171 protein-coding genes, 1 tRNA gene, 1 pseudogene and 1 riboswitch are annotated in these 183,000 nt (G+C 73.1%); of the genes and pseudogenes, 64 read left to right on the forward strand and 109 right to left on the reverse strand.

What is annotated here, in order from left to right; translation table 11 throughout:
- Window positions 1-102: 102 nt before the first annotated feature.
- From ACIA5A_RS15480 to tmk, 5 genes are all read right to left on the reverse strand, one after another.
- Window positions 103-771: a hypothetical protein gene (locus ACIA5A_RS15480; protein ID WP_396761807.1), complete on the reverse strand. Its 669-nt coding sequence runs from the start codon at window positions 769-771 to the stop codon at window positions 103-105.
- A complete protein-coding gene (locus tag ACIA5A_RS15485) occupies window positions 771-1,076 on the reverse strand; it encodes a hypothetical protein (RefSeq protein WP_396761810.1) in 306 nt (101 codons plus the stop codon). Before ACIA5A_RS15485 ends, ACIA5A_RS15480 begins: the two co-directional genes overlap by 1 nt.
- 1 nt (window position 1,077) lies before the next feature.
- Window positions 1,078-1,407: a YbaB/EbfC family nucleoid-associated protein gene (locus ACIA5A_RS15490; protein ID WP_396761813.1), complete on the reverse strand. Its 330-nt coding sequence runs from the start codon at window positions 1,405-1,407 to the stop codon at window positions 1,078-1,080.
- 152 nt (window positions 1,408-1,559) lie between these two features.
- Window positions 1,560-2,867, reverse strand: coding sequence for a DNA polymerase III subunit delta' (locus tag ACIA5A_RS15495; RefSeq protein ID WP_396761816.1), 1,308 nt, complete (start codon window positions 2,865-2,867; stop codon window positions 1,560-1,562).
- A complete protein-coding gene (gene tmk / locus ACIA5A_RS15500; protein WP_396762222.1) occupies window positions 2,864-4,930 on the reverse strand; it encodes a dTMP kinase in 2,067 nt (688 codons plus the stop codon). The genes ACIA5A_RS15495 and tmk overlap by 4 nt, the downstream gene beginning before the upstream one ends.
- A 307-nt stretch (window positions 4,931-5,237) precedes the next feature.
- Here tmk and ACIA5A_RS15505 point away from each other — a divergent pair, with 307 nt between their 5' ends.
- Window positions 5,238-6,446 (forward strand): amino acid deaminase/aldolase, encoded by a 1,209-nt coding sequence (locus ACIA5A_RS15505; protein WP_396761819.1) that lies wholly within the window; start codon window positions 5,238-5,240, stop codon window positions 6,444-6,446.
- A 54-nt stretch (window positions 6,447-6,500) separates the two neighbouring features.
- Here the strand turns inward: ACIA5A_RS15505 and ACIA5A_RS15510 are convergent, their stop codons facing one another.
- The gene (locus ACIA5A_RS15510; protein ID WP_181572633.1) at window positions 6,501-7,076 is read right to left on the reverse strand and encodes a TetR/AcrR family transcriptional regulator; all 576 of its coding nucleotides are present in this window, start codon (window positions 7,074-7,076) and stop codon (window positions 6,501-6,503) included.
- Window positions 7,077-7,304: 228 nt separating this feature from the next.
- On the opposite strand from ACIA5A_RS15510, the gene ACIA5A_RS15515 reads away from it, so the two are divergent.
- Entirely contained in the window at window positions 7,305-8,612 is a 1,308-nt protein-coding gene (locus tag ACIA5A_RS15515; RefSeq protein WP_396761822.1) for a D-arabinono-1,4-lactone oxidase, read from the forward strand.
- Window positions 8,613-8,677: 65 nt separating this feature from the next.
- Here the strand turns inward: ACIA5A_RS15515 and ACIA5A_RS15520 are convergent, their stop codons facing one another.
- The 7 genes from ACIA5A_RS15520 to ACIA5A_RS15550 all read right to left on the reverse strand — a co-directional run bounded on the left by ACIA5A_RS15520 (window position 8,678) and on the right by ACIA5A_RS15550 (window position 17,506).
- Window positions 8,678-9,631, reverse strand: a complete 954-nt coding sequence (locus tag ACIA5A_RS15520) for an endonuclease domain-containing protein (protein ID WP_396761825.1) — start codon at window positions 9,629-9,631, stop codon at window positions 8,678-8,680.
- A 102-nt stretch (window positions 9,632-9,733) separates the two neighbouring features.
- Complete coding sequence (gene topA / locus ACIA5A_RS15525; RefSeq protein WP_396761828.1) at window positions 9,734-12,538, reverse strand: type I DNA topoisomerase; 2,805 nt, start codon at window positions 12,536-12,538, stop codon at window positions 9,734-9,736.
- Window positions 12,539-12,851: 313 nt separating this feature from the next.
- On the reverse strand, window positions 12,852-13,451 hold the full coding sequence (locus ACIA5A_RS15530; protein ID WP_396761831.1) for a hypothetical protein: 600 nt from the start codon (window positions 13,449-13,451) through the stop codon (window positions 12,852-12,854).
- On the reverse strand, window positions 13,442-13,981 hold the full coding sequence (locus ACIA5A_RS15535; protein WP_396761833.1) for a hypothetical protein: 540 nt from the start codon (window positions 13,979-13,981) through the stop codon (window positions 13,442-13,444). Before ACIA5A_RS15535 ends, ACIA5A_RS15530 begins: the two co-directional genes overlap by 10 nt.
- A gap of 97 nt (window positions 13,982-14,078) precedes the next feature.
- Complete coding sequence (locus tag ACIA5A_RS15540; protein WP_396761836.1) at window positions 14,079-16,427, reverse strand: sodium-translocating pyrophosphatase; 2,349 nt, start codon at window positions 16,425-16,427, stop codon at window positions 14,079-14,081.
- 291 nt (window positions 16,428-16,718) lie between these two features.
- Window positions 16,719-17,156: an ATP-binding protein gene (locus ACIA5A_RS15545; protein WP_181571355.1), complete on the reverse strand. Its 438-nt coding sequence runs from the start codon at window positions 17,154-17,156 to the stop codon at window positions 16,719-16,721.
- Window positions 17,156-17,506 carry an STAS domain-containing protein gene (locus ACIA5A_RS15550; protein WP_091062772.1) on the reverse strand — a complete coding sequence of 117 codons (351 nt, stop codon included), beginning with the start codon at window positions 17,504-17,506 and terminating at the stop codon, window positions 17,156-17,158. The genes ACIA5A_RS15545 and ACIA5A_RS15550 overlap by 1 nt, the downstream gene beginning before the upstream one ends.
- Before the next feature lie 37 nt (window positions 17,507-17,543).
- Here ACIA5A_RS15550 and ACIA5A_RS15555 point away from each other — a divergent pair, with 37 nt between their 5' ends.
- The 3 genes from ACIA5A_RS15555 (at window position 17,544) to ACIA5A_RS15565 (ending at window position 21,372) form a co-directional block, all read left to right on the forward strand.
- Window positions 17,544-20,099 carry a DEAD/DEAH box helicase gene (locus ACIA5A_RS15555; protein WP_396762225.1) on the forward strand — a complete coding sequence of 852 codons (2,556 nt, stop codon included), beginning with the start codon at window positions 17,544-17,546 and terminating at the stop codon, window positions 20,097-20,099.
- A 229-nt stretch (window positions 20,100-20,328) separates the two neighbouring features.
- On the forward strand, window positions 20,329-20,535 hold the full coding sequence (locus ACIA5A_RS15560; RefSeq protein ID WP_089154522.1) for a hypothetical protein: 207 nt from the start codon (window positions 20,329-20,331) through the stop codon (window positions 20,533-20,535).
- 258 nt (window positions 20,536-20,793) lie between these two features.
- Complete coding sequence (locus ACIA5A_RS15565; RefSeq protein WP_396761840.1) at window positions 20,794-21,372, forward strand: hypothetical protein; 579 nt, start codon at window positions 20,794-20,796, stop codon at window positions 21,370-21,372.
- A 217-nt stretch (window positions 21,373-21,589) separates the two neighbouring features.
- On the opposite strand, the gene ACIA5A_RS15570 is transcribed toward ACIA5A_RS15565, so the two are convergent.
- From ACIA5A_RS15570 to ssd, 7 genes are all read right to left on the reverse strand, one after another.
- Complete coding sequence (locus ACIA5A_RS15570) at window positions 21,590-21,967, reverse strand: Rv3654c family TadE-like protein (RefSeq protein ID WP_396761843.1); 378 nt, start codon at window positions 21,965-21,967, stop codon at window positions 21,590-21,592.
- A 53-nt stretch (window positions 21,968-22,020) separates the two neighbouring features.
- Window positions 22,021-22,389: a TadE family type IV pilus minor pilin gene (locus ACIA5A_RS15575; RefSeq protein ID WP_396762228.1), complete on the reverse strand. Its 369-nt coding sequence runs from the start codon at window positions 22,387-22,389 to the stop codon at window positions 22,021-22,023.
- Between the two features lie 92 nt (window positions 22,390-22,481).
- Window positions 22,482-22,649, reverse strand: a complete 168-nt coding sequence (locus tag ACIA5A_RS15580) for a DUF4244 domain-containing protein (RefSeq protein ID WP_076470820.1) — start codon at window positions 22,647-22,649, stop codon at window positions 22,482-22,484.
- 23 nt (window positions 22,650-22,672) lie between these two features.
- Entirely contained in the window at window positions 22,673-23,401 is a 729-nt protein-coding gene (locus tag ACIA5A_RS15585) for a type II secretion system F family protein (protein WP_396761847.1), read from the reverse strand.
- On the reverse strand, window positions 23,401-23,988 hold the full coding sequence (locus ACIA5A_RS15590; RefSeq protein ID WP_396761850.1) for a type II secretion system F family protein: 588 nt from the start codon (window positions 23,986-23,988) through the stop codon (window positions 23,401-23,403). Before ACIA5A_RS15590 ends, ACIA5A_RS15585 begins: the two co-directional genes overlap by 1 nt.
- Before the next feature lie 305 nt (window positions 23,989-24,293).
- Window positions 24,294-25,499, reverse strand: a complete 1,206-nt coding sequence (locus tag ACIA5A_RS15595; protein ID WP_396761853.1) for a TadA family conjugal transfer-associated ATPase — start codon at window positions 25,497-25,499, stop codon at window positions 24,294-24,296.
- Window positions 25,496-26,599, reverse strand: a complete 1,104-nt coding sequence (ssd, locus tag ACIA5A_RS15600) for a septum site-determining protein Ssd (protein ID WP_396761856.1) — start codon at window positions 26,597-26,599, stop codon at window positions 25,496-25,498. The genes ACIA5A_RS15595 and ssd overlap by 4 nt, the downstream gene beginning before the upstream one ends.
- 251 nt (window positions 26,600-26,850) lie before the next feature.
- Between ssd and ACIA5A_RS15605 the strand changes: the two genes are divergently transcribed.
- Both ACIA5A_RS15605 and ACIA5A_RS15610 read left to right on the forward strand, forming a co-directional pair.
- The gene (locus tag ACIA5A_RS15605) at window positions 26,851-27,540 is read left to right on the forward strand and encodes a hypothetical protein (RefSeq protein WP_396761858.1); all 690 of its coding nucleotides are present in this window, start codon (window positions 26,851-26,853) and stop codon (window positions 27,538-27,540) included.
- A 429-nt stretch (window positions 27,541-27,969) separates the two neighbouring features.
- Entirely contained in the window at window positions 27,970-28,446 is a 477-nt protein-coding gene (locus ACIA5A_RS15610; RefSeq protein WP_396761861.1) for a hypothetical protein, read from the forward strand.
- 51 nt (window positions 28,447-28,497) lie between these two features.
- Here the strand turns inward: ACIA5A_RS15610 and ACIA5A_RS15615 are convergent, their stop codons facing one another.
- The gene (locus ACIA5A_RS15615) at window positions 28,498-28,827 is read right to left on the reverse strand and encodes a CPCC family cysteine-rich protein (RefSeq protein ID WP_396761864.1); all 330 of its coding nucleotides are present in this window, start codon (window positions 28,825-28,827) and stop codon (window positions 28,498-28,500) included.
- Between the two features lie 322 nt (window positions 28,828-29,149).
- Here ACIA5A_RS15615 and ACIA5A_RS15620 point away from each other — a divergent pair, with 322 nt between their 5' ends.
- The gene (locus ACIA5A_RS15620) at window positions 29,150-29,956 is read left to right on the forward strand and encodes an HAD family hydrolase (RefSeq protein WP_396761867.1); all 807 of its coding nucleotides are present in this window, start codon (window positions 29,150-29,152) and stop codon (window positions 29,954-29,956) included.
- Window positions 29,957-29,971: 15 nt separating this feature from the next.
- On the opposite strand, the gene ACIA5A_RS15625 is transcribed toward ACIA5A_RS15620, so the two are convergent.
- The gene (locus ACIA5A_RS15625) at window positions 29,972-30,718 is read right to left on the reverse strand and encodes an oxidoreductase (RefSeq protein ID WP_396761870.1); all 747 of its coding nucleotides are present in this window, start codon (window positions 30,716-30,718) and stop codon (window positions 29,972-29,974) included.
- A gap of 196 nt (window positions 30,719-30,914) precedes the next feature.
- On the opposite strand from ACIA5A_RS15625, the gene acs reads away from it, so the two are divergent.
- The 5 genes from acs to ACIA5A_RS15650 all read left to right on the forward strand — a co-directional run bounded on the left by acs (window position 30,915) and on the right by ACIA5A_RS15650 (window position 40,273).
- Window positions 30,915-32,903: an acetate--CoA ligase gene (gene acs / locus ACIA5A_RS15630; protein WP_396761873.1), complete on the forward strand. Its 1,989-nt coding sequence runs from the start codon at window positions 30,915-30,917 to the stop codon at window positions 32,901-32,903.
- A gap of 203 nt (window positions 32,904-33,106) precedes the next feature.
- On the forward strand, window positions 33,107-35,899 hold the full coding sequence (locus tag ACIA5A_RS15635; protein WP_396761876.1) for an immune inhibitor A domain-containing protein: 2,793 nt from the start codon (window positions 33,107-33,109) through the stop codon (window positions 35,897-35,899).
- Between the two features lie 347 nt (window positions 35,900-36,246).
- Complete coding sequence (locus tag ACIA5A_RS15640; protein WP_396762232.1) at window positions 36,247-38,649, forward strand: immune inhibitor A domain-containing protein; 2,403 nt, start codon at window positions 36,247-36,249, stop codon at window positions 38,647-38,649.
- A 217-nt stretch (window positions 38,650-38,866) separates the two neighbouring features.
- On the forward strand, window positions 38,867-39,256 hold the full coding sequence (locus ACIA5A_RS15645; RefSeq protein WP_396761879.1) for a hypothetical protein: 390 nt from the start codon (window positions 38,867-38,869) through the stop codon (window positions 39,254-39,256).
- Between the two features lie 84 nt (window positions 39,257-39,340).
- Window positions 39,341-40,273 carry an alpha/beta fold hydrolase gene (locus tag ACIA5A_RS15650; RefSeq protein WP_396761880.1) on the forward strand — a complete coding sequence of 311 codons (933 nt, stop codon included), beginning with the start codon at window positions 39,341-39,343 and terminating at the stop codon, window positions 40,271-40,273.
- A gap of 1 nt (window position 40,274) precedes the next feature.
- Here the strand turns inward: ACIA5A_RS15650 and ACIA5A_RS15655 are convergent, their stop codons facing one another.
- A complete protein-coding gene (locus tag ACIA5A_RS15655; protein ID WP_396761883.1) occupies window positions 40,275-40,640 on the reverse strand; it encodes a hypothetical protein in 366 nt (121 codons plus the stop codon).
- Complete coding sequence (locus ACIA5A_RS15660) at window positions 40,637-44,035, reverse strand: SseB family protein (RefSeq protein ID WP_396761886.1); 3,399 nt, start codon at window positions 44,033-44,035, stop codon at window positions 40,637-40,639. The genes ACIA5A_RS15655 and ACIA5A_RS15660 overlap by 4 nt, the downstream gene beginning before the upstream one ends.
- Before the next feature lie 152 nt (window positions 44,036-44,187).
- On the opposite strand from ACIA5A_RS15660, the gene mycP reads away from it, so the two are divergent.
- Window positions 44,188-45,393: a type VII secretion-associated serine protease mycosin gene (gene mycP / locus ACIA5A_RS15665; protein ID WP_396761889.1), complete on the forward strand. Its 1,206-nt coding sequence runs from the start codon at window positions 44,188-44,190 to the stop codon at window positions 45,391-45,393.
- 43 nt (window positions 45,394-45,436) lie between these two features.
- On the opposite strand, the gene ACIA5A_RS15670 is transcribed toward mycP, so the two are convergent.
- Complete coding sequence (locus ACIA5A_RS15670) at window positions 45,437-45,730, reverse strand: WXG100 family type VII secretion target (RefSeq protein WP_181571333.1); 294 nt, start codon at window positions 45,728-45,730, stop codon at window positions 45,437-45,439.
- 22 nt (window positions 45,731-45,752) lie between these two features.
- Window positions 45,753-46,070, reverse strand: a complete 318-nt coding sequence (locus ACIA5A_RS15675; RefSeq protein WP_396762235.1) for a WXG100 family type VII secretion target — start codon at window positions 46,068-46,070, stop codon at window positions 45,753-45,755.
- Between the two features lie 242 nt (window positions 46,071-46,312).
- Between ACIA5A_RS15675 and eccE the strand changes: the two genes are divergently transcribed.
- The 4 genes from eccE (at window position 46,313) to rarD (ending at window position 50,062) form a co-directional block, all read left to right on the forward strand.
- Window positions 46,313-48,109, forward strand: a complete 1,797-nt coding sequence (gene eccE, locus ACIA5A_RS15680) for a type VII secretion protein EccE (protein WP_396761893.1) — start codon at window positions 46,313-46,315, stop codon at window positions 48,107-48,109.
- Window positions 48,110-48,160: 51 nt separating this feature from the next.
- The gene (locus tag ACIA5A_RS15685) at window positions 48,161-48,547 is read left to right on the forward strand and encodes a phage holin family protein (protein WP_396761895.1); all 387 of its coding nucleotides are present in this window, start codon (window positions 48,161-48,163) and stop codon (window positions 48,545-48,547) included.
- Between the two features lie 97 nt (window positions 48,548-48,644).
- Complete coding sequence (locus tag ACIA5A_RS15690; protein WP_396761897.1) at window positions 48,645-49,133, forward strand: GNAT family N-acetyltransferase; 489 nt, start codon at window positions 48,645-48,647, stop codon at window positions 49,131-49,133.
- Complete coding sequence (gene rarD, locus ACIA5A_RS15695; protein ID WP_396761900.1) at window positions 49,130-50,062, forward strand: EamA family transporter RarD; 933 nt, start codon at window positions 49,130-49,132, stop codon at window positions 50,060-50,062. The genes ACIA5A_RS15690 and rarD overlap by 4 nt, the downstream gene beginning before the upstream one ends.
- Before the next feature lie 42 nt (window positions 50,063-50,104).
- On the opposite strand, the gene ACIA5A_RS15700 is transcribed toward rarD, so the two are convergent.
- Both ACIA5A_RS15700 and ACIA5A_RS15705 read right to left on the reverse strand, forming a co-directional pair.
- Complete coding sequence (locus ACIA5A_RS15700) at window positions 50,105-50,794, reverse strand: anti-sigma factor family protein (RefSeq protein ID WP_396761903.1); 690 nt, start codon at window positions 50,792-50,794, stop codon at window positions 50,105-50,107.
- Complete coding sequence (locus ACIA5A_RS15705) at window positions 50,791-51,360, reverse strand: sigma-70 family RNA polymerase sigma factor (RefSeq protein WP_358038414.1); 570 nt, start codon at window positions 51,358-51,360, stop codon at window positions 50,791-50,793. The genes ACIA5A_RS15700 and ACIA5A_RS15705 overlap by 4 nt, the downstream gene beginning before the upstream one ends.
- 169 nt (window positions 51,361-51,529) lie before the next feature.
- On the opposite strand from ACIA5A_RS15705, the gene ACIA5A_RS15710 reads away from it, so the two are divergent.
- Window positions 51,530-53,653, forward strand: coding sequence for a PhoX family protein (locus ACIA5A_RS15710; protein ID WP_396761907.1), 2,124 nt, complete (start codon window positions 51,530-51,532; stop codon window positions 53,651-53,653).
- A 71-nt stretch (window positions 53,654-53,724) separates the two neighbouring features.
- On the opposite strand, the gene ACIA5A_RS15715 is transcribed toward ACIA5A_RS15710, so the two are convergent.
- A complete protein-coding gene (locus ACIA5A_RS15715; protein WP_396761910.1) occupies window positions 53,725-54,507 on the reverse strand; it encodes an IclR family transcriptional regulator in 783 nt (260 codons plus the stop codon).
- Window positions 54,508-54,660: 153 nt separating this feature from the next.
- Between ACIA5A_RS15715 and ACIA5A_RS15720 the strand changes: the two genes are divergently transcribed.
- Window positions 54,661-55,842 (forward strand): MFS transporter, encoded by a 1,182-nt coding sequence (locus ACIA5A_RS15720; RefSeq protein ID WP_396761913.1) that lies wholly within the window; start codon window positions 54,661-54,663, stop codon window positions 55,840-55,842.
- Window positions 55,843-56,175: 333 nt separating this feature from the next.
- On the opposite strand, the gene ACIA5A_RS15725 is transcribed toward ACIA5A_RS15720, so the two are convergent.
- The 21 genes from ACIA5A_RS15725 to mqnC all read right to left on the reverse strand — a co-directional run bounded on the left by ACIA5A_RS15725 (window position 56,176) and on the right by mqnC (window position 80,189).
- Window positions 56,176-57,216, reverse strand: a complete 1,041-nt coding sequence (locus tag ACIA5A_RS15725; protein ID WP_396761916.1) for a polyprenyl synthetase family protein — start codon at window positions 57,214-57,216, stop codon at window positions 56,176-56,178.
- Between the two features lie 90 nt (window positions 57,217-57,306).
- Window positions 57,307-58,860: an NADH-quinone oxidoreductase subunit NuoN gene (gene nuoN / locus ACIA5A_RS15730; RefSeq protein ID WP_396761919.1), complete on the reverse strand. Its 1,554-nt coding sequence runs from the start codon at window positions 58,858-58,860 to the stop codon at window positions 57,307-57,309.
- Window positions 58,857-60,389, reverse strand: coding sequence for an NADH-quinone oxidoreductase subunit M (locus ACIA5A_RS15735; protein WP_396761922.1), 1,533 nt, complete (start codon window positions 60,387-60,389; stop codon window positions 58,857-58,859). The genes nuoN and ACIA5A_RS15735 overlap by 4 nt, the downstream gene beginning before the upstream one ends.
- A 64-nt stretch (window positions 60,390-60,453) precedes the next feature.
- A complete protein-coding gene (gene nuoL / locus ACIA5A_RS15740; protein WP_396761925.1) occupies window positions 60,454-62,382 on the reverse strand; it encodes an NADH-quinone oxidoreductase subunit L in 1,929 nt (642 codons plus the stop codon).
- A gap of 10 nt (window positions 62,383-62,392) precedes the next feature.
- Window positions 62,393-62,692: an NADH-quinone oxidoreductase subunit NuoK gene (gene nuoK, locus ACIA5A_RS15745; RefSeq protein ID WP_089154544.1), complete on the reverse strand. Its 300-nt coding sequence runs from the start codon at window positions 62,690-62,692 to the stop codon at window positions 62,393-62,395.
- Window positions 62,689-63,459: an NADH-quinone oxidoreductase subunit J gene (locus tag ACIA5A_RS15750; RefSeq protein ID WP_396761928.1), complete on the reverse strand. Its 771-nt coding sequence runs from the start codon at window positions 63,457-63,459 to the stop codon at window positions 62,689-62,691. The genes nuoK and ACIA5A_RS15750 overlap by 4 nt, the downstream gene beginning before the upstream one ends.
- Window positions 63,456-64,094 carry an NADH-quinone oxidoreductase subunit NuoI gene (gene nuoI / locus ACIA5A_RS15755; protein WP_181571319.1) on the reverse strand — a complete coding sequence of 213 codons (639 nt, stop codon included), beginning with the start codon at window positions 64,092-64,094 and terminating at the stop codon, window positions 63,456-63,458. Before nuoI ends, ACIA5A_RS15750 begins: the two co-directional genes overlap by 4 nt.
- 1 nt (window position 64,095) lies before the next feature.
- A complete protein-coding gene (gene nuoH, locus ACIA5A_RS15760) occupies window positions 64,096-65,451 on the reverse strand; it encodes an NADH-quinone oxidoreductase subunit NuoH (RefSeq protein WP_396761932.1) in 1,356 nt (451 codons plus the stop codon).
- A complete protein-coding gene (locus ACIA5A_RS15765; RefSeq protein WP_396761935.1) occupies window positions 65,448-67,931 on the reverse strand; it encodes an NADH-quinone oxidoreductase subunit G in 2,484 nt (827 codons plus the stop codon). Before ACIA5A_RS15765 ends, nuoH begins: the two co-directional genes overlap by 4 nt.
- Window positions 67,931-69,247 carry an NADH-quinone oxidoreductase subunit NuoF gene (gene nuoF, locus ACIA5A_RS15770; protein WP_396761938.1) on the reverse strand — a complete coding sequence of 439 codons (1,317 nt, stop codon included), beginning with the start codon at window positions 69,245-69,247 and terminating at the stop codon, window positions 67,931-67,933. Before nuoF ends, ACIA5A_RS15765 begins: the two co-directional genes overlap by 1 nt.
- The gene (nuoE, locus tag ACIA5A_RS15775) at window positions 69,244-70,356 is read right to left on the reverse strand and encodes an NADH-quinone oxidoreductase subunit NuoE (RefSeq protein WP_396761941.1); all 1,113 of its coding nucleotides are present in this window, start codon (window positions 70,354-70,356) and stop codon (window positions 69,244-69,246) included. The genes nuoF and nuoE overlap by 4 nt, the downstream gene beginning before the upstream one ends.
- Complete coding sequence (locus ACIA5A_RS15780) at window positions 70,353-71,678, reverse strand: NADH-quinone oxidoreductase subunit D (RefSeq protein ID WP_278108273.1); 1,326 nt, start codon at window positions 71,676-71,678, stop codon at window positions 70,353-70,355. The genes nuoE and ACIA5A_RS15780 overlap by 4 nt, the downstream gene beginning before the upstream one ends.
- Window positions 71,675-72,406 carry an NADH-quinone oxidoreductase subunit C gene (locus tag ACIA5A_RS15785; RefSeq protein ID WP_396761945.1) on the reverse strand — a complete coding sequence of 244 codons (732 nt, stop codon included), beginning with the start codon at window positions 72,404-72,406 and terminating at the stop codon, window positions 71,675-71,677. Before ACIA5A_RS15785 ends, ACIA5A_RS15780 begins: the two co-directional genes overlap by 4 nt.
- A complete protein-coding gene (locus tag ACIA5A_RS15790; RefSeq protein ID WP_091062855.1) occupies window positions 72,403-73,080 on the reverse strand; it encodes an NADH-quinone oxidoreductase subunit B family protein in 678 nt (225 codons plus the stop codon). The genes ACIA5A_RS15785 and ACIA5A_RS15790 overlap by 4 nt, the downstream gene beginning before the upstream one ends.
- 11 nt (window positions 73,081-73,091) lie before the next feature.
- Window positions 73,092-73,457: an NADH-quinone oxidoreductase subunit A gene (locus ACIA5A_RS15795; protein ID WP_089154551.1), complete on the reverse strand. Its 366-nt coding sequence runs from the start codon at window positions 73,455-73,457 to the stop codon at window positions 73,092-73,094.
- A 119-nt stretch (window positions 73,458-73,576) separates the two neighbouring features.
- A complete protein-coding gene (locus tag ACIA5A_RS15800; protein ID WP_396761950.1) occupies window positions 73,577-74,851 on the reverse strand; it encodes a geranylgeranyl reductase family protein in 1,275 nt (424 codons plus the stop codon).
- A gap of 134 nt (window positions 74,852-74,985) precedes the next feature.
- Window positions 74,986-75,204, reverse strand: coding sequence for a hypothetical protein (locus ACIA5A_RS15805; protein WP_396761953.1), 219 nt, complete (start codon window positions 75,202-75,204; stop codon window positions 74,986-74,988).
- Window positions 75,205-75,276: 72 nt separating this feature from the next.
- Complete coding sequence (locus tag ACIA5A_RS15810; RefSeq protein ID WP_396761956.1) at window positions 75,277-75,990, reverse strand: demethylmenaquinone methyltransferase; 714 nt, start codon at window positions 75,988-75,990, stop codon at window positions 75,277-75,279.
- A gap of 90 nt (window positions 75,991-76,080) precedes the next feature.
- Window positions 76,081-77,346 carry a cell wall anchor protein gene (locus tag ACIA5A_RS15815; protein ID WP_396761959.1) on the reverse strand — a complete coding sequence of 422 codons (1,266 nt, stop codon included), beginning with the start codon at window positions 77,344-77,346 and terminating at the stop codon, window positions 76,081-76,083.
- A gap of 198 nt (window positions 77,347-77,544) precedes the next feature.
- Window positions 77,545-78,717 carry a hypothetical protein gene (locus ACIA5A_RS15820; protein WP_396761962.1) on the reverse strand — a complete coding sequence of 391 codons (1,173 nt, stop codon included), beginning with the start codon at window positions 78,715-78,717 and terminating at the stop codon, window positions 77,545-77,547.
- A gap of 281 nt (window positions 78,718-78,998) precedes the next feature.
- Complete coding sequence (gene mqnC / locus ACIA5A_RS15825) at window positions 78,999-80,189, reverse strand: cyclic dehypoxanthinyl futalosine synthase (protein ID WP_396761965.1); 1,191 nt, start codon at window positions 80,187-80,189, stop codon at window positions 78,999-79,001.
- Between the two features lie 180 nt (window positions 80,190-80,369).
- On the opposite strand from mqnC, the gene ACIA5A_RS15830 reads away from it, so the two are divergent.
- Window positions 80,370-80,765 (forward strand): hypothetical protein, encoded by a 396-nt coding sequence (locus ACIA5A_RS15830; RefSeq protein WP_396761968.1) that lies wholly within the window; start codon window positions 80,370-80,372, stop codon window positions 80,763-80,765.
- Between the two features lie 44 nt (window positions 80,766-80,809).
- The gene (locus ACIA5A_RS15835; protein ID WP_396761971.1) at window positions 80,810-81,337 is read left to right on the forward strand and encodes a hypothetical protein; all 528 of its coding nucleotides are present in this window, start codon (window positions 80,810-80,812) and stop codon (window positions 81,335-81,337) included.
- Between the two features lie 187 nt (window positions 81,338-81,524).
- Here the strand turns inward: ACIA5A_RS15835 and paaE are convergent, their stop codons facing one another.
- Genes paaE through paaA form a run of 5 tightly spaced genes read right to left on the reverse strand, consistent with a single transcriptional unit; the run spans window position 81,525 to window position 85,270 of the window.
- Complete coding sequence (paaE, locus tag ACIA5A_RS15840; protein WP_396761974.1) at window positions 81,525-82,652, reverse strand: 1,2-phenylacetyl-CoA epoxidase subunit PaaE; 1,128 nt, start codon at window positions 82,650-82,652, stop codon at window positions 81,525-81,527.
- On the reverse strand, window positions 82,649-83,134 hold the full coding sequence (gene paaD, locus ACIA5A_RS15845; protein ID WP_396761977.1) for a 1,2-phenylacetyl-CoA epoxidase subunit PaaD: 486 nt from the start codon (window positions 83,132-83,134) through the stop codon (window positions 82,649-82,651). Before paaD ends, paaE begins: the two co-directional genes overlap by 4 nt.
- Window positions 83,131-83,856, reverse strand: coding sequence for a 1,2-phenylacetyl-CoA epoxidase subunit PaaC (gene paaC, locus ACIA5A_RS15850; RefSeq protein WP_396761980.1), 726 nt, complete (start codon window positions 83,854-83,856; stop codon window positions 83,131-83,133). The genes paaD and paaC overlap by 4 nt, the downstream gene beginning before the upstream one ends.
- Window positions 83,853-84,140, reverse strand: coding sequence for a 1,2-phenylacetyl-CoA epoxidase subunit PaaB (gene paaB, locus ACIA5A_RS15855; protein WP_396762238.1), 288 nt, complete (start codon window positions 84,138-84,140; stop codon window positions 83,853-83,855). The genes paaC and paaB overlap by 4 nt, the downstream gene beginning before the upstream one ends.
- A gap of 53 nt (window positions 84,141-84,193) precedes the next feature.
- Window positions 84,194-85,270, reverse strand: a complete 1,077-nt coding sequence (gene paaA / locus ACIA5A_RS15860) for a 1,2-phenylacetyl-CoA epoxidase subunit PaaA (RefSeq protein ID WP_396761983.1) — start codon at window positions 85,268-85,270, stop codon at window positions 84,194-84,196.
- Window positions 85,271-85,641: 371 nt separating this feature from the next.
- On the opposite strand from paaA, the gene ACIA5A_RS15865 reads away from it, so the two are divergent.
- Both ACIA5A_RS15865 and ACIA5A_RS15870 read left to right on the forward strand, forming a co-directional pair.
- A complete protein-coding gene (locus ACIA5A_RS15865) occupies window positions 85,642-86,634 on the forward strand; it encodes a hypothetical protein (RefSeq protein WP_396761986.1) in 993 nt (330 codons plus the stop codon).
- Window positions 86,634-87,563 (forward strand): hypothetical protein, encoded by a 930-nt coding sequence (locus tag ACIA5A_RS15870; protein ID WP_396761989.1) that lies wholly within the window; start codon window positions 86,634-86,636, stop codon window positions 87,561-87,563. The genes ACIA5A_RS15865 and ACIA5A_RS15870 overlap by 1 nt, the downstream gene beginning before the upstream one ends.
- A gap of 20 nt (window positions 87,564-87,583) precedes the next feature.
- Here ACIA5A_RS15870 and ACIA5A_RS15875 read toward each other — a convergent pair whose 3' ends face one another.
- The 3 genes from ACIA5A_RS15875 to ACIA5A_RS15885 all read right to left on the reverse strand — a co-directional run bounded on the left by ACIA5A_RS15875 (window position 87,584) and on the right by ACIA5A_RS15885 (window position 90,433).
- Window positions 87,584-88,435 carry a menaquinone biosynthetic enzyme MqnA/MqnD family protein gene (locus tag ACIA5A_RS15875; RefSeq protein ID WP_181571298.1) on the reverse strand — a complete coding sequence of 284 codons (852 nt, stop codon included), beginning with the start codon at window positions 88,433-88,435 and terminating at the stop codon, window positions 87,584-87,586.
- A gap of 123 nt (window positions 88,436-88,558) precedes the next feature.
- Window positions 88,559-89,806, reverse strand: coding sequence for an MFS transporter (locus tag ACIA5A_RS15880; RefSeq protein ID WP_396761993.1), 1,248 nt, complete (start codon window positions 89,804-89,806; stop codon window positions 88,559-88,561).
- Between the two features lie 45 nt (window positions 89,807-89,851).
- Complete coding sequence (locus ACIA5A_RS15885; protein WP_396761996.1) at window positions 89,852-90,433, reverse strand: ArsR/SmtB family transcription factor; 582 nt, start codon at window positions 90,431-90,433, stop codon at window positions 89,852-89,854.
- Window positions 90,434-90,639: 206 nt separating this feature from the next.
- Between ACIA5A_RS15885 and ACIA5A_RS15890 the strand changes: the two genes are divergently transcribed.
- Window positions 90,640-92,712, forward strand: coding sequence for a HelD family protein (locus ACIA5A_RS15890; RefSeq protein WP_396761999.1), 2,073 nt, complete (start codon window positions 90,640-90,642; stop codon window positions 92,710-92,712).
- A 57-nt stretch (window positions 92,713-92,769) separates the two neighbouring features.
- On the opposite strand, the gene ACIA5A_RS15895 is transcribed toward ACIA5A_RS15890, so the two are convergent.
- Genes ACIA5A_RS15895 through ACIA5A_RS15910 form a run of 4 tightly spaced genes read right to left on the reverse strand, consistent with a single transcriptional unit; the run spans window position 92,770 to window position 94,993 of the window.
- On the reverse strand, window positions 92,770-93,369 hold the full coding sequence (locus ACIA5A_RS15895; RefSeq protein ID WP_396762002.1) for a hypothetical protein: 600 nt from the start codon (window positions 93,367-93,369) through the stop codon (window positions 92,770-92,772).
- Between the two features lie 4 nt (window positions 93,370-93,373).
- Window positions 93,374-93,727 (reverse strand): YbaB/EbfC family nucleoid-associated protein, encoded by a 354-nt coding sequence (locus ACIA5A_RS15900; protein ID WP_091062885.1) that lies wholly within the window; start codon window positions 93,725-93,727, stop codon window positions 93,374-93,376.
- A 9-nt stretch (window positions 93,728-93,736) separates the two neighbouring features.
- On the reverse strand, window positions 93,737-94,663 hold the full coding sequence (locus ACIA5A_RS15905) for a WXG100 family type VII secretion target (protein ID WP_396762005.1): 927 nt from the start codon (window positions 94,661-94,663) through the stop codon (window positions 93,737-93,739).
- A 9-nt stretch (window positions 94,664-94,672) separates the two neighbouring features.
- Complete coding sequence (locus ACIA5A_RS15910; protein WP_091062889.1) at window positions 94,673-94,993, reverse strand: type VII secretion target; 321 nt, start codon at window positions 94,991-94,993, stop codon at window positions 94,673-94,675.
- 148 nt (window positions 94,994-95,141) lie between these two features.
- Between ACIA5A_RS15910 and ACIA5A_RS15915 the strand changes: the two genes are divergently transcribed.
- From ACIA5A_RS15915 to ACIA5A_RS15925, 3 genes are all read left to right on the forward strand, one after another.
- Complete coding sequence (locus ACIA5A_RS15915) at window positions 95,142-96,029, forward strand: ABC transporter ATP-binding protein (protein WP_396762009.1); 888 nt, start codon at window positions 95,142-95,144, stop codon at window positions 96,027-96,029.
- Window positions 96,030-96,038: 9 nt separating this feature from the next.
- Complete coding sequence (locus ACIA5A_RS15920; RefSeq protein ID WP_396762012.1) at window positions 96,039-96,776, forward strand: ABC transporter permease; 738 nt, start codon at window positions 96,039-96,041, stop codon at window positions 96,774-96,776.
- 94 nt (window positions 96,777-96,870) lie between these two features.
- Window positions 96,871-97,629: a VOC family protein gene (locus tag ACIA5A_RS15925; RefSeq protein WP_396762015.1), complete on the forward strand. Its 759-nt coding sequence runs from the start codon at window positions 96,871-96,873 to the stop codon at window positions 97,627-97,629.
- Window positions 97,630-97,718: 89 nt separating this feature from the next.
- Here the strand turns inward: ACIA5A_RS15925 and ACIA5A_RS15930 are convergent, their stop codons facing one another.
- From ACIA5A_RS15930 to ACIA5A_RS15945, 4 genes and pseudogenes are all read right to left on the reverse strand, one after another.
- Window positions 97,719-98,495: an ABC transporter ATP-binding protein gene (locus ACIA5A_RS15930; protein WP_396762018.1), complete on the reverse strand. Its 777-nt coding sequence runs from the start codon at window positions 98,493-98,495 to the stop codon at window positions 97,719-97,721.
- Window positions 98,492-99,622 carry a FecCD family ABC transporter permease gene (locus ACIA5A_RS15935; protein ID WP_396762241.1) on the reverse strand — a complete coding sequence of 377 codons (1,131 nt, stop codon included), beginning with the start codon at window positions 99,620-99,622 and terminating at the stop codon, window positions 98,492-98,494. Before ACIA5A_RS15935 ends, ACIA5A_RS15930 begins: the two co-directional genes overlap by 4 nt.
- 26 nt (window positions 99,623-99,648) lie before the next feature.
- The gene (locus ACIA5A_RS15940; RefSeq protein ID WP_396762021.1) at window positions 99,649-100,581 is read right to left on the reverse strand and encodes an ABC transporter substrate-binding protein; all 933 of its coding nucleotides are present in this window, start codon (window positions 100,579-100,581) and stop codon (window positions 99,649-99,651) included.
- 106 nt (window positions 100,582-100,687) lie between these two features.
- Window positions 100,688-100,781: riboswitch (cobalamin riboswitch) on the reverse strand.
- Between the two features lie 120 nt (window positions 100,782-100,901).
- Window positions 100,902-102,212 (reverse strand): annotated as a pseudogene (locus ACIA5A_RS15945) (M14 family metallopeptidase); the annotation flags it as partial.
- Window positions 102,213-102,418: 206 nt separating this feature from the next.
- Between ACIA5A_RS15945 and ACIA5A_RS15950 the strand changes: the two are divergent.
- Window positions 102,419-103,759, forward strand: a complete 1,341-nt coding sequence (locus ACIA5A_RS15950) for a C39 family peptidase (RefSeq protein ID WP_396762024.1) — start codon at window positions 102,419-102,421, stop codon at window positions 103,757-103,759.
- 21 nt (window positions 103,760-103,780) lie between these two features.
- On the opposite strand, the gene ACIA5A_RS15955 is transcribed toward ACIA5A_RS15950, so the two are convergent.
- The 4 genes from ACIA5A_RS15955 to mqnE form a co-directional block, all read right to left on the reverse strand.
- Window positions 103,781-104,203 (reverse strand): hypothetical protein, encoded by a 423-nt coding sequence (locus ACIA5A_RS15955; RefSeq protein WP_396762027.1) that lies wholly within the window; start codon window positions 104,201-104,203, stop codon window positions 103,781-103,783.
- Between the two features lie 100 nt (window positions 104,204-104,303).
- The gene (locus ACIA5A_RS15960; RefSeq protein ID WP_396762029.1) at window positions 104,304-104,579 is read right to left on the reverse strand and encodes a DUF4229 domain-containing protein; all 276 of its coding nucleotides are present in this window, start codon (window positions 104,577-104,579) and stop codon (window positions 104,304-104,306) included.
- A gap of 26 nt (window positions 104,580-104,605) precedes the next feature.
- Window positions 104,606-105,034 carry a hypothetical protein gene (locus ACIA5A_RS15965; RefSeq protein ID WP_396762032.1) on the reverse strand — a complete coding sequence of 143 codons (429 nt, stop codon included), beginning with the start codon at window positions 105,032-105,034 and terminating at the stop codon, window positions 104,606-104,608.
- An 8-nt stretch (window positions 105,035-105,042) separates the two neighbouring features.
- Window positions 105,043-106,212, reverse strand: coding sequence for an aminofutalosine synthase MqnE (gene mqnE / locus ACIA5A_RS15970; RefSeq protein WP_396762034.1), 1,170 nt, complete (start codon window positions 106,210-106,212; stop codon window positions 105,043-105,045).
- Window positions 106,213-106,443: 231 nt separating this feature from the next.
- Here mqnE and ACIA5A_RS15975 point away from each other — a divergent pair, with 231 nt between their 5' ends.
- The 4 genes from ACIA5A_RS15975 (at window position 106,444) to ACIA5A_RS15990 (ending at window position 113,006) form a co-directional block, all read left to right on the forward strand.
- Entirely contained in the window at window positions 106,444-108,030 is a 1,587-nt protein-coding gene (locus tag ACIA5A_RS15975; RefSeq protein WP_396762037.1) for an NlpC/P60 family protein, read from the forward strand.
- Window positions 108,031-108,139: 109 nt separating this feature from the next.
- Window positions 108,140-110,059: a hypothetical protein gene (locus ACIA5A_RS15980; protein ID WP_396762040.1), complete on the forward strand. Its 1,920-nt coding sequence runs from the start codon at window positions 108,140-108,142 to the stop codon at window positions 110,057-110,059.
- Window positions 110,060-110,244: 185 nt separating this feature from the next.
- Window positions 110,245-112,287, forward strand: coding sequence for a DEAD/DEAH box helicase (locus ACIA5A_RS15985; protein ID WP_396762042.1), 2,043 nt, complete (start codon window positions 110,245-110,247; stop codon window positions 112,285-112,287).
- 98 nt (window positions 112,288-112,385) lie between these two features.
- Window positions 112,386-113,006, forward strand: coding sequence for a putative glycolipid-binding domain-containing protein (locus ACIA5A_RS15990; protein ID WP_396762045.1), 621 nt, complete (start codon window positions 112,386-112,388; stop codon window positions 113,004-113,006).
- 4 nt (window positions 113,007-113,010) lie between these two features.
- On the opposite strand, the gene ACIA5A_RS15995 is transcribed toward ACIA5A_RS15990, so the two are convergent.
- Genes ACIA5A_RS15995 through ACIA5A_RS16005 form a run of 3 tightly spaced genes read right to left on the reverse strand, consistent with a single transcriptional unit; the run spans window position 113,011 to window position 115,453 of the window.
- Window positions 113,011-114,102: a PLP-dependent cysteine synthase family protein gene (locus tag ACIA5A_RS15995; RefSeq protein WP_396762047.1), complete on the reverse strand. Its 1,092-nt coding sequence runs from the start codon at window positions 114,100-114,102 to the stop codon at window positions 113,011-113,013.
- 10 nt (window positions 114,103-114,112) lie between these two features.
- Entirely contained in the window at window positions 114,113-114,955 is an 843-nt protein-coding gene (locus tag ACIA5A_RS16000; RefSeq protein WP_396762049.1) for an SDR family NAD(P)-dependent oxidoreductase, read from the reverse strand.
- Window positions 114,956-114,994: 39 nt separating this feature from the next.
- Window positions 114,995-115,453 carry an Lrp/AsnC family transcriptional regulator gene (locus ACIA5A_RS16005; RefSeq protein ID WP_396762052.1) on the reverse strand — a complete coding sequence of 153 codons (459 nt, stop codon included), beginning with the start codon at window positions 115,451-115,453 and terminating at the stop codon, window positions 114,995-114,997.
- 269 nt (window positions 115,454-115,722) lie between these two features.
- Between ACIA5A_RS16005 and ACIA5A_RS16010 the strand changes: the two genes are divergently transcribed.
- The gene (locus ACIA5A_RS16010; protein ID WP_013473529.1) at window positions 115,723-115,989 is read left to right on the forward strand and encodes a BldC family transcriptional regulator; all 267 of its coding nucleotides are present in this window, start codon (window positions 115,723-115,725) and stop codon (window positions 115,987-115,989) included.
- Between the two features lie 63 nt (window positions 115,990-116,052).
- On the opposite strand, the gene ACIA5A_RS16015 is transcribed toward ACIA5A_RS16010, so the two are convergent.
- Window positions 116,053-116,697 (reverse strand): UbiX family flavin prenyltransferase, encoded by a 645-nt coding sequence (locus ACIA5A_RS16015; RefSeq protein ID WP_396762056.1) that lies wholly within the window; start codon window positions 116,695-116,697, stop codon window positions 116,053-116,055.
- 101 nt (window positions 116,698-116,798) lie between these two features.
- Here ACIA5A_RS16015 and ACIA5A_RS16020 point away from each other — a divergent pair, with 101 nt between their 5' ends.
- Window positions 116,799-117,764, forward strand: a complete 966-nt coding sequence (locus ACIA5A_RS16020; protein WP_396762059.1) for a terpene synthase — start codon at window positions 116,799-116,801, stop codon at window positions 117,762-117,764.
- Between the two features lie 40 nt (window positions 117,765-117,804).
- On the opposite strand, the gene mqnP is transcribed toward ACIA5A_RS16020, so the two are convergent.
- On the reverse strand, window positions 117,805-118,707 hold the full coding sequence (gene mqnP / locus ACIA5A_RS16025) for a menaquinone biosynthesis prenyltransferase MqnP (protein WP_396762062.1): 903 nt from the start codon (window positions 118,705-118,707) through the stop codon (window positions 117,805-117,807).
- Window positions 118,704-120,164 carry a menaquinone biosynthesis decarboxylase gene (locus ACIA5A_RS16030; RefSeq protein WP_396762065.1) on the reverse strand — a complete coding sequence of 487 codons (1,461 nt, stop codon included), beginning with the start codon at window positions 120,162-120,164 and terminating at the stop codon, window positions 118,704-118,706. The genes mqnP and ACIA5A_RS16030 overlap by 4 nt, the downstream gene beginning before the upstream one ends.
- 109 nt (window positions 120,165-120,273) lie before the next feature.
- Between ACIA5A_RS16030 and ACIA5A_RS16035 the strand changes: the two genes are divergently transcribed.
- Together ACIA5A_RS16035 and ACIA5A_RS16040 are read left to right on the forward strand one after the other, a co-directional pair.
- On the forward strand, window positions 120,274-120,429 hold the full coding sequence (locus tag ACIA5A_RS16035; RefSeq protein WP_396762068.1) for an alpha/beta fold hydrolase: 156 nt from the start codon (window positions 120,274-120,276) through the stop codon (window positions 120,427-120,429).
- Window positions 120,430-121,146 carry an alpha/beta fold hydrolase gene (locus tag ACIA5A_RS16040; protein WP_396762244.1) on the forward strand — a complete coding sequence of 239 codons (717 nt, stop codon included), beginning with the start codon at window positions 120,430-120,432 and terminating at the stop codon, window positions 121,144-121,146.
- An 89-nt stretch (window positions 121,147-121,235) separates the two neighbouring features.
- Here the strand turns inward: ACIA5A_RS16040 and ACIA5A_RS16045 are convergent, their stop codons facing one another.
- Entirely contained in the window at window positions 121,236-121,790 is a 555-nt protein-coding gene (locus ACIA5A_RS16045; RefSeq protein WP_396762071.1) for a carboxymuconolactone decarboxylase family protein, read from the reverse strand.
- A gap of 63 nt (window positions 121,791-121,853) precedes the next feature.
- Between ACIA5A_RS16045 and ACIA5A_RS16050 the strand changes: the two genes are divergently transcribed.
- The 4 genes from ACIA5A_RS16050 (at window position 121,854) to ACIA5A_RS16065 (ending at window position 125,482) form a co-directional block, all read left to right on the forward strand.
- A complete protein-coding gene (locus ACIA5A_RS16050) occupies window positions 121,854-122,324 on the forward strand; it encodes a MarR family winged helix-turn-helix transcriptional regulator (RefSeq protein WP_396762074.1) in 471 nt (156 codons plus the stop codon).
- Between the two features lie 20 nt (window positions 122,325-122,344).
- Entirely contained in the window at window positions 122,345-122,554 is a 210-nt protein-coding gene (locus ACIA5A_RS16055) for a hypothetical protein (protein WP_396762077.1), read from the forward strand.
- Between the two features lie 50 nt (window positions 122,555-122,604).
- On the forward strand, window positions 122,605-123,951 hold the full coding sequence (locus ACIA5A_RS16060) for a hypothetical protein (RefSeq protein ID WP_396762080.1): 1,347 nt from the start codon (window positions 122,605-122,607) through the stop codon (window positions 123,949-123,951).
- A 166-nt stretch (window positions 123,952-124,117) separates the two neighbouring features.
- Window positions 124,118-125,482, forward strand: coding sequence for a DNRLRE domain-containing protein (locus ACIA5A_RS16065; RefSeq protein ID WP_396762082.1), 1,365 nt, complete (start codon window positions 124,118-124,120; stop codon window positions 125,480-125,482).
- Between the two features lie 40 nt (window positions 125,483-125,522).
- On the opposite strand, the gene ccsB is transcribed toward ACIA5A_RS16065, so the two are convergent.
- Genes ccsB through hemL form a run of 6 tightly spaced genes read right to left on the reverse strand, consistent with a single transcriptional unit; the run spans window position 125,523 to window position 131,538 of the window.
- On the reverse strand, window positions 125,523-126,500 hold the full coding sequence (ccsB, locus tag ACIA5A_RS16070; RefSeq protein WP_396762085.1) for a c-type cytochrome biogenesis protein CcsB: 978 nt from the start codon (window positions 126,498-126,500) through the stop codon (window positions 125,523-125,525).
- Window positions 126,500-128,119, reverse strand: a complete 1,620-nt coding sequence (locus ACIA5A_RS16075; RefSeq protein ID WP_396762088.1) for a cytochrome c biogenesis protein ResB — start codon at window positions 128,117-128,119, stop codon at window positions 126,500-126,502. Before ACIA5A_RS16075 ends, ccsB begins: the two co-directional genes overlap by 1 nt.
- Window positions 128,119-128,973: a cytochrome c biogenesis CcdA family protein gene (locus ACIA5A_RS16080; protein WP_396762091.1), complete on the reverse strand. Its 855-nt coding sequence runs from the start codon at window positions 128,971-128,973 to the stop codon at window positions 128,119-128,121. The genes ACIA5A_RS16075 and ACIA5A_RS16080 overlap by 1 nt, the downstream gene beginning before the upstream one ends.
- Window positions 128,973-129,551, reverse strand: a complete 579-nt coding sequence (locus ACIA5A_RS16085) for a TlpA family protein disulfide reductase (RefSeq protein ID WP_396762094.1) — start codon at window positions 129,549-129,551, stop codon at window positions 128,973-128,975. The genes ACIA5A_RS16080 and ACIA5A_RS16085 overlap by 1 nt, the downstream gene beginning before the upstream one ends.
- Entirely contained in the window at window positions 129,551-130,198 is a 648-nt protein-coding gene (locus ACIA5A_RS16090) for a histidine phosphatase family protein (protein WP_181571260.1), read from the reverse strand. The genes ACIA5A_RS16085 and ACIA5A_RS16090 overlap by 1 nt, the downstream gene beginning before the upstream one ends.
- Before the next feature lie 2 nt (window positions 130,199-130,200).
- Window positions 130,201-131,538, reverse strand: a complete 1,338-nt coding sequence (hemL, locus tag ACIA5A_RS16095) for a glutamate-1-semialdehyde 2,1-aminomutase (protein ID WP_396762097.1) — start codon at window positions 131,536-131,538, stop codon at window positions 130,201-130,203.
- Between the two features lie 148 nt (window positions 131,539-131,686).
- Here hemL and ACIA5A_RS16100 point away from each other — a divergent pair, with 148 nt between their 5' ends.
- Window positions 131,687-132,004 (forward strand): STAS domain-containing protein, encoded by a 318-nt coding sequence (locus tag ACIA5A_RS16100; protein WP_091062954.1) that lies wholly within the window; start codon window positions 131,687-131,689, stop codon window positions 132,002-132,004.
- Window positions 132,005-132,115: 111 nt separating this feature from the next.
- On the opposite strand, the gene ACIA5A_RS16105 is transcribed toward ACIA5A_RS16100, so the two are convergent.
- On the reverse strand, window positions 132,116-133,708 hold the full coding sequence (locus ACIA5A_RS16105) for an ABC transporter permease (RefSeq protein WP_396762101.1): 1,593 nt from the start codon (window positions 133,706-133,708) through the stop codon (window positions 132,116-132,118).
- Window positions 133,705-134,607, reverse strand: coding sequence for an ATP-binding cassette domain-containing protein (locus tag ACIA5A_RS16110; protein ID WP_396762104.1), 903 nt, complete (start codon window positions 134,605-134,607; stop codon window positions 133,705-133,707). The genes ACIA5A_RS16105 and ACIA5A_RS16110 overlap by 4 nt, the downstream gene beginning before the upstream one ends.
- A gap of 74 nt (window positions 134,608-134,681) precedes the next feature.
- Here ACIA5A_RS16110 and ACIA5A_RS16115 point away from each other — a divergent pair, with 74 nt between their 5' ends.
- Window positions 134,682-135,185, forward strand: coding sequence for a GbsR/MarR family transcriptional regulator (locus ACIA5A_RS16115; protein WP_396762107.1), 504 nt, complete (start codon window positions 134,682-134,684; stop codon window positions 135,183-135,185).
- Between the two features lie 4 nt (window positions 135,186-135,189).
- Here ACIA5A_RS16115 and ACIA5A_RS16120 read toward each other — a convergent pair whose 3' ends face one another.
- Together ACIA5A_RS16120 and ACIA5A_RS16125 are read right to left on the reverse strand one after the other, a co-directional pair.
- Entirely contained in the window at window positions 135,190-135,747 is a 558-nt protein-coding gene (locus tag ACIA5A_RS16120) for a two-component system response regulator (RefSeq protein ID WP_396762110.1), read from the reverse strand.
- The gene (locus tag ACIA5A_RS16125) at window positions 135,744-140,108 is read right to left on the reverse strand and encodes a HAMP domain-containing protein (RefSeq protein WP_396762113.1); all 4,365 of its coding nucleotides are present in this window, start codon (window positions 140,106-140,108) and stop codon (window positions 135,744-135,746) included. Before ACIA5A_RS16125 ends, ACIA5A_RS16120 begins: the two co-directional genes overlap by 4 nt.
- Before the next feature lie 181 nt (window positions 140,109-140,289).
- Here ACIA5A_RS16125 and ACIA5A_RS16130 point away from each other — a divergent pair, with 181 nt between their 5' ends.
- Window positions 140,290-142,350, forward strand: a complete 2,061-nt coding sequence (locus ACIA5A_RS16130; RefSeq protein ID WP_396762116.1) for a SpoIIE family protein phosphatase — start codon at window positions 140,290-140,292, stop codon at window positions 142,348-142,350.
- Between the two features lie 573 nt (window positions 142,351-142,923).
- Here ACIA5A_RS16130 and ACIA5A_RS16135 read toward each other — a convergent pair.
- Window positions 142,924-144,336 carry an FAD-binding oxidoreductase gene (locus ACIA5A_RS16135; RefSeq protein ID WP_396762118.1) on the reverse strand — a complete coding sequence of 471 codons (1,413 nt, stop codon included), beginning with the start codon at window positions 144,334-144,336 and terminating at the stop codon, window positions 142,924-142,926.
- 100 nt (window positions 144,337-144,436) lie between these two features.
- Here ACIA5A_RS16135 and ACIA5A_RS16140 point away from each other — a divergent pair, with 100 nt between their 5' ends.
- Window positions 144,437-146,530 (forward strand): S9 family peptidase, encoded by a 2,094-nt coding sequence (locus ACIA5A_RS16140; protein ID WP_396762121.1) that lies wholly within the window; start codon window positions 144,437-144,439, stop codon window positions 146,528-146,530.
- 83 nt (window positions 146,531-146,613) lie between these two features.
- Here the strand turns inward: ACIA5A_RS16140 and ACIA5A_RS16145 are convergent, their stop codons facing one another.
- On the reverse strand, window positions 146,614-147,558 hold the full coding sequence (locus ACIA5A_RS16145) for a threonine/serine dehydratase (RefSeq protein WP_396762124.1): 945 nt from the start codon (window positions 147,556-147,558) through the stop codon (window positions 146,614-146,616).
- A 28-nt stretch (window positions 147,559-147,586) separates the two neighbouring features.
- Here ACIA5A_RS16145 and ACIA5A_RS16150 point away from each other — a divergent pair, with 28 nt between their 5' ends.
- Window positions 147,587-147,730, forward strand: coding sequence for a hypothetical protein (locus tag ACIA5A_RS16150; protein WP_396762127.1), 144 nt, complete (start codon window positions 147,587-147,589; stop codon window positions 147,728-147,730).
- An 8-nt stretch (window positions 147,731-147,738) separates the two neighbouring features.
- Here the strand turns inward: ACIA5A_RS16150 and ACIA5A_RS16155 are convergent, their stop codons facing one another.
- The 4 genes from ACIA5A_RS16155 to ACIA5A_RS16170 are packed head-to-tail and all read right to left on the reverse strand — an operon-like array spanning window position 147,739 to window position 151,069.
- Window positions 147,739-149,229, reverse strand: a complete 1,491-nt coding sequence (locus ACIA5A_RS16155; RefSeq protein ID WP_396762130.1) for an FtsX-like permease family protein — start codon at window positions 149,227-149,229, stop codon at window positions 147,739-147,741.
- Complete coding sequence (locus ACIA5A_RS16160; RefSeq protein ID WP_396762133.1) at window positions 149,226-149,927, reverse strand: ABC transporter ATP-binding protein; 702 nt, start codon at window positions 149,925-149,927, stop codon at window positions 149,226-149,228. Before ACIA5A_RS16160 ends, ACIA5A_RS16155 begins: the two co-directional genes overlap by 4 nt.
- Window positions 149,924-150,460 (reverse strand): PadR family transcriptional regulator, encoded by a 537-nt coding sequence (locus ACIA5A_RS16165; protein WP_396762136.1) that lies wholly within the window; start codon window positions 150,458-150,460, stop codon window positions 149,924-149,926. The genes ACIA5A_RS16160 and ACIA5A_RS16165 overlap by 4 nt, the downstream gene beginning before the upstream one ends.
- A 42-nt stretch (window positions 150,461-150,502) precedes the next feature.
- Window positions 150,503-151,069 (reverse strand): TIGR03086 family metal-binding protein, encoded by a 567-nt coding sequence (locus ACIA5A_RS16170; protein ID WP_396762139.1) that lies wholly within the window; start codon window positions 151,067-151,069, stop codon window positions 150,503-150,505.
- A 31-nt stretch (window positions 151,070-151,100) separates the two neighbouring features.
- On the opposite strand from ACIA5A_RS16170, the gene ACIA5A_RS16175 reads away from it, so the two are divergent.
- Window positions 151,101-151,898 (forward strand): DUF6597 domain-containing transcriptional factor, encoded by a 798-nt coding sequence (locus ACIA5A_RS16175; protein ID WP_396762142.1) that lies wholly within the window; start codon window positions 151,101-151,103, stop codon window positions 151,896-151,898.
- Window positions 151,899-151,958: 60 nt separating this feature from the next.
- Here the strand turns inward: ACIA5A_RS16175 and ACIA5A_RS16180 are convergent, their stop codons facing one another.
- The 6 genes from ACIA5A_RS16180 to ACIA5A_RS16205 are packed head-to-tail and all read right to left on the reverse strand — an operon-like array spanning window position 151,959 to window position 157,554.
- Window positions 151,959-153,497: a SpoIIE family protein phosphatase gene (locus ACIA5A_RS16180; RefSeq protein WP_396762144.1), complete on the reverse strand. Its 1,539-nt coding sequence runs from the start codon at window positions 153,495-153,497 to the stop codon at window positions 151,959-151,961.
- Between the two features lie 2 nt (window positions 153,498-153,499).
- Complete coding sequence (locus ACIA5A_RS16185; protein WP_396762147.1) at window positions 153,500-154,858, reverse strand: sensor histidine kinase; 1,359 nt, start codon at window positions 154,856-154,858, stop codon at window positions 153,500-153,502.
- Window positions 154,855-155,868 carry a SpoIIE family protein phosphatase gene (locus ACIA5A_RS16190; protein ID WP_396762247.1) on the reverse strand — a complete coding sequence of 338 codons (1,014 nt, stop codon included), beginning with the start codon at window positions 155,866-155,868 and terminating at the stop codon, window positions 154,855-154,857. Before ACIA5A_RS16190 ends, ACIA5A_RS16185 begins: the two co-directional genes overlap by 4 nt.
- Window positions 155,865-156,284, reverse strand: coding sequence for an ATP-binding protein (locus ACIA5A_RS16195; RefSeq protein WP_396762150.1), 420 nt, complete (start codon window positions 156,282-156,284; stop codon window positions 155,865-155,867). Before ACIA5A_RS16195 ends, ACIA5A_RS16190 begins: the two co-directional genes overlap by 4 nt.
- Window positions 156,281-156,694, reverse strand: coding sequence for an STAS domain-containing protein (locus ACIA5A_RS16200; RefSeq protein ID WP_396762153.1), 414 nt, complete (start codon window positions 156,692-156,694; stop codon window positions 156,281-156,283). The genes ACIA5A_RS16195 and ACIA5A_RS16200 overlap by 4 nt, the downstream gene beginning before the upstream one ends.
- On the reverse strand, window positions 156,694-157,554 hold the full coding sequence (locus ACIA5A_RS16205) for an STAS domain-containing protein (protein WP_396762156.1): 861 nt from the start codon (window positions 157,552-157,554) through the stop codon (window positions 156,694-156,696). The genes ACIA5A_RS16200 and ACIA5A_RS16205 overlap by 1 nt, the downstream gene beginning before the upstream one ends.
- Window positions 157,555-157,713: 159 nt before the next feature.
- Here ACIA5A_RS16205 and ACIA5A_RS16210 point away from each other — a divergent pair, with 159 nt between their 5' ends.
- On the forward strand, window positions 157,714-158,070 hold the full coding sequence (locus tag ACIA5A_RS16210) for an STAS domain-containing protein (RefSeq protein ID WP_067310147.1): 357 nt from the start codon (window positions 157,714-157,716) through the stop codon (window positions 158,068-158,070).
- Window positions 158,071-158,080: 10 nt separating this feature from the next.
- Here ACIA5A_RS16210 and ACIA5A_RS16215 read toward each other — a convergent pair whose 3' ends face one another.
- On the reverse strand, window positions 158,081-159,388 hold the full coding sequence (locus ACIA5A_RS16215; RefSeq protein ID WP_396762159.1) for an MFS transporter: 1,308 nt from the start codon (window positions 159,386-159,388) through the stop codon (window positions 158,081-158,083).
- A 58-nt stretch (window positions 159,389-159,446) separates the two neighbouring features.
- Here ACIA5A_RS16215 and ACIA5A_RS16220 point away from each other — a divergent pair, with 58 nt between their 5' ends.
- The 5 genes from ACIA5A_RS16220 to ACIA5A_RS16240 all read left to right on the forward strand — a co-directional run bounded on the left by ACIA5A_RS16220 (window position 159,447) and on the right by ACIA5A_RS16240 (window position 162,137).
- Entirely contained in the window at window positions 159,447-160,121 is a 675-nt protein-coding gene (locus ACIA5A_RS16220) for a FadR/GntR family transcriptional regulator (protein WP_396762250.1), read from the forward strand.
- A 39-nt stretch (window positions 160,122-160,160) separates the two neighbouring features.
- A complete protein-coding gene (gene mscL, locus ACIA5A_RS16225) occupies window positions 160,161-160,631 on the forward strand; it encodes a large conductance mechanosensitive channel protein MscL (RefSeq protein WP_396762161.1) in 471 nt (156 codons plus the stop codon).
- A gap of 77 nt (window positions 160,632-160,708) precedes the next feature.
- Window positions 160,709-160,957, forward strand: coding sequence for a hypothetical protein (locus ACIA5A_RS16230; RefSeq protein WP_396762164.1), 249 nt, complete (start codon window positions 160,709-160,711; stop codon window positions 160,955-160,957).
- Between the two features lie 29 nt (window positions 160,958-160,986).
- Window positions 160,987-161,352 (forward strand): hypothetical protein, encoded by a 366-nt coding sequence (locus ACIA5A_RS16235; RefSeq protein WP_396762167.1) that lies wholly within the window; start codon window positions 160,987-160,989, stop codon window positions 161,350-161,352.
- 59 nt (window positions 161,353-161,411) lie between these two features.
- Window positions 161,412-162,137: a DUF3800 domain-containing protein gene (locus ACIA5A_RS16240; RefSeq protein WP_396762170.1), complete on the forward strand. Its 726-nt coding sequence runs from the start codon at window positions 161,412-161,414 to the stop codon at window positions 162,135-162,137.
- 63 nt (window positions 162,138-162,200) lie between these two features.
- On the opposite strand, the gene ACIA5A_RS16245 is transcribed toward ACIA5A_RS16240, so the two are convergent.
- Entirely contained in the window at window positions 162,201-163,421 is a 1,221-nt protein-coding gene (locus ACIA5A_RS16245) for a benzoate/H(+) symporter BenE family transporter (protein WP_396762173.1), read from the reverse strand.
- Between the two features lie 55 nt (window positions 163,422-163,476).
- Here ACIA5A_RS16245 and ACIA5A_RS16250 point away from each other — a divergent pair, with 55 nt between their 5' ends.
- From ACIA5A_RS16250 to ACIA5A_RS16270, 5 genes are all read left to right on the forward strand, one after another.
- The gene (locus ACIA5A_RS16250) at window positions 163,477-164,004 is read left to right on the forward strand and encodes a helix-turn-helix domain-containing protein (protein ID WP_396762176.1); all 528 of its coding nucleotides are present in this window, start codon (window positions 163,477-163,479) and stop codon (window positions 164,002-164,004) included.
- 93 nt (window positions 164,005-164,097) lie between these two features.
- Entirely contained in the window at window positions 164,098-164,817 is a 720-nt protein-coding gene (locus ACIA5A_RS16255) for a PP2C family serine/threonine-protein phosphatase (protein ID WP_181571233.1), read from the forward strand.
- Window positions 164,818-164,868: 51 nt separating this feature from the next.
- Window positions 164,869-166,068 (forward strand): enhanced intracellular survival protein Eis, encoded by a 1,200-nt coding sequence (gene eis, locus ACIA5A_RS16260; RefSeq protein ID WP_396762179.1) that lies wholly within the window; start codon window positions 164,869-164,871, stop codon window positions 166,066-166,068.
- A 38-nt stretch (window positions 166,069-166,106) separates the two neighbouring features.
- Window positions 166,107-166,856, forward strand: a complete 750-nt coding sequence (locus ACIA5A_RS16265; RefSeq protein ID WP_396762182.1) for a ZIP family metal transporter — start codon at window positions 166,107-166,109, stop codon at window positions 166,854-166,856.
- An 89-nt stretch (window positions 166,857-166,945) separates the two neighbouring features.
- Window positions 166,946-168,121: a hypothetical protein gene (locus ACIA5A_RS16270; protein WP_396762253.1), complete on the forward strand. Its 1,176-nt coding sequence runs from the start codon at window positions 166,946-166,948 to the stop codon at window positions 168,119-168,121.
- Between the two features lie 97 nt (window positions 168,122-168,218).
- Here ACIA5A_RS16270 and ACIA5A_RS16275 read toward each other — a convergent pair whose 3' ends face one another.
- The 7 genes from ACIA5A_RS16275 to ACIA5A_RS16305 form a co-directional block, all read right to left on the reverse strand.
- Window positions 168,219-169,301 (reverse strand): NAD-dependent epimerase/dehydratase family protein, encoded by a 1,083-nt coding sequence (locus ACIA5A_RS16275; protein WP_396762185.1) that lies wholly within the window; start codon window positions 169,299-169,301, stop codon window positions 168,219-168,221.
- Between the two features lie 86 nt (window positions 169,302-169,387).
- Window positions 169,388-171,412 (reverse strand): hypothetical protein, encoded by a 2,025-nt coding sequence (locus tag ACIA5A_RS16280; RefSeq protein ID WP_396762187.1) that lies wholly within the window; start codon window positions 171,410-171,412, stop codon window positions 169,388-169,390.
- 18 nt (window positions 171,413-171,430) lie between these two features.
- Window positions 171,431-172,501 carry a hypothetical protein gene (locus tag ACIA5A_RS16285; RefSeq protein WP_396762190.1) on the reverse strand — a complete coding sequence of 357 codons (1,071 nt, stop codon included), beginning with the start codon at window positions 172,499-172,501 and terminating at the stop codon, window positions 171,431-171,433.
- Window position 172,502: 1 nt separating this feature from the next.
- Window positions 172,503-173,348 carry a carbohydrate ABC transporter permease gene (locus tag ACIA5A_RS16290; RefSeq protein ID WP_396762193.1) on the reverse strand — a complete coding sequence of 282 codons (846 nt, stop codon included), beginning with the start codon at window positions 173,346-173,348 and terminating at the stop codon, window positions 172,503-172,505.
- A gap of 1 nt (window position 173,349) precedes the next feature.
- Entirely contained in the window at window positions 173,350-174,303 is a 954-nt protein-coding gene (locus ACIA5A_RS16295) for a carbohydrate ABC transporter permease (RefSeq protein WP_396762196.1), read from the reverse strand.
- Window positions 174,303-175,595, reverse strand: coding sequence for an extracellular solute-binding protein (locus tag ACIA5A_RS16300; RefSeq protein ID WP_396762199.1), 1,293 nt, complete (start codon window positions 175,593-175,595; stop codon window positions 174,303-174,305). The genes ACIA5A_RS16295 and ACIA5A_RS16300 overlap by 1 nt, the downstream gene beginning before the upstream one ends.
- On the reverse strand, window positions 175,592-176,665 hold the full coding sequence (locus ACIA5A_RS16305) for a LacI family DNA-binding transcriptional regulator (RefSeq protein ID WP_396762202.1): 1,074 nt from the start codon (window positions 176,663-176,665) through the stop codon (window positions 175,592-175,594). Before ACIA5A_RS16305 ends, ACIA5A_RS16300 begins: the two co-directional genes overlap by 4 nt.
- Before the next feature lie 194 nt (window positions 176,666-176,859).
- On the opposite strand from ACIA5A_RS16305, the gene ACIA5A_RS16310 reads away from it, so the two are divergent.
- The 6 genes from ACIA5A_RS16310 to ACIA5A_RS16335 all read left to right on the forward strand — a co-directional run bounded on the left by ACIA5A_RS16310 (window position 176,860) and on the right by ACIA5A_RS16335 (window position 182,226).
- Window positions 176,860-176,931 (forward strand) — tRNA-Lys (locus tag ACIA5A_RS16310).
- Between the two features lie 114 nt (window positions 176,932-177,045).
- A complete protein-coding gene (locus ACIA5A_RS16315; RefSeq protein ID WP_396762205.1) occupies window positions 177,046-177,330 on the forward strand; it encodes a type II toxin-antitoxin system Phd/YefM family antitoxin in 285 nt (94 codons plus the stop codon).
- Entirely contained in the window at window positions 177,327-177,614 is a 288-nt protein-coding gene (locus ACIA5A_RS16320) for a type II toxin-antitoxin system RelE/ParE family toxin (protein ID WP_396762208.1), read from the forward strand. Before ACIA5A_RS16315 ends, ACIA5A_RS16320 begins: the two co-directional genes overlap by 4 nt.
- A 211-nt stretch (window positions 177,615-177,825) precedes the next feature.
- The gene (locus ACIA5A_RS16325; RefSeq protein WP_396762210.1) at window positions 177,826-180,636 is read left to right on the forward strand and encodes a hypothetical protein; all 2,811 of its coding nucleotides are present in this window, start codon (window positions 177,826-177,828) and stop codon (window positions 180,634-180,636) included.
- A 93-nt stretch (window positions 180,637-180,729) separates the two neighbouring features.
- Complete coding sequence (locus ACIA5A_RS16330; protein WP_396762213.1) at window positions 180,730-181,770, forward strand: NAD(P)-dependent alcohol dehydrogenase; 1,041 nt, start codon at window positions 180,730-180,732, stop codon at window positions 181,768-181,770.
- An 18-nt stretch (window positions 181,771-181,788) separates the two neighbouring features.
- Window positions 181,789-182,226 (forward strand): MerR family transcriptional regulator, encoded by a 438-nt coding sequence (locus ACIA5A_RS16335; RefSeq protein WP_396762216.1) that lies wholly within the window; start codon window positions 181,789-181,791, stop codon window positions 182,224-182,226.
- A 14-nt stretch (window positions 182,227-182,240) separates the two neighbouring features.
- Here the strand turns inward: ACIA5A_RS16335 and ACIA5A_RS16340 are convergent.
- A partial coding sequence (locus ACIA5A_RS16340; protein WP_396762219.1) for a ricin-type beta-trefoil lectin domain protein occupies window positions 182,241-183,000 on the reverse strand: 760 nt, incomplete at its 5' end.

Genomic DNA, 183,000 nt, shown 5'->3' on the forward strand with positions numbered 1-183,000 from the left:
GTGTTTGTCCCAGGCAACCCCGGGGGGGGGGGGGGGGCCGGCCCCCGGCCCCCCCCGGGGGCCCCCGCCCCCGCCGGGGCGGGGGGCCGACGCCGTGGACCGTCAGTAGCCGATCCGCGTGGTGCCGCCGTAGCGCGGCCCGCTGACGGCGCGGTCCCGCCAGGTCGTCTCCGCCAGGCTCGGCCCCCACTGGCGCAGCAGCGTCTCGGCCCCGTCGTAGGCCACCCCGAGCACACTCAGCACCCGGGTGGCGATCTCCGCCGCCGCGGCGGCGCCGACCGGGCCGGCCTCGACCCCGGGCCGGGCGGCGGCGTTCACGGTGACCGCCTCGGCGGAGCCGAGCACCTCGGCGAGCACCCGGGCCAGCGCGGCCCGGCTGCTCTCCACCCAACCGGCCAGCGCGTCCGAGTAGCCGGCGGTGGACTCCAACCGGCCGACCAGGCTCTCCGGCCCCTCGTCGAGGTGCCGGAGCAGGGCGGCGCGCGCGTCGTCGTAGGCCGCGGCGGCCGATCCGGACCAGGCGACCTGGTCGGCGAGGACGGCGCAGGCGTCGTCGTAGCCGCGGACGAGCCGGCGCACCGCGTGACCGGCGCCGGTCAGCGGCGCGGGGTGCAGGTCGAGGAACTCACGCACGGCCGCGCCGGGGAGCACCTGCATCCGGCGCAGCAGCGGCCAGAGCCGGTGCCCCTCGGGAGCACCGGCGGCGAGCAGCGTGTCGACCCGGGTGAGCAGGTCGAGGCCCGGCTCGGCGAGGCGGTCCAGCGCGTCCATCAGGCCTCCCGGGCGAACCGGCGGGACACCGCGTCGTCGGCCGCCGCGTAGCGTTCGGCGGCGCTGCGCAACGCCGCCGCGGCGGCGGCCAGCCGATTCGCGGCGGCCTGTGCCTCACGCGCCCGGTCGGCGGTGGCCGCCGTCCACTGCCGGTGCAGGGCCCGCCCCACCTCGCCGGGCCGGCCGGTGGCGTGGGCGCCGAACGCCGGGTGCGGCGGGTCGGTGGCGGTCACCGTGCGGGCCAGCGTGGCGAGCGTGGCGCCGGCGTCGTCGAGGCGGGCGGCCAGCGCGCGCAGCGATTCCATCTCAGGCTCCCGCCAGCGGCCGGTAGGCCGCGAAGGTCTCGTTGTGCAGCTTCTCCCGGGCCCACTGCGCGGCGTCGGCGGCGGCGGTCACCGCGGCCTGCACCGAGCCGGCCACGTCGCGCGGGTGGCGCTGGTGCAGCGGCCCGAGGAAGCGGACGTCGGTGATCCGTCCGCCGGCGGTGACCACCACCTCGACCAGCCCGTCGGGTGACCGGACGGTGACCTCCACCGTGGCGACCGCCTGGTCGAACTCGGCCTGCAGGGTCCCGATGCGGCGGTAGCGCCGCACCGCCTCCTCGATCCAGGCCTCGTCGATCTCCCCCCGCGCCATCGGCGCACTCCTCCCGGCCGGTCGGCACCGCCGGCCCCACCCCGACGCCGCCATCACTGAGCGTGCCGCCTCGGTCACCACGGCATCACCGGACCGTACCGCACGTCAATCGCGCGTGTCGATGCCCTGTGGACAGCGTGCGGGCGGCGGGTTCAGCCCCGCCAGAGGGAGAGCATCATCGCCTCGACAGCGATCCGTGGCTTGACGTTCGCCTCGATCGCCGCCCGGCACTCCAGCACCGCCTCCAGGCGGCGCAGCGAGCCCTCGGCGTCCCACTTCCGCGCCCCGGCCGCGGCCGTCGTCGCGGTGTCGGTGTGCACCGGTTCGACGGGCGCCCGCAGCGCCATGGTGAGCGCGTCCCGGTAGAAGCCGGCCAGGTCGACCAGCGCCCGGTCGAGCGCGTCCCGCTGGGCCCGGGTGGCCCGCGACTTCTGCCGTCTCTCCAGCTCCTTGAGCTGACCGGCGGCGCCCCGCATGGCGCCGGCCGCGCCCCGGCCGGTGCCGCCCGCGCCGAGCGCGGTCTGCAACGCCGCCCGCTCCGCCTCGTCGGCCTCGGCGACCGAGGCGGCGGCCTCCGCCTCGGCGGCCTCGATCAGCGCCGAGGCGGCGTCGAACGCCGCGCCCACACCGGTGAGCCGGCGCGGCACGGCGAGCACCGCCTCCCGGCGCTGCCGGGCCTCCGGGTCGCGGGCCAGCCGCCGGGCCCGGCCCACGTGCCCCTGCGCGGCGGCGGCAGCCCACTGCGCCACGTCGGGGGCGATGCCGTCCCAACGCTCCAGCACCTCGGCCACCGCGCCGGCCGGCGGCTGGCGCAGCGGCACGACCCGGCACCGCGAGCGGATCGTCACCGAGACGTCGTCCGGGTGGGTGGACGGGGCGCAGAGCAGGAAGACGGTACGCGGGGGCGGCTCCTCGACGGCCTTCAGCAGCGCGTTGCCGGCGGCCTCGGTGAGCCGGTCGGCGTCCTCGATGATCACGATCTGCCACCGGCCGCCGGACGGCGTGCTCGCCGCGCGCAGCACCAGCGCGCGCATCTCGCCGACACCGATGGAGAGCCCCTCGGGCACCACGAGCCGCACGTCGGCGTGGGTGCCGGCCAGCGTGGTGTGGCAGCCGGGGCAGCGGCCGCAGCCGGTGCCGTGCACGCACTGCAACGCGGCGGCGAACGCGCGGGCGGCCACCGAGCGGCCGGAGCCGGGCGGCCCGGTGAAGATCCACGCGTGCGTCATCCCGGCGCCCGGATCGGCCTCGGCGGCGGGCACCTCACCCGGCTCGTCGCCGGGCTGGTCGAACTGTTCGGCGAGCGCGTCGAGGTCGTCGTACCCGTCGGTGTCCCCGCCGCCGGCGGGCGTCGCCACCGGCGCGCCGGCCCGCAGCAGCGCGGCGGCGGACGCGGCGGCCCGTCGCAGCGTCGCCACCGCCTCGTCCTGCCCGACCAGGTCGGCGAAGACGTCGGTCATCTTCGGCGTTGCTCCATCGTCACAAGCTCCGCGTCGGATAACTCGGGCTGGACCGAGGTGTCCGGGCCCTGGGCCGGGCGCGGGTGCACGATCCCGGCCGGGTCGACGAGGAACTCGTCCACCCGGCGCGCGACCGCGGCGGTGATCTCCTCGACCGGTCGCGACGCGTCCAGGACCAGATAACGCTTCGGGTCGCCGGCGGCCAGGTCGAGGAACGCGTAGCGGACCCGCTCGTGGAACGCCACCGACTCGGCCTCCAGCCGATCGGCGTCCTCGTTGCGGGCGGCCACCCGGCTCAGCCCGGTGTGCGGATCGACGTCGAGCAGGACCACCAGGTCGGGCTTGAGCCCGCCGGTGGCCCAGGAGGAGAGCCAGGAGACCTCGTCGACCGGCAGCGTCCGGCCGGCGCCCTGGTAGGCCAGGGACGAGTCGACGTACCGGTCGCTGATCACCACCGCCCCGCGGACCAGCGCCGGGCGGACCACGGTGGCGACGTGGTGGGCGCGGTCGGCGGCGTAGAGCAGCGCCTCGGCGCGCGGCGACGGCGCGGCGTCTCCGGTGGTGCCCAGCACCAGCGAGCGGATCCGCTCGCCGACAGCGGTGGCACCCGGCTCGCGGGTGACGACCACCTCACGGCCCCCGCCGCGCAGCCGCTCGGCGAGCGCGGCGAGCTGGGTGGACTTGCCGGCGCCCTCGCCGCCCTCGAAGACCACGAACAGGCCGGAGGAGACGAACGGCTCGGCCGGCATCAGCGGACGGCCCCGGATCGAGCCCCAGAGGTCGGCGAGGACCGGTACGCCCTTCTTGTCGTCCATCTGGCCGAACGCGCTGATCCCGGCGAAGATGCCTGCGGCGCCGGCCGCGAGGAGCAGCAGTCGGGTCGAGGAGATGGAGATGCCCAGGTCGGCGATGGTGAGCTGGCGGGAGCCGCCGACGCCGACCAGGAGGCTGCTCAGCGCGATGGCGAGGATCAGCACCAGCCGGGTGCCGATCTGCACCACCGCGAAGACCCGGCCGCGCACCTCGTCGGCGACCTCGCCGCCGAGCAGCGTGGTGCCGGCCAGGAACGCCATGCCGGCCCCGGCGCCGACCAGGATCGCGCCGACGATGGCCATGGACAGGTGGATGGCGAACGCGAGCACCAGCACGGACGCGCTGGCCAGCACGATGCTCATGCCGAACCAGCGGCGCCGGGACATGTCCCGCACGATCATCGGGCCGAGCCCGATGCCGAGCGCCAGGCCCACGAAGATGGCGCCGAAGAGCAGCGAGAACGCGGCGTCACCGGCGCCCAGCGAGTTGGCGAAGAACTTGCCCGTGCCGACCACGATGCCGCCGCCGGCGAACGCGCCGAAGATGCCCAGCACCAGGCCGCGCACCAGCGGGGTCTGACCGATGAACTTCCAGCCCTCGGAGAACTGGCGGAACATGCTCTGCTCGGTGCGCGCCGCCTCGCCGCGCTGGGCCTCGCTGATCTCCTTGATCCCGAACGCCACCACGAGCGCGGTGGCCAGCCGGGAGAAGGCGTTGAACCAGAGCGCGAGCTGGGCCGGCTGGGCCCAGTTGGGCAGGTCACCCCCTACCGCGCTGGGCAGACCGCGGGTCAGCACTGCCAGAATGATGGCTGCGGCGACCGGGGTCAGGCCGTACGTGGTGATCAGGGTGAGCTGGTTGGCCGTCTCCAGCCGGGTGCGCGGGATCAGGTTGGGGACCGCCGCCTCCTTGGCCGGGATCCACAGCAACGTGATCGACTCGATCAGGAAGGTGGCGATCAGCGCCCAGCCGACCACCAGGCCACCCGCGGCACCGGTCAGCGCGTAGAGCGGGATCGAGGCGAAGAGCACGAAGCGCAGCAGGTCGCAGATGACCATGGTCCACCGGCGGTCGAACCGGTCGGCGAAGACACCCGCGATCGGGCCGAGCACCAACGCGGGCAGCAGCCGGATCGCGGTCACGCCGCCGAAGGCCGCGCCCTGGGCGGTGCTGCCGGACACCTGGGAGGCGGCGAACAGCGCGGTGGCGAGCAGGCCGAGCCAGTCGCCGAAGGAGGCCGCGCTGAGCACGATCCACAGCCGGCGGAACGGCCGGATGCGCAGCACCGAGCGGATCGCGGCGAAGCCGGACCGGTCGGCCTGTGTGCCGGGCGACGACACGCCGGACGACTCGCCGTTCTTCTGGCTTTCGATGGCCGTACCTCCACGTGCCGGCCCAGGTCTGGGCATCCCCGGTGGAACACTCTAGTCGCGCGGAGGGCACCGCCTGCCGCGACATTCACCTGCTCGCCGAGCCTAGGCCGCCGGGACCCCCGCCCGCAGCCCGGACAGACGCGAGGGTATTTCGCATTGGCGTCCAGACAGTTAGCGTGCAGACGTGGCCATCGACCGTGCCGAACTTCGCGATCGTCTCGACCGGGCGACCGCCCACCTCGACCCGCCGTACGCGGTGGTCGACCTCTCCGCGTTCGACGCCAACGCCGACGCGCTGGCCGGCCGGGCCGGCGGCAAGCCGCTGCGGGTGGCGAGCAAGTCGGTGCGGGTCCGCGAGCTGCTCACCCGGGCGCTCAAGCGGCCCGGCTGGCACGGCGTGATGGCCTTCACCCTGCCCGAGGCGCTCTGGCTGGCCCGGGGCGGTGTCGCCGACGACGTGCTGGTCGCCTACCCCACCGCACACCGGGGGGCGCTCGCCGACCTGGCCGGAGACCCGACCGCCGCCGAGGCGGTCACCCTGATGGTCGACGACGCCGCGCAGCTCGACCTGATCGACCGGGTGTGCCCGCCGCAGCGCCGGCCCGCGCTGCGGATCTGCCTGGACCTGGACGCCTCCTGGCGACCGCTGCGGGGTCGGGTGCACGTCGGCGTGCGCCGCTCGCCGGTGCACAGCGCCCGGGCGGCCGGCGCGCTCGCCGCCGCCGTCGCCGGCCGGCCGGGCTTCCGGCTGGTCGGCCTGATGTCGTACGAGGCACAGATCGCCGGGCTCGGTGACGCCCCGCCCGGGCAGGCGCTGACCGGCTCCGCGATCCGGGTCGCCCAGCGCGGGTCGTACCGGGAGCTGCTGGCCCGCCGGTCGGCCGCGGTCGCCGCCGTCCGCGAGCACGCCGACCTGGAGTTCGTCAACGGCGGCGGCACCGGCAGCGTGGCCGCCACCAGCGCCGACCCGGCGGTCACCGAGGTCACCGCCGGCTCCGGGCTCTACGGGCCGACGCTGTTCGACGCGTACCGTGCCTGGCGGCCGACCCCGGCGGCGTTCTTCGCCTGCGCGGTGGTCCGCCGGCCGGCGCCCGGGCTGGCCACCGTGCTCGGCGGCGGCTGGATCGCCTCCGGCCCGGCGGCGGCGAGCCGGCTGCCCCGGCCGTGGCTGCCGGCCGGATTGACGCTGCTCGGCGCGGAGGGCGCGGGCGAGGTGCAGACGCCGCTCGCCGGCGACGCGGCGGACGCGCTGCGGGTCGGCGACCGGGTCTGGTTCCGCCACGCCAAGGCAGGTGAGGTGTGCGAGCACGTCAACGAGGTGCACCTGGTGGAGGGCGACGCCGTGGTGGCGACCGCGGCCACCTACCGGGGCGAGGGCCGGGCCTTCCTCTGACATGACGACGGCGGGTCCTGGCGCACTCTCAGAACCCGCCGCCCGGCGTGCCGCTCAGCCCTGGCGCACGGCCTCGACCGGGGCGTTGACCTGCCGGTGCAGGTATTCCCGGATCAGCGCCTTCGCCTCGACCAGCACCCGCTCGTCGCCGTCCGCGCGGCGGCGGAACGCCAACTTGATCAGGGCGTCCGCGGCCTCGACCGCGACCTCCAGGTGGAACCGCAGGTCGGGCACCCCGGCCAGGCCGAACCGCTCGGTGAGTACGCGGGCGAGCTGCTCGGCGATCACGCCGTTGTTGTCCCGCTGGTCGTCCAGCAGGTGCAGGTCGACCACGTCGCCGAAGTGCAGGGTACGGAAACCGGGGACCGTGCGGTGCATCGAGATGTACTCGTCGATCGCCGCGTCGACCCCGTCCCACCAGTGGGTCAGGTCGTCCGAGGCGAAACGCTCGTCGAGCCGCTGGAGGTAGGACTCCATCGTGCGCAGGGTCAGCGCCTGCACGATCGCCCGCTTGTCCGGAAAGAACTGGTAGACGGACCCGATCGCCACCTCGGCACGCTCGGCGAGCAGGGTCGTGGTCAAGCCCTCGTACCCCACCTCGTCGACGAGCTCGGCGCAGGCGTCCAGCATCCGCTGGACGCGCGCGACACTTCGACCCTGCACCGGTACCCGACGCAGCGGCCCGGTCGTGGCGGCTGGTGTGGACACTCGGCGCCACCCCCCTTCGACGGATGAACATATCTGCACGTCACGAGACCGTGACTACCGGTACAACGAGCCGGGCTCGATTGCGGTATTTACCAGGCACAACGTTCCTGATATGAATTCAGTTCATATTCATGTCGAGGAGTGTTCGCCATGGCCGGTCCCCCCGCCGCCTGGTCCAACTGGGCCGGCAACCAACACAGCACGGCGCTGGTCACCGAGCGCCCCCGTAGCGTGGCGGACGTCGCCGCGGCGGTCCACCGCGCCGCCGACGCCGGCCGGAGCATCCGGGCCGTCGGCAGCGGCCACTCCTTCACCGCCACCGCCGTCGCCGACGGGCACCGGCTCGACCTCGCCGAGCTGGAGACCGACGTCACCGTCGACGTGACACGCCGCCTGGTCACCGTACCGGCCGGGATGACGCTGCACACGCTCAACGCCCTGCTCGCCGGGCACGGGCTGGCCATGCCCAACCTCGGCGACATCGACGCGCAGACCATCGCCGGCGCGCTCTCCACAGGCACCCACGGCACCGGCGCGAAGCTCGGCTGCCTCTCCACCTTCGTGGCCGGGCTGACGCTCGTCACCGGCACCGGCGAGGTGCTGCGCTGCTCCGCCGACGAGCACCCCGACGTGTTCGACGCGGCGCGGGTCGGGCTGGGCGCCCTCGGCGTGCTGGTCGAGGTCACCCTGCGCTGCGTGGACGCGTTCGTGCTGCGCGCCCACGAACGGCCGGCCGCGCTCTCCGACGTGCTCGCCGACCTGCCCGGTCTCTACGAGCCGCACGACCACGCCGAGTTCTACTGGTTCCCCTACACCGACCGGGTCCAGGTCAAGACCAACGACCGGGTACCCGCCGACGACCGGCCGCTGCCCCGCTGGCGCGGCTGGCTGGACGACGAGTTCCTGTCCAACACCGTCTTCGCCGGGGCCTGCCGCCTCGGCCGCGCCGCGCCCGCCCTGGCCCCCCGGATCAGCGCCGTGTCCGCCCGCGCGCTCACCGAACGCACCTACACCGGCCGCTCCGACCGGGTCTTCTGCACCCCGCGCCGGGTCCGCTTCGTGGAGATGGAGTACGGCCTGCCGCGCGACGCGCTGACCGAGGCGCTCACCGAACTGCGCCGGATCGTCGACCGGATGCCGTTCAAGGTGCTGTTCCCGGTCGAGGTGCGGTTCACCGCCGCCGACGACATCTGGCTCTCCCACTCCTACCGGCGCGACTCCGCCTACATCGCCGTCCACCAGTACGCCGGCATGCCGTACGAGCCGTACTTCCGGGCGTTCGAGCAGGTGGCGACCGAGCTGGGCGGGCGGCCGCACTGGGGCAAGCTGCACTGGCGCGACGCCGGGTCGTTGGCGTCCGCCTATCCGAGATTCGGCGACTTCCAGGCCCTGCGGGCCCGCCTGGACCCCCAGCGCCTCTTCGAGAACCAGTACCTCCGCCAGATCCTCGGCTCCTGAGGCGAGATCTTGGAAGATGGCGGCCCTCCTGGGGGCCGTCCGCTTCCAAGATCTGCCGGGGATCCTCAGCCCGGCCAGCCGGCAGCGCGGAGGGCGGTGCGAAGTTGGGCGAGCACCGTCTCCGGGTCGGCGCGCAGAGCCCAGGAAGGAAACCGGAGAACCCGGTCACCTTCCACCCAGAGGTCGTTCTGTCGGCGCATGTCCGCCCAGGCGTGCGCGGGATCGAGATGCTGTCCGCCGTCCACCTCGACGTGCACCCGCCACTGTTCGAAGTAGGCGTCGAGGTAGCGCCGCCGGCCAGCCGAGTCGCGCCGGACCACCTGGCGGGTCGGCTCGGGCAGACCGCCGCGCCGCACCAGCGTGAGCAGGTCCAGCTCACCGAGGGAGTGCGCGCCACCTGCGGCGTCGAGGGCGGTGGACAGGATCAGCCGGCGGCGACGGATTCGCGGCATCCGGGTGAGCACCTCGTGCAGCTCGGTGTCGACGATGAGGCGCTGCTGGAAGGCGGCCGCCACGATCGCCCGGGACTGAGCGTCGGACGGTGCCCACTGGGCCGCGTCGACCACCGACCGGGCCATCGAGGTGCGTGGCGGCTGCCCGACCGGCACCACGTCCCGTTCCGGCAGACGGGTCGTCCGGTGCGCCAGCACACCGGCCGGCAGGGGAGCGCGACGAACAGTGGCCGGCAGAAGCAGGTGCACGACCCGGTCCGGAAACCCCCGTAACCCGCCCGCCCGGGCTGCGGTGATGCCGCCGATCAGCGCGGCGGGGCCGGCAGCCAGCACCGCGATCCAACGACGCTGAGCGGAACTGACCGGGCCGTTGTGCGCCACGAGGACCCCTCGATGGGCCTGGCGCCACCGGCCCGTCGCCAACCGGTGCCGGATCGCCTTGCGGCTGAGGTGAGCAGAGGCTTGGCCGACGCTGAGCACGTCCTCCTGCCGGAAGAGCAACCAGGTCAGCTCGTCCGCGTCATCCGAGGGGAGCGCTCGCCGCATCCCCGCCCAGGAAGCCACCACCCGCCCGACATTGCCCGCCCGGACCGGCCTCCCGCCGCCCCTGTGGACAACTCGAAGATCTTGGAAGGAGACGGCCCCCAGGAGGGCCATTTCCTTCCAAGATCACTCGTTCGGGGTTGCGGTCGCCTTCCTGGGGGCCGCCTTCTTGGCCGGGGCCTTCTTGGCGGCCGTGGTCTTCTTGGCCGCTGCGGTGGTCTTCTTCGCGGCCGTGGTCTTCTTGGCCGGGGCGGCCTTCTTGGTGGCCTTCTTCTTCGGGGCCGGGCCCTTCGCCCGCTTCTCGGCGAGCATCTCGGACGCCTCTTCCAGCGTCAGCGCCTCCGGCGTCTGCGCGCGCCGCAGCGACGCGTTGAACTCCCCGTCCGTGACGTACGGGCCGAAGCGGCCGTCCTTGATCACCAGCGGCTTCTCGGTGAGCGGGTCGACGCCCATCTCCCGCAGCGGCGGCGCGGCGGCCCGACGCTGGCGCGTCTTCGGGGCGGCCAGCAACGCCAGCGCCTCGTCCAGCGTGACGGTGAACATCTTGTCTTCCGAGTCCAGCGAGCGGAACTCGTCACCGCGCTTGACGTACGGGCCGTAGCGGCCGTTGTTGGCGAAGACCTCGCCGCCGTCCGGGGCCACGCCCACCAGCCGGGGCAGGCTGAGCAGCCGCAGCGCCTGGTCCAGGGTGAGGTCGTCAGGCGACTGCGACCGCAGCAGCGACGACTTCCGCTCCCCGCTGGCCACGTACGGGCCGAAGCGGCCGGACTTGAGCAGGATGGGCTCGCCGGTCGACGGGTCGTCGCCGAGCTTGCGCTCGCCCCCGCCGCCGAGGAACAGCTCGTGCACCTTCTCCGGGGTCAGCTCGTCGGGGGCCAGGCCCTCCGGGATCGGCGCCCGGTCACCCTGGGCGCCGCCCTCCTCGCCCTCGGCTGCCGGCGCCGGCTGCTCGCCGCCCGGCAGCGCCCGCTGGAGGTACGGCCCGTAGCGGCCGACCCGGACGACGACCTCGCGCCCCTCGTCGTCGGTGTGCAGCAGGATGGAGTTGACGCTGCGCGCGTCGATCTCGCTGAGGTTTTCGGTGACCAGCTTCTTCAGCCCACCGGCGTGCGCGATGGCCTGGTCGCCGGTCCCGTTGGCGCTGCCGAAGTAGAAGGAGGTCAGGAAGTCGACCGCGGCGTGGTCGCCGCCGGCGATCTCGTCCAGCTCGTTCTCCATGCTGGCGGTGAAGTCGTAGTCGATCAGGCGCGGGTAGTGCCGCTCCATCAGCCCGATCACGGCGAACGCCAGGAACGTCGGGATCATCGCCTGGCCGCGCTTGACGACGTATCCCCGGTCCTGGATGGTCTGCATGATCGACGCGTAGGTGGAGGGGCGGCCGATGCCCAGCTCCTCCAGCGCCTTGACCAGCGACGCCTCCGTGTAGCGCGACGGCGGCTGGGTGTGGTGGCCCTGCGCGGCCAGCTCGTCGGCGGTCAGCGGCTGGTCCTTGACCAGCGTGGGCAGCCGCCGCTCGGCGTCCTCGGCCTCGGCGTTCTCGTCGTCGCTCGACTCGACGTAGGCGCGCAGGAAACCCGGGTCGGTGATGGTCTTGCCGGTGGCGCCGAAGTCGGCCTCCTCCTGCGCCGACGACACGGCCCGGATCCGCACCGACACACTGGAGCCGACCGCGTCGGTCATCTGCGAGGCGATGGTGCGCCGCCAGATCAGCTCGTAGAGCTTGAACTCCTCGCCGGACAGCTCCTTGGCCACGTCGCCCGGGGTGCGGAAGTTGTCCCCCGCCGGGCGGATCGCCTCGTGCGCCTCCTGCGCGTTCTTCACCTTGCCGGTATAGCGGCGCGGCTCCGGCGGCACGCTGCGCTCGCCGTACAGCTCGACGATCTGCCGGCGGGCCGCGGCGATCGCGGTCTCCGACAGGTTCACCGAGTCGGTACGCATGTAGGTGATGTAGCCGTTCTCGTAGAGCCGCTGCGCGGTGCGCATCGTCTGCTGTGACGAGAACCGCAGCTTGCGGGCCGCCTCCTGCTGGAGCGTGGAGGTGATGAACGGCGCGTACGGGCGACGGCGGTAGGGCTTCTCCTCGACCCGGGTGACGGTGAACGGCCGGTCCGCCAGGCGGGCGGCGAGCCCGCGGGCCCCGCCCTCGTCGAGGTGGACGACGCCCGCGCCGGCGCGGACCCGGCCCGTGGTCGGCTCGAAGTCCTTGCCGGTGGCGATCCGGTCGCCGTTCAGCGCGACGAGCGTGGCGTTGAAGGTGCGCGGGCCCTCGCCCGGCTTCGCCACCGCCAGGGTGGCCAGGATGTCCCAGTATTCGGCGGTGCGGAACGCCATCCGCTGGCGCTCCCGCTCGACCACGATCCGGGTCGCCACGGACTGCACCCGGCCCGCCGAGAGCTTCGGCATGACCTTCTTCCACAGCACCGGGGAGACCTCGTAGCCGTAGAGCCGGTCGAGGATGCGCCGGGCCTCCTGGGCGTCGACCAGGTCGCGGTCGATCTCCCGGGGGTTGGCCACCGCGGCCTGGATGGCCGGCTTGGTGATCTCGTGGAAGACCATCCGCTTGACCGGCACCTTGGGCTTGAGTGTCTCCACCAGGTGCCAGGCGATCGCCTCGCCCTCGCGGTCCTCATCCGTGGCCAGGAAGATCTCGTCGACCTCCTTGGCCAGCTTCACCAGCTTGCTGATCTGCTGGCGCCGGTCGGCGGAGACCACGTAGAGCGCGTGGAAGCCGTTGTCGACGTCGACGCCGAGGCGCGCCCACGGCTCGCCCTTGTACTTCGCCGGGACGTCGGCGGCGTTGCGGGGCAGGTCCCGGACGTGGCCGAAGCTGGCCTCCACGACGTACCCCGGGCCGAGGTAGCCCGAGATCGTCTTGGCCTTCGCCGGTGACTCGACGATGACCAGACGGGTGGTTCCAGCGTTGCTCGGCACGTCTCTCCCCGACCTCACTCCTACGCCATGCCCGCTTCGGGCCGTGTTGCACCGTCCGGACCGTCGGTGGCCCGGACGTCCAACGTAACGCGCCGTCCACGTTCCGGGTTTCGTGGGCGGCAAACGGGTCGCTCCCCGGCGACCGCCGGCCGAACCCTGCCGGACGGCGCCACCGTACACCGTGGGTAGGGCGCCGAGCGGGTCACTGTGACGATCACACACCGCCCGGCGGAGGTCACCCCGGTCGTTTTCCTGCCCCGAGCAGCCGGAGCGGGTGTCCGTGATCGGACACCCGGCGGGGTTGCGCGGCCGGTCAGCCCGGCCAGTCGCCTACCGGCGCGGCCGGGGGCCGCTCCCCCACCAGTTCGGCGAGCCGGCGCACCCGCCGCCCCCCGATCCGGTACGCCGGCCCGCCCTCGTCCGGCTCGACGAACGCGGCCGGCAGTCCCACCGCCGCCAGCGCGGCGCGCACCGCCGGCCAGGTCGGCTCGTCGGCCGGGCCGAGCCCGAGCCGGAACCCGGCCGGCTCGGCCATCCCGGCGGCGGCGACCCAGAGCCGCAGCCGCCGCCCGTCCAGGTGGAACCGGGCCGGTGGCCGCTTCGCGGCGCCCCGCAGCCAGGCCCGCGCGAGCGGGGCCAGGGTGGTCGCGTACGCGGTGCGGACCCGGTGCCGGCCGTCCTCGGTCGGCTCCCAGCTCGCCGGCACCCCCCGGGCGCGCAGCTCGGCCACCAGCACGTGCACCCGCCAGGCCGCGTCCACCACCACGGCGAGCCGCGCCGTGCCACCCATCCGCACCACCTCCGCCGGCCCGGCGAGCAGGCCGGCGAGGTCCGCCAGCGCGGGATCGGCCGCCTCGGTGGAGAACAGCGAGGGCTGGCGGGCCGGATGCGGGGAGGGTGGCGTCAGCGACACTCCGGGACCTCGTCGAAGGCCTCTTTGAGTTCGGGCGAGTTGAGCCTGCTGGTGTCCAGCGCGCTCGCGTCGTACTCCTTGTTCAGCGTGTCCACGGCGGCGCGCACGCCGTCGTAGAACGGGCCGGCCTGGGCGGTGTCGAGCCCGTCGATGGTGGTCCGGGCCCGGCCGTAGGCGTCGCGCATCTTGCCCAGCGAGCCCCGGAACCCGGCCGAGACCTCGGTGCCGCGCTCGACCTCGGGCACGCCCGCCTCCTCGACCTTGCGCCGGGCCGTCTCGCTGGCCTGCTCGGCCCCGGCGAAGAGCCGCACCAGGTTCTCCTTGGCCTGCGTCGGCGTGGTCTGCGCGGTCATCTGCTGCTGGGTGCTGCTGGTCAGCTTGGAGATCTCCGCGCGCCACGGGCCGAGCGCCTGGCAGACCGAGGCGGCCCAGGCCCGTGGACTGGGGCCGCCGCAGCCGGCGACGACGAGCACGAGCGTGGCCAGGACCACCGTGAGCTTTCCGGCGGTCGCCGCCCGGCACGTACGCATGCGATGCAGCGTACGACCTCCGGGTGGAACTGCCACCGGTCAGGTTTGGCACGGTTCCCGGCCGGCCGACGGCCGACCGGGAACCGTCCGGTGGAGATCAGGCGTTGACCGTCTCCGCGTGCTGGTCCGGCGTGCCGGCCCCACGGTCGGAGTCGTCCATCGCCACGCCCTTGCGCTTGCTGAACACCACTGCCGCCACGATGATCAGCGCGGCCACCACGGCGATCGTGATCCGCAGCGGGGTGTTCCGGTCGTCGCCCACGCTCCAGGCCACCACGGCCGGGGCGATCAGCAGCGAGACCAGGTTCATCACCTTGATCAGCGGGTTGATCGCCGGGCCGGCGGTGTCCTTGAACGGGTCGCCGACGGTGTCGCCGATGACCGTGGCGGAGTGCGACTCGGAGCCCTTGCCGCCGTACGCGCCGTCCTCGACCAGCTTCTTGGCGTTGTCCCAGGCACCGCCGGAGTTGGCCAGGAAGACCGCCATCAGCGTGCCCGCGCCGATCGCGCCGGCCAGGTAGGAGGCGAGCGCGCCCGGGCCGAGGCCGAAGCCGACCGCGATCGGGGCCAGGATGGCCAGCAGGCCGGGGGTCATCAGCTCGCGCTGCGCGTCCCGGGTGCAGATGTCCACGACCTTGCCGTACTCGGGCCGCTGGGTGCGGTCCATGATGCCGGGCAGCTCGCGGAACTGACGGCGTACCTCCATCACCACCGCGCCGGCCGAGCGGGAGACCGCGTTGATGGCCAGACCGGAGAAGAGGAAGACCACCGCCGCGCCGATGATCAGGCCGACCAGGTTGCGCGGGTTCGCCACGTTCAGCGCGTTGAGGATCTCGGTGCCGACGTCGCCGACGCCCGCGTCCGCGTACGACGAGCGGAGCGTGTCGGTGTACGAGCCGAACAGCGCGGTCGCGGCCAGCACCGCGGTGGCGATCGCGATGCCCTTGGTGATCGCCTTGGTGGTGTTGCCTACCGCGTCCAGCTCGGTGAGCGTCCGCGCGCCGTGCTCGTCGATGTCGCCGGACATCTCCGCGACGCCCTGCGCGTTGTCGGAGATCGGGCCGAACGTGTCCATCGCGACGATGACGCCGACGGTGGTGAGCAGGCCGGTGCCGGCCAGCGCGACCGCGAACAGCGACAGCGTGATCGAGCTGCCGCCGAGCAGGAACGCGCCGAACACGCCGGCGCCGATGAGCAGCGCCGAGTAGACCGCCGACTCCAGGCCGACGCTGATGCCGGCGAGGATGACGGTGGCGGCGCCGGTCTGCGAGCTCTTGCCGATGTCCTGCACCGGACGCTTGTTGGTCTCGGTGAAGTAGCCGGTGAGCGCCTGGATCGCGGCGGCGAGCACGATGCCGATCACGACCGCGCCGATGGCCACCAGTCGCGGGTTGCGGTCCACGTCGGTCAGCCCGCCCTCCAGCTCACCGAAGGTGGCCGGCAGGTAGGCGAACGCGGCGACCGCCACCAGCACCGCGGAGATCACCGCGGAGATGTAGAAGGCCCGGTTGATCGCGGTGAGGCCGTTGCGGTCGCTGGTGCGCAGCCGGGTGATGAACACGCCGACGATCGCGACCAGCACGCCGATGGTGGAGATGATCAGCGGGAAGACCAGGCCGTCCTCGCCGAACGCGGCCCGGCCGAGGATCAGCGCGGCGACGAGCGTGACCGCGTACGACTCGAAGAGGTCGGCGGCCATGCCGGCGCAGTCACCGACGTTGTCGCCGACGTTGTCGGCGATGGTCGCGGCGTTGCGCGGGTCGTCCTCCGGGATGCCCTGCTCGACCTTGCCGACCAGGTCGGCGCCGACGTCGGCGGCCTTGGTGAAGATGCCGCCGCCGACCCGCATGAACATCGCGAGCAGCGCGGCGCCGAAGCCGAAGCCCTCCAGCACGGTCGGGGCGTCGCCCTTGAACAGGATGACGACCAGCGCCGCGCCGAACAGGCCGAGGCCGACGGTGAGGAAGCCGACCACGCCGCCGGTGCGGAAGGCGATCTTCATGGCGCCCTCGCGCCCGCCTTCGCGCTCGCGCGCGGCGGCGGCGACCCGCAGGTTGGCGCGGGTGGCCAGCCACATGCCGGCGCCGCCGATGAACGCGCTGAACAGCGCACCCACCACGAAGAACGCCGAGCGGCCGATCTTCACCAGCGTCTGGTTGCCGTCGGTGTCGTGCACCGGCAGCAGGAACAGCAGTACGACGGCGATCACCACGAAGATCGCCAGGGTGCGGAACTGCCGCAGCAGGTACGCGGACGCGCCCTCCTGCACCGCCCCGGAGATCTCCTGCATGTTCGTGGTTCCCGTACCGGCTGCCAGTACCGCCTTGGTCAAGGCGGCGGCGAAGACGAGCGCCACCAGCGCGATGACCGCGGCGATGACGACGTACGTCACGTTGGCTCCGGTAAGGGACAGTGCGCCGCCGTCGGCGGCCAAGGTCCCGGACATCTGTGTCCTCCTGTACCGAACACGCGTCGGCTCGTGGAGACGCACGGTCCGACGCCTGGATGCGAACTCGCCAGCGCGCGCCATCCACCCGTTCCCGCTGGCTGCGGGCAGCGATCACTTGCTGACAACCCGGGTACTGTAGCCCTCCCGCGTGGTGAGGGTCACACCGAGGGGGCACCCACTCTTGATGATCTTCGTAACTGTGTTATGCGAGGAAATCTGATATATAGGGCGGTCGACACGACGAGGCCGCGCTCCCCGTCGGGGAACGCGGCCTGCGGACGGAACGGGTCAGGCGCGGCCGGCCGGCCAGGCCATCCGGACCTCGGTGCCGACACCCTCGTCGACCGGGCGGACCTGGAGGTCCTCCACGAAACCGGCGAGCAGGGCGAAGCCCACGCCGGTGGTGAGCGCGTCCTCGCTGAGCGACTCCTTGGCCAGCTCGTCCGGGCCGAGCGCGGCCAGCCCGAGGCCCGCCTCGATCGGGGCCCGGTCCACCACCCGCACCGTGTACGAGCCGCCGTCGGACATCTCCACGTACACCGGCTCCGCCAGCCCGTACTGCCGGTGCAGGGCGACCGCCCGGGTGCACGCCTCACCGATGGCCAGGCGCACCTCGTCGAGCAGGTCCTCACGCACGCCGGCCCGACGGGCCACCGCGACACCGACCAGACGGGCGGTGCGGACGTGGACCGGGGCGGGCGAGAAGGAGAGCTTGACGGTGGCCATCACGCGCCGGTGGAGTCGGCGGCGATCGCCGCGTCGACCGTCGGGTGCAGCGGGAAGACCTGGTCCAGCGCGGTGATCCGGAAGATCTTGAGCAGCGGCTCCTTGTCGCAGACCAGCGCGAACGAGCCGCCGGCCGACCGGAGCCGCTTGAGCGCGCCGACCAGCACGCCGAGCCCGGTGGAGTCCAGGAAGTCCACCCGCCCCAGGTCCACCACCACGTGGCGGGCCCCGCCGTCGATCAGCTCGATGAGCCGTTCCCGCAGCCGGGGGGCGGTGTAGACGTCCACCTCACCGCCGACCTCCAGCACCGTGTGCTCCCCCACGGCGTGGGTCGCCAGCGACAGCTCCATCGGCCCCTCCTCGGTAAACTCTCCTGGGCATCTAACCATCCTCCGCGCGACCGCCCCGGGTCGCCGGCCTGCCCGTCCCCATACCCCCACCCTGCGGTTCCCAATTCCGAACACCAGTGCGAGAGTGCAGGACGTGACCGACGACAGGCCCGGCCCGAGGCACGCCCCGGGCGAGCTGCTGCGGCGGTTGCGGCTGCGCCACACCACCGACCCGGTCACCCACGTCGAGCGGGTCCCGGCCCGCGCCGGCGAGCCCGCGCCGTGGCCCGACTGGGCGCCGGACGACCTGCGGGCGGCGTTCGCGCGACGCGGCGTCGTCACCCCGTGGCGGCACCAGACCGAGGCCGCCGAGCTGGCGTACGCGGGCCAGCACGTCGTGGTGGCCACCGGAACGGCGTCCGGCAAGTCCCTGGCGTACCAGCTCCCGGCGCTGAGCACCCTGCTCGACGACCCCCGCGCCACGGTGCTCTACCTCGCCCCGACCAAGGCGCTCGCCGCCGACCAGCTCCGCGCCGTCGCCGCCCTGGACCTCGACGGGGTACGCCCCGCCACCTACGACGGGGACACGCCGCGCACCGAGCGGGAGTGGATCCGCCGGCACGCCCGGTTCGTGCTGACCAACCCGGACATGCTGCACCACGGGATCCTCCCCGGGCACGCGCACTGGTCCGGCTTCCTGCGCCGGCTCGCGTACGTGGTGGTCGACGAGTGCCACACCTACCGGGGCGTGTTCGGCTCGCACGTCGCGCACGTGCTGCGACGACTGCGCCGGCAGTGCGCGCGTTACGGGCGTACCCCCGTGTTCCTGCTTGCCTCCGCCACGTCGGGCGACCCGGCGACGGCGGCCGGGCGGCTCACCGGCCTGCCCGTCACCGCCGTCACCGAGGACACGTCGCCGCGCGGCGGGGTGACGTTCGCGCTCTGGGAGCCGCCGCTGCTGCCGCCGCCCTCCTCGGACGTGGAACTCGCCGACCTGGTGTCGGTCCGGCGCTCCGCGCTGCGGGAGACCGCCGACCTGCTCGCCGACAGCGTGGTCGAGGGGGTCCGCACGCTCGCCTTCGTCAGGTCCCGCAAGGGTGCCGAGGTGGTCGCCGCGACCGCGCGGCGGACGCTCGACGAGGCGGTGCCCGGGCTGGGCGGCCGGGTGGCCGCCTATCGCGCCGGCTACCTGCGCGAGGAACGCCGGGAGCTGGAACGGGCGCTGCTGCACGGCGACCTGCTCGGCCTGGCCAGCACCAACGCGCTCGAACTCGGCGTCGACCTGGTCGGGCTGGACGCGGTGGTGATCTGCGGCTGGCCTGGCACCCGGGCCTCGCTCTGGCAGCAGGCCGGGCGCGCCGGGCGCAGCGGCGACGAGGCCCTCGCGGTGCTGGTGGCCCGGGACGACCCGCTCGACACCTACCTGGTGCACCACCCGGAGGCGCTGTTCGGGCGGCCGGTCGAGGCCACCGTGCTCGACCCGGCCAACCCGTACGTGCTCGCGCCGCAGCTCGCCTGCGCCGCGCACGAGGCCCCGCTCACCCCCGCCGACCTGGACCTCTTCGGCGAGGGGGCGAAGGAGGCGGTGGACTCGCTGGTCGAGGCGGGCGCGCTGCGGCAGCGGCCCACCGGCTGGTACTGGCGGCACCGGGAGCGCCCCGAGGTCGACCTGCGCGGCGAGGGCGGCGCGCCGGTCTGCGTGGTGGAGGAGTCCACCGGCCGGCTGCTCGGCACCGTCGACGGCGGCTCCGCCCACTTCCTGCTGCACACCGGCGCGGTCTACCTGCACCAGGGCGTCTCGTACGTGGTCGACACGCTCGACCTGGCCGACGGGTGCGCGCTCGTGCACGCCGAGGAGCCGGACTGGTCCACCCACGCCCGGGACGTCACCTCGCTCTCGGTGGTCTCCGTCCGCTCGTACACCGACGCCGGGCCGGTCGGGCTCTTCCTCGGCGAGGTGGACGTGACCAGCCAGGTAGTGTCCTACCAGCGGCGCCGCATCGCCACCGGCGAGGTGATCGACACCCGTCCGCTGGACCTGCCGGCGCGCGAGCTGCGTACCGTCGCGGTCTGGTTCACGCTCTCCCCCGGGTCGCTGGCGCGCGCCGGGGTGGAGGCGGCGGACGTGCCCGGGGCGCTGCACGCCGCCGAGCACGCCGCGATCGGTCTGCTGCCGCTGATGGCGACGTGCGACAGGTGGGACATCGGCGGGCTGTCCACCGCCCTGCACCCGGACACCGAGGCGCCTACCGTCTTCGTCTACGACGGTCACCCCGGCGGGGCGGGCTTCGCCGAGCGGGCGTACCGGACTGCCACCGCCTGGTTGCGCGCCACCCGCGACGCGATCGTCGAGTGCGGGTGCGAGACCGGGTGCCCGTCCTGCGTCCAGTCCCCGAAGTGCGGAAACGGCAACAACCCGCTGGCCAAGCCGGAGGCGGTGAAGGTCCTCGACGTGGTCCTCACCAACCTCGCCGCCGCATCGCCCCGCGCGGCCGCGTCGGAGACGACGCCGCACGGCGGGGTGACCCTGGACGTGGAGCGCGGCGGGGTGCTACCGCGGCAGGACGACCGGGCGGCCCGGCGATCCCCCACCGCCCACAACCCGACGGACTGACCCCCACCCCCACCCCCTTCGTCGATCATGCGGTTCCGGCCCACATCTTGTCCCTTTCACCCCGATCCGCCCGGGCAGCGAGTGCATGATCGGCGAGGTCCCGCGTCTGGTTGGTGGGACGGGGGCTTGAGGTCGGCGGCGTTGGGGCATTGATGCATGGGAGCGCTTCCATGCATCATTTCCGGTATCGCAGACGTGACCCCGACACCCGCCCGCCGGAGGTGCCACCGTGGCCGACACGATCGCCGAGACCGTCGAGCTGCTCTACACGATCGACCAGGAAAGCCTCACGCCCGACCAGCAGATCGCGCTGGGCACGGCGCTGGCGAACCTGGCGCAGGCGGAGCGGCTGGAGCAGATAAACGAACGCCTGCGCGGCATCCACCAGGTGCTCAACACCTGGGCGATGAAGGCCACTGTCGACGGCGGCCGCTGACCCTCCCGCGGTGTCGCGCCGACCACGGCGTCCCCGGAGGGTTCCCCGGCTCGCCGAGGCGGGCATGGCCTACCGGCGGCCAGCCCCCGTCGGGCGTCGCCCGGCGCCCCCACCCTGACCGGCCGGGGCAGGGCGAGTCGACGGGCGGACCGCCGACCGGGGTCGGGCGGGCGGACGGGGCGGCGGGCTCGGCGTTTGGTGGGCGCGCGCTGGTGGCAGGGCTGTGCGAGACTCCGGCGACCCCTCGAAGGAGATCAGATGTCGCTCGACAGCCTGCAGGCGCAGCACCGGTTCATCGTCCGCCAGCGAATCCGGATGATGGTCAACCAGTACGAGGTGCACGCCGTGGCACCGGACGGCTCCGAGGGCGGGCTGCTCGCGTTCGCGCAGCAGAAGCGGCTCGCCTTCAAGGAGCAGGTCACCATCTACACCGATGACACCAAGCAGTACCCCCTCCTCGGCTTCAAGGCCCGTCAGCGCCTCGACCTGGGCGCCACGTACGACGTGACCGACCACGCCGGCAACCCGATCGGCCTGTTCCGCAAGGACTTCGCCCAGTCGCTGCTGCGGTCGACCTGGCACGTCGAGCAGCCCGGCCTGCCGCCGGCGACCGGGCAGGAGCGCAGCCTGCCGGTGGCGCTGCTGCGCCGCTTCGTCGACTCGCTCTCCTGGCTGCCCTACCACTTCGACTTCCTGGCCGGCGGCCAGCCGGTGTTCTCCGTCGACAAGAAGTGGGGCCTGCGCGACCGGTACGTCGTGGACATCCCGCACCCGCACATCGACCGTCGACTGGTGATCGCCATGGCGGTGGGCCTGGACGCCCTCCAGTCCCGCTGACCCCGACGCCGGCCGGCGAACCCCGTTCACGGCGGGCTCCGCCGGCCGGCCGCCCGGTCACGTCGCGCGTCCCACCCGATTCTGTTGCGGACCCCGCGCGCAGGCTGCCCACTCCTGTCCTGAGCAGCGCCGGTCGGGATGCTCCTGTCCTGAGCACCACCGGCCGGCCCGCTCCTGTCCTGAGCACCACCGGTCGGGATGCCGCTCCGGGCCGGCCTCAGGGGTCGCCGATCCGGGCCGGACCGGCACGTGATGTCGCCGTCGCGGCGCGGACCAGCCCGGGCAACGGCGCGACCCGCACCTGCGCCGTGACTATCACGTCGAGACCGTCGGTCCGGCAGCCGGTCAGCCGGCCGCCGTTGGCCGCCACCAGCGTCGCGGCCCGCCCGCACGCGGCGTCCGGTCCGTCGAGCGCACGACCGGCGCCCGCGAGCGCCCCGAAGTCGGCCGCGACCCGGGCCTGGTGACGGGCGCACCGGGCCGCCCCGAGCCCGGCCCCGAACAGGCCCACCAGCACGAACACCAGCCCGAGCGCGAGCAGGCAGACGGTCGCCCCACCTCGGTCGACGGTCGTCGGGGTGTCCGCCCCGTCCACGGACCGGCCGGAGCCGGACGGCGCAGGCCCGAGCGGCGGCGGTCCCGCGGCGGTCACGGCACCGGACCGGGAGCGCCGGGCTCCACGGCGGCCACCGCGACGCCCGACACGGTCAATCGGGGCAGCCGCGCGCCCAGTGCCCGGACCGGCGCTCGGACGGTGGCGGTCACCAGGTCCCCGGTCACGGTCACCGTCACCTCCGCGCCGGCCGGCGCGTAACGGGCGCCCGCGGCGACGCCTGGCTCACCGCGGGCGGCGGCGAGGGCAGCCTCCCGGGCCGCGTCCACGCAGCCCGCCCGGGTGGTCACCGCGTCGACCGAGGTGAGCCCGGCGAAGAGGAGAAGCATCAACGCCGGCAGGCCGGCCGCCAACTCGGCGGTGAACGATCCCCGCTCCCGGAGATCCCACGACCGGGGCCCCACGACGACGCCGCGCCGGCCGTCGAACGGCGTCGTCGTGCCGGCCGCCGAAACCGTCGACGCGCCGAGCCGGCGGCCGGCCCACCGGCGCCCGCTCACTTCAGGGCCCGGTCGATCACCGCGGTCAGGGCGGACTGCACGTTTCCGGAGGTGAGCACCTTCAGCAGGATTCCGGCGAAGGCGACCGCGGCGAGGGTGCCCACGGCGTACTCGGCCGTGTTCATGCCGGCGTCACCCCGCAGGCGGGCGAGGAGTTTGCGCATGTCGTACGTCCCTTCTCGATGGTTCACAGCACGTCGCCGAGGACGGCGACGATCACCGGCACCAGACCGGCGAGAATGAAGGCGGGCAGGAAGCACAGCCCGAGCGGCAGCACGATGAGCACCCCGGCGCGCCGGGCGGACGCCTCGGCCGCGGTCGAGCGTTCGGCCCGGAGGTCGTCGGCGAGCCGGGTGAGCGCGCCGGCCAGCGCGGCGCCACTGTTCGACGAGCGGATCGCGGCGCCGACCAGGCTTCCCGCTCCGGTCACGGGCCGCAGGTGGGCCCACGCCTCCGTCGGCGTACCGCCCAGGTGCAGCGTGCGGCCGACCCGGCCGAGTCGGTCCGCGAGCGGGCCGCCGAGCGCCTCCGCGACCGCGAGCGCCGAGCGGTCCACCGGCGCGCCGGCCCGCAGCGCCGCGGCCAGCAGATCGGCGGCGAGTGGCAGGTCGGCGGCCTCCCGCAGACGCCGTTCCCGCGCGTCGCGGGGCTCGATCCGGCGGAGCAGGCGATCGGCGGCGACGCCGGCCAGCGGCCCGGCGAACAGGCCCACCCACCCGCCGACGACCACCGCCACGGCCAGCCCGGCCAAGCCGGCGCCCAGCCGGATCCGGTCCGGCCACCAGGACGGCCGGGCCGGCCGGGGGGCGGCGGCGAGCCGGCGCAGCCGCCCGGCCGGGCGGGCGACCGGCCCGGCCACGACGAGGAGCGACGCGGCACCCCCGAGGCAGACGGCGGCCACCACCTGCCGGGACATCAGGCGGTCCGCCCGGGCCCCGCGCCGAGCCGCTCCGCCCAGAGCAGCCCGCCGACCTGCAGGACGACCGCCGCCACGGCGCTGCCGCCGCCGACCGGCGTGTGCAGGAGCACGGCCACCGGGTCGACCCCGATGGCGTAGCCGAGGCCGATCCCGCCGAGCGGCAGGGCGGCGAGCAGCCAGGCGGTCGCCCGGGCACCGGCGGCCTGGGCAGCGGCGGCGGCCAGGCCCCGGTCGGCCGCGCGGGCGTCGGCCTCGATCCGCTCCAGCAGGTCGGCCAGGGGCGCACCGGTCCGGTCGGCTAGGCGCACCGCCGACCGGCACAGTCGGGCGATCCGCCCGGAGCCCTCGTCGAGCACCGCGCCGCTGGGCAGGCCGGCGCGCAGGTCGGCCGCCGCGCCGCCGAGCCGGTCGAGCTCCCGGCGATGGGCCAGGTCGGCTGCCCGCTGTGCCTGGCGACGCACCGCCGCGCGGGCCGCGAGCGCGCCGTAGGCGGCCAGCACCAGCGCGGCCACCGGGCCGCCGAGGAGCGCACCGAGCACCCCGCCGAGCACCGCCGCCGCCGACACCGCGCGCCGGGCCGACACCGCCGTGCGAAGTCGCCACCGGGGAGCGTGGCGGTCGAGAACGGCCCGGCGTCGCGCACGGCTCGGGAGGGTGCCCGGTCGGGGCAACCGGTCGAACCGGGCGGGCGGGCGTGCGAACCCGACCGATGCCCGACGCGCCGGTCCTCGGGCACCCGCGGCCCTCCCGCCGCCGACAGGGCGCGGACCGCCGGACGCCCCTCCCGCATGGAGGACCGCCCGCCGCCGGACCCGCCCGACGCGTGCCGGCCAGGCGACCGCCGCGGCGGCGCCGGCCAGGAGCGCGACCACCAGCCAGAGCTGGCCGGTCACGACGAACCGCCGGGCCAGACCGACCGAAGGATCGGCGGTACCGGCACGCCACGCTCCCGCAGCAGGTTGCCGAGCGACCTGGCGGCCAGGCCGAGGCCACGGCCGCGTATCCAGGCCGGCACCACGGTCACCACCCGGTCGGGCCCTTCCGGCAGAAGCAGGCCGATCGAGTCGAGCACCCGCCCCGCGCCGGTCCGCCGGAGTTGGAGGACCACCTGCAACGCGGCGGAGACCTGGGCGTGCAGCGCGACCCGGGGCAGCCCGCCGAGCATCCCGAGTGCCTCCAGCCGGGCCGGCACGTCCGTCGGGGCGTTGGCGTGCAGCGTCCCGGCGCCACCGTCGTGACCGGTGTTCAACGCGGCCAGCAGGTCGACCACCTCGGCGCCCCGGCACTCGCCCACCACCAGCCGGTCCGGCCGCATCCGGAGCGCCTGCCGGACCAGGTCGCCGAGCCCGACCGTGCCGGCGCCCTCGACGTTCGCGGTGCGCGCCTGCAACCCGATCACGTGCGGATGCACCGGACGCAGCTCGGCGGCATCCTCCACCAGGACGATCCGCTCGTTGCCGGGCACCAGCCCGAGCAGCGTGTTGAGCAGGGTGGTCTTGCCCGATCCGGTGCCACCGGTCACCAGGTAGGCCAACCGGGCGGCCACCAGCGCGTCGAGCAGCGGGGCGACCGCCCGGGGCACGGTGCCGTGCTCGACCAGCTCGTCCAGCGTGAACGGTCGCTGCCGGAAGGTACGCAACGACAGGTAGGGGCCGTCGGTCGCCACCGGCGGCAGCACGGCGTGCAGCCGGGTGCCGTCGGGCAGCCGCGCGTCGGCGTACGGCGAGGCGTCGTCGAGCCGGCGCCCGGCGGCCGCGGTCAGCCGCTGCGCCAACCGACGCACGTCGTCGACAGTGCCGAGCGGGACGGCCACCTGGTGCAGCCCCCGGCCCCGGTCGACCCAGACCCGGACGCCGTTCACCAGCACGTCGGTGACCTGCGGATCCGCCAGGAACGGTGCGAGCGGACCGGCGCCGACGAGGTCGTCGTGCACCCGCCCGGCGAGGCGCAGCAGAGTGGTGTCACCGAGCACACCGGCGGCCGGCTCGGCGCGTACCGCGGAGACGACCGCGGCGGACGTGACAGGCGTGGCCTCGGCGGCGAACCGGTGCCGGACGCGGGCGGCGAGCTCCCCCGGGTCGGCCGGCCCGGTCACGCCGCACCCGCCGCCGGCCGGCCGGTCAGCTCGTCGACGAGCCGTTGGCAGAGCGCGGCGAGTGGGCCCTTGCCGGTGGCGCCCGGCGCCTCGCCGCGTTCCAGCCCTCGGCACAGGCCGGGCTCGGGCCGGAGCGTGCCGGCGAGCGGAAGGCCGAGCGCGCGGGACACCTCCGCCGCCCGGAGCCGCCCCGGCGCCGGACCTCGCACGATCACCGACAGGTCGGCGCAGTGCGGGGCCACGACGGCGGCCACCCGGGCCGCGGCGGCGGTGGCCCGCAGCTCCGCGGGCACCACGAGCAGCGCCCGGTCGGCGGCCTGGAGGGCGATCACCGCCGCGTCGTCGAGATGTCGGGGCAGGTCGAGCACCACCAGGTCCCGCCCGCGCCGACCGGCGTCGACAGTGGCGGCCATCGCCTCGGCCGGCAGGTGCCGTAGGTCGCCCCGGTCCCACGAGAGGACCACCAGGTCACCGCGGCTGGGCAGGGCACGGACCAGCGCCGGCGGATCCACCCGCCCGTCGGCGCCGGCCAGCTCGGGCCAGCGCAGCCCGTCGAGCTGCTCCCAGCCGAGCACCAGGTCCAGCCCGCCACCGAGCGGATCGGCGTCGACCAGGAGCGTGCGCAGCCGGGCCCGGGCCGCGCTGACGGCGAGTCCACCGGCAAGCACGCTGGCACCGGCGCCGCCGCGCCCGCCGAGCACCGCCACGACCCGCGCCGGGCTGGCGCCCGCCGGCCCGACCAGGCACTCGGCGAAGCGGTCGACCAGCCAGGGCTCCGCCGCCGGCAGGGCCGCGACGTGCTCGGCGCCGATCAGCTCGGCCAACTCCGTACCCGGATCGAGCTGATCGGCGCGACCTACCAGGACGGTGCGCGGACGTCGTGGCAGGCGGGCCCGCAGGCAGGCCGCCGCCTGGTCGGCGCCGACCAGCACCAGCGGCGCCGGCGCCCACCGGGCGCGGGCGGCGGCCGGATCGGCCGCCAGCTCGACCTCGGTGCCGCCGGCCGCGGCGAGCCGCAGCAGTTCGTCGAGCAGGTCGCCGTCGGCGGTGACCAGCAGGGGCAGCCGGCGGTACGGCGGGAGCGGGGTACGGGGCGGCATGGCGGCCTCCATCGGTCGGACTCGGACGTGCCGCGCAGCAGCCTGCCCAATCGGCCGAGCCGGACGGGGCACGCCGCGGGCCGTTCTGTGGACAACGGCGCGATGTGGACAGAGCCCGACCGACGAGTGGATCTGCTATGCCACCGGTCGGCACGGACAGGCCGCCAGCCATTGACTAAGGGGATTGTCCGTCCCGCATAATCGGATCCCTTGCCGCAGAACGGACGGCACCGGCTCGCGGAATCGAGGCCATGACCGATCCACCGCAGGGCGCCGGACAACCACCCGCCCGCCGCCACGCCCGTCCCACGCCCCCGAGCGGCGACGCCTGGCTCCGCGACCCGTCACCGGCCACGCTCGCCTCGGTGGCGATCGGGGTCGTGGTCGTCGTGCTGGTCGGCACGCTCAGCTTCTTCGCCATGCCGCGCCGGCCCGACCTGCCACCGCCCATCGGCAGCGAGGCGATCCTGGCCTCCCCGGGAAACTCCACGCCGGCCGCGGACCCGCCGACCGAGTCGTACTCCCCGGCGCCGGTGTCGCTCTCCACCCGCGCCGTGCTGCCGACCCGCCGGCCCGCGCCACACCGGACCGCCCCCGCCACCCGGCCGCCCTCGCCGAGGCCGTCGGCAAACAGCGCGAAGCCGCCCGCGCCGCGGCCGGGCGAGCTCACCCCGCTCCCGGCGTCCCGGGAGCCGACGCTGCGCTCCCGCAGCGGCGGCCCGGAGACGTTCGTCGACTTCGTCAACGCCCGGTCCGGGCCCGTCGTCGTCTACTGGCTCGACTACGGCGGCCGGCGCCAGCGGTACGCGGTGCTGCAACCGGGACAGACCTACCGGCAGCAGACGTACCTGGGCCACCCGTGGGTGGTGGCCGACGAGCGAGACCAGGCGCTCGTCTGCTTCGAACCCGCGCCGCGGACGCTGCGCGCCGTCGTCCGCTAGATCCGAGAGGAGCGGGGATGCACAACACCTGGCGGAGGACGGTCCTGGCGGCCGGCCTCGCGATCACGGGGGCGCTGGGCGGGCTGGTCGCCGCCGCGCCGGCACAGGCGCAGGCGGTGGAGTCCGGCTCGGTCACCTTCAGCGGTGACCCGGGCGACTACATCACCGGCGGCGGTTCGTACGCCTACGCGGTCGCCGACGGCGACCAGCTCACCACGGCCGCCTCGACCGACAACAGCCACGTGTCGGTGAACGTCAACGGCTACAACGGCGACTGGTGGTACCTGGACTTCGACGCCCCGGGCAGCCAGCCACTGGCCCCGGGCACCTACGACAACGCGACGCGCTACCCCTTCAACGGCTCGGGTCCCGGGCCTCAGCCTGGACGGCAACGGGCGTGGCTGCAACCAGCTGACCGGCACGTTCACGGTGCTCAACGCCGTCTTCGGGCCGAACGGCTACGTCCAGACGTTCGACGCCACCTTCGAGCAGCACTGCGAGGGCGGCACCGCGGCGGCCCGCGGTGAGGTGCACATCGCCAACCCGCCCGCGCCGGCGCCGCTGGACCTGGCACTCGCCGTGTCCACCAGCGGCACCGCCAGCACGGTCAGCGGCAAGGCCGTCGTGCACGGCACCGTCACCTGCAACCAGCCGACCTCGGTGTCGCTCTACGGCACGGTCACCCAGATCGTGAAGAAGGCCATCGTCCGGGGTGACTTCACCACCCGGGTCAACTGCGTGCCGGGCACCCCGGCCGCCTGGACCGCCACCGCCACGCCGTCCGGCACCCAGCCGTTCGTCCGGGGCGACGTCGAGGTCAGCACCCGGGCCCAGGGTTACGACAGCGAGTACAACCAGTACGTCGAGGTCAACGACACCACGGTCGTCACGCTGCGCAAGTCCTGACAGCGGCCGGACCGGCGACGGTCCGGCCGCTTCGTCACGTCAGGGCCCGACTCAGGAGGTACGGCCCTGATCGCCGAGCGGATGTTCCTCGGGCAGGGGCGGTCGCACGTGGCGCAGGTCCTTCGGATCGGCCGCACCACAGACCGCGAAGTTGTGGCGGGCGTCGAGCAGGCTCAGATTCCGGTTCGGGCCGCCGCGTACCCGGCCGGCGTCGTGCTCGTCCTGACCGTCGTCCTCCCAAAAACAGACGTCGCAGATCTCGTAGCCGCCTCGCTCGCCCAAAGTGAGGAAACCGCAGCACGGGCAGGCGTACGGGCCACCGTCCGGCCCACGGTTCACGTTGGCGAACTGCCCCGCGTCTTCCCCCATCACGACGCCCACTCTTCCATCAGCCACAAAGGGACGACCCCCGTCGGGGGGAGACGGGGGTCGTCGGGTGGTTCGGCTCCGGGGGGGTCGAGCCGAACCGACTCAGCGGTCACGGGGGGTGCAACCGCCGAGGGTGTGCGGGCGACCGGACGCGAACTCCTGTCGCGAGGACAAGCATGCCGCAGCCGACCCTTATACGTCGAGTGGTGTTCACTCCACGCAAAGCTAATTTCTCGCACAGAGATGTGACGGCCGTCACTCCGCCGGGTACACCTTGCCCACCCGGACCGGGGTGGGCGGTCGCGGGCGTCCCGTCCGGCTAGACTTTCGCGCCGTGGGCCGCAGTGCCGCTTTCTTCGATCTCGACAAGACCGTCATCGCCAAGTCGAGTGCCCTGGCTTTCGGTAGGCCGTTCTACCGGGACGGGCTGATCACTCGGCGTGACGTGGTCAAGTCGGCGTACGCGCAGCTGATGTTCCGGCTGGGCGGCACCGACGAGCAGACCATGGCCCGAACCCGGGACTACCTCGCCACGCTCTGTAAGGGCTGGCCGGTGGAACAGGTCCGCCAGATCGTCGCGGAGACGCTGCACGAGCTGATCAACCCCTATGTGTACGCCGAGGCGGCCGCGCTCATCGAGGAGCACCAGGCCGCCGGGCGGGACGTGGTGCTGGTGTCCGCGTCGGGCGAGGAGATGGTCCGCCCGATCGGTGAGCTGCTCGGCGTGACCGACGTGATCGCCACCCGGATGGGGGTCGTCGACGGCCGCTACAGCGGCGAGGTCGAGTTCTACGCGGCCGGTCCGAGCAAGGTCGACGCCGTTGGCGAGCTGGCCGGTGAGCGCGACTACGACCTGGCCGACTCGTACGCGTACTCCGATTCCTACAGCGACCGGCCGCTGCTGGAGTGCGTGGGGCACCCGAGCGTGGTCAACCCGGACCGGACGCTGCGCAAGCTGGCGGCGGAGAACGGCTGGCCGGTGCTGGAGTTCCGGCACCCGATCCCGCTGGGCCGCCGGCTGCGGGAGCGGCCGGCGGTGCCGGTCGCGGCGGCGGCGCTCGGCGTGGGCGTCGGCGTGGCCATCGGCATCGCCTGGTACGGCCGGCACCGGCGCACCCGCACCGCCGCGCCGACCGCCTGACGTCGCCGGCCGGGTTCAGGAGGCGGCGAGCAGTTCGTCGCCGATGAGCGTGATCTGGTCCGCGCCGACCTCCACCGCGCTCATGTAGTGCCGCAGCCAGGAGCGCAGGCCGTCCGGGGTGCCGGTGGCGAACGCGCCGGCCGCGCCGACGTACTCCGGTTCCCGCTCCCGGTGCCCGACGTCCACGGCGACCAGCCCGCGGGGGTCGAAGCCGGTGGAGATCAGCACCAGGCGGGCGGCGGCGCGGGCCACCACGCCGGAGGGGCCGGGGAACGGACGCAGGTTGAGCAGCTCGCCGTGCACCACCGCGGCCAGCACCAGCGGTGGCACCTTGGTGCCGCCGGCCACCAGGTCGGACAGGGCGTCGAGCCGGGCCGCCACCACCGGGTCGGTCACCGGGCGGCCCAGTTCCGCCTCGCCGACCACGTCGCGGGCGGCCAGCACGTGCAGGCGGGCGAGCACCTGCCGGGGGGCCTTCGGCCAGAGGTCGCTGAGCCCGGGCAGCGCGCCGGCCACCCGCAGCGCGCCCTGGAGCACCGGGTCGGTGACCGTGCCGGCGCGTACCTCCTCGCGGTCGTGGACGCGACCCTCCAGCGCCGCGCTGGCGACCGCGGAGCGGAGGCTGACCTCGGCGGCGAGCGGTCCGCCCTGGCGGCGCAGCGCCCGGTGCCGGTGGGCCTGGTCGACCCGGTCGCGGGCGCGCTCGACGGCGGGCGCGACGTCGGCGAGCGCGAGCAGCGGGGCCAGCGGATCAGTGGTCACCCTGACACGGTACGGGGTGTTAATAAGGGGCCCCTCCTCTACCGGAGGCGTTAACAGGGGGCCCCGCCTTGCACCTCAGCGCGGAGGGGGAGCCGCTGAGCGCGCGGAGCGGGGCGGGCGGTCGCGGGTGCGGTACGGCGGGACTAACCTTCCCCGGAGTAGGGAGACGCAGGTCACGCGACGAAGGAGTCACCGTATGAGCGAGGCATTGGCCAATCTGCTGAACGAGACGCGCCAGTTCCCGCCACCGGCCGAACTCGCCGCGAACGCCAACGTGACCGCGGCGGCGTACGACGAGGCGGCCGGTGACCGGCTCGCCTTCTGGGAGCGCCAGGCCGGCCGGCTGACCTGGGCGCAGCCGTGGGAGCAGGTGCTCGACTGGTCGAACGCCCCGTTCGCGAAGTGGTTCACCGGTGGCCGGCTCAACGTGGCGTACAACTGCGTCGACCGGCACGTGGAGGCGGGACACGGCGACAAGGTGGCGATCCACTGGGAGGGCGAGCCGGGCGACACCCGGACGGTCACCTACGCCGACCTGCACCGGCTCACCTGCCAGGCGGCGAACGCGCTGACCGAACTGGGCGTGACCGCCGGCGACCGGGTGGCGATCTACCTGCCGATGATCCCGGAGGCGGCGGTGGCGATGCTCGCCTGCGCCCGGATCGGCGCCACCCACAGCGTGGTGTTCGGCGGCTTCTCCGCCGACGCGCTGACCAACCGGATCCAGGACGCCAGCGCCAAGGTGGTGATCACCGCGGACGGCGGGTTCCGCCGGGGCAAGCCGTCGGCGCTGAAGCCGACCGTGGACGAGGCGGTGGCGAACTGCCCGTCGGTGGAGCACGTGCTGGTGGTCCGCCGCACCGGCGAGGAGATCGACTGGTCGGCGAAGGACCACTGGTGGCACGAGGCGGTGGAGAACGCCTCCCCGGAGCACGAGGCGCAGCCGTTCGACGCCGAGCACCCGCTGTTCATCCTCTACACCAGCGGCACCACCGCCCGGCCGAAGGGCATCCTGCACACCACCGGCGGCTACCTGACCCAGGCGTCGTACACCGCGCACGCGGTCTTCGACCTGAAGCCGGAGACGGACGTCTACTGGTGCACCGCGGACATCGGCTGGGTGACCGGACACTCCTACATCGTCTACGGCCCGCTCGCCAACGGCGCCACCCAGGTCATGTACGAGGGCACCCCGGACACCCCGCACAAGGGCCGGTTCTGGGAGATCGTCGACAAGTACCGGGTCACCATCCTCTACACCGCGCCGACGCTGATACGCACCATGATGAAGTGGGGCGAGGACGTCCCGGCCGGGTACGACCTGTCGTCGCTGCGCCTGCTCGGCAGCGTCGGCGAGCCGATCAACCCGGAGGCGTGGATCTGGTACCGGCAGTTCGTGGGCCGGGGTGAGCTGCCGGTGGTGGACACCTGGTGGCAGACCGAGACCGGGGCGATGATGATCTCGCCGTTGCCGGGGGTGACCGAGGCGAAGCCCGGGTCGGCGATGACGCCGCTGCCCGGCATCGCCGCCGACGTGGTCGACGACCAGGGCGAGTCGGTGCCGAACGGCGGGGGCGGCTACCTGGTGCTGACCGAGCCGTGGCCGTCGATGCTGCGCACCATCTGGGGCGACGACAACCGGTTCCTGGAGACCTACTGGTCGCGGTTCGGCGCGGGCGCGAACACCGGCGACAAGTGGGTCTACTTCGCCGGCGACGGCGCCAAGAAGGACGACGACGGGCACATCTGGCTGCTCGGCCGGGTGGACGACGTGATGCTGGTGTCCGGGCACAACATCTCCACCACCGAGGTCGAGTCGGCGCTGGTCAGCCACCCGTCGGTGGCGGAGGCGGCGGTGGTCGGCGCGACCGACCCGACCACCGGGCAGGCGATCGTGGCGTTCGCCATCCCGCGCGGCAGCGCGGAGATCTCCGGCGACGCGGGCGAGCAGCTCATCGCGGAGCTGCGCAACCACGTGGCGAAGACGCTCGGCCCGATCGCCAAGCCGCGGCAGATCATGCTGGTGCCGGAGCTGCCGAAGACCCGCTCCGGCAAGATCATGCGCAGGTTGCTGCGGGACGTGGCGGAGAACCGGTCGCTCGGCGACGTGACCACGCTCCAGGACTCCTCGGTGATGGACCTGATCTCGTCCGGGATGAGCGGCGGCAGGTCCGACGAGGACTGACGACATCGGAACGGAAGGGCGGGTCGCGCGGCGGCCCGCCCTTCGTCGTGCCCGGGGCCGTGCCGGTCGATCGGCGGAGGAGTACTGGCCTGTTCACCTCTGTCGATGGCGCTTCCCGTCGGCTACGTTCAGCCGCACCGGCAAATGTCGACAGGTGTCACTGAGTCGACCGGTCCCTCACCATTCCCGACGATCGGAGTGGCATGCTCCCCATTTCGCAGTCCAAGGCGGGCAGACGACTACTCGTCGCGCTGCCGGCCATCGCCCTCGCGGCCACGTCGCTGACCGCGACGGGCAGCGCGGCGGCCCCACCGTCCCGGTCCGCACCGGCGACCATCGCGGCGGACGAGTACTACATCAACTACGCCGAGCCCGAGGTGCAGCCGGACACCGGCGGCAAGGAGACCAAGGGCAGGGACGGGGTCTTCTCCTCTCCGGCCGACGAGGCCCGCGCCTACGACCGCAAGTACGCCGGCGGCAACCCGGCGACGGCGCGTGAGCTGGCCAAGCTGGAGGCGAAGTCGATCCGGACCGGGCAGAGCCCGCGAAAGATCAAGAAGGCCAAGAGCACCCAGACCGCCAAGCTGCTGACGCTGCTCGTCGAGTTCAACGACAAGGCCAACGACGACTTCACCAATGTGATGGTCCCGAAGACGGTCTTCGAGGACCGCACCTGCGTTCCCGGCACGGTGCAGAACGGGCCGCGGCACAACACCATCCCGAACCCGGCCACGCTGCCGCACAAGGACAACAACTCGATGTGGGTGCCGGACTTCTCCCCGGCCCACTACGACAAGATGCTCTACACCAAGAAGGGCATCACCGAGCGGGTCCGCAAGGACCTCATGGGTCCGGACGGCAAGCCGGGCATCAGCCTGGCCGGGCGCACCATGCACAACATGTACCTGGAGATGTCCAAGGGCGCGTACACCGTGGACGGGCAGGCCAGCCCGTGGATCACGGTGCCGCACTCGGAGGGCTGGTACGCGGCGTCGCGCTGCTTCCAGGACGAGAACGGCAACTGGGTCGCCGGGCGTGAGCAGTCGATGAACGGCCACCCGGACAACCCGCAGGGCGCCGGCCGGCTGGCCACCGACGCGATCGACGCGCTGGCCGCCGCGGACCCGAGCTTCCCGTGGGCCGACTACGACATCGAGGACCAGAGCGACCGGGACGGCGACGGCAACTTCCACGAGCCGGACGGCGTGATCGACCACCTGGTGCTGGTGCACGCCAACCAGGGCAAGTCCCGCGGTGGCGGCGACATCGGCGTCTACTCGGTCTGGGCGCACTCGTCCACCGTGGCCGGCGGCTACACGATTCCCGGCACCAGCCTGAAGGTGTCGAACTACATAGTGCAGCCGGAGGACGCCGGCGTCGGCGTCTTCGCCCACGAGTTCGGGCACGACCTCGGCCTGCCGGACCTCTACGACACCTCGGGCAACGCCGACTCCGACGTGGACTTCTGGGACCTGATGGCGTCCGGCTCGCACTCCGGCGAGATCTTCCAGGCGCTCCCCACCCACATGGGCCTCTGGGACAAGTGGGTGCTCGGCTGGGCCGAGCCGAAGACCTTCGGGCCGGGCGACCGGGCCAAGCTGGTCAAGCTCGGGCAGACCTCGCGTACGCCGGTGGGCACCGAGGACGGCATCAAGATCGACCTGCCGGACAAGGTGATCACGCTGGCCGAGCCGCACAGCGGCGCGAACATGTGGTACTCCGGCGCCGACCAGGCGTGGGCGGACGTCAAGCTGAGCCGCACGGTGACGGTCCCGAACGCCGCGGACGCGAAGTTCTGGATGTGGAACGACTACGTCATCGAGGAGGACTGGGACTACGGCTTCGTCGAGGTCTCCACCGACGGCGGCGCCACCTGGACCGAGCGCAAGGTGTACGACGAGTCCGGCGCGCTGGTCTCCACCGATGACGGCTACTCCGACCCGAACGGGCGGATGGTCGACTTCGGCAACAAGAAGTACGGCCTGACCGGCAGCACCGGCGGCTGGCGCCACGACTACGTGGACCTGTCGCCGTACGCCGGGCAGACCGTGCAGGTGCGGCTGCGGTACGCCACCGACGAGGCGTTCCAGGAGCGCGGCTGGTTCGCCGACGACTTCTCGGTGACCGGCGGCGGCGCGACCACCTGGAGCGACGACGTCGAGGGTGGCACGGCCGGCTGGACGCAGACCGGCGGCACGTTCACCGACACCAGCGGCGCCGGATGGCACATCGACTCGGGCACCCAGGTCAGGTCGCACTACTACCTGGCCGAGTGGCGCAACTTCGACGGCTTCGACAAGGGCCTGAAGTACGCCTACGACACCGTCTACTCGCACGAGGCGTGGAAGGTCGACCGGATCTCCTACAACGCGCCGGGCATGCTGGTCTGGTACCGGGACACCGAGCTGGGCGACGTCAACCACGTCACCGGGCAGATGACCGCGCTGCCCAGCTACGGCGCCAAGGGCGGGCTGCTGATCGTCGACTCGCACAACGACCCGCTGCGCCGCAAGGGCGTGGCGGCGGAGAAGGACCCGTCGGTGCTGGACAACCTGCCCAGCCGCCCGCAGTCGTCCAACGCCGCGTTCGGGTTGACGAAGACGTACCCGTTCAAGGAGTGCCTGGAGGCGGCGGACGAGCCGTACAGCGAGTACTGCACCAAGTTCGGCGCCCAGGCGCCGGTGCGGGCCTTCACCGACGCCAAGGGCTGGTACCCGGGCATCGAGATCCGCGACGGTTCGGCGTACGCGCGGGACAACGACGCCTCGGTGGTCGTCCCGTCGAAGGGCAACCAGCGGTACACCACCCGGGTGGTGAACCCGGACGGCACCCCGGCGACCGACTGGTACGGCACCGAACTGGGTGGCGGCGCGATCGTGCTGGGCACCGGCAACCCGCGGGACGCGGGTGTCGCGTACGGCACCTCGATCGTCATCCTGAAGGCCGCCAAGGACAACGCGTACGCCACGGTGTACGTGGTTCCGCCGCGGAGTTGATCGACCGCCCGAAACCGGAACCGGAATGACCGGAAAATGGGCTGAACGGACTGCATGAGGTAAGGGTCGGGAGCCGCAGCGCTCCCGACCCTTACTGCACATCCATCGGTGTCGTTGCGTTCGAGTGGTCGGACATCGGCCCTGGTCAGCGCCGTGACGACGAGCCGGGGTGTGACGGGGAAAGACGCCCCCAACAAAAAGTTGCTACAAATCGACGCGCACATCTTCCCACCGGTCCCAGCAGTGTCTATGTTCACCAGGGGTCCCACTTGTGGGACGTTCCACCGGCCCGTACCCCCAAGGGGCCGGTTCCCTCACACCGGAGGTACCACGTGCGCAAAGTCGCAGTGGGTCTGCTCGGGCTTTCGCTGACCGCGACGGGGCTGATGGCAGGTACGTCCGCCAGTGCCGCGCCGACGCCGAAGCTGCCGACCACCGCCCCGTCGGTGGCCGAGCCTGCGCAGGCTGAACACGACCTGCCCAACCCGCTCGAGGACAAGCGGCGCGCGCTGCGCCAGGAGGGCCTCAGCGAGGTTCTGTCCGGCAGGGCGAAGGCCCAGAAGATCAACGGCAGCACGGTCGTCAAGGTTGGCGAGAAGGCTGCCGAAGGTGCCTCGGCGGGCAAGGCCGCCCGGAGCACCAAGGCCGGCAAGGGTCCCACCGAGGACCAGTACGTCGAGCTCTCCCGCGAGAAGACCGACAAGATCTTCGTCATCCTCGCCGAGTTCGGCGACGAGCGGCACCCGAACTACCCGGACCAGGACACCGACCCGGCTGTCGCGGGTCCGACCCGGTTCGACGGGCCGCGCGTCAACCAGATTCCGCAGCCCAACCGCGCGGTGGACAACTCCACCGTCTGGCAGTCGGACTACAGCGCCGATCATTTCCGGCAGCTGTACTTCGGCACCAACCCCGGTGACGAGTCGCTGAAGCAGTACTACGAGGCCCAGTCCTCGGGTCGGTACAGCGTCGACGGCGAGGTCACCAACTGGGTGAAGGTGAAGTACAACGAGGCTCGCTACGGCCGGTCCAACGGCTACCCGTGCGCCTCGAACGTCTGCAACAACACCTGGGCCCTGGTCCGCGACGCCGCGAACCAGTGGGTCGCCGACCAGAAGGCGCAGGGCCGCTCGGACGCGGAGATCGCTGCCGACGTCAAGTCGATGGACGAGTGGGACCGTTACGACTTCGACGGCGACGGCAACTTCAACGAGCCGGACGGTTACATCGACCACTTCCAGATCGTCCACGCCGGCGGCGACCAGGCCGACGGTGACCCGATCCAGGGTGAGGACGCCATCTGGAGCCACCGCTGGTACGCGTTCGCCAGCGACCAGGGCAACACCGGCCCGGAGAACTTCCCGGCCGGCGGCACCCAGATCGGCAACACCGGCGTCTGGATCGGTGACTACACGATCCAGCCGGAGAACGGTGGCCGGAGCGTCTTCTACCACGAGTACGGCCACGACCTCGGTCTGCCGGACGACTACAACGTCACCAGTGGTGGGGACAACAACAACGAGCACTGGACCCTGATGGCCCAGAGCCGGCTCGGCGCCAAGAACGACGGTGGCATCGGCGAGCGCGGTGGCGACCTGGGTGCCTGGAACAAGCTCCAGCTCGGCTGGCTCGACTACGAGGTGGTCGTCGCCGGTCAGAAGCGCACGCTGGAGCTGGGCCCGCAGGAGTACAACTCCGCCAAGGCGCAGGCCGCCGTGGTGGTGCTGCCGCAGCGGGAGTACACCTTCCAGAACGGCGCGCCGTTCGAGGGGACGAAGCAGTTCTTCTCGGGCAACGAGGACGACCTGAACACCACGATGACGCGGACGATCGACCTCACCGGGAAGACCAGCGCCGCGCTGTCGATGAAGGGTCGTTACAACATCGAAGAGGACTACGACTACCTCTTCTTCGAGGCCTCCACCGACGGTGGCCAGACCTGGGTCTCGCTCCCGGGCACGGTCGACGGCAAGCCGCTCAAGGAGATCTCGCCCGGGCGCTACGCCCTGGACGGCTCCAGCGACGACAAGTGGGTCGACGTCAACATCCCGATGGACGCGGTCGCGGGCAAGTCCGTGCAGTTCCGCCTGCGCTACCAGACGGACGGCGGCGTCTCCGCCGGTGGCTTCTACGGTGACGCGCTCACCGTGACCGCCGACGGGCAGACGCTGCTCAGCGACGGCGCCGAGACCGGTGCCGCCGGCTGGACGCTGGCCGGCTGGAGCATCGTCGAGGAAACCTACATCCGGAAGTTCGACAACTACTACATCGCCGGCAACCGGTCGTACACCTCGTACGACAAGTACCTCAAGACCGGCCCGTACTACTTCGGCTACGCGAACACCCGCCCGGACTACGTGGACCACTACGCGTACCAGGAGGGTCTGCTGATCTCCTACTGGAACCTCCGGTGGGCGGACAACGACACGTTCGTGCACCCGGGCGAGGGTCGCAACATGATCATCGACGCTCACCCGCGGCCGATCTACAACCTGACCGGGGCGCCCTGGCGGGCCCGCGTCCAGGTCTACGACGCGCCGTTCGGCCTGAAGAAGGCGGACTCGTTCACGCTGCACATCAACAGCCAGCCGCAGTACATCCGTGGCCAGGCCGCGCAGCCGCTGTTCGACGACACCAAGCAGTACTGGTACCCGGAGCTGCCGAACCACGGCGTCAAGCTCCCCGCCACCGGCACCAAGATCAAGGTCCTGGAGCAGGACGGCACCTCGCTGAAGGTCCGTTTCTCCTGAACCGCTGATCCACGCAACACCACGGCGAGGCCCGGGCAGGTCACCTGCCCGGGCCTCGCCCGTTGTCCGCCGACGGGGACCGCGGCGGACCACCGCGCGTCCCAGGCAGGTGACCACGAGCCTCGACCGCCGCCTGGCCGCGGTCCTCGCACTGCCTCTGGCCCTGACCCTGGCCGGCTGCGCCGACCGGGAAGCCCGCCCCCAGGAAGGAACCGACGTGCCCGCGTCCGAGCGTCCCGCCAAACCCACACCCGAACCCGCGACGACGCCACCCACCCCGGCGGCGCCCACCCCGGCCGCCTCCTCCGGCCGGCCCCCGCTCTCCGCGACCGACCTGCCGACGCTCCGGCCGCCGACCGGACCCCCACGGCACCCGACCGACCAGCTGAAGCCGAACGTCCTCGCCGGCCGGATCAGCCACGGCGGCGGTGGCCCCTGCTACACCCTGGTCACCGACGACGGTCAGGAGCACGGGCTCTACGGCCGGGACAAGGGCACCTGGCCCGCCGGCACCTGGGTCCGGGTCACCGTGGGCCCGGCACCGGAGGGCGTCGAATGCGGACCGGGCCGGCCGCTCGGCCTGCTGCGCATCGAACGCGTGGCCTGACCGGCCATGCCGCCATCCCGGAGAAACCCCTGATCCTGCGCACCTGCGGGGCCGATGCACCACCCCCGGCCCTAGGCTGAGCCCATGACCGACCAGCGCGGCGGGGCCGCCGACGAGTCCTGCGTGATGCCCGAAGGGCCGTGGACGCACCGGTTCGTCGGCGCCAACGGCAGCCGGTTCCACGTCGTCGAGGCGGGCACCGGCCCGATGGTGCTCCTCCTGCACGGCTTCCCGGAATACTGGTACGCCTGGCACGAGATGCTCCCCGCGCTCGCCGACGCCGGCTTCCGCGCGGTCGCCGTCGACCTGCGCGGATACGGTGCGAGCGACAAGCCACCCCGGGGGTACGACGGCTACACCCTCGCCGCCGACGTGGCCGGCCTGATCCGGGCGCTCGGGGAGCGCTCGGCCACCGTGGTCGGCACCGGCGCCGGCGGCCTCATCGGCTGGACCGCCGCCTCGTTCCACCCCACCCTGGTCCGCCGGCTCGTGGTGCTCGGCGCGCCGCACCCGCTCCGGTTGCGTACCGCGATCGTCGCCGACCCGCGCGGCCAGTTCGCCTCCGCCACCGCGACGTTGAAGTTCCAACTTCCCCGCTACGAGCACGTGCTGACCCGGGACGACGCCGCCGAGGTGGAGGGGATGCTGCGCCGCTGGGGCGGGCCGCGCTGGGTGGACGGGCCGGACTTCGCCGACTACGCCAGGTGCTGCCGGGTGGCGATGCAGATCCCGCAGGCCGCGTTCTGCGCGCTGGAGGGCTACCGCTGGGCGTTCCGGTCGGTGCTGCGGCTGCACGGCTACCGGTTCGTGAAGCTGATGCAGAAGCCGCTGGTCACCCCGACCCTGCAACTGCACGGCGCGCTGGACGAGGCGTCGCTGCCCCGCACCGCCCAGGGTTCCGGCCGCTACGTCAGCGCCCCCTACGAGTGGCGGCTGCTCGACGGGGTGGGCCACTTCCCGCACGTGGAGGCGCGGGACCTGGTGCTCGGCGAGATCCTGCGGTGGGCGAAGTCCTGACTCAGACCCGTTGCTCGCCCAGCCCGGCCACCTCGGTGGCGGGCGCCCAACCCTGGTAGACGCCGAAGTCGAACGCCTCCAGCCCCATCGCCTCCGCCACCGGCCAGCGTCCGCCGGTGTACTCCACCCGCAACCAGCCCTCGTGCTCGGCCAGCACGATGAACGGCTGCCCCTGCCAGGTGCAGGTGGTACGCACGTACGCCAGGTCGTCGACCTCGACCGCCGGCACCACCCGGACGTACCGGCCGGGGCGTACCTCGGTGAAGCCCTCGCCGGGTTCCGGCTGGTAGAGGCGGACGTCGTCGCCGTCCGGGCTGGCCTGGTACTCCCGGCCGTGCCAGCGGGCCACGTAGCCGTCGCGGGTCACGCCTCGTCCGCCTTCCGCCAGAGCAGCGCGTCGGTGTCCAGGACCGCGACCAGCCGGGCGTCGCCGTCCGCGCCCACCCGCCACAGCTCCGCGCCGTGCGGCAGGCGGGCACTGTCCACCTTGAACTCGGCGACCACGTCACTGCTCTCGCCAGGTGCGAAGCCGTTGCCGCGGAACGGGGAACGTTCGATCACCCAGCCCTCCATCGCGCGCATCGCGGCCTCGTTCTGCCCGCCGTACGGGATCCGGTAGAGGCTCGGCCGGTAGGCCGGCCAGCGCAGCAGATAGAGCTCGTCGTCGTCGCGGGAGAACGGGGAACCGGGGTGGCCGAGGCCGAGAGCGTCGTACAACTCCGCCGGGGTACGCAGGTGGGCCAGCTCGCCGGCCCGGTGCACGAAACCGGAGACCCGGTCGTAGCCACGCTCCAGGTAGTAGGCGAGCTGACTGGCCGCGATCGCCTTCTGCATCGTCACCGGCCGGCTCGGCGGAGTGACCGGGGCGTCCGTCCGGGGCTGGGCCTTCGGGGCCGGCGCGGCGGCGGCCGGCTCCGGCTCGGTCTCCGGGTCGTCGCCGAGCCCCACCTCGGCGGCCCAGTTGGCCAGCGCCAGGACCTGCTCCCCCGGGTACGCCGCGCCGACCGGGCTCCCCGGGTTCACCAGGAACGACCAGTTCTCGTCCGGCCACCGCCGGATGAGCTGCACGAACTTGACCCGCATCGTGTCGACCGGGCCGGCCGCGTGCTCGGCGAGCCGCTCCGGCGACGTGTAGGCCACCACGTACCGCACCCCGTCGACCGTCTCGGTGCGCCAGGAGAAACCCTTGTCACCGGGACGACTGCCCGGCGCCGAGTCGAACGCGACAGGCAGCAGCACCCGGGCCAGCAGCAACGTGGTGAGAAAGCCGTCCCCGTTCCCGCTGCCGGCCGCGGCCAGCAGTTCCTCCTCCACCTCGTTCGCCGGCTCGAAGTCCGGATCGTCCCCCGGGGCGGAGGTGTCAGTGGTCGCCGGCGCGACAGCGGTCCGCTCGACGTCACCGGGCCGGTACGCCGCCTCCCCGTCCCGGTCCGGCCTCGCCGGCTCCCCCGACGGCACCGGCGCGAACAGCGCGGTGGTCGACTCCTCCGGCGCCGACGCGAACAGCGCGGTGGTGGACTCCTCCGACGCGCCCGGGGCGAACAGCGCGGTGGTGGGTTCCTTCGGCGCCGTCGTCGGCGCGAACAGGGACGTGGTCGGCTCGGCGGGAGCCGCCGGCACGAACGCCGTCGTCGCCTCCGCCGGCCCGGCCGGGTCGAACAGCGACGTGGTCCGTTCCACCGGCACCGTCGGCGCGAACAGCGCTTCGGTCGACTCCGCCGACGCGAACGACGACGCGGTCGACTCCTCCGACGGCACCGGCGCGAACAGCGACGTGGTCGGCTCGGCGGGAGCCGCCGGCACGAACGCCGTCGTCGCCTCCGCCGGTGCGACCGGGTCGAACAGCGACGTGGTCCGTTCCACCGGCACCGTCGGCGCGAACAGCGCTTCGGTCGACTCCGCCGACGCGAACGACGACGCGGTCGAGTCCTCCGACCGCACCGGCGCGAACAGTGACGTGGTCGGCTCCGCCGGGGGCGCCGGCACGAACGCCGTCGTCGCCTCCGCCGGCCCGGCCGGATCGAACAGCGACGCGGTCCGCTCCGCCTCAGACGACGACGCGAACGACGACTCCTCCGACGAGACCGGCGGGAACGACGACGAGACCGGCGGGAACGACGACGAGGTCGCCTCCTCCGGCGAGACCGTGGCGAACAACGAGGTCGGCAGCTCGGCCGGGGATACCGGCTCCTCCGGCGAACGCGGCGGGTATCGCGTCGTCGTCGGCTCGTCGGCGACGGGTGTCGACGGGGAGGGCTCGTCCGGCGACGACGCGAACAACGGGCTCGTCGGCTCACCGAAGGACGCGGTCGGCCGGGTGAGCGGCACGGTCAGGTCGTCCGGTCCGGCCACCGGTGAGAGCGGCACCGTGGCCGCTTCGGCCGGCGCTGGCACGTCGGCCGACGGCGCGGCGGGCCGTACCCGTGCCGGCGCCTCCGCGGCGTAGCCGTCGTCGGCCGGCGGCGGCGACCAGGCCGGCGCCGGCTCGATCAGGTCGCGGGCCTCGATGACGATGCCCTCGATGACGATCGGCGCGAAGTCGCGGCGCGGCGCGGGCGGCGCGGACACCGGTTCGGCCAGCGACGGCGGCAGTTCCTCCGCCTTCACCGGCCCGTCGAGGGCATGCCAGCCGGGGGCGTCCCGATCCGGGTCGGCCGGCGCCCGCTCGTCGGGAGCGGGCGCGGCCGGGACGGGATGCCGGCGGGGCAGCGTGCGGGTGGCGTCCTCGGGCGGGCGGGCGGGCTGGAACGGCGCGGCCGCCTCGGCCGGACGGGACGGTGCCGGCTCGTCCGCCCCCACCGGGAACGCCCGGGTCGGGTCCTCGCGTACCGGCTCGTTGAGCGGCCGGCGTCGTGGGAACGGCTGGCCGCCGGCGAACCGGGACGGCGGGGTCGCCCGTTCCCCGGACCGTCGGGGCGCGTCCAGAGGCGAGGACCGTCGGGTCGAACGCCCGGAGGTGGGCTCGAAGAAGGATCGGGCCGGCGGTGGTGGCGGGGCCACCGGCGCGTCCTCGGCCGGCGCGGTGCGGCCGGCCGCGAACGGGTCCGGCTCGTCCGGTCGGCGACGCAGGTCGGTGAGCCAGCCGTCGAGCGCGTCCGGTGCGGCTCCGTCGCCGGGCGCGGCCCGGCCCCGGTCGCCGACGGCCGGCTCGCGGCGGCGGGGCGAGGCGGCCGGGACACGGCGACCCAGGACCGGAACGGTCCGCATCGGTACGGTCGCCGGCTCCTCGGGCTCCGCCACCCGGGCGGCCCGGTCGGGCGGGACGGGCGGCGCGGTGGTGGCGGGAGCCGGAACGGACGGGTCCTCGCGGGCGGTGGCGCCGTTGCGGGCGGCCCGGGTGGCGCTCTCCACCCGCTCCAGGCGGGCCCGGGCGCCCATGGTCCGGCCGGGCAGCCGGACGTCACCCCGGGCGAGCTGGGCGACGTACCAGGCGGGTAGGTAGCCCTCGACCGGCAGGCCCGGGTTGACCGCCAACCACCACTCCTGGTTGGGCCAGGCGGCGGCCAGGTCCGCGTACGGGAGGCGGCGGGTGGCGCCGGCGTTCTCGCCCAGGCTCGCCCGCAGCGCGGCGACGGAGGTGAACGCCAGCACGTGCGTCCGGCCCCCGGAGGTCCAGGTGCCCCAGCCCGCGGCCGACCCGTTGGCGACCGGCAGCACCAGATCGACGCGGGTCAGCACGCGGAAGTATTGTTGCTGGTCCTGCGCGTGCAGCGCGTCCCGCATCGCCACCTCGGCCTCGGTGGCCGGTTCCCATCCGGTCACGGCCACCTCTCCTTCCGTGAACAGGCCACAGGCATCGCCTACAACCTACAAGGTGGTATCAAGATCACAATGCTTGGCCATCGACGGACGACCGCGGCGTCGGCGAGGCGCTAACATCCCGTTCCGGAGTCGACACATTACGGAGGTCGTCGATGGCTCGGCCCTTCGCGCGCCCGGCCCTGGCCGCCCTGGCGACCCTCCTCGTCACCGGCCTGCCCGCCGCTCCAGCGGCGGCCCGGGCGCCGTCCGGCTGCGCCACGCCGCCCGCGCCGGCCCGTCCGGTGGCCGAGCAGCCGTGGCCCCAGCAACGGTACGCGCCGGAGCGGCTCGCCCCGCTCGCGACCGGCGCCGACGTCGTGGTGGCGGTGGTCGACTCGGGGGTGGACCGGTCCCACCCGCAGCTCGCCGGCCGGGTGCTGGCGGGCGCGGACTTCCTCGACCCGGGCGGCGACGGCACCCGCGACTGCGCCGGACACGGCACCGGGGTGGCGAGCATCATCGCCGCGACGGCGCGGCCGGGCGTCGCGTTCCGCGGGCTCGCGCCGGGCGCGCGCATCCTGCCGGTACGGGTGAGCGAGCAGCAGGTCGTCGAGGGTCGGGAGTCGGGGCGCACGGTCGACGCGGCCGGCTTCGCCCAGGCCGTCCGCTGGGCGGTCGACCACCACGCGGACGTGCTCAACCTGTCGGTCGTGCTCTACGCGGACGACCCGGCCGTACGCGCCGCGGTGGCCTACGCGGTGCGGCGGGACGTGGTGGTGGTGGCCGCCGCCGGCAACCTGCACGACAACGGTGACCCCCGGCCCTATCCGGCGGCCTACGACGGGGTGCTCGGCGTGGGCGCGATCGGGCGGGACGGGGTACGCGCCGCCTTCTCCCAGACCGGCGCGTACGTCGACCTGGTCGCTCCCGGCGGTGAGGTGCTGATGGCCGCGCCCCGGCAGGGCCACCGTCGGGCGGAGGGGACCAGCTATGCCACCCCGTTCGTGGCCGCCACCGCGGCGTTGCTGCGGCAGTATCGCCCGGGGCTGAGCGCCGCCGAGGTCGCCGCACGGATCCTGGCCGCGACCGACCCGGCGCCGGGGCGGGGCGAGGGCTACGGCGCGGGGGTGCTCAACCCGTACCGCGCGGTGACCGAGTCGCCCGGCGGGGTGGACGCGCGACCCGGGGGTGCGGTCGTGCTGCCCGCCGACCGGCCGGACCCCGCCGCGCTGACCCGCCGGTCCCGCCGCGAGACCGCCCGGGACCGGGCGCTGCTGGTGGCCGGCGCGACAGGCGCGGTGGCGGTGCTGGTGGCGGTGCTGGCCGTGGTGCTGCCCCGGGGAGCACGCCGACGTTGGCAGCCGCCCGGCCCGGCCTGACCGGCGGAGGCGGCCCGGGTGGGGCACCCGGGCCGCGCCCGACTCAGTGGAACAGGTTGGCGTTGCGCTTCTCGGTGTCGAGGTAGTCGGCCGCGGAGTCCTCCACGGCGAGCTTGATGTCGCGCAGCATCGCCTGCATGTCCTGGGAGGCCGCCCGCCACCGGGACTGCCGCTGCTCGTAGGCCTCACGCGCCTCGCCGTTCCAGCTCGCCACCAGCGGCGCGGCGTCGCGTTCGAGCTGCGCGAGCTGGCTCTCGAGGGTGGTCAGCGCCCGTTGGATGTCCGCGCCGGCCTGTTGCAGGGCGGCGAAGTTGACGACCAGCACACCGTGCTCCATGGGTCCTGTCCCTTCCGATGCTCTAGAGCGGCAGCTGGATGCCGCGGTTGGTGCCCGACACCCGGCCGGCGGCCTCGGTGTCGGAGACGTCGTAGTGCCGGCCGGCGCTGCGGATCGCGGTGGCGGTCTCGCGCAGCGCCCGCTGCAGAGCCGCCTGGTCCTGCGCCCACTGCTGCTTGACCTGCGTGAACGAGCGCCCACCGGCGCCCCGCCAGGCCTGCTGCAGCACCTCCAACTCGGCCATCAGGCCGCTCAGCATGGTCTGCAACGACTGGTCGACCTGCTCGAACTTCGCGGCGGTCTGCTGCATCACCGCGGCTTCTGCCTGGGTCTGGGACATCCCGGACGTCACCTCGTCTCCTCGGTCGTGGCTGGCCACCGAGGTGACCACCGTGGACTCGTCGACGCGGCGCTCGCGGCCGCCGGAGGGGAGGGGACGGCGGGCGCACACGTGACGATTTTCGTCGCTGACGGTAGCCGTCCCAGTCCGGTTCTGCTACCCCCCGGGTCTCCCCTGTGGACAACGACGCCACTACGATGAGCCACGGCGGCGTCACCCGGCGGGCCGGACGAGGAGGTGTGGTGACCGCGACCGCGACCGACCGGCCCACCTCCCCGACTGCGGCCACACCACAGTGGAGGCGACGGTCGACCACGACAGTGCGCGCGGGCCAGGTGGTGACCACGCAGGTCGCCGCCGCCGTCCTCGTCGCCGCCGCGGGGCGCGGGGTCGTGCCCACCGCCGTCGCGCTGCTGACCGCGACACTGCTGCTGCCCGCCGCATGGGTCAGGTTCCGGGGCCGCTGGTTGCACGAGTGGACGACCGTCGCCCTGGCGTACCTCGGTCGGCGTCGCGCCCTTCCCGCGCCGGCCGATCCGGCGGCGCTGCTGGAGCTGGTCGGTCCGGGCACGGTGGTGCACGCCGCGGAGCTGGCCGGCGGCCCCGCCGCCGTGCTGCACGACGAGGCCGGGCTTACCGCGCTGCTGGAGCTCGGCGATCCGGACGACCTGCTCGGCGACCACCCGCAGGCCCTGCCGGCGCCGCACGACCTGCTTCCCCCGGCCGGTCCGGAGATCCCCCCGGTCCGGCTCCAGCTCCTGTTCTCGGCGTCCCCCGCGCCCGCGCCGGCCGTCGCCGCCGGTCCGGCCGGCACGTCCTACCGCCAGCTCACCGACGGCCGGCTGGCCGGGCGCGCCCGGGTGGTGCTGGCGGTCCGGGTGGTCCGGGCCGACGGTTGGCCGGACGACGAGCTGCTGCGCGCGCTCACCGGCACGGTCCGCCGGATCGTCCGCCGGCTCGGGCCGCTCGTCGGCCGTCCGCTGGGCGTACCGGCGGCGCTGCGGGTGATCGCCGAGCTGGCCCACCACGACGCCGGCGCACCGGCCCGGGAGACCTGGTCGATGCTCACCGTGGGTGGGCTGCCGCAGGCCACCTGGCGGCTGCGCCGCTGGCCGGACCCCCGGGGTGAGGCCGCTCGCTCGCTGGTGCCCCGGTTGCTGGCGGTGCCGGCCACCGCCACCACCGTCGCACTCTGCGTCGGCCCCCGCACCGACGCCGCGCCGGTCCCGGCCGAGCTGACCGTGCGGGTGGCCGCCGGGAGCGCGGCGGAGCTGGCGGCGGCCGAGCGGGCGCTGGGCCGGGTGGCCACCGATGCGGGGGGAGAGCTGCGCCGCCTCGACGGCGAGCACCTGTCCGGGCTGGCCGCCACCCTGCCGCTGGCGGTGACCGGGGCGGACGCGCCACCGTCCGGCTCCGCACCCGCCGCGCCGGACCTGCCGGTCGGCGGTTCCGGCCTGATGGTGGGTGCCAACCGGCGTGGCGGTCCGCTCACCGTCCGGCTGTTCCGGCCGGCGACGACGCGGGTGGTGCTGGTCGGCGGGGTGCCGGCCGCGCAACTGATCGTCCTGCGGGCGCTGGCGCTCGGCGCGCGGGTGGCGGTGCAGACGGCCCGGCCGCGGGGCTGGGAGGCGTACGTCCGGGGGGTCGGGGCGGCGGTGCCGTTGCTCCCGCCCGGACGGCCGGTCGGCGGCCCGCCCGGTTCGCCGTTGCGGCCACTGCTGCTGGTGGTCGACGCCGGCCCGGTGCCGCCGGAGGCCGGCCCGGCGGCGGCCTGGCAGACCGTGCTGGTGGTGCGCGACGAGCTGACCCCGGCGGACGTGCCCGCGTTGGCCCGCGCCGACCTGACCGTCCTGCAACCGCTCGACCCGGCCGAGGCCGCGCTGGCCGGCACGGCGCTCGGCCTCGGCGCCTCCGCCGACTGGCTCACCCGGATCCGCGACGACATGGTGGCGGTGGTCAACCGGCGGGCGCTGCGCTGGGCGCTGCTCTCCCCCACGCCTGTCGAGTCGCAGCTCGTCGGTCGCCCGGCCCGGCGCTGAGCCGGCTGCCACGGGTTCCGCCGGCCGAATCGGCGTGGCACGATCCCGGCCATGGATTTTCTGAAGGGTCTTCTGATCCGGTTGGGCACGACGGCGGTGGCCTTCTGGCTCGCCACGCTGCTCATCCCGGGCATCTCGCTGGACTCCGAGTCGGCGACCGAGACGGTGATCACGCTGGTGCTCGTCGCGGTGATCTTCGGGGTGGTGAACGCGGTCCTCCAGCCGATCATCAAGACCGTCGGCTGCGGCTTCTACCTGCTCACCCTCGGCCTGATCGCACTGGTGGTCAACGGCTTGCTCTTCCTGCTCACCAGTTGGATCGCCGGGGAGGCCGGCCTGCCCTTCCACGTGGACGGGTTCTGGCCGGCCGCGGTGCTGGGCGCGCTCTTCGTCGGCATCGTCACCTGGATCCTCGGCGCGGTCCTCGACCGCGACTGACCGGTCCCGGCCGGTCGCCGCCCGTCCGGCGACCGGCCGTCCGACCGGCGGGAAACCGACCGGCGTACGACCTGGGCGCCGCACTACCCTCGGCCTGGTGTTCACCGTGACCCGCACCGACGGCTACCTGCTCAGCACCGACCCGGACCGGCTCGACCTGGACCGGGTGCACACCTGGCTCGCCACCGACGCCTACTGGGCGCTCGGGCGGGAGCGGGAGACGGTCGGGCGCGCGTTCGCCGGCTCGATCGGCTTCGGCGTCTACCGGCCTGGCGACGGCCGGCAGGTGGCGGTCGCCCGGGTGGTGACCGACCGGGCCACCTTCGCCTGGCTCTGCGACGTCTACGTGGACCGGGCCGAGCGGGGTCGCGGGCTGGGCACCTGGCTGGCCGGCGGCGTCCGCGACCACCTGGCCGAGCTGGGCGTACGCCGGATCCTGCTGGCCACCGTGGACGCGCACGGGGTGTACGCGAAGCTCGGCTTCCAGCCGGTGGCGGCGGAACGGTACATGGAGCTGGACCAACGCGTGACGCCCATCACCGGAAAGGACCAACAGCCAGCTTCACCACTTACGGTGGAGCGGTGAACCAGCTCCGCCTCGGTTACCTCTACGGCATCGGCGCGTACCTGCTCTGGGGCTTCTTCCCGATCTACCTGAAGCTGCTCCGGCCGGCCGGGCCGGTGGAGATCCTCGCCCACCGGATCGTCTGGTCGGTGGCGTTCGTGGCGCTGCTGCTGGCCGCGATGCGCCACGTCGGCTTCCTGCGGACGCTGGCCCGGCGGCCCCGGGCGCTGGCCGGCATCGCGCTCGCCGCCGCGCTGATCGCGGTCAACTGGGGCACCTACATCTACGGCGTGAACTCCGACCGGGTGGTGGAGACCGCGCTCGGCTACTTCATCAACCCGCTCGTCTCGGTGCTGTTCGGCGTGGTCGCGCTGCGGGAGCGGCTGCGTCCGGCGCAGTGGGCGGCGCTCGGCGTCGGCGCGCTCGCGGTGGCGGTGCTCACCGTCGACTACGGGCGGCTGCCCTGGCTGGCGCTCACGCTCGCGTTCAGCTTCGCCGGCTACGGCCTGGTCAAGAAGCGGCTCGGCCTGCCCGCCGTCGAGGGGCTCTTCGTCGAGTCGGCCGTGCTGGCGCTGCCCGCCCTGGCCTACCTCGCCTGGTTGTCGGCGGACGGCGGGCTGACGTTCGGCCACGTCTCGGCCGGACACACCGCGCTGCTGGTGCTGGCCGGGGCCGCCACCGCGATCCCGCTGCTGCTCTTCGCCGGCGCGGCGAACCGGCTGCCGCTGTCCACCGTCGGCATGCTGCAATATCTCGCCCCGATCCTCCAGCTCGGCTGCGGCGTGCTGCTGTTCCACGAGCCGATGCCGCCGGCCCGGCTGGCCGGTTTCGCGCTGGTCTGGCTGGCCCTGCTGGTCTTCACCGCCGACGCCCTCCACCACGCCCGCCGCCGCCCCCGCCCCGCCGATCTTGCACTTACCGCCCCGGCAGAAAGGGCGAACCGCCCGTAACGAGGGCCGTAAGTGCAAGATCGCGGGAGTGGAGAGGGCGGGTCAGCGGAGGTCGTAGGAGAGGACGGGGGTGTCGGGGGCGCGGCGGAGTTCCAGGCGGACCAGTTCGCCCCTGGTGAACCGGGTGACACCGGAGAAACGCAGGTCGTCGCCGGGAGCGGCCAGCCAGGAGCCGATCTGCTCGGTCGCGCCGTCCGGGCCGTGGGCCACCAGCCGGAACGTGTACGCCTCGCGGTGCCCGGCCCGCCTGTCGTAGCCGCAGTGCATGGTGACCTCGGTGCCCCACGGCGTCTCGGTCAACCCCACCTCGGCGTGCACCGGCGCGGTGCCGGCGACCGGCCGCATCGAGGTGAGCGCCACCGGCCGGGTGGCCGGCTCGGCCGGCGGCCGGACCACGGCCACCCCGACCCCGGCCAGCACCGCGAGCACGGCGGCGGCGAGCGCGGTCACCGCGTACCGCCGGCGGGAGCGCGACCGGTCACGGCGCCGGCGCTCCCGGGCGGCGTCGAGCAGTCCGGGCACCCGGGATGCCTCCGGGCCGACCTCCAGGAACTGCTCCAGCCCGGCCGGGTCGAGCCGGCCCAGCAGTCCGGGCAGCACGGCGATCTCAGCCACCGCCTCCCGGCACTGCGCGCAGCCGGCCAGGTGCCGCTCGTAGGCGGCCCGGTCGGCCGGGGCGAGGGCACCCAGCACGTAGGCCCCGTCGTCGTGCGCGAACTCGCAGCGGGTCATCCGGTCACCCCCATCTCGGCCAGCACCAACCGCAGCGAGCGCAGCGCGTAGTGGGTGCGCGACTTCACCGTGCCCGGCGGCACGCCCAGCCGGGCGGCCGCCTCCGCCACCGACCGCCCCTGGTAGAAGCACTCGACGAGCACCTCGCGGTGGGTCGGGCTCAGCCGGTTGAGCGCCTCGGCCACCGTCCACGCCTCCACCGCACGCTCCGTCTCGTCGACCGTCTCGGCGGTTTCCGGCAGTTCGTCGGTGTAGACCTCGCCGACCCGGGCGGAACGGCGACGCCACGCGTCGATGGCCAGGTTCCGGGCGGTGGTGAAGAGCCAGGCGCGGACCGAACCGCGACGCGGGTCCAACGACTCCGGGTGCCGCCAGGCGCGCAGCAGCGTCTCCTGGACCAGGTCCTCGGCCCGCGGCCGGTCGCCGTTGACAAGCCTCAGCGCGTGCGCGAACAGCGCGTCGGCGTGCTCGTCGTGCAGCGCGCGCAGCAGTTGGGCGTCGTGGTCACTGATGGCGGTACCTCGCTTCCGGCGGCGGGGAGACCGGCGATGCGTCCGCCCTTCCATACGTGCCGTGACGCCGAACGGTTCAGCCGCAGGTCAGGCCGGAGCTGTTCACGCCCGGTTCACGTTCGGGCCGACCGACGCTCACCGCGCCCTGGCACCGTCCGGCGGGTACGCGCCCGGGCCGACCGCCCGGCGCGCCTTCCCCAGTCCGATCAGGAGGCTCCACCTCATGAGCGACCGTCCTCGCCTGCTTCCGCTGCTGGGCGGCACCCGCCACGGCAGTCGCGACGCGATGACCTGCCTGTACCGGTGCGGCAACGCCTGCGACCACCCGGTGCCCAACCGCTCCGACAACCCGTACTTCGGGGATCTGGTCGACGCCGAGGTCTCCCGGCGCGGCGTGGTCCGGGCCGGCGCGGTAGGCGCGCTCGTGCTCGGCTTCGGCGGCGCCGCCGCCGGTGCGCTGGCCGGCGCCGCGCCGGCCGCCGCGGCGCCCGCCACCCCGGCCGCGCCCGGCACGGACCCGGCCGCCGCCGCTGCCGCCCGCCCGGGGAGCGGGGCGCTCACGTTCAAGCCGATCCCACCGAACAAGCTGGACACGCTGGTCGTGCCGAACGGCTACGACCACGCCGTGGTGATCAAGTGGGGCGACGAGGTGGTGCCGGGCGCGCCGGCCTTCGACGTACGCCACCAGAGCGCCGCCGCCCAGTCCCGGCAGTTCGGCTACAACAACGACTTCGTCGGTGTGCTGCCGATCGACCGCAGGCGCGCGCTGCTCGTGGTGAACCACGAGTACACCAACGAGGACCTGATGTTCCCCGGCTTCACCGGCCAGGACGCGTTGACCGTGGAGCAGGTGCGGGTGGCGATGGCCGCGCACGGCATGTCCGTGGTCGAACTGGAGCGGGTGGCCGACACCGGCCAGTGGCGGCCGGTACGGCGCGGCCGGCGCGAGTACAACCGCCGGGTCACCGCGCTGGCCACGAAGTTCGAGCTGACCGGACCGGCCGCCGGTTCGGCCTGGGTCCGGACCGCCGCCGACCCGAAGGGCCGGACGGTCGTCGGCACGCTGAACAACTGCGCTGGCGGGGTCACCCCGTGGGGCACCGTGCTCTCCGGCGAGGAGAACTTCAACCAGTACTTCGTCGGCGGCGACGGCGCACCGGAGGAGCTGAAGCCGAAGCTGGCCCGCTACGGCATCCCGACCGACGTGCGGTACCCGAGCGGCAGCCGCAAGTGGGACCGCGCCGACGAGCGCTTCGACCTGGCGAAGCACCCGCACGAGGCGCACCGGTTCGGCTGGGTCGTCGAGATCGACCCGTTCGACCCGGAGTCCCGGCCGCGCAAGCACACCGCGCTGGGCCGGGTGAAGCACGAGGGCGCCAACGTCATCGTGGCCCGCAGCGGGCACGTGGTCGCGTACATGGGCGACGACGAGCGCTTCGACTACCTCTACAAGTTCGTCTCGGACAAGAAGTTCATGCCGGGCAACTCCTGGGTCGCCCGCAAGCACAACCTGACGCTGCTGGAGTCCGGCACGCTCTACGTCGCCCGGATCGAGGGCGACAGCCCGGCCGCTGAGATCGACGGCACCGGCACGCTGCCCGCCGACGGTGGGTTCGGCGGCCGGGGCCGGTGGATCAGGCTGGTCAGCGGCAACCGCTCGTACGTCGACGGGATGACCGCCGCCGACGTGCTCACCTTCACCCGGCTGGCCGGCGACAAGGTGGGCGCGACCAAGATGGACCGTCCCGAGGACGTCGAGCCGAGCCTGCTCACCGGCAAGGTCTACGTGGCGCTGACCAACAACACCGACCGGGGCAAGGCCGGCAAGGCGCCGGCCGACGAGGCGAACCCGCGCAACGCCAACAAGCACGGCCAGATCCTGGAACTGGTCGAGGACCGGGGCGACAACACGGCCGAGACCTTCGCCTGGTCGCTGCCGATCGTCTGCGGCGACCCGGCCGACGCGTCGACCTGGTTCGCCGGCTACGACAAGACGAAGGTCTCGCCGATCTCGTGCCCGGACAACGTCGCGTTCGACGCCACCGGCAACCTCTGGATCTCGACCGACGGCAACGCGCTGGGCAGCAACGACGGCCTCTTCGCCACCGCCGTCGAGGGCCCGGAGCGGGGGCACCTCAAGCAGTTCCTCACCGTGCCGCTCGGCGCGGAGACCTGCGGACCGTTCATCGCCAAGGACAACCGGTCGGTCTTCGTGGCCGTGCAGCACCCGGGTGAGATCTCCGGCGCGTCGGTGGAGAACCCGGCCTCCACCTGGCCGGACGGCGACTTCGCCAAGCCCGGCGTGGTGGTCACCTGGCGTCTGGACGGCGGCGCGATCGGCAGCTGAGCCCTCCCCGGGGCGGTCCGGCGCTGGACCGCCCGCTGACGGGCCACCATCCCGCCAGGATGGTGGCCCGCTCAGTTCTCGGTGGCGATCCCGTCGGCGATCGCCCGCGCGGCGGTGAGCAGCTTGGCCCGGACCACCCGCGCGGACGTCATCATCTCGCCGGCCGGCAGCGCGCAGGCCAGCACCACCCGCCGCTCGATGTCCTTGTCCGGCGCGACGAGCACGGCGGCGCACGCCACGCCCTGCCGGAACTGGCCCAGCTCCAACTGCATGCCGCGCCGGTCACCGGCGGCCAGGTCGGCCTCGAACGCCTCGACGGTGGTGAGGGTGGCGGTGGTGAACGGACGCATGCCGTATTCGCGCAGGTAGCGGAAGCGCTGCTCGGCGGTGAGCGTGGCGAGCAGGCTCTTGCCGAGCGCGGTGGCGTGCGCGCCCTCGTCGAAGCCGGGCACCAGGTCTTCCATGTAGGGCGAGCGCGGCCCCTCGGCGCACGCGGTCACCGCCACCTGCCCGCCGACGAAACGGCCCAGGTAGTGGCTCCAGCCGGTGTCGGCAGCGGCCCGGCGCAGGGCCTCACCGACCGGCGGCGGCCCCCGGAACGCGGTGACCAGTTCCCGGTAGCGGTCGGCGATCTCCAGCCCGACGATGTACGTCCCGTCCTCGCGCCGGATCACGTAGCCCTCGTACGCCAGCGTGCGGACCAGATGGTAGGTGGTGGCGACGGTCAGCTCGCAGCGGCGGGCGATCTGCTTCACGGTCAGGCCCCTCGGCGCACGGCCGACCGACTCGAGCACTCGAAGCGCGCGGGAGACGCTGCGGATCAGGTCCGAAGGTTCCGCCAGGGGGTCGCGCACAACCACCTCCGCCGCCGGGGACTTACACCATATGAAAAAGAGGCCGAGTGCGAAATGCCTGTTCGGGTCGAGGATGCCAGATCGACGGACACACAGGGTGCACCGACAGACACGATCAGCAGCAAAAACGCGGCCGGCGTAGGTTGGCCGACGATGACCGAAACAATTTCACGGACCGGCCCGCCGGTGTCCGGACGGGCGGTCCGGGTGGGCGCGGGCGCCACCGTCACCACGATCGCCTGCGTCCTGCCGGTCTTCCTGGTCGGCGGCCTCGCCGTCCAGCTCGGCGACGAGTTGGGCTTCAGCCCGACCGGGCTGGGCCTGGCCGTCTCCGTCTACTTCGGCATCAGCGCGCTCGCCTCGGTGCCCTCCGGCGCCCTGGTCGAGCGGTACGGCCCCGCCCCGGTCGCCCGGGTGGCCGTCGGGCTCTCAACCGGCTCGCTGCTGGCCGTGGCCGCTCTGGCCCGCTCCTACCCGGTGCTGGTGGCGCTGCTGGCGCTCAGCGCCGCCGCCAACGCCCTCGGTCAGCTCGCCAGCAACGCCGCGCTCGCCGAGCACGTGCCCGCCCACCGCCAGGGGCTCTCCTTCGGCGTGAAGCAGGCCGCAATCCCGCTCTCCACGCTGCTGGCCGGCGCGGCGGTGCCGACCGTGGCGCTGACCGCCGGCTGGCGCTGGGCGTTCGTGGCGGCCGCCGGGGCCGCGCTGGCCGCGCTGGCGGCCGTACCCCGGACCGACCGGGACCGGCGGACCGGGAACCGCCCCGCCGGCCGGGGCGGCGGCACCGGCGCGCTGGTGGTGGTCGGGCTGGCCGCCACGCTGGCGGCCGGCGCGGCGAACGCGCTGGCCACGTTCCTGGTCGACTCGTCCGCCGGGCGAGGGCTCCCACCCGCCCTGGCCGGTCTCACCCTGACCCTCGGCAGCGCGGTCTGCGTGGCGGCCCGGGTGAGCGTCGGCTGGTTGGCCGACCGCCGGGCGGGCGGACACGTCGGCGTCGTCGCCGGGCTGCTGCTGGCGGGCTCGGTGGGGCTGCTCCTGCTCGCCGTCGCCGGCCCGGTGCCGCTGGTGGTGGGCGTCGTGCTCGGCTTCGGGCTCGGCTGGTCCTGGCCCGGGCTGCTGAACTTCGCGGTGGTCCGGCTCCACCCGCAGGCCCCGGCCGCCGCCACCTCCATCACCCAGACCGGGGTGTACGCGGGCGGCTGCCTCGGCCCGCTCGGCCTCGGCGCGCTGGCCGGCGCCGCCGGTTACCCGGCGATGTGGCTGACCGCCGCCCTGGCCATGCTCCTGGCCGCCCTGCTCATGCTCCTCGGCGCGCACCGCCTGGCCCGTCCCGCCTGATCCCGGTCCGCCCGGCCCGTCCGCAGTTCAGTGCCACGCCCGCCTGGGCGGCGCCGTCACGCGCCGGACGGGCCACCGTTCGGCTGCCGGCCCGCGTGCCGTCCCGAGCCGAGCCGATGGACCAGGGGCATGCGGGCATGCCGGGCCGGCAGCGCTGACGGAAAGACATCAATTCTTAGCGGTATACCGGAGAGGCATAATTATGCCTCTCCGGTATACCGCTTACATGCCGCCTATTCTTTCCAGGGACTACGTTCGGTAGCGGCGGTCGGACCCGCACACCCGCGACCCCATCAGGCCGGAGCGGGCCGAGGCGCGCGAGCCGGACGAGGGTCAGCTCGTGCGGTCGGCGATGTAGTCGCAGAGGGACTCCAGCGCGCGACGCGCCGGGCCCTCGGGCAGCGGGGCCAGGCGGGCGCGGGCCTCCTCGGCATAGCTGCGCACCGTCTCCCGGGCCCGCTTCAGCGCCGGGGACTCGCGGAGCAGGGTGAGCGCCTCGGCGTGCAGCGCGTCGTCGACAAGCGGGCCGGTGGCCAGGATCTCGCGCAGTCGCACGCCTGCGGCGTCCGCGTCGTCGCCGGCCAACGCGTAGAGCACCGGCAGGGTGGGCACGCCCTCCCGCAGGTCGGTGCCGGGCGTCTTGCCCGACTGCACCGACTCGCTGGCGATGTCCAGCAGGTCGTCGGAGAGCTGGAAGGCGACGCCGATGACCTCGCCGTACCCGGCCAGGGCCTCGACGTGCGCGGCGGACGCGCCGCCGAACATGCCGCCGAAGCGGGCGGAGGTCGCGATCAGCGAACCTGTCTTCTCGGCGATGACGTGCAGATAGTGCGCCACCGGGTCGGTGTCGCGCGGGCCGACCGTCTCGGCGATCTGGCCGTGCACCAGGCGGGCGAACGTGCGCGCCTGCAACCGGACCGCCTCGGGGCCCAGATCGGCCGCGATGTCCGCGGCCCGGGCGAAGAGGAAGTCGCCGACCAGGATGGCCACCGAGTTGGCCCAGCGGGAGTTGGCGCTCGGCGCGCCCCGCCGCACGGCGGCCTCGTCCATCACGTCGTCGTGGTAGAGCGTCGCCAGGTGGGTGAGCTCCATCACCACGGCCGCAGGCACGACCTGGGCGGCGTCCGGGTCGCCGAACTGGGCGCCCAGCGCGACCAGCAGCGGGCGGAACCGCTTGCCGCCGGCCTCCATCAGGTGCCGGGCCGCCTCGGTGACCAGCGGGTCGGCGCTGGTCACGCTCGCGCGCAGCTCCGCCTCGACCCGGTCGAGCACGCCCAGCACGGACGCCTCGACGCGCGGGTCGGCGAGATGCAGGCCGAGCGCGCCGAACTGACCTGAACGCTCGCCAGCCGGATTCACCACGTCTTCAACCATGCCACACCCGTTCGACCTGCTCGGTGAGGGGGATACGGACCGGGGGCCGGCACGCCACGGCGTACCGGCCCCCGGGTGTGACCACCTCTGTCATCGAACGAATTCGGCGGCACCGGTGGTCAGGTCGAGCAGGGGCCCGGGGACCACGCCGAGGACCAGCGTGGCGAGCACGCCGATGACCAGGGCCGCGGAGGTGAGCGCCCCGGGCACGGTCACCGTCGGGGTGGCCTCACCCGGCTCCGAGAGCCACATCATCACCACGACCCGCAGGTACGGGAACGCCAGCACCATGCTGGTCAGCACACCCGCGATCACCAGCCAGGCCTGGTTCGCCTCCAACGCCGGCCCGAAGACCGCGAACTTGCTGGTGAAGCCGCTGGTGAGCGGGATGCCGGCGAACGCCAGCAGGATGAACGTGAAGATCGCCGCGAAGAACGGCGAGCGGCGGCCCAGCCCGGCCCAGCGGGACAGGTGGGTGGCCTCCCCGTCGGCGTCCCGCACCAGCGTCACCACGGCGAACGCGGCGAGCACCGAGAAGCCGTACGCGGCGAGGTAGAACATCGTGCCGGACAGCCCCTCCTTGCTGGGCGCCAGCACACCCACCAGCAGGTAGCCGGCGTTCGCGATGGACGAGTAGGCCAGCAGCCGCTTGATGTCCGTCTGGGTGACCGCCAGCACCGCGCCGACCAGCATGGTCAGCACCGCCACCACGCCGATCACCGGCGTGAAGTCCCAGGAGGCGCCGGCGAACGCGACGTGGAACACGCGCAGCAGCGCACCGAACGCGGCGACCTTGGTGCAGGCGGCCATGAATCCGGTTACCGGCGTCGGTGCGCCCTGGTAGACATCAGGCGTCCAGACGTGGAACGGGGCCGCGGCGGCCTTGAAGAGCAGGCCGATGGCGAGCAGCGCCATGCCGGCGAAGAGCAGCACCTGGCTGGACGAGGACTCGCCGACCGCGGCGTGCACGGTGGCGAAGTCGACACCCGCGCCCCGGCCCGGGATCCCCGAGGTGAAGCCGTAGATCAGGGCCACGCCGAACAGGAAGAACGCCGAGGCGTACGCGCCGAGCAGGAAGTACTTCATCGCCGCCTCCTGGCTCAGCAGCCGCCGGCGGCGGGCCAGCGCGCAGAGCAGGTAGAGCGGCAGGGAGAACACCTCGAGCGAGATGAACATGGTCAGCAGGTCGTTCGCCGCCACGAAGATCAGCATGCCGCCGATCGCGAACGAGATCAGCGGGTAGACCTCGGTGGCCCCACCGACGCCCTCGGCCTGCTTGCGGTCCTCCGGCGACTCGGCGGTCACCGCGGCGTGCGCCACGAAGGCGCCGCCCCGCTCCACCGTGCGCTCGCCGACGAGCAGCAGGGCCATCACGGCCAGGACCAGGATCGCGCCCTGGAGGAAGAGCGTCGGCCCGTCCACCGCGAGCGCGCCGCCGGCGGTGATCACCCGGACCTCGGACTTGAGGATCACCATGGTGATCGCGGCGAGCGCCGCCACCAGGGCGAGCCCGAGCTGCACCGCGTTGCGCAGGCGGCGGGGCACGAACGCCTCGACCAGGACGCCCAGCAGGGCGGCGCCCAGCATGATCAGGATCGGAGCGAGCGCCGCGTAGTCGATCGACGGCAGCTTGAGCTCGGTCATTTCGCGGCCTCCTGGACGCTTCCGACCTCAGGGGCGGGGTCGGACTTGCCGACGTCCTGCATGGTCGCCTGGACGGCGGGGTTGATGACATCGGTGACCGGCTTGGGATAGAAGCCGAGCAGCACGATCAGCGCGATCAGCGGCGCGACGACCACCTTCTCGCGCAGGCTGAGGTCGCGCCGCATGCCCTCGACCTCGGTCAGCGCCGGGTTCAGCGTGCCCTGGGTGGTGCGCTGCACCATCCACAGCACGTACGCCGCGGCCAGGATGATGCCGAGCGTGGCGATCACCGCGACCGGCTTGTTGACGGTGAACGTGCCGATCAGCACCAGGAACTCGGAGACGAACGGCGCCGTGCCGGGCAGCGCCAGCGAGGCCAGACCGGCGAAGAAGAGCACGCCGGCCAGCACCGGCACCAGCTTGCCCGCGCCGCCGAAGTCGCTGATCAGCGCCGAACCGCGCCGGGCGATCAGCATGCCGACCACGAGGAACAGCAGGCCGGTGGCGAGGCCGTGGTTGAGCATGTAGAGCACCGCGCCGGTGCCGGCCTGGGTGGTGAAGGCGAAGATGCCCACGCCGATGAACCCGAAGTGCGCGATCGAGGTGTACGACACCAGCCGCTTCAGGTCGTTCTGCCCGACCGCCAGCAGCGCGGCGTAGATGATGCCGATCACGCCGAGCGCCAGCGCCCACGGCGCGAACCAGCGCGACGCCTCCGGGAACAGCGGCAGGCAGTAGCGCAGGATGCCGAACGTGCCCACCTTGTCCAGCACGCCGACCAGCAGCGCGGCGGCACCGGCCGGGGCGGCGCCACCGGCGTCCGGCAGCCAGGTGTGGAACGGGAAGAACGGCGCCTTGATCGCGAACGCCAGGAAGAAGCCGAGGAACAGCCAGCGGGCGGTGTTGGTGGCGAACTCCGCCTGGCTCAGCGTCTGCCAGTCGAAGGTCTTGCCGCCGACCACCCAGAGGCCGATCACCGCGGCCAGCATGAACAGGCCGCCGACGAGCGAGTAGAGGAAGAACTTCACCGCCGCGTACTGCCGCTGGTGGCCACCGTAGCTGCCGATCAGGAAGTACATCGGCACGAGCATGACCTCGAAGAACACGTAGAACAGGAAGACGTCGGCGGCGGCGAAGACGCCGATCATCGTGCACTCGAGGACGAGCAGCAGCGCGAAGTAGACGGGCACCGAGCGCTTCGACGACTCGGCGTCGTGCCAGGACGCCAGGATGACCAGCGGCACCAGGATCGCGATCAGCATCAGCATCACCAGCGCGATGCCGTCCACCTCGAAGGTGAACCGCACGCCCCAGTTCGGGATCCACGGGTACGACTCGCGGAACTGGAACCGGTCGCCGCCGGCGGAGAAGGCGAACCACATCACCACCGAGAGCACCAGCACCAGCAGCGACCAGCCGAACGCCACCAGCTTGGCCAGATCCGGCCGGCTGCGTGGCAGCAGCGCCACCACCAGGGCGCCGACCAGCGGCGCCACGGTCAGCACCGAGAGGAACGGGAAGTTGGACATTATTCGGCCTTACCTCCGTCGTGACTGCGTGGCCCGCCGGCGGGGGCGGCCGCGTTGCTGTCGATCACGCCAGCCACCCCGCCTGCACCGCCAGGAACGCCGCCACCACGAGCAGCGCGCCGGTCAGGATCGAGGTCGCGTACGACCGCACGAAGCCGGTCTGCAGCCGCCGGAGCCGGCCCGAGCCACCGCCCACCGCGGCGGCGAGGCCGTTGACCAGCCCGTCGACGCCCCGGTTGTCGAGGAACACCAGCGCCCGGGTGAGGAAGATGCCCGGCTTCTCGAAGACCGCCTCGTTGAAGGCGTCCGTGTAGAGGTTGCGGCGGGCGGCGGTGACCACCACGCCGGCCGGCTGCGGCTCGGTGGCCGTGCCGTTGCGGAACAGGAACCAGGCCAGCCCGGCGCCGAGCACAGTGATCAGGATGGAGAGGATGGTGATCACGGTGTGCGAGAGCACGCCGTGCGCCTCACCGCCCGCCTCCTCGCCGAGCACCGGCGTCAGCCAGGACACCACGCTGTCGTTCAAGGTCATCAGACCACCGGCCACCACCGAACCGGCGGCGAGCAGGATCAGCGGGATCGTCATGAGCTTCGGCGACTCGTGCGGGTGCTCGATGTCCTCGGTCCACCGCTTCGGGCCGTGGAAGGTGAGCACGAAGAGCCGGGTCATGTAGAACGCGGTGAGGCCGGCGCCGAGGAGCGCCGCGCCACCGAAGAGCCAGGCGGTCCAGCCCTCCCGCTCGAACGCGGACGCGATGATCGGCTCCTTGGAGAAGTAGCCGGAGAGCGGCGGGATGCCGATGATGGCCAGCCAGCCCATCATGAAGGTCAGCCAGGTGATCTTCATGTACTTCGACAGCCCGCCGAAGCGGCGGATGTCCACCTGGTCGTTCATGCCGTGCATGACCGAGCCGGCGCCGAGGAACATGTTGGCCTTGAAGAAGCCGTGCGCCAGCAGGTGGATGATGGCCAGCGCGTACGCGCCTCCACCCAGGCCGACGCCGAGGAACATGTAGCCGATCTGGCTGACCGTGGACCAGGCCAGCACCCGCTTGATGTCGTCCTTCGCGGCGCCGATGACGCAGCCCAGCAGCAACGTGAGCGCGCCGACGCTGACCACCACGAGCTGGAGCGTCTCGTTCGCCGAGAAGATCGGGTTGGAGCGGGCGATCAGGTAGACGCCCGCGGTGACCATGGTCGCGGCGTGGATCAGCGCGGAGACCGGGGTGGGGCCCTCCATCGCGTCCGGCAGCCACGCCTGGAGCGGGAACTGGCCGGACTTGCCGGCCGCGCCGAGGAGCAGCAGCAGTCCGAGCACCAGCACCGTGGTCGAGGTCATCGAGCCGACCCCGTTGAACACCTCGTCGTACTGGGTCGTGCCGAGCATGGCGAACATGACGAAGATGCCGATGGCCAGGCCGGCGTCGCCGACCCGGTTCATCAGGAACGCCTTCTTGCCCGCGGTGGCCGCGCTCGGCCGGCCGTACCAGAAGGAGATCAGCAGGTACGACGCCAGGCCGACGCCCTCCCAGCCGAAGTAGAGCATCACGTAGTTGTTGCCGAGCACCAGCAGCAGCATCGCGGCGACGAACAGGTTGAAGTACCCGAAGAACCGCCGCCGGCCCTCGTCGTGCGCCATGTACTCCACGGCGTAGAGGTGGATCAGGAAACCCACCCCGGTGATCAGCAGGACGAACACCGCGGCCAGCGGGTCGAAGAGCAGACCGAAGTCCACCTTCAGGTCGCCGACGGTGATGAACTGCCAGAGGCTCGACTGGACCTGCTTGTTCTCCAGGCCGCGGAGCTGGAAGAAGTAGGTCAGCCCGAGCACGAACGCGGCGCCGATGGCGGCCACGCCCAGCCAGTGACCCCAGCGGTCGGCCCGCCTGCCGAGCAGCAGCAGGACCGCCGCGCTGACCAGCGGGATCGCCACCAGCAGCCAGACGCTGCCCAGCAGGCCATCCGCAGTAGCGAATTCCACAGTCTGTTCCACCGCAGACCCCTCAGTACTTCAGCAGGTTGGCGTCGTCGACGCTGGCCGAGCGCCGGGTCCGGAAGATCGCCATGATGATCGCGAGCCCGACCACGACCTCGGCCGCCGCGACCACCATCACGAAGAACGCCATGATCTGGCCGTTCAGGTCACCGTTGATCCGGCTGAACGTGACCAGGGTAAGGTTGGCCGCGTTGAGCATCAGCTCGACGCACATGAACAGCACGATCGCGTTGCGCCGGACCAGCACGCCCACGGCGCCGATGGTGAACAGCACCGCCGCGAGGATCAGGTAGTAGTCGGGGGTCACTTCTCCGTACCCTTCAGTGCGGTCTCCTCCGACGTCAGCTCGCGCACCGGCATGATCTCCGGGATGCCGCGGTCGGTCAGCCGGCCGTCCGGCAGGCGGGCCGGCGTGGCCACCGAGGACGAGGTGGCGAAGACGCCCGGGCCCGGCTTCGGGCCGGGGTAGTTGCCCGGACGGAACCGCGCCTTCATGGTGGCGACCTGGTCCATCCGGTCCTCCTTGCGCCGCTCCACGTGCGCCAGCACCATCGCGCCCACCGCGGCCGTGATCAGCAGCGCCGAGGTCAGCTCGAAGGCGAAGACGTACTTGGTGAAGAGCAGCCGGGCGATGCCCTGCACGTTGCCCTCGGCGTTCGCCTGGTCCAGCCCGACCGCCTGGACGCCCTTCAGCGCCCGGTAGAGCCCGGTGCCGACCAGGCCGGCGAAGCCGAGCCCGAGCACCACCGCGGCGACCCGCTGGCCGCGCAACGTCTCGATCAGCGAGTCGGACGCGTCCCGGCCGACGAGCATCAGCACGAACAGGAACAACATCATGATCGCGCCGGTGTAGACGATGATCTGCACCATGCCGATGAACGGCCCGGCCTGGAGCACGTAGAACACGCCCAGGCAGAGCATGGTCAGCACCAGCCAGAGCGCGGAGTGCACCGCGTTGCGGGCCCACACCATGCCGAGCGCCCCGATCAGGGCCAACGGCGCGAGGATCCAGAAGGTGACCTCCTCGCCCCCGGACACCTCGCCCGCCGCGGCGAGCACAGTCTGCGTGGTCATACCCCTGCTCCCTTGCCCGCCTCGGACCGCTGCGCGGCCTGCTCGGCGCCGGGGAAGGTCACGCCGGGGTGCTCCTCCACCGGATACCGGCCGCCCGCCGGCGACTGCTCGGCGCCGGCCGAGGTGCCCGGGTTGGTGAGCGCGCCGACGTAGTAGTCCTTCTCGCTGTCACCGAGCCGCATCGGGTGCGGCGGCTGCTCCATGCCCTCGAGCAGCGGCGCGAGCAACTGCTCCTTCGTGAAGATCAGGTCCTGCCGGTTGTCCCGGGCCAGCTCGTACTCGTTGCTCATGGTGAGCGAACGGGTCGGGCAGGCCTCGATGCAGAGCCCGCAGAAGATGCACCGGGCGTAGTTGATCTGGTAGTTGCTGGCGTACCGCTCACCCGGGGAGAAGCGCTGCTCCTCGGTGTTGTCGCCACCCTCCACGTAGATCGCGTCGGCCGGGCAGGCCCAGGCGCACAGCTCGCAGCCGATGCACTTCTCCAGCCCGTCCGGGTGCCGGTTGAGGATGTGCCGCCCGTGGTAGCGCGGCGCCGAGACCGGCGGCTTGAACGGGTAGTCGGTGGTGACGACCTTCTTGAACATGTGCGAGAAGGTGACCCCGAAGCCCTTGAACGTTCCGGTGATCGCGCCCACGTCACACCTCCCTGGACTCGGAGCCGGCGACGACGTTCGCCGGCTCCCGCTCGGCGACCACGCGCTTGGTACGCGGGCTCGGCGGAACCTGAAGATCCATCGGTGGCAGCGGGAAGCTGCCGTACGGGCGGCTGTCCGCCTGCTCCTGCGGCGACGGCTTCGGCTGCTTCTTGCGGCTCGGCCAGAAGAGCGTGGCCAGCAGCAGCACGCCCGCGCCGACGGCGGTGACGAGCAGCCGGTCCCTGGTCTGCCAGTCCTCGATCGAGCGGAGCCCGGCGAGCACCAGGATCCAGACCAGGTTGATCGGCAGCAGGACCTTCCAACCGAAGCGCATGAACTGGTCGTACCGGAGCCGGGGCAGCGTGCCGCGGAGCCAGACGAACACGAAGACCAGCAGGATCACCTTGCCGAAGAACCACAGCATCGGCCACCAACCGTCGTTGGCGCCCGACCAGAGCGTGATCGGCCAGGGTGCCCGCCAGCCGCCGAGGAACAGCGTGGTGGTGACCGCGGACATGCTCACCATGGCCACGTACTCGGAGAGCATGAAGAGCGCGAACTTCAGCGAGCTGTATTCGGTCATGAAGCCCGCGACCAGCTCCGACTCCGCCTCCGGCAGGTCGAACGGCGCCCGGTTGGTCTCACCGACCATGGCGATGAAGAAGATGATGAAGCTGGGCAGCAGCAGGATCGCGTACCAGCCGGGGGTGGGCAGCTCGAACCCGCCGATGCTCAGCCGGGTGGCGTCGCCCTGCGCGGCGACGATCCCGCTCGTCGACATCGTGCCGGCCGTCATGAACACGGCCACGATGCTCAGCCCCATGGCGACCTCGTAGGAGATCATCTGGGCGCTGGAGCGCAGGCCGCCGAGCAGCGGGTAGGTCGAGCCGGAGGCCCAGCCGCCGAGCACGATGCCGTAGACGCCCATCGAGGAGCAGGCCAGGATCACCAGCACCGCCACCGGCACGTCGGTGACCTGGAGCGGCGTCCAGTGGCCGAAGATGCTCACGCTCGGGCCGAACGGGATCACCGACAGCGCGGTGACCGCGGAGATCACCGAGATGGTCGGCGCGAAGAAGAAGACCACCTTGTCGGCGGCGCGCGGGAGGATGTCCTCCTTGAACGCCATCTTCAGGCCGTCGGCGAGCGTCTGGAGCAGGCCGAACGGGCCGACCTGGTTGGGGCCGGGGCGGACCGCCATCCGGCCGACCACCCGCCGCTCGAACCAGACGCCGAGCAGCGTGGCCAGCAGGCCGAACGCGAACGCGAAGACGATCTTCCCGAGGACCAGCCACCACGGGTCCTTGCCGAAGTCGGCGAGCGTCGGGTCCTGCGCCGCGAGGACGACGGTATTCACTCGGAGACACCCCCTGCGTTGAGGAGCGGACCCGGGCGGGCGGCGGCGTCCGCGGCGACAGGCGCCGCGGTCACCGTGACCACGTGACCGGAGGTCGCGCCGAGGCTGCGTCGCACGGTCGAGCCGGGTGAGTTGGTCGGCAGCCAGACGACGCCGTCCGGCATCTCGCTGATCGCCGCCGGCAGGGTGACCGCGCCGCGGTCGGTGCCGACCGTGACCGGGTCGCCGTCGGCCACGCCGAGCGCCTCGGCGGTGCCCTTGCCCAGCCGGACGACCGGCGGGCGGGCGGTGCCGGCGAGGTGCTCGTCGCCGTCGGTGAGGCTGCCCAGGTCGACGAGCTGGTGCCAGGTCGACAGCACGGCCTCGCCCGGACCGGGCTGCGGCACGGCGGCCGGCTCGACCGAGGGCGCGGACGGCCGGGACGTCCGGGTGCGCGGCAGCGCGCCCAGCTCGCGGCGCACGCTCATCACGTCACCGGCGCCGAGCCGCACGTCGAGCTGCGCGGCGATCGCGTCGAGCACCCGGCCGTCGGTCATCGCGCCGGTGTCGAGCACCCGGTCGAAGGTGCGCAGCCGGCCCTCCCAGTCGAGGAAGCTGCCGGCCTTCTCGACCGCCGGGGCGACCGGGAAGACCACGTCGGCCCGGCGGGCCACCGCGCTCATCCGCAGCTCCAGGCTGACCAGGAACGGCACCGCGTCCAGGGCCGCTTCGGCCCGGCGCGGGTCGGCCAGGTCGGCCGGATCGACGCCGGCCACCACGAGCGCGCCGAGCGCGCCGTCGGCCGCCGCGGCGAGGATGCCGTCGGTGTCGCGACCGGCCTGGCTGGGGATCACCCCGGCCGGCAGGTCCCACGCCTCACCCAGCTCGGCGCGGGCGGCCGGCTCGGTGACCACCCGGCCGCCGGGGAGCAGGTTGGGCAGGCAGCCCGCGTCGACCGCGCCGCGGTCACCCGCGCGCCGCGGCACCCAGGCCAGCCGGGCGCCGGTACGCCGGGCCACGTCCGCCGCCGCGGAGAGGCCACCGGGCACCGCGCCCAGCCGCTCACCGACGATCAGGATGGCGCCGGGCTGCCCCAGCGCCTCGGCCACGGTGGCGTGCTCGGCCAGCACGCTCGCCTCCTCGCCCGGCACCACCCGGGCCAGCTTGGCCCCGAGCTTCTCCAGGCCGCGGGTCGCGAACGGCGCGATCGCGTACACCGTGAGCTTCTTCTTCAGGTACGCCTTGCGCAGTCGCAGGAAGAGGATCGGGCACTCCTCCTCCGGCTCCAGGCCGACAAGCACCACGGCGGGCGCGTTCTCCACGTCCGCGTAGGTCACGTCGGTGACCCCGGCGACGTTGCTGGCCAGGAAGTCGGCCTCCTCGCGGGAGACCGGGCGGGCCCGGAAGTCGATGTCGTTGGTGTGCAGCGCGACCCGGGCGAACTTCGCGTACGCGTAGGCGTCCTCGACGGTGAGCCGGCCGCCGGTCAGCACGCCGGTGCCGGTGCCGGCGTCGCGGGCCGCGCGCAGCCCGTCAGCGGCCCGGGTGAACGCCTCGCTCCAGGACGCCTCGCGCAGCTCACCGGTCTTCTCGTCGCGCACCAGCGGGGTGGTGAGCCGGTCGAACGCGCGGGTGTACTGGAAGCCCCAGCGACCCTTGTCGCAGTTCCACTCCTCGTTCACCGCCGGGTCGTCGCCGGCCAGCCGGCGCAGCACCTTGCCCCGCCGCCAGTCGGTGCGCTGCGCGCAGCCGGCCGAGCAGTGCTCGCAGACGCTGGGTGAGGAGACCAGGTCGAACGGGCGGGAACGGAAGCGGTACTGCGCGCCGGTCAGCGCGCCGACCGGGCAGATCTGCACGGTGTTGCCGGAGAAGTACGAGTTGAACGGGACGTCCCCCTCGTCGCCGTCCTCACCGTACGCGTCGTCCCGGTAGATGTTGATCTCCTCGTGCGAGGAGCGTCCCATCAGGTCGATGAACTTGTCGCCGGCGATCTCCTCGGAGAACCGGGTGCACCGCTGGCAGAGCACGCACCGCTCGCGGTCGAGCAGCACCTGGGTGCTGATCGGCAGCGGCTTCGGGTACTCCCGCTTGTGCTCGTGGAACCGGGAGTCCGTACGGCCGGTGGACATCGCCTGGTTCTGCAGCGGGCACTCGCCGCCCTTGTCGCACATCGGGCAGTCCAGGGGGTGGTTGAGGAGCAGCAGCTCCATCACCCCCTCCTGGGCCTTCTTGGCGACCGGCGAGGTGAGCTGGGTCCGCACCACCATGCCGTCGGCGACGGTCTGGGTGCAGGAGGCGACCGGCTTGCGCTGGCCCTCCACCTCCACCAGGCACTGCCGGCAGGCGCCGGCCGGGGCCAGCAGCGGGTGGTCGCAGAAGCGCGGGATCTCCGTGCCCATCTGCTCGGCCACCCGGATCAGCAGCGACCCCTTGGGCGCGGTGACCTCGACGCCGTCGATGGTCAGCGTGACGGTCTCGGTCTGCTTGGCTACGTCGGTCATTAGTGGGCTCCCACCAGGGACTTGTCCGACAGCTTCGGCGCGGTACGTCCCTCGATGTAGTCGAGGTAGTCCTGCTTGAAGTACTTCAGCGAGGAGGTCACCGAGCTGGTCGCACCGTCACCCAGGCCGCAGAACGAACGGCCGAGGATGTTGTCGCAGGTGTCGAGCAGGGTGTCGAGGTCCTCGTGGGTGCCCTGGCCGGCGAGGATGCGCCGGTAGACCCGGACCATCCAGTAGTTGCCCTCCCGGCACGGGGTGCACTTGCCGCACGACTCGTGGTGATAGAACTCCAGCCACCGGTAGGTGGCGTACACCGGGCAGTCCTGGTCGGAGAAGATCTGGGTGGCCGTGGTGCCCAGGATCGAGCCGGCCGCCGCCACCCCCTCGAAGTCCAGCGGGACGTCCAGGTGCTCGGCGGTGAGCAGCGGCGTCGAGGAGCCGCCCGGGGTCCAGAACTTCAGCTCGTGCCCGGGCTTCATCCCGCCGGCCAGCTCGATCAGCTCGCGCAGCGTGATGCCCATCGAGGCCTCGTACTGCCCAGGGTTCGCGATCCGGCCGGAGAGCGAGTAGATCATCGGCCCGGACGACTTCTCCGTGCCCATGGTCTTCCACCAGTCCGCGCCGCCCAGCACGATCGGCGGCACGCTGGCGATGGTGCCGACGTTGTTGACCACGGTCGGGCTCGCGTACAGGCCGTGGGTCGCCGGGAACGGCGGGCGCAGCCGGGGCTGGCCCCGGAAGCCCTCCAGCGAGTCCAGCAGCGCGGTCTCCTCACCGCAGATGTACGCCCCGGCGCCGGAGTGCACCACCAGGTCCAGGTCGAACTTGGAGCCGAGGATGTTCCGGCCGAGGTAGCCCTTGGCGTAAGCCTCGTCGACCGCGCTGCGCAGCCGGCGGGCGGCGTGCACGGCCTCGCCCCGGATGTAGATGTAGGCCCGGCTGGCCCGGATCGCATAGGACGCGATGATCACGCCCTCGACCAGCGCGTGCGGGTCGTGCGTCATCAGCGGCAGGTCCTTGCAGGTGCCCGGCTCGCCCTCGTCGGCGTTCACCACCAGGTAGTGCGGCTTCCCGTCGCCCTGCGGGATGAAGCCCCACTTGAGCCCGGTCGGGAAGCCCGCGCCGCCCCGGCCGCGCAGCCCGGAGTCCTTGATGAGCTGGATCAGGTCGTCCGGGTGCGCCTTGAGCGCCTTGCGCAGGGCGGCGTAGCCGTCCAGCTTCTCGTAGGTGCCGAGTCGCCAGGCGTCCGGCGACGGCCAGCGCTTGGTCAGCACCGGCGTGAGCTTGGCCAGCGTCTCCGGCCGAGGCGTGGTCACTTCCGGACCCCCGTTCCGCTCGCGTCCGCCGGGTCGGCGCCGTCGGCGTCCGTACCGGCCTCGGCGTCCTTGAGGTTGCGCTCCTGCGCGCCGGCCGCGTCGCCGGCGGGCTTGCCGTCGCCGGCCGGCGGGTTCGCCGCCGCACCGGCCGCCTCCGCCGCCCGCGCGTCGCGGGGCGCCGGGGCCGGGCCGTCGGCCGGGACCTTGGTGCCGGGCGCGTCCGCCACCGCGGTCCGCGCGTCCGGCTGCCGGGTCTCGGCGGTACGCACCTGCGGCGACTTGTCGTCCGGCGCCTTCACGTCCGGCGCGGTGCTGCCGCTGGCCGCGGCGGGCGTCGCCGGCTCGGCCGCCTTCTCCGGCGCGGGGGCGGGCTTCTCGGCCTCGGCCTTCGCCTTCGCCTCGGCGGCGGCCCGGTCGGCGTCGGCCTTGCTGCGGATCGGCGTCTTCGGGTCGTAGCCCGGCACCGAGATGCCGTGCTGCTCGGCCAGGCGCAGGCCGCGCAGGCTCGGCTCACCCGGCCCGCCGTCGGCCACCGCACCGTCCCGCTCGTCGGCGAAACCGGCGAGCTGGACCGCCATCTCCTTCAGGGTGCAGAGCCGGGCGCCCCGGGTCGGCATCGGCCGGCCGCCGGCCTGCAACTCCTGCACCACGCCGAGCGCGCCCTGCGGCTCGACGTTGTCGAAGAAGTCGTAGTTGACGGTCATCACCGGGCCGTAGTCGCACGCCGCCAGGCACTCGGCGTGCTCCAGGGTGATCTTCCCGTCGGCGGTGGTCTCCTCGTGCCCGACGCCCAGGTGCTCGGCGAGCGTGTCGTAGACCACCTGCCCGCCGAGCACGTCGCACATCGTGTTGGTGCAGACGCTGACCAGGTAGTCGCCGGTCGGCTTGCGCTTGTACATGGTGTAGAAGGTGGCGACGGCGCCGACCTGGGCCTTGTTCAGCCCGAGCACCTCGGCGCAGAACTCGACGCCGGCCGGGGAGACGTAACCCTCCTCGGACTGGACCAGGTGCAGCAGCGGCAGCAGGGCCGAGCGGGACCGGTCCGCCGGGTAGCGGGCGATGATCTCGCGCGCCCGCAGCCGGGTCTCTTCGGTAAACGTGGTGCTCATCGGTCACAACCACCCATCACGGGGTCCAGCGAGGCGCCGCCGGCGATCACGTCGGCGATCAGGCCACCCTCGGCCATGGCCGGCAGGGCCTGGAGGTTGACGAAGCTCGGCTCCCGGTAGTGCACCCGGTAGGGCCGGGTGCCGCCGTCGGACACCGCGTGCACGCCCAGCTCGCCGCGGGGTGACTCGATGCCGACGTACACCTGGCCCGGCGGGACCCGGAAGCCCTCGGTGACGAGCTTGAAGTGGTGGATCAGCGACTCCATCGACTGACCCATGATCTTGGCGACGTGCTCCAGCGAGTTGCCCATGCCGTCCACGCCGATGGCGAGCTGCGCCGGCCAGGCGATCTTTTTGTCGGAGACCATCACCGGGCCCGGCTTCAACCGGTCGAGCGCCTGCTCGACCAGCTTCAGCGACTCGCGGATCTCGGCCAGCCGGACCAGGTAGCGGCCCCAGACGTCGCCGTCGGTGTGGGTCGGCACGTCGAACTCGTACGTCTCGTAGCCGCAGTACGGCATGGTCTTGCGCAGGTCCCAGGCGAGCCCCGCCGACCGGAGCACCGGGCCGGTGATGCCGAGCGCCACGCAGGCGGTGGTGTCGAGCACCGCCACGTTCTGGGTGCGCTCGATCCAGATCGGCTGCCCGGAGAGCAGGTTCTCGTACTCCTTGAGCTTCTTCGGCATCAGCACCAGGAAGTCGCGGATCTTGCGGATCGCGTCCTCCGGCACGTCCTGCGCCACCCCGCCCGGCCGCACGTACGCGTGGTTCATCCGCAGGCCGGTGATGGTCTCGAAGATGTCGAGGATGTACTCCCGCTCGCGGAAGCCGTACAACATCATGTTGATCGCGCCCAGCTCCATGCCGGTGGTGGCCAGCCAGACCAGGTGCGAGGAGATCCGGTTGAGCTCCATCATCAGCACCCGGATGGTGGTGGCCCGCTCGGTGACGTCGTCGGTGACGCCGAGCAGCTTCTCCACCGCGAGCGCGTACGCCGTCTCGTTGAAGATCGGCGAGAGGTAGTCCATCCGGGTCACGAACGTCGAGCCCTGGACCCAGTTGCGGTATTCCAGGTTCTTCTCGATGCCGGTGTGCAGGTAGCCGACGACCGAGCGGGCCTCGCGGACCGTCTCGCCCTCCAGCTCCAGGATCAGCCGGAGCACGCCGTGCGTGGACGGGTGCTGCGGACCCATGTTGACGACGATCCGCTCGTCGTTGATCGGGTCGGTGCCGGAGACGACCTGGTCCCAGTCCCCACCGGTGACGGTGAAGACCTTGCCCTCGGTGGTCTCGCGCTCGGTCGCGTAGTTCGACGTCGTCACTGGTAGGACCTCCTCCGGTCCGGCGGCGGGATCTCGGCGCCCTTGTACTCCACCGGGATGCCACCCAGCGGGTAGTCCTTGCGCTGCGGGTGCCCCTCCCAGTCGTCCGGCATGAGGATCCGGGTCAGGGCGGGGTGGCCGTCGAAGACGATGCCGAACATGTCGTACGTCTCCCGCTCCTGCCAGTCGGCGGTCGGGTAGACGGCGGTGACGCTCGGCAGGTGCGGGTCCTCGGCGGAGACCGCGGCCTCCAGCCGGACCAGCCGCCGGTAGGTCATCGAGGTGAGCTGGTAGACCACGTGCAACCGGCGCCCGTCGGCGCTCAGGTAGTCCACCCCGGACACCGAGGAGCAGAGCTCGAAGCGCAGCGACATGTCGTCGCGCATCACCTGGCAGACCTCGGCGATGCGCTCCGGCCGTACGTGCAGGGTCAGCTCGCCCCGGTCGACCACGACCTTCTCGATCGCGTCGCCGAACTGCGGGTACGCCTCCTCCAGCGCGTCGCGCACCTCGTCGAAGTAGCTCCCGTACGGCCGGGCGGCCTCCTCGATCGGCTTGCGCTGGCGGACCAGGCCGCCGTAGCCGGAGACGTCGCCGCTGCCCTGGTTGCCGAACATGCCCCGACCGGCCGGGCTGGCCGGCGGGTACTCGGCCGGCGCGGTGCCGCTGGCGCCGGCCGGGACGCTGGGTACCGGCACCCCGCCGTCGTCGTTCCGGTCGTTGCTCACTTGGGTCCCCCCTGCGTCTGGAGGTGGTTCTGCGCCTTCATCCAGTTCTCGATCCGCAACTGCTCCTCGCGCCCCTCGCGGACGGCCTTCGTCCACTCGGCACGGCGGGCCTTGTCGTTGCGGTACGACGACGGCATCGAGCCGTACGGGACGACCGGCACGTCGCCGCGCTCCTTGCGGGCCTCGAGCATCTTGCGGCCGTTCGGGCCCAGCGGCTCGTACATGATCTTCTCGCGGAGCTTGAGCACCGCGTCGATGAGCATCTCCGGCCGGGGCGGGCAGCCGGGGAGGTACATGTCGACCGGGACGACGTGGTCGACGCCCTGCACGATGGCGTAGTTGTTGAACATGCCGCCGCTGCTGGCGCAGACACCCATCGAGATGACCCAGCGGGGCTCGGCCATCTGGTCGTAGATCTGCCGCAGGACCGGGGCCATCTTCTGGCTGACCCGGCCGGCCACGATCATCAGGTCCGCCTGCCGGGGCGAGGCGCGGAAGACCTCCATGCCCCACCGGCCCATGTCGTAGTGCGGGCCCCCCGCGGCCATCATCTCGATGGCGCAGCAGGCCAGGCCGAACGTGGCGCCCCAGACGGACGACTTCCGCGACCAGTTGACCAGCTTCTCGACGCTGGTGAGCAGGACGCCGGAGGGAAGCTTCTCCTCGATGCCCATCTGCTACCTCCTCAGTCCCAGTCCAGGCCGCCGCGCCGCCAGACGTAGGCGTAGGCGACGAAGACCGCGACGATGAACATGACCATCTCCACGAAGCCGAAGATCGGCAGGGCGTCGAAGGAGACCGCCCAGGGGTAGAGGAAGATGATCTCGATGTCGAAGACGATGAAGAGCATCGCCGTCAGGTAGAACTTGATCGGGAACCGGCCGCCGCCGACCGGCTGCGGGCTCGGCTCGATGCCACACTCGTACGCCTCGAGCTTGGCCTTGTTCAGACGCCGGGGGCCGGCGAATCGGGCGGCGGCCACGGAGAACAGCGCGAACCCCGCGGCGAGGGCGAACAGCCCGATGATGGGTGCATAAGGAGAGAGCGTCATCGTTGTCCCCTGCTCGTCCTTCCCTGACCTCGGTGGTTGGCCAAAATCACACTATTCACGTCCCTCACGACCTCGGTCGGCGGGGGTCGATCTCCGTCCGACCCGTGGGCGGTGGTCTCCTACACGGCCGGCGCCACCCTCGTCATGGCGTTGATGACCCGGTCCATGGCGTCTCCACCACGTGGGTCGGTGAGGTTCGCCAGCAGCTTGAGCACGAAGCGCATCAACATCGGGTGCGGCATGCCATGCTTGGTGGCCATCCGCATCACCTCGGGGCGGCCGATCAGCTTCACGAAGATGCCGCCGAGCCGGTAGTAGCCGCCGAAGCGGGCCTTCAGCTCCTGCGGGTAGGCCATCAGCGCGCGCTCCCGCTCGGCGCCGGCCGGGCGGGCCAGCGCCTGCACCGCGACCTCCGCGGCCAGCTCGCCGGACTCCATCGCGTACGCGATGCCCTCGCCGTTGAACGGGTTCACCATGCCGCCGGAGTCGCCGACGAGCAGCACGCCCCGGCTGTAGTGCGGGACCCGGTTGAAGCCCATCGGCAGGGCGGCGCCGAGGATCGGACCCTCCGCGTTGGCCTCGTCGGTCATCCCCCAGTCCTCCGGGGTGTTGGCCAGCCAGTCGGTGAGCAGCCTGCGGTAGTTCGTCTTGCCGAAGGCCGATGAGGAGTTGAGCACGCCGAGGCCGACGTTCACCCGGCCGTCACCGAGCCCGAAGATCCAGCCGTAGCCGGGCAGGAGCGCGTCGTTGCCCTTCGACCGCAGCTCCAGCCAGGACTCCAGGTAGTCGTCGTCGTGCTTGGCGGGCGAGCGGTAGTAGCGGCGGACCGCCACGCCGATCGGCCGGTCCTCCCGCTTGGCCATGCCGAGCGCGAGCGGGAAGCGGCCGGAGACGCCGTCCGCGGCGACCACCAGCGGCGCGTGGAAGGTGGCCGGCTCCTTGCCCGGTCCGACCTCGGCCTGCACCCCGATCACCCGGTCGTCCGCGTCGAGCACCGGGCCGAGGACGTTGACGCCGGTGCGCAGCTCCGCGCCGGCGGTGACCGCCTGCCGGGCGAGCAGGTCGTCGAAGTCGAGCCGGGTCCGGACCAGGCCGTAGTTGGGGAAGCTGGCCAGGTCGGGCCAGTCCAGCTCCAGGCGGACGCCGCCGCCGATCACCCGCAGGCCCTTGTTGTGCAGCCACCCGGCCTCGGGCGAGGTGTCCACGCCCATCCGGACGAGCTGGCGCACGGCGCGGGGCGTGAGCCCGTCGCCGCAGACCTTCTCCCGGGGAAACTCCGTCTTCTCCAGCAGCAGCACGCGTACGCCGTGCCGCGCCAGGTGGTATGCCGTGGCCGATCCTCCGGGACCGGCGCCCACGACGATGACGTCGGCGTCGTTCTCCACCGCGGTCATCCGCGCCTCCTCCCGCATGCTCGTGAAATGCTTCACAAGCCGATCGGGTTGGAGTCTATGACCGGCGTTACACCTGTATGCGCCCAGGGGGGCCTAACTTCTCGGAAACCGGCCGGTAAGAGTGTGGAGATCGGTCACGGGTGGGCCGGCGCGGCCGGTCCGAGGCCGGCGTCGAGCCGGATCGTCTCGGGCAGGTGGTCGCGCAGCGCGCCACCGGCCGCCCGGTCCAGCGCCGCCAGCACCTCGGCGACCACCTGGCGGACCTCGGTCGGATCCGCGCCGGCCAACTCCTTGAGCTGCGCGATCAGCTCGGCGGCGTCGTCGTCGGTGGCGGTGTGGTCGGATCCGGTCATGGCCGCGAGCCTACGGCGCGAACCAGCCAGAAGTCCGACATTCACGAAATGGCCGGTGAACCGGCCGGGCGATCAGTTCCGGACCGCGCGGTGCAGCGCGACCACGCCGCCGGTCAGATTGCGCCACGCCACCCGACCCCAGCCGGCGGCGCCGACGCGGGCGGCCAGCGCCGCCTGGTCCGGCCACGCCCGGATCGACTCGGCGAGGTAGACGTAGGCGTCCGGGTTGCTCGACACCGCCCGCGCCACCGCCGGCAGCGACCGCATCAGGTACGACAGGTAGACCGTCCGGAACGCCGGGTTGACCGGGGTGCTGAACTCGCACACCACCAGCCGCCCGCCCGGCCGGGTGACCCGGGCCAGCTCGCGCAGGGCCGCGTCGGTGTCGTTCACGTTGCGCAGCGCGAAGGAGATGGTCACCGCGTCGAAGCTGGCGTCGGCGAACGGCAGCCGCAACGCGTCCCCGGCCAGCAGCGGCACCGCCGGACGGGTGCGCTTGCCGGCGTGCAGCATGCCCAGCGACAGGTCGGCGCCGACCGCGTACGCGCCGGAGTGGGCCAGTTCCTCGGTGGAGACGCCGGTGCCGGCGCCGACGTCGAGCACCCGCTCGCCGGGACGCAGCCCGAGCGCCGCCCGGGTGGCCCGCCGCCAGGACCGGTCCTGCCCGAAGGAGAGCACGGTGTTGGTCAGGTCGTAACGGGCCGCCACGCCGTCGAACATGGCGGCGACCTCGTGCGGCTGCTTCTCCAGGCTGGCGCGCCGGCCCTGCGGGGAAGGACTGTTCACCCCTCCACTCTGCCAGCCCACCACCCCGGGTACGGCGCGGGGGCGAGGTGGTCGCCCACCTCGCCCCCGGCCGTGTCCGGTGCGACCGGCTCAGTCCTCGGTGCGCTCGTCGGTCGGCGCGACCAGGACCACCTTGCGACGCCGGGACAGCATCAGCAGCGCCGCGCCGGCGGCGAGCACGACCGCGCCGATGCCGCCGATCAGGCCCACCTGCATGCCGGTCACCGGCAGGCCGCCGTCACCGGTGCCACCACCGCTGCCACCGCCGGCGGTCGGGGTCGGGGTCGGCACCGCGGTCGCGCTGCCGCTCGGGGTCGGCTCGGCGGTCGGGGTCGGCTCGGCGGTCGGGGTGGGCGTCGGGTTCGGGGTCGGCTCCGCGCTCGGGTCGACGAAGACGTCGAACTGGGCGATGTTGTCGCCGTCGTCGACCTCGGAGAAGGTGCGACGCTGGGCCGAGCTGGCAACGCGCGGCGCCTCCTCGGGCTCACCGGCGGCGCGCTCCAGGCCCTCGGCCCAGACGAAGCCGGGCCGGAGCAGCTTCTCGGTCACGTCCGCGCCGACCTTCACCCGCACCGGGGCGGCGTAGTACTGGCCGGGCTTGAGCACCACGCCCCGGTCCACGCAGTACGCCTGCGCGACGCCGCCCAGCTCCTGCTCCTCGCACCCCTCGGGCAGCTCGGCGAAGGTGACGCCGGCCGGCAGCGTGATCCCGTACGCGACGCCGGTGGCCTTCTTGTCGCCGGCGTTGAAGACGGCCCAGTCCAGCGGCGCGGTCTCGCCCGGCCGGACCGGACGCAGGTTCGCCTCGCCGGTCTCGTCGCCGTCGACCTGCACGTCGGCGTGGACGTCCTGCACCCAGGTGGAGAGGTCGTAGCCGGAGGCGGCGACGGTGATGTCGTGGTCGACGGAGTCCAGGACGCCGTCGCCGTTGGCCGCGCTGATGGAGACCGTAAGCGTGCCGGCCGCGCCCTTGCCCCCGGTGGAGAAGAGCGGAATGCCGAAGTCCTCCGTGGTGCCGGCGGCCAGGTCGCCGAGCAGGCAGGAGAACGCGGTGCCGGAGACCTTGCAGCCGTCCGGGACGAGCACCCCCACCTTGCCGGGCTTGAGACCCTTCGTCTCCACCGTGACCCGGACGTCCTTGGCGTCGACCGTGCCGGTGGTGTTGTTCACCTGGAACTTGAACGGCTTGGCCTTGGCCGCGTCGACGCCCTTGGCCAGCTGGTAGCTGAGCGGGATGAGCTGGAGGTCGGCGTCGCCGGCGGCGTGCGCCGGACCGCTGACCGCGCCGAGGCCGGCGGTGGAGAGCAGGGCCACCACTCCGGCACGCGCCAGTGTGGATCGATAACGGAAGGTCATGGTTCCCCCGGGGGTAGGGACGCGCCGATCAGGCACGGAACGAACGGACGGTACCGGAGCGACGCGGCGCGGCGCCAGCGCTGCGCGGATGGAATTCCCATCTACCTCGACGAACAGCAGGGGCGGGATGGTCACCCATCCCGCCCCTGCCGCGGTGCGTTATGTGAACGGCCCTCATGGGCCGATGGAGGACGATCGTCAGACGGCCGACTTCTCGTCGCCCGGGGTCACCAGGACCACGCGACGACGGCGGGCGGCCATGAACAGCGCGCCACCGGCGGCCAGCACGGCCACGCCGACGCCGCCGAGCAGGCCGGCCTGCGGGCCGGTGACCGGCAGGCCACCGTCGTCGTCACCCTCGCCGCCACCGGAACCGCCCGCGGCGGCGGCGACCACGACAGCGTACGCGTCGGTGTTGTCGGTGGCGTCGACCTCGACGGGCGCGGCGGCCTCGGCGTTCGCCGGCAGGGCGCTGCGACCGGCGGTGCGGGCGGTGAGCGACTGGGTGCCCAGCGCCTCGACGGTGACCTTGCCGCCGCTGAGGCTGCCGGCCTTGACGTCCTTGCCGACGGTGAGCACGTGGTAGGCGCGGAGACCGGCGATCTGCTCGTCACCCGGCTTGTCCTTCGACTCCGGGATCAGGTCCAGGCTCGCGTAGGTGCAGACGCGGGAGGTCTTGGCGGCGTCGTCCACGCAGCCCTCCTCCACCTGGGCGAAGGTCACGCCCTTGGGCAGCTTGACCGAGATCTTCAGGCCGGACGCGGTGGCGTCGCCCTGGTTCCAGGTGCTGTAGATGAGCTGCGCGGTCTCACCGGCGTGCAGGTCGCCCACCACGGAGATCTTGTCGCCCTCGACCTTGACGGCCTTGTTCACGTCGCCGGCGACCACGGTCAGGTCCGGGCCGGTGCCCTCGACCTTGACCTTGACGGTCACCTCGTTGTTGGACTCGTCCGGGTCCGGGCCCTCGTGCAGGATGATCGCGCTGATCTCGCCGGCGTCGCCGACCCCGGCGCCCTTGCGCTTCAGCGGGAAGCCCCAGTCGACGTCCGCGCCGGCCTTCAGGGTGTCGCCCTGGATGCCGCAGAGGATGATGCCGTCCTCGCGCTTGTTGCAACCGGACTCGTCGATGTCTACCTTGCTGGTGTCGAGCTTGCTGATGTCCAGCCCGACCAGGATGCCCTTGGCGTCCACCTTGCTCTTGTTGAGCAGGGAGACGCTCGCGGTCTTGCCCGGCGCGCCCACGGCGATCGTGGTGCCGGTGGCCTCGATGGCGAGGTCGGCCGAGGCCGGCTCGGCCATCGCCGGCGCGGCGAAGAGGCCGGCGGCGAGGACGCCGGTGGCACCGGCGAGCACGCGACTACGGATAAGCATGGAAGTGGATCCCCCCGTGGGGTGCAGGAAAGGGTACGGGCGGGGACATTAGCGGTCTGCGATCTTCCCCGCCATCCCGCCCGGCGGACGTTCACCACCTGCACACCTAAGGATCGCTTAAAGGTGGTCCGAATTGATCGCTCTTGCTCCCCTGCGCCCCGGCTCGCGGCCGGACGACCAGCCCGCCGGAAGCACCCTTTCGCCCAGCAACCATCGACCGTTCGACCGAGCATCGACGCCGCACACGCCGTCACCGACCGTGCGGGAACCCACGCGAGCGGTCAGTTCACCTCCACCAGCGGCAACGACCGGCCGGCACCGCCGCCCGGCAGGGCGATCGACGAGAAGTGCGAGACCACCCGGTCGTCGCTCGGGTCGTCGGCGGGGGTGTGGTGCACCGCGAGCCGGTGGTAGAGCGTGTCCCGCTGGGCCGGGATCCGGTCCGCCGAGCGGATCATGCCGATCAGCTCGTGCAGGTTGGACCGGTGCCGGGCGCCGGCGGAGGAGATGACGTTCTCCTCCAGCATGATCGAGCCGAGGTCGTCCACACCCATGTGCAGGGCGAGCTGCCCGACGTCCTTGCCGGTGGTGAGCCAGGACGCCTGCAGGTGCGGCACCGTCTCGAAGAAGAGCCGGGCCACCGCGACCAGGCGCAGGTATTCCAGCGCGGTGGCCTGGGTGCGGCCCTTCAGGTGGTTGTTCTCCGGCTGGTAGGTCCACGGGATGAAGGCGCGGAAGCCGCCGGTGCGGTCCTGCACGTCCCGGATCATCCGCAGGTGCTCGATCCGCTCCGCGTTGGTCTCGCCGGTGCCCATCATCATGGTCGCGGTCGACTCCAGGCCCTGCCGGTGCGCCAACTCCATCACCTCGAGCCAGCGCGCGCCGGACTCCTTCAGCGGGGCGATCGCCTTGCGCGGCCGGTCCGGCAGCATCTCGGCGCCGGCGCCGGCGATCGAGTCCAGGCCGGCGGCCTTGATCCGCGCGATGGCCTCGTCGAGGCTCACCCCGGAGACCTTCGCCATGTGCAGGATCTCGCTCGGGCCGATCGAGTGGATGGCGAGCTGGGGATAGGCCTGCTTGACCGAGGAGAACAGCTCCTCGTAGTAGTCCACGCCGTAGTCGGGGTGGTGCCCGCCCTGGAGCATCACCTGGGTGGCGCCCAGTTCGACCGCCTCGCCGCAGCGGCGCAGGATCTCCTCGGTCGGGTGGGTCCAGCCCTCGGCGTGCTTGGGCGCCCGGTAGAACGCGCAGAACTTGCACGCCGTCACGCAGACGTTCGTGTAGTTGATGTTGCGGTCGATCAGGTACGTGACGATGTTGTCCGGGTAGCGGCGCCGCCGGACCGCGTCGGCCGCCTCGCCAAGCGCGTGGAAGGGCGCCTCGGTGTAGAGCAGCAGGGCCTCCTCGGGCGTGATCCGCCCGCCGTCCGCGCCACGCTGCAGGATGTCGTCGATCTCCCGGCTCACCGTCACGCCTCCGAGCCTACGTCGCCTCGGAAGGGTTCCGTCCCGCCGGTGCCACCTGTGTGATCCAGCGCCGCCGCCTCAGAATTTATTATCAAGATCAAAATAAAATTTTATTCGCTGATTGACAAGACATGGGAGTCAATCGCATCATCTTGTTCGACATCCACCCGCACCATGGGACGCGACATGAGCGAAACGGACACCGCTCCGGGCATTGCCGCACGATGCCGAGCAGACGGCGGACTAACGGAAACAACCCTCGGCAAGTTGCGGGACGAGTTGGGTTACCGGAAGCTCGGGCGCTGGGTTCTCGCGGAGATCGCTGACACGCTTCGAGCGACTGGCCTCGGCTTCTTCCCCGCCGACAGGCTCGACGCGGCGCTCAACACCGAGCCACGCCAATGGCAGACGGTCTGGATCTACGCCCGGGACAGCAGTCCCCGATCACGTGTGATCGACGCCGTGCTTCACCCCGATGACTGCGACGTCCGAACGGAACTCGAGGCCATCGGTACGAGGACCGCCGCCGGGCTGAGCCACCGGCAGAAGCTCGACCTCATCAGAGAAATCGTCAACGCCTGACCCCGGCACCCGTCGCAGCAGCAGAGCAGAAAGGCCGTCGCCCCTTGACCGCCCACGTCTTCGTCGATGAGACCAAGGAACGTGGTCTCATCGTCGCCGCCGTGGTCGTGCCTGTGGCCGACCTAGCCGCTGCGCGCCGGGCGACCCGTGATCTGATCCTGCCCGGCCAGCGTCGCATCCACTTCCACAAGGAGAGGGACGATCGGCGCCGTCAGATCATCGACCGGTTTCTCGCGCTACCCGCCCACGTCGTCATCTTCGACGCGAAGGCGCACCGTAACGCGCGGGGCGCTCGCGAAGCCTGCATCGTATCTTTGGTCGAGCACTCAGCGAAGATCGGGGCCGTCCGCCTGGTCCTGGAACGTGACGACTCGACCTTTCGAGCTGATCAGCGCCTGCTCTTCGAGCAGGTCAGGAAGTGTGGCGTAGACGGCGCACTTCGCTATGACCAGCTACGTGCCCACGAAGAGTGCCTGCTGGCGATCCCCGACGCAGTGGCTTGGTGCTGGGCCAAGGGCGGACGCTGGAAGGACTCCATCCGCCGCATGATCAGCGAGTCGCGGCCGATCTGAACTTTCACAGACAGCGCAAGACCCGGCTCACCCACCGTCCGGAAGGCTGCCGGGTCCACTTCCATGGAGCTAATGCCCCTGGCAGTTGAAGGTTACCGCTGTCCGAACCGTTCGGACAAGGCAATGCCACGTTTGGCGGACCCTAAGGTACGACTCAACGCCATCGCCGATGGGCCCGCCGGCCGCCTCACGCGTCGTAGTCGACAGTCAGCCTGTCCGTCATCGGGCTGGACTGGCAGGTGAGCACGTATCCGGCGGCCACCTCGTCCGGCTCCAGCGCATAGTTGCGGGCCATCGTCACCTCGCCCTCCACCACCCGGGCCCGGCAGGTCGAGCAGACGCCGCCCTTGCAGGCGTACGGCAGCTCGCCGCGCACCCGCAGCGCCGCGTCCAGCACCCGCTCGTCCCGGGCCATCGTGAAGCTCGACGAACGCCCGTCCAGCACCAGCGTCACCTCGGTGCCCGACCCGTCACCCGGCCGCTCGGCCGGGCGGCGCGCCGGCTCCGCCGCGGAGTCCACGTGGAACAGCTCGGTGTGCACCGCCTTGTCGGGCAGACCGCGCGCGGCCAGCACCGCCTTGGCGTCCTCCACCATCCCGAAGGGGCCGCAGAGGAACCACTCCTCGATCTCGTCACCCGGCACCACGGTGTCGAGCAGCCGGGTCAGCCGGTCCGCGTCGATCCGCCCGGAGAGCAGCGGCGACTCGCCCATCTCGCGGGAGAGCACGTGCACCAGGTGCAGCCGGGTCGGATAGCGGTCCTTCAGGTCGGCCAACTCCTCGGCGTACATCACCGTGTTCGCCGTGCGGTTGCCGTACACCACTGTGAATGTGCTGGCCGGCTCGACGGCCAGCGCGGTCGCGGTCAGGCCGAGCACCGGCGTGATGCCGGAACCGGCGACCACCGCGCCGTAGCGGCGGACCCGGTCCGGGGCGAACGCGGAGGTGAAGTGCCCGAGCGGCGGCAGCACCTCGACGGTGTCGCCGTCGCGCAGCGCGCCGCAGGCGTACGCGGAGAACGCGCCGCCCGGCACCTCGCGCACCCCGATCCGCAACCGGCCGTGCCGGGCCAGGTCGTCCGGCGTGGAGCTGATCGAGTACGACCGCCGCGCCTCCTCGGCCTCCGGGTCGTCCGCGACCGCCGGACGGCGGACCGTGAGGTGCTGCCCGGCCCGGAACGCGAACGTCTCCCGCAACTCCTCGGGCACCGCGAAGGTGATCGACACCGAGTCGTCGGTGAGCCGGTCGACGGCGGCGACGGGCAGCGGGTGGAAGACCGGCCGGCGGCGCACCGGACGGGTGATGGTGACAGTCACAGCGCCTTCAGGTGGTCGAAGGGTTCGGAGCAGGAACGGCAGCGCCACAGCGCCTTGCAGGCGGTGGAGCCGAACCGGCTGACCTGGGTGGTCTCCGGCGATCCGCAGCGCGGGCAGCGGACCGCCAGGGTCAGCGGGACCACTGTGTCGTCGCCGCGCGGGGCGGGCGGCGCGATGCCGGCGGCGGCCAGCTTGGCCCGGCCGGTGTCGGAGATCCAGTCGGTGCTCCAGGCCGGGTGGTAGACCGTGCGGACCTCGGCGTCGGGGTGCCCGGCGGCGGCGAGCGCGCGGCGGATGTCGGCGCGGATCACGTCCATGGCCGGGCAGCCCGTGTAGGTGGGGGTGATGGTCACGACCACCCGACCGGTGTCCGGCTCCCGCTCGACCGCGCGCAGGATGCCCAGCTCGTCGATGGTGATCACCCGGATCTCCGGGTCCACCACCGCCGCCACTGCCGTCCTCGGGTCGGTCTCCGTGGTCACCATCTCGCCCCCGGGTGGGCACGGTGCAGCACCTGCATCTCGGCCAGCAGGTAGGACAGGTGCTCGGTGTGCACGCCGTCCCGGCCGCCGCCCGGCGCCCAGCTCGTCTCCGGGCGGGCCAGCGTCGCCTCGTCCAGCACCGCGGCCACGGTGGCGTCCACGTCGGCCCGCAGGGTGGCCGGGTCGACAGGCGCCCCCGGGCACGGGACGAACAGCTCGTGGACGTACGGCCAGACCTGGTCGACCGCGTCCTGCGCGCGGCGGTGCGACTCGTCGGTGCCGTCGCCGAGGCGCTTCATCCAGAGCGAGGCGTGGTCCAGGTGGTAGGCCGACTCCTTGCGCGCCTTCGCGCCGATGGCGGCCAGCCGCTCGTCGGCGCAGCCGGCCAGCGCGGTGTAGAGCGGCAGTTGCCAGGCGGCCAGGAAGAACAGCTTCGCCACGGTCACCGCGAAGTCGCCGTTGGGCAGCTCGACCAGCAGGCAATTGCGGAACTCCCGGTCGCCGCGCAGGTAGGCCAGCGCGTCCTCGTCCCGGCCCGCGCCCTCCAGCTCGCCCGCGTAGGTGAGCAGGAGCCGGGCGGCGCCGAGCTGGTCGAGGGCGATGTTGGCCAGCGCGATGTCCTCTTCCATCTCCGGCGCGCGGGTGGTCCACTCGCCGAGCCGCTGCGCCGCGATCAGCGCGTCGTCGCCGAGGCCGAGCGTGAAGTCGAAGACCGTCGTCACAGGTGCGACACCCCGTCCGGGACCTCGTAGAACGTCGGGTGGCGATAGACCTTGTCGGCCGCCGGGTCGAAGAAGGCGTCCTTCTCGTCCGGGCTGGACGCGGTGATCGCGCCCGCCGGCACCACCCAGATGGAGACGCCCTCCTGGCGGCGGGTGTAGAGGTCGCGGGCGTTGCGCAGCGCCAGCTCGGCGTCGGGGGCGTGCAGGCTGCCGACGTGGGTGTGCGACAGGCCGCGCCGGGCCCGCACGAAGACCTCCCACAGAGGTGAGGACTGGCCGGTCATGCGGAGCTGGCCGGGCGTGCCCTCACGGCCCTCGCTTCGCTCGGTGCGTTCGGTCATGCCGCCACCGCTTCCTTCCGGTCCGTCCGCTCCGCCCGCTTCGCGGCGTACGCCGCGGCGGCCTCCCGTACCCACGCGCCGTCGGCGTGGGCCCGCTGCCGGTGCGCCATCCGCTCCCGGTTGCACGGCCCGTTGCCCTTGATCACCCGCATCAGCTCGTCGTAGTCGGGCTGGGTGTAGTCGTACGCCTGGCGCTCGTCGTTGAAGCGCAGGTCCGGGTCGGGGATGCGCAGGCCGAGCACCTCGGCCTGGCCGACGCACATGTCGACGAAGCGCTGCCGCAGCTCGTCGTTGGAGAACCGCTTGATCTTCCAGGCCATCGACTGGGCGCTGTGCGTGGAGTCGCCGTCCGGCGGGCCGAACATGGCGAGCGACGGATACCACCAGCGGTCGACCGCGTCCTGGGCCATCGCCTTCTGCGCCTCGGTGCCGTGGGCCAACGTGTGCAGGATCTCGTAGCCCTGGCGCTGGTGGAACGACTCCTCCTTGCAGACCCGGATCATGGCCCGGGCGTAGGGGCCGTAGGAGCAGCGGCACAGCGGCACCTGGTTGACGATCGCCGCGCCGTCCACCAGCCAGCCGATCGCGCCCACGTCGGCCCAGGTCAGGGTGGGGTAGTTGAAGATCGAGCTGTACTTCTGGCGCCCGTTCAGCAGCAGCTCGACCAGCTCGTCGCGGCTGATGCCGAGCGTCTCGGCCGCCGCGTAGAGGTAGAGCCCGTGACCGGCCTCGTCCTGCACCTTGGCCAGCAGGATGGCCTTGCGTTTGAGCGAGGGGGCGCGGCTGATCCAGTTGCCCTCCGGCTGCATGCCGATGATCTCGGAGTGGGCGTGCTGGGCGATCTGCCGGATCAACGTCTTCCGGTACGCCTCAGGCATCCAGTCCCGGGGTTCGATCTTGTGGTCGGCGTCGATCACGTCGGCGAAGTAGGACTCGACGTCCTCGTCCGGCGCCGGGCCGCCCCGCCGGGCCCGCGCGGCCGCCTCGCGCAGCGCCGCCTCCGCGGCTTCCACCTCGCCGAGCAGGCCGCCGCCCGGAGCGTCCTCGGGTGGGGCGAAGTCATTGCCATACATGAAGCCAGTGTTACAGCTCGCGCCGGATGACACCAGAGGGTGTAACAGGATTCCGGAGACACCTTCGGTGACCGGCCGAACGCTCCTCGTGGTGGCCGCTGACCTGGAGAAACGGGTGTGACGTCGACCACTGGTCCGAAATGAAACCTCCCAAGGGCGGCATTGCGGGTCAATGTCCCGCCCACCCGGCGAGTCGCCGGGCGTCGGAATCTGGCGAAACGTCGGTCCGGAAGTAGACTTCCCCCGGCACACCGATCGGCTGCCGTTGATCGCCACCGCTCAGGCCACCGTCCCCCGGCCTTGTGGCGATCGGGCCGAACACATGCGCAAGCGCCGGTCCCCCCGGCCAGACATCTGGAGTTCACCCACTCATGCGACCTCGCGTGACCATGGTGCTCGCCGTCGTGGCGGTCCTCGTCGGCGGCGGCATGCTGGTGCCCGCCGCCTACGCGAAGCTCTCCGGCGGAGACGGCCTGAGCACCCTCGGCGGCGTCGGCGCCGGGGCCGAGCAGGTGCCGGCGCCCAGCCCGACCGCCCCGCCGCCGCCGACGCTCGCCGACGCCCCGGTCTCGGTGAACTTCAAGGGCCAGTTCTTCTCCTGGGCCCTGATGGACCGGAAGACCGGCGCCGTCACCGGCGCGAAGAACATGAGCCAGACCAGCTCCACCGAGTCGATGCTCAAGACCTGGATCGTCTCGGACTACCTGCGCCAGCTCGGCGACAAGGAGCCGACCGCCGCGCTGAAGAAGGCGGCGAGCGTGGCCATCCGGGACAGCAACGACGACGGCGCGAACATGGTCTACCGAGCGGCCGGCGGGTCCTACAAGCCGCAGCCGGGCAACAAGCTGAACCCGGTGCTCCAGCGCGCCGTCAGGATCTGCGGCCTCACCGACACGAAGGCCGGCACCGTGCCCGCGTACCTGGGCTGGTGGAGCTTCACCCAGATGTCCCCCCGGGACGCGGTCCGGCTCGGCGACTGCATCGCCGACGGCAAGGCCGCCGGGCCCAAGTGGACGAAGTGGGTGCTCGACGAGATGGCAAACGTCCGGGGCAGCATCAAGAGCCAGCAGGCGAAGTCCGGCGGGGGCAAGTGGGGCATCGTCGACGGCCTGCCCGCCTCGATCAGGTCCCAGGGCCCGGTGAGCATCAAGAACGGCTGGACCCAACTCGCGTACGACGGCAACTGGCACGTCAACTGCCTCGCCGTCACCGACACGTGGAGCCTCGCGGTGATGATGCGCTACCCCGGCAGCGCCGGCCTGTCCTACGGGTCGAAGGTGTGCGCCAGCGTCGCCACCCAGCTCGTCACCCCGCAGCCCGGCGCTGCCCTGAAGGTGCCGCAGCAGCCGGTCGGGAAGCTCTGATGGCCGGCGCCCGGCGTCGGCCCGGCAGCCATCACCGCCCGTTGGCGTTCACCGCCGTGGCCGTGGCCCTGGTCGGCCTGCTGATCCTCGCCCTGCGGCTGGTCCCCGGGTCGCCCGCGCAGCAGACCGCCGCGTCCCGCCCGGAGACCTCCGGCGAGCGGTCCACCGCGAAGCCCACCGGCCGCGACGCCCGCCCGGCGCCGACGCGCTCGCTGGAGCCGCTGCCGTTCGAGGCCAAGGACCTCGACGACCTCGACCTCGACGGCTGGTACGCCTGGTCCGTGCTGGACAAGCGCACCGGAAAGATCATCGGCTCGAAGAACATGGCCGAGACCAGCACCACCGCGTCCCTGATCAAGTCCTGGGTGGTCGCCGACTACCTGCGACGCAGCGCCGAGGACGGCCGGACCCCGAGCGACGCGAAGCTCGCCGACGCCACCCGGATCATCCGCGACAGCGACAACACCCGGGCCCAGGAGTTCTACGAGAGCGTGGGCAGTGCCGCCTCGATCAAGCGGCTGATCTCGATCTGCAAACTCACCGACAGCAAGGTGGCCGCCGACGGCGGCTGGAGCCGGACGCTGCTGTCCCCCCGGGACACCGCCCGGCTCGGCCTCTGCATCGACGACGGGCGGGCCGCCGGCCCGAAGTGGACGAAGTGGCTGCTCAACGAGATGCGGCTGGTCCGCGGCGACGGCGACTTCGGCATCCGCAAGGCGTTCCCGGCCGCCGAGCAGAAGAAGATCGCCATCAAGAACGGCTGGATCGACAGGCAGAAGGAAAAGGAATACCACGTCAACTGCCTGGCGATCGGCGACACCTGGACGATGGGCGTGATGGTCAAGAGCCCGTTCAGCGTCGGCGGGTGGGACTACGGCATGAAGGCGTGCGAGCAGATCACCGAGGCGCTGCTGCGCGAGCCGACCTGAGCCGCGGCCGGCGCGCTCGCTCAGCCCTGGAAGAACTCCGGCCCACCCGACGGCAACGCGGGCACCTCGCCGTAGGCGGCGGCCCGGCGGGCGAACTCGCGCAGCCCGGCGACCTGCCGCTCGCCCAGCGAGAAGTCGAGCGTGCGGAAGTAGGTCGCGAGGGTGGCCGCGTCGAACGGCTCCCAGCGGGCCGCCGCCTCGGCCACCTGGTCCAGCTCGGCCAGGCACAGGTCACGCGAGCGCAGGAACGCCTCGTGCACCTCCTTGACCAGGCCCGGGTGGGCGGCGGCGAAGTCACGACGGACCGCCCAGACCGCGAACACCATCGGCAGCCCGGTCCACTCGTGCCAGGCCTGCCCGAGGTCGGTCACCGCGAGGCCCTTGCCGGGCGCCTCGTAGAGCGCGCGCAGCGCCACGTCGCCGATCAGCACCCCCGCCTCGGCCTCCAGCAGCATCTGGGTCAGGTCCGGCGGGCAGCGGAAGTATTCCGGGCGCACCCCGTAGCGCTCGGCGAGCAGCACCTGGGCCAGCAGCACGCCGGTGCGCGAGGTGGAGCCCAGCGCCACCCGGGCGCCGTCCAGCTCGGCCAGCGGCCGGGTGGAGACCATATTGACCGAGAGCACCGGGCCGTCGCTGCCGACCGCCAGGTCGGGCAGGAGCAGCAGCTCGTCGGCGTGCTTCAGGAACTCCACGAGCGTGATCGGGCCGATGTCGAGGTCGCCGCGGACCAGGTCGGCGCTCAGCTTGTCCGGCGAGTCCTTGTGCAGGTCGACGTCGAGCAGGGCGCCGGACCGCATCAGCCCCCAGTAGATGGGCAGGCAGTTGAGGAACTGGATGTGCCCCACCCGGGGGCGGGCGATGCGGTCGGCCATGCCCCGACCGTATCCCCGCCACCCGCCCCCCGCCCCGCGGGGAGCCGCCGGAGTGGTCCATCCCCCACCCGGGGGGAAGGAGGGGCCCCCGCTTAACGCCTGCGGTAGAGGAGGGGCCCCTTCCTAACCGGCCACCCCCACCGGGGGCGGTGCGGCGGCGGGCACGGCGGCGCGCTCGGCGCGTACCGCGCGGCGGACCGGCCAGGCCAGCGCCACCACGACCAGCAGGCCGGCCACCCCGCAGCCGGCGACGAGAGGCCGGGGCTCGGCCACCTCCATCAGCAGGCCGCCGACCAGGTAGCCGGCCATTCCGCCGCCCTGCACCGCCGCGCCGAAGACCGCGAACGCCCGGCCCCGGGCCGCGTCGGGCACCCGCCGGGCCAGCAGCAGGTTGCCGAACACGTTGTTGCCGCCGTTGGCCACGCCGCCGAGCAGCCAGATCGGCACCAGGATCCATGCCGACGGCACCGCCGCCGACGCGAGCACGGCCAGGCAGCAGCCGCCGAGCAGCACCAGGCCGGCGCCGAGCAGCGCGCCGTCGTCCGCGAGCCGGCGGGCGACCCGGGCGAACACCCAGGCGCCGACCACGATGCCGAGCGTCCACGAGCCGGTGACCAGCCCGTAGACGGTGGTGGAGCTGTCCAGCGTCTCGCGGATGAAGAAGACCTCGATCACGTTGATCGCGCCGACCGCGCCGACCACCGCGGCCACGCTGCCGACCATGACCATCAACAGCGGGTCGCGGCGCAGTCGCCAGGCCGGCGTGGTCGACGCGGCGCCGGCCGCCGCCGTGGCCCGGCCGCCCCGTCGGGTACGGATGAGCAGCGCGGCCGTGACCAGCGCGAGGTAGCTGACCGCGTCGACGAGCAGCGGCACCCGGGTGCCGAACTGCCCGATGAGCAGCCCGGCCAGCGCGGGGCCGGCGAGCGCGCCCAGGGTCCCGGCGGTCTGGTTGAGCGCGCCGGCCCGGGGCAGGTCCTCGGCCCGGACCATGACCGGCACCAGCGCGGCGAGCACCGGCTGGGTGATCGCCAGCCCGGTCGCCAGCAGCGCTACCAGCGCGACGACCAGGAGCGGCGCCGTCGCGTACGCCAGCGCCACGCAGATCGCGGCCTGGACCAGACCGGTGGTAACCAGCAGGACCCGGCTGTCCACCCGGTCGGCGAGTCGACCGGTCAGCGGGGCGAGCGCGACGAGCGGCAGTGTCGCGGCGAGCAGCAGCCCGGAGACGGCGAGGCCGCCCGCGCCGGCGGACTGGAGCGCGAGCGTCAGCGCGGTGGCGGCGAGGAAGTCACCGCAGCTGGAGACGCCCCGGGCGGTGGCGGCGATCCACACGTCCGGCCAGCGCGAGGTGCCAGTTGTGAAGGACATACTTCGAAAATAATCCTTCACAACTGGTTCCCGCAACCCGGTACGTCAATCGATGGGCATCGCCCGGTACTGCACCGCCACCCTCCGGGCGCCCGCCGGCGGGTCGGTCCGGGTCCGCTGCCGGTACGGCGACGTCAGCGCCCGGACCGCCTCGTTCAGCTCGGCCAACTCCTCGGCGGTCAACAGCAGCACGCTGTCGCTGAACCAGGTCGCCTCGTACCACTCGCGCGACTCGTCCGGCGCCCGGCGCATCCAGTCCCGGACCCGCTGCGCGTCCCGCACCAGGTGCGCCTCCACCAGGGCCGCCTCGGCCGCGTGCGACTCCGGGTCGGCGTCCCGGCCCACCTCGACGGAGTACGACGGGTTCACCGCCTCCCAGACCCGCTCCCGCGCGTCGCCCCGCCCGGCCGCCTCCCGCACCAGGCCGAACTTCGCCAACTCGCGCAGGTGGTAGCTGGTGGCGCTCGGCGAGAGGCCGGCGATCTCGGCGCACTCGGTGGCGGTCGCGCCGCCCTCCTCCGCGCTCAGGTGTTCCATGATCGCCATGCGGGCGGGATGGGCGAGCGCCCGCATCACCTGCGGGTCGCTGATGGTCACCCGATGCTGTTCCGGACGCGCCTCGGTCATGCCCCCATGATTCCGCGTCGGTGTTCGGCGGGCAGCGCCCCGGTCCCGACGTAAAGGGGGCGCGTCGACGCGGAGCGGTTCCGTATAGTGGTTGACCGCCAGACGGCCGAGGTGAGCATGCACCGCAGCGGACGTCCCCGCGCCGGGAGCAGGCCATCCGCCCCGGACACGCGAGCGAGCATCATGTTGAGCCCTGGGAGTTCACAGTGCCCGCAACGGAACTGGAAGACGAGACAACCCTGGACGCCGCGCTCGTCGCCGAACGCGCCCACCTGGACACCTCCCGCGCCGCGTTGACGCGGATGCGGGAACGCGCCGAGTCGCTCTTCGCCACCGGCGACAAGGTGGCCGGCGACGCTTACACCGCCGAGCAACTCGGCCGGCACATGGCCCGGCGGGTCAAGGAACTGGCCGACGACCCGACCACCCCGCTTTTCTTCGGCCGGCTCGACTTCGGCGGGAACGCCGACGGCCCGCACAGCGGCGACGAGGACCCGGACCACGCCGGGCGCGACTACCACGTCGGGCGGCGACACGTCACCGACGAGTTGGGCGAGCCGCTGGTGCTGGACTGGCGGGCCCCGGTCTCCCGATCGTTCTACCGGGCCAGCGCCCGCGACCCGCAGGGCGTCGCCGTGCGCCGCCGGTTCGGGTTCAGCGCCGGCGTGCTCACCAGCTTCGAGGACGAGCACCTCGACCGGGGCGAGGAACTCGGCACGGCCAGCCGGATCCTCACCGCCGAGATCGAGCGCCCCCGCGTCGGCCCGATGCGGGACATCGTCGCCACCATCCAGCCCGAGCAGGACGAGCTGGTCCGGGCCGACCTGGCCGACTCGATCTGCGTGCAGGGCGCGCCGGGCACCGGCAAGACGGCGGTCGGGCTGCACCGCGCCGCCTACCTGCTCTACCTGCACCGGGAGCGGCTGCGCCGCTCGGGGGTGCTGATCGTCGGGCCGAACCGCGCGTTCCTGTCGTACATCGCGGCGGTGCTGCCCGCGCTCGGCGAGGTCGAGGTCGAGCAGGCGACAGTGGAGGACCTGGTCGCCCGGGTGCCGGTCCGCGCGGTCGACGAGCCGGCCGCCGCCGCGCTCAAGCACGACGTCCGGATGGCCGAGGTGCTGCGCCGCGCCGTCGACGCCCACATCGGTACGCCGACCGAGCCGATCATGGTCTCGGACGGCTCGTTCCGCTGGCGGATCGGCCTCGACCCGCTGCACCGGGTGGTCGCCGAGACCCGCGCGGAGGGCCTGCCCTACACCACCGGCCGGGACCGGGTCCGGGCCCGGGTGGTGGGACTGCTGCAACGCCAGGCCGAGGCCCGCCGCGCCGAGTCGCCGTCCGACGCCTGGCTGCGCCGGATGAGCCGGATCAAACCGGTCACCGACCTGCTCGACGCCGTCTGGCCGGCACTCACCCCGGACGGTCTGGTGCACCGCCTGCGCACCGACGCCGACGCGCTCGCCGCGGCCGCCGACGGGCTGCTCACCGCCGAGGAGCAGGAGCTGTTCCGGGCCGGCAAGGTCGGGCGTACCCCGAAGGCGACCCGCTGGACCGCCGCGGACGCCGTGCTCATCGACGAGGCCGCCGGGCTACTGGACCGGCCCGGCGGCTTCGGTCACGTGGTGGTCGACGAGGCGCAGGACCTCTCCCCCATGCAGTGCCGGGCCATCGCCCGCCGCAGTGAACACGGCTCGATCACGCTCCTCGGCGACCTGGCCCAGGGCACCGCGCCGTGGGCGGCGACCGACTGGCGCGAGTCGCTGAGCCACCTGGGCAAGCCGGACGCGGCGGTGGTGCCGCTGAGCGTCGGCTTCCGGGTGCCGGCCGCGGTGGTGGCGTTCGCGAACCGGCTGCTGCCCGCGCTCGCCGTCGACGTGCCCGCCGCGCGGTCGCTGCGCCACGACGGGGCGCTCGACGTGCGTACCGCCGAGGACCTGACGGCCGCGACGGTGGCCGAGGTGCGGGCGGCGCTGGCCCACGACGGCTCGGTCGGGGTGATCGCGGCCGACGACGCGGTGGACCGGCTTCGCGCGGCGCTCGCCGACGCGGGCGTGGCCACCGCGACCGTGGACGACGTCGAGGCCGCGGCGCGCGTCACCGTGGTGCCGGCGACGCTGGTCAAGGGCCTGGAGTACGACCACGTGGTGGTGGTCGAGCCGGCCGCGATCGTGGCCGCCGAGCCGCGTGGCCTGCACCGGCTCTACGTGGTGCTGACCCGGGCGGTCTCCCGGCTGGCGGTGCTGCACCGCGAGCCGCTGCCCGCGCCACTGGCCGCCTGACCGGCGGCACGTCGCCCTGCCGGTGGACACGCGGCACGGCTGACGCGCGGTGGCGGCTCAGGCCGCGAGCGCGGCGGCGACGGCGCGCAGCGGGGCGCCCGACTCGGCGATCGGCACGGTGAAGGCGAGCCACGAGCCGTCGACGAACGTGAGACGCAGGCGCTTCGGGTTGAGCCGGTGCCAGCCGACCCGCGCGGACGCCACCTCGGCGCGCCCGACGGCCCAGACGACCTCGGTCTCGGCGAGCGCCCGCTCCTCGGCGTCGCGCCCGCCCAGCAGCTTCACGCCACCGGTGCGACAGACGAGCAACCGCCTGTCGGTGACCGCGAGCAGGGTGTCCCGCACCTGGACGTCCGGCCCGGACGGGCTGATCGCCCGGTGCAGCCGGGACGCGGCCGAGCCGGGCGCGCCGCGACCGGCGATGCCCCAGCCGACCAGGTCGACGAGACGGTCGCCGCGCTCCCAGGTGGCCAGCGGCAGGAGCACGTTCAGCAGCACCGAGCCGACGGTCCGCCGGCCCGGACCGGCGGCCGGCGCCGGCTCGGGCGGCGGTGGCGGGGTGAGACCGCCGCCGACATCCGCCTTGGCCTGGGCCAGCACCCGCTCACCCGGCTCGATGAGCCGGTCGATCGCCTCGCGGTATCTGGTCTCGTCCATCGGCTCAGTATCGGTCGTGGCCGTAGCCGTCGTCGGCGCGGCGCTCCGCGGCCGGGGCGTTGCCCATCACCTCGCCGACGATCTCGCGCACCCGGGCGGCGGCGGCCTCCTGCGCCCGGTTCGCGGCGGCGGTGAACTCCTCGGCCAGGGTGTAGGAGTCGAACCGCATGGCCCGCGCGTTGATCTCGGTGGAGAGGATCTTGCCGTCGGCGGCGGCGACCACCGTGACCAGGCCGGAGTCGCTCGCACCCTCGGCGCTGCTCTGCTCCAGCTCGGCCATCCGCGCGCCGAGCTCACGCTGCCACCCGTCCAGGTTGCGGGCCAGCGCCTCGATCCGGTCCAGGGCCGGGAACGTCATGGCTGCCTCTCAGTTCACGATCGAGTCGAACACGTTCTGCACACCCCTGGTGTAGGGGCCGAGATCCTCGCGGTAGGTGCCGTCGACCAGGTAGTTGCGGTCCTTGTGGCCGTCGGAGACGTCGTGCAGGCCGACGCCGGTGTCCAGCAGGGCCCCGCCGATGCCCGGGATGTTCACCGGGGACGCCTGGTTGATGGCGAACTTGCCGGGGAACAGGATCGCGGTCCGTCTCATCTTGAAGGCGAACGCCTCCTTCGAGTAACCGGACTTGTTCCACGCCTTGTACGCCTTCTTGGCCTTGCGCAGCTCCATCACCAGCTTGCGGTAGCGGGTGAGCAGCTCGGCGACCTTCTCCAGCTTGGTGACCAGCTTGGTGAGGATCTCCGCGAAGCGCGCCACGATCTTGACCATGCGGCCGACCGTGGTGGCCAGCCGGGCCAGCACCCGCACCACGGTGGCCGCCAGGGTCACGCCGGCACTGAGCGCGGCCGCCACCGCCGCGATGATCACCTCGGTCAGGAACCAGAGCAGGAACTCCAGGATCAGCTCGACCAGCAGGTTGAACGCGTCGACCGCCGCGTTCGCCGCGTCGACGAGCACCTCCTTGGTGCCGTCCAGCCCCTTGGCCAGCTCCTCGATCGCCTCCTCGACGGACTCCATCGAGGCGTGGAACTTCTCCGCCGCGTCCCCGTCCCACGCGCCGCGCAGCCGGGCCCGGTCGGCGACCTGGTCACCGGCGATCCGCCGGACCGCCTCGCCGGTGGTCAGCGCCAACTGGGCGGCCTGCATCAGGTCGTCCGGCTCACCGGCGACCAGCTCCAGCAACTGCTCGAACGGCCACAGCACCGCGTTGGAGAGCGGCTTGAACGGGTCGGGCGTGCCCGACACGATCTGCTCGAAGTAGGTCTTGTTGCGCTGAAGCGCCTCGGTGCTCATTCCGCCCCCTCAGGCGCCCGGCGTGAACATGTCGGTGGTGGCCACGTCGGTGCCGGTGTAGGCGTCGGCGGTGTCGGTCATCCCCTCGGCGATGTCGGCCATCACCTCGGCGCCCTCCTCCAGCCCCTGCAGACAGGCCTCGAACTGCTCCGCGTAGGCGGCGGCCAGGCTGAACGACGCGGGCATCACGCCGAAGGAGTGTCGGGCCACGTGCCCGTCGCGGAACACCCGGTGCAGCTCGCGGAACCGGGTGGCCCGGTCCCGGGAGGCGGCGGCGAACGCCGTCAACGCCTCCGGCTGGACGTCGAGATTCCTGCTCGGACTGGTCACGGACCCTCCCCAGTGTCCGGTCGGAAAACTGTCGCCGTCGTCGACGGCGTCCACAGACTAGGGGATGCGCGCACCCCCGCAGGGGGCGGTGCGAATGGCGCCGGCACGGTAGACAGGGGAGGCACGCCCCGCCGCACGAGGAGCCACCATGATCCTGGCCCGCGCCGAACAGGTCAGCCGCCGCTACGGCGAGGTGCTGGCGCTGGACCGGGTCGACCTGACCGTCCGGGCCGGCGAGCTGGTCGGCCTGCTCGGGCCCAACGGCGCCGGCAAGAGCACACTCATCAACCTGCTGGTGGGGCTGCGCCGCCCCACCGCCGGCCGGGTCGAGCTGCTCGGCGGCGACCCGCGTGACCCGGCGAGCCGGCGGCACCTCGGGGTGACCCCGCAGGAGACCGGGCTGCCCGGCACGCTGCGCGTCGGTGAGGTGGTCGACTTCGTCTCCGCCCACTACCCGGACCCGGTCCCCCGGGCCGAGCTGCTCGACCGGTTCGGCCTCGCCGACCAGGCCCGCCGGCAGACCGGTGGCCTCTCCGGCGGGCAACGCCGCCGGCTGGCGGTCGCGCTGGCGTTCGTCGGCCGACCCCGGCTGGTGCTGCTCGACGAACCGACCACCGGGCTGGACGTCGAGGCGCGGCACGTGCTCTGGGAGTCGATCCGCGGCTTCCACGCCGAGGGCGGCACCGTGCTGCTGAGCAGCCACTACTTGGAGGAGGTGGAGGCGCTGGCCCAGCGGGTGGTGGTGATCGGCCACGGTCGGGTGCTCGCCGACGACTCGGTGGCGGCGGTCCGTGGCATCGTCGGCGTACGCCGGGTCAGCCTGGTCGCCGACGACCTGCCGGCACTGCCCGGGGTGGTCGCCACCGAACGCGCGGACGGGCGGGTCCACCTGCTCACCACCGACGCCGACCAGCTCGTCCGGGACCTGGTCGCCGCCGGGGTGGCGTTCCACGACCTGGAGGTGCGCCCCACCTCGCTGGAGGAGGCGTTCCTCGCCATCACGGCCGACGACCGGCCCGCGCCCACCCCCGTCTAGGAGCACGCCGTGCCGCTCGCCCTCGTCCACGCCCGCTACCAGCTCCTGGAGATCGTCCGCATCCCGGTGGCGGTGGTCGGCAGCGCGTTCTTCCCCGCCGCGTCGATGCTCTTCTTCGTGGTGCCGTTCGCCGGCGACGACCCCACCGGCGCCACCTACGCCACCGCCGCGATGGTCACGTTCGCGACCATGAGCGCCAACATCTTCCAGTACGGCGTGGGCGTCGCCGAGGACCGCGACCAGCCCTGGAACCCGTACACCAGGACCCTGCCGGCCGGGCCCACCCCGCGGCTGACCGGACGGATCCTGGCCGGTCTGGTCCTGACGTACCTGTCGATGGTGCCGGTGGTGGTGATCGCCGCGGTGGCCACCGAGGCGCGGGTGACCGCGGCGCAGTTCCTGCTCGGGCTGGCCGCGGTCGCCGTGATCTCGGTGCCGTTCACCCTGCTCGGCCTGGCGATCGGCTATTCGCTGCCGAGCAAGGCGGCGATCGTGGTGGCGCAGGTGCTCTTCTTTCCGCTGGCGTTCGGCGGTGGCCTGCTCTCCGCGCCGGACGACGCGCCCGGCTTCGTCAAGGCGGTCGCGCCCTACCTGCCGACCCGGGGCGCTGTGGAGCTGATGTGGGCGGCGGTCGCCGACTGGGATCCCGACCCGAAGGCGCTGGTGATGCTGGTGGTCTGGGTGCTGGTGCTCGCCGCGGTCGCCGGCTGGGCCTACCGGCGGGACGAGGGACGCCGCTTCACCTGACCTTTTGTCCGGTTCCGGCCCGGGGGCCGACCGGGCGGTGCCACGATGCCGGCAGGGCGGGCCAGCGGGGCCGCTCCCGGCGAGAGGGGTCACCGTGAACGGCGTCGAGCCCGGCACACCCTGCTGGACCGACCTGGCCACCCCCGGCCTGGAGGACGCGAAACGGTTCTATCCGGAGCTGTTCGGCTGGACCGGGCGGGTCTCCACCGTGCCGGACGCCGGCGGCTACACCGTCTTCTGCAAGGACGGCCGGGCCGTCGCCGGAGCGGGCCCGCCATCGACCCCCGACCAGGTGCCGATCTGGTCCACGTACGTGGCGACCGACGACGCCGACCTGGTCGCGACCCGGGTGGAGGCCGCCGGCGGGCAGGTGCTGGTGTCACCGTTCGACGTCAGCGGGCAGGGGCGGATGGCGGTGCTCGCCGATCCGGCCGGCGCGGTGTTCAGCGTCTGGCAGCCGATGGCGATGCGCGGGGCGGAACTGTTCAACGCGCCCGGCGCGATGTGCTGGAACGAGCTGGTCACCCCCGACCCGGACGGGGCTCGGGAGTTCTACGCGCTGGTCTTCGGCTGGCACGCCGAGGACCGGCCGGACGAATCGATCCCCTACGTCGGGTGGCGCTGCGGGGCCCGCATCGTCGCCGGCATGCAGCCGCGGGCCGAGCCGCTGCCGGCGGACCTGCCGGCGTACTGGACGGTGTACTTCGCGGTGGAGGACACCGACGCCACCGCCGCGCGGGCGGCCGAGCTGGGCGGGACCATCCTGGTGCCGCCCCGGGACAACCCGGCCGGCCGGTCCGCCGCGCTCCGCGACCCCCAGGGCGCGCTGTTCTCCGTCTCCACCCTCCGCTGAGGTGTAAGGAGGGGCCCCCTGTTAACGCCTCCGGTATAGAGGGGGCCCCTTCTCACACCGAGGTGTTAAGAGGGGGCCCCTCCTTCCCACTAACCGCGGCGGAGGGGGACCACGTGCGGGCCGTGCGGGCCGGGGATCACCCGGACGTGAGCCCGGTAGTGGCGGGCCAGCAGTTCCTCGGTGAGCACCTCGCCGGGCGCGCCGGCGGCGGCCACCCGGCCGTCGGCGAGCAGCACCAGGCGGTCGGCGTACTCGCCGGCGATGGAGAGGTCGTGCATGGTGGCGAGCACGGTCAGGTCGTGCTCGCGGCGGAGCTGGTCGACCAGCTCCAGCACCTCCTGCTGGTGCCCGATGTCCAGCGCGCTGGTCGGCTCGTCGAGCAGCAGCAGGGTGGCGCCCTGGGCCAGCGCCCGGGCCAGGAACACCCGCTGCCGCTCCCCGCCGGAGAGGGTGGCCAGCTCGCGGCGGCCGAACCCGCCCAGGTCGAGCCGGTCCAGCACCTCGTGCACGGCGGCCACGTCGGCGGCGGACTCCCGACCCAGCGGCGGCATGTACGGGGTGCGCCCCAGCAGGACGTAGTCGAAGACGGCCATGCCGGCCGGCACCACGGGCGACTGCGCCACCGTGGCCACCACCCGGGCCCGGTCGCGGCGGCGCAGCGCGTGGATCGGCGTACCGAAGAGGGAGACGGCGCCCGGCGCGGACAGCAGGCCGCCGACGGCGCGCAGCAGGGTCGACTTGCCGGCGCCGTTGGGGCCGATGACGGTGACCCACTCGCCGACCGCGACGGTCAGGTCGACGCCGGCCAGGACCGGGCTGCCACCCAGCTCCACCCGCAGGTCCCGCACCTCGACGGCCGCGCTCACGCCCGCACCCCGCGGGCGGTACGCAGGATCAGCACGAAGAACGGGCCGCCGAGCACCGCGGTGACCACGCCGATCGGGATCTCGGCCGGGGCGGCGGCGGTGCGGGCCACCACGTCGGTCAGTGCGAGGAACGCGCCGCCGAAGAGCATGGACAGCGGCAGGATCACCCGATGGCTGGCGCCGGCCAACAGCCGGACGGTGTGCGGCACGATGATGCCGACGAAGCCGATCAGGCCGGAGGCGGAGACCGCGGCGGCGGTGCCGAGCGAGGCGGCGACGATCAGCAGGTAGCGGGAGCGCTGCGGGTGCAGCCCGAGGCTGGTGGCCTCGTCGTCGCCGACGGAGAGCACGTCCAGCTCGCGCCGGTGCAGCAGCACCACCACGGCGGTGAGCACGAAGTAGGGCAGGACCAGCAGCACGTCGTGCCAGCCGGCGGTGGCCAGCCGGCCGAGCAGCCAGGAGTAGACCTGCTGGATGGTGTCGGAGTGCTGTTGCAGCAAGTAGGTCTGCCCGGCGGAGAAGAACGCCGAGACCGCCACCCCGGCCAGGATCAGCGCGGCCGGGGAGCGGTCCCGCCCGCCGGCGACGCCGAGCAGGTAGGTCAGCACGACCGCGCCGAGCGAGCCGACGAACGCGGCGAGCGGGATGGTGACCGGCAGCCCGGTCAGCGCCCCGCCGGCCCCGGCGCCGAGCACGATCGCCACGGTGACCGCGAACCCGGCCCCGGCGGCCACCCCGAGCAGGTACGGGTCGGCCAGCGGGTTGCGGAACACGCCCTGGTAGCAGCCGCCGGCCAGGGCGAGCAGCGCGCCGACGAGCAGGCCGAGCACCACCCGGGGCAGGCGCAGCTCGGTGACGATGGCGACCTCCCGCTCGGTGAGCCCGCTGTCCAGGTGCACTCCGGGCAGCAGGTTGAGCAGTTCGGCGGCGACGCTGCCGGGCGGCAGGCTGACCGGGCCGAGGGAGACGCCGGCCACCAGCGCGACGAGCACCGCCGCCAGGCCGGCGAGGAGCCAGCGTTTCCGCAGCCGGGCGGGGCGGGCCGGGGCGTCGGCGCGGGCGGCGCCCCGACGGGGGCGGGGCAGCCGGCCGGCCGGCCGGGACGCGTCGGGCGTCCCGGCCGGCACGGGGTCCACCGGTCGTACGGCCACGGTCAGGCCGGGACCTTGGCGGTGGCGTCGACGATCACCTTGAGCAGGTCGACCACGCGCGGGCCCCAGCGCGAGGCGACGTCGTCGTCGAGCGCCACGACCTGGTTGTTCTTGACGGCGGTGACACCGGCCCAGCCGCTGCGCGCCTTGACCGTGTCCGCGCTCTGCTGGCAGCACTTGGTGTCGGCCAGGAAGACGAAGTCGGGGTTGGCCTTGACGATGACCTCCTGGGAGAGCTGCGGGTAGCCGCCGCTCTTGCCACCGGCGTCGGCCGGGTCGGCGATGTTCGTCAGGCCCGCGAGGGCGTAGATGGTGCCGATGAAGGTCTTGCTGGTGGCGCTGTACAGCTCCGGGCCCAGCTCGTGGTAGTAGGTCAGCTTCTCGGCGCGCTTGGGCAGATCCTTGGTGATCGCGGTGATGTCGTCCTTCATCTTCCGCACCACGGCGTCCGCCTCGGCCGGGTGGCCGGTGAGCTTGCCCAGGTCGGTGAGCTGGCGGTAGGTGTCGTCGAGCGTGGCCGCGGCCGGGGCGAGCAGGACCGGGATCTTCAACGCGACGAGCTGGCTGGCGATCTTGTTGGTGTCGTTGGCGATCACCACCAGGTCGGGGCTCTTCGCGGCGATCGCCTCGGCGTTCGGCTGGTAGCCGGAGAGGTCGCTCTTGGGCGCGTCCGCCGGGTAGTTCGACTGGTCGTCCACGGCGGTGACCTGCTTGCCGGCGCCGACGGCGAACAGCATCTCGGTCGAGGTGGGCGAGAGCGAGACGATCTTCTCGGGACGCTTCTCCAGAGTCAGGTTGCCGACGCTGACCGGGAAGGCGCCGCCGGAGGCGCCGGTGGCGGGGGTGTCGTTCGAGGTCTTCTCGGCGCAGCCGCCGAGAAGCAGCGCGCCGGCCGCGAGCGCGGCGGCGAAGAGCCGGGGGGTACGTCGGGTCACAGGTCCTCCTGTCGGTCGAGGAGCGTGGTGCTTCGCCGACAGGTGGAAGGCCCGTCCGCGAGGCGCCCTTCCTCGAGAGCGCATGTCGCGACCGGGCCGCAGGCGACCTGGCTCGTCCCACGTCCGTCGGCGTCGGCGGAAGGCCGACGCCGCGCGTACGGGGCATCACAGTTGCGGGACAGCGCCGGTTTCACACCGGCTTCGCTGTGGCACGGTCGGTGCCACGGTAGCGCACGACCAGCGGAGATCGCCCGGACGGGAGGGGTGGTGGGGACCCCGATGGGGGTGGGACCGGGGTCCCCACCGTTGTGGTGAGGTCAGCAGTACTGGCTCTGCTTGCCGATCGCCCGGTACGGGCAGTCGGCGTACTCGGAGAGCGTCAGCACGGCGTCCCGGTTGCGCGAGGTCTGCGCCGGGATCACCTCGTCGGGCGGGTAGAACCCGCCGCCGGACGCCGAGCCGGGGTACATCTCGAAGGTGTACGCCCAGATCTTGTGGGTGCCCCACATCCAGTCGATGCTGGTGCCGTCGGCGATGTAGAGGTCGCTCGACTGTTCCGGGGTGTAGCCGTTGCTCGCCGCCATCTGCTGCCCGATGGTGGCGAAGGTGTTGTACTGGTCGGCGGTCATCCCGGTGGCGGTGTTGCTGTACGTGTAGCCGTACGGCCAGAGCACCAACTGGGAATAGGTGTGGAAGTCGATGTTCGCCTTGATCTGCTGCACGCCGCCGACGACCCGGCTGTTGACGAAGGTGCGCAGCGCGGCGGTCTCCGGGGCGGAGAAGGCGGACGGGCCACGGTAGGTGTCCGACGACTTGGAGCTGGACGAGCCGCCGCAGCAGCCCCACTGGTAGCCCCAGTTGCGGTTCAGGTCGGTGCCGACGTACGTGGAGCCGCTGTTGGGCTGCCGGTTCTTCCGCCAGGAGCGGTAGGAGCCGGTGGCGATGTCGTACTCGCTGCCGTCCGGGTTGACGGTCGGCACGATCCAGATCTCCCGGGAGTTGACGATGTTGGTGATCCGGGAGTCGCTGCCGTAGTTGTCGGTGAAGAGGTTGAGCAGGTAGATCGCCATCTCGACGGTCAGGTGCTCGCGGGCGTGCTGTTGGGCGTTGAACAGGATCTCCGGCTCGTTCTCGTCCGTGCCGACGTTGTCGGAGATCTTCACGGCCATCAGGTCCCGACCCTGGTAGGACGTGCCGATGCTGAGCTTGCGGGCGATCGTCGGGTGGTCGGCGACCACCTTGTTCACCACCGCGGTCAGCTCGGCGTAGTCGTGGTAGTTCGAGTCGGCGGGTGGGAACGCGTACGCGGTCGCGCCGCCGGCCGGCGCGGGGGCGACGTCCTTCTCCAGCCGGAAGCCGAGCCGGGTGATCGCGGCGGCCTCGGCGGTGGTCGCGGTGACGTGCAGCACACCGTGTTCGGAGTAGTCGACGGCGGCGCCGGTGCGGGAGACGGCGGTGCGGTCGGCGACGGTCCGCGGGCCGAGCACCCGGTAGGCGACGGCGGCCGGTTCACCGGCCCGGTCCGGGGTGGGGCGGGCGGCGGCCGGGGCGGCGGCGGTGACGACGAGGGTCAGGCCGACGGCGGCGACGAGCGCCAGCCGCCGGCGGGGCGGGAGCGAGCGGAGGGCCATGGAAAACCTCCTCGGGGTACGGGGAGATCCCGTTGTCCGCACACTTCACCAGGAGTCACATGGTCATATCAACATCTGTCGTTCTTTGGGTCCATCCCGACCGGATCCTCACGCCGGCAATAATTTTCCATGCCTGAACATCTGGCGAAACTTCACGCCAAGCGCGACAGTGAACGGCAACGATGCCGTCTCCCTGTGGAGCTGCCATGTTCGGAAGACCCCTGCGTACGGTCGCCCTCGCCGGCCTGACCGCGCTCACCCTCCTCGGCACCACCGCACCAGCCCAGGCACACGCCCCGCGCCCGGGCGTCACGCACGACGAGCAGATCACCTTCCAGGAGTTCTCCCGCTACCCCGACTGGCGCGGCGGCACGCACCAGGGCACCCGAGCCGTGCCGGGCCGGCACCCCGCGCTGACCATCGCCCGCCCCGCCGGCACCACCGAGTTCACCGACGAGCACACCGGCGCCACCCGCACCTGGGAGTACGCCACCTGGACCTCGCCCGAGCGGCGGATCGGCTTCGACGCCACCGAACTGGTCGCGTCCTGGAACGCCAGCACCCCGGCCGGCACCTGGATCCAGGTCGAGCTGAACGGCACCTACTCCACCGGGGAACACACCCCGTGGTACGTCATGGGTCGCTGGGCCTCCGGCGACCAGGACATCAAGCGGTCCACCCTGGACGGCCAGGGCGACCCCTGGTCGAGCATCTGGACCGACACCTTCTCCATCGACGACGCCTCGGCCGGGGTGCTGCTGCGGTCGTACCAGCTCCGGCTGACGCTCTACCGCGCGCCCGGCCAGGCCGCCGCGCCGCAGGTGCGGATGCTCGGCGCGATGGCCTCGAACGTGCCGGACCGGTTCACCGTCACGCCGAGCCGGGGCGGCATCGCCTGGGGCACCGAGCTGGCCGTGCCCCGCTACTCGCAGAACGTCCACATCGGCGAGTACCCGGAGTACGACGGCGGCGGCGAGGCCTGGTGCTCGCCCACCTCGACCGAGATGGTGGTCGAGTACTGGGGCCGCAAGCCCTCGGCCGAGGACACCTCCTGGGTCGACCCCTCCTACGCCGACCCGACCGTCGACCACGCGGCCCGGATGACCTACGACCACGAGTACGAGGGCGCCGGCAACTGGCCGTTCAACACCGCGTACGCGGCAGGCTTCCCCGGCCTGGAGGCGCGGGTCACCCGCCTGCACTCGCTGGACGAGGCGGAGCGGTTCATCGCCGCCGGAATCCCGGTGGTCACCTCGCAGTCGTTCCTCGCCAGCGAGCTGGACGGCGCCAACTACGGCACCTCCGGGCACCTGTTCGTGATCGTCGGCTTCACCGCCGACGGTGACGTGATCGTCAACGACCCGGCGTCGTCGTCGAACGACGCGGTCCGCAACGTCTACAAGCGCGAGCAGTTCGAGCAGATCTGGCTGCGCACCAAGCGCTACCGGGCCAACGGCACGGTGGCCTCCGGATCCGGCGGCATCGCGTACCTGATCAAGCCGACCGACAGGCGGTGGCCGACGGTCCCCGGCTCCACCAACTGGTGAGCTGAAAGGAGGGGCCCCTGCTTAACGCCTGGCGTCGAGAGGGGGCCCCTTCTCACCACCCGGTGGGCCGTTGTGCCGGCGACGGAACGCGCGAACGAGCATGACCGCCCACGCCACCGCCGCGGCCGCGCCGATCAGCACGAAGGCGACGGAGACCAGCCCGACCCCGCCGCTCGCGGTGCCGTACACGTCGCTCGGAGCGCCGACGTCGCGGGCTGGCGCGGTGGCGCCCGGAGGCATCCGTCTCGGCCCGCCGGTGAGACCCACGTCGGTCCTCCGCGCGCCACCGTCGGACGCCACGAAGTCACCGGTGGACGTGCAGACCCCCTTGCGGCACTCCTCGCTGACCGACGTGTAGGTGCCCGGCGTGCCCGCTCCGACGTGCGCCTGCCAGGCCTGCCAGGAGACGCGGCCGCCGCCGCCCAGACAGACGAGGGCGACCACCGGCAGGACGACCCAGACGGCCCGCCCCCACCACCTGTCAGCTCACGATCGCATGATCGTCATCGTAGGGAGCCGCCGCCACGCTCCGGTGGGTCGCCGGTCAGCTCCGGCGTTCGCCGTCCTCGGCGGCCCCGTCGTCACCGGCCAGCGCGGAGCGCAGCCGGTCCTTCTCCGCGCGGCGACGCTCGGCCGCCTCGGCCATCTCCCCGGCCATCTCGTCCCGCCAGCCCTTGAGCAGGAAGAACGACAGCGCGGCCGAGGAGACCAGCGCCAGCATCAGCCGGAGGAACATGTTCATCTCGACGAACCAGAGGGCCGCCAGCACGCCGACGAACAGCCCGACCCGGCCCAGCGTGTACTTGACCGCCGCGCTCATGCCCGAATTCCCACTCTCTCCGCGCCTCAGCCCGTCCGCCGGGCCAGCCAGTGCACGCCATGAAACCAGATCACCGCGTAGACCACGGTGAACACCGCCGCGGCCAGCGCGCCGGTGAACAGCGCCGGCAGCCCCGCGGCCAGCCCGGCCGCCAGCAGCCCGGCCAGGACGCCGACGCCGAGACCGACGAGCGCGGCCAGCACCCGGGCGGCGCCGAACTCCCAGGCCCGGAAGTCGTCCCAGAACAGCCAGAGCGGCAGGATCACCGCCAGCCAGCCGTTGGTCCTCCCGAACCCGCCGGCGCCCACGGCGGCGAACGCCCACTCGAAGAGCAGCAGCGCCAACACCCCGATCACCAGCCCGGCCAGCGTCACGCCGAGCAGGTCACCCAGGGTGAGGATGCGTCCCTCGGCGTCCCGCCGGGGGAACGTGCGCTGCTGCTGCTCCGCACCCATCGCCGTGCTCAGGCCCAGACCTGCTGCGGCTCGGAGCGGCGCTCGACCATCGACGGCGCGGCGTCGTACTCGCGGACGGTCTCGTAGCGGGTGTTCCGCTCCACCGGACGGAAGCCCGCGTCCCAGATCAGGTGCAGCAGGTCGTCGCGGTGCATGGTGTTCGGCGTGCCGTACGAGTCGGCGTCGTGGGTGATCTTGTATTCCACGACCGAGCCGTCCAGGTCGTCCACGCCGAAGTTGAGCGAGAGCTGGGCCACCGAGAGCCCGTGCATGACCCAGAAGCACTTCACGTGCGGGACGTTGTCGAACAGCAGCCGGGAGACCGCGAACGTCTTGAGCGACTCGGCCGGCGACGCCATCGTGGTGCGCGCCTGGATCCGGTTACGGACCTTGCCGTCCGCCGAGTCGACGAAGTCGTGCTGGTAGCGCAGCGGGATGAAGACCTGGAAGCCGCCGGTCTCGTCCTGCAGCTCGCGCAGGCGCAGCACGTGGTCGACCCGGTGCCGGGGCTCCTCGATGTGGCCGTAGAGCATGGTCGACGGCGTCTTCATGCCCTTCGAGTGGGCCAGCCGGTGGATGCGCGACCAGTCCTCCCAGTGGCAGGCGTGGTCGACGATGTGCTGCCGGACCTCCCAGTCGAAGATCTCCGCGCCGCCGCCGGTCAGCGACTCCAGCCCGGCGTCCATCAGCTCGTCGAGGATCGCGTCGGCGGTGAGCCCGCTGATCTTCTCGAACCACTGCACCTCGGTAGCGGTGAACGCCTTGAGGTTGACCTTCGGCAGCGCGGCCTTCAGCTCGCGCAGCACCTTGGGGTAGTAGCGCCAGGGCAGCGTCGGGTGCAGGCCGTTGACGATGTGCAGCTCGGTGAGCTGCTCGTCCTCCATCTCCTTGGCCTTGCGGACCGCCTCGTCGATGCGCATCGTGTAGGCATCCTTCTCGCCCGGCTTGCGCTGGAACGAGCAGTACGCGCACGAGGCGGAACAGACGTTCGTCAGGTTGAGGTGCCGGTTGACGTTGAACATCACCCGGTCGCCGTTGAGCTCGGTGCGCCTGTGGTGAGCCAGCCGGCCCAGCCAGGTCAGGTCGTCGCTCGCATAGAGCGCGATGCCATCGGAGCGGGTCAGTCGTTCCCCCGCGTAGACCTTCGCTTCGAGCTCGCGCTTGAGTCCGGCGTCCATCCGAAAGCCACGTCCTTCCACCTGAGGTCCCGGTCGAGCGTACGTCGCGGGCCGCGGCGACCGCCGACGCGGTCGACCGCAGCGACCCAGTTCACCACCCGTCACCCTCCGCACATCGACATCGCTGCGCCGGTGAGGTAAGACAAGAGTGGGGCGGAACACACACCAGGGGCCGCCCTGTCCCAACACGCCCACGACGCGTGGCGCGCACCAGACCGGACGGGGAGCGGAATGGTCGACAGCACCAAGGCCCGACGGCGACGAGGCCGATCACCGGTGATCTCACCGGTGCTGCGCCCGGCGCTCTGGTCCGCCCTGCTCGGGGCGGTCGCGGCCGCGGCGCTCGCCACCCCCGCCTGGGCCGATCCGCTGCCCGACACCGTGCCCAACTCCGGCTCCCGACCGCAGGTCACCGGCAGCCTCCAACTGCCCACCGCCGCGGGCGCCGTCCCCGGCGCGGGGGTTCCCGGCGCCACGGTTCCCGGCGGCGTGCCGGGCGCGACGACAGGCGTCACCAACCCGGCCGACGGCCCGCTGATCGCGCAGATCAACCAGGTCGACGCCCGGGTCGCCCAACTCGGCGAGGAACTGCTGCGGGTCAAGGGCGAGCGCGACGCGGCCCAGACCGAGCTGACCGCGGCCCTCGGTCGACTAACCGAGGCGCAGGCCGCACTCGCCCGGGCCCAGGAGAACGCGAAGAGCGCCGCCGCCAACGCGGTCAAGGCCGACGCCGCGCTGCCGCCCGGCGAGTTCGGGTCCAGCCTGCGCCAGTTCAGCGACCTCCAGCGGATCACCCGGGGCGACAAGGCCGAGGGCGCCAGCACGTCGGTGACCGGCGAGCTGCTGCGCGCCACCGACGACGAGCGGGTCGCCCGCGAGGCGCACGCCTCGGTCCAGCGGCGGGTCACCCAGAAGACCGCGGAGTTCACCCGGGTCGAGACGGACCTGCACAAGCAGGAGGCGGCGCTGCTCAAGCTCCGCCGGGACAACGCCACCAAGCTGCTCGAGATCGAGCGCCAGGAGGATGCCGCCGAGCAGCAGCGCGGCAACCCGTACGTCGTCAACCAGAGCATCAACGGCCTGGTCGCCGACCCCCGGGCGCTCGACGCCGTGCGTTACGCCCTGGCCCAGCTCGGCGACCCCTACCTCTGGGCCGCGGAGGGGCCGGACCGGTTCGACTGCTCGGGCCTGATGCTCGCCTCCTACCAGGCGGCCGGCTACCGCGGTCTGCCGCGAGTCTCCCGGGACCAGTACGCCGCCACTCGGCAACGTGCCGTCAGCCCGAACGCCCTGCTCCCGGGTGACCTGCTGTTCTTCGCCTCCAACCAGAGCTGGACGAGCATCCACCACGTGGCGATGTACATCGGCAACGGCAAGATGGTCGAGGCGCCCCGGACCGGCGACGTGGTGAAGATCTCCGTGGTCCGTTGGTCCCGGCTCTACGCCGCGACCCGGGTGGTCGGCGCCGTCCCCGCCCCGGCCACGCCGGTGCCGCCGCCCACCGTGCCGAGCAACCCGCCGAAGCCCACCCCGAAGCCGACGAAGACCGGCACGCCGAAGCCCTCGGGCACGCCGAAGCCGACGCCCAAGCCGACCAAGTCCACCCCGTCGCCCACCCCGTCGACGAGCACCACGCCGCCCACCACGCCGAGCCCGTCCGAGACGCCGAGCCCGACGCCGACCCGCACCGCCACCGCCGAGCCGAGCACGACGTCGGCGGCGCCGACCGAGAGCGCCGCCGCGCCGTCGAGCAGCGCGGCGAAGCCCACCGAGAGCGCGGCCGACAGCGGCTCGGCGAGCCCGACCAGCGCCGGCTGACCCAACCGCCCGCTCCGACTGTGTTCCCGGGCCGGAATGTGGCACGGTGAGATCCAGGCACTTCCGGCCGACGCCACGGCCGGGGGCGAGCGTGGGTGCGGAGGGCGAGATGGGCGAGCACGAGGTTCCGGCGGAGACGGTCCACCCGGGATCCACGCCCGACCCTGCCGCTGACGCCGACGAGCGCCAGGTGGCGCCGGTGGCCGTGGCGCGGGCCCGGGTCAGCGTGGCCGGCGCGGCCGTGCCCCCTCCGCCGGGGGACGGACGCCCCGGCCCACCGGCCACCGCCACCACCTACCGGGCGGGCGCCCCGGCGGAGGCCGCGCCGCCGCTCGACCGCCGCCGTCCCGGTGCGACCGTCCCGCCGTCGAGTTGGTCCGCCTTCGCGGCCGCCGACCGCCCGGCGTCGACCTCGGGCGATGATGCCGACCGTCCGACGCCGGGCACCGACGTCGTCAACGGTGACGCGGCCCGGCCGGGTGGACCGGAGCCGGCACCGGCCGGCGACCTCGTGCCGTCCCGACCCGACTCCGCCGGCGATCTGTCACTGCCCTCCCCGGTCCCGGCCGACCCGAGCCTGCCCGGCGCGAGCCCGATCGACCCGAGCACGGTCGGCACGAGCCCGTCCGACCCGAGCACGGTCGGCACGAGCCCGTCCGACCCGAGCACGGTCGGTCCGAACCCGGCCGGTGCGGACTCGCCCGAGGTGAGTCCGGCCGATGCAAGCTCGGTCGACCCGACCCCGGCCGCCACCGGCGCGAGTCCGGCGGACGCGAGCCCGGCCCGGCCGAACCCCGACACCCCGAACCCGACCTTCCCGGTTCCCGGCGCCTCCGCGCCGGAGGCACCCCTCCCCGCCGCCCCGGCGCTCGCGGGCGCCGCCGACCACCCGGTGGTCCCCGCCCGCGACGACGCCCAGCCGGGGCCGGGCGGCGGATCCTCGGTGGCGGTCGCGCCGGCACCCCGGGTCTCCGGGTCCGCCCAGGTGCCCGCGCCACGGCAGCCGGACCAGGCGTTGGAGGGCGGTGCCACGCCGCACCGAGCCGACGACCGGGTGGCCGGGCAGGCCACCCTCGCCCCGCGTACCGACCCGCCGGCCGCCCGGGCCAGCGTCTCGGTGCCCGGCCTGAGCCGGGTGACCGCCGACGAGGTCGCGGCCTCGGTGGCGGCCGCTCCCGCCGCCGCGAAGGTCTACCGGGCCGGCCCGGTCAGTCCGGAGCCGCCGGAGCCCGCCCAGCCGCCGGAGCCGGCGCAGCCGCCCACGCCGCACGGCCCCGAGCCCGAGCCGGCACCGACCCCGGTCCCGGGTCCGACCCCGCCGTCGCCCGCGCCACCCGTTCCCGAGCCGGAGCCGCCGCTCCGCCCGACGCCCCCGCTGCCCGGGCCGCCGGTGCCCACGCCGTCTCCGACGCCCGGGCCGAATCCGCTCCCCGGCCGTCCGGACCCGAACGGGCCGATTCCGCCGGTGCCCGGGCCGCCCGCGCCGCCACCGGGGCCGTTGGTGCCCCCGCCGCCGGCGCCTCCGGGCCCGATGCCGGCGCCGCCGTTCCCGCCCCCGCCGGCGATGGCCGGCGCCGCCCAGGCCGGCGCCGCCGGGACGCCGCCGGCCTGGGCGGGCACGTACCCGTCTCCCCCGCCGCCCGCCGCGCCCCCGGTGGTGCCCGGGCCGGCGCTGCCGACCTGGCCGCCGCCGGCCGCGCCGGCCCGGAGCGTCGAGGCCGCCCGTCCGGTACGCCCGCAGTCGGGCAGTCAGGACCTGGCCGGAACCGCGTACGACGGGACCGAGGGCCCCGGGTTCGCCACCGTCTCGTTCCCGCAGGGCAGCCCGTTGGAGAACTCCGGTTCGCTGACCGGGCACATCCTGGCCCAGGGCTGGTCCGAGGACGCCCCGACGGCCCGGACCAGCAACACCAAGGTCATCATCGTGCTCGCGCTCGCGCTCACCGTACTGATCGCCATCAGTCTGTTCGTGGTCTTCCTGGCCAACGACGCGTTGAGCGGGCTGACCGGCGCGACGCCGGCCCCCTGACGGGGTGAGCCCGCCCACTACGGCCGCGCGGTGCGGTGGCCGTGTCGGCGGATCGCCGTACACTTGTCGGGATCACTGACCCGGCGCGCCGACTGCGCGCCCATGGGCGATCTTGCGGGCGATTCGGCGGCGTACGGAGCCGCGGCGGGCCAACGCGAAGATGCGCCCCGCTCGAAAGGCATTTCTTGACCACCTTCGCTGCCTCCGGCACGTCCCCGTCCGTCGACCCGACCACCGACACCACAGACTTCGCCTCGCTCGGCCTGCCCCGGCCGCTGGTCGAGGCGCTCACCCGGCAGGGCATCACCAGTCCGTTCGAGATCCAGCGGGCCACCCTGCCGGACGCGCTCGCCGGCCGCGACGTGCTCGGCCGGGGCCAGACCGGCTCGGGCAAGACGCTCGCCTTCGGCCTCGCCGTGCTCGGCCGGCTCGCCGAGCGCAACCGGGCCCGGCCGCTGCACCCCCGCGCCCTGATCCTGGTCCCCACGCGTGAGCTGGCCATGCAGGTCAACGACGCGCTGGTGCCGCTCGGCAAGTCGATCGGCATCTTCCTGAAGACCGCGGTCGGCGGGGTGCCGTACGACCGGCAGATCGACGCGCTGCGCCGGGGCGTGGAGATCGTCGTGGCCACCCCGGGGCGGCTCGGCGACCTGATCACGCGCGGCATCTGTCAGCTCGACGACGTCGAGATCACGGTGCTGGACGAGGCGGACCAGATGGCCGACATGGGCTTCCTGCCCGAGGTCACCGAGCTGCTGGCGAAGACGCCTGCGGACGCCCAGCGGCTACTGTTCTCGGCCACTCTGGACAACGACGTCGACACGCTCGTCAAGCGGTTCATGACCGACCCGGTCACCCACTCGACCGCACCGGCGACGGCCGCGGTGTCCACCATGGACCACCACCTGCTGCTGATCCCGCCGCACGACAAGTTCGCGGTGACCGCGTCCATCGCCGCCCGGGACGGCCGCACGATGGTCTTCGCCCGTACGCAGCTCGGCGTCGACCGGCTGGTCGAGCAGCTCGGCGCGGTCGGCGTGCGGGCCGGTGGCCTGCACGGCGGCAAGACCCAGCGGATGCGTACCCGGACGCTCGCCGAGTTCCGTGAGGGCCGGACGAGCGTGCTTGTCGCCACCGACGTGGCGGCCCGCGGCATCCACGTCGACGGGGTCTCGCTGGTGCTGCACGTGGACCCGCCGAAGGACCCGAAGGACTACCTGCACCGGGCCGGCCGGACCGCCCGGGCCGGCGAGTCCGGCGCGGTGGCGACCCTGGTCCTGCCGAAGCAGCGGCGGACCACCCTGGCCATGCTGGAGAAGGCGGGCGTCGAGCCGTCCCAGGCGCGGGTCCGCGCCGGCGACGAGGCGCTGGCCGAGCTGACCGGCGCCCGCGAGCCGAGTGGCGTGCCGGTGCGCGAGGAGCCGGAGCCGCGTCGCGGCGGTCCTCGTCGCTTCGGCGACCGGGACGGGCGCGGCTTCGACCGGGGCGGCCGGAGCTTCGACGGCCGCGGTGAGCGGAGCTTCCGCGACCGGCCGTCGGGTGAGCGCGGCGGCTACCGTGACCGGCCCGCCGGCGAGCGCGGCTTCCGGGACCGCCCGGCGGGCGAGCGCGGCGGCTACGCCGACCGGCCCACCGGCGAGCGCGGTTACCGCCAGGCGGGCGAGCGTGGCGGCTACGGCGACCAGCGTGGTGGCTACGGCGACCGGCCCACGGGCGAGCGGGGCGGCTACGCCGACCGGACGGCCGGCGAGCGCGGTGAGCGTCGCTACGGCGACCGGCCGACCGGCGAGCGCGGCAACGGTGACCGGTTCGGCGGCGACAGGCGTTTCGGCGAGCGTCGGTCCGAGGACCGCGGTGACCGGTTCGGCGGGCGGCCGGCCGGTGACCGTCGTTTCGGCGAGCGCGCGGAGCAGGGCCGGTCCGGTGGCGACCGGCCGGCGGGCGAGCGCGGCTACGATCGGGACGCCCGGCGACACGACGACCGGCCGACCGGCGGGCGCGGTTTCGGTGAGCGCCGGCACGAGGACCGCCCGCAGGGCGAGCGCCGCTTCGGCAACCGCGACGGCCAGGGCGAGCGCCGCTTCGGCGACCGCGACGGCCACGGCGAGCGCCGTTTCGGCAACCGTGACGGGCAGGCCGAGCGGCGGGGCGGGTTCCGTTCCGAGGGGCGGGGCCGGGACGACGACCGGCGTGGCTTCGGCGGGCGGCCGCCGGCGCGTACCCACTGATTCGCTGGACCATCTGGACGCCGCCGTCGAGCACCCGCTCGGCGGCGGCGTTCGCGCATCCGCTGCCGGTGGCCGTCGGCTCGCGTAACGTTCGGTGCATGCCGAAGTCGCTCTTCTGGACCAGGACCGACACCGCCGGCTCCGAGCACGTGGTGCTCGACGACCGCGAGGGGCTGACCGCGCAGGGCGTGGCGCTGGCGGTCGACCCGATCGCCTACACCTGCCGGTACCGCCTGACGATCGCGCCGGACTGGTCGACCAACCGGTTGGAGGTCGAGGCGGAGGGCGCCGGCTGGGCGCGCAGCGTACGGCTGGAGCGGGGCCGGGACGGGTGGCGGGTGCGTACCGGTGAGGAGGGCGACCTGGACGCGGCGCTGCGCGCGGCCGGGCACCCGCCGGCGGGCCTGCCCGGCACGGACGACCCGGGCCGGCTGGCCGACGCGCTCGACGTCGACCTGGGCGGTTCCCCGCTGACCAACACGCTGCCGATCCGCCGGATCGGGCTGGGCCGGCTCCCCGCCGACCTGGCCACCAGCGTGACCGTCGCCTGGGTGCTGCTGCCGGGCCTGGCCGTGGTGCCGGCCGAGCAGGTCTACACGTCGCTCGGTCCGGGCCGGGTCCGGTTCGCCAGCGGCACCTTCAGCGCCGACCTGGAGGTCGACCCGGACGGCTTCGTGGTGCGCTATCCGGGGCTCGCCGAGCGGGCCGAGGATCGCTGACCGCTCAGGCCGGCCAGGCGCCGTCGGTCAGGAACCTGTCGACGGCGGCGAGGTGCGGGCCGAGGTCGAGGCCCTGCGCGGCCACCCACTCGTCGGAATAGTAGGTGTCGGCGTAGCGGTCGCCCGGGTCGCAGATCAGCGTGACCACCGAACCGGTCCGGCCGGCGGCGATCATCTCCGCGATCAGGCCGAACGCGCCCCAGAGGTTGGTGCCGGTGGAGCCGCCGACCCGGCGGCCGAGCACGGCCGAGCCGGCCCGCATCGCGGCCAGCGACGCGGCGTCCGGCACCTGCACCATCCGGTCCACCACGCTGGGCAGGAAGGACGGCTCGACGCCGGGCCGGCCGATGCCCTCGATGCGGGAGCCGCGGTCGGTGCGGACCGACCAGTCGCCGGCCTGCCAGGCCGGGTAGAACGCGGAGTTCTCCGGGTCCACCACGCACAGTTTGGTGGGCAGCCGGCGGTAGCGGGCGTACCGGCCGATGGTGGCGCTGGTGCCGCCGGTGCCGGCGCCCACCACGACCCAGGCCGGCACCGGGTGCCGTTCCAGCGCGAGCTGGGCGTAGATCGACTCGGCGATGTTGTTGTTGCCCCGCCAGTCGGTGGCCCGCTCGGCGTAGGTGAACTGGTCCATGTAGTGCCCGCCGGTGTCCTCGGCGAGCCAGCGCGCCTCGATCACCACCTTGGCCGGGTCCGCGACCAGGTGGCAGCGCCCGCCCTGGAACTCGATCTGGGCGATCTTCTCCGGGGACGTGGAGGCGGGCATCACCGCGATGAACGGCAGCCCGAGCATCCGGGCGAAGTATGCCTCGGAGACCGCCGTCGACCCGGACGACGCCTCCACGACCGTGGTGTCCCGGCCGATCCAGCCGTTGCACAGGCCGTAGAGGAACAGCGACCGGGCCAGCCGGTGCTTGAGCGAGCCGGTCGGGTGCACCGACTCGTCCTTCAGGTAGAGGTCGATCCCCCACTCCCGGGGCAGCGGGAAGGGCAGCAGGTGGGTGTCGGCGGACCGGTTGGCGTCCGCCTCGACCGTGGCGATCGCCTCGGTCAGCCAGCGCCGGCCGGCCTCGTCGCACCTGTCGAGATGAGTCACGCCGGCAACGTTACAAGCGAGGCGGGTTCGCCGCCGGCCGGACCCGGCGCGCCTGCCGGCGCTGCCCGGCCCGGCCGGCGGCCCGCACCACCGGGGTCAGGGCCAGGGCGAGCCGGGGGTACGCGTCGAGCAGCCGCACCTGCGCGCCGCGCCAGCGGGGCAGGCTGACCACCGGGCGGGGCCGGCGGGCCAGGCGTACCGCCCGGGCGGCGACCCGCTCGGGGGTGAGCAGCGAACCGGTGAAGGACGCCAGCGCGCCGGGGTCGTCGAGCCTGTCGTGCAGCATCGGCGTCCAGATCCCGTCCGGGCACAGGCACGACACGTGTACGCCCCGGACGCCGGCCATCCGCAGGTCGCTCAGCGTGCCGAGGCTGAACGCCAGCAGCGCGTGCTTGCTTGCCGCGTAGACGGTCTCGCCGGGCGCCGCGATCAGCCCGGCCAGCGAGACGACGTTGAGCACGTGCCCGTGGCCCTGCTCCCGCATCACCGCCACGGCGGCCAACGTGCCGTTCATCGCGCCGAGCGCGTTGATCTCCACCACCCGGCGGCGGGTCGGCGCGTCGTGCGCCCAGGAGGGGCCGGTGACCAGGATGCCGGCGTTGTTGACCCAGAGCCCGAGCCCACCGGGCGCGCCGGCCGCCTCGGCGGCCACCGCCGCGCAGGCCGTCTCGTCGCGGACGTCCAGCGGGCGGGACCAGCCGCCCAGCGGCCCGGCGACGTCGGCCGCCGCCGTGGCGTCGACGTCGGTGAGCAGCACTCGCCAGCCGTCGGCGTGCAGCGCGGCGGCGAGCGCGCGGCCCAGCCCGCCGGCCGCCCCGGTCACCACGGCGGCGCCAGGTGTCGTGGTCGTCATCGGCGCACGCTAACCGCCTGCCGGGGGGTCGGGCCAGCCTCAGGCGGGCGGAGGTTCGAGCGGCTGGGGACGGTTCTCCCACTTGGTCGACAGTGCGATGCCGGTGCGGGTGGAGGCGACGCCCGGGGTGCGGTTCAACCGCACGATCAACTGCTCCAGCTCGGCGATGGTGCCCACCCGCGCCTTGAGCAGGAAGGACTCGACTCCGGCCATGAAGTAACAGGATTCGATCTCGGGGATCTGGCGGAACGCCTCCAGCACGTCGTCGGTGTCCGCGTCGGAGTTCTCCACGATGCCGATCAGCGCGGTGACGCCGAGCCCGACGGCCTCCGGCTCGACCTCGGCCCGGTAGGCGCGGATGACGCCGCCGGACTCCAGCTTGCCGACCCGCTCGTGCACGGCGGGCGCGGAGAGGCCGACCTGCCGGGCCAGCTCGGCGTACGACAGGCGGGCGTTGCCGCGCAGCAGCTCCACGAGGCTCAGGTCGATCGTGTCCACGGAGAGTGACCCTATCGTTTTGGGCGTGACCCGACGTGGTCGGCACCCGTTGAACATGACGTCACGTCGCCATTCACAAACGCGCGGTCACGGACGTTCTCCGCCGGTACCATTTACTAACTTTCTCACTGTGTGGGTTTTTCGCGTTTGGCGGACACGCCCGGTCGCTGGTGCTGTAATTGCCATACGTCCCTCATGACGGCTCTGGGCTCGCACCGGCCGGGGGCAGTGTGTTCAGCCGGGGGCTTCGTCGACGCGAGGAGGGGGCTGTGGACACTGGAGATCGCCTGCTGACACCGGGTGAGGTCGCTGCGCTGTTTCGGGTTGACCCGAAGACCGTGACCAGATGGGCAGCGGCCGGCCGGATCGGCAGCATCCGGACTCCAGGCGGGCATCGCCGGTTTCGGGAATCCGAGGTGCGGGCCCTGCTTGAGGGGGAGGGCATGCTGGACGAGGCGGAAGACATGGGCAAGGCGCGCAACATGGGCCCGACCGCCTCGACCGGCCCCGGCCCGGCGAACGCCGGCATGTACTGAGCGAGTGGGGCGCGGTCCGGCCGGTGAGGTCGGGTCGCGCCCCGTCCGGTCGAGGACCCACGGTCAGGCCGGGTCGGTCTCCCGGAGGGCGGCGGCCAGCTCCCCGGACCAGCGCCGGAAGAGCGTGTGCTCGACGCCGAGCGCGTCGAGCACCTTGCCGGCCACGAAGTCGACCAGCTGCGCGGCGGAGGCCGCCGCCCCCGCGCCGTAGAAGCCCGGGCTGGCCGGCAGCACCACCGCGCCGGCGTCGTGCAACGCGATGAGGTGTTCCAGGTGGCTGCGGGTCACCGGGGTCTCCCGGGGCACCACCACGACCGGCCGGCGTTCCTTGAGGTTCACCTCGGCGGCGCGTTGCAGCAGGTCCTTGGAGAGCCCGATGGCGATGCCGGCGCAGGCCGCGGTGCTGGCCGGTACGACCGCCATGCCGCGCACCGGGTAGGAGCCGCTGCTCGGCCCGGCCGCCAGGTCACCGGCGGGCCAGTGCCGCAGGTCGGCGCCGGCGAGGTCCCGGTCGAGCCAGGCGGCCAGGTCCTCGGCCCAGTGCGCGTCCCGGAACGGCCGGCCGGTCTCGTCGAGCACGGTCAGCCGGGCGGCCCGGGAGACGATCAGGTCCACCGCCTGACCGGCGTCGAGCAGGCCGCGGACGACCGCCGCCGCGTACGGGGTCCCGGAGGCGCCGGAGACGCCGACCACCCATGGTTCGCGCATGTCGTCAAGCCTGCCAGGCGAGATGTCCGACGGGTCGACGGGGCTTCCCGCGCCGTGGGATTCTTCTGTCCGGCGATCCCCTTTACGGAAGGGCCCCGGTGATGACGGCTGCGGTGCTGCGCGCGCTGCGCTCCGACTGCCCCGTCCCGCCCCGACTCTCCCCGTACGCGGACGAGGTGCAGTCCTGGCTGGTCGGCCGGCTCGACCGGCTCGGCCTGCCGCTGGACCCGGACACCCGTCGCCGGCTCGCACGGGCCGGCTTCGCCCGCTACGCGGGTCGGCTCTATCCGGACGCCGCCGAGCCCGACCTGCGGGTGCTGACCGCGCTGTTCACCTGGTTCTTCCTGGTCGACGACGCCTGCGACGGCCCGGACCGGCTGACCCCGGCGCAGATCCGCGGGCTGCGCGACGGCACGCTCGCCCTGCTGCGCGACGGTCCCCGGGCCCGCCATCCCGGCTTCTCCGGCCCGCTGCGCCGGCTGCTGGTGCAGGCGTGGCGGGAGCCGCGCCGGCGGATGCCGGCCCGTTGGCGGCTGCGCTTCGCCGACGCGGTGGCCGACCATCTCGACGGCGTGTCCCGGGAGGCCGCCGCCACCTCGGCCGGCCGGCCGCCCGGCGTGGCCGAGTACGTGCGGCTGCGCCGGGCCACCTCGGCGGCGTACGTGTCGTACCCGCTGATCGAGTTCGCCGCCGGTCGGCCGCTGCCCGACGCGGTCTACCACCACCCGGCGCTGCGCCGCCACGCCGACCTCGGCAACGACCTGCTCTCCTGGTTCAACGACATCGCGTCGCTGGAGCGCGACCTGGCGACCGGCGGCGGGCACAACCTGGTGGTCGCGGTGGCCGGTGAGCGGGGCGTGCCGCTGCCGGTCGCGGTGGATCTGGTGGCCGCGCACTGGCGGGCCGAGATGAGCCGCTTCATGGCGTTGCGCGCGGCGGTCCCGTCGTTCGGTCCGACGCTCGACGAGGCGGTCACCGCCCACCTCGACGGGGTCGCCGCGGCGGTGCGCGGCACTGTCGACTGGACGCTGGAGAGCGCCCGCTACCCGGCCGCCGCGGCGCCCTGACCGGCGGACGACCGCCCGGCGAGCGGCCAGCCGACCGGGTCTAGGGCCGCAGGTCGAGCCGGAGCACCAGGTCGAGCAGCGCGAAGACGAACAGCGCGATGCCGACGAAGCCGTTGGCGGTGAAGAACGCCCGGTTGACCTTGCTCAGGTCGGTGGGGCTGACCACCAGGTGCTGGTAGCCGAAGGCGACCGCGGTGAACGCCAAACCGATCCACCAGAGCCAGCCGAAGCCGACGAGCGCGCCGAACCAGATGAACAGCGCGAACGTCACCACGTGCGCGACGGTGGAGGCGTGCAGGGCGAAGCGCCGGCCGTAGCGGGCCGGGACGCTGTGCACCCCGATCTCGCGGTCGATCTCCGAGTCCTGGCAGGCGTAGATCAGGTCGAAGCCGCCTATCCAGAGGCCGACCGCGGCGCCGAGCAGCCACGCCGGGCCGGAGCCGGCGAGCGTGCCGGTGACCGCCAGCCAGGCGCCGACCGGGCCGACCGCCTGGGCGACCGCGAGGATGGCGTGCGGCCAGTTGGTGAACCGCTTGCCGTACGGGTAGACGACGAGCGGCACCACGGCCAGCGGGGCGAGCGCCAGGCAGAGCGGGTTGAGCAGGGCGGCGGCGGCCAGGAAGACCACGAGCGCGACGACCGCGCCGGTCCAGGCCGTGCGCACGCTCACCGCCCCGGTGACCAGCTCCCGGTTGGCGGTACGCGGGTTCCGGGCGTCGATCCGCCGGTCGAGGATCCGGTTGGCGGCCATCGCGAACGTCCGCGCGCCGACCATCGCCACGGTGATCAGCAGCAGGTCGAGCCAGCGCACCCGCCCGCCGTCCACCCGCATGGCGGTCAGCGCGGACAGGTACGCGAACGGCAGCGCGAACACCGAGTGCTCGATCGCGACCAGCTTGAGGAAGGAGGTGACCCGTCCAGGTCGCTCCGCGACGGCGGTCATCGGATCCCGTACTCCTGCCAGCGCTTGTCGACCAGGGAGACCACCTCGGGGGACATCCGCATCTCCTCCGGCCAGCCCCGCAAGTAGCCCTCCTCGGGCAGCTTGCGGGTCGCGTCGACGCCCGCCTTGCCGCCCCAGAACTGCTGGTAGGACGCGTGGTCGAGGTGGTCCACCGGCCCCTCGGTGAGGAGCAGGTCGCGGGCGTAGTCGACGTTGCCGAAGGCGCGGAACGCGACCTCGTTGTAGTCGTGCACGTCGCAGTCCTCGTCGACGATCACGATCAGCTTGGTCAGCGACATCATGTGCGCGCCCCAGATCGCGTTCATCACCTTCTGCGCGTGCTTCGGGTAGCGCTTGCGGATCGACACGATCGCGCAGTTGTGGAAGACGCCGGCGGCCGGGAGGTCGTAGTCGACGATGTCCGGGATCAGGAAGCGCAGCAGCGGGGCGAAGATCCGCTCGGTGGCCTTGCCGAGCCCGTGGTCCTCCTGCGGCGGCTGGGACGTGACGATCGAGTGGTAGACCGGGTCGCGCTGCATGGTCATGGCCTCGATGTGCAGCACCGGGAACGGCTCGACAGGCGTGTAGAAGCCGGTGTGGTCGCCGAACGGCCCCTCGGGCAGCCGCTCGCCCGGCTCCAGGTAGCCCTCCAGCACGACCTGGGCGTGCGCCGGCACCTGCAACGGGACGGTCAGGCAGTCGACCATCTCCACCCGCTCGCCGCGCAGGAAGCCCGCGAACAGGTACTCGTCGATGTCGGCGGGGAGCGGCGCGCTGGCCGCGTACGCGACCGCCGGGTCGGCGCCGATGGCGACCGCCACCGGCAGCCGCTGCCCGAGCCGCTCGGCGACCGCGTGGTGCGCGGTGGAGTTCTTGTGGATCTGCCAGTGCATGCCGAGCGTGTTCCGGCCGTGCTGCTGGAGCCGGTAGAGGCCGAGGTTGCGCTTGCCGGTCTCCGGGTGCTTGGTGTGGGTCAGCCCGAAGTTGTGGAAGATGCCGCCGTCGCCCGGCCACACCTGCAACCCGGGCAGCCGGTTCAGGTCGACGTCGTCGCCCCGGTAGACCACCTGCTGGCAGGGAGCGGTCCGCACCTTCTTCGGCGGCATGGACTTGAGCTGCATCACCTTGCCGAGCCCACCCATCATGCCGGCGAAGCCCTGCGGCAGCTCCGGCTTGAGCATCTCGCCGATGCGCTCGCCGATCTCGTCCAGCCGCTCGACGCCGAGCGCCATGGCCATCCGCTTCTCGGTGCCGAACAGGTTGACCGCGACAGGCATCTCACCCCGGGTGGGCCGCTCGAAGAGCAGGGCCGGGCCGCCGGCGCGGACGGTCCGGGTGACCACCTCGCTCATCTCCAGCGTGGGGTCGACCGGGACGTCGACCCGGCGCAGCTCGCCCGCGCGCTCCAGGGCCGCGAGGAAGTCCTTGAGATCGTTGTACGGGAACCCACGCGCCATGCCCCCATCCTCCCCCACCCCCCTGAGGTGCAAGGAAGGGCCCCTTCTTAACGCATTCGGCAGAGGCGGGGCCCCCGCTTAACACCCCGTCGGGCGGGTAGTCGGCCGCATGGGCGGCGAGCGGGTACCGGCGGGGTTCACCGAGCAGCGGGCCAGGGCCGGTGACGTGGAGATCAACTACGTCCGGGGCGGCCGGGGCCCCACGCTGGTGCTGCTGCACGGCTACCCCCAGTGCTGGCGCATGTGGCGGCACCTGCTGCCGTAGCTGGCCCGGTCGTACGAGGTGATCGCCCCGGACCTGCGCGGCTTCGGGGACAGCGACGCCCCGCCCGGCGGGTACGACAAGAAGACCGTCGCCGCCGACCTGCACCGGCTGCTGACCGACCTCGGCCTGGCCGAGGAGATCCGGCTGGTCGGCCACGACCTCGGCACCATGGTCGCGTACGCCTACGCCGCCGCCCATCCCGACTCCGTCGCCCGGCTGGTGCTCAGCGAGGCGCCGATCCCGGACGAGAGCATCTACACGATCCCCGCGCTGACCGAGGCCGGTCCGGCGGTGTGGAACTTCGGCTTCTTCAACGTCCCCAACGGCCTGCCCGAGCAGCTCGTCGCCGGGCGGGAGGCGCTCTGGGTCGACCGGTTCACCGACTCCATCATGGTGCACGAGGGCAGCCTGGGCCCGGACGACATCGACGAGTACGCGGGCCACCTGCGCGACGAGGCGCACCTGCGGGCCAGCGTCGGCTATTTCCGGGCGTTCGGACAGGACGTCGCGGACAACGCCGCGTACCGGGGCACGAAGCTGCCGATGCCGGTGCTGGCCATCGGCGCGCAGGCCAGCCTGGGCGGGCAGGTGGCCGAGCAGGTCCGCCGCTATGCCGACACGGTCACCGGCGCGGTGGTCGAGGACTGCGGCCACTGGCTCTACGAGGAGCAGCCGGCGAAGCTGGCCGCCCTCCTGCTGCCGTTCCTGCGGGGCTGACCGGCGCCCGGACGGCTCAGCGCCGGCGGGAAGGCGGGGCCCCCGCTCAACGCATTCGGTAGAGGCAGGGCCCCGCTTGACGACTCACGTCAGGCCGACGGCGTCCAGGCGTACTCCTGGAGGGGTTCGTCGAGCGGCGCGGCGGTGAGCCGGTTCGCGAACGTGGAGATGGTGTACGTGCCGACGCCGAGCACCACGTCGAGCGCGTGCCGCGGCCGCCAGCCGGCGGCGAGGAGCGCGTCCAGCTCGGAATCTCCGACCGCGCCCCGCTGGTCGAGCACGGCGACGGTGAACCGGCGTAGTGCCTCCAGCCGGGGATCGGGCAGCGCCTCGCCGGCCCGCAGCGCGTCGATCAGTTCGGGGGCGGCGCCGCCGCGGGTGAGCGTGGCGGTGTGCATGGCGACGCAGAGGTGGCAGCCGTTGCGGGTGGCGACGGTCAGCACGACCACCTCGCGGGCGACCGGGTCGAGGTCGGTGGCCTCGAACGCGGCGTTGGCGGCGAGGAATCCTTTGAGCAGTTCGGGTGACTCGGCCATCAGGCCGACTGCGGCGGGCAGGTGGCCGAGCGCGCGGTGGACGCCGGCCATGACCGGCCGGGCGGCGGCGGGCGCGGTCTGCGGGTCGTACGCGGTGAAGCGGGACATCCGCGGTCCCCTCTCGTAAGATAGTCAACGTGGTTGTCCAAACAGTAAACCTGGTTGTCGAAGATGGCAACGCCTGACCGCCCCGGCTTCGCGCTGCCGCTGCTGCTGCTCGCCGGCTTCCGCACGCTCGTCGACGACCTGCACGCCGAGCTGGCCCGGCACGGGCACCCCGAGCTGCGCCCGGCCCACGGCTTCGTCCTCCAGGCCGTCGGCCCGGCCGGCACCACCGCTTCCGACCTCGGACACCGCCTCGGCGTCACCAAGCAGGCCGCCGGCAAGACGGTGGACCGGCTGGTCGCGCTCGGCTACCTGGAACGCGTGGACGACCCCGCCGACGCGCGCCGCAAGCTGGTCCGGATGACCGCCCGGGGCCACGACGGGCTGCACCGGTCAGCGGTGGTCTTCGACGAGCTGCGCGACCGCTGGGTGGCCACGCTCGGCGCCGACCGGGTCACCGCGATCGAGGACGACCTCGGCCGGATGGTCCCCGCCGACGTGTTCCGCCTCGACGTCCCGGGCTGGTTCGGGGCCTGAGCGGGGGCCATGATGGGCCGATGGACGACGCGTACGTGGTGGGTGACCCCGACGGGCTCAGCCCGCTCCAGACCGAGATCCGGGACGCGGTGGCCCGCGAGCTGCACGCCCAGTTCGCGCTGCGGGCGGACCGCCTCGACCTGGCCGACCTGCCCGAGGTGGCCTACCAGATCACCAGGCGCGTCGACGAGGTGTTGAGCGGGGCCGCCGGGGTCACACCCTCCCCATAGGATCGGCGCGCCGGCCGATCGCGCCGGCCCTCTTCCGTGCAAGGAGATCGATGAAACCTCTGCGCGTCCCGGTCGGCGCGGCAGCGCTGGCCGTCCTCGGCCTGACCGTCGCGTCGCCCGCTCCGGCGATGGCCGACCCCGGCCCCGGCTGGGTCACCGGCTGGCTCGGTGACACCACGGTCAGCGGCCCGACCGCCCCCGCCCGCACCGCCCCGTTCGCTTTCAGCAGCAGCGCCGACGCCGTCAACCCCCGCGTCACCCTCGACCTGAGCGGCCTCGCCGGTGTCGCCACCGCGACCACGCCGACCTGGTGCCACCGCACGTCCGACACCTCGGTGACCTGCCCGGCGCCGCCCGACGCCACCACCGACGAGTTCGGCACCGTCACCGCCACCGTGCCGATCGTGCTCCGCTCGGTCGGCGGCGCGTCCGACGGCGCCACCGGCACGATCGGCTGGTCGATCGTCGCCGACGGCGTTGACGGCGAGGCCCAACAGGCGACCGTCACGGTGCGCACCGGGCCGGACGCGGTCGACCTGGTCGACGAATACGTCGACGGCACCGCCGCCGGTGACCACCTCGCCGTGCCGGTGACCCTGGTCAGCGCCGGCGACCAGCCGGTGACCGGCCTGCGGGCCACGTTCCGCTTCCCGGTCGGGCTGGAGCCGGCCGCCTACCGCAACTGCCGATACGGCACCGGCGGCCAACTCGACACGATCGTCGTCTGCCACTTCGGCCGCGAGCTGGCCCCCGGCCGGCGCTACGAGGTGCCCGGCGGCTTCCCGACCACTGTGGGCCCGGCCGCGATCGGCGACAAGCGCATCGTGCAGAGCGTCGCGCCCGAGGTCACCGCCGGCCCGCTGCCCGAGGGCGTGGTGCTGCGGCACCGCCCGGCCGACGCGGCGCTGCGGCTGCGCCCGGTCACCGGCACGGTCGACGTGCTCGACGCCGACATGTCCGCCTTCGGCCAGTCCTACTTCCGCTCCGTGCGCGGCTCGTACGACGTGATAGCGGTCGGTGCGGCGGTGGCCGGGGCGCCCGGCGACACGGTCCGGATCCGGGTCGGCCTGCGCAACGACGGGCCCGGCGTGCCGGACGGCACCATCTCCGGCGACAGCGCCGCCCGGTTCCGCTTCACCCCGCCGGCCGGCACTGTGGTGACCGCGCCTCCGCAGCACTGCTCGGACGGCCGCGACGAGGAAGACCCGGACGCCGCACCGGTCTGGTTCTGCACGCTGCCGAACGGCGTCTTCGCGGCCGCGAGCACCTTCCTGGTCGACGTCGACCTGCGGATCGACGGTCCGCTCGGCGCACCCGGCTCGGTCGGCGTCGCCTACCCCTATCCCGGGCCGGACGACGACCCGGCGAACGACACCGCCGTCGTCACCGTCGGCTGAGTGGCGCACCGCCCGCCGGACGTCGCAGGGCTCCCGGCGGGCGTCACGCTCCCTGCGCGCGTCGTGACGCTTTGATTACGGTGCGTCATGTTCGCTGGGACTCCGCGACGAGGCGGCACGGTCTGCCCGGTCGGCACGAGCGAGAGGCCGCCGGAACGGAGATCCCATGAAACGGCACGCTCTCCACGCCGGGCTGGCCGCCCTGACGCTCATCGCCGGGTTGCTCACCGCCGCACCACCGGCGGCGGCAGCGACCACCACCTTCCCGTTCGCCGCCACCGCAGACAGCTACGTCAGCTCGTCCAGCCCGAACGCCAACTTCAACGGCACCAACTCGCTCGCCGTGGGCGCCACCCCGACCCGGATCTCCTACCTGCAGTTCAACGTCACCCGGCTGGTCGATCCGGTCTCCACCGCCCGCCTGCGGCTGCACGTGCAGAACACCGCGAACGCCCCCAGCCCGAACGGCGGCACCGCGCAGCAGGTCGGCACCGGCTGGTCGGAGAGCACGCTGACGTACGCCAACCGGCCGGCGTCCGTCGGCGGTCCGCTCGCATCGCTGGCCACGGTGCACGCCAACACCTGGTACGAGCTGGACGTCACCGACGCGGTCACCGGCAACGGCCTGGTCGCGTTCTCGCTCTCGTCGGCCAACCCGGACGGCGCGTTCTACGACAGCCGGGAGTCCGGCACCTACGCGCCCATGCTGGTCATCACCACCGGTCCACCGCAGACCGGGGACAACGTCCTGCTCAACGGCGGTGACATCTCCGCGTGCAGCACCACCGGCGCCACGCAGACCGCACAGATCCTCGCCCGCGAGCCCGGCACCGTGATGGCCGGTGGCGACCTGACCGACAGCGGCACGGCCCAACAGCTCGCCGACTGCTACGACCCCACCTGGGGCCAGTTCAAGAGCCGCACCAAGCCGATCCTCGGCAACCACGACTACATCTCGTCCGCGACGGCGAAGCCCACCTTCGACTACTTCGGCCCGGTGCTGCCACCCGGGAAGGGCTACTACTCGTTCGACAAGGCCGGCTGGCACATCGTCGTTCTCAACACCAACTGCTCCCGCATCGGCGGCTGCCAGGCCGGGTCCCCGCAGGAGAAGTGGCTGCGCGCGGACCTCGCGGCGCACCCGAACCGCTGCACCCTGGCCCAGTACTACCACCCGCTGTTCAGCTCCGGGGGCCGCGAGTCGACGGCGGTCCGGCCGCTGTTCCAGGCGCTCTACGACGCCGGCGCGGAGATCGTCATCAACGGCCACAACCACCAGTACGAGCGGTTCGCCCCGCAGAACCCGTCGGGCGTCGCCGAACCGGACCGGGGCATCCGCGAGTTCGTGGTGGGCACCGGCGGTCGCCCGCTCCAGGCGTCGTTCCCCGAACCGGCCGCCAACAGCCAGGTCAAGAACGGCACCACGTTCGGCGTCCTCAAGCTGACGCTCTCCACGAACGCCTACTCCTGGCAGTTCCTCCCGGTGGCCGGCAAGACGTTCACCGACTCCGGCATGGGCACCTGCCACTGACCGCCGACGGAACCCGTTCAGCCTGCACTCGTACGCTGGCTCACACCCCGGCGTACGAGTGCAGGCCGGTGAAGAAGAAGTTGACGCCGAACAGGTTCATCAGCATGGTCAGGAAGCCCACCACCGCGATCCAGGTGGCCACGTTGCGCTTCACGCTCGGCGTGGCCCGGGCGTGCAGGTAGCCCGCGTAGACCACCCAGGAGATGAACGCCCAGGTCTCCTTCGGGTCCCAGCCCCAGGCGCGACCCCAGGCGGCCTCCGCCCAGATCGCGCCGGCGATCACCGCGAACGTGAAGATCGGGAACGCGAAGGCGTGCAACGTGAAGGTCAACCGCTCCAGCCCGGCCGCCGCCGGCAGCCGGCGGGCCAGGGTGTACGGGAAGCTGCGCCGCCCCTGCTCCCAGCCGGCCCGCATCAGGTAGGCGGCGGCGGGCACCACGCCCAGCAGGAAGATGCCCGAGGAGAAGATGATCGTTGACACGTGAATGATGAACCAGTACGACTGCAGCGCCGGCATCAGCGGCACGACCTGCACATAGAGCTTCAGCTCGGCGAACGCGAGCAGCAGCACCATCACCAGGGTCAGGAACAGGCCGAGCCGACGCAGTGACGGCTGCTTCCAGAGCACCACGAGCCACGCGGCCACCCCGATCCAGGTGACCGTCAGCACGAACTCGTACATGTTGCCCCAGGGCATCCGCTCCGCGGCGACGCCCCGGGTGACCACCGCGCCCAGGTGCAGCGCGGCGGCGAGCACGGTGAGCCAGGCGGCGATCCGCCCGGCCACCACGGCCCGGTCGGCGGACCGGTCGGGACGCGACGACGCGGGCGGGGTGGCCGGCGCGTCGACCGGGCCGCCGGTGCCGCCGACGCCCGCGCCGACCAGTTCCCGGGCCGGCGCGGCGGCGACCGCGCCCTTGCGGGCGTTGCCCAGCGCGAACTCCACGGCGTGGCTGATCATCGCGATCAGGTACGCCAGGATCGCGAACGTGACCAACTGGTCGGAGAGTGCGGACATCACTCGTCTCCTTCTCGCGCCCGCTTCCGGTCCGGCGCGTCGCCGCTGACCGCGGCGACGAGCTGCGCGAACTCGTCGGCGAACCCTGGGTGCTCGGTGCGCGGCAGCCCACCGGCCTCCACCAAGCTACTACCGCTCGTCGGAGATCCACCCTCGGGGGGCGAAACCCGGAACCAGACCCGGCGACGGCGGGCGAACAGCGAACCCATCAGGCCCAGCAGCAGCGTGCCGCTGGCCACCAGGAGCAGCGTCTGCCCGGGCGCGTGCCGCACCGCGAGCGTGACGTACGGCCGGGTGCCGACGAACTCCAGCGTGCTGCCGTCGTCCAGGGTCCACGTCTCGCCGGGCCGGAGCAGCTTCGTGCCGACCTGCTTGAGCTTGCCGTTGTCGACCTGCCGCTGGTCGAGCTGGTAGACCGAGCCGGGGATGCCGGCGTCCAGGCCGAGGTTGCCCCGGTAGGCGGTCAGGTTCAGCGCCGGGTTCCGCTCGGCCGGGAACTGCGACGCCACGTACGGCGGCTGGTCACCGGCGGTGGGCAGGTAGAGCCCGTCGAACGCGACCTGCTGGTCCGCGACCCGCTTGCCGGTCTTCGGATCGACGTTGGCGTCCGGGAAGAGCGCCACGCCCTCCTCGGTCGCGTTCGGGTCGCCGGTGCGCAGGAACGGGTCGTCGCTGGTCTGGCTCTTGCCGTAGCGGTCGGTGTACTTCAGCACCGGCGCGTAGCCGTTGCCGAGCAGGTAGACGTTGGCGCCGTCGAGCCGCAGCGGCGAGTTGACCGAGAAGCCGGCGGACCGGGGCGCGTCGCCCGGCGTGTCCACGCCGACGGTGGCCCAGAAGCGGGACGCCTGGCCCGAGTCCAGGTAGTCGGCCTCGAACTTCTCCAGCGTCAGGCAGAACGGCGGCAGGTCGGCGCTGTCCACCCGCGGGCCGAGCGACGCCTCCGCGTACTGCTGGCGGGTGTTGCAGAACGCGTTGTCCGCGCCCGCGACCAGGATGCGGTTGCCGTGCCAGCCGTACCAGGAACCGGCCGCGACCCCGAGCAGGACGGCGATCAGCGACGTGTGGAAGAGCAGGTTGCCGGTCTCCTTGAGATAGCCCTTCTCGGCGGAGACCTCGTTGCCCCGGACGGTGACCCGCCACCGGCGACGACGCAGCACCGCGGCGATCGCCTCCGGGTCGGCGGCGGCCGGGGCCTCCAGCGCGGCGTGCTGCGGCAGCCGGTCGAGCCGCTTCGGCGCGGCCGGTGGCCGCATCCGAAGCGCCCGAACATGATCCCGGGTACGGGGCAGGATGCAGCCGATCAGCGAGGTGAACAGCAGCAGGTAGATCGCGGAGAACCAGACCGAGCCGAAGACCGCGAACGCGCCGATCTGGTCCAACCGGGGGGCCAGGTCGGGGTGGTCGACGAACCACTTGTCGACCTTCTCCGGGTTGACCCCGCGCTGCGGCAGCACCGAGCCGGGGATGGCGGCGACCGCGAGCAGGAACAGCAGGACCAGCGCGGTACGCATGCTGGTGAGCTGCCGCCACGAGTTGCGCAGCAGCGCCAGCACCGGGTTGACCCGGCGGCGGGGCGCCTCGGCCGGCGGGGTGGCCGGCCGGTCGTCCACGGTCGTCATCAGATGCTCACCTCGCCCACGCCCACGTGCGTCTGCAACCAGATCACCACGTTCTGCCAGCCGCCGGTGACCAGCGCGAGGCCGATCAGGATCAGCAGGGCGCCGCCGACGCGGGTGACCCAGCGGCTGTTGCGCCGGACGGCGCGGAACACCCCGAGCAGGCGCTGGAAGCCCAGCCCGAAGACGACGAACGGTAGCCCCAGCCCGAGGCAGTACGCCACGGCGAGCACCACGGCCCGGCCGGCGCTGCCCTCGGTGGTCGCCAGCCCGATCACCGCGCCGAGCGTTGGCCCGGTGCAGGGAAGCCAACTCAACGCGAAGACCGCGCCGAGCACCGGCGCGCCGAGCAGGCCGGCCGACGGCAGCCACCGGATGCGGAACTCGCGCTGCATCCCGGGGACGACACCCAGGTAGCCGAGGCCGAGCACCACCACCAGCGCGCCGATGACGATCTCCAGCGTGCGCTCGTAGCGGAAGAAGAGCTTGCCGACGCCGGAGAAGAGGATCGCGGTGGACACGAACACGGCGGTGAAGCCGGCGATGAACAGCAGCGTGCCGGCCAGCACCCGTCCCTTGACCGCGGCGGTGGTCCGCGCCGGCGCGCGCTCGGCCACGGCGACGCCGCCGCCGGTGGTGTTAACAGGGGGCCCTTCCTCTGCCGGAGGCGTTAACCGGGGGCCCTTCCTTGCACCCTCCAGGTCGGCGCCGGCCAGGCCGGTGACGTAGGAGAGGTAGCCGGGCATCAGGGGGAGCACGCACGGGGAGAGGAAGCTGACCAGGCCGGCCAGCGCCGCCGCGCCCACCGCAAACAGCAACGGCCCGGACGAGGCGAGTCGGGCGAACGTCTCACCCATCAGCGGGAGCCGTTCGGCGCCGGCTTCTCGGCGGCGACCTTCGCCACGATCGGCCGCAGCTCGTCCTGGGTCACCGCGCGGCGGATCACCACCGCGACCCGGCCGTCCCGGTCGAGCACCACAGTCGCCGGGGTGGAGTTGGGCGGGATGTCGAAGTTGAGAGCCTGACGGCTGGCCGGGTCGAACAGGCTCGGGTAGGTGACCCCGTAGCTCGCCTCGAAGGCGGCCGCCTTGTCCTTGCTGTCCTGCACGTTGATGCCGAGGAACGTGACGCCGTCGCCCTTGGTGGCCTGGTAGGTGGCCTCCAGGTCGTCCGCCTCGGCCCGGCAGGGCGCGCACCAGGAACCCCAGAAGTTGACCACGACGACCTGACCGCGGTCGCGGGCGATGTCGTAGCTGCCGCCGCCGAGCAGCTCACCGCTCACCGTGGGCGTCTTGGCCCGCTGGTCCGGGGCGCAGGTCACGGTGAGGCCGTCGGCGTCGCACCGGCTCTCGTCGCTGCCGGAGGTGCAGCCGACGAGCGCCGTACCGGCGGTGACGGCGGCGAGCAGGGCGGCGGCGAGCCTCCGGGTGAGCATCAGGCCCCCTTGGCCGTCCGGGCGGTCGGCGAGATCGCGATCAGGTGGGCGGCCGGCTCGGAGTAGCCGATGCCGGCGATCTTGGCGCCGTCGAAGTGGAACGAGGTGAGGCTGGCCAGGCCGCACTGGCGGCGGCGCGGGTCGTGCCAGAGCCGCTTGCGCTCGACGTGCCGGCGCAGCGTCCAGATCGGGAGCTGGTGCGAGACGAGCACCGCCTCACGCCCCTCGGCGGCGACCCGGGCGGCGTGCAGCGCGGCGAACATCCGCTCCGCGATCACCTGATAAGCCTCGCCCCACGACGGGGTGACCGGGTCGCGCAGCACCCACCAGTTGCGCGGGTCGCGGAACGAGCCGTCGCCCGGCGAGACCTTCTTGCCCTCGAACCAGTTCGCGCTCTCGATCAGCCGCTCGTCGACGCCGACGGAGAGGCCGAACTGCGCCGCGATCGGCTCGGCGGTCTGCTGGGCGCGCTCCAGCGGGCTGGCCACCACGTGCACGACGGTGCGCTCGGCGAGCGCCTGCGCGGCCGCCTTGGCCATCTGCACGCCCAGCTCGGAGAGGCGGAAACCGGGCAGGCGGCCGTAGAGGATGCCGTCCGGGTTGTGCACCTCGCCGTGCCGCAGCACGTGGACCACCGTCTCCGCCATAGTTACCCCCCGTGTCCGGCCGCTGCCGCCGCCCGCGCCGCCACCGGCAGGGCGGCGGCGATCTGCTCCCACGCGGCGTCGTCGATCGCCGCCGAGACGAACCACGACTCGAACGCGCTCGGCGGCAGGTAGACGCCGGCGGCGAGCATCGCGTGGAAGAACGCCTTGAACGCCGGCACCTGCTGGGTGCGGGCGCTGTCGTAGTCGCGCACGTCGGCGTCGGTGAAGAAGACCGAGAACATGCTGCCGGCGGTGGAGAGGCGGTGCGGCACGCCGGCCGTGGTCAGCTCCTCGGTGACGAGCTTGCCCAGCGCGGCGGCGGTCTCGTCCAGGCGCCGGTAGAGCGCGTCGTCGGCAAGCTTCAGCGTGGCCAGCCCGGCCGCGCAGGCCAGCGGGTTACCCGAGAGCGTGCCGGCCTGGTAGACCGGGCCGGCCGGGGCCAGCCTCGCCATGATCTCCGCCCGCCCGCCGAACGCCGCCGCGGGCAGGCCACCGCCCATGACCTTCCCGTACGTCCACAGGTCGGCGTCGGAGGGGTCGAGGCCGTGCCAGCCGGCGCGGGAGACCCGGAACCCGGTCATCACCTCGTCGACGATCAGCAGCGCGCCGTGCGCGTGCGCGATCCGGGCCAGGTCGGCGTTGAAGCCGTCGCGGGGCGCGATCACGCCCATGTTGCCGGCCGCTGCCTCGGTGATGATCGCGGCGATGTGCGGCCCCTCGGCGGCGAACGCCTCCTCCACCGCCCGCAGGTCGTTGTACGGCAGCACGATCGTGTCCCCGGCCGCCGCACCGGTCACGCCCGGCGAGTCGGGCAGGCCGAATGTGGCCACGCCGGAGCCGGCGGCGGCGAGCAGCGCGTCGGAGTGGCCGTGGTAGCAGCCGGCGAACTTGACGATCTTGGCGCGGCCGGTGAACCCGCGGGCCAGCCGGATCGCCGACATGGTCGCCTCGGTGCCCGAGTTGACCAGGCGTACCTGCTCCACAGGCGTCCGCGCGACGATCTCCTCGGCCAGGTCGACCTCGCCCGGGGTGGGCGTGCCGAAGCTGGTGCCGAGCGCGGCGGCCTCGCGCAGCGCCTCCACCACGGCCGGGTGGGCGTGGCCGAGGATCAGCGGGCCCCAGGAGCAGACCAGGTCGACGTAGCGGCGGCCGTCGGCGTCGAACAGCCAGGGGCCCTCGCCCCGGACCATGAAGCGCGGGGTGCCGCCGACGGCGCGGAACGCGCGCACGGGGGAGTTCACCCCGCCGGGCACGAGTGCCTTGGCGCGGTCGAACAGGGCCTCGGAGGCCGGAGCGTCGGCCGGGTAGCGGCCGGATCCGGCGGAAAGGGTCTCGGTCACGATGCCGCCATTGTGTCAGCGCCGGCCGGCCGGTCGGCAGCCACCCCGCGACCGGGGTTACCGGGCTCACCCCTCGTCGAGCCGGCGGGTACGCCGGCCACGCCCCGCTCGACAGGCCCGTCGGTCGAGATCGCGATAGGCTGACCGGGTGGATCGTGCCGAACTGTCCATCACCGTGCACCGGACGGGTGACGAAGCCGTGCTTCGCCTGGCCGGTGAGATCGACATGCTCACGGCCGCCCAGCTCTCGACGGTGGTCAACGAGGTGCTGGCGGATCCGCCGCCGCGCATCGTGCTCGACCTGGGCGGCGTCACCTTCTGCGACTCGCAGGGCCTCGGCACGCTCGTGGTGCTCAGCCGCAAGGCCAGCCACATGCAGTGCGTGCTCATGCTGAGCAACGTCGGCGACTTCCTGATCCGCGTCCTCGACATCACCGGCCTCCGCAGCGCCCTGATGATCCGCTGACCCCCGCGCGGGTCACCTCCCCCGCGATCTTGCACTTTCGGCCCCCGAAACGGGTGACATGTCCCGTTCGCCGGGGCAGAAAGTGCAAGATCAACGAGGTCGGGGGCGAGGTCAGGGGACGGGGAGGTCGCGGCGGCGGAAGGTGAGCAGGCCGGCGGCGGTCAGGGCCGCGGCCAGGGCGGTCAGCAGGAACACCGGGGTCGGGCTCCAGGTGTCCCGCAGGACCTGCGGGGTGTGCGTGAACGGGGACAGGTCCAGCAACCACTGGTCCAGCTCCAGCACCGCGCCGAGCTGACCGAGCAGCACGCAGACCGCCAGCACCGCCCACACGGCCGAGGCCAGCCGGGGCAGCAGGCCGTGCAGCAGCACGGCGAGCCCGGCCAACACCCAGGCGGCAGGCACCTGCGCCAGGCCCGCACCCACCATCCGGCCCACCTGCCGGGGCACGTCGCCCACGCTCAACCCGTAGGTCAGGCCGGTGGTCAGACCGGTCACGGCGAGCACCACGACCGGGCCGAGCAGCGCGAAGACCACGTGCGAGAGCAGCCAGGTGGACCGGCGCGTGCCGGTGGCCAGCACCGGCTCGGCCCGGCCGGCGGACTCCTCGGCGCGCATCCGCAGCGCGGCCTGGATGCCGTACCCGGCCGCGGCCAGCCCGGCCAGGCTCAGCGTGGCGCCCAGGTAGGCGTCGGCCAGCCCGGAGGCCCCGCCGATCCGGTCCATGATCTGCTCCAACTGCGGGTTCCCCTCCACCGAGCGGCCGGCCGCCTCGGCCGCGCCGCCGAGGATCAGCCCGAGCAGGCCGAACCCGACCGACCACCAGAGGAGCTGCCCCCGGTGCAGCCGCCAGGCCAGGCCGAAGGGCCCGGACAGGGCGCCGCCGGCGGTGGCCGGACCGAGCCGGGGCGGCAGCACCCCCGCGCCCAGGTCGCGGCGGACCGAAACCGGGTACGCGACCGCCGCGAGCAGCACCGTGGCGGCCAGCGGCAGCAGCAGCACCCACCACCGCTCCCCCTCGTACGCCCGCACCCGGGCCGCCCAGCCCAGCGGGGAGAACCAGCTCGGCCAGTCGTGACCGGCGGTGTCACCGACCAGGCGCAGCCCGAACGCGACGCCGAGTCCGGCGATGCCGATCCCCCGCGCCCCGCCCGCGGTCTCGGTGAGCTGTGCGGCCAGCCCGCCGAGCGTGGCGAAGACCATCCCGGTCAGCGCGGCGGCGAGGCCGTACGCGGACGAGCCGGTGGCCGACAGGCCGGTGGCGTGCAGCCCGACCGCGGTGACCAGGCCGAGCAGCACGTCGGCCACGTACGCGACGAGCAGCGCGGCGGTCAGCCCGGCGTACCGGCCGAGCACGCTGCCGCCGAGCAGTTCCCGCCGGCCCGCCTCCTCCTCGGTGCGGGTGTGCCGGATCACGGTGAGCAGGTTGGCCAGCGCCACGATCACCAGGAGGAAGCCGCTGCGCTGGGCGGTCAGCGCGCCGACGCTGTCGCCGTAGACCGGACCCAGCAGCGCGACGATGGACGGGTTGCGGGCGGTCCCCTCGGTGTACGCGGCCCGCTCGGCGGCGGTGGGGAACAGCTCGAAGAAGCTGGCCGCGTAGGACACCGGCAGGAGGGCGAGGACCAGCACCCAGATCGGCAGCAGGACGCGGTCGCGGCGCAGGATCAGCCGGGCCAGGTGCCGGGCCCCGGTGAGCGTGCTCATGAGACCACCTCTTCCGGAGCCGCCTCGTAGTGCCGCAGGAACAGCTCCTCCAGCGTCGGCGGGGTGCTGACCAGGCTGCGGACGCCCAGCTCGGTGAGGCGACGCAGCGCGGCGTCGAGCGCGGCGGCGTCCACGTCGAAGCGGACCCGGTGCCCGTCGACCCGCAGGTCGTGCACGCCGGGCAGGTCGGCCAGCCCGTCGAGCGGCGCGGTGACCTCGGCGTCGATCGCGGTGCGGTGCAGGTGGCGCAGGTCGCCGAGGGTGCCGGACTCGACCGCCCGGCCGGCCCGGATGATCGTCACCCGGTCGCAGAGCGCCTCCACCTCGGCCAGGATGTGGCTGGAGAGCAGCACGGTGCGGCCGTCGTGGCGGGCCCGCCGGACCCAGTGCTGGAAGACCTCCTCCATCAGCGGGTCGAGCCCGGAGGTCGGCTCGTCGAGGATGAGCAGCTCGACGTCGGAGGCGAGCGCGGCCACCAGGCCGACTTTCTGCCGGTTGCCCTTGGAGTAGATGCGGCCCTTCTTGCGCGGGTCCAGCTCGAAGGACTCCAGCAGTTCGGCGCGGCGCTTCGGGTCGAGCCCGCCGCGCAGCCGCCCGAGCAGGTCGATCACCTCGCCGCCGCTGAGGTTGGGCCAGAGCGTGACGTCGCCGGACACGTACGCGAGCCTGCGGTGCAGCGCGACGGCGTCCCGCCAGGGGTCGCCGCCGAGCAGTCGGACGGCCCCCGCGTCCGCCCGCAGCAGGCCGAGCAGCACCCGGATGGTGGTGGACTTGCCGGACCCGTTGGGGCCGAGGAAGCCGTGCACCTCGCCGGTGCGGACGGTCAGGTCGAGCCCGTCGAGCGCCCGGGTGTGGCCGAACGTCTTGACCAGGCCGGACACCTCAATTGCCGTTTCCATGCTTCAGAAGTTACGCTCGTTTCATAAATTTGTGAAGACTGTAGGGTCACGGGGTGAGTGTCGAGGAGCCGACCATGAACGAGCCGAGTCACCGCGACGAGGAGGAGGTCCACCTCTTCGTCGAGCGGATGGCGATGGCCTTCGCCGACGTGGGCTTCCCCCGGATGGCCGCCCGGGTCCTGTTCGCCGTGATGAGCGCCGACGAGCCGCTCACCGCGAGCGAGATCGGCGAGCGGCTGGGCGTCAGCGCGGCCGCCGTGTCCGGCGCGGTGCGCTACCTCACCCAGTTCGCCATGCTGGTCCGTGAGCCGGTCAAGGGCTCCCGGCGCGACCGCTACCGGATGCCGGACAACCCCTGGTACGAGGCCACCATCACCAAGACCAGCCTCTACAAGAACTTCATCGACATCGCCGGCGGCGGCGTCGACGCGCTGCACGGCCGGAACACGCCGGCCGGCGAACGGGTCGCCGAGATGCGGGACTTCTTCCTCTTCGTACAGGAGGAGGTGGAGTCGCTCGGCGACCGCTGGCGGGCCCGGCGCGCGGCGTCCGGGCACGGCGGTCCGGCCGCGGGTTGACCCCTCAGCGGGTGTTGCCCCAGCGGGCCTGCTCCAGCAGGTCCGCCGCCCGCTCCCGGGTCGCCGGGTCGTCGTCGCCGCGCAGCAACGCGGTCGCGGAGTCCACCGCCTCGGCGAGGCGCCGCCACTGCGCGTCCCGCTCCCGCACCACGTCCGACTGGGCGGCGAGCTGTCGGGTCTTCACCCACAGCTCCACGAAGACGGTCACCTTCGCCCGCAGCACCCACGGGTCGAACGGCTTGGTCAGGTAGTCGACCGCGCCGACCTGATAGCCGCGCAGCGCGAGCTGGGCGTCCTTGTCCGCCGCGGTGAGGAAGATGATCGGGATGTGCCGGGTGCGCTCCCGCCGCTTGATGTGGGTGGCGGTCTCGAAGCCGTCCATGTCCGGCATCTGCGCGTCGAGCAGGATCACCGCGAAGTCGTCCACGAGCAACTGCTTGAGCGCGGCCTCGCCGCTCTCCACCGCGACCGACTGCACCGGGAGACCCTGGAGGATCGCCTCCAGCGCCATCAGGTTCTCCCGCCGGTCGTCGACGAGCAGTGCCTTGGCCGTCTGCGTCACGCGCCCTCCTCGCCTCTGCTGCGGCCGATCCAGGTCGCCATCAGCCCGATCAGCTCGTCCAGGTCCACCGGCTTGGTGATGTAGTCGCTGCCACCGGCCGCGAGCGCCGACTCCCGGTCGCCGGGCATCGCCTTCGCGGTCAGGAACACGATCGGCAGGTCCGCGAAGCGGTGGTTGCGGCGGATCTGCGCGGTCGTCTCGTATCCGTCCTGGTCCGGCATCATGGCGTCCATCAGGACGATGTCCACCTCCGGGTGCTCGGCGAGCTGGCGCACGCCGTCCACGCCGTTGTCCGAGTACAACACGGTCATCCCGTGCAACTCCAACGCGGAGGTCAGCGCGAACACGTTCCGGACGTCGTCGTCGATGATCAGGACGGTCACCCCGTCCAGCCGGCGGGTGGCCGGGGTCTCCTGCGGCTGCGGCAGCTCCATCGGCATGAGCAGCGACGACGGCAGGCCCGCGCGGCTCGGCGACGGCGGCGCCGGCGCCACCACCGCGTCCGGCGCCAACACATCGGGTACGAAGAGAGTGAACGTCGAACCCTGCCCGGGCGCGGACGACACGGTGATCGTGCCGCCGAGCAGGCGGGCCAGGTCCCGGCTGATCGACAGGCCCAGCCCGGTGCCGCCGTAGCGTCGGCTGGTCGTGCCGTCGGCCTGCTGGAACGCCTCGAAGATCAGCGACAGCTTGTCGTCCGAGACGCCGATCCCGGTGTCGATCACGGTGAACGCGATCACCCGCTGGGCGTTGGTCAGCGCGGGGATGTCGAAGACCGCGTTCTCGGCGGCCGGCCCGATGCGCAGCGTCACCGCGCCGTTGTCGGTGAACTTCACCGCGTTGGAGAGCAGGTTGCGCAGGATCTGCTGCAACCGCTGGGCGTCGGTGACCAGGGCCGGCGGCAGTTCCCGGCTCACCCGGACCTGGAAGTCGAGCCCCTTCTCCTCGGCCTGCGGCGCGAACGCCTGCTCGACGTAGCCGCGGATCTCGGCGAACTGGATCTCGGTGGGCTCCACGTCCATCCGACCCGCCTCGATCTTGGAGAGGTCGAGGATGTCGTCGATCAGCGACAGCAGGTCGGACCCGGCGCCGTGGATGGTCCGGGCGAACTCGATCTGCTTCGGGCTCAGGTTGCGCTCCGGGTTCTCGGCGAGCAGCCGGGCCAGCAGGAGCAGCGAGTTCAGCGGCGTACGCAGCTCGTGGCTCATGTTCGCCAGGAACTCCGACTTGTACGCCGACGCCCGGGTGAGCTGCTGCGCCTTCTCCTCCAGGCCCAGCCGGGCCAGCTCGATCTCCCGGTTCTGCGTCTCGATGTTGGCCTTCTGCTCCGACAGCAGCTTCGCCTTGTCCTCCAGCTCGGCGTTGGTGCGCTGCAACTCCGCCGACTGGTCCTGCATCTCGTGCGCCAGCCGCTGCGACTGCGCCAGCAGCTCCTCCGTACGCCGGTTGGCCTGGATGGTGTTGACCGCGACGCCGATGGTGAGCACCAGCCGCTCCAGGAACGCCAGGTGCAGGTCGGAGAAGGTGGCCACGCCGGCGAACTCGATCACGCCGAGCAGTTCCCCCTCGAACAGCACCGGGAGCACCACCAGGTCGGCCGGCGGCGTGTCGGCCAGCCCGGACCGGACCACCAACCGCCCGTCCGGCTGCGCCTTGACCCGGATGGTGCGGCGGGACAGCGCGGCCTGCCCGACCAGCCCTTCGCCGGGGCCGAACGTGACGTCGTGCCCGCGCGCCACGTAGCCGTAGGAGGCGGTGAGCCGCAGCCGCATGCTGCCCTCGGAGCTGTCCGCCAGGAAGAACGCGCCGAGCTGCGCGTCGACGAGCGGGGTCACCTCCATCATGATCATGCGGCAGACCTCGCCCAGGTCCCGCTGGCCCTGGAGCAGGCCGCCGATCCGGGCCAGGTTGGAGTCGAGCCAGCCCTGCTCGGCGTTCTTCTTGGTCGTCTCCCGGAGGGTGACGATCATCTGGTTGATGTTGTCCTTCAGCTCGGCGACCTCACCCTGCGCCTTGACGTTGATCCGCTGGGTCAGGTCGCCCCGGGTCACCGACGTGGAGACCTGCGCGATCGCGCGCAACTGGGTGGTGAGCGTCGAGGCGAGCTGGTTGACGTTCTCGGTGAGGTCGCGCCACGTACCGGAGACGCCCTTCACCTGCGCCTGACCGCCCAGCTTCCCCTCGGAGCCCACCTCACGGGCCACCCGCGTCACCTCGTCGGCGAACGACGACAACTGGTCCACCATCGTGTTCACCGTGGACTTCAGCTCCAGGATCTCGCCCTGCGCGTCCACCGTGATCTTCTGCGACAGGTCACCCCGCGCCACCGCCGTGGTCACCGACGCGATGTTGCGGACCTGACTGGTCAGGTTCGACCCCATCGAGTTCACGTTGTCGGTCAGGTCCCGCCACGTGCCCGAGACGCCCTTCACCTGCGCCTGACCGCCCAGCTTGCCCTCGGTGCCCACCTCACGCGCCACCCGCGTCACCTCGTCGGCGAACGACGACAACTGGTCCACCATCGTGTTCACCGTGGACTTCAGCTCCAGGATCTCGCCCTGCGCGTCCACCGTGATCTTCTGCGACAGGTCGCCCTTCGCCACCGCGGTGGACACCTGGGCGATGTTCCGCACCTGGGCGGTCAGGTTCGACGCCATCGAGTTCACGTTGTCGGTCAGGTCCCGCCACGTGCCGGCCACGCCGCGCACCTGGGCCTGACCGCCCAGCTTGCCCTCGGTGCCCACCTCACGCGCCACCCGGGTCACCTCGTCGGCGAACGACGAGAGCTGATCCACCATCGTGTTCACCGTCGACTTCAGCTCCAGGATCTCGCCCCGGGCGTCCACGGTGATCTTCTGCGACAGGTCGCCCTTCGCCACCGCCGTGGTGACCGACGCGATGTTGCGGACCTGGCTGGTCAGGTTCGACGCCATCGAGTTCACGTTGTCGGTCAGGTCCCGCCAGGTGCCCGAGACGCCCTTGACCTGGGCCTGACCGCCGAGCTTGCCCTCGGTGCCCACCTCGCGCGCCACCCGGGTCACCTCGTCGGCGAACGACGAGAGCTGGTCCACCATCGTGTTGACGGTGTTCTTCAGCTCCAGGATCTCGCCCTGCGCGTCGACGGTGATCTTCTGACCGAGGTCACCCTTCGCCACCGCGGTGGAGACCTGCGAGATGTTACGGACCTGGCTGGTCAGGTTGCCGGCGAGCTGGTTGACGTTCTCGGTGAGGTCGCGCCAGGTGCCGGAGACGCCGCGCACCTGCGCCTGACCGCCCAGCTTGCCCTCGATGCCCACCTCACGGGCCACCCGCGTCACCTCGTCGGCGAACGACGAGAGCTGGTCCACCATCGTGTTCACGGTGTCCTTCAGCTCCAGGATCTCGCCCTGCGCCGCCACGGTGATCTTCTGCGACAGGTCGCCCTTGGCCACCGCGGTGGACACCTGGGCGATGTTGCGGACCTGGCTGGTCAGGTTCGACGCCATCGAGTTGACGTTGTCGGTCAGGTCCTTCCAGGTGCCGGCCACGCCGGGCACCTGCGCCTGGCCGCCCAGCTTGCCCTCGGTGCCCACCTCGCGCGCCACCCGCGTCACCTGCTCGGCGAAGAGGCGCAGCGTGTCGGTGAGGGAGTTCATCGTGTCCGCCAGCTCGGCCACCTCGCCGCGCGCCCCGACGGTGATCTTCTGCGACAGGTCGCCCTTCGCCACCGCGGTCGCCACCTGGGAGATCGACCGCACCTGACCGGTGAGGTTCGACGCCATGGTGTTCACCGAGTCGGTGAGGTCCTTCCAGGTGCCGGCCGCGCCCCGCACGTCGGCCTGGCCGCCCAGCTTGCCCTCGGTGCCCACCTCGCGGGCCACCCGGGTCACCTCGTCGGCGAACGACGAGAGCTGGTCGACCATGGTGTTCACGGTCCGGCCGATGCGCAGGTACTCACCGCGCAGCGGGCGCCCGTCGATCTCCAGCGCCATGTGCTGGGACAGGTCACCGTCGGCCACCGCCACGATGACCCGGGCGATCTCGGTGGTCGGGCGACCCAGGTCGTCGATGAGCGAGTTGACCGCCCGCTGCCCCTCCGCCCAGGAACCCTCCAGGCCCTCGTCGTCGAGCCGCTCGGTGAGCCGGCCGTCCCGACCGACGATCCGGCTGATCCGGCGCAGGTCCAGGTGCTGCCGCTCCTGCAGCGACACCACGTCGTTGAAGGCGTCGGCGACCTCCGCGGGCAGGCCCGCCCGTCGCGACAGGCGGACCCGGAGGTCGCCGCGGGCCACCCGCTGAAGCGCCTCGACCAGCTCGCCGAGGAGCACCTCGTGGTCGGACGCGGACGGATCCGCGGACACCGACTGTTTCGCCGTGGTCATCATTCCTCGCTCAGCTCGGGGCCCACCGGCTCGTGCCGACACGCGGCCATCCCATCATTCTGCCGCGCGATCCGTCGAGGTCACCGGCGGCTGATGGCGCGTCACGCGCGGTATCCGCCCGATTCGCCGGTTCTCACCGGGGCGCTTGGCACCCGGGGTGGCGACGGTGGAGGATACGAAGGTGTCAGCGGAGGCGGAGCCGGCCCACAGCGGCCGCGCGGACGAGCACGTCAGACGGGTCCGCCTTCCCGCCGACCGGCGCACCCCGGCCGCGGCCCGGGCGCTGGTGCGCGCCATGCTCCTCGAAGCCGGCCTGCCCGAGTTGCTCAACGAGGCGCTGCTGCTCACCACCGAGCTGACCACCAACGCGGTCGAGCACGCGCGCACCGAACTGGACATCGAGGTCGAGGCCGACCCGGCCGGGTTCACCGTCACCGTCACCGACTTCGCCTCCGGCCCGGTAGACGAACTCGTCGTCGGCGTGCGCAACACCACCTCCGACATCACCGAGGTCGCCTCGCGCGGGCGTGGCCTGCTGCTGGTCGACCACTTCGCCAGCCGGTGGGGCACCACCTACCTGCCCACCGGCAAGGGCGTGTGGTTCCGCCTGGACCGTCCCGACCTGCGCGGATCCGCCCGGCCGTCCGGCGCGCCGGCCCGCGCGGCGGCACCGCCGACGGACGAGGGCACGCCGAGCGCCGCCGCGATGAGCGAGCTGATGCAGACCACCCCGGATCCGTACGCCGACGACCCGCTGCCCGAGTTCGCCGCCGGGCTGCTGACCCGGGTGGCCGAGATGGTGGGCGCCGCCGGTGGCACGGTCCGGCTGGACCGCGGGGACGGGCTGGGCACCCAGGTGTTCGCCCGGCACGGCCGGCCACCCCGGGACGACAACGAGCTGCTGCGCGTCCCGCTCGCCGTGCACCGCCCCTATGCGGGCGAGCTGGAGCTGGACGCGGCACCCTCGGCGTACGCCCGGCCGCTCGCCGTGCTCGCCGCCGAGCGGCTCTCGCTGCACCTGGAGAACGACCGGCTGCGCCGCGCCGACGTACGCCGCTCCACCTGGCTGACCTTCCTCGCCGAGGCGAGCGAGCTGCTCGCCCAGTCGCTCGACGTCGAGCTGACGATGGCGCTCGTCCCGCAGCTCGTGGTCCCCCGGCTGGGCCAGTGGTGCGCGGTGCACACCACCGACGAGTGGGGGCGGCTGCGCCTCGCCGCGTCCAGCCACGCCGACGAGGCGATGCTTCCGCACCTGCACCGGGTCCTCGCCGAGACGGGCCCGGACTCGATCCAGTCCCGGCTGCGCGAGGCGTCCCGCAGCCTGACCCAGATGCCGTTGGGCGGCCCGATGGAGGGCTTCGCCGTGCCGTTGATCGCCCGCGGGCAGCGGCTCGGCACCCTGGCCGTGGGTCGGCACCAGCGGCACCGACACGATCCGGACGAGGTCGCGGTGCTGGAGGACGTGGCCCGGCGGGCGGCGCTCGCGATCGAGAACGCGCGCATCCACGCCGAGCGTCGCCGGGTCGCGCAGACCCTCCAGCAGTCCCTGCTGCCGCCGGTGCTCCCGGTGGTCGAGGGCATCGGCCTCGCCGCCGAGTACGTCCCGACCGGCGACGACGCCGAGGTCGGCGGCGACTTCTACGACGTGGTGCCGCTGCCGGACGGCCGCTGGCTGGTGGTGGTCGGCGACGTCTCCGGCAAGGGCGTGCAGGCGGCGGCCGTGACCGGCCTGGTCCGGGACGTGATCCGGGTGCTGGTGGGCGACGGCAAGCCGCTGCCCGAGGTGCTCGGCCGGCTCAACGAGACGCTCGTGGAACGCGGCGGCGGCCGTTACTGCACGTTGGCGCTGGCCGCGGTCGAGCCCGGCGACGGCGACCAGCTCGACGTGGCCCTGCACCTGGCCGGCCACGACCGCCCGGTGCTGCTGCACGGCGGTGGCGGCGCGACGTTCGTCGGCACCGGCGGCACCGCGCTCGGCCTCCTCGACACCATCACCACCCCCACGGCGGAGCTGGCGCTCAAGCCGGGTGACGCGCTGATCTTCTACACCGACGGCGTCACCGAGCGGCGGCGCGGCCGGGAGCTGTTCGGCACCGAACGCCTGCGCGAGTCGGCCGCGCCGCTGGCCGGCTATTCGGCCGACGTGGTCGCCGCGCGGCTGCGCGCCGCCACCATCGCGTTCTCCGCCGAGCCCCCGCGCGACGACATCGCCGTCCTGGTACTCCGCAACGACACCCTCTGACGGACGCCCGAGAACCAGCGCACCGCGCCGCGCGGCGGCGGGGCACGCGCCGCCGGCCGACTCCGAGGCCGACGTCGCCGCGCGACCTTACGCCGCCGGCGACCAATCGGCCGACGTGGTCGCCGCAGCGCCAAGCGCCACCAGCCAGCGAACAGGCCGCCATGGTGGCCGCGCGCGCCAGACCATCGCGCCGTCGGCCGAGCCCCCCGCGCGACGACATCGCCGTCCTGGTCCCCCGCAACGACACGCCGATACGCGGGGCGGCAAGCGATTACGCGGAGTGATCTCGCCGGGCGACCAGATCACCTGAGCGCGGTATACCTCTGAGTCATAAATATGACCGGTAGGTATATCGCGCTCGACTCTGGTGCACCGCTGTCAGCGACACGCCCGGTGGCCTCCGGGTGACCCTCGCGTCTCGCGGCCCGCACGCCCTGGCACCACCGCGCCACACGTCGGGCGCCCGCCGTACCGCACGCCCGGGCACCACCCCGCCACACGCGCAGGCACCGCGGCAGCGGCCCTGAGCAGAGGCCCACCGGCGACACGAGCCGATGCCGGCCGCCGGCCGGGTCAGAGGCCGCCGGGGAGGCGGCCGGGGGCCAGGCGGTGGTGCGGGTCCAGGTGGGCCTTGGCGCTGCGCAGGCGCGGCAGCGCGGGCAGCTCGCCCCAGAGGTCGACGACGCGGCGCACCGGCGCCGGCGCCGCCACCACCACGCAGCGGCCCTGCCGGGCGAGCAGCACGCCGCGGACCGCGGTCAGGATCGACGCGACCCGCTCCGGCGACAGCGCGCCGGGCAGGGCGGCGTACGCGGTCCCGACGCCTGCCGAACCACGCACCGGCACCGGGGCGCCGGCGGCGTCGCGCAGCGCGTAGACCGCGGCGTGCAGGTCGCCGGCCGGCACCTCGATGCGCAGCGCGGTGTCGCCCGGGGCGAACGGGTAGCGCCCCCACCACTCGGGCGCGTGCTGGTTGACCACTGCCTCGCCGCCGAGCACGGCGGTCAACCGCTCGGCCCGCTCGATCACGTCGGACGGGCCGCCCTCCAGCAGCACCACCAGGCTCCCCGCCGCCGGACGCCCGGTCACCGCCGGGTGATCGGGACGGCCGGCCACCGAGGGATGGCTCGCCGGGATCCTGCGGCGGGGCAGCGGCACCGGCACCGGCAGGTCCAGCTCGACGGCGGCCGGGGCGACCTCGGCGGCGAGCACCGCGCGGACCAGGTCGTGCACCTCCAGCGGCGTCCAGACCGGACGGGACACCCAGACCCGGCTCGCCGGCACCGCGTGCACCCGCATGGTCGCCGAGACCAGCACGCCCAGCCCGCCCTGCGAGCCGCAGAGCAGCCGGGCCACGTCCAACCCCGGCAGCTCGCCGCGCCCCAGCACCGCGTCGCCGCCACCGGACGGGGCGGCCGCATCGAACCGCACCGTGCCGGACTCGCCGACGCTGACCAGCTCGCCGTCTGCGTCGAGGTAGCGCACGCCGACCAACTGGGCGCACGGGGTGCCGTGCCGGTGACGCAGCGGGCCTGCCTCGTCGGCGGCGAGCACCCCGCCCAGCGTCGCGCCCGGCGAGGGCACGTCGACCGGGAGCCGCCGACCGGTGCGGGCCAACGTGGCCTGGACCGCGCGCAGCGGCGTGCCGGCGCCGATCTCGGCCACCGGGGCGGCGTGCGGCTCGTGCCAGACCCCGGCCAGCCGACCCGTGTCGAGCATGATGTCGACCTGGGCCGGAGCCGCGCCCCAGTCGATCTTCGTGCCGGCGCCGCGTGGCACCACGGTCAGGTCGTGCGCGGCAGCCAACCGCAGCACCTCGGCGGCGGCGTGCGGGCCGCCCGGCACGGCCACCCAGCGGGCGGTGCGCCCGGCGACCTCGTCGGCCGGGCCGGCGAAGCGGGCGAACGGCGGACCGCAGATGTCGGTCAGCTTCCGGGTGATCTCGAGGGCTCCGGGTCGGTCGGTGGAACGCGCTGCAGCCGCCATGGCGGTCATCGTACACATGTTCGAAAACGCTGGCGGCGAGTCGCGGGATTCGCGCGGCGCGGACGCCCGGCGGCGGCCGGACGACCGGTAACGTGGCGCCGTGACCACGACCCCACAGCCCACGGCGAAGCGCGTTCCGGCCGAGCGGACCCACCACGGTGACACCGTCGTCGACGAGTACGCCTGGCTCGCCACCAAGGACGACCCGGAGACGATCGCCTACCTGGAGACCGAGAACGCCTACACCGAGGCGCGCACCGCGCACCTGGACGGGCTGCGGGCCGAGCTGTTCGAGGAGACCCGTCGGCGCACCCAGGAGACCGACCTGTCGGTGCCGACCCGCAAGGACGGGCACTGGTACTACACCCGCACGGTCGAGGGGCAGCAGTACGGCGTGCACTGTCGGCGCGCCGTCCGCCCCGGCGAGACCACGCCGCCGGTCAGCGCGGACGGCGCCCCGCTCGACGGCGAGGAGGTGCTGCTCGACGGCAACCAGCTCGCCGAGGGGCACGACTTCTTCTCGCTCGGCGCGTTCGACGTCAGCCCGGACGGCCGCTGGCTGGCCTACTCCACCGACTTCTCCGGCGACGAGCGGTTCACCCTGCGGATCAAGGATCTGTCCACCGGCGAGCTGCTGCCGGACGAGGTGCCGGACACGTTCTACGGCACGGCGTGGTCCGGCGACGCCTCCACGCTCTTCTACGTCACTGTCGACGACGCGTGGCGGCCGAACCGGGTGTGGCGGCACACGATCGGCACCACGTCGGGCGAGGACGTGGTGGTCCACCAGGAGGACGACGAGCGGTTCTGGGTGGGCGTCGAGCTGACCCGCTCCGAGCGCTTCGTGGTCATCGACATCCACAGCAAGATCACCAGCGAGGTCCGGGTGATCCCGGCGGCCAACCCGACCGGCGAGCCGGCGATCGTCGCCCCGCGCCGGCAGGGCGTGGAATACGCGGTCGAGCACCACGGCCGCCGCTTCCTGATCCTGCACAACGACGGCGCGGAGGACTTCGCGCTGGCGTACACCTCGGCGGACGCGCCGGGCGACTGGACGCCGCTGATCCCGCACACCCCGGGCACCCGGCTGGAGGCGGTCGACGCGTTCGAGAACCACCTGCTGGTGTCGCTGCGGAGCAACGGGCTGACCGGGCTGCGGGTGCTGCCGGTCGGCAGCGACGACAGTTGGGACATCGACTTCCCGGAGCCGATCTACAGCGTCGGCCTGGACGCCAACCCGGAATACCGCACCGGCACGGTCCGGCTGCGCTACACCTCGTTGGTCACCCCCGACTCGGTCTACGACTACGATCTGACCAGCCGCGAGCTGACCCTGCTGCGCCGGAAGCCGGTGCGGCCCGGCCCGGACGGTCGGGGGTACGACCCGGCCGACTACGAGCAGCACCGGGACTGGGCGCTCGCCGACGACGGCACCCGGGTGCCGATCTCGCTGGTCTGCCGGCGGGACACCCCGCGCGACGGCTCCGCGCCGGCGGTCATCTACGGCTACGGGTCGTACGAGGCCAGCATGGACCCGTGGTTCTCGATCGCCAGGCTGAGCCTGCTCGACCGGGGCGTCGTCTTCGCCGTCGCGCACATCCGGGGCGGCGGCGAACTGGGCCGGCGCTGGTACGACGAGGGCAAGCTGCTGGCCAAGAAGAACACGTTCACCGACTTCGTGGCGTGTGCCCGGCACCTCGTCAAGGCCGGCTGGACGGCGAGCGACCGGCTGGTCGCCCGGGGCGCCTCGGCCGGCGGCCTGCTGATGGGCGCGGTGGCCAACCTCGCGCCGGACGCGTTCGCCGGGATCGTCGCGCAGGTGCCGTTCGTGGACGCGCTCACCTCGATCCTCGACCCGTCGCTGCCGCTGACCGTCACCGAGTGGGAGGAGTGGGGCAACCCGCTGGACGACCCCGAGGTCTACGCGTACATGAAGTCGTACACCCCGTACGAGAACGTGACCGCCGCCGACTACCCGGCGATCCTGGCGGTGACCAGCCTCAACGACACCCGGGTGCTCTACCACGAGCCGGCCAAGTGGGTCGCCCGGCTGCGCGCCCTCGCCCCGCAGGGCGACTACCTGCTGAAGACCGAGATGGGCGCCGGCCACGGCGGCCCCAGCGGCCGCTACGACGCCTGGCGCGAGGAGGCGTTCGTCAACGCCTGGACGCTGGACCGCCTCGGCCGCGCCTGAGGTGTAAGGAGGGGCCCCCTCTTAACACCCGTCTGTGAGAAGGGGTCCCTTCTCTACCGGAGGCGTTAACAGGGGGCCCCTCCTTACGTCCCGAGCGCGGCGGCGAGCACCGCCGCTTCGGCGTTGCCGCCGCTCACCACCGCGACGGTCCGCCCGCCGGGCAGCTCGTCGCGGTGGAACAGCCGGGCGGCCGTGGCGACCGCGCCGCTCGGCTCGACCACCAGCCGCGCGTCCCGCATCAGCCGGCCGGCCGCCGCCATGATCTCGTCCTCGGTCACCGTGACGATGCCGTCGAGCCGCTCCCGCAGGTGCGCGAGCGTCAACGCGGACAGGTTGGTGCGCAGCCCGTCGGCACAGGTGCGGTAGGTGCGTGCCACGTCCCAGACCACCACCTCGCCGGCGGCCAGCGACTCCTGGGCGTCGGCGGCCAGCGCCGGCTCCACGCCGATCACGGCGGCGGACGGGCGCAGCGCCCGGACCGCCGTGGCGACGCCGGAGCCGAGCCCGCCCCCGCCGACCGGCACCAGGACCACGTCGACGTCCGGCAGGTCGGCGACGATCTCCAGCCCGATCGTGCCCTGCCCGGCGATGATCGCCGGATGGTCGAACGGCGGCACCAGCGCCGCGCCGGTCTCCGCCACGATCCGCTCCGCCTCGCTGAGCCGGCGGGCCGGCGGCACGAGTCGCACGTCCGCGCCGAGCGCCCGCATCCGGTCCACCTTGACCGCCGGCGCGCCCTCGGGCACCACCACCGTGCAGGGCACCCCGAACGCGCGGGCCGCGTACGCCAGCGCCTGCCCGTGGTTGCCCGAGGAGTGGGTGACCACCCCTCGGGACCGGACCGCCGGGTCGAGCCGGGCCACCGCGTGGGTGGCGCCGCGCAGCTTGAACGACCCCACCGGTTGCAGGCTCTCCGGCTTGAGCCACAACTCGTCGTCCCAGGCGGCGGGCAGCAGCGGGGTGCGCAGCACGGTGCCCGCCACGTCGTCGGCGGCGGCCCGGACGTCGGCGATCGAGATCAGCTCCATCGCACCATCCTGGCCCTAGACTGCCCGGGTGAGCGAGGAGGACCAGCCGGCGGCGCGGCGCGGGCCGACCTGGGTGATCCTCGTGATGGTCGCCGCTGCGCTGGTGGTGTGCTGCTGTTCGACAGCGATCGGCCTGGCCGTCGCCGGCTCCGCCGGTCTGCTCGGCCGCTGACCGCCGGATCAGGTGACGCGCAGTTCCTCCACCGCCGTGGCGGAGCGCAGCAGCACCAGGCCGGCCACCGCCGTGAGCAGCACCGCCGCCAACCCACCCGCCGCGAACCAGGCCAACTGCTCCCACGGTACGTCCGGCGTGACGGTCACCTTCGGCACCCATTCGGTGTCGTTCGCGCCGCACCCCGGCGAGCCGGCTTCGCACACGCGCTGCTCGTAACCGCCGCCGCTGGGCGCGGGCATCAGGCCGGCGATCAGCAGGTAGCCGACGGTCAGCGCGAGGCCGATCGCCGGCACGGCCGGGGCGAGCGCCGCCCAGAGCAGCGATCGACCGATGACGGCCCGGGGCACCCCGGTCGCCACCTGTGCCGCGTAGGCCCGACGCCGGCTGGTGATGCCCTCGGCCACCGCCACCAGCAGCCCGCCGCCGGCGATCACCACCGCCACCACGACGGCCAGGTCGATCAGGTCCATCGCGCCGAGATAGAAGTCCGGGTCGGACAGGCCGCCGCCGGTGCGCCGGGCCAGCTCGGCCTCGGCCTGGAAGTCGGCCCGCACGCCGGCGGCCCCGGCACCGAAGATCAGCGCGGCCAGCAGCGCGGCGAACGTGCGGCTGCCGGCCCACGGGTCGGCGGTGAGCCGGCGCGCGGCGAGCAGCGCCGCCGCGCCACGCCCGTGGCGGTGCAGCACCCGACCGGTGGTGTACGAGATCCAGCCGGTGCCGGACACCACCCCGACCATGGCGGTCAGCCCACCGGCCATCAGCAGCAGCGGCACCAGCGCGTCGGGCATCACCGCGTCGCGCCGCTCGTACCACAGGGCGATCGGGCGGATCGCGGCGAAGATGCCCAGCGCGGCGAGGATGAGCACGCCCGGCCACGGCCAGGGCGCCCGGGTGCGGACCCGGCGCACGACGCCGAACGGGGTGGTGGTGACCCGGCGCAGCAGCAGCGCGCCGACCAGCGCGGCGACCAGGGGCAGCCCGAGCACGACGGCGACCACGGCGGCCGGGGCCGGGTGCACGTCGGTGGGGAGCGGCAGCCGGCCGGCGGCGTCGGGCCGGTGCAGCAGGCGGCGGCCGACCTCGAACACGGCCAGGCCGGTGACGGTGCCGAGCAGGCTCGCCACCCCGGTCTCGGCGACCGCGAGCCGGGTGACCTGCCCGGGGGTGGCCCCGGCCAGCCGGAGCGCGGCCAGCCGCCGGTCGCGGCCCGGCGCGCCGAGGCGGGCGCACTGCCCGGCGAGCCCGAGCACCGGTACGCAGAGCAGCAGCAACGCGAAGGCCACGCCGGGGCGCAGGCCGGGCTCGCGCAGCAGCGCGTTGGTGTACTGCTGGGACTGTGTCCAGGCGTTACCGGGCGGCTTCGCCACCGCCAGCACGGTCAGCGCGGCCAGCCCGGCGAGCGTCGCCAGCGCGGCGCTCAGCGCGGTGAGCGCCACCCGCGCGCCGTCGGTGCGGGTGCCGGCCAGCGCGAGCCGCAGCAGCGTGCCCGCTCTCACCGGGACCCACCCGGCAGCGCCGGGTCGAGGCCCAGCCCGGTGTGGTCGACCGTCCCGTCGCGCAGGCTCACCTCCCGGTCCGCGTAGGCGGCGATCCGCGGTTCGTGCGTGACGAGCACGACGGTGGTGCGCTGCTCCCGGGCCAGCCGGACCAGTTGGGTGAGCACCTGCTCGCCGGCGAGCGTGTCGAGCGCGCCGGTCGGCTCGTCGGCGAAGAGCACCCGAGGTTCGGTGACCAGCGCCCGGGACAGCGCGCAGCGTTGCTGCTGCCCGCCGGACATCTCGCCCGGCCGGACGTCGGCGACCTCGGCCACGCCGAGCCGCTCCAGCCAGGTGAGCGCCGCCGTCCGCGCCTCTCGCCGCCCCGTGCCGGCGAGAAGCAGCGGAAGGGCGACGTTCTCCGCCGCGGTCAGCTCGGCGACGAGCTGGCCGAACTGGAACAGCACCCCGAACTCGGTTCGGCGCAGGCGCGAGCGGGCCGCCTCCGACCACGTGTCGATCCGCTCGCCGCGCCAGGTGACCTGGCCCGCGTCGGGGCGCAGGATGCCGGCGAGGCAGTGCAGCAGCGTCGACTTGCCGCAGCCGCTGGGGCCGGTGACGGCGAGGATCTCGCCCTCGGCCACGTCGAGCGTCACGCCGCGCAGCGCCGGTGTCGGGCCGTACGCCCGAACCACGCCGCGCGCCTCCAGGAACGTCACGAGTGCACCTCCCGGTGCCAGTCGGCGACCCGGTCGAGGGTGGTGTGCAACCACCGCAGGTCCGCGTCGAGGTGGGCGATGGCGAAGTCGGCGGCGACCACCTCGTCGAGGCGGGCGCCGGGGGCGGTCTTGACGGCGGTCAGCTCGCGCAGCCGTTCGGTGTGCGCCCGGCGCTGGGCGACCAGGTAGGCGCGGGCCTGGTCGGCGTCGGCCACCAGCAGCGCGACCACGACCTTGGCGAAGAGCGTGCTGGCCACGTACGGCATCGGCGGCTCGACGGTGGCCAGCCACTCGTCGAGCGCGGCCCGCCCGTCGCCGGTGAGCGCGTAGGCGGTGCGGTCCGGTCCGCCCTCGCGGGTGGCGCCGGCCGGGGCGACCAGGCCGTCGCGGTGCAGCCGGGCCAGCGTCGCGTAGACCTGCCCGAAGGCGAGCGGCCGGGCCCGGGGCAGCCGCTCGTCGTGGGCGCGCTTCAGCTCGTAGCCGTGACGCGGCCCGCCGGCGAGCAGCCCGAGCAGGACGTGCTGGGTGGACACGGCCCTACTATTCGCTGAGCGAATAGCGGTGTCAAGGGTGGGTCAGCGGGTCCAGGCCGGATCACGCCCGGTCCGGCCGAGCAACGCCGCCAGCGAGGTGGGATCGGCGTCGGTCGGCACCGGCGGGCCGAACGCGCCCATCCGCTGTCCGGTGTCGCCCATCCGGTCCATGAACTCGTGCCCGGCCGCCACCACCGACGGGTCCACCACCAGTTCCTGACCGATGGCACGGGCCAGGTCCCAGCCGTGCACGGTGAGGTCGATCAGGGCCATCAGCCCGACCGTCTCCTGGGGCAGCCCCATGCCGGGCGAGTCACCCTCCAGCGCGTCCGGGTCCGACCACGCCTCGACCAGCCGCTGCGTCTCGGTGGCGAACCGGTCCCGCCAGCCCTCGGTCAGGTGGTCGGTCCCGCCCGACCAGTCGACCTCCTCCCGCCGGGCCATCGCCTGGAAGTTGACCGCCACCTCGAACAGGTGGTTGAGCAGGTCGCGTACCGGATATTCGGGGCACGGGGTGGGCCGGTCGAGCTGGTCGTCGGCGACGCCGCGCACCACCGCCGCCGTGCCCGGCGCGGCGACGGCCAGCAGTTCACTAGTCTTCGTGCTCATCGGGCCAGCGTATGAGGGCGGTCTTGAACAAATGCGACACGAACCGCGGGACGACAGCCGGGGCATCCTCGACCCCGGACTGCTGCTGCGGCGGGTCCGGTTCCGCCGCCGGCTGCCCGACCCGGCGCTGCGCCCCTGGGTGGAGCACTACTGGCTGATCGACTGGGACCTGACCGAACCGTTCGAGCAGCGGGTCGTGCCCCATCCCTCGGTCAACGTGGTGTTCCAGGCGCAGGACGACACGGCCGAGCACGGCCTGGTGGCGGGCGTCGACACCGGCCTGTTCGCCGTCACGCTGCACGGCGCCGGTCGGGTCACCGGCGTGCAGTTCCGCCCCGGCGGCTTCCGCCCGTTCTGGGACCGCCCGGTCGCCGAGCTGACCGGCCGCCGCGTCGCGCTGCCGGCGGGCGGCGGACCGATCTGCCCGGGCAGCGACGACGAGCGGTGCCGCCGGCTGGACGACCTGCTGGCCGGTTGGGGTCCGGCACCCGACCCGGCCGGCACCGAGGCCGTCGCGCTCGTCGAGGAGATCCGCACCGACCGGAGCGTGCTGCGGGTGGCCGACCTCGCCTGTCGACACGGCGTCTCCACCCGCCGGCTCCAGCGACTCTTCCTCGACCACGTCGGCGTCGGTCCGAAGTGGGTGATCCGTCGCTACCGGCTCCAGGAGGCGATCGAGCGGGCCGCCGCCGGGCCGCTGGACTGGTCGCGGGTCGCCGCCGACCTGGGGTACGCCGACCAGGCGCACCTGGTCCGCGAGTTCACCGCCGTCACCGGCGTGCCGCCCGCGGCGTACGCCCGCTCGGTGGCCGGCTCCCGCGGCGCCTGACCCGCCGGGCGCCGCCCGAACACGCCGAGTGACAACGCCGATGAATACGAAGGGTGACCGTCAGCGGCGGCGGACGGCAACCACGGCGACGTCGTCGTGGATCTCCGGCGGGGCAAGCTCGATCAGCAGCCGCTGGCAGAACTGGTCGAGGTCGTCGTCCACCCGGGCGGCCACCACGCCGAGCGCGGCCATGCCGTCGTCGATGGTGGAGTCCCGCCGCTCGATCAGCCCGTCGGTGTAGAGCACCAGCGTGGCCCCGGCCGGCAGCACGAACTCCAGATCCGGCGGGCGCGGCGCGCGCACACCGAGCAGCGGCGCCGACTGCGCCACGAACTCGACCCGCCCGTCCCGGCTCAGCAGCGCCGGCAGGTGCCCGGCGCTGGCCAGGCGGATCAGCCCGCTGCCCGGGTGCAGCAGCAGCACGCAGATCGTGGCCAGCTCGTTCGGCAGCAGCGTACGCATCAGCTCGTTGACCCGGTCGAGGATCACCCCCGGCTGGTGCCCCTCGACCGCGTACGCCCGCACCGCGTGCCGCAACTCGGCCATCACCGTCGCGGCGTGCAGCGAGTGCCCGGCCACGTCGCCGATCGCCACCAGCAGGTGCCCGTCGAGCATCACCAGCTCGTAGAAGTCACCGCCCACCTCGGTCTGCGCGCTCGCCGGCTCGTAGCGGACGGCCAGGTCCAGGCCGGCAACCTCGGGCAGCCGCCGAGGCAGCAGGCTGCGCTGGAGCGTCACCGCGATCCGGTGCTCCTCGTCGAAGGACCGCTGCGCCTCCACCGCCGACGCCACCGCCTGGGCCAACTGCACCAGCACCGGCGTCCGTACGGTCTGGGTCGACGTGGGCACCACCACGTAGAGCGGGGCCCGGTCCTCGCGCAGCCGGGAGGCCGCCACGGTCACCGTGTCGCCGGCCGGCCAGTCGACCAACGGCCAGTTGCCCGGCTGGTCCACCCACACCCGGGTGCCGATCGGCACGCCGGTGTCGTCCACCACCCAGGGCACGATGGTGGCCGGCGTGTGCGGGTCGACCGCCACCCCGGCCAGGCAGTCGCCGTCGAACGTCTCGGCGACCACCGCCGCAGGCGAGCGGAATATCCGCGCGGCGCCGGACGCGGCCGCCTCCAGCAGCCGGACGAAGTTCGGCGACGCGTGCATCTCCACCGTGGCGTCGGCCAGCGCGGCCAGTCGCTCGGCGAGCTGCTCGGCCCGCCGCCGGGCCTGGTAGTAGCGCAGCACCGCGTGCGCGGTGGCGACCAGTTCCTCCGGCTCGATCGGCTCGGTCAGGTAGGCGTCCGCGCCCCGGGTGAGCCCCTGCGCCCGGTCCACCACGTCCACCGCGTGCGCGGAGACGTGGATGACCGGGGTGGACGGGTACGCCTCCTTGATCCGCTCGCACACCTCGAAGCCGCTCATGTCCGGCAGCCGCACGTCGAGCACCACCAGGTCGACCGGCTCCCGGGCCACCCGCTCCAGCGCCTCCGTGCCGTTCTCGGCCTCGACGGTCGTGAAGCCGGCCCGGCTGAGCCAGTTCACCAGCAGATATCGCTTCGGCCCGCTGTCGTCGACCACCAGCACCGTCGCCGGCCCGCCCTCCACCGTCACACTCCGCCCACGGGCAGGACCACGGTGAACGTGCTGCCCCGACCCCGTTCGCTGGTCAGCTCCAGCGTCCCGCCGAGCAGGGTGACCAGCCGACGCGCGTACGGCAGGCCGAGACCGGTGCCGCCGACCCGGGTGGTGCCGGGCACCTGGTAGAACTCCTCGAAGATCCGCTCGTGCAGCTCCGCCGGGATGCCGGCCCCGGTGTCGGTGACCGAGAGCGACCACATCTCGCCGCGGCGCTCGGCGCGCAACCGCACCTCGCCCCGCTCGGTGAACTTCAGCCCGTTGTGCAGCAGGTTGCGCAGCACCTGGGCGAGCAGCACCTCGTCCGAGCGCACCCTGGCCGGCGCGGGCGGCTCCTCGACCACCAGCTCCACCTCCGGGCGGGTGGCCAACGCCCGGAGCGTGCCGCGCAGTTGCCCGAACACCGCGCGCAGGTCGACCTCCGACCAGTCCGGCTCGATCCGCCCCGACTCGGCCTTAGCCAGGTCGAGCAGCTCGTTCACCAGCGCCAGCAGGTCACCGGCGGACGACCGGATGAGCCCCACCTGGCGGGCCTGCTCGCCGGTGAGCGGATCGGACGCGGAGTCGGCCAGCAGCCGCCCGAGCCCGATGATCGCGGTGACCGGGGCGCGCAGCTCGTGGCTGACGTTGGCCAGGAACCGGCTCTTCGACTCGCTGGCGGCCCGCAACTGGGCGGACTTCTCGTCCAGCTCGGCGTAGAGCGCCACCACGCCGCGGTTGGTCTCCTCCAGCTCCTCGGTGAGCTGGTTGTAGAGCGCCATCACGCCCCGGTTGGTCTCCGCCAGCTCGGAGTTGAGCACCGCAAGCTCGTCCCGCTGCGAACGCACCTCGTCGAGCGCGGAGATGAGCTGGGCGTTCTGCGTGGTCAACTCGTCCAGCGCGGAACCCGGAGCGCGCTCGGCAAGCTCGTCACGGAGCCGGGCGGCGCGTTCCGGTGTCAGCTCCTCGGCGTGCTCCGGTACTCGTCGGGACATCCTCACGACGGTATCGCCCTCGGCCATGATCACCTGCAACGAGTCCACCAGACGCGCCACCGCGCCGGACTGCGGCTCGTACCGGCCGTCGGGCAGCGGACGCACCGGCGACAGGTCGACCCGGAGCTGGGTGCGGCCGGCGGCGGCGTCCCGGTCGACGGCGAACGTGACGTCCGCGCCGTCGACGCCGCGCAGCAGTTCCCGCGCGACCTCGCTGAGCGCGGTGGCGATCCGGACCTGGTCCTGGTGTTCCAGCCCGACCGCGGCGGCGACCTCCCGGCCACGCTGGCGGACCAGGAAGATGTCCTGCTCGACCCGGAGCGCCAGGTGCAGCAGCGGCTCGGTGCGCTCACTCATGGGGACACCTGGGCGACCAGGACGCACGCGTCGTCACGGCGGACCCCGGCGTCGCGCAGCAGCGTCGCGGCGGTCAGCAGCGGGGGGCGACCGGCCAGCCCGGGATAGTCGTCCAGGTTCCAGCGGTCCACCACGCCGTCGCTGTGCATGACCAGCGTCGCGCCGGGCGGGAACGGGTAGTCGTACCCGCGGATGGCCGGGCGCTGGTGCCCGGCGATGCCGGGCAGCGAGACCAGGCCGCGGCGTCGCTCGCCGGTGGCCACGATCATGGCGGCGATGTTGCCCAGGCCGGCGAAGTGGAGCTGCCCGGCCGCGGAGTCCAGCTCGGCCACCGCGAGCGCCGCGCCCCGGGTGTGCGAGATGGCGGCGTGCAGGTGCCGCACCACCACGTCCGGCGGACCGGCCGGCGCCGAGCGGAACGCGGCGACCGCCGACCCGGTGGCGGCGGCGGCCAGCGGCCCGTGCCCCAGCCCGTCGCAGACCAGCACCTGCCGGCGCCCGTCGACGATCCGCACCGCGTAGCCGTCGCCGCTGTCCTGCTCACCGGTGATCGGTCGGGCCAGCCCGCCGGCCCAGTCCGGCGCGGGCGGCGGGCCGTCCCACACCTGCACGGTCAGGACCGTGCCCCGGCCGGGCACCGAGTAGCCGTCGAACCGGCTCGCCTGGCGGGTGATCGCGCCGAGGCCGATGCCGAGCGTGCCGGAGGTGGAGTGCCCGTCGGCCGAGGAGAGCGTGAGGTCCGCCATGCCGGGGCCGGAGTCGATGGCCACCAGCTCCACCCCGGCTCGCCCGTCGCGCCGGGCCGGCCGCAGCAGCAGGGCGCCCTCGCGGGCGTGCTTGACCAGGTTGCTGGTGATCTCGGCGGTGACGATGGCCAGGTCCGCGACGCGCGTCGGGCTCAGTTCGAGCTGCCGCCCGAGCCGCTCGGCCACCCGGCGAACGCCGCCCGCGGTCGCGCCGTTGTCCACGCGGAACCACATGCCGTGGTCGGGGACCACGTCGGCGATCATCGCGACCACTTGGTGATGGTGATCGTCGTGCCCTCGCCGACCGCGGTCTTGATGTCGAAGTCGTCGACGAGCCGGCGGGCGCCGCTGAGCCCGAGGCCCAGCCCGCCGCCGGTGGTGTAACCGTCGGTGAGCGCCAGGTCGAGGTCGGGGATGCCGGGCCCCTGGTCGGCGAAGACGATGCGGATGCCGCGGCGCCGGCCGTCGGAGACGGTGGCCACCTCGGCGCTGCCCCCGCCGCCGTAGATCAGCGTGTTGCGGGCCAGTTCGCTGGCGGCGGTGACCAGCTTGGTCTGGTCGACCAGGGAGAGCCGGGCCGCGACCGCGGTGGTACGCACCAACTGCCGGACCCGCACCACGTCCTCGTCGCTACGGATCGCCTGCGTCGCCGGCGTCCCCAGCTCGAGGCCGGTGGTCATGGCTTCGCCGTGACGTCGGCGTCCTCGTCGTCGCCGAGCGCCAGGTCCCCGTCGTCGGCGCGGGTCGCCGCGATCAGTTCCATGCCCCGCTCGACGTTCAGCGCGGTGCGGATGCCGTTGAGCGAGAGCCCCAGCTCGACCAGGGTGATGGCGACGGCGGGACGCATCCCGACGACCACCGTCTCGGCGTCCAGCACCTTCGAGATCGACGCGATGGTGGAGAGCATCCGGCCGACGAAGGAGTCGACGATGTCCAGCGCCGTGATGTCGATGATGACGCCGTGGCACCCGGTGGCGACGATCCGCTCGGCCAGATCCTCCTGGAGCTGGACCGCCGTCTGGTCGGACATGTCGACCTGGATGGAGACCAGCAGGATGTCGCCGATCTTGAGGATCGGCACCCGCTCCATCACGCCTCCCGGCGGGCGCGGCGGGAGGCGGTCTCGACGCCGGTCAGGCGCAGCACGTGACGCAGCGCGTCGGCCAGACTCGCCTTGGTCGCGATGTCACCGAACTCGATGCCGAGGGCGACGATCGTCTGGGCGATCTGCGGCCGGATGCCGGAGATGATGCAGTCGGCGCCCATCAGCCGGGCGGCCACCACGGTCTTGAGGATGTGCTGGGCGACCTGGGTGTCCACCGCCGGCACGCCGGTGATGTCGATGATCGCGTACGGCGAGCCGGTGTCGACGAGCGTCTGGAGCAGCCGCTCCATCACCACCTGGGCGCGGGCCGAGTCGAGCGTGCCGACCAGCGGGACGGCGACCACGCCCTCCCAGAGCTTGACCACCGGCGTGGACAGCTCCAGCAACTGCTCCGCCTGGTCGGCGATCAGGCTCTCCCGGGCCCGGACGAACGTCTCGAAGGTGAACAGCCCCATCTGGTCGACGAGCGCGGAGAAGGCGACGAAGTCCCGCAGGGTGCTCTCGCCCTGGTCCTCCTCCATCAGCTCCAGCACGGCGTCCTTGATCGCGAACACGCTGATCGCGGTCTCGGTGGCGCTGAACCCCTGGCGGGCGCGGGTGGTGGAGAGCTCCGCGAGCACCGCCCGCAGCTCACCGCCGTGCTCGTCGGCCAGGCCACCGAGGCCCTGCCGGCCGGCGTCGACCAGGGCGCGGTGCAGCTCCTGCACCTGGCGGGCCAGTTCGGCCCGGCTCAGCCGACCGCGCAACGATCCGGCGACGATCTCGATCCAGCGGTTGGTCAACCGGTCCGCGTGCCGACTCAGCAGTTCGGCGAGCCGCCCACCCTGTTCCGCGCTCAATGCCACGTTGACCTCCCAGATCTGGACGGGCGGACTCTATCACCGGGGTCCGTCGCACTACTTGCCGCGGGACAAAGAAATGATCGACAGCACCTGTGCCGGCTCCCGTTCTGCGCGGCGCGCCCATCGTGGGATACCGTTCCACCGAACACAGGAGGTCGACGAATGTCCCTGACGGTGCACACGGAACAGCGCGGCGACGTGGTCGTGGTGTCGGTCGCGGGTGAGCTGGACATGGCCACCGCACCGCAGCTCCAGGACCAGATCACGGACCTGCTGGACAAGGGGCGCAGCCGCCTCGTGTTCGACCTGGCCGAGGTGTCGTTCTGCGACTCGACCGGGCTGTCGGTGTTCGTCCGCGCCAAGAACAGCTGCGACGAGGCCGGCGGCGTGGTCCGGCTGGCCGCCCCGCAGCGCGGTGTGCTGCGCATCCTCGAGGTCAGTGGCCTGGTCGAGGTGCTGCACACCTACCCGACGGTGGACGAGGCCGTCGCGGGCGACCCCACCCCCGCCTCCTCCTGACGCTCCCCGCTCAGCGCTCGTCCTCGATGTAACGGGGACGAGCGATCGCCATGCCCGCGGTCGTCTGCACGGCGAGTGCCAGCAGCAGGAAGCCGATCGGGGCGGTCCAGCCGCCTGTCGCGCCGTAGAGGATGCCGACCAGCAGCGGGCCGAGTGCGGCGATGACGTACCCGGTGCTCTGCGCGAACGCGGACAACGCCACCGTGCCCTCGGCGGTACGGGCGCGCAGCCCGATCGTGGTCAGGATGAGCGGGAACGCGCCCTGGCCGAGCGCGAGCAACAGCACCCACAGCGGCGCCAGGCCGCGCGGCGCGAGCGCCAGACCGAGGTACGCGGCGGCGGAGAACGCGGTGAGCGACAGCACCAGCGGGCGCAGCGTGGCCAGCCGGCCGGCAAGCGTCGGCATCATCAGCGCCACCGGCACGCCCAGCGCGGTCACGCCGGCGAGCAGCAGGCCGGCGGCCTCGGGCCGGTAGCCGGCGTCCCGGAAGAGCTGGGCCAGCCAGCCCATGATCGCGTAACCGCTGAGCGACTGCGCCCCGAAGTAGACCGCCATGGCCCAGCCGAGACGGGTCCGGCCCGGCCGCACCCGCGCCGGGGCGGCCACCGCCGCCGCCCGGGTGGCGGCCCGGTCGGCGGCCCACCGGGCGGCGCGCGCCCGCAGCGCCAGCGGCACCCACGGGATCACCGCCAGCGCGGCCAGCCCGGCCCACACGCCGAGCCCGGCCCGCCAGGACCCGAAGGCGTGGGCCACCGGCACGGCGGACGCGGCGGCCACCGTCGTGCCCACCGTCAGGGCCATCGTGTACGCCCCGGTGACCAGCCCGGTGCGGTGCGGGAAGTGCTGCTTGACGAGCATCGGCAGCAGGATGTTCGCCACCGCGATGCCGGCCAGCGCGAGCGCGCTGGTGAGCACGAAGACGGCCGCCGAGGCGGTGACCGCGCGCAGCACCTGCCCGACGGTCAGCGCGATCATGGCCAGCACCAGCACCCGGGGCGCCGGCCAGCGGCGGACCAGCCACGGGGTGAGCGCGCCCAGTCCGGCGAACGCGACGGTGGGCAGCGTGGTGACCACGCCGGCCATGGCGCCGGAGAGGCCCAGCCCGACGCGGATCTCGTCGAGCAGCGCGCCCAGGCTGGTCACCGCGGCGCGCAGGTTCAGCGCGACAAGCAGCATCCCGACCAGCACCAGCAGGCCGCCCCGCACGGGGGTGAGCGCCGCCGGCCCGGCCGCCGGGGTGGGGCCGGCCGCGGGCGCGGGGCCGGGCGTGACGTCGGCGGTGGGCGCGGTCGCGGTGGGCGGGGGTGGCGGGGTCATGACCTCGAACCTACAATCATGGGATGAATTTCGGCAGCAGGTGTAACCGGTGACACCCGTGGTGGATTCCGTCGCCGTGCCGCCGCGCGGCCACCGGGTGCGCCAGACGATCGAGCAGCTCCGGGCCCGCATCCTGGGCGGCGAGTGGCCGCTCGGCGGACGCATCCCCACCGAGCCGCAACTGGTCGCCGCGCTCGGCGTGGGCCGCAACACGGTCCGGGAGGCGGTCCGCGCGCTGGTGCACGCCGGAGTGCTGGAGTGCCGGCAGGGCTCCGGCACCTACGTGGTGTCGACCGACGAGCTGGCGCCGGTGGTGGCCCGCCGGCTCACCGACGACCGGATGGCCGAGGTGATCGAAGTCCGGCGCGCGTTCGAGGTGGAGGCCGCCCGGCTGGCCGCGCTGCGGCGTACCCCCGACGACCTGGCGGCGCTCGACGGCGCGCTCGACGCCCGGGAGGCCGCCTGGCGATCCGGCCGGGTGGACGAGTTCGTGGAGGCGGACGCCGCGCTGCACACGGTGGTGATGGCCGCCGCGCACAACGCCATGCTCGCCGAGCTGTACGCCTCGGTCGGCGCGGCGCTGCGCAGCACCGTCGCCCAGGCCATGGGCCCGGCGCTCACCGACGAGCGCTACGTCGACCACTCTCGACTCGTGGCGGCGATCCGGGCGGGCGATCCGGAGCGGGCAGCGATCGAGGCCGGTGCTTTTCTCGAGGGGCCCTCCGGGGCATAGGGTCTGCCGGACCGAGAATCGGACGGCACGGGAGTGCGAATGCTCAAGGGCTTCAAAGACTTCATCATGCGCGGCAACGTCGTCGACCTGGCGGTCGGTGTCGTCATCGGCGCAGCGTTCACCGGCGTGGTCACGCAGTTGACCAAGTCGTTCCTGGAACCGCTGGTGCGGGTGGTCATCGTGTTGATCACCGGCAACAAGAACGGGCTCACCGGCTCGACGCCCAAGTTCCGGGGCATCCCGTTCGACTGGGTGGCGTTCGTCAACGCGGTGATCACGTTCGCGCTCACCGCCGCGGCGCTCTACTTCCTGGTCGTCTACCCCATGAACAAGCTCGCCGAGCGGCGCAAGCGCGGCGAGGAGCCGCCGCCGTCGGCGCCCAGCGAGGAGGTCAAGCTGCTCACCGAGATCCGGGACGCGCTGCTCGCCGGCGGGCAGGGCACGCCCGCCCAGCGCGGCGCGCTCGACGACGTGCTCGGCCGCCGGCAGGAGCCGCCGGCCCCGCGCTGACGCCATAGCTCATCGGCCCCCGCGGAGATTTCGCGGGGGCCGACGAGAATCGAACACATGTTCGATAGAGTCCGGCCATGGAGCAGCGTAGGCACTGGTGGAACGGGAAATGGGGGCGGCTCGCCCGGCGGGACGTCTTCCTCCGGGTGGACGGCGACCGCTGGCACGTGGAGCAGCGCGCCGGCGGCGCCGAGGGGGTCTCCCGTTTCTACGAGCACGCCAGCGTCGAGGAGGCCGAGGAGACGGTCCGGTCGCTGCTCGACGGGCCGGACACCTGGCGCGAGCTGTCACCCCGCCCGCCGGGCGGCTGGGCCCCCTCCGTTTAGCGCCCGCGCACCCTGGGAACCGCTCCGGTATGAGCCAGCAGCAGGACACCGTCTCCCGGGTCACCACAGGCATGCGGGTGGTCGACTCCACAGGCGTCGAGATCGGCACCGTCGATCTCGTCCAGCGCGGCGACCCGGCCGCGGTGACCGTGGAGGCCCCCGCCCCGGTGGACCCGGGCAGCAGCCTCGACGAGCTGATCGAGTCGGCCGCCGCCGAGGAGCCGGACGTGCCGGCCGACCTGGCCGCCCGGCTGCTGCGCGAGGGCTACCTCAAGGTCTGCACCGAGCTGGCCGACACCGGCGCGGTATACGTGCTGGCCGACCGGATCGCGACGGTAGCCGACGGCGCGGTCCGCCTCACCGTCCCCGTCGCGGAGCTGCCCGCCGAGGAGTGAGCACCACGACCTGCGCGTCGTCAACCACTCCGGGGCAGGCGACAACCTAGGCTCGCCAGGTGCTGCTGACCTATGTGGACGAGTCGTACACCGATCGCTGGTACTGGATCGGCGCACTTATGGTTCCGGACAGCGTGGCCATTCCGCTCAGCACCGCCCTGGACGAGGTGATGACGGACGCGGCAAAGGCCTACGGCACCGACAGGACCGTCGAACTTCATGGGTACGACCTGTTCCAGGGGCGCGCGGCGTGGAGCGGCGTGCCGCCCCGTGCCCGGATCGCCGTTTACAACGCCGCGCTCAAGGCAATCGGGACATACGACGTTACGATCATTCTACGCGGCGTCGACCGTCACGGTCTCGTGCAGCGCTACGGCCCGACTCGGCCAGCTCACGAGGTGGTGCTCTCACACCTCCTCGAACGGGTCGACGGGTATGCAGCGATGCGAGACGAACTCGCCCTGGTAATCGCCGACGAGGTCGACAATCCGGCTACCCACCGCTCCGACCTCACTCGCTACCGGGTCGACGGCACTGGCGGCTACCGTTCCCGGCGGCTCAACAGGATCGTCGACACGCTGCACTTCGCCCCGTCGTACGCCTCACGGCTGGTCCAAGCCGCAGACCTCGTCACCTTCCTCTTCCGGAGGATGGCGAGCGGTGCGGGGGTAGAACCTCGGGAGTTGACGACCAACCAACGGTTGTGGTCCTGGGTCGAGGCCCGCAGATACCACTCCTGGTGCTGGCACCCGACCGGTCGCCCGATGCACGAAGGGCCCGCTTGAAGGCGGGCCCTAAGGCGGCTGCGGGAACCCTCGCGGGCCTCCTGCGTCTCCCAGAGTAGCAGTTCACCGCACAGAACGGACGGGAAGCGAAGTCGCGGTGTCCTCCTCGCCTCGCTCTCGCGGCACTTCAGCCGGGGCGGCCCGCCGGCGGAAGAGCAGGAGCATCAGGCAGCCGGCCGCCAGGCCCCAGAACGCGCCACCGATCCCGAGCAGGCTGACCCCGGACGCGGTGACCACAAGCGTGACCACGGCGGCCTCCCGGGCGTACGGCTCGGCGACCGCCGCCGACACCGCGCCGGCCAGCGCGGCGAGCAGGGCCAGCCCGGCGACCGCCTCGACCAGCACCGGCGGGGAGAGCAGCACCAGCGCGGTTGCCACGCCGGCGCCGAGGCCGAGCAGGGCCAACCCGATCCCGGCGGTGACCGAGGCGATCCAGCGCCGGTCCGGGTCGGGGTGGGCGTCCGGGCCGGCGGCGAGCGCGGCGGTGATCGCGGCCAGGTTCACCGCGTGGCCGCCGGCCGGCGCGCCGAGCACGGTGGCCAGCCCGGTGACACGCAGCGCGGAGCCGAGCGGGGCGCGGTAGCCGAAGCCGGCGAGCACGGCGGTGCCGGGCACGTTCTGCGCGGCCATGGTGACCAGGAACAGCGGCAGCGCGAGCCCGACGATCGCGGGCAGCGTCCAGGTGGGCGCGGTCAGCGCGATCACCGGGGCAACGTCCAGCCGGGCCGGGCCGGTGGTGGTGAGCGCGATCGCCACCACGGCCACGGCGAGCGCGCCGGGCACCGCCCAGCGGCGGGCGAACCGGTGCAGCAGCAGCCAGACGAGCACCACCGGTCCGGCCAGTCGGGGCACCTCCACCAGGGCGCGTACCGGCGCGGTGCAGAGCGGCAGCAGCACCCCGGCGAGCATGGCGGCGGCGATCGGGGCGGGGATGGCGGCGACCGCGCGACCGAGCGCGGGGATCAGCCCGGCCGCGACGATCAGCAGGCCGGTGAGCAGGAAGGCGCCCACCGCGGCGGGCCAGCCGCCGGGGACCGGCCCGGTGGCGACGAGCAGCGCCGCGCCCGGCGTGGACCAGGCGATGGCGAGCGGCAGCCGGTGTCGCAGGCCGAGCCAGACCGCGCAGGCGCCGCTGGCCACGCAGAGCGCGAGCAGGCCGGAGGCCGCCTGGGCGTGGTCGGCGCCGACCGCGCGCAGCCCGGCCAAGACGACGGTGAACGAGCTGGCGAAGCCGACCAGGGCGGTCACCACGCCGGCCAGTACGGGTTGGAGTCGACCGGCCACGCTTCCCCCTCGGATGTTCCGTTTACGGAACGACATGATGTAGCACGATAGCCCCATGGACGTCGGCCCACGCATCCGCGCCCTCCGGACCGCACGGGGGATCTCCCTCTCCGAGCTGGCCCGACTGGCCGGCGTCGGCAAGGCCACGCTCTCCGGCCTGGAGAACGGCGTCCGCAACCCCACCCTGGAGACGCTGTACGCGATCACCGCGCAGCTCGGCGTGCCGCTGACCGCCGTGCTGTCCGCCCCCGAGGAGACGCCGACCGTACGCGGGGTCGCGGTGGGCGCCACGCTGCTGGAGGTGTTCCACGACCGCGACGCGACCTACGAGCTGTACCGGATGCGGGTCAGCCCGGGGCCGGCCCAGCTCTCCCCGGCCCACCAGGCCGGCGTGACCGAACACGTGACGGTCTTCTCCGGCGTGCTGCGCGCCGGGCCGGTGGACACCCCGCGCACCGCCGGTCCGGGCGAGTACCTGCGCTGGACCTCCGACGTGCCGCACAGCTACGCCGCGGTGGGCGACGAGCAGGTCCGGGCCAGCCTGCTGCTGCGCTATCCGCGACCGTCCGATGAGGACAATTGACACATACCCAGGATGCAAGCGGATGACATTTCTTTCCGCCGACCCGGCAACGCGTAGAGACGCGGGGGCACTGTTCTTGGCAAGCTTGACCCCATGACGCTCATCCTCCGCTCGGCGATCCTCAACGACGTCGGCCTCGTCCGGACCAACAACGAGGACTCCGCCCTCGCGGGTGACCGCCTGGTGGCGGTGGCCGACGGCATGGGCGGCCTGCCGGCCGGCGAGGTGGCCAGCGAGATCGTCATCCGGATCCTGGACGAGCTGACCCCGCCCACCGGCGCCGACGAGGCGGCCGACGCGCTGCGCGCCGTGGTCAGCACCGCGAACCAGCGCATCCGCGCGGCCATCACCGTCGACCCGGCCCGCGACGGCATGGGCACGACGCTGACCGCCGCCCTGCTGGCCGGCGACCGGCTCGTCCTCGCCCAGGTCGGCGACTCCCGGTGCTACCTGCTGCGCGACCACGAGCTGACCCAGCTCACCCGCGACGACACGTTCGTGCAGGCGCTCGTCGACCAGGGCGCGCTCTCCCGCGACCAGGCGCGCCACCACCCGCAGCGCTCGCTCGTCACCCGCGCGGTGCAGGGCTCGGACGCGCCCCCGGCGGTCGGCGCGCTCACCGTCTTCCCCGGTGACCGGCTGCTGCTGTGCAGCGACGGCCTCTCCGACTACGTGGAGGACGCGGCGATCGCCGCCGCGCTGGCCACCTACGGCGACCGTCAGCAGTGCGGAGAGCAGCTCGTGAAGCTGGCCCACCAGGCCGGCGCGCCGGACAACGTCACGGTCGTCATCTCCGACGTCGCCGAGGCCTGATCCGGCCCCATTCGGGTTGCGACCCCCGCCCGGGCACGCTGGGATGAACGGATGCACATTCGCCGGCTGACCGCCGAGGACCGCCTGACCACGAGCTTTCCCCTCCAGGCGTACGCGTTCGAGGCGTCGCCGATGACGGCGGCCCGGACCGACGAGTTCCGGACCTACCTGCCGTACAACGCCGGGAACACGACGCTCGTGGTCGAGGAGGACGGCGTCACCGCCGCGGCGGCGTCGGCGATCCCGATGCGGCAGAACCTGCGCGGCGCGGTGCTGCCGATGGCCGGTGTCGCCGGAGTGGCCACCCACCCGCTGGCCCGCCGGCGCGGGCACGTGCGGACGCTGATGCACCGGCTCCTCGACGGGATGCGGGACGAGGGCCACCAGCTCAGCGCGCTGCACCCGTTCCGCGCCTCGTTCTACGAGCGCTTCGGCTACGTCGGGCTGCCCCGGCGGCGTACCGCGGTCTTCGCCCCGGCGGACCTGGCGTCGCTGCTGCGGGCCGAGCTGCCCGACGAGCTGGTGTGGGAGCGGATCGGCGCGGGCTACCCGCGCTGGCGCGCCTACACCGACAGGTGCCTGCGCGAGCGGCACGGCTTCGCGGCCTTCCCCGACTTCCGGGCCGTGGGCCTGCGCGAGCGGGACGACCGCTGGTTGGTCAGCGTGGTGCGCGGCGGCGAGACGGTCGGCGCGGTCACCTACCGGATCGACGACCACGCCGGCACGCTGCTCGCCGACGACCTGCTCTTCGACGACGCGTACGCGCGGGCGTCGCTGCTGCAGTTCTTCGCCCGGCACGTCGACCAGGTGGCCCGGGTCAGCGTCGAGTTGCCGCCCGAGGAGCTGCCCGAGCTGTGGCTCACCGACCTGGACGTGCGGGTGGAGGCGCGGGTGGCCCGACCCGACCCGACCGCGCCGATGGCCCGGCTGCTCAGCCTGGAGGCGCTCGCCGACCAGCCGGTCGGCGTCGGACGGGTGGTCGTCGAGCTGGTCGGTGACCGCTGGCTCGCCGGCCGGCACCTGCTCGACGGCACCACCGGCAAGCTGGCCGTGCTGCCGGCCGACGGCGCCACCGAAGGCCGCCTGCCGTGCGCGCGGCTCACCGCCGCCGGGCTCTCCGCCCTGGCCTACGGGGTGCTCGACCCGGCCGAGGTGGCCGTGCGCGGGCTGGGCGAGGTGCCGGCGGAGGCGGCCACCGAGCTGCGTCGACTCTTCCCCCGGGAACTGCCCTACCTGTTCGCCGACTTCTGACCGGTTGACGGCGGCGTGCCGGGGGTAGGGTCCTGCGCGTGCCGGGATGGTTGGAAGCGGGATTCTGGGGCCTGCTCGCCGGGTCCGCCCTGTTGATCGGGGCGGCCGTCGGGTTCTTCGCGCGGGTGCCGCGCCGGGCCACCGCGTCGGTGATGGCGTTCGGGGCCGGCGTGCTGCTCTCCGCCGTCTCGTTCGAGCTGATCGACGAGGCGCACGAGCAGGGTGGCCTGCTGCCGGTGGCGATCGGCGCGGCGGCCGGCGCGCTCGCGTACACCGGGGCGAACGTGCTGCTGGCCCGGCACGGGGCGCGGCATCGCAAGCGCTCCGGCGACGAGCAGCCCTCCGAGCAGGAGCAGCCCGGTTCGGGCAACGCGATAGCGGTCGGCGCGCTGCTCGACGGCGTACCGGAATCGGTGGTGATCGGCACGAGCCTGCTGGCCGGCGGCCCGGTCAGCTTCGTCACGGTGATCGCGGTCTTCCTCAGCAACGTGCCGGAGGGGCTGTCCAGCGCGGCCGGCATGCGGCAGGCCGGGCGGACCCGGCGCTACGTCTTCGGCCTCTGGATCGCCATCGCGTTGATCTCCGGCGCCGCGTCGCTGGCCGGGTACACGCTGCTCGGCGGCGCCCCGCCGGAGGTGCTGGCCACCATCACCGCGCTCGCCGGCGGCGCGATCCTGGCGATGATCACCGACACCATGGTCCCGGAGGCGTTCGAGGACGCGCACCTGCTGGTCGGCCTGATCACCGTGCTCGGTTTCCTGGTCGCGTTCGCCCTCTCGCACATGTGACCGTCCGGGCGGGTGGCTTAGCGGCGGGTTAAGGATCGCCGGCCGAGTCGTGCCCGGAGGGCAAGTCCTCCTAGCATCGGCGGGTGCGCGTGAAGTCCGCTGTCTGCCTGCTCGCCCTCGCCCTGGCCACCGCCACGCTGCCCGGCTGCGGCGGCGACGTGTCCGACCGGCCCGCCCCGGCCGCCGCCACCGGCGCCCCGACCGGCACACCCGCCGGCCCGGCGGCCGACGCCCCGGCGGCCTCGCCGAGCGCCCGCGCCGGCTTCGGCAGCGCCAAGCCCGGCCCCACCCCGACCACCGCCCCGTCGCGCGCCGGCAACCCCGCCGGGCGGGCCGCCGTACCGGCCGAGGCACGCGCGGTGGACACCTCCCGCCCGACCCGTACGGTCGGCACCGGCACGCCGTCGAGCTGCACCTCGGCGGCGGTGGTGAAGGCGGTCGCGGCCGGCGGGATCATCACGTTCGACTGCGGCCCGGCGCCGGTGACCATCACCATGAAGGCCACCGCCAAGGTGGTGAACTCGCACGGCCCGCGCATCGTGCTGGACGGCGGCGGCAGGGTGACGCTGAGCGGCGGCGGCGCCCGCCGGATCCTCTACATGAACACCTGCGACCAGGCCCAGGGCTTCACCACCTCGCACTGCCAGAACCAGGACCACCCGCAGCTCACCGTGCAGAACCTGACGTTCGCCGACGGCAACTCGACGGGCGAGCGGACCGAGGGCGGCGGGGGCGGTGCGATCTTCGTGCGCGGCGGGCGGGTCAAGGTGGTCAACTCGCGGTTCGTCGACAACCGCTGCGACCGCACCGGCCCGGACCTGGGCGGCGCGGCGCTGCGGGTGCTCAGCCAGTTCGACAACAAGCCGGTGTACGTGGTGAGCAGCACGTTCACCGGCGGCGTGTGCGCCAACGGCGCGGCGCTGAGCAGCATCGGCGTCTCGTGGACGGTGCTGAACAGCGTCTTCCGCGACAACCAGGCGGTCGGCTCCGGCGCGAACCCGGCCCGGGGCGGCACACCCGGCGGCGGCAGCGGCGGCGCGATCTACTGCGACGGCAACGAGTTCACGGTGAAGATCGCCGGCACGATCATCGAGGACAACCGCGCCAACGAGGGCGGCGGCGCGATCTTCTTCGTCAGCAACAACCGCACCGGCACCATGACGATCTCCGGCTCGACCCTGCGGCGGAACCCGAGCAAGGGATTCGAGACGAAGGGCTTCCCGGGCATCTTCTTCCTCGGTGCCCGCCCCCCGTCGGTGGGGTAAGGAGGGGCCCCTTCTTAACGCCTCCGGTAGAGAAGGGTCCCCTTCTCACGCCCCGCCGAACGGGCACGCGGGGAGGGAACGCGGGGCGGGATCGCGATCAGTAGGGGTTGGGGTGGCCGGGGAGGCGGCCCTTCGGGAGGGCGGCGGGGCGACCGGGAAGGGTCGGGTCCGTGGACAGCGGCGGGGAGTTCGTGCCGGCCCTCGTCGCCATGCCGGCGATCAGGTCCCGCAGCGCGGTGACCGTGTCGATGGTGGACGCCCAGCCGAGTTCCGTCTCGGCGCGGGAGGTGGACATCAGCGGCACGTTCAACGCCAGGTCGACCCAGCCGGTGTCCACCGGTTGCAGGCGCGCCCGCCAGGTCACCGCCGCCGCGCCACGCAGCACCGGCACCGCCACCGGCACGGTCCAGCCGTGGAAGTGCCGCGCCACCAGCTCCGGCGTCAGCACCGGGTCGGTCGCCACGTTGAACGCGCCGCGCGCGTCGCCCAGGACCGCCCGGGCGTACGCGTCGGCCACGTCGTCGGCGTGCACCGCCTGCATCCGCAGTCGCCGGTGCGACGGCACCAGCGGGATCCGGCCGTAGCGCAGCAGCCGCACCGGCGCCAGCGGGCCGAGGAAGTAGCGGCTGATCTCCGTACCGGCGTCGCGCTGGAAGATCAGCCCCGGCCGCAGCCGCACGATCCGCAGCTCCGGGTGCTCCCGCTGCACGCCGTCCAGCAGCGCCTCCACCGTCGCCTTGTCCCGGCTGTACGAGGACGTCTCCACCCCGGTCGCCGGCCAGTTCTCGCTGACCGGGTGGTCCTTCGGGCCGGGCGCGTAGGTGCCTACCGACGACGCGTACACCAGGGCGGGAACGCCGGCCCGGACGGTGGCCTCGACGACCGCCCGGCTGCCGCCGACGTTGGTCCGGTGGAGCGTGCGCCGGTCGTGGCTGGGCTGGATCTGCCAGGCCAGGTGCACGACCGCCCGCGCCCCGGCGAAGATCCGCACCAGCTCGTCGGCCGCGCCGGGCGCGCCGATGTCGCAGGAGTGCCACCGGACGTCGTCGTACGGCTCGCCGGCGTCCGCTCCGGGCAGCCGACGGGCCACCCCGACCAGTTCGACCTCCGGCTCCCGCCGCAGCCGGCGGAGCACGGCGGTCCCCACGTTCCCGGTCGCCCCCACGATCACGATGCGCATGGTGGTGCGGTACCCGCTGAACGGGACAGCAACCGCGCACGAGCGCGGCTTCCGGCCCGGGCGGGAGACCGCCCGGGCCGCGCCCGTCAGCGCCGGACGAGCGTGAAGCCGCCCGGCAGCACCACCGCCGGCACCGTGCCACCCCGGGCCTGCGCCCGGGACCGTCGCACGCCCCGCGCGTCGTACGTCTCGACGGTCGCCGTCCCCGAGCCGGGCACGGTCACCGTGACGGTTCTGGGGGTGTGGGCGGCACTGCGCAACAGCGCCGTCGTCGACCCGGCGCCGCCGATCACGTATCGGGAGACCAGCGGTTCGAGCAGGACCGCGTCGACCACGGCGTCACCGCCGGTCGAGACGGCGACCAGGTCGGTGGCGTCGGCCGGCGCCTCCGCCGGGCCGCTCGGGGTGACCGGGAGCAGCGCGCCGGGCGCCGGGGACGTCCCCTGCGCGCCGACCCGCCCGTGCCGGACGGCGCCCACGGGCCGCTCCCGGCCGGCGGCCGACGTGGACCACCGGGTGACGGCCCGGCTGTCCGGCCGCAACTCGACCACCGGGAGCACCAGTCGGGGCTGGTCCGCCGCCGGCAGCCGCCAGCGGGCGGTGGCACCGGCCGGCAGCAGGGCGTACGCGCCGCTGAACGCGGACTCGCCGGTCCACGCCGAGTCGGGGGTGACCACGCTCGCGCCACCGGTCAGCGTGGCCTGTTCGGCCTCCACCGTGGTGCCGCCGACCCGCGCCACGATCCGGCCCTGCCGGGCCAGCGCCGCCACCTCGGGGTGGGCGTCCAGCGCCAGCATGCTCAGCAGGCCGTGGATGGTCGACTCCGCGCCGGCGTTGCGGTTGACCGTCCCGTCGCCGGCGATGCCGTCGACGGTGCGCCCGGTCGCCGGGTCGTACCCGGGCACCCCGGCCGCGTTGGCGCCGAAATACCAGGCCGCAGTCATCCCGGCGAGCTGTCGGAACCCGGCGCGCCCGGTGGCGTCGGCGACGGCGAGCAGCGACTGCACCCGCGAGTCCACGCCGTAGGAGATCTGCGAGCGGTCCGTCGCGGTCGGCTGGCGTCCGTTGTCCGGGCCGCCGGAGGTGAGCAGCCACGGCGTGAAGACCGCCGAGTCGGCCACCGCCGGCGACAGCAGCCGCCGGTCGCCGAGCACCCGGGCGGCCCGGGCCAGCGCGGCGGGCATCTGGGAGCCCCAGGCGTGCCACACCGACCGGGACAGCGCCCAGGGGCGTACCGCACCGAACGGCCATTCCCGGACACCGCCGTCGGCGAGGGCGGCGATGCCCTCGGCGAGCCGGCCCAACGCCCGCCGGGCGCGGGCGCCACCACCGGCCCGGACGTACGCGGCCAGCCCCAGGACGGCCTCCGCGGTGGCGTCCGCGCCGTCCGCGATCAGCCACGCGGGCGCACGCTCGCCGTCGACCACCTGCCACCTGCCGTACCGGACGAGCACCTGACGCTCCACCGCCCGGACGGCGAGGTCGAGCCGGTCCCGCAGGAACGACGCGAACCCGGGATCGGCGGTACGCCAGGCGGCGTACCCCTCGCCCAACGCCCAGATCGTGCGGGCCAGCCAGTACGACGGGCCGCTGTCGGACGGGTCGGGCAGTTCGACCGGCTCGGCGCTCGGGTTGAGCGTGCCGTCCGGCTGCATCCAAAGCACCACGTTGCCGGCGTTCGGCCCGGTCGCGGTCTGCAGATAGGTCAGTCCGCGCAGCAGGGCGTACGAGGCGTCCCGGCTGGTGGTGGCGCCGGTGGCCCGCCAGTGCCGCAGGTGGACCACGGCGGCGCGGGCGATGTCGTCGGCGTTGAAGGCCCCCTGCCCCCAGGTGTCCGTCTCCGGGTGGTACGCCCCGCCGCCGACCCGGCGGAAGGAGCCGTCCGGGTTCGGCTCGGCGTACGTCCACAGCACCCCGACCGTCGGCGCGTCGGCGAGCCGGTAGGTGGTGTGTCCGGCCTGCTCGGGCGGCGTGGCCGAGTCGACCAGGAAGGTCAGGTGGGACAGGTTCGTCAGCGCGGCGGTGCCGGTGGCGGCCCCCGCGGCGGTCGGCGCCAGCAGCGGTGCGGTCAGCGCGAGACTGCCACCCAGCAGGAGCGATCGACGTTTCATGGTGGTCTCCTCGGTGGCTCAGGGAGTGTGGTCGAGCCGGGCGACGCCGATCTTGGTGTCCGCCATTCCGTAGAACACGAAGCGCACGCCGTCGACCTCCTCGATCGCGGTGGGGAAGACGACGTTGGGCACGGTGCCGGCCTTCTCGTCCTCGGTGTCGGGGGCGAGGATGGGCTCGGCGGTGCGGGCCAGCACGCGGGCCGGGTCGGCCGGGTCCAGCAGCATCGCCCCGGCGGCGTACTCGACGCGTTGGGTGGTGGGGTCCCAGCCGCTGGGGGCGTATCCGGTCACGCCGTGGTGGATGAGCAGCCAGCCCTCGGGCACCCGCAGCGGCGGCGGGCCGGCGCCGATCTTCAGCTCCTCGTAGGGAAACTCGGACAGCGCCACGACGCGGTGGTCCCGGGGCCGGGCCAGCGCGGTGACGTCGGCGTGCACCTCGTCCGCCGGCACGTACGAGATCCAGATGCCGGGCCGTTCGTCGGTGGTGCCGGCGGGCAGGTGCACGCCCTCGCCGGGGCGGAACCAGCCCAGGTCCCACATCGGCCGGTGCAGCATCGCGTAGCAGGGCCGACCGTCCGGGCCGGGCACCGGCTCGGGGAAGAACACCGCGTCCTTGTTGGGGAACAGGTTGAGGTCGGTGTCCAGGTCGGGCTGGTAGGCGAACTGCACCGGCCCCAGCCGCCGCCAGGAGCGCAGGTCGGTGGAGACGGCCAACGCGAGGCGGGGGCCGAGCGGCCCGTACGCGACGTAGGTCATCAGGTGCCGGCCGAGACCCGGGACCCAGGTGGTGCGGGGGTCCTCCACCCCGGCGTTGTTGAGGCCGCGCTCCCAGCCCTCGTCCGGGGCCAGCACGACGCCGTGCCGGCGCACGCCGACCGGTACGCCGTCGCGGAGCTCGACCTCGGCGAGCCCCACCCGGGACACGTTGCCGTCGGCGACCAGCCGGGGCAGCAGGTGCAACCGGCCGTCCGGGGTACGCCCGCTCGCCGGGTTGAGCACCCCGGCGACCTCGAACGGCTCGGCCGGGTCGGGCGCCATCAGCACACCCAGCCGGGTCAGCGTGTACGGGACAGTGGTCGATACAGGCATGTCAACCTTTCACACCGGAGCCGATGTCGGTGGAGATGAAGTGACGTTGGAAGGCCACGAAGAGGCCGACGGCCGGCGCGGCGAGCACGCAGGCGCCGGCCAGCACGGCCCCGTACGGGTTGGCGGCGCGGGCCGCCACGTTGCTGATGTAGTTGGCCAGGGAGACCGCGAGCGGCTGCATGTCCGCCTGCTTGGTGATGAGGAACGGCCAGAGGAACTCGTTCCACGGGCCGATGAAGGTGAGCAGCACCGCGGTCAGCAGCGCCGGACGGACCAGGGGCAACGCCACCGACCAGAGCACCCGCAGCTCCCCGGCGCCGTCGATCCGGGCGGCGGCGAACAGGTCGTCCGGCAGTTGCAGGAAGAACTGCCGGAAGACGAAGACCGCCGTGGTGTTGATGGCGAACGGCAGGATCATCCCGAGGTAGGAGTCGGCCAGCCCGTACCCGCGCACGATCAGCACGTAGAGCGGAATCAGCAGGAGCTGGAAGGGGATCACCTGGACCAGCAGCACCAGGGCGAACAGCGTGCCCCGGCCGCGGAACCGCAGCCGGGCCAGCGCATAGCCGGCGAGCACCCCGAAGACCACCGTGCCGAGGATGACGCCGCCGGTGAAGACGCCGGAGTTGACGAGCGAGCCGAGCAGGTCGACCCGGGAGTTGATGTCCCGGTAGTTGTCCAGGGTGAGGCCGGAGGTGGGGAACGGCCCGGCGACCGAGGTGTCCGGTTCGGACTGGAGGCTGCCGATCAGCATGTAGTAGAAGGGGAAGAGGAACAGCAGGGCGCCGGCGAACAGCGCCACGTAGCGCAGCAGCCCGGGCCACCGGGCGGTGGAGGTCGGTGTCACGTCAGTCCCTCTCGATCAGCCGGCGGTTGACCAACGAGATGATCAGCACCCCGATCACCAGCAGCACGCCGATGGCGGCGGCCACGTCCGGCTGGCCCTGCTGGATGCCGCGCTGGTACATCACCAGCACCGGCGAGGCGGACGCGCCGTTCGGGCCGCCCCCGCCGGTGAGCAGGTAGGGCTCGGTGAACAGGTTGGCGCCGGTGATGGTGGCCAGGATGACCACCAGGGCGGTCGCCGGGCGTACCGCCGGCACGGTCACCGACCGGAACCGCCGCCACCATCCCGCGCCGTCGACCGACGCCGACTCGTACAGCTCCTTCGGCACGTTCTGCAGCGCGGCCAGGTAGAGCAGGATGAAGAAGCCGAGCTGCTTCCAGACCACGAACACCGCGATCACCGGCATCGCCAGGCCGGCGTTCACCAGCCAGGACGGGTCGGGGGCCAGCGGGCCGAGCACGGAGTTGACCAGGCCGTCGGCGTTGAACAGGAACAGCCACACGCCGACCACCGCCACGCTCGCGGTCACGTACGGCACGTAGAACGCGACCCGCAGGAACGTCCGGGCGTGCACCACCCGGTTCAGCGCGACCGCCAGCAGCAGCGCCAGCACCGTGGTCAGCGGCACGTTGATGACCAGGAAGACCCCGATGTTGCGGAACGACTGGCGGACGCCGGGGTCGGCGAGCACGGCGCGGTAGTTGTCCAGCCCCACGAACGGCCGGTCCACCGCCGCGCCGGGCGCGGCGAAGAAGTAGTCGTGGAAGCTCATCCAGACCGCGAAGCCCAGCGGGTAGGCGAACACCACGGCGACGAACACGGCGTACGGCGCGGCCAGCACCATGCCCACCGGGTGGCGTCCCAGCACGGCCGTCACCCGGCCCCGACCCGCCGGTCGCGGGCCCCGGGTGGCGGCCCCGGTGGCCGGGGCCGCCACGGTGTCGGCGGTGGACATCAGGAGCCGGCGGCGAGCTGGCCGACCTTGTCCGCCGCGGCGCCGAGGGCGTCGGGCACCGGCTTCTTACCGAAGATCACCGACTCGGAGTACGCGTCGCGGAACGCCTGCCAGACGGCCACCGAGTTCGGCACGTTCGGCACCTCGACCGTCCGGGCCGCCTGGTCGGCGAACGCCTGGTAGGCCGGGTTCTTGGCGAAGTGGTCCGGGTACGCGGCCGCCAGGTCGGTGCGCAGCGGCATCTGGCCGGTCTTGGCCAGCAGCGCGCCGTCCTGCTCCTTGCTGGTGGCGAAGCGCATCACGTCCCAGGCGGTGGCGCGGTTCTGGCAGGCGGAGTACATCGCGACGTTCTTCGCGTCGCTGAAGGTGCGGATCTGGTCGGCCGGCTTGCCGGTGGACGTCGGCACCGGCACCGCGCCCCACTTCACCTTGCTGCCGTACACCGAGATCGCCCACGGGCCGACGATGGCCATGGCGGCCTTGCCGTCGGCGAACGAGTCGCCGTTGTACTTCTCCTTCGGGGCGAGCCCTTCGGCGTAGAGCGTCTTCCAGAACTCCGCGACCCGCTGACCCTCCGGCGAGTCGAACTGGGCCTTGCCCCCCTCGACCAGTTGCTTACCTCCGGTCTCCGCGGCGAACAGCGGGTAGAAGTCGAACCAGGACTGGAAGAACTCGCTTGTCGGTGCCGGGTAGATGGCGGCCTGGGCGGCGCCCGAGGACTTGATCTTCCGAGCGGCGGCGAGGAACTGGTCGTACGTCGCCAGCGGGGGCTGCTCCGGGTCGAGGCCGGCCTTGGCGAAGATCTCCTTGTTGTAGAAGATCATCACCGGGTTGGACTTCCAGGGGAGCTGGTAGAACTTGCCGTCCGGCGACTTGTACTGATCCGCCGTCTGGCCGGTGCGCTCGGCGATGTAGGCGGCGCCGCCGTCGAACGAGTCCAGGGCGACCAGGCCGCCCTGCTTCTGGAACTGCGGCACGGCCGCCGGCGCGGTGTTGAAGATGAGGCACGGCGCGTTGCCGGCGGTGATGGCGGCCCCGATCACCTCTTCCGAGCTGGTGCCCGCCGGGATCTCCTGGGCGTTGATCTTCTGGTCGGCGTGCTGCGCGTTCCACGCCTCGACCATCGCCTTGCCCCAGGCCAGTTCCTCCTGGTTGTTGGAGAGCCAGACGTCGATCGGCCCGCGCGCGGCGTTGGCCTTCGCGGCGTCGCCGCCACCACCGCCGCTGCCGTCGCAGCCCGCGGTGACGGCGAGCGCGGCGGTCAGCAGCAGGGCCGGGAGAGTACGTTTCATGTCTGCTCCGATCGGGACGGTGCGGGCGGACGGCGCCGCGGGGCGGGTGGTGCCGGTGGTGGTGCGGTGGAGGCACGGACGACGAGCGGCGCGGGCGGCGTGGTCACGTCGGCCACGGGCTCGCCGTCGATGAGTTGGAGCAGGGCGTGCGCGGCCGCCCGACCCCACTCGAACGGGTCGGTGCGCACGGTGGTCAGCGGTGGGCTGACGTAGCCGGCCAGCTCGGCGTCGTCGAACCCGGTCACCGACAACTGGCCGGGCACGTCGACACCGAGTTCCCGGGCCACCGCGAGGCCGGCGATGGCCATCAGGTCGTTCGCGTACACGATCGCGGTCGGCGGCTCGGCCCGGTCGAGCAACGCGCGGGTGGCCTGCGCGCCACCGGCCGCCGAGAAGTCCGACGTCACGCACAGGTCGGCGGGCAGGTCGGCGTCCGCCAGCGCCCGCTCCCAGGCCAGCCTGCGGACCCGGCCGTGCAGGAAGTGGTCCGGCCCGGCGACGTGCGCGATCCGGCGGTGCCCCAGCTCGACCAGGTGGGCGACCGCCGCGACGATGCCCGGCCGGTCGTCGATCAGCAGCGCCGGCCAGCGGCTGGGTGTCATTGGCCTGGCGATCGTCACCGCCGGCAGCCCGAGCTTCTCCAGCAGGGCGAGCCGTGGGTCGTCCACCCGCAGGTCGAGCAGGAAGACCCCGTCCACCCGGCCGTCGGCGGCCAGCCGTCGGTAGCCCGCTTCCTCGGTCTCCTCCGGCACCACCTGGAGAACCAGTGCCTGGCCCCGGTCGGACAGGGTCCGCTCCACGCCGGCGATGAAGGCGGGAAAGAACGGGTCCGCGCCGAGCAGCTCGGGCGGGCGGGCGATCACCAGGCCGACCGCGAACGCCCGCGAGGCGGACAGGGCGCGGGCGCGATGGCTCGGCTCCCAACCCAGCGCGCGGGCGGCGGTGAGGATCCGCTCCCGCGTCTCGTCGGCCACCCCGGGCCGGCCGTTGAGCGCGAAGGACACCAGACCCTTCGAGACGCCGGCCGCCTGGGCGACATCGCGGATCGTCGGTCGACCTGGCCGGGTCACCCGGCACCCCCTCGCGTTACTAAACCGGTTTAAGCAACGGAGAGTAGACCCGTTCCGTCACCTCCACAACAGGAGGCGACCGATGGATGCGTGTGGGTCCGGCGGCAGGTCAGCGCGCCGTGAGGGCGGATCGGGGCCGGTGGCGGTGGAAGCCGGAAGGCCCGCGCGGGGAGGTTCCGGTAGCCTGGGCGGGCGGGCCGCTAGCTCAATGGCAGAGCTGTGGACTTTTAATCCATAGGTTCAGGGTTCGAGTCCCTGGCGGCCCACTCCCAGACGCCTCCGCGACCCGCCAATTGGCGTGATCTCATCACCGCGATGCGCCTGCGTGGCGCCTGCACGAACGGTGGACGCCGCGCAGGTTTTTAGTCATACTTATGACCATGACGACGCTGCCGTTGGGGGAAGCGAAGGCCCGGCTCTCCGAGTTGGTGGGGCGGGTGCACGACCACCATGAGCGAGTGACCGTGACGGTGCACGGCCGACCGTCCGCCGTGCTGGTCTCGGTGGAGGATCTGGAGCGACTCGAGGAGACCGTTGCGGTCCTCGGGGACGCCGACACTCTGAGACGACTGGCCGACTCCGACGCGGAGCTGGCCCGAGGTGAAGAGGTTTCCGCCGACCAGCTCGCGGAGACCATCCGCGCCCGTCGCGCCTCGGCCGCGTGAGCCAGCGCCCGCCGAAGAATCCGTACACGCTACGCACCTCGCCGAGTGTCCGTCGCGCGCTCGCCGAACGGCTGCCCGAGGCGGTCGCGGTCGCCGCGTACGAGTTCATGACCGGGCCGCTGGTGCGAGAGCCCTATCGGGTCGGGAAGCGCCTGCTGCCGCCGCTGTCGGACCGGTTCAGCGCCCGCCGAGGCACCTATCGAATCATCTACCGGATCGACGACGACAACCACTTGGTGACCGTTGTGGACGTCGATCACCGGCGGGATGTCTACCGCTCCTGATCGCTCCCCGCGCTCCACACTCGACGGCGGATCCGGATGGCCATGGTCACCGTGTCCGACCGGCGCGAACGGCATCGGAAAAGGGGTCATCCGGATCGCGTCCCCGTCGCTACGATGACGCCGCCGGCGTCGATCGAGACGCCGCCGCGGGGAGGTAGACACCCACATGAAACCCCTCAGATCGGCTGCCCCGATAACGGTTCTCGCCGTCGTGGCCGCGGTGCTGACCACCGGTTCTCCGGCCTCGGCCGCCGATTCGTACGACATACCCCTGAAGAGTTGGACCTATCTCGACTCGCAGAGCCCGAAGACGAAGTTCGTCGACGCGGACGTGACGCCGCCGGTCGGTACGTCCCGGGACGACGCCGGCCGGACGCACACCTACCGGTCCTACTTCACCTATGACCTGACCTCGTTGAAGGGGACGGTGGTCCACAGCTCCTACGTGTGGACGAACGAGAAGACGGTCACCGACTGCTCGGCCCCGGCCGCCATCGAGGTGTGGCGGACCGGCCCGGTCAGGGACACCACCACCTGGCTGCGTCCGCCGGCCGAGATCGAGAAGCTGTCGACCGCCGAGCGGGGCGCGGGCGCCTACTGCCCGGGCTACCTGGGCGTCGACATGGCCGCCCAGCTCAACGAGGCGTTGGCCCGGCGCGAGAAGAGCATCACCCTGGAATACCGGGTCACCGCCGGCCAGGAGGCCGACGCGCGGACCGGTCGTACGTTCGTGAAGCCACTGCTCAGCGCGACCGCGAACCACCCGCCCACCATCACGGGTCTCCAGCTGAAGTATCCGGACCGGCCGTGCGGCACCCTGGCGAAGCCGTCACCGGCGGCACGGAACACGGTGTTCGCCGCCACCGCCAGTGACGCGGACGAGGGCCAGTACACGACCGTGCGGTACGCGATCTGGCCGGTCGACCATCCCGACCAGCGTCGCGAGTTCTACGACTACTACGGCACCGACCTGAGCGAGTACGCCGACGGCACGGTCCTCGCCTGGCAGGCGCAGGCCAGTGACTACGACGACCAGGGCCCGTGGAGCAAGACCTGCTACCTCGTCATGGACCGGACCGCCCCGGCGAATCCGCCGGTGGTGTCGTCGCGGACGTACCCCGAGGGTGATTCCCCGGGTGGCGGCAACGGCATCGAGGGGACGTTCCGCTTCGACGGGGCCGGCGACCGGGACGTGGTCGGGTTCGTCTGGCGTGACTCGATGGGATATTCGGGGCAGCTCGCGGCCAAGCGCCCGGGCGGCTCGGCCATCCTGAAGTACACCCCGAAGCTGCGGTTCAGCACCGACCTCTACGTCGCGTCCGTCGACGCGGCGGGCAACCGCGGGCCCGAGCGCGACTACCGGTTCCGGGTCGCCGAGACGGCGCCGTACGCCGATGTCGTGGTGAACGGCGTCGGCCTGCCCAGCACGATCACGTTCCTGGCGCGCAAGGCGGAGACCACCGCGTTCGGTTACCAGCTCAAGGACGGCTCGGAGGTTCGCCTCCCGGCCATCGACGGCAGGGCCACCGGTTCGATCACGTTCACCGCCACCGGCCAGGTCGACGTGGCGGTGCGGAGCTACGTGAAGAACAAGCTGATCGGGCAGGAGACGGTTCAGGTGTGGGTGACCGACGCGCCCGGCGTCGAGTCGGCGGAGTTCAACTTCGACCACGACCAGGTCGCCGGCACTGTCGGATCGTTCCGCTTCACCCCGCACAGCGACGACGTCACCGCCTACGAGTACAACCTCGACGGTGAGTGGAAGACCGTTACGGCGGCGGACGACGACACCGCGGTGCTGTCCTGGACGGCGACGCCGGGCTGGCACTCGATGGTCGTCCGGTCGGTCCGGGCGGACGGCTCCACGTCGATGGAGACGGACTACCCGTTCAACATCATCGACACGCGTCCGAACGCCTACGCCAGCGACCTGAGCAACTGGCCGCGCCGGGACGGGGTCGGCGTGCCGTTGCGCGTCGAGTTCCAGAGCCAGTTGCCGAACCTGACCGGGTTCGTCTACCGGTTCGACGGCGGCGCCGAGCAGACCGTCTCCACCGGGGGCAACCCGTACGCCTACGTCGACGTCACGCCCACGCACGCCGGCGACAACACGGTGGTCGTCCAGGCGCTGTTGTCGGACGGTACGCGATCGCCCGCCACCACCTACACGTTCGGCATCTGGTCCGGTCCCGTGGTCACGCAGACGCCCGAGGGCAGTGGCACCGTCGGCCGGCCGGTGACGTTCACGTTCCACCCGGGGCTGCCGAACGTGGCCTCCTACCGCTACTCGCTGTACGGCGCCGACGAGCAGACCATCGCCGCCGGTCCCGACGGCACCGCGTCGGTCACGTACACGCCGACCTCGTGGGGCTACAACGACGTGCGGGTCACCAGCGTCGGCGCGGACGGCACCGAGTCGGAGCTGCGGATCGAGGCGTTCAGCGTCCGGGACAACCGGGTCGACGTGTACAGCACCTACGACTGGTCGCGGAGGGGGATCGGTTGGACCGGCTACTTCTTCTTCCACACCCAGCTGTTCGGCGAGGTGACCGAGTACCACTACCGCGTCAACGACGGCCCGGAGCAGGTGATTCCGGCGAGCACCGACGGCACGTCGACGCTTGTCGCGGTGCCGTTCGACCGCAGCGGCACGAACACGCTGCACGTCCGGAGCCTGACGTCGGGCGGTGAACTCTCGCCGGTGACGGACTACGACTTCACGGTCGGCACCGCGCCCTACGTGGTGAGCGCCCAGTATCCGGACGGCACGTGGTCGGGCGGCGGCGGCGTTACCGGCACCTTCGAGTTCAGCGGCGGCACGGCGGGAATCACGTCCTTCTCCTGGCAGATCGACGACGGCCCGTCGACGGACGTGCCGGCCGACAGCGAGGGGAAGGCGTCGATCACCTGGACGCCGACGCAGAACTACGAGACGCGCACCCTGTCGGTGACCGGCCACAAGGCGGACGGCACGGACACCGACACCACCCGCTACTCGATCTACGTCGCCAACGGCGCCTGACGTCCGGTCCGGCCCCGCACGGCCGGGCCGGACCGCTCGTCGGCGGACCCGACGCTTGCGCTGGAGTGAACTCCAGCGCCTAGCGTCGCCGCCATGGCACAGACGACAGGCATGGCACTGACGGCTCCCGGCGGCAACTGGGAGCAGTACACCTTCGAGCGCCGGGCCCTGCGCCCGGACGACATCGCGGTCCGCGTCACCTGGTGCGGGGTCTGCCACACCGACCTGCACGCGGCCGAGGCCCTGACCGCCGGCGCCGCGCCGCTGGTGCCCGGGCACGAGTTCGTCGGCGAGGTCACGGCCGTGGGCGGTGCCGTCACCGGGTTCGCGGTCGGCGACGCGGTCGCGGTGGGCAACATTGTCGACTCCTGCGGTACGTGCGGCGCGTGCCGGGCCGGCGAGGAGCAGTTCTGCGTGGACTTCCCCACGCTCACCTACGGCGGCCGGGACCGGGTGGACGGCAGTGTGACGCTCGGCGCCTACGCGCGGGACTACGTGGTGCGGGAGGCGTTCGCGTACCCGCTGCCGGAGGGCCTGGATCCGGCGGGGGTCGCGCCGTTGATGTGCGCCGGGGCGACCGTGTTCGAGCCGCTGCGCCGCTGGGACGTCGGCGCCGGTCAGCTCGTCGGCGTGGTGGGGCTGGGTGGGCTCGGCCACCTGGCGGTGAAGTTCGCGAAGGCGCTGGGCGCGCGCGTGACGGTGTTCACCACGTCGCCGGGCAAGGAGGCGGGGGCCCGTGCGCTGGGCGCCGACGAGGTGGTGGTCTCCGGGGACGCGGAGGCGATGGCGGCGCAGGCCGGACGGTTCGACTTCATCCTCGACACCGCGTCGGCCAAGCATGACCCGTCGCCCTACCTGCGGGCGCTGCGGATGGACGGCACCCTGTGCATGCTGGGCATCCCGGACCGCTACGAACCGGAGGCGCTGGCGCTGCTGCTCGGCTACAAGCGGCTGGCGGCGTCCGGCAGCGCCGGGCGGCCACGTACCCGGGAGATGTTGGAGTTCGCGGCGCGGCACGGCATCGTCGCCGACGTGGAGCGGGTTCCGGCGCGGGCGGTGGGTGACGCGCTCGACCGGCTGGCCCGCAACGACGTGCGCTGGCGGTTCGTGCTGGACGTCTCCGACCTGGGCTGACCGACGTACGGTTGGCCGGTGAACGCGACTGCGACAGCGCTCGGCATCCGTGAGGTGTCGGAGCTGACCGGCCTGACCCTCGACACGCTGCGCTGGTATGAGCGGGAGGGCCTGATCCCGCTGGTGAAGCGGTCCTCGGACGGCCGCCGCCGGTACGGGCCGGCGGCCGTCCGTTTCGTCCGGCTGGTGCAGGCGTTGCGCCGCACCGGCATGCCGGTCGCCGAGATCCGCCATTTCGTCAGGCTCGGCCCCGGGACGCCGGAGCACTCCGCGCAGCGGCTGCGGATCCTCCAGGAGCAGGAGGAGCGGCTGCATCGGCGGCGCGCCGAGCTGGACGAGGACCTGCGGGTGATGCGGCACAAGATGGCGGACTTCCGTGACCTGATGGCGCACGGCCGCACCTGTGAGGACGACGACCTGCCCGACGACTGTGGTGGCCCACCGCCGGGACGGTGAGCCACCACGCGTCGTCAGTTGGCGACGAGTCGGAACTGCTGGTTGGCCTGGCCGTTGCAGTCGTAGAGCTGGATCTGCTGGCCGTTGCCGGTGCCCCAGACGTCGAGGCAGCGGCCGGACTGGACGCCGGTGATGGTGCCGTTGGAGTTGACGTTCCACTGCTGGTTGCTCTGCCCGTTGCAGCTGTAGATCTGCACCGCCGCGCCGTTTCCGGAGCCGGCGGCGTCCAGGCAGCGGGCGCCGCCGTAGATGGTCAGTTGCCGGCTCGACGTGGCGGTCCACTGCTGGTTGGTCTGCCCGTGGCAGTCGTAGAGCTGCACCCGGGTGCCGTTGGTCTGCGACGAGTTGGGCACGTCCACGCACCGGCCGGACTGGCTGCCGACGATCCGGCTGGCGCCGCCGGACGGCGGCGGCGTGGTCGGCCCGGAGGTGGGCGTCGCGGTCGGCGAGGTGGTCGGCGAGGTGGTCGGCCCGGGGCCGGCGGCGTTGAGGGCGTTGAGGACCGAGGTGTACGCGGCCTTCTTGTTGCCGCCGCCGTCGAAGAGCAGCGGGCTCTCGTTGGAGCGCCACGAGTCGCTGTCCCGGACGCCCCACACGGTGATGCCGATGCAGCGCGGCACGTTCAGACACGCCTGCGTCAGGCCCTGGTATTGCGAGGTCGACGAGTTGGTGACGTCGACCTCGGTGAGTGCGACGTCGACGCCGAGGGCGGCGAAGCTGGACAGCGTGGTCTGGAAGTTGCTCGGCAGCGAACTGCCGCCGGTGAAGTGGGTC

The sequence above is a fragment of the Micromonospora sp. NPDC051300 genome, assembly GCF_044455315.1.
GTDB lineage: Bacteria > Actinomycetota > Actinomycetes > Mycobacteriales > Micromonosporaceae > Micromonospora > Micromonospora robiginosa.

What these genes read in the sequence shown, in the direction of transcription:
- ACIA5A_RS15480 (WP_396761807.1), bottom strand. Translation starts at nt 771, where the DNA reads ATGGACGCGCTGGACCGCCTCGCCGAGCCGGGCCTCGACCTGCTCACC.
- ACIA5A_RS15485 (WP_396761810.1), bottom strand. Translation starts at nt 1,076, where the DNA reads ATGGAATCGCTGCGCGCGCTGGCCGCCCGCCTCGACGACGCCGGCGCC.
- ACIA5A_RS15490 (WP_396761813.1), bottom strand. Translation starts at nt 1,407, where the DNA reads ATGGCGCGGGGGGAGATCGACGAGGCCTGGATCGAGGAGGCGGTGCGG.
- ACIA5A_RS15495 (WP_396761816.1), bottom strand. Translation starts at nt 2,867, where the DNA reads ATGACCGACGTCTTCGCCGACCTGGTCGGGCAGGACGAGGCGGTGGCG.
- ACIA5A_RS15510 (WP_181572633.1), bottom strand. Translation starts at nt 7,076, where the DNA reads ATGCTGGACGCCTGCGCCGAGCTCGTCGACGAGGTGGGGTACGAGGGC.
- ACIA5A_RS15515 (WP_396761822.1), top strand. Translation starts at nt 7,305, where the DNA reads ATGGCCGGTCCCCCCGCCGCCTGGTCCAACTGGGCCGGCAACCAACAC.
- ACIA5A_RS15535 (WP_396761833.1), bottom strand. Translation starts at nt 13,981, where the DNA reads ATGCGTACGTGCCGGGCGGCGACCGCCGGAAAGCTCACGGTGGTCCTG.
- ACIA5A_RS15540 (WP_396761836.1), bottom strand. Translation starts at nt 16,427, where the DNA reads ATGTCCGGGACCTTGGCCGCCGACGGCGGCGCACTGTCCCTTACCGGA.
- ACIA5A_RS15545 (WP_181571355.1), bottom strand. Translation starts at nt 17,156, where the DNA reads ATGGCCACCGTCAAGCTCTCCTTCTCGCCCGCCCCGGTCCACGTCCGC.
- ACIA5A_RS15550 (WP_091062772.1), bottom strand. Translation starts at nt 17,506, where the DNA reads ATGGAGCTGTCGCTGGCGACCCACGCCGTGGGGGAGCACACGGTGCTG.
- ACIA5A_RS15565 (WP_396761840.1), top strand. Translation starts at nt 20,794, where the DNA reads ATGTCGCTCGACAGCCTGCAGGCGCAGCACCGGTTCATCGTCCGCCAG.
- ACIA5A_RS15580 (WP_076470820.1), bottom strand. Translation starts at nt 22,649, where the DNA reads ATGCGCAAACTCCTCGCCCGCCTGCGGGGTGACGCCGGCATGAACACG.
- ACIA5A_RS15585 (WP_396761847.1), bottom strand. Translation starts at nt 23,401, where the DNA reads ATGTCCCGGCAGGTGGTGGCCGCCGTCTGCCTCGGGGGTGCCGCGTCG.
- ssd (WP_396761856.1), bottom strand. Translation starts at nt 26,599, where the DNA reads ATGCCGCCCCGTACCCCGCTCCCGCCGTACCGCCGGCTGCCCCTGCTG.
- ACIA5A_RS15605 (WP_396761858.1), top strand. Translation starts at nt 26,851, where the DNA reads ATGACCGATCCACCGCAGGGCGCCGGACAACCACCCGCCCGCCGCCAC.
- acs (WP_396761873.1), top strand. Translation starts at nt 30,915, where the DNA reads ATGAGCGAGGCATTGGCCAATCTGCTGAACGAGACGCGCCAGTTCCCG.
- ACIA5A_RS15635 (WP_396761876.1), top strand. Translation starts at nt 33,107, where the DNA reads ATGCTCCCCATTTCGCAGTCCAAGGCGGGCAGACGACTACTCGTCGCG.
- ACIA5A_RS15650 (WP_396761880.1), top strand. Translation starts at nt 39,341, where the DNA reads ATGACCGACCAGCGCGGCGGGGCCGCCGACGAGTCCTGCGTGATGCCC.
- mycP (WP_396761889.1), top strand. Translation starts at nt 44,188, where the DNA reads ATGGCTCGGCCCTTCGCGCGCCCGGCCCTGGCCGCCCTGGCGACCCTC.
- ACIA5A_RS15670 (WP_181571333.1), bottom strand. Translation starts at nt 45,730, where the DNA reads ATGGAGCACGGTGTGCTGGTCGTCAACTTCGCCGCCCTGCAACAGGCC.
- ACIA5A_RS15675 (WP_396762235.1), bottom strand. Translation starts at nt 46,070, where the DNA reads ATGTCCCAGACCCAGGCAGAAGCCGCGGTGATGCAGCAGACCGCCGCG.
- ACIA5A_RS15685 (WP_396761895.1), top strand. Translation starts at nt 48,161, where the DNA reads ATGGATTTTCTGAAGGGTCTTCTGATCCGGTTGGGCACGACGGCGGTG.
- ACIA5A_RS15700 (WP_396761903.1), bottom strand. Translation starts at nt 50,794, where the DNA reads ATGACCCGCTGCGAGTTCGCGCACGACGACGGGGCCTACGTGCTGGGT.
- ACIA5A_RS15705 (WP_358038414.1), bottom strand. Translation starts at nt 51,360, where the DNA reads ATGGAAGGGCGGACGCATCGCCGGTCTCCCCGCCGCCGGAAGCGAGGT.
- ACIA5A_RS15710 (WP_396761907.1), top strand. Translation starts at nt 51,530, where the DNA reads ATGAGCGACCGTCCTCGCCTGCTTCCGCTGCTGGGCGGCACCCGCCAC.
- ACIA5A_RS15720 (WP_396761913.1), top strand. Translation starts at nt 54,661, where the DNA reads ATGACCGAAACAATTTCACGGACCGGCCCGCCGGTGTCCGGACGGGCG.
- ACIA5A_RS15725 (WP_396761916.1), bottom strand. Translation starts at nt 57,216, where the DNA reads ATGGTTGAAGACGTGGTGAATCCGGCTGGCGAGCGTTCAGGTCAGTTC.
- nuoN (WP_396761919.1), bottom strand. Translation starts at nt 58,860, where the DNA reads ATGACCGAGCTCAAGCTGCCGTCGATCGACTACGCGGCGCTCGCTCCG.
- ACIA5A_RS15735 (WP_396761922.1), bottom strand. Translation starts at nt 60,389, where the DNA reads ATGTCCAACTTCCCGTTCCTCTCGGTGCTGACCGTGGCGCCGCTGGTC.
- ACIA5A_RS15750 (WP_396761928.1), bottom strand. Translation starts at nt 63,459, where the DNA reads ATGACCACGCAGACTGTGCTCGCCGCGGCGGGCGAGGTGTCCGGGGGC.
- ACIA5A_RS15765 (WP_396761935.1), bottom strand. Translation starts at nt 67,931, where the DNA reads ATGACCGACGTAGCCAAGCAGACCGAGACCGTCACGCTGACCATCGAC.
- nuoE (WP_396761941.1), bottom strand. Translation starts at nt 70,356, where the DNA reads ATGAGCACCACGTTTACCGAAGAGACCCGGCTGCGGGCGCGCGAGATC.
- ACIA5A_RS15790 (WP_091062855.1), bottom strand. Translation starts at nt 73,080, where the DNA reads ATGGGCATCGAGGAGAAGCTTCCCTCCGGCGTCCTGCTCACCAGCGTC.
- ACIA5A_RS15795 (WP_089154551.1), bottom strand. Translation starts at nt 73,457, where the DNA reads ATGACGCTCTCTCCTTATGCACCCATCATCGGGCTGTTCGCCCTCGCC.
- ACIA5A_RS15800 (WP_396761950.1), bottom strand. Translation starts at nt 74,851, where the DNA reads ATGACCGCGGTGGAGAACGACGCCGACGTCATCGTCGTGGGCGCCGGT.
- ACIA5A_RS15805 (WP_396761953.1), bottom strand. Translation starts at nt 75,204, where the DNA reads ATGACCGGATCCGACCACACCGCCACCGACGACGACGCCGCCGAGCTG.
- ACIA5A_RS15815 (WP_396761959.1), bottom strand. Translation starts at nt 77,346, where the DNA reads ATGACCTTCCGTTATCGATCCACACTGGCGCGTGCCGGAGTGGTGGCC.
- ACIA5A_RS15820 (WP_396761962.1), bottom strand. Translation starts at nt 78,717, where the DNA reads ATGCTTATCCGTAGTCGCGTGCTCGCCGGTGCCACCGGCGTCCTCGCC.
- ACIA5A_RS15830 (WP_396761968.1), top strand. Translation starts at nt 80,370, where the DNA reads ATGAGCGAAACGGACACCGCTCCGGGCATTGCCGCACGATGCCGAGCA.
- paaB (WP_396762238.1), bottom strand. Translation starts at nt 84,140, where the DNA reads ATGACCGGCCAGTCCTCACCTCTGTGGGAGGTCTTCGTGCGGGCCCGG.
- paaA (WP_396761983.1), bottom strand. Translation starts at nt 85,270, where the DNA reads ATGTATGGCAATGACTTCGCCCCACCCGAGGACGCTCCGGGCGGCGGC.
- ACIA5A_RS15865 (WP_396761986.1), top strand. Translation starts at nt 85,642, where the DNA reads ATGCGACCTCGCGTGACCATGGTGCTCGCCGTCGTGGCGGTCCTCGTC.
- ACIA5A_RS15870 (WP_396761989.1), top strand. Translation starts at nt 86,634, where the DNA reads ATGGCCGGCGCCCGGCGTCGGCCCGGCAGCCATCACCGCCCGTTGGCG.
- ACIA5A_RS15875 (WP_181571298.1), bottom strand. Translation starts at nt 88,435, where the DNA reads ATGGCCGACCGCATCGCCCGCCCCCGGGTGGGGCACATCCAGTTCCTC.
- ACIA5A_RS15880 (WP_396761993.1), bottom strand. Translation starts at nt 89,806, where the DNA reads ATGTCCTTCACAACTGGCACCTCGCGCTGGCCGGACGTGTGGATCGCC.
- ACIA5A_RS15885 (WP_396761996.1), bottom strand. Translation starts at nt 90,433, where the DNA reads ATGACCGAGGCGCGTCCGGAACAGCATCGGGTGACCATCAGCGACCCG.
- ACIA5A_RS15895 (WP_396762002.1), bottom strand. Translation starts at nt 93,369, where the DNA reads ATGGACGAGACCAGATACCGCGAGGCGATCGACCGGCTCATCGAGCCG.
- ACIA5A_RS15900 (WP_091062885.1), bottom strand. Translation starts at nt 93,727, where the DNA reads ATGACGTTCCCGGCCCTGGACCGGATCGAGGCGCTGGCCCGCAACCTG.
- ACIA5A_RS15905 (WP_396762005.1), bottom strand. Translation starts at nt 94,663, where the DNA reads ATGAGCACCGAGGCGCTTCAGCGCAACAAGACCTACTTCGAGCAGATC.
- ACIA5A_RS15915 (WP_396762009.1), top strand. Translation starts at nt 95,142, where the DNA reads ATGATCCTGGCCCGCGCCGAACAGGTCAGCCGCCGCTACGGCGAGGTG.
- ACIA5A_RS15950 (WP_396762024.1), top strand. Translation starts at nt 102,419, where the DNA reads ATGTTCGGAAGACCCCTGCGTACGGTCGCCCTCGCCGGCCTGACCGCG.
- ACIA5A_RS15960 (WP_396762029.1), bottom strand. Translation starts at nt 104,579, where the DNA reads ATGAGCGCGGCGGTCAAGTACACGCTGGGCCGGGTCGGGCTGTTCGTC.
- ACIA5A_RS15965 (WP_396762032.1), bottom strand. Translation starts at nt 105,034, where the DNA reads ATGGGTGCGGAGCAGCAGCAGCGCACGTTCCCCCGGCGGGACGCCGAG.
- mqnE (WP_396762034.1), bottom strand. Translation starts at nt 106,212, where the DNA reads ATGGACGCCGGACTCAAGCGCGAGCTCGAAGCGAAGGTCTACGCGGGG.
- ACIA5A_RS15975 (WP_396762037.1), top strand. Translation starts at nt 106,444, where the DNA reads ATGGTCGACAGCACCAAGGCCCGACGGCGACGAGGCCGATCACCGGTG.
- ACIA5A_RS15980 (WP_396762040.1), top strand. Translation starts at nt 108,140, where the DNA reads ATGGGCGAGCACGAGGTTCCGGCGGAGACGGTCCACCCGGGATCCACG.
- ACIA5A_RS15990 (WP_396762045.1), top strand. Translation starts at nt 112,386, where the DNA reads ATGCCGAAGTCGCTCTTCTGGACCAGGACCGACACCGCCGGCTCCGAG.
- ACIA5A_RS16000 (WP_396762049.1), bottom strand. Translation starts at nt 114,955, where the DNA reads ATGACGACCACGACACCTGGCGCCGCCGTGGTGACCGGGGCGGCCGGC.
- ACIA5A_RS16015 (WP_396762056.1), bottom strand. Translation starts at nt 116,697, where the DNA reads ATGCGCGAACCATGGGTGGTCGGCGTCTCCGGCGCCTCCGGGACCCCG.
- ACIA5A_RS16020 (WP_396762059.1), top strand. Translation starts at nt 116,799, where the DNA reads ATGACGGCTGCGGTGCTGCGCGCGCTGCGCTCCGACTGCCCCGTCCCG.
- mqnP (WP_396762062.1), bottom strand. Translation starts at nt 118,707, where the DNA reads ATGACCGCCGTCGCGGAGCGACCTGGACGGGTCACCTCCTTCCTCAAG.
- ACIA5A_RS16030 (WP_396762065.1), bottom strand. Translation starts at nt 120,164, where the DNA reads ATGGCGCGTGGGTTCCCGTACAACGATCTCAAGGACTTCCTCGCGGCC.
- ACIA5A_RS16035 (WP_396762068.1), top strand. Translation starts at nt 120,274, where the DNA reads ATGGGCGGCGAGCGGGTACCGGCGGGGTTCACCGAGCAGCGGGCCAGG.
- ACIA5A_RS16045 (WP_396762071.1), bottom strand. Translation starts at nt 121,790, where the DNA reads ATGTCCCGCTTCACCGCGTACGACCCGCAGACCGCGCCCGCCGCCGCC.
- ACIA5A_RS16050 (WP_396762074.1), top strand. Translation starts at nt 121,854, where the DNA reads ATGGCAACGCCTGACCGCCCCGGCTTCGCGCTGCCGCTGCTGCTGCTC.
- ACIA5A_RS16055 (WP_396762077.1), top strand. Translation starts at nt 122,345, where the DNA reads ATGGACGACGCGTACGTGGTGGGTGACCCCGACGGGCTCAGCCCGCTC.
- ACIA5A_RS16060 (WP_396762080.1), top strand. Translation starts at nt 122,605, where the DNA reads ATGAAACCTCTGCGCGTCCCGGTCGGCGCGGCAGCGCTGGCCGTCCTC.
- ACIA5A_RS16065 (WP_396762082.1), top strand. Translation starts at nt 124,118, where the DNA reads ATGAAACGGCACGCTCTCCACGCCGGGCTGGCCGCCCTGACGCTCATC.
- ccsB (WP_396762085.1), bottom strand. Translation starts at nt 126,500, where the DNA reads ATGTCCGCACTCTCCGACCAGTTGGTCACGTTCGCGATCCTGGCGTAC.
- ACIA5A_RS16075 (WP_396762088.1), bottom strand. Translation starts at nt 128,119, where the DNA reads ATGACGACCGTGGACGACCGGCCGGCCACCCCGCCGGCCGAGGCGCCC.
- ACIA5A_RS16080 (WP_396762091.1), bottom strand. Translation starts at nt 128,973, where the DNA reads ATGGGTGAGACGTTCGCCCGACTCGCCTCGTCCGGGCCGTTGCTGTTT.
- ACIA5A_RS16085 (WP_396762094.1), bottom strand. Translation starts at nt 129,551, where the DNA reads ATGCTCACCCGGAGGCTCGCCGCCGCCCTGCTCGCCGCCGTCACCGCC.
- ACIA5A_RS16090 (WP_181571260.1), bottom strand. Translation starts at nt 130,198, where the DNA reads ATGGCGGAGACGGTGGTCCACGTGCTGCGGCACGGCGAGGTGCACAAC.
- ACIA5A_RS16105 (WP_396762101.1), bottom strand. Translation starts at nt 133,708, where the DNA reads ATGAGCACGCTCACCGGGGCCCGGCACCTGGCCCGGCTGATCCTGCGC.
- ACIA5A_RS16110 (WP_396762104.1), bottom strand. Translation starts at nt 134,607, where the DNA reads ATGGAAACGGCAATTGAGGTGTCCGGCCTGGTCAAGACGTTCGGCCAC.
- ACIA5A_RS16115 (WP_396762107.1), top strand. Translation starts at nt 134,682, where the DNA reads ATGAACGAGCCGAGTCACCGCGACGAGGAGGAGGTCCACCTCTTCGTC.
- ACIA5A_RS16125 (WP_396762113.1), bottom strand. Translation starts at nt 140,108, where the DNA reads ATGACCACGGCGAAACAGTCGGTGTCCGCGGATCCGTCCGCGTCCGAC.
- ACIA5A_RS16135 (WP_396762118.1), bottom strand. Translation starts at nt 144,336, where the DNA reads ATGGCGGCTGCAGCGCGTTCCACCGACCGACCCGGAGCCCTCGAGATC.
- ACIA5A_RS16145 (WP_396762124.1), bottom strand. Translation starts at nt 147,558, where the DNA reads ATGGAGCTGATCTCGATCGCCGACGTCCGGGCCGCCGCCGACGACGTG.
- ACIA5A_RS16170 (WP_396762139.1), bottom strand. Translation starts at nt 151,069, where the DNA reads ATGAGCACGAAGACTAGTGAACTGCTGGCCGTCGCCGCGCCGGGCACG.
- ACIA5A_RS16175 (WP_396762142.1), top strand. Translation starts at nt 151,101, where the DNA reads ATGCGACACGAACCGCGGGACGACAGCCGGGGCATCCTCGACCCCGGA.
- ACIA5A_RS16185 (WP_396762147.1), bottom strand. Translation starts at nt 154,858, where the DNA reads ATGAGTGAGCGCACCGAGCCGCTGCTGCACCTGGCGCTCCGGGTCGAG.
- ACIA5A_RS16190 (WP_396762247.1), bottom strand. Translation starts at nt 155,868, where the DNA reads ATGATCGCCGACGTGGTCCCCGACCACGGCATGTGGTTCCGCGTGGAC.
- ACIA5A_RS16195 (WP_396762150.1), bottom strand. Translation starts at nt 156,284, where the DNA reads ATGACCACCGGCCTCGAGCTGGGGACGCCGGCGACGCAGGCGATCCGT.
- ACIA5A_RS16200 (WP_396762153.1), bottom strand. Translation starts at nt 156,694, where the DNA reads ATGGAGCGGGTGCCGATCCTCAAGATCGGCGACATCCTGCTGGTCTCC.
- ACIA5A_RS16210 (WP_067310147.1), top strand. Translation starts at nt 157,714, where the DNA reads ATGTCCCTGACGGTGCACACGGAACAGCGCGGCGACGTGGTCGTGGTG.
- ACIA5A_RS16215 (WP_396762159.1), bottom strand. Translation starts at nt 159,388, where the DNA reads ATGACCCCGCCACCCCCGCCCACCGCGACCGCGCCCACCGCCGACGTC.
- mscL (WP_396762161.1), top strand. Translation starts at nt 160,161, where the DNA reads ATGCTCAAGGGCTTCAAAGACTTCATCATGCGCGGCAACGTCGTCGAC.
- ACIA5A_RS16230 (WP_396762164.1), top strand. Translation starts at nt 160,709, where the DNA reads ATGGAGCAGCGTAGGCACTGGTGGAACGGGAAATGGGGGCGGCTCGCC.
- ACIA5A_RS16235 (WP_396762167.1), top strand. Translation starts at nt 160,987, where the DNA reads ATGAGCCAGCAGCAGGACACCGTCTCCCGGGTCACCACAGGCATGCGG.
- ACIA5A_RS16250 (WP_396762176.1), top strand. Translation starts at nt 163,477, where the DNA reads ATGGACGTCGGCCCACGCATCCGCGCCCTCCGGACCGCACGGGGGATC.
- ACIA5A_RS16255 (WP_181571233.1), top strand. Translation starts at nt 164,098, where the DNA reads ATGACGCTCATCCTCCGCTCGGCGATCCTCAACGACGTCGGCCTCGTC.
- eis (WP_396762179.1), top strand. Translation starts at nt 164,869, where the DNA reads ATGCACATTCGCCGGCTGACCGCCGAGGACCGCCTGACCACGAGCTTT.
- ACIA5A_RS16275 (WP_396762185.1), bottom strand. Translation starts at nt 169,301, where the DNA reads ATGCGCATCGTGATCGTGGGGGCGACCGGGAACGTGGGGACCGCCGTG.
- ACIA5A_RS16280 (WP_396762187.1), bottom strand. Translation starts at nt 171,412, where the DNA reads ATGAAACGTCGATCGCTCCTGCTGGGTGGCAGTCTCGCGCTGACCGCA.
- ACIA5A_RS16285 (WP_396762190.1), bottom strand. Translation starts at nt 172,501, where the DNA reads ATGCCTGTATCGACCACTGTCCCGTACACGCTGACCCGGCTGGGTGTG.
- ACIA5A_RS16295 (WP_396762196.1), bottom strand. Translation starts at nt 174,303, where the DNA reads ATGTCCACCGCCGACACCGTGGCGGCCCCGGCCACCGGGGCCGCCACC.
- ACIA5A_RS16300 (WP_396762199.1), bottom strand. Translation starts at nt 175,595, where the DNA reads ATGAAACGTACTCTCCCGGCCCTGCTGCTGACCGCCGCGCTCGCCGTC.
- ACIA5A_RS16315 (WP_396762205.1), top strand. Translation starts at nt 177,046, where the DNA reads ATGACGACGCTGCCGTTGGGGGAAGCGAAGGCCCGGCTCTCCGAGTTG.
- ACIA5A_RS16330 (WP_396762213.1), top strand. Translation starts at nt 180,730, where the DNA reads ATGGCACAGACGACAGGCATGGCACTGACGGCTCCCGGCGGCAACTGG.